Origin of the sequence: Aeromonas sp. FDAARGOS 1415 (assembly GCF_019048365.1) — a bacterium.
GTDB classification, from domain to species: domain Bacteria; phylum Pseudomonadota; class Gammaproteobacteria; order Enterobacterales; family Aeromonadaceae; genus Aeromonas; species Aeromonas taiwanensis.
This window is the reverse complement of record NZ_CP077363.1, coordinates 4,096,571-4,325,990: the sequence shown is the minus strand read 5'-3', so window position 1 is coordinate 4,325,990 and position 229,420 is coordinate 4,096,571. Positions and strand designations below refer to the sequence as shown.

Below are 229,420 nucleotides of genomic sequence, written 5' to 3'. Positions count from 1 at the left end.
TGGCGCCTGACTCTGGCCGAGGGGCGCTTCCTGCCGGCCGAGGAGGGGGCCATGCCACGCGCCCTGACGGTGCTGGGGGCCAAGGTGGCGGCTGAGCTGTTCCCCCGCGGCGGCGCGCCGGGGAGCCTGATCCGGGCGGGCGATCGCCGTTTTCGGGTGGTGGGGGTGCTGGCCCCCAAGGGGCAGTTCCTCGGCTTCGATCTCGACGACATGATCTATGTGCCGGCGGCCCACGCCCAGGCCCTGTTCAACCGGGAGGGGCTGCAGGAGATCGATCTGGTCTACGGGGTCGGGGAGGCGGAGTCCGTGGTGCTGGAGCGGGTGCGACGCCTGCTCATCGCCCGTCACGGGGCGGAGGATTTCACCCTGCTCTCCCAGCAGGAGATGCTGGCGAGCCTCGACAAGATACTGGCGATGGTGAAGCTCGCCATCGGCGGGCTCGGGGTGGTGTCGCTGCTCATCGGGGCGGTCGGCATCTTCAGCATCATGAGCATCAGCCAGCAGGAGCGGGTTCCCGAGGTTGGCCTGCTGATGGCCCTCGGCAGCCCGCGCCGCCAGATCCTCACCCTGTTCCTGTTCGAAGCCATGGTGCTGGCCCTGGCGGGGGGCCTGCTCGGACTCCTGTTGCTGCTGGGGGCCAGCCTCCTGACCGGCTGGCTGCTGCCGGCCCTGCCGTTGGCGCTGCACCCGCTCTATCTGCTGCTGGCGCTGGCGGGGAGCGCCCTGGTGGGGCTGCTCGCCGGGGTGGCGCCGGCCCTCAGGGCGGTGCGCCTCGACCCCGTGGTGGCCCTTCGCGGCGACTAGACCCGGGGGAAGGGGGGAGGGGTTCGCCGATCCGCCCCCTGGTGGTATGGTAGTCATCCGTTTCCTGTTTTCTCTTTCCTGCTTCATAAGAAGGTCCCGCCATGTCCTCTCTGCGCCTGCTGCTCTCCGACTCCCACGATCCCCTGTTCAACCTCGCGGTGGAGGAGTGCATCTTTCGCCAGATGGACCCCGCCCAGCGGGTGCTGTTTCTGTGGCGCAACGCCAATACCGTGGTGATAGGCCGGGCCCAGAACCCCTGGAAGGAGTGCAACACCCGCCGCATGGAGGAGGATGGCGTGACCCTGGCCCGGCGCAGCAGCGGGGGCGGCGCCGTGTTTCACGACCTTGGCAACAGCTGCTTCACCTTCATGGCGGGCAAGCCCGGCTATGACAAGAGCGTCTCCACCGCCATCGTGCTGGATGCACTCAAGCGGCTCGGGGTGAGCGCCTTTGCCTCCGGGCGCAACGACCTGCTGGTGGCCACCCCGGACGGGGATCGCAAGGTCTCGGGCTCGGCCTACCGGGAGACCCAGGATCGCGGCTTCCACCATGGCACCCTGCTGCTGGATGCCGACCTCGGCCGCCTCTCCCACTACCTCAATCCCGACCCCAAGAAGCTGGCGGCTAAGGGGATCACCTCGGTACGCAGCCGGGTGACGAACCTCGGCGAGTTGCTGCCGGGCGTCGATCACCCACGGGTGGTCCAGGCTCTGTGCGAGGCCTTCTTCGCTCACCATGGCGACAGGGTTGCCCCAGAGCACATCTCCCCCGAGCGGATGCCCGACCTGCCCGGCTTCGCCGAGACCTTCGCCCGCCAGCGCAGCTGGGAGTGGAATTTCGGCCACGCCCCCGCCTTCAGCCACCAGCTGGACGAACGCTTCCCCTGGGGCGGGGTGGAGCTGCACTTCGACGTGGAGAAGGGGGTGATAGGGCGGGCGCAGATCTTCAGCGACAGCCTGGATCCGGCCCCGCTGGATGCCCTGGCCGAGCGGCTGCCCGGGGTCGCCTATCGGGCCGACGCCATCGACGCCCTGCTGCAAGGGTGGCGGGGCGATTTCCCGGCCCAGCAGGACGAGCTGCTGGCGTTCTCCGACTGGTTGCTGGGGGGGGCTGCGCTGACCTTGTCGGCGTGAGCGGGATCACAAGACGAAGACGGGGGCCGTTCGGGCATGGTTGCCGCAGCCCCCGTCACGACTCAGACATGACAAAAAGTAGGGGAGACCATTAGATATTGTCGCTGTTGATAGCGGGGTCACTGGAGTATAAAAACCGCACTTTTGCCGTACGAATGGTATAAAAATGAGTGACTTGGTCTATCTGAAAGACGACGGCGTCAACGCCGTCTCCCCCGAATTCGCCGCCCGCTTCGCCACCGTCAAGGCCCACTTTTTCTCCCGTAACCCGGATCTCTGGCCGGTGTTTCGCGAGCCCGGTTTTGCCACCCTCAACGAGTTTCGCGCCCGGGGGCTGGCCCCGGATGCGCGCCTGAATGCCTGGCCGGACGGCCGCGCCCGCCTCGCCGATCTGTGCGAGACCATGCCGGTGCCGGCGGCCATGCGCACCCCGGGGGAGCCCATGGCTGAACTGCTGTTTGCCGGCGCCCTCTCCAAGGACTGGGAGAACCCCTCCAGCGTCGAGAACGTCATCACCATGTCGGCGGATCCCGCCATCTACGGCGCCCAGATGGGCATTCTGGCCAACCCCAACCTGGTCTACTCCGAATACGCCGGGGTGGCCGAGGAGCTGGAGAGGAAGGTGGTGCGCCAGATTGCCCTGCTGGCGGGTTACGATCCGGCCCGTGCCACCGGCATCTTCACCCAGGGGGGGACCTTCTGTAACCTCTACGGCTACCTGCTCGGCATTCGCAAGAGCCTGCCGGAAGCCAAGCACAAGGGGCTCGGCCACTATCAGGACTACCGCATCATCAACTCCCAGGGCGGCCACTACTCCAACATCACCAACCTCTCCCTGCTCGGAGTGGACATTGAGAACAAGACGATCCGCATTCAGGTAGGCGAGAACAACGACATCGATCTCGCGGATCTCGAGCGCACCCTGACCGCCTGTTTTGCCTTGAAGCACGTGGTGCCCACCATCATGCTCACTATGGGTACCACCGACACCTTCGGGGTGGATCAGGTCAAACCCGTGGTGGACCTGCGGGATCGCCTGTGCGAGCGCTTCGAGGTGGCGGTCAAGCCCCACATCCACGTGGACGCCGCCATCGGCTGGTCGATGATCTTCTTCCTGGGTTACGACTTTGCCGCCAACCCCCTGGCCATCAACGCCGCGACCCTGGCCGGCATCGAGCGCAACGTGGCGCGCTTTGCCGAGCTCAAATACGCCGATTCGTTCACCGTCGACTTCCAGAAGTGGGGCTATGTGCCCTACACCTCCAGCCTGGTGATGATCAAGGAGCAGAACGACCTCAAGGCAATGGAGAACGACCCGGAGAACTTCTCCTACTTCGAGCGCGACATCCAGGGCCACACCCACCTGCAGTCCACCATAGAGTGCTCCCGCGGGGCGAGTGGCCTGTTCGGCGCCTACGCGGCCCTCAACTACCTGGGGGTCGAGGGGTATCGCACCGTGCTGGCCCACTGCCTGCAAAACGCCAACTACTTCCGCTTCCGTCTGAGCCAGCTCGGTAACGTCAAGCTGGTGGCCCAGGAGAACCAGGGGCCGAGCGTGGGCTTCAAGATCTACAACCCCGAGTGGGTGCAGGATCCGGAGGCCGAGTTCGCCTTCGAGCTGGCCCGCAGTCCCGACCCCGCCTACAAGGCGCGGCTGGCACGCAACACCGAATACCACCGCAGCCTCTTCACCGGGCGCGGCAAGGTGGGGCTCTACACCAACTGGGTGGAGGCGGTGGCCCGCTCCGATTACGACGCGCGGGGCCGTTACTCCTACATCGCCGGGGAAAAGGCGGTCTTTATGAACCCGGCTTGCAGCCGCGAGCAGATCGACGCCTTTATCGACCACATTCGAGGCTGAGGATCGGCCCGGCGCTGACAAGCAGACAACAAAACGGCGGGTTCAACCCGCCGTTTTTTTACTGCCCTTGTGAGTGGTTACTTCTTCTGCAGCTTCGTCACCGTGAGCTTTCCAGCCGGACTTTCGGCGTGGAAGCTCACCGCATCCCCGACCTTGACCCCTTCCAGCAGGGCGGGATCGGCCACCTGGAAGACCATGGTCATGGGGGGCATCTTGAGGTTCTCGATGGCCTCGTGCTTGATGCCTACCTTGCCGTTTTGCACGTCGATACGGCTGATGACCCCCTTGGTCATCACCTTCTCCTCCATGCCCTCCATCTGGCCCATCTCCCCCATCTGGCTCATGTCGTGCCCTTCGTGGTTCATCATCTCCTCGGCCTGCAGGCCGGTGTGGGTGGCGAGGCCCAATAGCAGGGTCAGCGTCAGCGTCTTGTAGTTCATGATGGTTTCCTTGTTTGTGTTGTCCGGTTGATCAGGGTGCAGTCGGGGTATCCGTCTGCGACGTCGTGTGTGCAAGGGTTTTCAGGGTGCGGCTGCGCCACAGGTAGTAGGCGGCGGGCAGTACCAGCAGGGTCAGCACCAGCGCCGTCACCATGCCGCCGATCATGGGGGCGGCGATGCGCTGCATCACCTCCGAGCCGGTGCCATGGCTCCACATGATGGGCAGAAGGCCCGCGATGATGGTCACCACCGTCATCATCTTGGGGCGCAGGCGCAGGGCGGCGCCGTGAATGACCGCCTGGTGCAGGCCGGCCTTGTCCGGTTTGCCGCTGGCCACCAGATCGTCCCAGGCGTGGTTGAGGTAGACCAGCATCAGCACCCCCGTCTCCACGGCCACCCCGGCCAGGGCGATGAAGCCGACGCCGACGCCCACCGAGAGGTTGAAGTCGAGCAGCCAGACGGCCCAGATCCCCCCGACCACCGCCAGCGGCAGGGTGGTGAGGATGAGCAGCACCTCCTGGAAGCGGTGAAACGCGAGATAGAGCAGCAGCACGATAATGGCGAGGGTCAGGGGCACCACGTAGGTGAGGCGCTCCATGGCCCGCTCCATGTATTCGTACTGACCTGACCAGGTGAGGGCGTAACCCGGTGGCAGCACCAGCTGCTTGTCCACCTCGGCCTTGGCCTCTGCCACAAAGGAGCCGATGTCGCGGCCACGGATGTCCACGTAGACCCAGCCGTTGAGGCGTGCGTTTTCGCTGCGCAGCATGGGCGCCTCGTCGCTGATGTAGACCCGGGCCACGTCCGCCAGGGCGATCCGCTCACCCTTGGGGGTGATCAGGGGCAGCAGTTCGAGGCTGGCCACGGAATCGCGATAGCTCTGGGGATAGCGCAGGTTGATGGGGTAACGCTCGCGCCCCTCGATGGTCTGCCCCACGTCCATACCGCCCACCGCGGTGGCGAGCACCGCCTGCACGTCGGCGATGTTGAGGCCGTAGCGGGCCGCCTTGAGCCGATCGATATCCACCTTGACGTAGCGACCGCCCGCCACCCGCTCGGCGTAGACGGAGGCGGCGCCTTCCACCTTGCCGACTATTTGCTCGAGTTGCTGGCCAATCTGCTGGACCACCTTGAGGTCGGGGCCGGCGATCTTGATCCCCACCGGGGTCTTGATGCCGGTGGCCAGCATGTCGATACGGGTCTTGATGGGGGGCACCCAGGCGTTGGTGAGGCCGGGGAAGCGGATGAGGGAGTCGAGCTCTTCTTTCAGCTTCTCCGGGGTCATGCCCGGGCGCCACTGGTCGCGGGGCTTGAGCTGGATGCTGGTCTCCATCATCACCAGATCCGCCGGGTCGGTGGCCGAGTCGGCGCGCCCCGCCTTGCCGAACACGTTCTGTACCTCGGGCACGGTGCGGATGAGTTTGTCGGTCTGTTGCAGGATCTCCCGCGCCTTGCCCACCGAGATGTTGGTCGCCGTGGTGGGCATGTACATGATGTCCCCCTCATCGAGCGGCGGTATGAACTCTGAGCCCAGGTGCTGGAGCGGCCAGAAACCCGCGACCGTGACCACCAGGGCGGCGGCGAGGGTGGTCTTGGGACGGGCCAGCACGGCATTGAGCAGGGGCACATAGGCCTGGCTCAAGCCACGGTTGAGGGGGTTGGCCTGCTCGGGCAATACCTTGCCGCGGATGAAATAGCCCATGATGACCGGCACCAGCGTGATGGCGAGCGCGGCGGCGGCGGCCATGGCGTAGGTCTTGGTGTAGGCCAGCGGGTGGAACATGCGCCCCTCCTGCGCCTCCAGGGCAAACACCGGCAGGAAGCTCATGGTGATGATGAGCAGGGAGAAGAAAATCGCCGGCCCCACCTCGATGCTCGCCTCCGTGATGATCCGCCAGCGGTTCTTGTCGGTGAGCTCCTCCCGCTCCATGTGCTTGTGGACGTTCTCTATCATCACGATGGCGCCGTCCACCATGGCGCCGATGGCGATGGCGATGCCCCCCAGCGACATGATGTTGGCGTTGATCCCCTGCAGGTGCATCACGATAAAGGCGGTCAAAATCGCGATGGGCAGGGTGATGACCACCACCAGGGACGAGCGCAGGTGGAACAGGAAGGCCAGACACACCAGCACCACCACGGCGAACTCCTCCACCAGCTTGGCGGAGAGGTTGTCGATGGCGCGCTGGATAAGGTCGGATCGATCGTACACGGTGACGATCTCCACCCCGTCGGGCAGGCTGGATTTGAGCTCGGCCAGCCGTGCCTTGACCCCGTCGATGGTGTGCTGGGCATTCTCGCCAAAGCGCATGACGATGATGCCGCCCACCACTTCCCCTTCGCCGTTGAGCTCGGCGATACCGCGCCGGCTCTGGGGACCGGTCACCACGTCGGCCACGTCACCCAGCAGCAGGGGGGCGCCCCGCACATTGGTGCCGAGCGGGATCTGCTTCAGATCCTCGACGCTCTTGAGGTAGCCATTCGAACGAACCATGTACTCCGCTTCCGCCATCTCGATGACGGAGGCGCCGGTCTCCTGGTTGCCCTGCTTGATGGCGGTCTCGATGAGGGAGAGCGGAATGCCGTAGGCCCGCAGCTTGTCCGGATCGACCCGCACCTGGTACTGGCGCACCATGCCGCCCACGGTGGCGACTTCGGAGACGCCGTTCACCGTCTGCAGCTCGTATTTCAGAAACCAGTTCTGCAGTGACGTGAGCTCGCTGAGATCGTGCTTGCCGGTTTTATCGACCAGAGCGTACTGGTAGACCCAGCCCACCCCGGTGGCGTCCGGCCCGAGCTGGGGCTGGGCCCCGGCGGGCAGATTGGGGGCCACCTGGCTCAGGTACTCCAGCACCCGGGCGCGGGCCCAGTAGAGGTCGGTGTCGTCGTCAAACAGCACGTAGACGAAGGAGTCGCCGAAGAAGGAGTAGCCGCGCACCGTGGTGGCCCCCGGCACCGCCAGCATGGCGGTGGTGAGGGGGTAGGTCACCTGATCCTCCACCACCTGGGGCGCCTGGCCCGGGTAGGAGGTCTTGATGATCACCTGGACGTCGGAGAGATCCGGCAGGGCGTCCACCGGGGTCTGCTTGACCGACCAGAGGCCCCAGGCGGTGAGCATGACGGTCAGCAGCAGCACCAGGAAGCGGTTGCCGACGGACCAGCGAATGATGGCAGGGATCATGACTGGGCTCCTCTCATTCGGTGGGCGGGCAGCCGATTGGGTTTGTGCTCAATGCAGCGAAGCATGGCCGGGATCATGATTTATCCCCCATCTGGTGCTGGCTGTGATCCATGCCTGGCATCTCGCCCTTGGCCTCTTTCATCGGCTCGTCTGCTGCCGGCTTGTCTTCCACATGGATCTGGATGATGCGGTACTCGTCCCCCTCCTGCTCCACCTGCAGATGCAGGGTCTGATCCGGCTTCAGCTGGCTGATGTCCACGCCGTCGGCCACGGTGAAGTCCATCTCCATCGCGGGCCACTGCCACTCGGGTATGGGCTGGTGAGAGATGCCGAGGGTACGCCCGGCGAGATCGATGTTCTGCACCTGGCCCTGGGTCCACACCTGCATGGGACGCACCGCCGTCATGCGCTGGAAGTCCGAATCGATGGCCGATTCGGAGTCGAGCAGGAACTGGGCCGAGCTGACGATGCTGTCACCGGCTTCGACCCCCTCCTGGATGGCGACCTTGTCACCAAACTGGGGGCCCAGGGTGACGGCCACCGACTTGAAGTTGCCATCCCCCAGCGCCAGCACCAGCCTGTCCTGGCTGCCGGTGCGGATCACCGCTTCGCTCGGCACCACCAGGCGGGGTTCCCCCTTGCCGGTGCCGATGCTCACCTTGGCGAACATGTTGGGTTTCAGGAACTCGTCCGGGTTGTCGAAACGCAGGCGGACCCGCAGGGTGCGGGTGCTCGCATCGAGCGTCGGGTAGAGGTAGTCCACCCGACCCTGCCAGCGGCGGCCCGGGGCATAGTCCAGGGTCATGGTGACCGGATCGCCGACCTTGATCTGGGCGGCCTGGCGCTCGAACACCTCGGCGCTTACCCATACCTGCTTGAGGGTACTGATGTTAAAGAGGGGGGCGGCGGGCTCCACATACTGGCCTTCACGCACCTTGAGCTCGGACACATAGCCGCTGCTCGGGGCGTAGATGCGCACCGTCTCCTGCACCTTGCGGGTGCGCTTGAGGGCCGCAATCTGATCCGCCGGTACCTGCAGGGACTTGAGCTTGCCTTCGGCGGCGCGCAGCAGCAGCGGGTTGGTGGTATTGAGCGCCAGCAGGTACTCGTGCTGGGCGTTCACCAGATCCGGGGCGTAGAGATCGTAGATGAAACTGCCCCTGGCCACCTGCTGCCCCTCGTTCTTGATGGCGAGGTTGCGGATCCAGCCCGCCATCCGGGAGTTGATGGCTTCGAGGCGCTCCTCGTCATATCCCACGTAGCCCACCGTCTCGATCTGCTGGTGGACGGGCAGTTTCTCCACCTTGGCCAGCCGCACCCCCAGGTTCTGCTGGATCTCGGGGCTGATGGTAACGGTGCCGGGCGAGCCGCCCTGTTTCTCTTCATAGACGGGGATGAAGTCCATCCCCATGTTGTCCTTGGCGGGGCCGTCGCGCTTGTCGCGGGGATCCATGGGATTGACCCAGTAGAGGGGGGCCTTCTCCTTGGCGGTGGTGGCGCCGCCCATCTTGGTGGCGGCCCAGTAGCCGCCGCCGGCCCCGAGGGCGAGCATCAGAGTCGACAGGATCAGGGTCTTGTTCATCGCAGGCCTCCGGCACGAGTCGGACGGGAGGCGCGGGCGCCGGCAACGGCGAAAATCTTGGCTGATGACATGGTTACATCTTCTCTTCTATCAGGCCGCCTGACCGGGTTCCTGCATGAGCGTCGTGTCCAGGGGCGGGGCAGAGGCGTTATTCACGCACCTGCGTCACGCAACACTCGAATCACAGCGAACGGGTTGGGCGGCAAACGGAGCACTGCCGACGAGTCGGCCGGTGCACGGCACTTGTTGCAATGGCGAACCATTGCCCAGGCTGGGGTAGAAGAGGTTTCTAATGGCGCAGCACAGAGAGCATCAGATGCCGTCTGGGCCAGGAGGGGGGATGGGTACCGCGCAGGCGCAGGAAGGGATCCCGCAGCCAGTTGTCGAGCAGGGAGCCGACATGCCACGAAGAGGGGAGCAGCAGCAGGGGGATCAGCAGCAGTGACAACAGCATGCCGAGCAGGAGCGGGGCATTGGCCGCACCGGAGAAGCCGGCCTGCATCTGGCATTCCTCCCCAGACGGGGCACTCTGGCTCATGGTGCCCGAATGGCAGGAGAGGGGGATTGTGTCGGCCTGGCCATGGTTCATGGCGGCGTGCTGCACAGGCGGGCTCTCGTGCAGCGCATGAGACAAGGGGGAGGATGCCGGGAGGGCATCCAGGGTCTGGGCGGTGGCCGCGCCATGCCAGCTGATGCACAGGGTCAGATTGCAGACGAGCACCAGCGCCAGCAATAGCCGGGCGATGAGTGCTGTGGGCAATCTCGATGACAACATGGTGCAGGTTCCCTGTGACGTATGGGATGAATGTAAACCTTACCTACAGGAGAAGGTCAAGGTTCGGCCTGTGTCATCTGCCAAATAGTTGATATGGATTAAGAAATTGCCGGACCTATGAAGAAGAAAGCCCCCGCGTCTGCGGGGGCCGGGGTTATGACTTCTCCTGCGCCGTCCTGGACGGTCGCTCCGATCGCCGCATGATGAGGCGGAAGAAGAGCGGGATGAAGAAGATGGCGATGAAGGTCGCCGCCAGCATGCCGCCGATCACCGGCCAGCCGAGGGCGTGGCGGCTCGCCGCACCCGCGCCGCTGGAGGTGACCAGGGGCACACAACCCAGGATAAACGCCAGTGAGGTCATGACAATGGGACGGAAACGCAGGCGCGCCGCCTCCAGGGCCGACTCGATGAGGGTCATCCCTTCTTCATGCTTCATCACCGCGAACTCCACGATCAGGATGGCGTTCTTGGCCGCCAGCCCCACCAGCGTCACCAGGCCTATCTGGAAGTAGACGTTGTTGGTGAGCCCCACGGCCCAGGTAGCGAGCAGGGCGCCGAACAGGGCGAACGGCACGGCGGTGATCACCGCAAACGGCAGGCTCCAGCGCTCATACTGGGCGGCCAGGATGAGGAAGATCATCACGATGCCGAAGCCAAACGCCATGGCGGCGCTGCCGGCGGCCGCTTTCTCCTGGTAGGCGGCACCGGTCCACTCCAGCTTGGCGTCGTTGCCCAGCGTCTGGGCGGCGATCTCCTCCAGGGCCTTGATGGCCTGACCCGAGCTGATACCCGGCGCCGGCTGGGCCATGATCTTGGCGGCCGGGAAGATATTGAAACGCTCGACCAGCTCGGGGCCGGTGGCATCGCGCACCGTCACCAGGCTGGTGAGGGGGATCATCTCGCCGCTGTTGGAGCGGACATAGACGTTGCGGATGTCATCCTTCTTGGCGCGGTAGTCCGCCTCGGACTGCAACTGCACCCGGTAGGTGCGGCCGAACTGGTTGAAGTCGTTGACATAGACCTGACCGAAGGTGGCCTGCATGGTGTCGAACACGGCGTTGATGGGCAGCCCCAGCGCCTTGGCCTTCTCGCGATCGAGATCCAGGAAGACCTGGGGCACGTTGGCGCGGAAGGTGGTGGTCACGCTGGCAAACTCCGGGCGCTCCTTGGCCGCGTCGAGCAGGCGCTGCACCTCGCCCGCGAAGGCGTGCACGTCGCCGGTACCCCGGTTCTGCAGGTAGCCTTCGAGGCCCCCGGTGGTGGACATGCCGGTGATGGGGGGCGGGTTGAAGGTGGCGGTGAAGCCATCGGCCAGCCCCATCAGGCTCATCCCCTGGAAGGTCTTGGCCAGGGAGAAGGAGTCCTGACCCTCGCCCTGACGCTCTTTCCAGTCTTTCAGGGTGATGAAGGTGAGGCCGCGGTTGCTGATGATGGAGCCGGACAGGATGTCAAAGCCCGAGAAGGTGACCACGTCCTTCACGTTGGGGTTGGCCATGGCCATCTTGTCAAAGTCGCTCGCGACCGCCTGGGTACGGGTCAGGGCGGCGGCATCGGGCAGCATGATGGATCCGATGAGGTAGCCCTGATCCTCGTCCGGCACCAGGGCGCCCGGCACCTTGTTGAACAGCACATAGCTGCAGCCGAGGATGATGGCGATGATGCCAAAGGCCACGCCGACCCTGCGGTTGAGGAAGGCCACCCCGCGCACATAGCGGCGGGTCAGGGCATCAAAGGCATTGTTGAACCAGACGAAGAAGCGAGCCGGCTGGTGGTGGCCTTCTTTCAGCAGGATGGCGCACAGGGCCGGCGACAGGGTGAGCGCCACCAGACCGGAGATGGCCACCGACACGGCGATGGTGATGGCGAACTGCTTGTACATCACCCCCGTCATGCCGCCCATGAAGGCGACAGGCAGGAACACGGCCGAGAGCACCAGCACGATGGCGACCACGGGGCCGGAGACCTCCTGCATGGCGAGGACGGACGCCTCCTTGGCGGAGCACTTCTTCTCGCTCATGATCCGCTCGACGTTCTCCAGCACCACGATGGCGTCATCCACCACGATACCGATGGCGAGCACCATGCCGAACAGGGTCAGCAGGTTGATGGAGAAGCCCAGCATCAGCATGCCGGCGAAGGTGCCGATGAGTGACACCGGCACCGCGATACAGGGGATCAGGGTGGCACGGAAGTTCTGCAGGAAGAGGTAGACCACCACGAACACCAGCACGATCGCCTCGAGCAGGGTGTGGACCACCTCCTCGATGGAGATCTTCACGAAGTCGGTGGTGTCGTAGGGGATCTGGTACTCCACGTCCGGCGGGAAGCGGCCCTGCAGGCGTTCCATGGTGGCGCGCACCTGATCGGCGACCGCGACCGCGTTGGCCCCCGGTTGCAGGTAGGTGGCAATACCGATGGCCGGCTTGCCGTTGGCGCGGGCCAGCACGTCGTAGTCCTTGCCGCCGAGTTCGACCCGTGCCACGTCTTTCACCCGGATCTTGGAGCCGTCCGGCATGGCGCGGATGATGATGCTCTCGAACTCCTTGACGTCATCCAGCCGCCCCTTGGTCTGCACCGTGTAGGTGAAGTCGGTGGGGGTGCTGGTGGGCTGGGAGCCGATCTTGCCCGCCGCGAACTGGGTGTTCTGCTCGCGGATGGCGCCGATCACGTCGCTCGGGGTGAGCTGCAGCTGGGCCAGCCGGTCCGGGCGCAGCCAGATCCGCATGGCGTAGTCGGTGCCGCCGAACAGGGAGGTGTCCCCCACGCCGGGAATCCGCTTGAGCTCGTCGATGATGTTGAGCAGGGCGTAGTTCGACAGATAGGTGGTATCAAACGAACCGTTGGGTGACTGCAGGGTGATCACCTGCAGGATGGAGGTGGACTTCTTGCGCACCGTCACCCCCTGCTTCTTCACCTCTTCCGGCAGCTGGGCCATGGCGGCCGAGACCCGGTTGTTGACGTCGATGGTCGCCTGATCCGGATCCACCCCGATGTCGAAGTAGACGTTGAGGTTCATCTGGCCGTTGGAGGCGGAGCCGGACTGCATGTAGATCATGTTCTCGACCCCGTTGACCTGCTGTTCAATGGGGGCGGCCACGGTCTGGGAGATCACCTCAGGGGTGGCACCCGGGTAGAAGGCGGTGACCGAGACCACGGCCGGGGTGATCTGGGGATACTGCTCCACCGGGAGCGATCGCATCGCCGCCAACCCGCCCAGCACGATGATGATCGAGATCACGCTGGCGAAGATGGGGCGTTCTATGAAGAACTTGGAAAACATGGGAGCTCCTTATTTGCCCGCGGCACCCTGGGTGATCTTGGCGTTGATCGCCTTCATCTCTTCGGCACTGACCGGTTTGACCACGGCGCCCGGGCGGGCCTTCATCAGCCCCTCGACGATGTAGCGATCGCCGACCTGCAGGCCGCTGTCGATGATGATGCCGCTGCTGATGGCCGGGCCCAGCTTGACCGGGCGCGGGCTCACCTTGTTGTCCGCATCCACCACCATCACCAGGCGATCGGCCTGGGACTGGACGATGGCGCGGGGCGGCACCACGATGGCGTCCTTGCGGGTACCCAGATCGATGGTCAGGCGCACGAACTGGCCGGGCAGCAGGACGCCGTCCTTGTTGTCGAAGATGGCGCGGGCGCGGATGGTGCCGGTGGCCGGGTCGACCCGGCTGTCGGAGAAGTTCAGGCGCCCCGCTTGCGGGTAGGTGCTGCCGTCGGCCAGCTGGATATGGGTGCGCCAGTCGGTGCTGCTCTTGGCTTCGATCTTGCCGCTCTTGACCGCGCTCTCGAAGTTCAGGCGATCCTGCTCCGAGTAGGAGAAGTTGACATAGAGGGGATCGAACTGGGTGATGGTGGTCAGCAGGCTGCCCTCGCCGCTGGTGGCGATGAGGCTGCCCTCGGACTGGGAGCTCTTGCTCGCCATGCCGTTGATGGGGGCGGTGACCTGGGTGTAGCTGAGGTTGAGTTCCGCCTCCTTCACCTTGGCCTGGGCCGCCTGCAGGCTGGCCAGGGCCGCCTCGTAGTTGGCGATGGTGTCGTCATAGTCCTTGCGGCTCACCACCTGACGCTTGAACAGCGGGATGACGCGATCCTTGTCGGCGCGAGCCTTGTTGAGGCGGGCTTGCTCCTGGGCCAGGGTGCCCTTGGCCTGCTCCAGCGCCACCTTGAAGGGGGCGGGGTCGATCAGGAACAGCTCCTGACCGGCGGTGACCGGCTGGCCTTCCACATAGGTGCGTTTGAGCAGGATGCCGCCGACCCGGGCGCGCACCTCGATCTCGCGATAGCCGGCGGTCTCCCCCACCATCTCGGTGGTGAGGGGCACGTCCCCGGACGCCGCCGTTTGTACCACCACGGGTACCGACGGCAGGGTATTGGCCGCATTCTCGGTGTTGTCACCACAGGCGCCAAGCGCCCCCGCCAGCGTCAGAGCCACCAGGCTCCGGATGATGCTGTGCTCCCTGCCTGCAGAACTGTTCATGTTACTACCCCTGTGAAATGAGGCCTTCAAGGTGGCCGCGTCTTGTTATTAATCGTTGATGGACTGTCCTTCGACAGAACTAAGTATGGTATTTCCCGAACTTGAACCGGAGCTGTTCCCATCGCCAATCCGCAAAAAGAAAACGGTTTCTTTTTCGGGTTTTTGGCGGGCGGCTATCCGGACTCCCGTGGCCAGGGGCCGGCAGGTTCCAGAACGGTGGCGGCAAGAGGGCTGCGAGAGGGCGGCGGAGGAGGGGCGCGGCAGTGAGCGGCCGGATGGCGGCCGGGGATCTCGGGGGGCGGCGGCGGGATGACTCGCCAGTGGCAGGGCTCAGGCGCCAGCGAGAAAGGGGGAGCTCAGGCCCCCCTCAGTCATGGGCCAGGGTCGGGCCGGTGTGACGATTGGGCGCCACCTCCTGGGTGGCATGCCTGTCACTGCTGCATGGCGGCTCAAGGATGTGGAAAGTATCCCCATCGGTGAGCCGCCATGATCAGATCATCACGCGAAGGTGGTCCAGATGGGGGCGTGGTCGGAAGGCTTGTCGATGCCGCGCAGCTCGTAGTCGATCCCCACCTCGGTCACTCTGTCCTTGAGGGCGTCGGAGGCCATGATGAGGTCGATGCGCAGGCCCCGGTTCTCGTCAAAGCCGCGGGAGCGGTAGTCGAACCAGGAGAAGCGCTCGCACTCGGTGGGATTGGCGGCGCGGAAGGTGTCGGTCAGGCCGAACCCCTTGAGGCGCTCCATCCACTCCCGCTCGATGGGCAGGAAGGAGCACTTGCCGTCCCGCAGCCAGCGCTTGCGGTTCGCCTCGCCGATGCCGATGTCGAGATCCGTGGGGGAGATGTTCATATCCCCGATCAGCGCTATCTGATCGCCGGGGGTGTGGTGGGTCTCGAGGTAGTGCTGCAGGTCCTCATAAAACTTCTGCTTGGCCGGGAACTTGGTCTCGTGATCCAGGCTCTCCCCCTGGGGGAAATAGCCGTTCATCACCTTGATGACGGAGCCGTCTTCCCGCTTGAAGCTGGCCATGATCATGCGGCGCTGGGCGTCTTCCGGATCGGTGGGGAAGCCCTTCTGCACCTCGAGTGGCACCTGCTTGCTCATGATGGCGACCCCGTAGTGCCCCTTCTGGCCGTGGAAGACCACGTGGTAGCCCATGGCTTCCACGTCCGCGACGGGGAAGGCCTCGTCGTGGACCTTGATCTCCTGCAGGCCGATCACGTCCGGCTGGTGCTTGTCGATAAGGGCTTGCAACTGATGAAGACGGGCACGCAGGCCATTGATATTGAAAGAGATGATCTTCATGTTCGGGGTGCTCATGTCATTTTTATAAGTGGCTATTGGACTAGGAATCCGCGATGGATGCAAGTTCGGGGGCCGGGGAAGGGGGAAAGGTCCCCGGCCGCCAGCCTATCGGGTCATCTTCTTGACAAACACCACCACGAACAGCGCCAGCGTGAAGCTGCCGGTGAACGCCTCCAAGGCGGCGAAGATCCGCGACAATCCCACCGGGGTGAAGTCGCCATACCCTAACGTGGTGAAGGTCACCACGCTGTAGTAGAGGCATTCCAGCAGGAAGATGGCATTCTGCTCCAGGGTGGCGTCCGGGCGATAGACGAGGTGCTCGCCCGCGAAGCTGAGGCCGAAGAAGAAGTAGAACACGCTGCAGATGAGGATGAGCAGCAGGGAGAAGAGCACCACCCGCATGGGGGCCTCGCCGTAGCCGCAGAAGAGGTCGACTATCCAGGAGGCAAAACGTTGATAGGACCAGAACGGCATCTGCAGGCGGCGCATGGTGAGCTCCTGCTGGATGTAGCGTCCGGACATGGTGAAGATGCCCTGGGCCTCCGAGGCCTTGCGCAGGTCCCGGTAGGTCTCTTCCGCCTCCTTGAACCAGACGCGGGCCTGCATGGGGTCCCGCTCCTTGCGCCCCTTTCTGTCCTGCATCAGTCGGGGGCCGGTATCCAGGTTGTCGAGGCGGGTGTTCTTCCAGCGGATGCCGAGCAGGTTGACGTCGTGCAGGGTCGCGCAGTGCAGGTTGGCGTCGCTGAGGTCGGCCTTCATCAGGCTGCCCCCCTTCATGCGCAGGCCGTAGAGGTGGGCGCCACGCAGGTTGGCGCGATAGAGGTTGCACTGCTCCAGCAGAAAGCCTGCCGGATCCTGCTTGTTCACCAGGTTGAGGCCGCTGAGCTCGGCGCGAGCCAGTTGCAGGCCGTGGCACAGGCCACCCTGGCGCACATAGTGTTCCAGGTCGGCCGCGGTGTCCGGGGATTGGTGGGGGGCTCTGGGGTCATGCCAGCGGCACAGATCCTGATCTCCCGCCTCTTCGGTGCAGTGGCGGCCATCGGCCACCAGGTATCGGCACATCGCCATGGTGTTGCCCCTCCCTTCCTGAAGTCTGTATCAGCATAGGTGAGGGGAGAGGGGCGCCGCTCAGGCGTGCTGGTGATATTCCTGACGCAGCTTGCGAAAACGCTCCTGCTGGGCCGGGTTCAGGGGAATGCCCTCCAGCACCCCCAGGGTCTCCTTGCACTCGGCGCCAAATTCCGGGCTCTTGCGGTTCTTCTGCATCAGCTGCAGCAGCACCTGGATCTTGTTGAGGGCCGCCCCGGTATTGGCGGGCGCCCGGCGCAGCGCCTCGCGAAAGTGGCCGAGGGCCTGCTCCAGCTCCCCGCTCTGGTAGGCCTTGATGCCCAGATCGTTGAGCTGCTGGTAGCGCTGGCGGCGCTCCTGCACCGTCTTGTCATCCCGGGTCACCTGGATGCAGGTGGTGAGCAGCCGATCCTCGTCTTCGGCCAGCAGGGCCTGCAGGCTCTCGGCGTACTCGAACTCCCCGAGCTGGTAGAGGGCGAGTATGGTCTCGCCGAGCAGGGCGGGGGGCATGGTGTCCGGCTTGTCCAGCCAGTTCTGGTTGGCGCGATAGAGCATCTTCTTGCCCTTGAGCAGCTCCCCCAGGGCGATGCGCACCCTGGCCTGGCAGATCTGCTCGAACACCGGGTAGTTGAACTCCGCCATCATCAGGGAGTCCCGGATGCGGGAGAGGGCCGAGTTCACCTGCTTTTGCAGGTTGGCGATGTGATAGCTGTCGTTGCTGTTGAGGGCGTAGAGGGTCAGGGTCTGGATATAGGCCCCGAGATAATGCGGCGTGCGGTGGATGGAGTTGCGCGACAGGTCGATGAGGGAGAGCAGCACGTCCTTGGCCGGGCCGTAGTCGTGGCGCAGCAGGCACACCTCCGCCAGGCGGCGGGAGAGCTGCACCGACTGGGGGGAGATGTCCACCGCACGCCTCAGCTCCTGCTGGGCCTGCTCATCCTTGCCGAGCGCCAGCAGGGACTCCGCCAGCCAGAGGTAGGCCTCCACCATCAGGGGAGTGTGTTTCAGGGTCGCCTGCAGGTGGCTCACCGCCTCGTCGTGCAGCCCGAGGGTGTGGCACGCCTTGCCCAGGGTGAGCCGGGCCCAGCTGTTCTCCTGCCCGGCCAGCAGCTGGCGCATCAGGCTGCGCGCCTCCTTCGCCTGCCCCAGCTTGAGCTGGGTATCGGCCTGCAGGCAGCGGCAGAAGTTGGCAAAGCGGGGCACCGCATCCGCCTGTCTGGCACAGGCCTCCGCCAGGGCGGGCAGATCGTTTCGGGTGAGGGCGCTAAAGACGCTCTCCAGGGACTGGCGGCGGGCGATGGCGCGTTTGAGGCGAAACGAGAACTGCTCCTGGGAGAAGGGCTTCATCAGGTATTCGTCGGGCTCGGCCTCCAGCGCGCTCAGCACCATGGCCCGGGAGCTGTCGCTGCTGACCATGATCACCACGCTCTGGGGCGGGATGAGTTGCTGATCCCGCAGGCTCTCCAGCAGCTGGCGGCCGTTCTCGCCCGACCCCAGCTCGTAGTCCAGCAGATAGATGTCGAAACTCTCTTTCTGGCAGCGGCGGCGCGCCTCGTCCGCGGAGTTGGTGTAGGTGATGCGGCTGATGCCGATGTTGATCAGCATCGCCTTCATCATCATCTGGAAGGATCGCTGCTCGTTGACCAGCAGGATGCGTCTGGACTTGGGCTGGGCTTTCTTCTCTGGTGCGGGTTCAGGTGTCTGCATCTGTCTGGCATCGAGGCGCTGCGGGCTGGTGAGAGAAGTGTGCCATCAAAGTCCGCAGGCAGGCAATTGCGCGTGGGAAGGGGCCCGGTTTTTCCCGGCGGGGCCGGCGCCGAAAAAATCGACTCGCGCCCTTGATCTTCATCAAGGAGAGGCGAGATGGCAGTGGCGGGGGCGGACCCGGTTTTTAGACTTGAGGAGAGACAGATGACGGGGAGCGGCAGGGGGCACAGTGCCCGCCTTCGCCTCGCTCGCCCCAGAAGGAGGAATCAAATGAGTTTGCTACCGAGTCGCACCAGCCTGTTTGATGACCTGTTCCACGACATGGCTTCCGGCTTCTACATCCGGCCCCTGCACGGGGATCCGCTGCCCAGCCAGATCAAGCTGGATCTGCGGGAGAGCGACGGCGGCTACCTGCTGCAGGCCGAGCTGCCGGGGGTGGCGAAGGAGGACATCCACGTGGAGGTGCACGGCAAGCTGGTGACCCTGAGGGCGGAGATCCGCCAGTTTGACAGCCAGAACAAGGACGAGCGCGCCCTGCGCAGCGAGCGCTACTACGGCAGTGTGTCGCGCACCGTCGAGCTGCCGGTGGAGGTGTCGCCGGAGCAGGTGAGCGCCAAGTTTGACAACGGCATCCTCACCCTGCAGCTGCCCAAGCAGGCGGTGACGCCGGCGCCCCACCGCATTTCCATCGAATAGCGGCACTCTATGCAAGAGGCCCCGCACTGCGGGGCCTCGTTGTTCATGGCTGGGAGCGCACCAGATAGGGGGTGAACTCTGGGGTGTGGCTCGCCACAAAGCCCTGATCCGTCTTCTCGATGAGATAGACCGCCAGCTTGTGCTCCCGGGCGAACGCCATGGCCCGCTCTGGCCCCATTACCATGAGGGCGGTGTCCAGGGCATCGGCCTCCAGCGCCGTCGGGGTGATGACGCTGGCGGAGACCAGCCTGTGGGTCACGGGCTCGCCGGTGGCGGGGTCGATGATGTGGGAGTAGCGCTTGCCATCGAGCTCGTAATAGTTGCGATAGCTGCCGGCGGTGCTCACCGCCATGCCGTTCGGGGTGACCACGTCCTCGATGGCGCCCGGTCTGTCGGAGGGCTCTACGATGGCCACCCGCCAGGGGGCGCCCTTGGCGTTGTGCCCCTTGCTGCGCACGGCACCCGCCACCTCGATGAGGTAGTTGTGCACCCCTTTTTGCTCCAGCAGCCCGGCTATCTCGTCGGAGGCCGCTCCCTCGCCCAGGGTGGAGAGATCCAGATAGAGGTCGGGGATGGTCTTGCCGAGCAGGAAGCGGGCCCCTTCCCGGGTGAGGCTCAGCTTGTCGATGCCCACCTTCTGGCGTGCCAGGGCGATCTGCTCGGCGCTGGGGCGCTTGACCGGGCGCTTGTCCGGCCCGAAGCCCCAAAGGTTGACCAGGGGGCCCACGGTGACATCCAGCTGGCCCCGGGTGAGGTGCCCGGCGTCTATGCCCTGTTGCACTATCCTGGCCATGGTGGCCGGGATGGCGAGGGGGGGCTGGCCCGTCCCCTGGTTGAAGCGGGAGATGAGGGAGCCCGGATCATAGGTGGAGATCTCCTGGTTCAGGCGCCCCAGCAGGGTGTTGACCTCTTGTTGCAGCGCCTCCTGCCCGCCGGGGAAGGGGTCGCTCAGAGTCACCGCATAATAGGTGCCCATGGTGTTGCCCTGAATGCGGGTCTGGGTCGGGGCGGGCTGGCAGGCGACCAGCAGCGCTATCAGCGGGAGCAGCAGGGCGCGCCGGGCCTGGCGCATGGCGGGTGTGTTCATCTCTATTCTCGCGGAGTCGTCGACGGGAGAGCAGCTTAGCCAAGGGCGTTCGGGTTGGCGAGCTGGCCAAGTGCCCGGGCCCTGCAAATAATTAAGCCGGTCGGTCCCTTGACCAATCCGGTGCCGTTGCATGCCTCAAAGCGACGGGCAGAGGAGTGACCCGGCCCGCAGCTTTGAACAAAAGCGGTCGTCACCCGGCGGCATTTGAATACAATGAAGATCGATTCTGACAGCATCTTTGCTCGGCGCCACTCGGGTTGGCGAGGCGAGTTTGCTGCCATCCATCGCCATCAAAGGAGAAGATGATGAAAAAGGTATTAGCCCTGCTGCTTCTGAGCTCCCTCGCTGCCCCGGCCCTGGCCGACGAGTGTGCGCTGACTATCGAAGGCAATGACGCCATGCAGTTCAACCAGCAGGCGATGAGCGTGCCGGCCACCTGCAAGGAGGTGACGGTGACCCTGAACCATACCGGCAAGCTGCCGGTGGCCAACATGGGTCACAACTGGGTGCTGGCCAATACCGCCGACTACCAGGCCGTTGCCACCGCGGGCATGAGTGCCGGTGCCGATCATGACTACCTGCCCAAGGACGATGCTCGCATCCTGGCCCACACCAAGCTGGTGGGCGGCGGCGAGAGCACCAGCATCACCTTCAAGACCGAGGGGCTGGCGGGCAAGGATCTCACCTTCTTCTGCTCCTTCCCCGGCCACTTCGCCATGATGAAGGGCACCTTCAAGGTCGGTTGAGGGACCCCTTGCACAGACAGACAAAAAGCCGGGCATTGCCCGGCTTTTTGTCTTCGTCATCGGGCAGGAGGCGGGGTTCACTTTTCCTGCAGGGTAAAGAAGGCGATGGTGGTTTTCTTGCCGCACTCGAAGTGGATGCTCACCTCATCGCGGATCACCAGGGTCTCGTTGGGGGCGACGCTCTGCCCCTGCACGGTGAGCTGGCCCTCCAGCAGGTGGCAGAGGTAGGTCTTGTCCGCCTCCAGGGTGAGGCTCAGGGGGAAGGGCAGGGTGAGCACCCGCACATTGGCGCTGAGGCGCTCCGGGTGATAGATAAGCCCGAGATCTGTCACCTCTTTTTTGAGCAGCTCGCAGTGGGTCTCGTCGTCCCCGCTGAAGTGGGCCGCCTCGAAGGTGGCATAGGGGTGGCCGTTGAGCACGAAGCCGGCACCGCTGACGGGCAGCAGGATGCGCTGGTAGCCGGGGAAGCGGGAGAAGGCCCCCGGCCCCTTGATGGGGGCCGAGCTCAGACGGTAGTCAAAGTCGAGCCTGTCGAGGCTGGCCCCGGCAGGGGAGATGAGGATCTGGGCCGTGGTGCCCTGCTTATTTTTCCAGGGCATCTTCAGCTGGTCGGACTCTTTAATCAGGGTGATCACTAGGGGGCCTCGACGGGGAAAGGGGAGAGTGAGGCCAGTGATACCATCTCCGGGAGTGGCTCACAAGGCGCCGCCAGCGGGTGCCGCACCGGTTGGCCATAAATCAGACAGGGTGGCGGCGCATGTCGGCGTTGGATCTATCCGGTTGCTCTCAACCCCTTTTCTATCTTGCACAGCAGTTGCTGAAGCTGCTGCACCTCTGCCGGCTCCAGCAAGGCACACAGCTGCTCGTCGAGCGACGCAGCCAGCTGCTCCGCCTGGCTGACGCGGTCGCAGGCCAGCGGGGTCAGGGCGAGACAGACGCTGCGCTTATCCGTCGGATGGGGCTGCTTCTCTATCAGCCCCTGTTTCTCCATCTCCTGCAGCAGGCGTGTGACCTGGGCCTTGTCGCGGCCCGACTGCTGCGCGATGAGCTGGGGGGTGGCCGGGTCGTGGGCGTGGATCAATTGCAGCACCTTGTAATGCAGGGGGCTGAGGGAGAGCTGCTGTACCCGGAAATGCTGCGCCAGGGCGATCTTGTACTGATCCAGGATCCGGAAGAGGTGGTTCGATAATTTCATGGTTGATAAAGTCAACTTAAATTGGTTTAATTGATTTTATCAACCATGTGGGCAAAAGCCCAGCCCGAGAGGAGAGGAAGCATGCCACACCAGTATCGTGTACAGGTCCAGTCGCTGGACGGCGAGGCCCCCGCGCTGCAGTTCGAGTGCCAGAATCACGACGACATCTTTGCCATCCTGGCGCTCAGCAAGGGGAAGCTGGCCATGTCGGAGCAGGAACACCAGGCGTTTATCGTCGGATTGAAGCTGTTTGGCGAAGTGATGATGCAGCATCGCAAAGACGAGCTGTTCAAAGAGTTTCTCCCCCATTTCAAGCAATTCATGGGGCAGCTGAAGCGCACGGCTCGGGGCCAGGCCGTGGGCACCGACCCGTCCCGGGAGTGATGCCCAGTCGCTTCGGGGAATAAGGGAGAGGGCCCGTGCCCTGGCCGTCCCGGTCATGGTGCTGACCCATGTCTGCCCTGGCTACCCCGGTCATGGTGCTGACCCATGTCTACCATGGCCGTTGGGGAGGCCGCCATTAGCGGGATAAGGGAGCCTGTCATCACGCTTGATGCAGATGAAACCCCAAGGTTGTGATCCCGGCGCTGTTAAAGTGGTGATGGGTCGTTACACTGGCGGCTCTGTTCTATGGAGGCCCCATGACCCACAAGATCATTCTGGATACCGATCCCGGCATCGACGATGCCATGGCCATTCTCTTCGCCGAGGCGCATCCCGCCATCGATCTGCTCGCCATTACCACCGTATTTGGCAATGCCACCATCGAGAACGGCACCCACAACGCCCTCTGGCTCAAGCAGAAATATGCCATGAAGGCCGACGTGGCCCAGGGGGCCGCCGCGCCCCTGCTGCGGGATCCCGTGGGCCCCACCACTGTGGTGCACGGTCCCACCGGCTTTGGTGACGTGCGGGCGGGGGAGGTGAGTCTCTCAGCGGATCCCCGCCCGGCCTGGCAATACATCGTCGAGACGGTGAAGGCCCATCCCGGCGAGATCACCCTGGTGACCATAGGGCCGCTGACCAACCTGGCGCTGGCGCTGCAGGCCGCCCCCGAGATCGCCGGCCTGGTCAGGGAAGTGGTGGTGATGGGGGGCGCCTTTGGCGTCAACGGCCATCGCGGCAACGTGACCCCCTATGCGGAGGCCAATATCCACGACGATCCCGAGGCCGCCGATGTGGTGTTCACCGCCGACTGGCCGGTGGTGATCATCGGGCTCGACGTCACCCAGCAGAGCGTCTTCAGCGGTGCTTACCTGGATGCCCTGCGGGACGAGGCAGGGGAGCCCGGCCGCTTCCTGTGGGACGTGAGCCGCTTCTACCTGCGTTTCTACTCGGCGCGCATCGGCATGGAGGGCTGCCATGTGCACGACCCGTCCGCCATCGCCTATGTGATAGATCCTTCCCTGTTCACCCTGCGGGAGGGGCCGGTGCGCGTCATCACCCAGGGGCCCGCCATCGGCCATACCCTGCAAAAGTTCGACGGCAACTCCCATCCCCACGACGAGTGGGCGGCCTGCCCGGTCCAGCGGGTCGGGGTGGCGGTGCGGGATCAGGCGCTGCTGGCGCTCTACCGCGATACCCTGATCGCCTGGGGCAAGGGGCGCTGAGCGCGGGGATGGTGAAAGCGTGACGCCGGCCGGAGCCTCACCGGTCGGCACCGCTTATACTGACGCACATCGAGTGAACGGGAGGGAGAAGCAATGGCCTGGTTGTCTCTGTTGGTGGCGATAGCCCTGATCTGGTGGCTGATGACGCTGGGGCGCGGTGCCCTGTTCGAGATCCGGCTCGCGCCGGGCAAGGTGGTGGTGAAGCGGGGCTCGGTGCCGCCGCGCTTCCTCGCGCAGGCGAAGCAGGTCTTGCAGCAGGATCCGGTGCGCGGTCGCATCCTGGGTCAGCGGGACGGCAGCGGCGTCAGGCTGGTCTTCTCCCGCTCCATCCCGGAGCCCGTGGCCCAGCGCCTGCGCAACATCTTCCCCTATGGGGACTACCGGAGCACGACCCCGGAGGGGAGCAAACCCCGCTAGGCGCCTCCCTTGCACCAAACCACGTCGTATCTGCCAGACGCCGGGCCTGCTGCCCGGCGTCTGCCTTTCCGGCCGCCGTCAGCGTGACCTTTGCAGGGGATGGGTCACCTCGACCAGGCCATCGCCACCGCGGGCCTGGGGGGGAGGAAGAGGCCGCCGCGAAACACCGCGTGGATTTCGTCATGGCGATCCTTGTGGAGAGACTCTGCTGGCTCAGTGTCTGACGCAGGTCGTCACCATCAATGCCTGGAACCGGATTGCCGTTGCGACCCGTAGGGAGCATTCCCATCCCTGAGTGACGGTCCCCGGGGGAGCAGGAAACGATGGCAGGCAGGGCCCCTCATGGGGCCCTTTTTCTGGGTGGGTGTCGGTCAGGGCGGGTCGTCATCCGCTTTTGTCGGCCCCAGGAAGTTAATCATACGAATGTTTGATTAATTATTTTTTTAATCTTCCCCGGAAAATACGCATCCAGATCAAGGCATGTGTTTTTGGCCTGTGCCTGTGAAAGGGGTTGTTCGGCTCTTAAAATGTCGTGAAACCCGGATAAAAATAGAACAACCTGATGGTTTTGTTTAATTCGTGAGCGATTCCGGCGGGAAAAAAGATTAACGGAAGATGAATTGCCGGGCTGTGACATGAGTAAATTGGTCATTGTCAAGGGATTAACATCTGACACGCGTTTTCATCACCTCTGGAACATTTGCGGGATTAATTTTTCATGTTGTTCACATGCCGGTCTGATGCAATAAAATGCTGCATTTTTTTATACCAATAAGCCTTCAAAAGATGAGGACATTGCATGAGACTCTTTGACGTGAAGAGGGGCTTGGGCGCTTTGCTGTTGCTCGCGACTGCCAGCTTGCTGAGCGGTTGCGACATGGCTCTGATGAGCCCCAAGGGGCAAGTTGGTCTGGAGCAGAAGTCACTGATATTGACCGCACTCGGTTTGATGCTGATTGTGGTGGTGCCTGTGATCGTGATGGCGGTGGCGTTCGCTTATAAATACCGAGCGTCCAACACCAGCGCCACCTATGCGCCGGACTGGGCTCACTCCAACAAGATTGAGGCGGTCGTCTGGACCGTACCCGTCATCATTATCGCCATCCTGGCGGTGATTACCTGGAAAACCTCCCATTCTCTGGACCCCTACAAACCACTGGAATCCGAGGTTAAACCCATTCAGGTCGATGTCATTTCCCTTGACTGGAAATGGTTGTTTGTCTATCCGGAACTGGGCATTGCCTCAGTCAACGAGCTGGCATTCCCGGTCAATACCCCGGTCAACTTCCGCGTGACCTCCGACTCCGTGATGAACTCCTTCTTCATTCCCCAGCTGGGTGGCCAGATCTACGCCATGGCGGGTATGCAGACCAAGCTGCACCTGATCGCCAACGAAGCGGGCGAGTACAAGGGCATCTCGGGCGGCTACAGCGGCGCCGGCTTCTCCGGCATGAAGTTCAAGGCCATCGCGACCCAGGATCAGGCCGGTTTCGACGCCTGGGTGGCCAAGGTGAAGGCCTCTTCCAAGGCGCTGAACACCATGGGTGAGTTCGATGCCCTGGCCAAGAAGAGCGAAAACCACCCGGTGGAGTACTTCGCCAGCGCCGATCCCAAGCTGTTCGTCAACATCATCAACAAGTTCATGGGCGGCATGTCCCATGGTGGTCACGACACCCAGAAAGCGGGCGCCGCTGACCACGAGGGCATGAACCACGAAACAATGAACCACGAAGCCATGAATCATGACGCCATGAACCATGAGGCCCCGACCGAGGGTGCCATGGACGAGCAGGCCATGAACCATGACGCCCATGCCGGACACATGGCCATGTCGGCCGACAAGAGTGTGAAAGCAGGATCCGAGGAATAATCGATGTTTGGAAAATTGACACTCGAGGCTATTCCGTACCATGAACCCATCATCATGGTCACGATAGCCGGTATCATCTTGGGTGGGCTGGCCATCGCCGGTCTCATCACTTACTACGGCAAGTGGCAATATCTGTGGAAAGAGTGGCTGACCTCGGTCGACCACAAGCGCCTCGGTATCATGTATCTCATTCTGGGCATGGTCATGTTGCTGCGCGGCTTCGCCGACGCGGTCATGATGCGTGGTCAGCAAGTCCTGGCCTCCGCGGGCAGCGAAGGCTATCTCAACGCCCATCACTACGACCAGATCTTCACCGCCCACGGCGTCATCATGATCTTCTTCGTGGCCATGCCGCTGGTGATCGGTCTGATGAACATAGTAGTGCCGCTGCAGATCGGTGCCCGTGACGTCGCCTTCCCCTTCCTGAACAACCTGAGCTTCTGGTTCACCGCCGCGGCCGTGGTGCTGATCAACGTCTCCCTCGGGGTCGGTGAATTCGCCCAGACCGGCTGGCTGGCCTATCCGCCCTTGTCGGGGCTGGAGTTCAGCCCGGGGGTCGGGGTCGACTACTGGATCTGGAGTCTGCAGATCTCGGGTCTGGGGACCCTGCTGACCGGTGTGAACTTCTTCGCCACCATCATCCGCATGCGTGCCCCCGGCATGACCATGATGCGCCTGCCGGTCTTCACCTGGACCGCCCTGTGTGCCAACATCCTGATCATCGCCTCCTTCCCGATCCTGACTGTCACCATCGCCCTGCTGACCGCAGACCGTTACCTCGGTACCCATTTCTTTACCAATGACATGGGTGGCAACATGATGATGTACATCAACCTGATCTGGGCCTGGGGTCACCCCGAGGTGTACATCCTGGTACTGCCGGTCTTCGGTATCTTCTCCGAAGTGGTGGCGACCTTCTGCAAGAAGAAGCTGTTCGGTTACACCTCCCTGGTGTGGGCAACCGTGGCGATCACCGTACTGTCGTTCATCGTGTGGCTGCACCACTTCTTCACCATGGGGTCCGGTGCCAACGTGAATGCCTTCTTCGGCATCACCACCATGATCATCTCCATCCCGACCGGGGTGAAGATCTTCAACTGGCTGTTCACCATGTACCGCGGTCGCATCGAGTTCACCTCGCCCATGCTGTGGACCGTCGGCTTCATCATCACCTTCACCGTGGGTGGCATGACCGGGGTACTGCTCTCCGTGCCGGCCGCCAACTTCGTGCTGCACAACAGCCTGTTCCTGATCGCCCACTTCCACAACGTCATCATCGGCGGCGTGGTGTTCGGTTGCTTCGCCGGTATCACCTACTGGTTCCCGAAAGCGTTCGGCTTCAAGCTGGATGACGTCTGGGGCAAGCGCGCGTTCTGGTTCTGGATCACCGGCTTCTTCGTTGCCTTCATGCCGCTCTACGTACTGGGCTTCATGGGCATGACCCGTCGCGTCAGCCAGAACATTGATCCCGAGTTCCATGGCATGCTGGTGGTTGCCGCCTGCGGCGCCGGCCTCATCGCCATCGGCGTACTGTGCCAGGTCATCCAGATTGTGGTCAGCATCCGCGACCGCGAGAAGAACCGCGACCTGACCGGCGATCCCTGGGGTGGCCGTACCCTGGAGTGGGCTACTTCCTCTCCGCCCCCCTTCTACAACTTCGCCATCGAGCCGAAGGTGAAGGGTCTGGACGCCTTCTGGGAAGCCAAGCAGGACGGCAGCGCCTACCGCAAGCCGGCCCAGTATGCTCCCATCCACATGCCCAAGAACTCCGGCGCCGGCGTCATCATCGCCGCCTTCAGCACCGTGTTCGGCTTTGCCATGATCTGGCACATCTGGTGGATGGCCATCGCCGGCTTCATCGGCATGATCGCCACCTGGATCATCCACAGCTTCAACGACGATGTGGACTACTACGTACAGGTTGACGAGATCGAGCGCATCGAAGGTCAGCATTTCGACAACATCAACAAGGTGGCTTAATTCCATGGCGACTGACGTACTACATCACTCTCACGGTGCCCATGAGGATGGGCACCACGATGCCGGTGCCACCAAGGTATTCGGTTTCTGGATCTACCTGATGAGTGACTGCATCCTGTTCGCGACCCTGTTCGCGACCTATGCGGTCCTGGTCAACGGCACTGCCGGCGGCCCCACCGGCAAGGACATCTTCGAACTGCCGTTCGTGTTTGCCGAAACCATGCTGCTGCTGCTGAGCTCCATCACCTTCGGGTTTGGCATGCTGGCCATGAACAAGAACAAGGTCGGGGCGGTCAACACCTGGCTGTTCGTCACCTTCCTGCTGGGTGCCGGCTTCATCGCGATGGAGATCTACGAGTTCCATCACCTGATCGTCAATGATGCGGGCCCGGATCGCAGCGGCTTCCTGTCTGCCTTCTTCACCCTGGTGGGTACCCACGGTATCCACGTGACCAGCGGCCTTATCTGGATCATCGTGATGATGGTGCTGGTAGCCAAGAAGGGGCTGACCGATCGCAACCGTACTCGCCTGATGTGCCTGAGCCTGTTCTGGCACTTCCTCGACGTGGTGTGGATCTGCGTCTTCACCGTGGTCTATCTGATGGGGGTCATGTAATGAGTCATTCCGTTGACAATCACGGCGCCAGCCACGGCAGCGTCAAGTCCTACATGATCGGCTTCGTGCTGTCACTCATCCTGACCGCCGTGCCGTTCTGGATGGTGATGGACGGCTCCGCCTCCCACGCCGTGGTGCTCGGCACCGTGGTGGGCATGGCGGTGGTGCAGATCTTCGTGCACCTGGTCTACTTCCTGCACATGAACACCTCGTCCGAGGAGCGCTGGAACCTGGTGGCACTGATCTTTACCGTGCTCATCATCGCCATCGTGGTCGTGGGTTCCCTGTGGATCATGTACAACCTCAACATCAACATGATGGTTCACTGAGCGGGTTGATGATGATGAAGCAATACCTGCAAGTGACCAAGCCGGGCATCATCTTCGGTAACCTCATCTCGGTTATCGGGGGATTCCTGCTGGCCTCGAAGGGGAGCCTGGATGTGCCCCTGTTCATCCTGACCATGGCAGGGGTGTCACTGGTGGTGGCCTCCGGTTGCGTGTTCAACAACTACATCGACCGGGACATCGACTGCATCATGGAGCGGACCAAGAACCGCGCCCTGGTGCGCGGGCTCATCGCCCCCGGTGTGTCGCTCTGGTATGCCACGGCGCTGGGCGTTGCGGGCATTGCACTGCTCTACTTTGCGGCCAATCCGTTGGCCGCCTTGCTGGCGGTGCTGGGCTTCCTGGTTTATGTGGGGGTCTACAGCCTCTACATGAAGCGCCACTCTGTCTATGGCACCCTGGTCGGCAGCCTGTCCGGCGCCGCGCCGCCGGTCATCGGCTACTGCGCGGTGAGCGGCCAGTTTGACTCCGGTGCGCTTATCCTGCTGGCGATCTTTAGCCTGTGGCAGATGCCGCACTCCTATGCGATCGCCATCTTCCGCTTCAAGGATTACCAGGCGGCCAACATCCCGGTGCTGCCGGTGGTGAAGGGGATCCCCGTGGCCAAGCTCCACATCACCCTCTACATCCTGGCGTTCATGGTGCCGACCCTGATGCTGTTCCTCGGCGGTTACGCCGGTTACAAGTATCTGGTGGTGGCCACCGCGGTGAGCGTCTGGTGGCTGGGGATGGCGCTGTCGGGCTACAAGGCAGCGGTGGATGACTCCCTGTGGGCACGCAAGCTGTTCATGTTCTCCATCGTGACCATCACCTGCCTGAGCGTGATGATGTCGGTGGACTTCCAGCCCGATGCCGCGCCCGTCCTGGTGACCATGCTGCCTTGAGTGGCGTGGTTCACCGCTGTGATGTGACGCAGGAAAATCAATAGAATCCAGAGCCGGGAACCTTCCCGGCTCTGTTATTATGTGGCCCCCGTGATGGGGTTCCCGGATCCTGCCGGGTGGAGGCAGGGCGCCATTCACCCGGATCTCTTCTCTCTTCTTGTCTATCGAGGCCCTCATGAATGATTTCACCATGACGAGGGGCGAGCGACGCGCGACCTGGGCGCTCGGCTCCGTCTTCTCCCTGCGCATGCTCGGCATGTTTATGGTGCTGCCGGTGCTGACCACCTACGGCATGTCTCTCGCGGGGGCGTCCGAAGCCCTCATTGGCCTGGCCATCGGCATCTACGGCATGACCCAGGCCCTGCTGCAGATCCCCTTCGGCCTGCTCTCCGACAGGGTGGGGCGCAAGCCCCTCATCGTCGGCGGCCTGCTGATGTTTGCAATCGGCAGCGTGGTCGCGGCCCTGAGCGACTCCATCTGGGGCGTCATCGTCGGCCGCGCCCTGCAGGGCAGCGGCGCCATCTCGGCCGCCGTCATGGCGCTCTTGTCGGATCTCACCCGCGAGCAGAACCGCACCAAGGCGATGGCCTTCATCGGGGTGAGCTTTGGCATCACCTTCGCCATCGCCATGGTGACCGGCCCCCTCATCACCCATGCGGTGGGGCTTTCAGGTCTGTTCTGGCTCATCGCCCTGCTGGCCCTGTGCGCCATCGCCCTGGTGATCTGGGCGGTGCCGACCCCGGCGGCGCACCTGCTTAACCGCGAGTCCGCCATGGTGCGCGGCAGTTTTCGCACCGTGCTCACCAACGGGCACCTGCTCAAGCTCAACCTCGGCATCCTCTGCGTCCACACCCTGCTGATGGCGAGCTTCGTGGCGCTGCCGCCGCTGCTCGAGCGCGCCGGCCTGCCCCGGGACGACCAGTGGCAGGCCTACCTCGCCACCATGGCTATCGCGTTCGTGAGCGTGGTGCCCTTCATCATCTACGCCGAGAAGCGCAGGCAGATGAAGCGGGTCTTCCTCTGCTGCGTGGTGGTGATGCTCGTCGCCGAGCTGGTGCTCTGGCAGAGCGGCGCCCGGCTCTGGGCCCTGCTCGCCGGGTTGCAGCTCTTCTTCATCGGCTTCAACGTGATGGAGGCGCTGCTGCCGTCCCTCATCAGCAAGGAGTCGCCACCGGGCTACAAGGGGACTGCCATGGGGGTCTACTCCACCAGCCAGTTCCTCGGGGTGGCCATCGGCGGCAGTCTCGGCGGCCTGCTCTACGGCCTGGGGGGGGGGCCCCTGGTATTCGGCGGCTGCGCCGCCCTGGCCCTCGTCTGGCTTGGGGTCAGCCTCACCATGGCCGAGCCCCCCTATGTCAGCAGCCTGCGCATCGTGCTGCCGGAAGGGGTGGAGGCCACCCCGGCCCTGGAGCAGAAGATCCGCGCCTGCGACGGGGTGAGCGACGTGCTGCTGGTGCGCGAGGAGCACTCCCTCTACGTGAAGGTGGACAGCAAGCGCCTGACCCGCAGCGATCTGGAGCGGCTGGTGGCCCTCTGAGGGGAGGATGGGGCGCGGCTGCTATGCTGAGATCCTCAATCACAGGAGGAGAGTCTCATGTCATATGTGGATGGCTTTGTGATCGCCGTGCCCACGGCCAACAAGCAGGCCCTGATCGATCATGCGGGGCAGTTTGATCCCATCTTCCTCGAATATGGCGCCACCCGGGTGCTGGAGTGCTGGGGGGACGACGTGCCCCACGGCAAGCAGACCGACTTCTACCGCGCGGTGGCGGCGAAGGAGGATGAAACCGTGGTCTTCTCCTGGGTGGAGTGGCCGAGTAAGGCGGTGCGGGACGACGCCATGACCAAGATGATGCAGGATCCCAGGATGGATCCCGCCAATCCCCTGCACCAGACCATGCCGTTTGACGGCGCCCGCATGATCTACGGGGGCTTCACCCGGGTGCTGGAGCTCAAGGCCTGAGCCGCAATGTGGATGTGAAAAGCCCGCCGCTCGGCGGGCTTTTTCATTGGGGCAGGGCGGGGGAGCCGCGCAGGTCAGTCCGGGCGCCAGAAGGGCTTGTCCCCGAGGATGGTGGCCCTGTGCATCACCCGGCGCGCCGGCAGGTAGTCGGCATTGGCGTAGTGCTGGGTCACCCTGTTGTCCCAGATGGCGATGTCGTTCTCCTGCCAGCGCCAGCGCACCTGAAATTCGGGGCGGGTGATGTGCTCGAACAGAAAGCCCAGCAGCGCCTCGCTCTCCTTGGGGGGCAGCCCGGGCAGCCGGGTGGTGAACCCCTCGTTGACGAACAGGGCCTGCCGTCCGCTCACCGGATGGGTGCGGATCACCGGGTGGCGCAGGGGTGGGTGACGGGCCACGGCGGCCTGCCAGCGCTGGCGCTCCTCCTCGCTGCCGTCGTGCCGGTGGGCCGGGAACGACTTGGTGAAGTCGTGCTCCGCCTCCAGCCCTGCCAGTAGGGTTTTCAGGGGCGGGGAGAGAGCCGCCAGCGCCGCGATGCCGCTGGCCCAGAGGGTGTCTCCCCCGGTGGGAGGCAACTGCTTGGCCGCCAGAATGGCCAGCGCCGGGGGGGTCTCGATAAAGGTGACGTCCGTGTGCCAGTTGTCGTTGTCCGGCGGATTGTCGTCGTGGGTATCGAGCACGATGATCTCCTCGGCCTCCTCCGTGTGGGGATAGACGGGGTGGATGTGCAGATCCCCGAAGCGGTTCGCCAGTGCCCGCTGCGCTCGCGGGGTGATGGGCTGGTCTCGCAGGAAGAGCACCTGGTATTTGAGCAAGGCCCGGTGGATCTGCTCGAACTGCCCCTGGGTCAGGGGCTCGGCCAGGTTGACGCCGGCGATCTGGGCGCCGATATGGGGTCCCAGCGGGGTGATGGTCAGCTTGTCAGTCATTGTTCTTCTCCATGCCAGGGGGTGAGCCTGTGCTGCAGGGCGCGCAGGCCCAGTTCCAATACGAAGGCGATCACGGCGATCACCAGAATGCCCGCCAGCACCACGTCGGTGGCGAGAAACTCGCCGGCGGATTGCACCATGAAACCCACTCCCCGGGTGGCGGCGATAAGCTCGGCCGCCACCAGGGTGGACCAGCCCACCCCGAGCCCGATGCGCAGCCCGGTCAGGATGTCCGGCAGGGCGCCTGGCAGGATCACGTGCCAGAGCACCTGGGACCGGGATGCCCCCAGCGCCTGCGCTGCCCGTACTCGCACCGCGTTGGCGCTCTGCACCCCCGCCAGGGTCGCCAGGGCCACGGGGGCGAAGATGGCGAGGTAGATGAGCAGCACCTTGGAGGTCTCGCCGATGCCAAACCAGATCACCATCAGGGGCAGGTAGGCGAGCGGCGGCACCGGGCGGTAGAGCTCGATGAGGGGATCCAGCACGCCGCGCACCACAGGGCTGAGCCCCATGGCGATGCCCACCGCGATGCCAAAAAAGGCCGCCGCCGCCAGCGCCGCCAGGATGCGGCCCAGGCTGGCCCCCAGGTGCTGCCACAGGGTGGCGTCCATAAAGCCCTGGGACCCGGCGATGGTGATGAGCTGGGCCAGCACCCGCTGTGGGGGCGGCAGAAACAGGGGATCGACCCAGCCAAGGTGCGCCACCAGCCACCACAGGGCGAGCAGGGCGATCAGGGTGGCGAGGCTCAGGGTCAGTCGGCGCGGCAGGGGCCAGCCCGGGGCACGCCTTTGGGCGACGATCCGCTGCCGGGTGAGGGTGAGGCTCATGCGAAGGCCTCCCGCTCTGCGAACACCCGCCCCAGCACGTATTCCCGCCTGGCGATGAAGGCGGGGTCGGACTTGATGCTGCGGCAGGATTCGCCGGCAGCAAAACGGCGGCCGAAATCCAGGGTCAGCCGTTCCATCACCCGTCCAGGAGAGGGGGAGAGCAGCACCAGGTCGGTTGCCATGAAGATGGCCTCCTCGATGTCGTGGGTGATGAGCAGCACCTGGCGCCGGTGCTCATGCCACAGGCGCAGCAGCAGGGTCTGCATCTGCTCCCGGGTGAAGGCGTCCAGGGCGCCGAAGGGCTCGTCCAGCAACAGCAGGCGGGGCCGGGTGGCCAGGGCGCGGGCGATGCCAACCCGCTGGCGTTGGCCACCGGAGAGCTGCCAGATGGCGCGATCGCCTACTCCCTCCAGCCCTACCTGACGCAGCAGCTCCTCGGCCAGCAGGGTGCGCTCGGCCCCGGGCACCCCCGCCAGTTGCAGGCCGAGGGCCACGTTGTCCCGCACGTTGCGCCAGGGCAGCAGCCCCTCGCTCTGGAACACCACGCCGCGCTCGGCGCCCGGACCGGTGACGCGCTGGCCCTCCAGGCTTATCTGGCCATGGTGGCAGGGCTCGAAGCCCGCCACCAGGTTGAGGAGCGTGGTCTTGCCCGAGCCAGAGGGACCGAGCACCACCATCAGCTCCCCCTCGGGCAGGGAGAGGCTGACGTTGTCGAGTACCCGCCTTCCGGCGTACTCGGCGGACACATGAGAGAGCAGCAGCATGGTCGTCTCCTCCGGTCTACTGGGCCACGGCTTTCACGAAGCGATCGGTCACGAACTGGCGGTAGTCCGAGGCGGCGCTCGCAACCTTGCCCTGGCTCTCGAGGAAGCGGGCGGTGTCGATGATGGTCTGGTTGACCAGGGGGCCAAGCTCGGCGCTCTGGGCCTTCGCATCGAGGTAGGTGTTGCCCTTCACCAGGGCGGGAATCTCTGCCTCGGGAACACCGCTCAGGGCCGCGAGTTTGCCGAGATGCTCGGGTTGGGCCAGCCAGCTTTCCGGGTTGGCGAGGTAGGCCTGCTGGGCGGCCAGGGTGCTGTTCACGAAGGCCTGCACCACCTCCGGGTGGGCCTTGGCAAAGTCCTTGCGCACCACCCAGACATCCAGGGTCGGTGCTCCCCAGTCACCCACCTGGGCGGAGTCGGTCAGCACCTTGCCCTCCCTGGTGAGCTGGTTGAGGGCGGGGGCCCAGACATAGGCGCCGTCGATGTCCCCCCGCTGCCAGGCGGCGATGATGGCCGGGGGTTGCAGATTGACTATCTGCAGCGTTGCGGGGTCGACGTTCCAGTGCTTGAGGGCTGCCAGCAGGCTGTAGTGGGTGGTGGAGGTATAGGGCACGGCGATGCGCTTGCCCGCCAGATCCTCGGGCTTGGTGAGCCCCTGTTTGACCACCAGGGCTTCGGACTCCCCGAGCTTGGAGGCGAGCAGGAACACCTCGATGGGCAGGTTCTGGCTCGCCGCCACCGCCAGGGGGCTGGAGCCGATATTGCCAATCTGCACGTCGCCGGAGGCGAGCGCCCGTACCACGCTGGCACCGCTGTCAAATTTGCGCCAGTCCACGGTAGCGCCGCTCTCCCTGGCGAAGGTGTTGTCGGCCTGGGCTACCTTGGCGGGCTCGGCCGAGGTCTGGTAGGCCACGGTGACCTCGAGGGCCTGGGCGGACTGGCCGAGCAGCGCGGAGGCCGCGAGCCACAGAGAGATGCCTTTTACTGTCATGATGCACTTCCTTGTCGGGGGTGTTTGAAGCCACATCTTTATCTGAACCTTGGCGGGTGAGAAGGAACGAGAAGGGCGCTCTCATGCCGTTTGGTTCTTAGAAAAAGAACAGTAAATCAATGATCTAATTGAGATATGCCAGGATGTGAATAGCTTGTGCGCCTTCCTTCTATCGGGGGGCTGGGGCAAGCGCCAAACGCCAGGTGCCCGAGAGTGGGGGGAGGGGCCGGTCAACCGGGAAGGCGAAGGGGCCGCCCTGGCTGGAAGGGGGAGGAGAAGAGCGAAGGCCCCGCCGCGGGGGCGGGACAGAGGGGATCAGCGCTCCAGCAAGGGGGCCGAGCGGTAACTCCAGAGGCCATAGGTGCGCAGGGCATCCCGGTAGATGCCGAGCAGCTCCTCGGGGCTCGCCTTGTCGAGGGTCGAGAGGGGCTTGTCCGGGTAGGCCACGCTGTCGATGCGGATATTGGCCGGGCCGCTCTGCCAGCAGGCGATTTCCAGCAGAGTCTGGCCCCGACGCACATGGCTCGCGGAGCTCACCAGGGTCGCGTATTCAATCTCGTGGCGGGCGAGGGCGTAGCCGCTGTAGAGGGCGTTCTCCACCGTGCTGGTGGCATAGTTCTCCTCGATGAGGCGGGAGCGGTCTATGCCCTTCTTCGCCAGCCAGTCCGCCATCAGCTTGCCCTCGGTCTGGCGGTTCTGGGGCACGCCGCCGGTGAGGATGACCAGGGCCGCCGGATCGGCCTGGGCCAGGGCGCGGGTGGTCTCGAGGCGCCCCAGCAGGATGTCGTGCATGGAGCCGTCGGGGTTGAGGGCGTAGCCCAGGGTGACGATGGCGCGGCGCCCCTTCTTCTCGCCCCGTCCCGGTCGCTCCTTGAGGGGGGTGGCGACCACCCGGTCGACGGTGTCGAACAGCCGCTGCAAGTCAGCGGCGCGGCCGGCGTTGAGCTCGCCGACCCGCTTGACGTAGGCATCAGACTTGGCCAGGTTGCCCTTGAAGCGCTGCCAGGTGGCCAGGTAGGTGTTGAGGTCGAGATCATCCGGCGCCGCACTCAGGGCCTGCTCGAACAGGCCGATGGCCCTGTCCACGTTGCCGTTGTAGATCTGGGCGTTGGCCGCCGAGATGAGCAGATCGGTGCGATAGGGTTCGAGCTGGTGGGCCTCGAGCAGCAGGGTGGTCACCTGCTCCATGTTGCTCGGCATCTTGGCGGTGAAGCCGGCGGTGGAGACCCGGGCGGGGGAGTGGAAGATGCGGGCGGCATCCGCCAGCAGCTGATCCACCACCTGGCGCTTGCTGATGTATTGATCGTAATTCTGCTCCTTCTGCAGGGAGCGCACCGGGGCGGCCCAGGCATCGGAGGAGACGAAGAGCGGCAGCGCCAGCAGGCTGCTCAGGGTCAGGGTAATCGCGGTTTTCTTCATCATCATGGGGTACCACCTAGGCATCGGGGATGCGCTGCCATGGCAGGCTCCCGTAATACTTTTTCAATAAAAACATAAGCTTGTTTTATGACTACTTTACTCCTTTCCCGATGCAAAAAACGTGAACCGTTTCGGCTATCGGGATATCCCGTCTGAAGGCTGCTCCAGGCGCTCCTCCAGAAACGCCAGCCAGGCCCCCACCTTGGCAGGCAGGTGGCGCCGGCGTGGATAGACGCACCAGATGCCGTGTTCGGGCAGGGCGTGGGCCGGCAGCAGGGGCACCAGGCGGCCTGCGGCGAGATCCTCCCCCACGATAAAGTCCGGCATGTTGCCGATGCCCAGGCCCGCCAGCAGGGCGGTGTGGATGGCGTCGCTGTTGTTGACCTCGAAGTTGCCGCGAGGGGTGACCGCAACTTCCCCCTCGGGGCCCTGCAGGCGCCACTGGGTGCCGCCGCGAAACAGGGAGTAGAAGAGGCAGTTGTGGGCCTCGAGGTCTCTCGGGGTGCGGGGCATGCCGGCCCGCGCCAGGTAGGCGGGGGCGGCGCACAGGGTGCTGTGACAGGGGGCGAGGCGGCGGGCGATCAGGCTCGAATCCTCCAGCGCGCCGATGCGCACCGCCACGTCGAACCCCTCGGCCACGAGGTCCTGCTGGGCATCGCTCATCTCGAGTTGCAGCTGCACCTCGGGATGGCGGGCGAGAAAGTCGGGGATGAGGGGGGCGATGTGGCGCCGGCCATAGACCATGGGCACCGTCACCCGCAGCAGGCCGCGAGGGGCCGCTTGCAGGGCGCCGATGGCATCCTCCCCGTCGCTCGCCAGGCGCACCGCGTGGCGCACCGTCTCGAAGTAGCGATCCCCCGCCTCGGTGAGGGTGAGGGAGCGGGTGGTGCGATAGAGGAGCTGGCAGCCGAGCAGCTGCTCGAGCTGGCTCACCTTCTTGCTCAGGGCCGACTTGCTGCTGCCGAGCTGGCGGGCGGCGCCGGAGAAGCTGCCGGCCTCCACCACGGCGACGAAGGCGGGGAGCAGGGCGAAGGCATCCTGGTTCATGCTGTTCTCGTAATGGAAACAATGTTGTTCCAGCATGGCAGATTATCGCCATATCTAAAACAATTTACCCTGCTCCTGTGTTCAACCAAGGAGCATCCCATGATCCCTACCCTTATCGAGCGGCGCCCCGGGCGCCTCGACCTCGGCCAGGCCGTCGGCGCCCTGGCCGCCTTCGCCGCCGGCCTGCTGCTGGCGCTGATGATCGCCCAGAACGGCGCCCTGGCCAGTGCCACCGACCCCTGGTTCGCGAGCTGGCTTGCCCACGGGGTCGGCACCCTGGTGGCCGCGCTACTGTGGTGCCTGACCCCCAGGGCCGCAGGCCCGGAGGCTGCACCGGGCTGGGCCTGGCTCGGCGGCCTGCCGGGGGCGCTCACCGTGGTGCTGGCGGCCCTGTGCCTCAACTCGCCCCTCGGTATGGCGGGCACCCTGGCCCTGCTGCTGCTGGGCCAGCTGCTGTTCGGTGCCCTGTGCGATGGCCTCGGCTGGTTCGGGCTGGCGCGCAGGCTCCCCTCAGGTGTGGACGGACTCGCCGCCCTGCTGGTGATGGCCGGCGCCCTGCTTATCGTGCTCGGTTAGGAGAAACACCATGACCATCCTTATCCTGCTGGGACTGCTCAACGGCGTGGCGGTGAGCCTGTCGCGCACCCTCAACGGCCGGCTCGCCAGCGCCCGGGGCGCCCTGATGGCGTCGCTCGCCAACCACCTGCTCGGCTTCGGGCTGCTCGGCGCCCTGCTGCTGTTGACGGGGGCCCCCTGGGGGCGCCTCGCCGGGCTCGATCCCTGGCTGCTGCTGGGCGGGGCGCTGGGGGCACTGTTCGTGGCCATCAGCAGCTGGGCCATCGGCCGGGTCGGTGCCCTGGCCTGCGCCCTGCTCATCGTGGCGGGGCAGCTGGTGGGGGGCGCGCTGCTCGACGCCCTGGCCGGGCGCCTGGGGGCGAGCGATCTGCTCGGCACTCTGCTGGTGCTGGCCGGTGCCGGCCTGCAGCGCTGGCAGGCCGTGCGAAAAAACAGGCAATGACAGGCTGGGGCGAGCGACGCCGAATTTTGTTTCCATATCGAATCGTTTTAGCGCTTTTTATATGGTTGCTATCCCTGTACCATCGCCGCCCGACCTGCCACCCGGCCGCTTCTCTGCTCGCGGCGGTGCTGGCGTCACCCGATACATGCCGTCACCCGGAACGTGAACGACCCCAGGATGGGACCCGCCACTAACCTGTAGGTTTGTGGTCTGTGTGTCGCGTGGGTCGGCTCGCTCCCCGCCCGACCGCCGCGCGACACCCGTCTGCAGACTTGCCGTATGAAACTCCTCTCTTCATAGGTGCAAGATGACACTGTTATTGAGTCTGGTCGGTATGCTGGCCCTGATGTTTATCGCCTGGCTGGCGAGTGAAAACCGCCGCGCCATTCGTTGGCGCACCGTGCTCGGGGCGCTCGCCCTGCAAACCGGCTTCGCCGCCCTGGTGCTCTATTTCCCTCCCGGTCAGGTGCTGCTCGGCGCCCTGAGCAACGGCGTCTCCGCCCTGCTCGGCTTTGCCGACAGCGGCATCCGCTTCGTGTTCGGCGATCTCGCGAGCAACGGCTTCATCTTCGCCGTGCGCGTGCTGCCGCTGGTCATCTTTATCAGTGCGCTCATCGCCGTGCTCTACCACTTCGGCATCATGCAGTGGGTGATCCGGGTGCTGGGGGGCGGCATTCACCGCCTGCTCGGCACCAGCCGTGCCGAGTCCCTGGTGGCCACCGGCAACATCTTCCTCTCCCAGGGGGAGTCCCCCCTGCTGATCCGCCCCTTCCTGGCGGGCATGACCCGCTCCGAGCTCTTCGCCGTGATGACCTGCGGCATGGCCTCGGTGGCGGGCTCGGTGCTCGGCGGCTACGCCGGTCTTGGCGTAGAGCTTAAATACCTGATTGCGGCCTCCTTCATGGCGGCGCCGGGGGGCCTGCTGATGGCCAAGCTCCTGGTGCCGGAGCAGGAGCGGGTACGCGAGCAGGACGAGATTGCTCTGGACAAGAGCGACTACAGCAACGCCATCGACGCCCTGGCGGGCGGCGCCATGGGGGGGATGAAGATCGCCGTGGCCATCGGCACCATCTTGCTGGCGTTCGTCAGCGCCATCACCATGCTGAACGCCGGCTTCACCCTGGTCGGCGAGTGGCTGGGCTGGCCCGAGCTCTCCTTGCAGCTGCTGCTGGGCTACCTGTTTGCCCCCGTGGCCTGGCTCATCGGCGTGCCGGCGAGCGAGATGATGGCGGCAGGATCCTTGATTGGCCAGAAGGTGATCATGAACGAGTTCGTCGCCTACCTGGACTTCGCAAGCATCAAGCAGGATCTCAGCGCCCACACCCAGATCATCGTCACCTTCGCCCTGTGCGGCTTCGCGAACCTGGGCTCCATCGCCATCCAGCTCGGCGCCATCGGCACCCTGGCACCGGAGCGTCGCCACGACGTGGCGAACCTGGGCCTCAAGGCCGTGCTGGCCGCCACCCTGGCGAACCTGATGAGCGCCACCCTGGCGGGGATCTTCGCGACCCTGGGGTGATCCCAGACGCAGGGATGACCGGGCGCCGAGAGATGCGGCCGGTGAGCCTGCCCAGGAAACGACCAGCCCCGTCTCGCCGCAAGGCGGGACGGGGCTTTTTATATGACAGCGGGGAGGATGTCGAGGGGGCTTGGGCAGGGAGGGGAGCTCGGCCGCTGCCCTCTACCGGAGGCTGAAAAGCAAGACACCGGCACTAGGCCGGTGTCTGGATAGACGGCGCTGCCCCGGCAAGGCCGGGACAAGGCTCAGGCGTAAAACGCCTCGACGGTGCCCTTGACGGTGATCAGCATGGGGTTGCCGTAGCGATCCTTGGCCTTGGGGGAGGGGATCTTCACCCAACCTTCGCTGATGCAGTACTCCTCGACATTGGTGCGCTCCTTGCCGTTCACGCGAATACCGATCTCGTGCTGGAAGCACTCCGCCACATAGTGCGGGCTGCGCGGGTTGGCGGCCAGACGGTCGGGCAGGGCAGGTTTGTTGTCGCTCATTTTATTTACCTGAGTGTGATAAAAAGTGGGTCATTGTAGGCAATGCCCGCCATGGGCTCAAGGCTGGGCTGCGTCCTATGGGGGTGGACAAGGTCCGGCTACCGCTGCCGCTCGGGAAACAGCGCCGCCGGCTTCTGAATATGTGGCAATAGAGCTTAACGTCATCTCGGTAGCGAGCCAGCTCACCCGGCTCGGCGGGATGGCGTATATGTTTGCTGACTCATGCCAGATCCGGCACAGGGACGCACTCCTCGCGATACAAGGTCTTGCGCTGAAAGGCGGGACTCCTCATGTTTTTATTGTTCTTCGGGTAGCTTCGGCACCAGGGCCAATATCAAGGTTGTAACACCTGAGTTAAGCCGAACCGCGAAGCGGTTTCGGCTTGAACGAATAGTTAGAAATCAGTCGCACGTCGTGGGTAGACGTGGTAGCGGTTGGTTCCTGTGCGCTCCACTACAACTGAGTCTCCCGCCTTTAGTTGATGTGTAGCGAAGAACTCCCCGACCCAGGCGCGCTTACGGAAAATCTTCTTATCCCCCGCAATGTCAGTCAGCACGGGAGCGCCAATGCCGGAGTGAACCTCCAGCAGTTGCGAGGCGCGATCAGCCTCTGAGCTGCCGCCCACAGAAGTGATGGGGAAGAGGTCCATGATGCTGGTGAGATACAGATGATCGTTGTTGATGTTGCCCTGCGTGAGCTCAATTATTCCGTAGCGCAAGTCTTTCCCCTGAGTTACAGCTCCCAGTCCGCTGCTTTTCACCTGCGAGATAGCAACCATTGCTGTCATGGCGCTCTCCCGAGAGCTGGATTTTCGTTTGGATATCATAAGGGCCCAGTTCGCAGGATGGGAAGGGATGGTTGATATAAATCTGAGCTGGTTCAACCAATTAGTGCGCAACCGATGCTTTGAGTGGGCTGCTGGATTGGCAGTGAGTACGGATATTCCCCTCACCCCAGCCCTCTCCCAAGGGGAGAGGGGGCATGTTTACGGCCCGACGGGGGTGGCCTTTCTTTTGGTGACTTTTCTTTGGCCACGCAAAGAAAAGTCACTCGCCCACGCCCGAAGGGCGGGCGAAACCCTGTCGAGGGCAGCGCCCTCGCGTCCTGCTTGGCGAAGCCACGCCATCATGGGATCCGTAGGCTCGGGCGTTCGGATTAACTACGCCCGGATCGCGAACGTCCGAATACGCTGCGCTATTCGAACCTACGGTGGGGGTATTAGGCCAAATTTCGCGGGTTAGGCGGGCGGCACCCCGTCGAGGGCAGTGCCCTCGCGTCCTGCGTGGCGAAGCTACGCCATCAGGGGATCCGCAGGTTCGGGAGTTCGGATTCACGCCGCCCGGATCGTCATCGGGCGCCCTTCCCCTAATCGAACAACACCATCACCGGCAACCCCTCCACCTGCAGGTTGGCAGGCAGGGGGTCGTCGAAGGAGAGGGCGACCTTGAGGGTCGCCTTCTCGCCCTCGAAGGGGGCGGCGAGCTGGGCGGGCAGCTTGTCGGCCAGCTCCACGGGCCTGGCGATCCGGGCCGCGAGGCGCTCCCCGCTCGGCAGCTTGACGGTGGCCCGGTGGCCCGGGGTCATGGTGGAGAGGTACTTGGGCTGCACATAGGCGATGACCACAGGGTCCATGTGTTTGGAGATGAGCGCGAGCGGCGCCCCCGAGAAGACCCAGTCCCCCTCCTGCACCAGGATGTCGGATACCCTGCCGGTGGTCGGGGAGAGCGGTTGCTGCTGTTGCCTGGTGGCCTCCATCTCCGTCAGCTCTTCCACCAGGCGCTGGCGCGCGCTGATGAGGGGGCCGGTCAGCTGATCCTCCCGGATCTGCAGCTCGAGCTGCATCTTCTCGGCCCTGGCTTTCTGCAGGGTGATGCGGGACTGGGTCCAGCTCAGCAGGGCGCTGGCATATTCGGCGCTGGAGACCAGCTTCTCCTGCCGGTAGCCGGCGTACTCGTTGTAGATCGCCTCCTGCTCGCGGCGACCCCGCTCGGCGATCTCTATCTGCACGTCCAGGTTGCCCAGCCTCTCCCGCTCGGCCTCTCCCTTGTCCAGCACCATGCCAGCCAGTCGAGTCTGGCGCTCCTGGATGTTGGCGCTGAGGGTGGGCGATTCGAACTTCATCAGGGCGTCCCCCTGGGAGACATCCTGGCCGGGGGAGAGGTAGATGCTGCGCACGAAGCCATCGCCGTTCGCCACCACCAGCTGGGGCTCTGTGGTGATGATGGCGGGGGCCTGGGTCAGCCACCACTCTCGCCCCAGGTAGCCGAGCAGGATGATGACGGGGCTGAAGGCCACCAGCAGGATCAGATACCAGCGTGCCCGAAAGGCGATGCGCCGGGCGGGGGCATAGAGGACGCGGACCCCCTCGTCCGAGGTGGCATCCTGCTTCTTGGGGGGATCGAAGGTGACTTTCATCAGAATTTGTTTCCTCGTTTCAGCACCCACCAGGGTGCCATGCTGCTCTCTTCGTGACCGCGGCGGAATATCTCGTTGAGCAGGGCCACCGCGCACCAGAGGCGCATAACCAGGGTGTAGACAGGGTAGAGCAGCAGCCAGGGCAGCAGCCGCAGATCGGCCCGGGGGCGCTCCGAGATGGCCAGCAGGAACACCAGGAAGTTGACCAGGGTGAGGAACAGATAGACCAGGTAGAGGCAGATCATCAGGGCCGCCACGAACTGGCCCGGGTAGCTGAACACCAGCCACCAGCTGTAGCCCATCACCAGCAGGGGCAGGACCACGTTCTGGGCGACCCCGTAGATCAGGGTGAACAGGAAGGTCTTCCAGCCCAGGATGCGGGGTGTCAGGGAGAGCTTGTGCTTGCGCAGGTAGAGGAACAGCAGGTCGCCGTCCCAGCGCAGGCGCTGATTGGCCAGGGTGCGCAGATCCGCCGGGGCATCCGTGTGGCCGATGGCCCTGGGGGCGAAGCCTATCTTCAGCCCGGGGTGGCGCTTGAGGTAGTGCTTGATCCGCACCGTGAGATCCAGATCCTCCGCGGTGTGGGTGTCCCAGCCGCCGATCTGGCGCAGGAAATCGCGGCGAAAGGCACCGAAGGCCCCGGAGATGTTGTTGATGAGGTTCCACTCGCTCAGCCCCGTCTTGCCCCCCTGCATGGAGATCATGTACTCGATCCCCTGCATCCGGGTGAGCGCACCGTCCTTCAGGTTGCGCACCCGCAGCGCGCCCCCGACCGCGGGGACATCGGGGTCGTCAAAGCAGGCGACGATCTCGTCGATCATGTTGTTGTCAAATGAGGTATCCCCATCGGCATTCATCACAATCTCGCCGGTGGCGGCCGACAGCCCGGCGTTGAGGGTGGAGACCCGGCCGCCACGCTGCCACTTGGGCAGGAGCACCAGGGTGCGCGTCTTGCAGCCCTCGAACTCGGCGACACAGTTCAGGGCCGCCCGGTAGGTGTGGACATTGGCCCGGGCGCCGTCGATCACCGCGATGATCTCCAGGTGGCCGCGATAGAGCTGCTCCTTGAGGGTCATTATGGTGGAGCGGATCGCCTCGCCCTCGGCGTAGCAGGTGATGATGCAGGAGACCCTGGGGCAGCGCTTGGCAAGGGGAAGCTCGCAGGGCCTGGGCTGCTGGCGGGCATACCACTTGAGGATGCCGGTCAGGGTCAGCGCCATCAGCGGCACCTCCAGCAGCAGGAGCATGGGCAGCAGCAACAGCAGCATCCTGGGGGAGATCTGCAGGCCTCCCAGGATTTCCCGCAGGATGTGGTGCGTCGTGCTGACCCACTCAGGCATGGAGGTGCTCCTCCAGCCAGCGGCTCAGCCAGAGGCTGGCGTCCTCCCCCAGCTGGGTCGGCAGGGGATGCACCTGTGCCGTCAGGGCGAGGGCATCCAGCCCCTCGATGTCATTGAGCGCGTGGATCCGCTCCACCAGGATATGCCAGCCCTCTTCGTCGGTGTGCGGCAGCAGCAACAACAGCAGATCGTCCGAGTACTGGCAGACCACGTCGGTGTTGCGAAACAATGCCTGCAGCCGGGTGATCAGGGCAGCGAGGCGCTGCTGGGTCTTGAGCAGCCCCACCTCGGCGCGCAGCTCGGCTAGCCGCTCGATGCGGATCGCCAGCAGGGTGTCACGGCCGCCGTGGCGCTGCAGCAGGCTGTTTTTCCACTGCAACAGCCAGGGGAAGTGCTCCATGGCCATGGGGGTGCCCCAGGTCAGGGGCAGGTGCAGCTGCTGGGTGCCTTCGCGGGCCACATGGCGCGCCAGCTTGCCGAGGCGGTATTCGAAGATGCTGGCGACCACCAGATCGTCCGGCTTGTGGGCCTGGCCGCACTCGAGGCAGCGCGCCTGCACCGCCGCCTCCATGAAGCGGGCGTGGCAGGAGAGGCAGCGAAACTTCTCGAGTGGCCTGTCGTAGTCCACGCCGATATGGCGCAGGGTGGTGACACACTTCGGGCAGCGCAGCTGGCCCTGCACCATGAAGGCATCCTGATCATCCACATGGCCGCAGGTGAAGCAGTGCACCGCCGGGGTGACCTGGATGGCGATGTGGAAACACTCGGGGCAGACATCGATGAAGTTGAGGTGGGACGAGAGGCAGCCGTTGCACAGGCGCACGCGATCGACCAGCTGGTCGTTCTGCAGCAGGTGTTCTGCCACCAGCTGCGGCAGGGCGTCCCTGGCGTCGCTTCCCAGCAGGCAGTCGAGCAGGGGGTAGTGATAACCCTGGCGGCAACCGGCCTGCCAGCGCGGCAGCAGACGAAAGTGGGGGCGGGGCCAGCCGTACCACGCCAGCTTCTCCATGCTGTCGGGGTGCTCCCGGGGCGTCAGCAGGGCCAGGCGCTCCAGGATGTCGGGCAGCCGCTCATCCAGCTGGGACAGCAGGCCATCCGCCAACATGGGGGAGAGGGGGCTCTGCTCTGTGCAGAAGACGGGATGCAGATAGCGGACGGGGTCACGGCGCAGGGCCTGCAGGGCCCTGTCCTGCTCGTCGGCGGGCAGGTTGAGCAGCAGCACGGGGTGCGCCGCCGGATCCCAGCTCGCCCAGTCGGACTGGGGATGGGTCGGGCGAGCCACCGGCTCCCCCAGCAGGGCGATGGCCGTGGATTGTTGGCTCGGGCTAACCATGGGTCATCACCTCTTTCTCTCTGTGAAACAAGGGTTGCGCAGATACTTGAGTATCGAACAGGGAGGCTCCGGCTGTCGCATCGCGGCCGGTGCGCGGGCAGGTCTACTCCGTCAGGGCCGACTTCTTCGTCGCCCATGTCGTCGCTGGCGTGGCAAAGTCTCGTATTATCGCCAAGCGCGTGGTGCGCATCATGGACAGGAGCTGAATGGACGAAAAACAGGCAGGGGTCATTGCACATTGGCCGTCGAGAGCGGCGCCGCGGTGTGATGAGACCTGCTGACCCCTGGTTCAGCCCTGGCGGCGGGGAAAAAACAAGGGAGCCGGTCAGGCTCCCTTTTATACGGTGATGGGCGGCGCGTAGGTTCCGAAGAGCCCATGTCCGGCCTTAGCGATTGGTCGCGGCCTTCATCCCTTCCACGAACTCCTTCAGACGAGTGAGCATGTGTTCCGGGTTGTGGTGGTGGGTCTCGATGATCTTCACCACGGCGGAGCCGGAGATGGCGCCGGCGGCACCGGCCTTGATGGCGTCACGCACCTGGGCCGGCTCGCTGATGCCAAAGCCGAGCAGGGCAGGGGGGGCGTTGAACTCGCGCAAGGTATTGATGAGCCCCTCCACCGGCATGCCGGCCTTGGTCTCGGCCCCGGTCACGCCGGCACGGCTCACCAGGTAGGTGTAACCGGAGCCAAGCTCCGCCACTGCCTTGAGCGTCTCGGTGTCGCCGTTGGGGGGGGCGATAAAGATGCTGTCGATGCCGAACCTGTCGGCCGCCGCCTTGTAGGGCTCGCACATCTGCACCGGCACGTCCGCCACCAGCACGGAGTCCACCCCCGCCTGCTGGCACTTCTCGTAGAAGCCGTCGATGTGGCGCACATAGACGAGGTTCGCGTAGACCAGCAGGCCAATGGGCAGCTCCGGGTACTTGGCGCGGATGCGACCGAGCAGGCCGAAGCAGTCGTCCGGGGTGGTGTGGCTCGCAAAGGCGCGCAGGGCGGCACCCTGAATGGTGGGGCCGTCCGCCACCGGATCGGAGAAGGGAATGCCGAGTTCGAGGGCATCGGCGCCCCCCTCGACCAGCGCATCGACGATGGCCAGGGACAATTCGGGAGTGGGGTCACCCAGCATCACGAACGGCACAAAGGCGCCCTGATTGGCCTTGTCCAGACGGGAGAAGAGTTGTGCGTAACGGTTCATGACAAGGTTCCTTCTTTCTCGAAAATGTCGGCAACGGTGAAGATGTCTTTGTCGCCACGGCCGGAGAGGTTGACGATGAGCACCTGCTCTTTTTCCGGTTCGCTGCGGGCCATCTTGAGGGCGTGGGCCAGGGCATGGGAAGACTCCAGCGCCGGTATGATCCCTTCGGATTTGGCCAGCTCCTGGAAGGCGTCCAGCGCCTCCTTGTCGGTCACCGAGGGGTACTCGGCGCGGCCGATGGCGGCCAGGTGGGCGTGCTGCGGGCCGACGGAGGGGAAGTCCAGCCCCGCCGAGACGGAGTAGGACTCCTGGATCTGGCCCTGGCTGTCCTGCATCAGGTAGGAGTGCATGCCGAAGAAGACCCCCTTGCTGCCGTGACCCAGCGGTGCGCCGTGCTCGCCGCTCTCGATGCCGTGACCACCCGGCTCGACGCCGATAAGGCGTACTTCAGGGTTGTCGATAAAGTCCGCGAACATGCCGATGGCGTTCGAGCCGCCGCCGACGCAGGCGATCACCGCATCGGGCAGGCGCTCTTCTTTTTCGAAGCACTGGGCCTTGGCCTCTTCCCCGATCATCTTCTGGAACTCCCGCACGATAGTGGGGAAGGGGTGGGGACCGGCGGCGGTGCCGAGCAGGTAGTGGGCGGTCTCGTAGTTCGCAGCCCAGTCGCGCAGCGCCTCGTTGCAGGCATCTTTCAGGGTGGCGGAGCCGGAGTGCACCGGAATGACGGTGGCCCCCATCAACTTCATGCGGAAGACGTTGGGCTTCTGGCGCTCGCAGTCCTTGGCGCCCATATAGACCCGGCACTTGAGGCCGAGCAGGGCGCAGGCCAGCGCCGTCGCGACGCCGTGCTGACCGGCGCCGGTCTCGGCGATGATCTCGTGCTTGCCCATGCGCTTGGCGAGCAGGGCCTGGCCCAGCACCTGGTTGGTCTTGTGGGCGCCGCCGTGCAGCAGATCTTCGCGCTTCAGGTAGAGGCGGGTCTTGGTGCCCCTGGTCAGATTGCGGGTGAGGGTGAGCGGCGTCGGGCGGCCGGCATACTCGGTCAGGAGCGCCTGAAACTCGGCGATGAAGGCGGGGTCATCCTTGGCATCGACAAAGGCCTTCTCCAGCTGGAGCAGGGCGGGGATGAGGATCTGGGGCACGTACATGCCGCCAAATTCACCAAAAAACGGGTTGAGCAGGGTCATGGCTTCTTCCTTGTATTTGCTAAATCGAAACATCAAAAAGGGGTAGCGTTACAGGTTGCGCAGGGCGGCAAAGGCGGCCGCTATCTTGTGCGCATCCTTCTGGCCCGGGGCGCTCTCCACCCCGGAGTTGAAATCAAGGCCCACACAGCCCACCCGGGCGGCCTCGAGGGCGTTGTCGGGGTTGAGCCCCCCTGCCAGCATCAGTTTGCTCTTGTCGAGCCCGGCCAGCAGAGTCCAGTCGAACGCCTGACCGGTGCCGCCGCTCTGGCTGCCCACTTTCGTATCCAGCAACAGGCGATCCGCCGGGTAGTCGAGGGATGGCAGGGGCTCGCCACTTTCCTTGCCAAGAGAGACTCCAACCGCTTTCCAGATCTGGCAGCCTGCCGGCAGCAGCGCGCGCAGTGCCTCGACATAGGCGGCATCTTCATCACCGTGCAGTTGCACTGCGGCCAGCCCCAGCGCCTCCACCGTCTTGGCGATGGTGGCGGGCTGGGCATTGCGAAACACCCCGACGTAAGAGAGCGGCGCCCCGGCCATCACGGCGCGGGCGGCGGGAATGTCCACGTAACGGGGGCTCTTGGCCACAAAGATGAGGCCGCCGAACACGGCCCCCGCCTGGTGGGCCGCGGCGGCGTCCTCGGCGCGGGTCAGGCCGCACACCTTGTTCTGGCCGAGCACGAGCTTGCGCACCGCGGCCTCCAGATCCGGCTCGGCCATGAGCGACGAGCCCACCAGGAAGCCCTTGGCGTGGTGACGCAGATCCGCCACCTGGGCGCGGTGATTGATGCCGGACTCGCTGATCACCACCCGATCCCCCGGGATTGCCTTGGCCAGCTGCTTGGTGCGGGCGAGATCGACGCTGAGGTCGCGCAGATCCCGGTTGTTGATGCCAATCACCGGGGCGCCGAGCGCGATGGCGCGAGTCAGCTCCTCCTCGTTGCTCACCTCGGTGAGCACCCCGAGGCCGAGCGCTTTGGCCACCGCGAACAGGGCGCGATACCCCTCGTCGGTGAGCACGGAGAGCATCAAGAGGATGGCGTCCGCCTGATAGTGGCGGGCCAGATAGACCTGATAGGGGTCAATCATGAAATCCTTGCAGAGCACCGGTTGCTGGACGCGGCTGCGCACCCGCGGCAGGAAGGCGAAATCCCCCTGGAAGAACTTCTCGTCCGTCAGCACCGAGATGGCGGTGGCGTAGTTGCCGTAAATGTCGGCGATGGCTTCCGGGCTGAAGTCGTCGCGGATCAGTCCCTTGGAGGGGGAGGCCTTCTTGCACTCCAGAATGAAGCGGGTGGAGCCTTTGCGCAGGTCCCCCTCGAAGTCCCGATCGCTGGGCACCAGTTCACTCTGGAAGCTCTCCAGGGGCTGGGCCTCTTTGCGGGCGATGACCCACGCCTGCTTGGCTGCCACGATTTTGCCGAGGATGGTCTGGCTGATGGACGCCATGTTCAGGAAGGCGTGGGGAGAAATGACGTCTGACATCTCGTTATCCTTGCGAAGCTGGCTATTGCCCTTTGGTCGTTCTGCGTGAGTGCCCTGTGGGCGACTCTCCTGGGTGGTGGCTGACATCATGCCTCCTGATGGCTCAGGGTGGCGAGCCGGGCGGCGAGTGCCGCCGCCTTGCCGCTCGCCAGCACCGCCAGCACCCGGGCGGCGGCCTGCTTGAAGTCCGGGGCCTTGCCCGCCATCACCAGCAGCGGCGCCACGTTGGCGGCGATGGCGGCGTTGTGGGCCGGGGTGCCACGGCCTTCCAGGATGGCGGCGCTGATGGCGCGGTTCTCTTCAGGCTCGCCCCCCTGGATGGCGCTGACCGGGTAGGTCTCGAGGCCAAAGTCCGCCGGGGTGAGCAAGTACTCGCGAATTTCGCCGTCACGGATCTCCGCCACCTGGGTCGGACCGTGAATGGCCACCTCGTCGAGCCCGGCGCCGTGCACCACCATACCGGTTTTCAGCCCGAGTGCCAGCAAGGTTTCGGCGATGGGGCGCACCAGCTCGGGGGCATAGACCCCCATCAGCTGGAAGCTGGGGCGGGCGGGGTTGATCAGCGGCCCCAGCACGTTGAACAGGGTGCGGGTCTTGAGGGCCTGGCGCACCGGCATGGCGTGACGCACCCCGGCGTGGTACTGGGGGGCGAACAGGAAGCAGACGCCGAGCTCGTCCAGGCAGTGGCGGGCCTGGGCCGGGCTCATGTCGAGCTTGATCCCCATCTTGTCCAGCAGGTCGCTGGAGCCCGACTTGCTCGAGACCGAGCGGTTGCCGTGCTTGGCCACTTTCAGACCGCAGGCGGCGGCCACCAGGGCCGAGGTGGTGGAGACGTTGATGGTATTGAGGCCGTCGCCCCCGGTGCCGACGATGTCGCAGAACGCGTAGTCCGGGCGCGGGAAGTCACGGGCTTCCGCCAGCAGTGCCTCGGCGGCGCCGGCGATCTCCTCCGGGGTCTCCCCCTTGATCTTGAGGGCGGTCAGGAGGCTGGCAAGCACGATGGGATCCACTTCACCGCGGACCACCTGGCCGAAGGCGTCGCGGGCGGCGTCGCGGGTGAGAGACTGCCCCTGATAGAGGGTGTTGAGATGTTGATGCATGGTCTCTTCCTTACCGCACGTGGCTTTCTGGACGGGTGATGTGGGCGAGGGCCTGGGTCAGCAGGCGGGCCCCTTCGCTGGTCATGATGGATTCCGGGTGGAACTGGAAGCCCAGCACCCGCTCGTCCCGCTGCTCGATGGCCATGGGCATGCCCTGATAGTGGGCAATCACCTGCAGCTCTTGTGGCACATAGGTGGCCACCAGGGAGTGGTAGCGGGCCACCGGCAAGGGGCTCGGCAGGCCGGCGAAGGCACCGTGGCCGTTGTGCTCGATGAGGGAGCGCTTGCCGTGGACGATTTCGCCCGCCGCCCCGACCGTGCCGCCGTAGGCTTCGCACAGGGCCTGATGACCGAGGCAGATGCCGAGAATGGGCACCCGGCCGCGGGCCAGCTTGATGAGATCAATCAGGCAGCCCGCCTCATGGGGAGCGCCCGGTCCCGGGGAGAGCACCAGCACGGCGTCCCCCTCGCAGGCGTCGATCTCCTGCATGATGCGGCTCGCCGGCAGGCTGTTGCGGTAGATGCGCACCGGGTAGCCCAGGGTGCGGAACTGGTCCACCAGGTTGTAGGTGAACGAGTCGAAGTTGTCGAGCAGGAAGATGTTAGTCATGGCTCACGTCCTTGTGTTGCTCCTGCTGGGCGCTCAATGCTTGCAGGGAGGTGCCATGGCTGGCAGCGATGGCGGCCAGCACGGCCGCCGCCTTGGCGCGGGTCTCGTCCGCCTCGGCCTGGGGTTTGGAGTCATAGACGACGCCTGCACCGGCCTGGACATGGGCCACCCCCTCTTTCACGAAGGCGGAGCGGATGACGATGCAGGTATCCATCTCACCGGCACCGTTGAGGTAGCCCACGGCGCCGCCGTAGCTGCCGCGGCGCTTGCCTTCCACCATGCGGATGAGCTCGCTGGCGCGCAGCTTGGGGGCACCGGTGAGGGTGCCCATGTTCATGCAGGCCTGGTAGGCGTGCAGGGCGTCGAGATCGGCGCGCAAGGTGCCCACCACCCGGGAGACCAGGTGCATCACGTGGCTGTAGCGATCCACCTTCAGCAGATCCTTGACGTAGCGGGTGCCGGGCTCGGAGATGCGGGCGATGTCGTTGCGGCCCAGATCCACCAGCATCAGGTGTTCGGCCACCTCCTTCTCGTCCTGGCGCAGCTCCAGCTCGATGCGGCCGTCCAGATCCAGGTTGATGCTGCCGTCCGGGTTGAGGCCGCGGCGGCGGGTGCCGGCGATGGGGTACATCTCCACCTGGCGGCTGTTGGCGCAGAACTTGACCGCGCTCTCGGGGGAGGCGCCAAACAGGGTGAAGCCCTCGTCCTGTACGTAGAACATGTAGGGGCTGGGGTTGGTCTGCTTGAGGCGGCGATAGGCCGCGACGGGGTCCGGGCAGGGGAGGGAGAAGCTGCGGGACGGCACTACCTGGAAGATGTCCCCACGGCGGATGAAGCCCTTGAGCTTCTCGACCTCGGCGCAGAACTGCTTGTCCCCCTTGTCGACGGCCAGGCTGCCGGTCAGCGGCGCCGTGGTCTGGGGCGCGGACTGCGGCTGCTGGCAGGCCTGCTTGAAGGTTTCGAGGCGCGCGGTCAGGCGGGCGTAGCGCGCGTCCAGCTGTTCATCCCCTTCGCCGCCGAAGAGGCAGGCCAGCAACTGGGTGCTCTGCTTGATGTGATCGATGGTGATCAGGGTCTCGGCCACATAGAAGCAGTAGTCGGGGCAGTCGTTGCTCCCTTCCGGCACCTCGGGCAGATCCTCGAAGGAGGCGATGAGGTCGTAGGCGAAGCTGCCCGCCATGAAGAGGGCCTCTTTGCCCAGCTGGCACTCGAGCTCCCGCTGCAGGGTGCGCAGCACGTCCAGCACGCTGCTGCCCTTGAGGCGGCTGTCTTCGTCGAGCTCCCGATCGGAGGCCGGGAAGTCGAGGTGCAGCTCGTCCGCCACCCGGGTCTGGGCAACGGCGGCGGGCAGGCGCTGCTCCAGCAGGCGCAGCAGCGCGGTGCCGTTGTCGCCGAGGGGGCGTACCCGCACGGTGCGGCCGCGGCACTCGATGCGCAGGCAGGCGTCTACCAGCAGCAGGCTCTGGGTGCCGGCCTTGGAGTCGATCTCCACCGATTCGAGCAGCAGGTTGTTGGGTCTGTCCTGGCAGAGCCGGGTGTAGAGCGCCAGGGGGTCTGTCACATAAGGGGCATTGAGCCGGATGGTGTCGAATTCGCCCAGGGGCAGACGAGATCTGTTGCCTGTCATAGTGCCTTCCCTTGCATGTGATGTGTGTTACCGATGTTCATGACGTTGAATACCTTGAAAAAATGTCTTGAAAATTAAACGGGTCCGGGTGGTGGGGTCAGGGCCGCCATCGCCAGGTCAGGGTGCTTGTCTGAATTGTCGGTTTCATCACAGGTCCATTTGCCGGATAATAAAAAAGCCCGCTGGGGTCAGCGGGCTTTTTCTTTGGGTTCTTAACTTGCTGTCATTTTACAGGTACAGCAACGACCACACGCCCGCATGTCAGGGAGTGTGCCACCACCAGATGGTCAGGATGGAAGTCGCTTGCATGATAAAGTCCTGTAAAAAGATGTTTGCAATGAAGTGCCTACAGAAAACGATAAAGCCGCGGCCAAGTCAAGTCGCTTTTTTGCCTCTCTTTTCCGAGCAGGTCCCGAACAAGAGCGAAACACGCCGATGAGATTCGATCTTCACTGCCATACCACCGCCTCCGACGGGGTGCTGAGCCCCGCCGACCTGGTGCGCCGCGCCGCCGAGAAGGGGGTGGAGGTGTTAGCAGTCACTGACCACGACACCCTCGCCGGGCTTGACGAGGTGCGCCAGACCATAGCCGCCGAGCAACTTCCGCTGCGACTGGTGAGCGGGGTCGAGATCTCCACCGGGTGGGAGCACCACGAGATCCACATCGTGGCCCTCGGGGTGGATGAAAAAAATCCGCAGCTGGCCGCCTTTCTGGCCGGTCAGCGGGCCCGGCGCGAGGCGCGCGCCGAGGAGATCGGGCGCCGTCTGGAGAAGTGCCTCATCCCCGCCACCTATGAAGAGGCCAAGCAATTGGCCGGTGACGCCGCCGTGACCCGGGCCCACTTTGCCCGGGTGCTGGTGGCGCGCGGGGTGGCCGACACCATGCAGAAGGTGTTCAAGAAGTACCTGAGCCGGGGCAACAAGGGGTATGTGCCCGCCGAGTGGCCCGAGATGCGCGAGGCGATCGACGCCATTCATGGTGCGGGGGGGCTCGCCGTGCTGGCCCACCCCAGCCGTTACGATCTCACCGCCAAGTGGATCAAGCGGCTGCTGGTGGCCTTCAAGGCCGCCGGGGGGGATGCCATGGAGGTCTCCCTGCCCCAGCAGAGCCCCCAGGAGCGGGCCAACCTCGGCCAGTGGGCCAAAGAGCACGATCTCTATATTTCGGTGGGGTCCGATTTTCACTTCCCCTCCAACTGGACCGAGCTCGGCCGCCACCTCTGGCTGCCCAAGGAGGGCATGCCGCTCTGGCTCGGCCACCCTGGCCATTTCGGGCTGACCCCGGAGGAGCATGCGGACCTGCTGGCCAGCCGCTGAGGGCCATCGGGCGAGAGAGCATCTTTGATGCGGGCGAGTCTGCGTCAAACAGGTTAAGGTAGTGTCATGGGCCAGGTGGCCCTTGACCATAAGCGGGCAACGAGCGTGCCCCTATCGCGAGAAGAACATATGAGTCAGCATTTTTACGTACACCCGGACAATCCCCAGGCTCGCCTCATCAGCCAGGCGGTGCAAATTCTGCAAAGTGGCGGCGTCATCGTCTATCCCACCGACTCCGGTTACGCCCTGGGTTGCCAGATGGGCAACAAGGACGCCCTGGAGCGCATCTGCCGCATCCGCCGCATCGACCCGAACCACGACTTCACCCTGGTGTGCCGGGATCTCTCGGAGATCTCCACTTACGCCAAGGTGGACAACAGCGCGTTTCGCCTGATCAAGAACAACACCCCCGGCCCCTACACCTTCATCTTCAAGGCCACCAAGGAGGTGCCGCGTCGCCTCATGAACGAGAAGAAGAAGACCATCGGCATCCGGGTGCCTGCCAACAACATAGCGTTGGCCCTGCTGGAGGCCCTCGGCGAGCCGCTGCTCTCCACCACGCTGATCCTGCCGGGTTCCGAGATGGCGGAGTTCGACCCCGAGGAGATCGCCGACAAGCTCGGCAAGCAGCTCGATCTGGTGGTCAACGGCGGTTATCTCGGCGAGCAGCCCACCACGGTCGTGGATTTCTCCGACGACGAGCCCGTGCTGCGCCGTCGCGGTGCCGGGGATCCGACGCCGTTTGAGTGATCTTGCCGACCCCGTGCCCGAGGCGCTGAGCGCCGCGGGCACGACCGGGGAAGCCTCCCTTCCCCCGCCCATCGCAACTGTGCTGGGGCAGCCCTACCACGAGCTGCCCCAGGATTTGTTCATCCCCCCCGACGCGCTGGAGGTGTTTCTCGACACCTTCGAGGGGCCGCTGGATCTGCTGCTCTACCTCATCCGGCGCCAGCAGCTCGACATCCTGAACCTGCCTATCCTGCAGATCACCGCCCAGTACATGGAGTACGTGGAGCTGATGCAGGGGCTCAACCTCGAGCTCGCGGCGGAGTACCTGCTGATGGCGGCCTGGCTCGCGGAGATCAAGTCCCGCCTGCTGCTGCCCAAGGCCCCGGAGCTGGAGGACGAGGAGGAGGGGGAAGACCCTCGCGTCACCCTTATTCGCCGCCTGCAGGAGTACGAGCGCTACAAGCTGGGGGCGGAGCGGGTCAACGCCCTGCCGAGGGTGGAGCGGGAGATCTTCGTCGCCGCGGCCCTGCCGCCGGATTTTGGTGCCCTGAAGCCGCTGGCCCCCGATGTTTCACTGGTTGAACTCGCCCTTTACATGCAAAGTGTGGTAAAACGCGCGACTCATTTTGAGCATCACCAGATCCGCCGGGAGCAGATCCCGACCCGGGTGCGGATGGCGGAGATCCTCGCCATGCTCTCCCTGGGCCAGACCCTGCGCCTGGAGCAGGTGCTGCGGGCCGAGGAGGGGCGCATGGGGGTACTGGTGACCTTCCTGGCCTTGCTGGAGCTGTGCAAGGAGCAGCTTATCTGGATCCTGCAGGCAGAGCCACTGGGGCCCATCCACTTTGCCCTGGCAAGTCAGGAGACGGCGCATGAACATGTACACTGAGCGGCCGCCGACGGCCATGGGCACAGCCCGGGAGGCCTGTCGTGGCGTTGCCCGCTGAACGGCTGAAGACCCTGATCGAGGCGGCCTTGTTCGTCGCCGGGCGCCCGCTCAACGTCAGCGAGCTCAAGGGCAGCGTGCTGGCGGATTACCCGGTCACCGGCCGCTACGTCCAGCTCCTGCTGGCGGAGCTCAAGAAAGACTATGAGACGCGGGGGGTTGAGCTCAAGGAGGTCGCCTCCGGCTGGCGTTTCCAGGCCCGCCAGGAGTATGCCGAGGAGCTGTCTCGCCTGTGGAGCGAGCGGGCGCCCCGTTATTCCCGCGCCGTGTTGGAAACCCTGACCCTGATTGCCTATCGTCAGCCCATCACCCGGGCAGAGATAGAAGCCATCCGCGGGGTGGCGGTCTCGAGCCAGATCGTCAACACCTTGAAAGAGCGCGGCTGGGTGCGCAGCATAGGACACAAGGAGGTGGCGGGTCGCCCCGAGCTGCTCGCCACCACCCGCGAATTTCTGGACTATTTCAATCTGCAGAGTCTGGAGCAGCTCCCCGAGCTGGATCCCGAACTGCCCCATCCCTTGTCGCTCATGCCGGATGAGGGAGGCGATGGGCGGCCCGCCGCGGGCCGTCTTGCGCATGAACATGGTGAGGATGCCCGCGAGGCGGCCTCACAGACATCCATGCTGTCCGCGATGTCGGCGGGCAGCGATCAACAATCAGGTAACCCCGATGAGTGAAAAACTGCAAAAAGTATTGGCCCGCGCGGGTCAAGGCTCCCGTCGTGAGATGGAGGCCCTGATCACCGCAGGTCGGGTCAGCGTGGATGGCAAGGTCGCCACGCTGGGGGATCGCGTCGAAGTGAACGCCGTGATCCGGGTGGATGGCCACCAGGTCAAGACTCGCGCCGCAGAGGAAGTGATCTGCCGCGTGCTGGCGTACCACAAGCCCGAAGGGGAGATGTGTACCCGCCATGATCCGGAAGGGCGTCCCACCGTGTTTGATCGTCTGCCCAAGATGGATGGCGCCCGCTGGATCGCGGTCGGTCGTCTCGACGTCAACACCTCGGGTCTGCTGCTGTTCACTACCGACGGCGAGCTGGCGAACCGCCTGATGCACCCGAGCCACGAGGTGGAGCGGGAATACGCGGTGCGTGTCTTTGGCGAGATCACCGAAGCCATGCTGCAGCGCCTGCGCAAGGGCGTGCAGCTGGAAGATGGCATGGCCAAGTTCAACAAGATCAAGCCGGCTGGCGGCGAGGGGCTGAACCAGTGGTTCAACGTCACCCTGACCGAGGGTCGCAACCGGGAAGTACGCCGCCTGTGGGAGTCCCAGGAAGTGCAGGTGAGCCGCCTGATGCGCATCCGCTACGGCGACGTTACCCTGGATCGCGGCATCCCGCGCGGCGGCTGGCAGGAGCTCAAGCTCCCCGAGGTGAACTACCTGCGCGGCCTGGTCAACCTGCCGAACGAGACCGAGTCCAAGGTCGATCTGCAGCAGGATGGCAAGGCCGGTCGCCACAAGCAGGCCGCCCAGATCCGCCGCGCCGTGAAGCGCCACAAGGAGATGCAGGGCAAGGAGCCGCGCGCCCGCAGCACCACCGCCCGCCGCAAGCCGACCTCCTCCACCCGCAATTCCGGCACCGGCAGCAAGTAATTCCGGCCGTCATCGCGAAAGAGCCTGCCCCGCAAGGGGCAGGCTCTTTTTTTATTGGGCCTTCGCCACTACAGGGAGGCTGCGGCGCGAGAGGCCTGATCATAGAGGCTGGCAAACAGCCGCAGCTGCTGCGCTATCTCCGCCGCCGAGGCGTTCGCCCCCGCCAGCCCGCTCTCCACTATCACCTGGATCAGACACTGTTCGCGGATCTCGCTGTATTGGTGGCACAGGGCCGCCCCGGCCGGCGTGGTGCTGAAGTGCACTTCCTTGCCCACCTTGGTGCGCGCCGCATAACCCAGGGTCACCAGCTTCTTCAGGGCATAGGTGGCGACATGGGTGTCCTCGATGTTCAGCACGAAGCAGATATCGGCGAGCCGCTTGGGGCGATCCCGGTGATTGATGTGGTGGATGAGCAGCACCTCCAGCGCGGTCAGCCCCTTCTCCCCGGCGGCCCCCATGCAGCGCACGACCCAGCGGTGGAAGGAGTTGTTGAGCACGGTCAGGCCGAACTCCAGCTCCGAGAGGGCCGGGGCCTGAGCCGAGACGAGGTGGGCCGATGAGACGATGGAGGGGGGCTTGGTCATGGAGACTCCTTTTCCTGATGAGAGGCCAGCGCGGCGGCTGGCGTTTCCTACGATGGCTTATTGTAGATAAATTATCGATGTTTTGTTGATATATTTGCTGTATGTTGATTAAATGTTTTGGTTGTTGGGGGCTGTATGGGATCGAGTGAGTGTCGCCTCTACCCGCTGGGAGAGCGGGCCCTGGTGCTGGAGACGGACCTGGGGGCCGATCTGATCGGTCAGCGGCGGATCTGGTGGTTGGCACAGCGACTGCGCGAGCGGGAAGGGGACGAGCGGTGGGAGGAGATAGTGCCGGGGATGAACAACCTGACCCTGGTGTTCGATCCCGAGGTGACGGACCCCGCCGGTCTCGAGCGCTGGCTGACCGAGTTGTGGCGCCAGGGAGAGGAGCTCGACTACCGGCCGCGGGAGCGGGAGCTCCCGGTGCACTACGGCGGCGAATGGGGGCCCGATCTGGAGGAGGCCGCCCGCCACTGCGGCCTGACGCCGGCCGAGCTGGTGGCGCGCCACAGCGGCGGCGAGTACCGGGTCTATTTCCTCGGCTTCCAGCCCGGCTTCGCCTATCTGGGGGGGCTTGCGCAGGAGCTGGCTGTGCCGCGGCGCAGGGAGCCCAGGCTGAGAGTCCCCGCCGGCAGCGTCGGCATCGGCGGGGCCCAGACCGGTATCTACCCGGCGGCGAGCCCCGGGGGCTGGCAGCTCATCGGGCGCACGGATCTGACGCTGTTCGACCCGGCTCGTGACGAGCCCTCCTATCTGCTGCCCGGCGATCGGGTGCGCTTCGTCCCCCTGGGAGGTGCCCCATGCTAGAGGTCATCCGACCCGGGCTTCAGAGCACAGTCCAGGATCTCGGCCGTTCTGGTGTGCGCCATCTCGGCATCGCCCAGGGAGGCGCCCTCGACAGGGAGGCGCTGATCCTGGCCAATCGCCTGGTGGGCAACCCCGCCGGAGCTGCGGGGATAGAGCTGGTGCTGGGGGCGGCCGAATTCCGCCTGCTGCGCGATGGCTGGCTAGCGCTGACCGGTGCCGACTGCGCCGCCACCCTGGACGGTGAAGCTGTCTGGCACGGCTGGCGCTGGCGGGTTCGCCGGGGCCAGCGCCTGCGCCTGTCGGCCCCTCGCCATGGCATGCGCACCTACCTCGCGCTGGATGGGGGCCTGGCCGTGGCCCAGGTGATGGGATCGCGCGCCACCGAGTTGCAGGCCGGCTTCGGGGGTCATCAGGGGCGAGCCCTGCAGGCCGGGGATCGCCTGCCCCTGGGGGCGCCGCTGAGTCATGACGGCCCCCTCGGCGCCTGGTTGCGCGAGTCGGACGCCTGCCTGCGCGTCTTGCCCGGCCCCGAATGTGACGAGTTCGAACCGGTCGCCGTGGCGGCGCTCTGGCAGGGGGAGTGGCGACTCAACCCCGCCAGTAACCGCATGGGCGTTCGCCTCGACGGACCGGCGCTGGTGCGCAGCCACAGCCGGGAGCTGGCCTCCCACGGCGTCCTGCCCGGCGTCATCCAGGTGCCCCCGGGCGGCCAACCCATCGTGCTGCTGGCCGATGGCCAGACCACGGGCGGCTACCCGCGCATCGGCTGCGTCATCGACGCGGATCTCTGGAAGCTGGCCCAGGTGCGGCCTGGGGCGCGGCTGCGCTTCTCCCCCGTGACGCGGGAGCAGGCCCTGGCGGCGCGGCGCGAGTGGCAGCAACACCTCTATCGTTTCGAATGGATGGCTTATGGAAAGACACATTGATCTCAACGCAGACCTCGGGGAGGGCTGTGACTCGGATGCCCTGCTGCTGGACCTCGTCAGTTCGGCCAACATCGCCTGTGGCTGGCACGCCGGGGATGCGCCCCTGATGGCCGAGACGGTCCGGCTGGCGCTGGCCAAGGGGGTTGCCATCGGCGCCCACCCCAGCTTCCCGGATCGGGAACACTTCGGGCGGGCGCCCATGGTGCGGGCGCCGGCCAAGGTCTATGCCGACGTGATCTATCAGGTGGGGGCCCTGGCCGCCCTGGCCAAGGCGGCCGGTGGCCGGCTGGCCCACGTCAAGCCCCATGGTGCGCTCTACAACCAGGCAGCCCGGGATGGGGCCCTGGCCGACGCCATCGCCAGTGCCGTCGCCAGCCTGGATCCCTCCCTCAAACTGATGGGGCTGGCGGGCAGCGAGCTGATCGCCGCTGCCCGGCGCCATGGTTTGACCCCCATCGCGGAGGTCTTCGCCGATCGCGCCTATCTGGCCGACGGCTCCCTGGCACCGCGGGGCCAGCCCGGCGCCGTTATCGACGACGAGGCAAAGGCGCTGAGCCAGACCCTGAGTCTGGTGACGCGGGGAGAGGTGGAGACCCTGGACGGGCAACAACTGGCGCTGGTGCCCCAGAGCATCTGCCTGCACGGGGATGGTGCCCACGCCGTCGCCTTCGCCCGGCGCCTGCATCAGGCCCTGATCGCAAACGGTATATCGATAAGGCCTCATTGAAGAGGTGAATTCAGGCCGCGCGGCCTTCACATGGAATGGAGAAGCTCATATGGATGTAAGTCTGTTATTGCCCCTGATCGGGATCCCCGTGGTGGTGCTGGGGTTTGCCCTCAGGTTCAACCCGCTGCTGGTGGTGACGACGGCGGGGCTGGCGACCGGCCTGGCGAGTGGCATGTCGCTGGTCGCGCTGCTGGAAACCTTCGGTGAGAAGTTCCTCAACAGCCGGCAGCTGGCCACCTTTATCCTGATCCTGCCGGTTATCGGCCTGCTGGAGCAGTACGGGCTCAAGGAGCGGGCCCAGAGCTGGATCGCCAGCATCCGCAAGGCGACCTCGGCGCGCATCCTGATGCTCTATTTCGTGCTGCGCCAGGGCACGGCCATGCTGGGCTTGCTGAGCCTGGGGGGCCATGCCCAGACGGTGCGTCCGCTGATCGCCCCCATGGCGGAGGGGGCTGCGGTGCATCGCCACGGGGATCTGCCCAAGCCGATTCGCGACAAGATCCGCGCCCATTCGGCCGCCTGTGACAACGTGGCGGTGTTCTTCGGCGAGGACGTCTTCCTCGCCTTCGGGGCCGTCCTGCTGATGAGTGCCTTCCTGCAGGAGAACGGGATCACCGATATCGAACCGCTCTACATCGGCCTGTGGGGCATACCGACCGCCCTGTGCGCCCTGCTGATACACATGGGGCGCCTGCTCCTGCTGGATGCCAGCATCGCCCGTGACGTTGCCGCCTGGCAGGCGAGCGAGCAAACCGGGACCCCCGACCAAGCCGTGCTGGAGCGTGCATGATGAGCAGCCTGATCACCATCAACGACATCTATTACCTCATCGGCCTCGTCGTCATGCTGCTGGTGGGCATGACGCTCTCTGACCGCCATAACCCCAAGCGCCTCACGACGGCCCTGTTCTGGTTCTGCTTTGGCGCCATCTTCCTGTTCGGCGATCTGCTGGTCAGCCAGCTGGGCAGCCAGATTGCCTACCGGATCGTGGGGGGCCTGGTGATCCTGATGGCCCTGCTGGCCGGCACGGGTCAGCTCGCGATGGGACGCTACACCCAGCGCAGTGACGCCGAGCGACAGGCGTCTGCGGGTAAACTGGGCAACCGCCTCTTCCTGCCGGCGGTCATGATCCCGGTGGCGACCGTGCTCAGCACCCTGCTGCTGGGCCATGCCAGCCTGGGGGATTACTTCGTTCTGGATCAGAAGAACGTCACCCTGACCTCCCTGGCCATCGGCACCCTGGCAGCCCTGCTGCTGGGCTGGAAGCTGACCGGTGGCACACCCTTGCAGGCGGTGCGTGAGTCAAGGCGTCTGGTGGATGCCATCGGGTGGGCCGCCATCCTGCCGCAGATGCTCGCCATGCTGGGCGGGGTCTTCGTGGTCGCCCAGACCGGGGAGTCGGTGAAGGCGGTGGTGGACTTGTTCGTCACCCCCGACAACCTGTTCCTGATGGTGGTGATCTACTGCGTGGGCATGGCGCTGTTCACCATGATCATGGGCAATGCGTTTGCGGCCTTCCCGGTGATGACGGCGGGGATCGCCATCCCCTTCCTCATCATGGGGGCTAATGGCAACCCCGCCGCCGTGGTCGCCATCGGCATGCTGTCGGGCTATTGTGGCACCCTGATGACCCCCATGGGGGCGAACTTCAACATAGTGCCCGCCGCCCTGCTCGAGCTGGACAACAAGTATCAGGTCATCCTGGTGCAGATCCCCACCGCGCTCATGATGCTCGTCTGCAACATCCTGCTGATGTACTTCCTGGCGTTTCGTTGATGTCGTCGGACGGGGGCGGCCCGCCCTCGTCCCTCCCGGCATCCGCTGGCCGCGCGCCGGGAAAAAAAGAAGGAGTTGGCCATGAAGACCATTTTACTGACCGGATTCGAACCCTTCGGCGGCGAGCCGCTCAACCCCTCCTGGGAGGCCGTGAGGCAACTCGATGGCCAGCGCCGTGGCGATCATCAGATCCGGGCGGTGCGGCTGAGCTGTGCCTTCGGCCAGGCCCTGACGGAACTCAAGGCGGCGCTGGCGCAGCATCAGCCGGTGCTTGTGCTGGCGGTGGGCCAGGCGGGGGGACGCAGCGAGCTCAGCCTGGAGCGGATCGCCATCAACCTGGATGATGCCCGCATTCCGGACAATGCCGGGGCGCAGCCCATCGACAGCCCCATAGTGGCAGAGGGGCCCGCCGCCTATTTCACCACCCTGCCCATCAAGGCCATGGTGGCGGCCCTGCGCGAGGCGGGCCTGCCCGCCGCCGTCTCCCACAGCGCCGGCACCTATGTCTGCAACCACCTCTTCTACGGCCTGATGCACGAGATTGAGCGGGACAGGCCGGGCTGCCGGGGCGGCTTCCTGCACATTCCCTATCTGCCCGGGCAGGCGGTGCGCCATCCGGCGGGCACGCCCTCGATGAGCCTGAGCCAGATAGTGCACGGGTTGGAAGTCGCCCTCGATGCGGCGCTGCATCACGAGCGGGATCTGCCGATCACGGGGGGAGCTACCCACTGAGGGCGTGGCAAAGGTTGCCTCGACCAGGTCTCCTTGTTAGCCTCTGCGACATTGATACAGGAGAAACCAATGAGCAAGGTACTGGATGAGCTGCTGGCGTTGCTGGCGCTCGAGAAGATCGAGGAGGGCCTGTTTCGGGGCCAGAGCCAGGATCTCGGATTGCGATCCGTGTTTGGCGGACAGGTGATGGGGCAGGCCTTGTCAGCCGCCAAGCAGACGGTCGCCGCCGATCGCCAGGTGCACAGCTGCCACTCCTACTTCCTGCGCCCCGGCGATGCCAACAAGCCCATCGTCTACGACGTGGAGAACATCCGCGACGGCCAGACCGTCTCCACCCGCCGGGTCAAGGCCATCCAGGGCGGCAAACCCATCTTCTACCTCAACGCCTCCTTCCAGGTGGAGGCCGAGGGCTTCGAGCACCAGGCCAGGATGCCGGGCGGCATCACGCCCCCGGAGCAGCTCAAGAGCGAGCTGGAGCTGGTGCGCCCCTACGAGCAGATGATCCCCCCGGCCCTGCGGGACAAGATCCTGTGCGAGAAGCCCATCGAAATTCGCCCGGTGACCCTGGTGGACCCCATCCGCCCCGATGTGCACGAGCCCCTGCGCTACACCTGGTTCAAGGCCAACGGCCCGGTGCCGGACGATCAGCGGGTCCACAACTACCTGCTGGCCTATGCCTCCGACTTCCACTTCCTGTTTGCCGCCCTGCAGCCCCACGGGGTGTCGTACTGGGAGCCGGATATGCAGGTGGCCACCATAGACCACTCCATGTGGTTCCACCGCGATTTTAGGCTGGATGACTGGCTGCTCTACGTGGTGGACAGCCCGAGCGCCAGCGGCGGACGCGGTCTGGTGCGCGGTCAGTTCTTCACCCGCGACGGCGTGCTGGTGGCGAGCACCATGCAAGAGGGTGTGATTCGTCGCCGTGCTGCGGATGCATGAAGACGGCGGCACCCACGATGGTGTGTGGGTGCCGAGCAGCATACAGGCAGGGGTGATCCGCCGCCGCGGTTGATCGCAGCTGAGTGCCATAAAAAAACGGGAGCCCTGGGCTCCCGTTTTTATTGGCGCGACAACGCGGTCAGGCCGCCTCGCGATCAAGGGTGGGCACGGCACCGTCCCGCTGGGCGAAGCGGTCTGCCCAGAGGGCGATGACGCCGTCACCGGTGACGTTGCAGGCGGTGCCGAAGCTGTCCTGGGCCAGGTAGAGGGCGATCATCAGGGCGATGGAGGCCTCACCGAAGCCCAGCATGGAGGTGAGCAGACCCAGAGCCGACATGACACCACCACCCGGGGCGCCCGGGGCTGCGATCATGATGACACCCAGCATCATGATGAAGGGCACCATGGTGCCATAACCCGGAATGGCCAGGTGTTCGGAGAGGAACATGACGGCGGTGGCACAGGTGACCAGGGTGATGGTGGAGCCGCACAGGTGGATGGTGGCGCACAGGGGGACGGTGAAGTTGGCGATGCCGTCGCTCACGCCGTTGTTCTTGCTGGCCTGCAGGGCCACCGGGATGGTGGCGGCGCTGGACATGGTGCCAAGGGCAGTGAAGTAGGCGGGCAGCATGTTCTTGATGAGCATGACGGGGGAGCGCCCTAGGGCGAGGCCGGTGCCGACGAACAGCACGCAGAGCCAGATCCAGTGCATCAGGATGGCCATCACCAGCACCACGCCGAAGGTTTTCAGAGTGGCGAAGACGGTGCCTTCCACCGTCATCTCGACGAAGACGCCGGCGATGTAGAAGGGGAGCAGGGGAATGATCACCTTCGCCAGCAGGCGGTCGATGATGTCACGGCCCTGATCGGCGACCCGGCGCAGGTCGGTGGCCTGGGTGGCGCTGATGCCGATGCCGAACACGAAGGCGGCGGCCAGCGCCGACATCACCCCGAACAGCGGCGGGATCTCGAGGTTGATGTAGGAGGCGAGCTTGGTGGCCGCCTCGGCGGTGGGCTCGGCGGCCGTGGTCAGGTGCGGGATCAGGTGGCTCGCCACGGTGAAGGCGAACAGACCCGCCAGTATGGTGGAGCAGTAGGAGAGCCCCACCGTCTTGCCGAGCAGCTTGCCGGAATTCTTCGGCAGGCTGGCGATGCCGCTCATGATGAAGAACAGGATGATGAGCGGGATGGTGAAGGTGATGAGCTGGCCTATTACCGTCTTGGCGGTGAACAGCATGCGGGCGACCCATTCGGGGGCATAGAGACCGAGCAGGAGGCCGGCGAGGATGCCAGCGATCAGATTCAGAACGAGTTTCATGGGCAAATCCAGGTGTTGGTGTCTGTTTTGTTATTAAATAATGATTTTAATGCCGCTTTTTAACACAAACGCCGCATCTTGTCTGCCTTATGCTGGTTAATGTGGAGTTAAATTTTGTTAATGGGGCGTTCCGCCACTCTTTGTTTCTATGTCTATCAGGCCTGGATGGGCGCTGACAGTGTCTCTGTACCGGGCAACCCGGGCGGACGGTCAGCGCGCGTTTCGCCTCCCATCGGCGCCGGGGCGTCAGCGCCGGATGAGCAGGACATGCAGCCAGCGGCCGTTCACCTCGTCCTCGCAGCACCAGTGGCGGTGCAGTGCGAAGGGCAGGGGGGTGATGAGACGCTGCAGCCCGGGCTCGTCGAGCCGGGTCTGGAGCGGATATTCCCCCGAGCGCGGCAAGGGCTCGCCATCCCCGTGGGGGAAGGAGCAGTATAGGGGGCCGCCGGCCTTGAGCAGGGTGGCCAGATGCCCGAGCACCGGGGCTATCTCTAGCTCGGGCAGGCAGGGGAGGGAGCCGCCGGCCCAGATGCCGTCATAGGGGACGACACTTCGCATCTGCTCGAAGCGGCAGACGCGCACCGGTTGGCCGCACAGGCGCGAGGCGGCGGCGGCCTGCTCCCGGCTCGCATCGAAGGCGGTCACGACCAGGTCCTGCTCCCGGAAGAGGTGCAGATCCTCCCCTGCGCCGCAGCCCGCCTCCAGCAGGTGGCGGCCAGTACCGAGCAGGGCGAGGAAGGGGGCATGGGCGCCGGCCAGGAGGGCCGGGCGAGGGGCGGCGTCGCCAGCCGGGGCGGGAGTGTGTGGCAAAGACATCGGGCTCATCTCGGTGGGGGGCGGCTACTCTAGCAAATTCGCCCCCGGCTGTTGAGCGTTGGCGAGGGCTTTCCCGCCATCGCCTTCATTCACGGATGCTGGCGAAGGGCGGGGGAGGCGCTGGCGAGCAGGCCAAAGAGGGTGTCGAGCAGGAAGTCCGCCTCCCGGGCGAGGTCGATGCGCTCTGGGAAGTGCAGCCAGTTGATGATGTAGCCGTCCAGGGTGCAGTGCAGCAGGGTGGTGGCGCGGCGCAGATCCAGCCCCTCTGGCAGCTGGCCCTGGCGTACCGCATTGGCCAGGGTGACCTCCAGATCCTGGAAGAAGTCGATGGAGCGCTGACGCATGTGTTCCCGCAGGGCCGCGGCTTCCCCTTCCATCGGCTCCAGGTTGAAGATGATGGTGAACATCTGCTGGTGGGCGGGCTCGGTGCTGATCTTGAGCATCACCTCCTTGAGGAAGACCCGCAGCTTGCCGAGGGGATCCGGCTCCGCCTCGTCGACGCAGGCGTCGAGCTGGTGGGAGAGGGGGGCGCACAGCTCCTCCCACAGGGTGACGAACAGCTCTTCTTTATTCTTGAAGTGCCAGTAGATGGCCCCTCGGGTGAGATCCACGGCCTTGGCGATGTCGGTCAGGCTGGTCTTCGCCAACCCTTGTTGGCAGAAGAGATCCAGCGCCGTGCTCATGATGCGGCAGCGGGTCTGCTGTGCCTCTTCTTTGGTACGTCTGGCCATTGGCTCCGATCCTGTCTAAATAGTGATAAAAGTTTCTTACATACATTCATGAATGTATGTATATTGCCTCATCTTCGCAGTTTTACCAACAGGGGCCTTATAAACCCTGTGGTTTTTGTCACTTTTTTTGATTGAAACAGAGGCTCAGAGATTTCATGGATAAACATATTCTCGCACGTTCGGTCGGCCTTGCCTTGCTGGCAAGTGGCCTGCTGGCTGGTTGTGGTGACAAGGGAGAGGCCCAGCAGGCCATGGAGATGCCCCCGGCGGCTGTGGACGTGGTCACCCTTCACAGTGCACCGCTGCAACTCATGACCGAGCTCACCGGCCGCACCGCCCCCCTGCGGGTGGCCGAGGTTCGCCCCCAGGTGAACGGCATCATCCTCAAGCGCTTGTTCACCGAAGGCAGCGATGTCAAGGCCGGGCAGCTGCTCTACCAGATCGACCCCGCCGTCTATCAGGCCGAAGTGGCCAGCGCCAAGGCCAACCTTGCCAAGGCCGAGGCCAACGAGCGCAGCGCCCGTCTCAAGGCCCAGCGTTATGCTGAGCTGGTGAAGGTGAAAGCCATCAGCCGCCAGGAGTATGATGACGCCGACGCGGCCTGGAAACAGCAGGTTGCCGAGATAGGGTCTGCCAAGGCGGCCCTGCAGAGTGCCAACATCAACCTGGCCTATACCCGCATCACCGCTCCCATCAGCGGCCGCATCGGCAAGTCCGCGGTGACCGAAGGGGCCCTGGTGACAGCCCAGCAAGCCACCAGCCTCACGACCATCTCTCAGCTCGATCCCATGTATGTGGACGTGCGCCAGTCCACCGCCGATCTGCTGCGCCTCAAGCGCCAGGTCGCGGCCGGCAAGCTGACCCAGGGGGAGAAGGGGGACGCCAGCGTCAGCTTCCAGCTGGAAGATGGCAGCCAGTACGGCCAGAAAGGCTCGCTCCAGTTCTCCGACGTGACCGTGGACGAGACCACCGGCATGGTGACCCTGCGAGTGATAGTGCCGAACCCGAATCAACTGCTGCTGCCCGGCATGTTCATGCGCGCCACCCTGCAGGAGGGCGAGCGCCCGCAAGGTCTGCTGGTGCCGCAGACCGCCGTGACCCGTACCCCCAAGGGCGGGGCGACCGCCATGGTGGTGACCGCGGATAACAAGGTGGAACTGCGCGAGGTGCAGCTGGGTCGCGTGTACGGCGACAGCTGGGTCGTGGAATCCGGCCTCAATGCCGGCGAAAAGGTGATCGTCGCCGGCCTGCAGAAAGTCAAACCCGGGGCTGCGGTGGCACCCACTGAACACGCCAGCACCGCACAGACTCAGCAAACCCCGGCAACCAAGCAGTAGGATGGAGTAGTCGCCTCATGGCACGTTTTTTCATAGATAGACCCATTTTCGCTTGGGTGATCGCCCTGGTGATCATGCTGGCCGGGGCCATGGCCATCATCGCCCTGCCGGTGGCCCAGTACCCGACCATAGCCCCGCCGGCGGTTGGCATCTCCGCCAGCTACCCGGGTGCCTCCGCCAAGACGGTGGAAGACTCGGTGACCCAGATCATCGAACAGAACATGACGGGGCTGGATCACCTGCTCTACATGTCGGCCCAATCCGATTCCTCCGGCAATGTCAGCGTGACCCTCACCTTCAAGCCGGGCACGGATCCCGACATCGCCCAGGTGCAGGTGCAGAACAAGCTGCAGCAGGCGATGTCGCTGCTGCCCCAAGAGGTGCAGCAGCAGGGGGTACGTGTCCAGAAGACCTCCAGCAGCTTCCTGATGGTGGCCGCCTTCATCTCCACCGATGGCAGCATGACCAACGATGACCTGGCCGACTACGTGGTGGCCAACATCAAGGAGCCCCTGAGCCGGCTGGACGGGGTGGGTGACATCACTCTGTTCGGCAGCCAGTACTCCATGCGCGTCTGGCTCGATCCCCACAAGCTCAACCGGGTGCAGATGACCCCGGCTGACGTCCAGAGCGCCATCCAGGCCCAGAACGCCCAGGTGGCCTTCGGCAAGCTGGGGGGCACCCCTGCGGTGAGCGATCAGCAATTTACCGCCACCATCATGGGCCAGACCCGGCTCTCCACCGTGGAGGAGTTCAACAACATCCTGCTGCGGGTGAACCAGGACGGCTCCAAGGTGCAGCTCAAGGACGTGGCCCGGGTGGAGCTGGCTGGCGAGAACTATGACGCCACCGCGCTCTACAACGGCCAGGCCACCGCCGCCGTCGCCATCAAGCTGGCAACCGGTGCCAACGCCCTGGATACCGCCGAGCACGTTCGCGCCAAGCTGGGCGAGCTCTCCGAGTACTTCCCGGCCAACATGGAGATCGTCTATCCCTACGACACCACGCCGTTCGTGAAGATCTCCATCGAGGAGGTGGTGCAGACGCTGATCGAGGCCATCTTCCTGGTGTTCTGCGTCATGTATCTGTTCCTGCAGAACTTCCGGGCGACCCTGATCCCGACCATCGCCGTGCCCGTGGTGCTGCTTGGCACCTTCGGCGTCATGGCGGCGTTCGGCTTCTCCATCAACACCCTGACCATGTTCGGTCTGGTGCTGGCCATCGGTTTGCTGGTGGATGACGCCATCGTGGTGGTGGAGAACGTGGAGCGTCTGATGAGCGAGGAGGATCTCTCCCCCCTCGAGGCGACCCGCAAGTCCATGACCCAGATCACCGGCGCCCTGGTGGGCATTGCCCTGGTGCTCTCCGCCGTGTTCGTGCCCATGGCCTTCTTCGGCGGCTCGACCGGTGCCATCTATCGCCAGTTCTCCCTCACCATCGTCTCGGCCATGGTGCTCTCTGTGCTGGTGGCCCTGATCCTGACCCCGGCGCTCTGTGCCACCCTGCTCAAGCCCATGAAGCACGGTGAGTTCGGTGCCCAGCGCGGCTTCTTCGGCTGGTTCAACCGCTTCTTCGACACCAATGCCAACCGTTACCAGAACGGCGTGCGCAAGGTGATCAAGCAGGGAACCCGCTACAGCATCATCTACCTGGCCATGCTGGGCGTGCTGGCGGTGCTCTTCATGCGCCTGCCCACCTCCTTCCTGCCGGAAGAGGATCAGGGGGTCATCATGTCCATGGTGCAGCTGCCGGTCGGCGCCACCAAGGAGCGTACCGAAGTGGTGCTCGCCGAGATGCGCGACTACTTCCTCGAGAACGAGAAGGAGAACGTCGACTCCGTGCTGACGGTGGCGGGCTTCAGCTTCGCCGGTAGCGGTCAGAACAGCGGCATGGCCTTCATCAAGCTCAAGGACTGGAGCGAGCGCAAGGGGGAAGATCGTAGCGCCAACGCCATCATCGGCCGCGCCATGGGCTTCCTGTTCAGCATCAAGGAAGCCCAGGTCTTCGCCTTCAACCTGCCTCCCATCCCGGAGCTGGGGACGGCCACCGGCTTTGACTTCTATCTGCAGGATCGCGGCGGTCTGGGTCACGAGAAGCTGATGGCGGCGCGCAACCAGCTGCTCGGCATGGCGGCGCAGGATCCCAACCTGGTACGGGTACGCCCGAACGGGATGGAAGACACGCCCCAGCTCGACATCAAGATCGACTACGAGAAGGCGCTGGCCCAGGGGCTCTCCATCTCCGACATCAACAACACCCTGTCCGCGGCCTGGGGCTCGTCCTACGTGAACGACTTCGTCGACAGAGGCCGGGTCAAGAAGGTCTATCTGCAGGCGGATGCGCCGTTCCGGATGAGCCCGGAGGATCTCAAGCTGTGGTACGTGCGCAACAGCGCAGGCCAGATGGTGCCCTTCTCCGCGTTTGCCAGCACCGAGTGGAGCTTCGGCTCGCCCCGCCTCGAGCGTTACAACGGCGTCTCCGCCATGGAGATCGTCGGTGAGGCGGCGCCGGGCAAGAGTACCGGTGACGCCATGGCCGCCATCGAGGAGATGGTGAAACAGCTGCCGGAAGGCATCGGCATCGAGTGGACCGGTCTCTCCTTCCAGGAGCGTCAGGCGGGTTCCCAGGCGCCGGCCCTCTACGCCATCTCGCTGCTGGTGGTCTTCCTCTGTCTGGCGGCCCTCTACGAGAGCTGGAGCATTCCGTTCTCGGTCATGCTGGTGGTGCCGCTCGGGGTGCTGGGGGCCATTCTGGCCGCGACCCTGCGCGGGCTGGAGAACGACGTCTACTTCCAGGTGGGCCTGCTCACCACCATAGGTCTGTCGGCCAAGAACGCCATCCTGATCGTCGAGTTTGCCAAGGAGCTGCACGACAAAGGGATGAAGCTCGGGGAAGCCGTGGTGGAGGCCTCGCGTCAGCGTCTGCGCCCCATCCTGATGACCTCGCTCGCCTTCATCCTGGGCGTACTGCCCCTGGTGATCAGTACCGGTGCCGGCGCCAGCAGCCGCAACGCCATCGGTACCGGCGTGATGGGGGGGATGATCAGCGCCACCGTGCTCGCCATCTTCTTCGTACCGCTGTTCTTCGTGCTGGTGATGCGCTACTTCACCGAGCACCACAGCGCCGAGGAGCGCATTGCCCACGCCAAGGAGATCAAACATGACTAAGACCCTGATTGCCCTCGGCGTGACCCTGATACTGGGGGGCTGTTCCATGGCCCCCGACTACCAGCGGCCCGAGCTGCCGCAAGGGGCCTCCTGGCAAGACAATCTGGCCACCAGGGGGGAGCTTGCCCCCTGGCGCGAGCAGTTCCTCGATCCGGCGCTGCAAAAACTGATTGGCACGGCCCTCGAGAACAACCGGGATCTGCGCCTCGCTGCCCTCAATGTCGAGGCCTATGAGGCGCAATACCGGATCCAGCGGGCGGCCCAGCTGCCGACCCTGGCCGCCAGTGGCAGCGGCACCCGCCAGCAGGGATCCGACGATCTCAGCAGCACGGGGCAGGGCACCATCAGCAGCCAGTACGGTGCCGACATCGGTATCACCGCCTATGAACTGGATCTGTTTGGCCGGATCCAGAGCCTGAAAGATCAGGCACTGGAGACCTACCTGGCTCAAATCGAGACCCAGCGCAGCACCCAGATCGCCCTGGTGGCCTCGGTGGCGAACGCCTACTTCACCCTGCTGGCGGATCAGGAGCTGCTGGCCCTGAGCCAGGCGACGCTTGCGACCGAGCAGGAGAGCTATGCCCTGACCGAGCACAAGTACCGGCTGGGGGCCGCCTCCGAGATGGAGCTGGCCCAGAGCCGTACCGCACTGGAGAGTGCCAGGGTCAGCCAGGCGCAGTACCAGCGGCAGGTGAAACAGGACAGAAACGGCCTGGCCCTGCTGCTCGGCACCGAGGCACCGGTACTGGACGGGCAACCTGCGACCCTGGCCGAGGTGCAACTGGCCGCGATCCCGGTGGGTGCCCCCTCCAGCCTGCTGCAACAACGCCCGGACATCCTGGCGGCGGAGCACAGCCTGAAGGCGGCCAACGCCAATATCGGTGCGGCGCGGGCCGCCTTCTTCCCGACCATCTCGCTCACCGCGACGGCGGGCACTGCCAGCAACCAGCTGAGCGGTCTGTTTGACGGTGGCACCGGCACCTGGACCTTCATGCCCCAGATAAGCCTGCCCATCTTCGACGGCGGCAAGCGCATCGCGGATCTGGACGTGGCCGAGGTGAGCACCAAACAGGCGGTGGCCAGCTACGAGAAGAGCATCCAGACCGCCTTCAAGGAGGTGGCCGATGCCCTTGGCGCCCAGGCTGACTACGAGCAGCAGCTGCAGGCGCAGCAGGCACTGGTGGACGCGAACCAGACCTACTTCAAGCTGGCGGAGGTGCGCTACGAGCAGGGGGTGGACAGCTACCTCACCCGACTCGATGCCCAGCGCTCCCTGTTCAGTGCCAAGCAGGGGCTGATTAGCACCCGGCTGGCCCAGCTTGGCAACCAGGTCGCGCTCTACAAGGCGGTCGGCGGCGGCTGGCAGGCGCCGAAGGATGCAGAGCCGGCATCTGACAAACAGGGTTGACCCGTCGGGGTTGACGTAAAAAACATCAGGGGCGAACCACAGGGTTCGCCCCTTTTTTATGGCGGGAAGAGAGGCCGCCCTTCTCGCGGGGAGGGCACAGGTCAGGCGTTGCCTGCCGGATGCTGGTCATCCACAGGCTCAGGGGGAGGGGAGCCGGGCCCCGGCATCCTCCTGCGCCGTGTGCGGTGCGGGGTCGTGGTAGGTGAAGCCGAGCGGGGGGAGCCGGGTCTTGAGGGCGGCCATGTCCAGCAAGGTGATCTCGCCCCTGCCCAGGCGCAGTTCACCGGCTGCGGAAAGCTGCTTGAGCACCTCGTTGAGGCGGGGGCGGCTGATGCCGATGATCCGGCTCAGGGTCTGCTGGGTGATCTCGAGGCTGGGCTCGCGATCGTTGGCCAGGGCATGCTTGGTCGCCAGCTCCAGCAGCACATAGACGGTGCGGGTGGTCAGGCAGTACAGACTGTTGCTCCCCATCTGGATCGCAAGGCGGCCCATGTACTGGGCGATATAGAACAGGAACTTGTAGAGATGGGGATCCTGCTCCAGCAGGGGCTCGAGCTCCTCTTTCGGGAACAGGATGAGCTCGGTGGGTAACAGGGGCTCGAAAAACTCGACCGGCGTGTAGGTCGGGTTGTGAATGTACTGGGTGCCAAACCAGCTGCCGCGCCCGAAGATGAGGCCCAGAGAGTTCTCCATGCCGGCGTGGGTGGCATAGCCGATGAGGCAACCTGACGCCACATAGAGCACGCCGGGGAGGTTTCCTCCGAGCTGGGCAGGATCGTAGTGGCGGGCGATCTTCAGCAGTTGTGCCTGGGTGCTGGCCGGCAGCGAGCAAGGCCACCGGATCTCGTCAGCCTGCGGCCGGGTATGGCGATCCATGGATGCGACTCCTCGATGAAATGTCCCTGAAGGTGCCATTTGATGAGCCGCAAAGGGGAAGTTGTCAAGCACTGTCACAGGCAAGGGCGCGTCTGTCGTCTTCACTGCAAGTCGAGGAGGGCGCGAGGCGGTCGAGCCATGCCTGGACCTCCTGCGTCAGTATCCGGGCGGCCTCGGTGAACAACTGATAGCTGACTTGCAGTTCCCCGTGCTCGGTGGCGGCATCGGTGACCTCCATCTCAAGCAGCATGTCTTCCAGGTCCTGGGCTCCGAAGTAGCGCAGCAGGCCGCGCAGACGGTGAGCGTGTTGTTTGATCAGGGCGGTATCCGCCGCCTCGATGGCCAGCTTCAGGCCTGCCATCTCGTCGGGACTCATCTGCAGGTAGTTCGTCAGCAGTGACTGCACGAGCGCAAGGTCGTCGGCAAGCAGTTCGAGCACATAATCCTGATTCAAATGGTGCTGTGAAACCCCATGGGTCTGTTCAAATTGGTATGCGTTCATAATAAACCTCGCTGCTTGTCATAGTGATGCTGAACAATCGTGGGTCTTTTTACGAGCCTCATGCTGTCACTGCATTGTCAGAGGCGATCTCCATTCGAGGAAATAGCGGTGGGACCCGACCCGGGACATATCAGCCTGAGGGGACAATCTGTTCACTTATTATCCTATGGCGATTCGGCGGCAAGGTCTGTTCTTTAGGGAACAGACTTACCCATCCCTTCTGATTAAAATACAAACCCCAATGCAGGCCCTCTTACCAAGACGAAAATAACAAATGGATTAAAGAGAGGGAGTAATAAATAAATGGATGGATGTGTAAACAGCTGTCTTGCAATGCTTTTGATAAAAATTGCCGCGGGAGGCATGTCTGTCAGCACCAGAATACACCTACAAGGTGATGCATTCAGGCCTGGTGCCGCTCCGTTAAAGACTGTGATGACCATGTATATTCAACGTCAATAATCATCTCTATAGAATATAAAGTGACTCATTCCAATATCCGCGAAAATATTGATTTATTGGCGAGAGTGTAAAGAGGTGATGGTTCATGAGGTAAATGATGAGCACACTTTCAAATTTGCTGATAATTGAAGATGAACCCTTCCAGCTCGACTGGTTACATGAGCTGTGCAGGCCACTGGCCGACACCATTCATAAAGTCCGGGATGGTCTGGCGGCGCTCGACATCATCAGGCAGCAGGGGATGCCAGATGTGCTGATCTGTGACTTGAACATGCCAGGCATGGACGGGGTCAGCTTCTTGCGCTCACTCGCGCAATGGGAGGCACCTTGCCCCGTGCTGCTGGTCAGTGCGGCCAGTGCGGATGTGCTCCATGCCGTGGTGCAGATGGCTGCGCTCGAAGGGGTCACTGTGTGCCATTCGCTGCAAAAACCCGTCAGCAGACAGCAACTTCAGGAGCAGCTGGGGCATCTGCCCAAGCCGTTGACAACGCCGCATACAGAACCCCATGCGTTTAGCCCCAATCGACAGGAATTACAGCAGGCACTGGATGAGCAGCAATTCGAGGCCTATTTCCAGCCGCAAGTCGAGGCTGACACCGGTGTACTGACGGGGGTCGAGGCGCTTGCCCGCTGGGAGCATCCAACCCGTGGTACCCTGTCGCCAGCCTGCTTCATCGAGCCCCTGCAGCGACACCACCTGATGGCGGAACTCAGCTGGCAGATGCTCGGGCAATCCATCGCGCACTGCCGGCAGTGGCTGGCGCTAGGCATGGAGATACAGGTCTCGGTCAACGTTCCCCCGTCGGCCTTGACGAAGGCGACCTTTGCCGACCGCGTGATCGCGCTGCTGGAATACCACGGGTTGCCCGGGCGCCTGCTGTGTCTGGAAATTACCGAAACCGAGGATTACGGCGATCTGCCCAGCCTGCTGGAGACGGCGTCCCGCCTGCGCCTGCACGGTGTCGAGCTGGCCATCGATGACTTTGGTACGGGTCATGCGTCCTTGCTGCATCTGGTACAGAGCCCGGTATCCACGCTGAAGATTGACCGGGTTTTCGTTGCCAACATGCAGAAGGATGCCCGTTACCGCTCGGCCGTGCACCTGTCGTTGGGGATGGCCAGTGACCTGGACATGCATACCGTGGCCGAAGGGGTGGAGACGCAAGAGCAGATCCAGATGCTCAGGGAGATGGGGTGCCACAGTCTGCAGGGGTTCTACTTCTCCCCGGCACTCCCTGCCCGGGATCTGGTACCGTGGTGGCAGCACCGACAGACGATGATGTGACGAACAGGATCCTCTTGATTGGAAGGAACGAGTTAAATGGCTCAGAATCGATTTTTTAATGCCTTGGAAAAATCCGATACCTCGCTGATCTCATCGACCATCCTGTCTGATGAGGTATCGCTGCAACAACATGATTTTCTGGTGAAACATATCACCGGCATGTCTCGAAAAGGCATGCAGATCTTTGTTGCCTCCAATCTGATGATATTGCTGGTGGTGTTGCTTCGCATCATCTATGTCACGGCGCTTGATTATGCGCATTTTGAGGCACCGCTGTTCACCGGTATGTTCGATTTTCACTATGACAGATATATCATGGTCGTCATGCTAGTCTCTTATTCTCTGTTCATGGTGTACCCCTCCCTGTGTTTCGGCAATAAACACAGCAGTACCCACACAGACAAGGCATTTCAACGGTACTTCATTACCTGCACCTATGTGTTCACCATGGTCTGGCTGGCGGTATTGTCATATTACCAGCATCAGGTCATCCATGATGCGACCGTGATCCTCTCTATTCAACCCGCGCTGATTGTCTTGATCCCGATAAGCTATATTGGGGCCATACTGGTCATTCCCCATTTCAGCATGGTGATGCTGCTCTGTCTGGTATTGAACCAGATGCTGGGTAACCATTCGGTCAGTATTGCCATGTCCATTCTGGTCATTGGGTTTCTGATGTCATTCATTGCCATGATATTTTATGCCGTGCGTCGCGCCATCGGCTTTATTGCCCAGATAGAGTACAACAACTTCAAACTGACAAAAAAACTGATCCACTCGCTGAATATGGATGCCCTGTTGTCCATTCCCAATCGACAGGCATTCTTCTCCTGTGCCGGCAATAAACTTGCGCGCAAGAAAGAGAGCAGCGAGGCCGCGGCCGTGCTGATGATCGATGTGGATCACTTCAAGAAATACAACGATCGTTACGGTCATCCGGCCGGTGATCGCTGCCTGCAGAAGGTGGCCGGCTGTCTGCAATCCTGCGTGCGCGAGGACATCGACTTCGTCGGGCGCTATGGCGGGGAGGAGTTCATCGTCTTTCTGGACGCCACCGATGCCGACGGGGCGCAGCGAGTGGCGACCCGGATCCGCGAGCGGATGATGACGATGGGACTGAAACATGAAGCCTCGGAGACGGCGAGCCATGTCACCCTGAGCATAGGGATCGCACCATGGCAGTTTGGCAAGACCCTGGAGCAGCTCTGCGAGCAGGCCGACAAGGCGCTGTATGAGGCGAAGCGCGCCGGGCGTCATCAGCATGTGGTTTATGAGGAGAGCCCTGACGCGTCGGGTACGCCATGGGGTGATGCGCCATAGGGGTAGTGTTGCCCGGCTCCCAGGGGCAGGACGACTGAAAACACGAAGGGTTGGCCTCGCGATGAGGCCAACCCTTCGTCTATCTGGTGCCGGAAACAGGAGTCGAACCTGCGACCTTCGCATTACGAAAGCAAACTGCAATTCATATAAATCAATAACTTTTTCCATTTAATAGGGTTTATGCCACAATCTTGCCACACTCAGCAGCAAGTTATGGTATTTGGCTATGGCAACGTTCCGTAAGCGCGGCCCCTATCAATGGGAAGCCCAGGTACGCCGCAAGGGGTATCCGGCTCAGAGTAAAACCTTCAACACAAAGGCGGAGGCGGAGGCCTGGTCTAAAGTCATTGAATCTGAGATGACCCGAGGGATTTGGGTCAGCAGAGCCGAAGCTGAAGCAACCTCGCTTTATGAGGCTCTATGCCGCTATGAAACTGAGGTTGTTCCGCATAAAAAGGGAGCCGTGCAAGAGCTCTCACTGATCCGCATCTACAAGACATTACCTTTGTCATCACGCGCATTGGCATCCATTCGTGGAGCGGATGTTGCAAAGCTAAGAGACGAGTGGCTGAAAGATTATCAACCTGCAACAGTCCTCCGGCGGCTTGCCCTGCTCTCCCACGTCTTCAACATGGCCCGTAAAGAATGGGGAATGGAAAGTCTATCCAATCCATTGGAGCTAATTCGTAAGCCCCAAGCTGATAACGCACGTACAAGGCGTATAGCAGCTTCTGCAACGTCAGCACATTGTCCCCAGAGCCAGGATGAAGAAAGCGCACATAGAGCATCAGAAGGTGAAATAGAGCGGATCATCGCTGCCAGTAGCTCAAGGGTCTTACCATCGTTGGTCATACTGGCATTGGAAACAGCCATGCGGCGGAGTGAGCTGGTTAGCTTGCGCTGGGAGCACATCGATCTGGAACGCAGAGTTGCACACCTGCCATCGACCAAAAATGGCAGTGCGCGTGATGTGCCACTTTCAACTCGCGCGGTTGTTACTCTGCAATCTATGGGAGTCACTGCTACAGGTAGAGTTTTTGATATCAGACCTGATGCGGTAACGCGAGCTTTTGAACGGGCAGTCCAGCGCGCTAGACAGACCTACGAGCTAGAGTGTAAAGCCCAAGGTGTGATGCCAGTAACCAACTTTCTCAGTGACCTGCGTTTCCACGATCTGCGCCATGAAGCCACTTCTCGTCTGGCTGAGATATTTCCTATGCACGAACTCACAAAGATCACCGGACATAAAGACCCGAGAATGCTAATGCGGTACTATCATCCAAGAGCGGAAGACTTAGCCAGAAAGCTATCATGACTAACCATCTTTTATTATGCTCATTTGTACGACTTTATAATCATTGTCATTCAAAAAATTGGTTGTGATGAAGCATCCAGAGCAATTACAATAATTACAATTTTTTAAATTAAACATTCATATTAGTTTAACGAAATGAAGTTTGAGGTGATATATGTCTGACTATTGTTTTTATACACATGATGCCTTAGCCATTGCAGAGCGAGTAAACATAAAAGAACAAATTGATAGCTTTGCAGAGGAACATAAAAAACAAACTTATGTATTATGCAAGCCCCTATCCAAAGAAGATGCATCTTATGAATATAATGATGCTTTAGCCATATTCTCCAGCGGAATGAAACCATGCTTAATCAACACTGGCGGAGATGAAAAAAAATTCAATTATTTTGTGGATGATTTCTTGGAAGATGTGTCATTCTTGGCAGAAAAATTTAAATATAGAGAAAAAATTGGACGAAAAAGAGATTGGGAGAAGTACTTTCAGATTGTTGATCTAGGTGATTTAGATTTAGATTCATATTTGGCTGACAAAGTGTTGGCTAGGCACGTTGACCTCATTACATCTTTAATTGTCGGTAGTATTAATGATGTTTCAAGAATAAAGATTGAAACCGATAACTTACTTGATAGCGTAAAGTCAAAAATAATACTTTTTGATACTGATCAAACCAGTTTTGTATTCAAAACTGGCCCAGAGAAAAAATTTGTAATCCAGGGATTGGCTGGCTCAGGAAAAACAGAGCTATTACTACATAAGGTCAAGGAGATTTTTGCGCATGACACAGACTCAAGAATTGCATTTACTTGTTTTAATAAGATTTTAGCTAAAACAATGAAAAGTAGAATTCCCGAGTTTTTCGACTTCATGCGAGTTGACAGACAGATTGAGTGGGATTCTAAGTTTTTTTGCTTCCAGTCATGGGGTAGTGGAAAAGATCCTCATTCAGGAATGTATCGTTATATTTGTCATTTTTATAACATTCCATTCGGAACATACGGCTCAGGTTCATTAGATTACCATAGCCAAAAAGCCATAGAGTTCTTATCAAAGAATGGGGTACATGAAAAAGCATTTGATTACGTTTTTGTTGATGAAAGTCAAGATTTTCCTGCAAGTTTTTTACAACTATGTGAGTTGGTTACATCTAAAAAAGTATTCATTGCTGGGGATGTATTTCAAAATATATTCAGACCGATTGATGAAGGTGTCAGCACAGCCAATATGGTCTTGAAAAAATGCTATAGAACAGACCCTAAAAACTTGATGTTTTCTCATGCGTTAGGTATGGGATTGTTTGAAAAACCTGTCCTGAGATGGTTGAAGCCGGAGGAATGGGATGCATGTGGTTACAATTACAATGATAGCGATGGAAGAGCACATTTAACACGTGACCCTCTAAGACGATTTGAAGACATACCGAGTGACTATCCAAGTACCTCGCTACATATTTTAGAGGAGAGCGCTGATATCTCCGATAACATAATAGCGATGATCCAAAGCATTAGAGATAGATATCCTTCAGTAGAGCAAGGTGATATCGCTGTAATCTTTATAGATACAGAAAATTACATTTATGATGAAATCTCAAAGTTAAGACTGAAAATTAAAAGCCAATATAATTGGGAATCCAATGTCTCATTTGAGACAAAAAACAGACTAACAGATAAACTATTTATATCTAATATCAATAATGCTAAGGGCCTAGAATTTCCTTTTGTAATTTGCTTCGCCAAACAACTTAGGTATTATCCTAGCTTTCGAAATGCTCTTTATACGATGATGGCCAGGTCATTTTTAGAAAGTCATCTGTTATTAAGCCATGATACTGACTCTGCCGTATTTGAGACTATCTCAACAGGCTTAGAACAGTTAACAGCAAGTAATGAGTTGAATGTTCGAGTACCAACTGCAGAGGAAATTGAAAAACAGAAGGATCTGTTTGTTTTGGCAGAAGGTCTTTCTATAGAGAAAACTGTAAAACGTTACTGTGAGTCAAGAAAAGCCACACCTCGGTTAGTTGCCAAAATTATCAGCACAGTATCTACAATGCTTGAGGGGATAGAAGATTATTCAGAGGAATATCTCTTAACAATTGTTGAAGCTGAGTACATCCGGAATAGAAAACTATGAGTGTTTATTTATTCACAGATATACCTGATTACCATCTGGATGACTTTGTGGCAGTAAGGAACTCTTATGATAACTTCCTTAATGTATTAACATTGGTAGAGACTGTTAACCGTTGTGGTCACTGCCGTACTGAAAATGAAGATGAAGCAGTTTTTGCTATATTTACTGGCAATACAACTCGGATTTTGATTAAAAAGGATTTAGGCTTTTATACTATGTGCCTACCATTTCAAATAATTGATTTTGGTGGAAACATTAGCTTTAACTACGATGAGTATAATATGCCGATAACCGCATTATTTATCTCTATAATGAGAAGTTGTGTCGAAGCCTGTCGGGACTATGGATACTCACATGAAGATATAATAGAAAATATAGTAGTGAACTACAACATTGATGTGAGAGCTGCAGTTAATTATTGTGATATATTCACAAGCTTGATGACTGAAGATCATGGTTATTTTAGATTTGATGATGACGATAAAAATAAAAATGGACGAATCCATCCAAGATACCATTTTGATTTCTACTATAAAAACTCATCTTCAATTAAGATTGGAGTTGATAGAAACATAGGGTTTGATTTTTTCAAACGATTGTTTGACCATACATCAGAAAGACCTTACATCAAATAAAGCACCACTTAATATTATGACTTAACATATGAAACGATATTGATGGGGAGTAGGTAGCAATGGTATGTCGCTGGTGCGGCATACCATTCAATAAATGCCATGATATTTTTATGTAATTATCAAGGTAATCCGTTTCCATATGCATCAATATTAAAGATTTTACATCAACTGTCATTTTTTATTCTTCGTTTAAGCAATTCAAGTTTCATTAGTCTACTTGACCTAACCATATCTGTACGCAGTGAATTCAACTCATGCTTGGTAAGCAGCCTCACTTTTTTATCACTTTCACGCCTCGCAGTCATTTAACTCTCACTTAATCAATTAAGATGTTTATCTTGATAGTAAATTATAATTTAAAACATAAGTACAAACATTAAAAGTTATTTTCTATGCAGTCAATTTATATTATATATTTCGTATTACATTTATAATCTAGCTGCTATTCCCCCCACAATAATTAATTAAACTTTCTATCCTATATTAGCTGTACAGCAACCCCTTTGAGCACCGTAGGTGCGAATAAGGCTTAGTGAAGAAGCTACTCCGGCGTGCCGGTTAGCTAACTTCACACATCCTGCCCGCAATTCAGCCTTGTAATCATGAAGGAAAGCATGCATCAGCAACAAGGGAAATCATACAAATCATCTGCGGATAGGATAACCAAAGAGAAAACCTATGCTTTTCAATAGGTTTACCTACCTCTTCCACTCACTTTCCATCCCACTTCCATACACTTTACAGATTGGAGTTGAATGATCAGGATGGAACGCCAAGGAAAAAGATTCCTCAAGACTGGCGCCCTCACCGGCATCTAGCCCCATCGATTGCCACAAAATCAGCTATGCCGCCAGCATGGGGGTATCCAAAATTCTGACAACAGAAGAGCAGTTCAAGTGAAAGAACAATTGTAGGCTCATTTGCTCATGCTGATGATTGTCAAATGAGGCTGAAATCCATACGATATTGCGTAAACCTTAATGCTTGAGGCACAGATGAATCAGCGTACAGAACTGCGACTACGATACCGCAAAGGAGTTCAAGCTAAGAAAGCTGAACTAGCTACTGCCAACGAACAGAAATGGGTGCAAGCACAAACTGTATTGGCATTTCTTCCGCTTATTACTGCAGCTGTATACCTATTTGGCATGGCTTGGCATATGGGATATGTTAACGTTTTTCACGTTGATAGCAGCGAGTTCCCACTCTCAACAGAACAAACATTATTAACGGGAACCTTTGCTCTTGTAGCCAATCTGGTACCACTGCTAGGTTACCCTATAGCTGCTTTTGTTGGATTACTTGTAATAGTCATTGTGGTAGCGCTTACGTTTAAGCTGATGAAACGCGCTAGAGATAAAACTGTATCTTGGGTAACTCAACCATTCAAAAATAAGGACATGGATAAAAAAATAAAAAATATTTTTAAATACTCAGCTCACCCTGATGAAGTTAAATGGGTTGCAACAATTATAGAAAAAGCAATGAACTGGTACATTCTATACTTTTATGTTTTATTTACTTCTTGCATTATTGGCATACTTGCCTACCACTGTTACGAAAATGGTCGTCGTACCGCCGAATCTCAGACAGATGATATGAATGCAGGCAAATTCACCTCTGCCAATAATCTCAAGTATGCTGCACATCCCGAGGGTATATCTTCGCTGAGGATCGTCTGTAATGCGACTCAATGCACATTCTGGAATGAGACGGATGGCACCATCTATCTTCGTTATGATCAAATTGATAGCGTGACGATCCCCACTCAATCCGCAAATATACAGCCTGCTACAGATAAAAAGACCAAATGATCAGCTTAGACAACTAGGTCTATTAGCGAGGTGGGTAATCTCAGTTGTGGCCCTTGCAACCCGTCCAAGGGCTGCAAGGGCCTGTGTCTAGTGGATTATCTTATGGATAATCTTGGATCACTTTTCCAAAAATACCTTAAACACATGTTTTGAAAAGATTTTAAGACCAACTCCTGGGAATGAAAGTGCACCAGTTGGGAACGTTAGTGCACCAGTTCGGGAATGATAGTGCACTGAAATTACTCCAAAGATCTGTTCCGTGGCCTGCGGATCTCCCACATATCTTTGCGGTATTCAGTTACCAACCAACCTATCGTGAACAGCTCCCCCACAGCTCTACGGGCAATCTGCTGGCGCTTTCTCATCGCATCAGCAATCGCAGGATCCGGCCAGATGTAACTGCACAGAGTATCCAAGGACGCGCGCCCTGATTTACCAGGATCGATCCACCCGCATAGGCGTTGATGGATCAATCGAGCAGGATCGCTCTTGAGGCTACGCACTTCATTCATATCGATGCGAGCATGTGGCCGTCCACCGAGAACGGCTTCTGCAATCTGTGGGTTCAAACAGATGTATAGCGCGTTATCATGGTCATCAAAGAGATGGCTCATCAGGTGGAAGGATGCACAGCGAGAGTCACCTTGAATGACAACGGTGACATTCGACATCCTGATCAGGCTAGCCTTTAGGGTTTTAAGGTTTCTGCCGCTTTTGCATAGACCAATCTCTTCGAGTAGCTGAGTGATACGAGACTGCACCACCAAGCAACGGCAGTCCGCACTATCAAACTCCGATGCTAAGGCCAAACGAAGTCGCTTAGGAATAGCTGCTGATGGCGCAGAGGTCAGAATAACGCCCTTGGGACCGGATAGCGCAACCAGCCCTTGTAGCAGTCGCATATCATCAGCCCCTAATGGCTCAAAACCAATAAAACGAGCGCTTTGGTTCTGCCCATAGCTATACGTCACATCCAGCTTTAACTTCTTTCTCTCCCCTCGCTTTAAACTGCGGAATAGACCAGGAGCAAGGCAGTGCATCGGATCATGGCGCGCGTGGGTAAGTTCAATAGCCATGAGCAAACCTCCTTCGCTCTCGCGCCTGAGGAGGTTCCATAAGTTGTACCGGATGTAATACGCCCCCTTCCTGGCGTTCAAACCATTGATCTTTGATTGCAGTGCCATAGTTCTGCTTGGATACCCCAAAGCGCACAAACGCACTGCGTCGAGAGTTTCCGATGGGTGTACTACCGCGTTGAATCTCGGTTAGCTGCTTTGCTTCTTCTTCCCCCATCCGCACGATGTAACCACACCATCGGATGTTATCAATCAACGCTGATGCGCCTCTGGCTGCCTGCTGCTGATCAAGACTGCCATCCCTCGCGCTCCCCTTGCTAGCGTGATGCAAATAGAGCACCGCAGCCCCCGTATTTGCGGCCAGCGACTCAAGTCGGGTAATCAACTGAGACATGTCCCCGTTACTATTTTCGTCCATCTGATGCATACGGCTGAGAGTGTCGAGAACAACAAGGCGATAACCATCTACTTGCTGTATCAGAGCCTTGAAACAGTCCGGATTCATCAGATCTAAACTCACACCCATCATCGGTTCCAATGCGAGGTTTGTGGCAATAGAGGCCCTCGCTTTGGGCGATAGATGTTTGCCAAGCGCATGGACGCGATGACTAAGCACTGCAGCCGGATCTTCACCAGCCATATAGATCACTCGGCCTGAACGGGTCGGGCGTAGTTGCAACAGATCGCCATCAGACTCTTTGCAAGCCACGGCCATTGCGGCCTGCAATGCCCAAAAGCTTTTACCTGTTGCTCCTGGTGCGATCAGAGCTCCCACAGTACCGGCCAAAAATCCAGACCATATGAAGTCAAGAGCAGGCGGCTCCTGTTCAAACGCAGCTAGCAGGTCAAGAGCCATGGCTTACCTCTTAGCGTTTGAATTCTGTGACTTTTGTCGTGCTAGCTGCTCGGCTTTGGTTGGCCGGCCACGCCGAGGCATATCTGCCGATTTAACCGCTCGATCATCCAAACCTTGGCTAATGACATGTTCAGCAAGCCAAAGCTCAACATCTTCAGCACGCCAGAGCAAACGTTTGGTTCCTGGTAAACGGCAGATAGGGGGAAGTGAACAAGGGTTGCGAGTCGCGTCACTACGGATGCTAGCAACGGATTTATGCAGACAGAGAGCCAATTGCTCAACAGTCAAAAGCACCACGCTGGAGGTGGTAATAGAGGTTTGTTTCATGGTCATAACCCATCAAGGCGGCAAGGGTCATCGAATAGCTGTGCCGGTTAGCTAATCGGTAATTGACCTGAGCGGCACCATGCCCGGCCTTGAGGGTATAAATAATTAGTGCCTGTCGTCCGATGTTACGTGACGAAATGAAGTCTACCAGCAGTGTTTTGCTATGTCATGCACTGGCAAGCGTCATTCGCCGCTATCAGGCCAGTGTGGCATGCCACAATTTTGCCACACTGGATAAGCTAAATGCTGCATTCCAACGCTCAGTAACGCATCAAACTGCAACACCCAAACCACTGTTTTGTTTGATAAAATTTGGTGCCGGTAACAGGAGTCGAACCTGCGACCTTCGCATTACGAATGCGCTGCTCTACCAACTGAGCTATACCGGCTTCGTGAACTTCAGAGTCGTGAAAAAGGGCTGACAAGTCAATTGAGCTGCTTCAATTTTATGAGTTGGCTCATGATGTTAGCGGTCTTTAGAGATCGACGAACTCCGGGATATGGGCGCGGCCACGACTCTCCAGGAAATCGAGCAGGGCACGGGGGGAGCGCGCGAGTATCCGCTCCTCGGGGAAGCCGGCCTCGGTCACCAGCCGGTGGCAGTAGTCAAAGTCTCCCAGGCTGAAGGCCACGTGGGAGTCGGAGCCGAAGGTGAGGTAGGCGCCAAGGTCGCGCGCCGCCTCGACGATGGCGCGGCAGTTTGCCTCGCTGCCCGCACGGGAGTGGCTGAACGAGGAGTTGTTGACCTCCAGGGCGACCCGGTATTCGGCTGCCGCCCTGACCACCGCCTGGATATCGATGGGGAAGGCGGGATTGCCCGGGTGGCTTATCATGTCGACCCGACCGCTCTTGATGGCGTTGATCATAGCCTGGGTGTGGGTCGCCCGATCGCAGGGGGGAAACACCGGCTCGTGGAAGCCCGCCATGATCATGTCGAGCCGCGACTCGTAGCGCTCGGGGAAGTCTATTTCACCGTCGATGTTCTTGATGTTGGCCTCGATGCCGCGCAGGATGCCGACCCCGTCCACCACCCTGGGCAGGACGTGCAGATTGACGAAATGCCAGTAGTGAGGGGCGTCGGCCATGTCGGGGCCGTGATCCGTGGTGGCGAAGAGTTTGATCCCCTTGGCTTTGGCTATGGGCAGGTAGTCGTGGATGGTGCTGTAGGCGTGGGTGCTGGCGACGGTGTGCGTGTGGGTATCGACCGTGTACTTCATCTTCTCTCCCCTCTGGCATGAGGCGTCAGCATAGCAAGATTGGCCGAGTCGGGCCATGTGGCTGGCTGTCATACTTTGTCACAAATTGCGCCAGTACTGACAAAGTCTGACCACCTTTGTCTGCGACCATGGCCTGGTCGATGCAGCCTGAACTCCCATCGATGGGTTGACATTGGATGGTTCGACCCGATTTTCCCCACCGTCGCCCCTGCGACGGTTTTTTTTGCTTGTCTGTCGACGCATCGGGTCGCTGCAGGGTAAAAAAATGCCCAACTAGCATGAAGCAGGTTGGGCGAGACTTAATGTTTAATTGCAGTGGCATAGATATAGAGTCCGGTCTGGTCGCGAAGTTCCCCTCTTGTTCCCCTTTTTTGATTAAAAACATTCCATCAACACCTGTTCACATTCTCTTGACATCACTGAGTGTGAAACGTACTTTTTAAACATTCGTTTAAGAGAGGTGTCCTGTGAGTAAAATCGATACCAAGAACCGTATTCTCGATGCCGCCGAGGTGCTGTTTGCCGAGCGGGGGTTCGCCGATACCTCGTTGCGTCTGATCACCAGCGAGGCCGAGGTGAACCTGGCGTCCGTCAACTACCACTTCGGCTCCAAGAAGGAGCTGATCCAGGCGGTGCTCGATCGCTACCTGAGCCTGTTCATGCCGGCGCTGGAGACGCGTCTGCAGACCCTGATGGCGCAGGATCAGCTGACCCTGCTGCAGGTGTTCGAGAGCTTTGTCGATCCCCTGATGAAGCTGGTGGCGGTGCGGGCCAACGGGCCTGCGCTCTTCATGCAGCTGCTGGGACGCGGCTACATCGACAGCCAGGGCCACCTGCGCCGTTTCATCACGACCCACTACGGTACGACCCTGCACGGGATCACCCAGGCCATCTCCAAGGCCAATCCGGACTTGTCGCCGGCGGATCTCTTCTGGCGCCTGCACTTCACCCTGGGCACCGTCGTGTTCACCATGGCCTCCGCCGATGCTCTGCGTGACATCGCCCAGGCCGATTTTGGCCAGCAGCTCGATGTGGAAGGGCTGGTGCGCAATGTTATTCCCTATCTGGCGTCCGGTGTCGGGGCGCCCGTGGAGTCGACCAGGCTCTCCCTGGCCGTGTAATACCAACAATAAATCAACGGAAACAGTGAAATAGAAGGAACTTCGGTATGATCACATTGCTTGTCCTGCTGGTGCTGGCGATAGCCGTAGTGCTCGGCGTACCCTCCATCCGTAAAAAGGTGGTGACCCGCCCGGTGTTTGGCATCTTCAAGAAGATACTGCCACCCCTGTCCGCCACCGAGCGGGAGGCCATGGAGGCCGGCTCCGTCTGGTGGGACGGGGAGCTGTTTCGCGGCAACCCGGACTGGAAAAAACTGCACGGCTACGGCAAGGCCGAGCTGAGCGCGGAGGAGCAGGCGTTCATCGACAACCAAGTCGAAACCCTGCTCGCCATGGTCGACGACTTCAAGATCGTCAACGAAACCAAAGACCTGCCGGAGCCGGTCTGGGACTATCTGAAGAAGGAAGGCTTCTTCTCCCTGATCATCCCGAAATCCTACGGTGGCCGCGAATTCTCCGCGATTGCCAACTCCACCATCGTCACCCGCATCGCCACCAAGAGTCTGAGCGTGGCGGTCACCGTCATGGTGCCGAACTCCTTAGGCCCGGGCGAGCTGCTGATGCATTACGGCACCCAGGCCCAGAAGGACTTCTGGCTGCCGGGGCTGGCCAACGGCAAGGAGGTCCCCTGCTTCGCCCTGACCGGTCCGGAAGCGGGTTCCGACGCCGGTGCCATCCCTGACAAGGGGATCGTCTGCAAGGGCATGCACAAGGGGGAGGAAGTGCTCGGCATTCGCCTCAACTGGAACAAGCGCTACATCACCCTGGCGCCGCGCGCCACCGTGCTGGGGCTGGCGTTCAAGCTGTATGACCCGGAAAAACTGCTGGGGGACAAGGAGGAGATCGGTATCACCTGTGCGCTGATCCCCACCAGTCACCCGGGCGTGCGTGTCGGCGATCGCCACTACCCCATGGGTCTGGCGTTCCTGAACGGCCCGACCTTCGGCAAGGACGTGTTCATTCCGCTCGACTGGATCATCGGTGGCCCGGATTACGCCGGTCGCGGCTGGCGCATGCTGGTCGAATGCCTCTCCGCCGGTCGTGGCATCTCGCTGCCTGCCCTCGGCACCGCCTGCGGCCACATGGCGAGCCGCACCGTGGGGGCCTACTCCTACGTGCGCAAGCAGTTCGGCATGTCCATCGGCAAGTTTGAAGGGGTGCAGGAGGCGCTGGCCCGCATTGGCGGCCTCACCTATCAGCTGGAAGGGGCCCGTCGCATGACCGCAGGCTCTCTGGATCTCGGTCAGGCGCCGGCCATCGTCACCGCCATCTCCAAGTACCACATGACCGAGATGGCCCGCCAGGTGATGGACGACTCCATGGACATCCACGCCGGTCGTGCCATCCAGCTGGGTCCGAAAAACTACACCGGCTACGCCTACATGGGCATTCCGGTGGCCATCACGGTGGAAGGGGCCAACATCCTGACCCGCAACCTGATGATCTTCGGCCAGGGGGCCACCCGCTGCCACCCGTACGTGTTTGCCGAGCTGGAAGCGGCGGCCGACACCGACGTGGAGCGCGGTCTCGAGAAGTTCGACGCCCTGCTGATGAAGCACATTGCCTTTGGCACCGGCAACTTCTTCGGCTCCTTGTTCCAGGGGCTGACCCTGGGCCAGTTCAACAGCGCCCCGGTGGCTGGTGAAACCGCCCGATACTACAAGCAGCTCTCCCGCATGAGCAAGGGGTTGGCGCTCTGTGCCGACGTCTCCATGCTGATGCTGGGTGGCGATCTCAAGCGCAAGGAGATGATCTCCGCCCGTCTGGGTGACGTGCTGAGCCACCTCTATCTCGCCTCCGCCACCCTCAAGCACTACGAGGATCAGGGCCGCATGGTCTCGGATCTGCCGTTCGTGCAGTACGCGGTGGAGCGCAACCTCTACCTGATTGGCAAGGCGTTCGAGGGCTTCTTCCAGAACTTCCCGAACAAGGTGGTGGGCGCCGTACTCAAGCGCGTGGTCTTCCCGTTCGGCGTGGGTTACAAGATGCCGTCCGATGACCGCTGCCACGCCATCTGCCTGGCCATGATGACACCGGGCGAGTTCCGCGACCGTCTGACCGCGCTTTGCTACGTTGGCAAGGACGAGGCGGATCCGGTCGGCCTGATGGAGCGCGCCTTCCAGGCCATGGTCGCCGTCCAGCCCATCGAGAAGAAGCTGGTGCAGGCCCAGAAGGAGGGTAGGCTGCCCCGCAAGATGGCACTAGCGGAACTGGTGGAGGCGGCCCTGTCCCAATCCATCCTTGGCAAGGAGGAGGCCGACAAGCTGCTGGCCGCCGATGCCCTGCGTTACGAGGCAATCCAGGTGGACAACTTCGCTCCTGGCGAGCTGGAGGGCTTGTCTCAACCGAACCCGGTTGTGCACGCTGCCTGATCCCGACAGTAAATGGAAAACCGGCCCAAGTGGCCGGTTTTTTTGTTGTTTAACCAGGCATTTACAACCTGGATTAATTCCAGTTTAATGCAATGGCCCCCACCCTTGGGGCAGGAAGCAAGGCCACTGGAATGGCCGATAACAACAACTCAGGAAGAGTGAATGAACCTCGCCAAAACGGCGATCGAACGCCCCATCTGGGTGGCGGTCTCGGTCGTGCTGATCTTTTTGCTGGGCCTGCTCAGCATCCGGGGGCTGCCTGTCCAGCTGTTCCCCGACATAGACCGTCCCCACCTCAACATCTCGGTGAGCTGGCGCTCCGCCTCGCCCCAGGAGATGGAGTCGGAGGTCACCGACCCGATCGAGCAGGAGATGCAGGGGGTGCAGGGGCTGAAAAGCATCGGCAGCAACAGCTACCCTGGCTTCACCGAGATCAACATGGAGTTCGCCCTCGGCACCGACATGCAGCGTGCCCAGCTCGACGTCATCTCGCGGCTGAACCGGGTCTCCGGCCTGCCGGACAACATCGACGGCCCCTACGTCAACAACTACAGCAGCAACGATACCCTCACCTTCTTCTTCATCCAGCAGCTGCCTGGCGCCAAGGGCTTGATCGACGATCATCAGGCGCTGATCGAGGCGCGGGTCAAGCCGGAGCTTGAGCGGATCCCCGGGGTCTCCACCGTGGAGGTAGAGGGGATCAACGAGCGTCAGATCCAGGTCCGCTTCGACCCCTACCGCGCCGCCGAGCTGGGGGTGGAGATCCCGGTATTGGCCAGCCGGGCCAGCACCGACTGGGACGTGTCGGCCGGCACCCTCGACATCGGCCGCTGGGAATACAAGCTGCGCTTCGCCGGTCGCTACGACGTGGAGACCCTGGGAGACAAGGTGGTGGACTGGCGCGACGGCCTGCCCATCTATCTGCGGGATGTGGCCGAGGTGCGACTGGCCCGGGAGGAGAACCCGGTGCTGCGCATCCAGAACGGCAACACCGCCATCGCGGCCCAGATCTTCAAGGAGAGCGGCGCCAACGCCCTGGCGGCGCTGGAGGCGATCAAGCTCAAGGTGGGCGAGCTCAACCGCGAGGTGCTGGAGCCGGTCGGCCTGCATATGGAGCAGTCGTTCGACGCCTCTCTCTACATCAACAGGGCGGTGAGCATGGTGACCGCCAACCTGGGGCTCGGCGTGCTGCTCTCCTGCGCCATCCTCTGGGTCTTTCTGCGCCGGCTCAAGGCGACCCTGATGATAGCGATCGCCATCCCCATCAGCATCATGCTCACCTTCTGTTTGCTCAAGGTGATGGGGCGCACTCTCAACGTCATCTCCCTGGCCGGCATCGCCTTTGCGGTGGGCATGGTGCTCGATGCCGCCATCGTGGTGCTGGAGAGCATCTACCGCCGCACCGAGCCGGGGGATATCAGCAAGTCGGAGGCGGCATTGGAGGGGACCAGCCGAGTGTGGACGGCGCTGGTGGCCTCCACCCTGACCACGGTCGCCATCTTCCTGCCGGTGCTGCTGCTCAACGACGTGGAGGGCCAGCTGTTTGCCGATCTCGCGTTGACCATCGCCTGCGCCGTGACCGTCTCCATGGTGGTGGCGGTCACCGTGCTGCCGGCGGTGGCGGCGCGCTGGATGGGACGCGAGAGGCTGATCGATCCTTACGACAAGCTGTGGCAGGGCACCACCCGTCACGTGATCCGCTGGACAGCGACGCCTCGCCGGCGCTGGGCCATCATCGCCCTGATGATGAGTCTGCCCGTGCTGGCGAGCTGGCTGCTGCTGCCCAAGATGAACTACCTGCCGGACGTGAAAAGGGATGCCATCGACGTCTGGATGACCTTCACCCCCGGGGTCAACCCCAAAGCCCAGCGAGAGGAGGTGTTAGATACCCTGATTGCCAGGCTGGATCCCTACATGAAGGGGGAGCAGGAGCCGGCCCTCAAGAACTATTACATCCTGCGCTACCCGGGAGGTGCCCAGATCGGGGTGCGTCCCAAGGACGAGACCCAGATCAAGGTGCTTGAGCGCCTGCTGATGGACAAGCTGTTCGCCAATATCCCGGACACCCGGGCCTTCGGCGGCCAGGGCTCCCTGTTTGGCGGCTTTGACAGCGAGAACAGCATCTCGTTGCTCATCCAGGGGGGCTCTCTGCCCGAGCTCTATCGGGCGGCCCGCGAGAGCATGGCCATCGTACAGAAAGACCTGCCTGGTTCCCAGGTCAGGCCGGATCCCGGCCTCGACTTCACTGCCCCGGAGTTGCGGCTGGTGCCGCAAGACAGGCGCCTCGCCGAGGTGGGCTGGGATCGCACCCCCATGCCTACCATTATCCAGACCTTCGGGGATGGCCTGCGGGTCGGCGAGTATTTCGACGGCGAAGACAGGCTGGACATCCTGCTGATGGGCCAGAGCTCGGCCAATCCGGATGAGCTCAGAGCCGTGCCGCTTGCGACCCCGTCCGGGCGTATCGTGCCGCTGGGCGAACTACTGCGGGTGGAGCACAGCCTGGGGCCGGAGAGCATCTTCCGGGCCGACGGGCGGCGCAGCATCCAGCTCTTTATCACGCCGCCGGACGGCATGAGCATGGAGCAGGTGCTGGAGATCCTGCAGCACAAGAGCTTCCCCGCCATCCGACCCATACTGCCGGCCGGCGGCGAGCTGCAGGTCGCCGGCAATGCCGACAGCCTGCAACAGGCGCTGGACAACCTAGGCAGCATCTTCCTGTTTGCCGTGATGATCCTGCTCATCCTGCTGTGGGGGGTCTTCGCCTCCATCAGGGATGCCGTGCTGGTGCTGCTGACTCTGCCTCTGGCCGCGGTCGGCGGCGTGCTGGCGCTGCGTCTGAGCGGCCTCCTGGTGCCGCTGCCGATGGACCTGCTGACCATCATCGGCTTCGTCATCCTGCTGGGGCTGGTGGTCAACAATGCCATCCTGCTGGTGCATCAGACCCGCACGGCGGAGCGGGAGGGGTTGAGTCGCCAGCTGGCGGTGGCCGATGCCCTGCAAAGCCGGATGCGCCCCATCGCCATGACCAGTCTCACCAGCATCTTTGGCATGTTGCCATTGATGCTGAGCCCGAGCGAGGGCAGCGAAATCTACCGGGGGCTGGCCACCGTCATCGTCGGCGGCATGAGTTGCAGCACCCTGTTTACCCTGATCCTGCTGCCCGCCTTCCTGCGGCTGGGCGAGCGGGCCGATGCACCGCAAGCCCTTCGGCAGCGGGCCTGAGCAAGGAGCTCATCGATGAGACAAATGTTTACAAGGATGGTAGTGGGCGCGCTTCTGCTGGCAGGCGGGGCACCCGCACTGGCACAGGGCAAGATGGTGACCCTGGCGGACGTGGCTCGGGGGGAGGCGGGCGCCAGCATCTGGGTCAGCGGCACGGTGGCGAGCCGCCAGCAGGCGGCGCTCAGCGCCGAGGTGAGCGGCCGGGTGGAGTGGATAGCCGAGTTCGGCAGCAAGGTGAAGGCGGGGGACGAGCTGCTGCGCCTGGACAGCGCGACCCTGCGACTCTCGCTGGAGCAGGCCAGGGCGGAGCAGGCCAGGGAGGGGAGCAACCTGCGTTACGCCCGGGCCGAGTTCCAGCGCCTCGATCGGTTGCACCAACAGAAGAGCGCCTCCCGGAGCCAGTATGACAAGGCCCGTTACGACGTGGAGCAGGCCGAGCTGGCAGAACAGCTGGCCCGGGTGCAGGTGCGCCAGATTGAGGAGCAACTGCGCAAGAGCCGCATCTTTGCGCCCTTCGATGGTGTGGTGAACGAGCACTTCATCCAGCCGGGTGAACATGTGGATGCAGGGGAACGGGCGTTGGAGCTGGTCAATCCGGAGCAGCCGGACATCCGGTTGCGGGCGCCCATCGCCTGGGCCCAGCAGCTGGAGGTGAATGCCCGGCTGCGGGTGGAGGGGGAGCAGCTCAGCAGCCACGGCGTCTATTACCAGCGGGCAGCCAGCGCCGATCCCAAGTCCCGCCTCATCGAACTGCGCCTCAAACCCGAGGCGGGCCGCTTTATCATCGGCTCGCCGGTGCGGGTGGCGCTGCCGCTGGGAGAGCAGCAGACCATGCTGTTGCCGCGGGATGCCCTGGTGCTTGGCACCGAGGGGAGCGTGGTCTACCAGGTCGAGCAGCAGGGCGAGGAGCTGAAGGTGAACCGGGTGCCGGTGACCGTGCTGTTTGGCGACAACCAGCAGGTGGCGGTCAGCGGCGCCCTCAAGCAGGGGGACAGGGTGGTGGTGCGCGGCGCCGGCAGCCTGCAGGACGGCGACAAGGTGGAACTCTTTCGCGGCTGAGGCGGCGGTCTCGCCATAAAAAACGGCTCCCGCGGGAGCCGTTTTTATTGCGGGCAGGAGAGGCGATTACTCGACCATCATCACCTTGCAGGTGTTGGTACTGCCGACGGTTTCCATCTTGTCGCCGTGGGTCAGCAACACCATGTCGCCGCTTTGCACCAGGCCCTTGGCCTTGAGGGCATCAAGCGCCTCGCGGCACACCTCGTAGACAGGCTTGGTCTCGTCGCCGTCAAACAGCACCGGCGTGACGCCGCGGTAGAGGTTGGCCCAGGCCAGGGTCTTGTTGTGGGGGGACATGGCGAAGATCGGCAGGCCGGAGCTGATGCGGGACATCAGCAGCGGGGTGGTGCCGGACTCGGTCAGTGCGACGATCGCCTTGACCCCTTCCAGGTGGTTGGCCGCATACATGGTGGACATGGCGACGGCTTCCTCCACCGAGGTGAAGGTGTAGCTCATGCGGTGGTTGGAGACGTTCAGGCTCGGGTGCTTCTCGGCCCCCACGCAGACGCTGGCCATGGAGGTCACGGTCTCGATGGGGAACTGACCGGCTGCGGTCTCGGCGGAGAGCATCACCGCATCGGTACCATCCAGTACGGCGTTGGCCACGTCCATGACTTCGGCACGGGTCGGCAGCGGCGCGTTGATCATGGACTCCATCATCTGGGTCGCGGTGATGACCACGCGATTCAGGCGGCGGGAGTGGCGAATGAGCTTCTTCTGCACGCCGACCAGCTCGGGGTCGCCGATCTCGACGCCCAGATCCCCACGGGCCACCATGACGGCGTCGGATCCGAGGATGATGTCTTCCATCGCCTCGTCACTGGCGACGGTCTCGGCGCGCTCGACCTTGGCCACGATCTTGGCGTTGGAGCCGGCTTCGCGGGCCAGTTCGCGGGCGTAGCGCAGGTCATCGCCGCTACGGGGGAAGGAGACGGCCAGGTAGTCCACGTTCATGCGGGCGGCGGTCTTGATGTCTTCCTTGTCCTTCTCGGTCAGGGCCGGAGCGGAGAGGCCGCCACCCTTCTTGTTGATGCCCTTGTTGTTGGACAGCGGACCAGCCACGGTCACCGTGGTGTGAATGCGGGTGCCTTCCACCTGCTCGACCTTCAGCTGCACGCGGCCGTCGTCCAGCAGCAGGATGTCGCCGGACACCACGTCGTTTGGCAGGCTCTTGTAGTCGATACCGACCTGCTCCTGGCAGCCTTCCCCTTTGCCGAGGGCAGCATCGAGGATGAACTTGTCGCCGATGGCGAGGTAGATCTTGCCATCCTTGAAGGTGGAAACACGGATCTTGGGGCCCTGCAGGTCGCCCATGATGGCGACGTGACGGCCCAGCTTGGCGGCGATGTCACGCACCTGGTTGGCGCGCTGGATATGATCTTCAGGAGTGCCGTGAGAGAAATTCATCCGTACCATATCGGCGCCGGCGCGAATGATCCCCTCGAGGATGCCGTCGCGATCGGTCGCCGGACCAAGTGTGGTGACAATCTTTGTACGTCTTGGCATGAAAGACTCCAATGTGAAGTTGATATGACTTGAAATACTGCCCCGTCAAGCGTGTGGCATGGCGCCTGCTCGCAGACCCTCTGGGTGGTCTTGTGTAATTGAATTTCGATACTACACCAAGCTTGGTGGCATAGACAGTCGGGGGCGGACCCCCGAATGATCAGGAGGAGTGCGGGGTATCAAAGCGGGATTCGCGCAAACCTTCTTTGACTTTCTTCAGGTTTTCGCGAAATTTCATGCCCCGGCGCAGGGTGAAGCCGGTGGCCAGCACGTCTACCAGGGCAAGCTGGGCAATGCGCGAGGCCATGGGCATGTAAACGTCGGTGTCTTCCGGCACATCCATGGAGAGTACCAGGTTGCACTCGCGGGCCAGGGGGGAGTCCTTGGCGGTCATGCCGATGACGGTGGCATCGTTTTCACGGGCCAGGGCGGCGATCTCCACCAGGGCCTTGGTGCGACCGGTGTGGGAGATGAGCACGACCACGTCCCCTTCGCTGCTGTTGATGCAGCTCATGCGCATCATGACGATGTCATCGAAGCTCACCACCGGGATGTTGAAGCGGAAGAACTTGTTCTGGGCATCCCGGGCGACGGCGGAAGAGGCGCCAAGGCCAAAGAAGCTGATCTTCTTGGACTGGGTCAGGATATCGACGCAGCGGTTGATGGCGGAGATGTCCAGGCTGTTCTTGGCGGCATCGAGGCAGGCCATGGTGGACTCGAAGATCTTGGCGGTGTAAGTGTCGGGGCCGTCTTCCGCTTCCACGTGGCGGTTCACATAGGGGGTGCCGTTGGCCAGGCTCTGGGCGAGGTGCAGCTTGAAGTCGGGAAAGCCCTTGGTATCGAGACGACGGCAGAAGCGATTGACGGTGGGTTCGCTGACATCCGCCAGCTTGGCCAGGGTAGCAATGCTGGAGTGAATGGCGGTCTGGGGGGATGCCAGGATCACTTCCGCCACCTTACGCTCTGATTTACTGAAACTTTCCAAATTGTTCGTAATTTTATCGAGGGTATTCATCATTACCACCAGGCATTTTTGTAATTTAACTTCAGTGTCTGTGCACTAAGTTCACAGCTCAAGCAGGTTTCCAATTTCGGTGAGGACTATACAAGACAAGCGCTTATCGGAACTAATCTCGTCAATACAAAGTATGACTCATGTCTAATTATTTCGAGTTTTTAGTTACTAACTTCCAGTTAGGCCTTGAAAACGCTTACAAATGTTGCAAAGCAACAACACTGTGAGCGGGCGCACAGTTGCATTCATAAAACGAGCCGCCAGCTGGTGGGGTCGAGTAGTATGACTGCCAAATAACAAGGTCGGGACGGTAAGGGCCGCCCCGAGTCGGTAACGAAGGAGTTTGTTATGCAGCATACCCATGCGCTGGTGGGCGATGTAGGCGGCACCAATGCCCGTCTGGCCCTCTGTGAGCTGGCGACGGGCGCCATTTCCCAGGCAAAAACCTATTCGGGCCTGGCCCATCCCAGCCTGGAGGCCGTGGTGCGCCTCTATCTGGAAGAGCACGATGCCAAGGTGGGCGAGGCCTGTATCGCCATCGCCTGCCCCATCAATGGCGACTGGGTGGCCATGACCAACCACAGCTGGGAGTTCTCCATCAGCGAGATGCAGGCCAACCTGGGCCTGGATCGCCTGCAAGTGATCAACGATTTCACCGCCGTCTCCATGGCTGTCCCGGTCCTCGCTGACGGGGATCGCATCCAGCTGGGCGGCGCCGAGCCGGTGGCTGGCAAGCCCATCGCCATCTATGGTGCCGGCACCGGTCTGGGGGTGGCTCATCTGGTGCAGGCTGGCGAACAGTGGTTGAGCCTGCCCGGCGAGGGGGGCCACGTGGACTTCGCCGCCAACACGGAAGAGGAGGATGCCGTGCTGCAGGTGATGCGTGGCGAGCTGGGGCATGTGTCGGCCGAGCGTTTCCTGTCGGGCCCGGGTCTGGTCAACCTCTACCGCGGCCTGGTGAAATCCGATGGCCGTGAGCCACAGGCGTTCGCCCCCAAAGACATCACCGAGCGGGCGCTGGCGGGAGACTGCCTGGATTGTCGCCGCACCTTGAGCCTGTTTTGCGTGCTGATGGGCCGCTTTGCCGGCAACCTGGCGCTCAACATGGGCACCTTTGGCGGCGTCTATATCGCCGGCGGCATAGTGCCGCGCTTCCAGGAGTTCTTCATCGGCTCGGGTTTCCGGGTGGCGTTCGAGGACAAGGGGCGCTTCAAGCCCTATCTCAAAGATATCCCCGTGTTTCTCATCACCCACGAAGGCCCGGGCCTGCTCGGTGCGGGCGCCTATCTGCGCCAGTCTCTCGGGTTTAGGCTCTGAGGCCGGGAATCGATGTCATGACGGTTAAGTCTTGGTTCAGTGACCCTGGCGTAGAGTGAACCCACGTACTCAAGAAGACAGGGTTTCACAGGGATTTGGAAGCTGTCTTCATCCGCTGGGTGCGCATTGTCACCTGACAAGCCTGAACTGTTTCACCGGCCCTCGCGGCCGGTTTTTTTATGTCTGTTGTGTCCGTCTGTCATGCGCTCTTCGAGAAGCGTCAGACCCGCCAGGGTGGGGCCACAGGGGCTAGCCCCTGTGTTCTCATGCCTCAGGGGATCTGGCCTGTGAGGGGGAGTATGGGCTTTGGCGCCAAAATGACGTCGTAGCGCAAGGCAAAAGGATGGGGCCAGGTGTCAGCCTTGCCCCGATCTGTCAGGGGAGGGAGATATGGAAGCGGGCACCGCCGAGGGGGGACTCATCCACCCGGATCTCGCCGCCGTAGCTGTGCACTATCTCGGTCACCACGGCGAGCCCTATCCCCTGGCCCGGGGAGCTGTCGGCTCTGACCCCGCGCTGGAAGATCTGCTGCGACTTGCCGGGGGCGATGCCGGGGCCGTCGTCCTCCACCACGATGAGCAGACCACGGCCCTGGCGGTTGACCCTGACCTGGATTTCGCTGATGGCGAACTTGCAGGCGTTGTCGAGCAGGTTGCCCATCAACTCCATCAGGTCGCCCTGTTCACCATGAAAGAAGACATCGTCATCGAACTGGAAACCCGTCTGCAGCTTCTTGTGGCGATATACCTTGGCGAGGCTGGCCAGCAGCTTTTCAATAAGGGGGACTGGCTCGGTTCCCTTGCTGGCAAGACGCTTGCGGCCCGTGACGGCACGGCGCAACTGGTACTGGATGATCTGATCCATGGTGGTTATCTGTTCACTGATGTTGTCATGGATCTCGTGGCCGAGTTTGAGCTCCTGGGCGGTGATCTGGATGAGTGCCAGCCGTGTCTTCAGACTGTGGGCGAGATCATTGAGGGCATGCTGGTAGCGCTGGGTCTGCTGGCGCTCGTTCTCCAGCAGTTGGTTGACCGATTCTGTCAGCGGTGTCAGCTCCCGCTCGTAGTCGCTGGACAACTCCTCCCGCGTGCCGGCGCGGATCTCGTCGATCTGCCGCGCCATGGTGCGCAGGGAGGAGAGGCTCCAGAAGCTGGTGAGCAGCAGCAGGGCGCCCAGCAGGCTGTAGGCAAGCAGGGCCTGGCGAATACAGCGGTAGAGGTAGTCGCGGGTCTGGGCCTGGTAACGCTTGGCGGAGTCGACCATCACCACGTAATAGGTGGTGGGGCCGTCACCGTGATTGCGCAGGAAGCGCAGGCTGTAGATGAAATAGCTCTCGCCATTTTTGATGGTGTGCAACTTGAAGAAGTAGTCCTGATCCAGGCCGCCAAGGTACCTCATCAGGTCCTGGCAGATGGTCTCCTTGATGGAGACCACCTCGGGCATGTGCAGGCTGGACCAGCTCAGCGCCCCGTCGGCGCGGCAGATCAGGGTGTCGAGATTGGGGTCGATGGCATCCGGGGTGAGGCTGCCGAGATCCGTGATGGCGTGGGGCTCAGGCTGCTTGGAGGAGAACAGCTTGGAGAGGTTCTCCTGCATACGGGCACTGGCCTTCTGGGCCTGCTCCTCGGTGTGGCCAAGGTAGAGGATATAGACCGAGAAGGCCATGATGAGCGCGATGACCAGCATGGCGCTCATCATCAGTTTGAGATGCAGCGAGCGGCGGATCAGTTTCATGGAGGTCAGCATGACGGGGCGTATCAACTGCAGGAGAGGTTGAAGATGTAACCTTGTCGGCGGATGGTGGAGATGGGTTGGATGCTCCCCTCCGGATCCAGCTTTTTGCGCAGTCGGCTCACCATGACCTCTATGGTGTTGGGATCCCCTTCACCATCCCCATAGAGCTGATCCAGCAGCTGCTGCTTGGAGACAACCTGACGGGCGTTGCGCATCAGGTACTCCAGGATCAGGTACTCGAAGCTGGTGAGGACGGTGACTTCGCCGGAAATGGTCAGCTCCTTGCGGGAGAGATCCAGTTCATAATCACCCGCTTTCACCCTGGGGGAGATGAAACCGGCGCTGCGCCGCACCAGGGCATTGAGACGGGCGAGCAGCTCGTCTTTCTGGAAGGGCTTGACCAAGTAGTCGTCCGCACCGGCTTCCAGGCCTTCCACCTTGTCCTGCCAGTTGCCCCGGGCGGTCAACACTATGATGGGGAAGGGGATCTGTTGCTCGCGCAGACGACTGATAAGCTGCAGGCCGTCCATGTCCGGCAGGCCGAGGTCAATGATGGCCACGTCAATGGGATAGTCGGCCGCGTAGTGCAGCGCCACCTGGGCATTGTCCGTGCTGTGAACCTGGTTCTGGGCCTCGGTCAGCAGCGTGGAGAGGTGGTGATTGAGCAGCTTGTCGTCTTCGACCAGTAGGATTTTCATAAGATGCATGATGATAAGGGTCCAGGCTGTCAATTAGAGGGTCAAGAAGAGGGCGAGTCAATCCGGATCCTACCTGGCCCCCCCTGTATCGGGACTGAATCGTGCCTGCCTTTATCCCCGTTCTTGATTTCGCCATGAGCATCAGAGTTAAGAGGCTCTCTTGAAGGTAGAGGATGGTTGTTTGCGTCTCTTTTGGATCTTGGTGGGCGTGGCGCGACCGTTCTGATCGCATGGGGGAGGGTGAGATCTCTCGGTTGACGCTGACTATGGGAAGGGGGTCTGCCGACAGAAGGTCATACGGATAGTAGTCCCACTAGATGACATGGCGTATTAACTATCTGAAATTAAATATGTTTATCATCAGCTTGGGATGAATTCTGACAACCTGAGACTGGTGGTGGCAATGAGGGCTGTGGTGAGGTGAGCGAGAGGAGGAGAGAAAGGAGTGTATTGAATCCTGATCTGCTAAGGTTTTTCCTCCTGTTTTGACTGTTCATCCCAGGGGAAAACGAGATAGAATCGGACCCAAAATCGGGTTTGGGGCACACGTTGCCCAAGATGTGAGCTATGCAGGCTGTCGGGCTGCCTGGATGTGCATATGATGCGACGACATTGTTAAACATCAATCAAAACAAGAAGCTGGAGGAGATGATGACCAACAGCGAGCACAATCAGGTTAAAGGCAGCATGTTGGGAGCTGTAACTCAAGGGCGGTAGCTTAGTCTTTTACCGGACTTAGGATTATATGTCCTTGCAATTTATGGCCATTGTGTGTACGCAAAACGCCCCCTGGTTTATGATGGAGCTTTAGTCGAACTTAGTTTGCTCGTATCCCCTCATTGGTTTAAAAGAAAATGGCCGCGCGTTTTTTCTACGTAAGAAGAATTAAATTCGTGTCTCGAACCAAGATTGAAGAATATATTTGTTTCACTTCATTATATTGTATCTAGGAACCTCTCAATGAAAATCCTTGTGACTGGCGGTGCCGGCTTTATCGGATCTGCTGTTGTTCGCCATATCATCCAGAATACTCAAGACGCAGTGGTCAACCTCGACAAACTCACCTATGCCGGTAATCTGGAGTCCTTGGCTGATGTATCGACAAACGATCGTTATGCGTTTGAGCAAGTGGATATCTGCAATCGTGCCGAGCTGGATCGGGTATTTGCCCTGCACCAGCCAGATGCCGTGATGCATCTGGCGGCCGAGAGCCACGTTGATCGCTCCATCACAGGCCCTGCCGATTTTATCGAAACCAATATCGTCGGCACCTATATGCTGCTGGAGGCGGCTCGCTCCTACTGGAACGGTCTGGACGAGGTACGCAAGGCGGCCTTCCGCTTCCACCATATCTCTACCGACGAGGTGTATGGCGACCTGCCTCATCCAGATGAAGTCGCTGTTGGTACAGCGTTGCCACTATTTACCGAAACTACGCCTTATGCCCCCAGCAGCCCCTATTCTGCCTCCAAGGCCTCAAGTGACCATCTAGTGCGCGCCTGGCGGCGTACTTACGGTCTGCCGACGATAGTCACCAATTGCTCCAACAACTACGGTCCCTTCCACTTCCCCGAGAAGCTGATCCCGCTGGTAATCCTCAACGCCCTGGATGGCAAGCCACTGCCGGTCTATGGCAAGGGCGACCAGATCCGTGACTGGCTCTATGTGGAAGACCATGCGCGCGCGCTTTACAAGGTGGTGACCACTGGCTTGGTTGGGGAGACTTACAACATCGGCGGTCACAACGAGAAGCAGAATCTGGAGGTGGTACATACCGTATGTGATTTGCTTGACGAAATGGTGCCGAAAGCGTGCTCTTACCGCGATCAAATCACCTACGTGGCGGATCGTCCCGGTCACGATCGCCGCTATGCCATCGATGCCAGCAAGATGAGTGCCGAGCTGGATTGGCAGCCAGAGGAGACTTTCGAGTCTGGCATTCGCAAAACCGTACAGTGGTATTTGGATAACCAGCAGTGGGTTGACAACGTTAAGAGCGGTACCTACCAATCCTGGATTGAAAAGAACTACGGGGATCGTGCCTGATGCATATTCTGCTGTTTGGAAAAAACGGGCAGCTAGGTTGGGAATTACAGCGTTCTCTTACTCCACTCGGAAAATTAACTGCGCTGAGTCATGATTCTAAAGATTATTGTGGTGATTTTTTGAACCCTCAAGGGTTGATTGAGACGATAAATACACTAAAGCCTGATGTTATTGTCAATGCCACAGGCTACACCGCTGTAGATCTTGCTGAAAAAGAGCAGAATATAGCCATGAAAATCAATTCGGAGAGTGTCGAAGTTCTAGCTAAAGAAGCTAATAAGTTAGGCTCTTTACTGGTCCATTATTCAACCGATTATGTATTTGATGGTAGTGGTGAACAACCATGGCATGAAGCAGATAATCCTTCCCCAGTTAATTTCTATGGAAAAACCAAGTTATCTGGTGAGCAAGCGGTGCAAAAGCATTGTGGTAGACATATTATATTCCGTTCTAGTTGGATTTATTCAACACATGGCGATAACTTTATCAATACCATTCTTCGCCTTGGCTTAGAACGAGAAACAATCTCCATTGTTAATGATCAGTTTGGTGCTCCTACTGGTGCTGATTTGTTAGCTGACTGCACTGCACATACAATTAAATTGGTTTTAGAAGATATCTCAAAGTGTGGTTTATATCATGTGGCTGCTAGCGGAGTTACCAGTTGGTATGAATATGCTTTGTTTATATTCGATTTTGCTAAGAAAAAAAATAAAAAAATCCTACTAAAGGAAATAAGAGCAGTTCCATCGGCATCATTTGTTCGTGAGGCTATAAGGCCTATGAACTCAAGATTCAACACTGAGAAATTTCAACGTGAATTTAATCTTGTTTTACCAGAATGGAAAATTGGTGTGGGGCGAATGTTAACTGAGCTCATGGCTAAATAAAACTAAATCAACAATAGGTTATGTAAATATGAAGAAGCGTAAAGGTATTATATTAGCTGGTGGCTCTGGCACTCGTCTCTATCCGGTCACCATGGCGGTGAGCAAGCAGTTGCTGCCTATCTATGACAAGCCTATGATTTACTATCCGCTCAGTACCCTGATGCTAGCCGGTATTCGTGATATTTTGATCATCAGTACGCCGCAAGATACACCCCGCTTTGAGCAACTGCTGGGTGATGGCAGCCAGTGGGGTCTGAACTTGCAATACAAGGTGCAGCCAAGCCCGGATGGATTGGCACAAGCCTTCATTCTGGGTGAAGATTTTATCGGTTCTAACCCCTGTGCGCTGGTACTGGGTGACAATATTTTCTACGGTCACGACCTGCAAAAACAGCTGGAGTCGGCTGCGACCAAAGAGAGCGGCGCCACCGTCTTTGCCTATCATGTGCATGACCCTGAGCGTTATGGGGTGGTGGAATTTGATAAACAAGGCACCGCGATTTCACTGGAAGAGAAGCCACTGGAGCCCAAGAGTAACTATGCTGTTACCGGCCTCTATTTCTACGACAACAGCGTAGTCGAGATCGCCAAGGGCCTGAAGCCATCACCCCGTGGTGAGCTGGAGATCACCGATGTGAACCGTATCTATCTGGAGCAAGGCAATCTGTCGGTGGCGATGATGGGCCGTGGTTATGCCTGGCTTGATACCGGTACCCATGAAAGTTTGATTGAAGCGAGTAACTTTATTCAAACCATTGAAACTCGCCAAGGTTTGAAAGTAGCTTGCCCCGAAGAAATTTCATATCGCAAAGGCTTTATCAATGCCGGGCAAGTAAAATCACTGGCTGCACCATTAGCAAAAAATGCTTATGGCCAATATTTGCTAAAAATGCTGTCGAAAAATAATTAAAATTGAATGATTTATTTATAGCATATGGATAGGGTATGAATTTTATTAAAACAGCAATTCCTGACGTATTAATCATTGAACCAAAAGTTTTTGGCGATGCGCGCGGCTTTTTTTATGAAAGCTTTAGCCAAAAGTTATTTGATGATGCGGTCGGCCACAATATTAATTTTGTGCAAGATAATCATTCAAAATCTTCAAAAGGGGTATTGCGCGGTTTGCATTATCAATTAGCTCCGCGCGCCCAAGGCAAGTTAGTGCGTTGTGTTGCGGGTGAAGTGTTTGATGTTGCCGTTGATATTAGAAAAGACTCGGCCACTTTTGGGCAATGGGTTGGCGTTGTGTTATCCGCAGAAAACAAGCGTCAGTTATGGATCCCTGAAGGCTTTGCCCATGGCTTTGTCACATTAAGTGAAACTGCTGAGTTTCTGTATAAAACCACCAATTATTATTCGCCAGAGCATGATCGTGGTGTTATTTGGAACGATCCAACGATCAATATTAAATGGCCTGAAATGGGTGAATTCCTCTTATCAGACAAAGATAAAAAGCAAAAGTCATTGCTTGAAGCCGAGTTGTTTTAAGTCAAAAAACACTTCATCGTTAACTCAGCGGACGTATATTTTTTATGAAAAGAATTGCATTTTATTTGTTTTATGACAAAAATGGTATTGTTGATAAGTATATTTACTTTAAATTAAAGGAATTAAGAAAAAGTGTTGATGAAATTTTCTTTATCTCTAACTCAATAATTAAATACAATGAAAGAGCTAAACTAGAGCAAGTCGTTGATACCGTTTACTGCCGAGAGAATGTCGGTTTCGATGTTTGGGGATATAAGGAAGCCATGGAGATCTATGGTGCAGAGAAGTTAAGGCAGTTTGATGAATTAATTTTATTGAACTACACCTTCTTTGGCCCAATTTTCCCATTCGAAGAAATGTTCGAATGGTCAAAGGCTCAGCAGGTAGATTTCTGGGGCATAAGTGATCATAAAGAGGTGATTCCAAATCCATTTACTGGGGATAGTATTTTACCTCGCCATATTCAATCGCATTTTATCGCGGTCAGAAAGAATATGTTTTCCAGTATAGAATTTGAACAATACTGGAAAAGCATGCCGATGATCTATACATACACTGATTCTATCGTAAACCACGAATCAAAATTCACACAGCATTTTAGTGATAAGGGTTTTGGTTATGCTGTCTATGTGAATTCTGAAGATTATCCATCAAGCTATGCTACTTTCAACGATGTTTGTCAAACACTTGAAAATCGCTCGCCGATCTTAAAAAGAAGGCCATTTTTCCATGATCCATTATGGATTGATCGCAACGCAATTGATCTTCGCCGTGCTTTAGATATTGTTAAAGAAAAATCAAATTACAATGTGGATTTGATTTATGACAATCTGTTGCGTACCACCAAGCCAAAAGACCTTGCGACAAATATCGATCTATTAAAGATTTTTGATACAGCGAAAGCGGTTGAAATCAATAAGCCAGTAAAAATTGCGGCAGTTTTGCATGTTTACTACGCTGACATGATTGAAGAAATGATGCATTATATTGAGAACATTCCGGTACCTTATGATTTGTTCATTTCTACAGCTTCAGATAAAAGCAAAAAAGAAATTGAAGTATATTTAAAAAATAATAAAAACAAAGCCCAAAAAATTGAAGTCCGCGTGGTTGAGCAAAACCGTGGCCGTGACATCGCTTCATTGCTGCTCACCATGAAAGATGTGGGTTTAAGCGAAGAATATGATTATATTTGCCGATTGCATTCAAAAAAATCACCGCAAAATGATGCAACTCAAGCTGAACATTTCAAGCATCAAATGTATGATAACTTAGTGCTTAATGAAGCTTATGTATCTAAGTTAATTAATTTCTTAAATAATAATCCCAAAGTCGGTTTCTTAGCACCCTCTATGGTGCACATTGGCTATCCAACGTTAGGGCACACTTGGTTTACTAATCGCGAATTAGCAACTACCATGGCTAAGAAATTAGACATCAATGTACCATTTGATGATTTTTCTCCCTTTGCGGCCTATGGCACCATGTTCTGGTTCAGACCCAAAGCGCTGAAAAAGCTGTTCAATTATGACTGGAAATGGACCGATTTTAATCCAGAGCCGGGTCATAATGATGGTTCATTAGCCCACGTTATCGAGCGCTTATTTATCTATGTTGCTCATTCTGATGGTTATCTTGGCTATAACATAATGTCGTCTGATATGGCTGAGAAAAACTATACCAAGTTAGAATATAAAGCGCAGCGTATAATGAGTAACCTGCATAATGGCTTAGTGCAAGATCAGGTTTTCCATTTACAGCATTTAAGATATATGTCCAATGCTTCTGCAGCTGCGATAAATAGTTCGAGTATCAAAGCCAGTGTCCGAGCACTATTTTTTGCTTGTGCTCGTTCTATTCAATTCCGCTTCCCAAGAGTCGGCCGTTTATTAAAACGTGTTTATCTTAAAGTAAAACATAGCTTAGGAATGTAATATGAAAATTGCTATTACGGGCGCAAATGGATTTATTGGCCGGCGAGTGGCTGCACAATTAATGAAAGAAGGTCATCAGGTGGTCTCATTTATTTTACCTGAAGAGCAGCCTCATCCATTTATTGAGTCTTCTATTGTTGTTAAAGCGAATATCTTTGCATTAGAGCAGGAGGATCTGAACGATTATTTATCCGGCTGTGATGCGTTACTGCATTTAGCATGGAAGGCGGGTTTCAATCATCATGCACCTTCGCATATCAATGATGTATTAGAGCACTACAATTTTATTGCCAAAGCGGTGGCGGCTAATGTGCCCTTTATCTCCATTGCGGGCACGATGCATGAAATTGGATATCATGTTGGCCCTGTTAATAACAGTACGCCATGTAATCCTATCAACCCTTATGGCATTGCGAAAAACTTTTTACGTCAAGCGATTGCCGATATGGCGGTGAAAAATAAGTTCCAATTCCAGTGGTTGCGCTTTTATTACATCACAGGTGACGATGCCTTTAATAACTCCATTTTCAGTAAGATCTTAGATGCTGAAAAACGTGGAGAGGCTACGTTCCCGCTAAACAGTGGTGAAATGCTCTATGACTTCATTGATATTAACGAGTTAGGTGCACAGATCTCTAGAAGAATTACCTCTGGCAAAGCGGGAGTGTTTAACTGCTCAAGTGGCAAGCCTGTTAGTTTAAGAACCAAGGTCGAGAGCTTTATAAAAGATAACAACCTGAAGATTAAGCCAGAGTACAACGTATTCCCTGCTCGTCCATATGATTCTATGGCGATTTGGGGCGAACAATAATTAAATTTGAGTTTTTAATATGAATAAAAGAGAGATACATCTTGATGTGATCAGGATTTTTGCTTGCTTGGCGGTAATCTTATTTCATTATAATGTTTATTTGTTGTATGCAGATCCTGCAACTGAAAGAATTGGTGAGATAAGCTATTTAAACCAAACCGTAGGTGATATTGCTATCTCTCTTTTTATTATTCTTTCTGGCTTGGCTTTAACCATCTCCCAGGGACATGGTCAAACCGACTTTAACTATATTGATTTTTATAAAAGAAGATTTTTAGGGATATTCCCATCATTTTGGATTTCTTATCTTGTGGTGGCCGCGGTGTTTCTGTTAGTTGGTCAATCATTTGGTGATGGGCAGTGGTGGAAGCTCCTGTTATCTTTAATTGGCTTGGATGGTTTTTTCCTATACCGTATGCAAAACTACTATCTAGTAGGTGAGTGGTACACCGGATATATGCTAATTACTTATTTGCTTTATCCCTTTGTGAAAATTTTTTTTGATAAAGCACCACTTTACTGTTGGATGCTAGTATTAGTATTATTTATTTCTCTTAATGCTGTTTATAATAAATTGTTTGAAGTTTATATCAATTGCAATCCGATTATGCGATTACCAGAAATATTATTTGGTATAACCTTTGCGACTTATATTAATGGCAGTCGAATAAAAGAGATTAGCTTGGCAGTTATCTCACTATTAGTAGTATTGTTCTCATCATATCTACATAAAGTTTTACCACCACAAATATATATGTTTGTGGTCGGTGTTTCTATTTTTTCTATCTTGTCATTAGTATTATCGTTCATCAGATGTAATGATTTCATCTCTAACATTATTATGAGAATTTCTGGTTTAACGTTCCTTGCATTTTTATTTCACCATCAAATAATTTATGCTGCATTTAGATATTTTGATTATAGAACATTGGATTTACAACAAAAATATGCACTATTTGTTTTCTGCGTTTTGGCTAGTTTCTATGTAGCTAAAGAGGTCGCGCCTTTAGTTAATAAATTTAGCCGTTTGCTGAAATCGAGAATGATCAAAAACGCATAAATTTTATTTAGGTGCTAAATGTATTCATGCAAAACAGTGCTTTGCTCTTATAATGGAGAGAAGTACATCACAGAACAAGTGTTGAGTATTGATCGTGCATTTAAATTTGCGGGTGTTAATGACAATTTCATTGCAGTGTTTGATGATGGATCTGTTGATGGTACCAGCCAAAAAATAATTCAGTTACAACATCAGTTTCCTTATGGGATGTTAAGTTATCAAACCGGTACAAATAAAGGCGTCGTAAGCAATTTTATTAATGCTATTTTATCTGTGGATACACCTGAATTAGATTGGTTATTCTTAGCAGATCAAGACGATGTTTGGTGTGAGGATAAAGTATCTGAGTATTTTAAGGTTTTTCAGCAGATATCTGTAGATGTCGCTGCGATTGTGTTCAGTGATGCCGCATTGATCGATGAGCGCGGTACTGTGTTTAATCCCAGTTTTTTTCACTACCAAGGTTTAGATAGTGGTGTATTAAAAGATGACTCTATTTTGTTTAGAAATTGCGTACAAGGTGCAACCATTGCCTTAAATAGAGCAATGATTACATTGCTGCGAAATTCTTTAAATCATATTGATATTAAACAAATGGTGATGCATGATTGGTGGTTAGCCATTCTAGCAAAGTATTATGGGCGATTTTATTTTATAAACAAACCATTGATTAAATATCGCCAACATAGTAAAAATCAAATTGGGGCACAAAGAAAGAATAGATTAATGTCATTTATACAAGGTCCGAATAAATATTTTTCTTCTTTTATGAGGATAGTTAATCAAGCTAGTATTTTTATCAGCATGGATGCTCATATTAAGCCAGAACGAAACATTCATCAAACTAAGCAACTTTCTTTGCAACACTGTGGGTTGCTAAAACGATTATTACTTTTTTTGTTAAAAACTACTTGTTTTAATAAATTATTCAATATTAATAAGTTATACAAATAATAATGGTGAATTATGTTAATTAATAACGCGATATATCTTGCTTGGGCTGATACAAGAGCGAGATATAAGAAAAGTGTGCTAGGTCCGCTTTGGCTAACGCTTGGCAGTATGGTGGGTGTACTCGGGTTAGGGCTTGTCTGGGGAACGCTACTCGAAGAGGATATGGATACATTTGTTCCTTCACTGTCCATTGGTTTAATTATTTGGTTTTTGATATCAGGAGCAATTGGCGATGGCGCAACTACCTTTATTCGCCAATCATCAGTGATCCGAAATGTGGCTATTCCGTATTGGTTTTTTGTCATTAGGGCTTTGGCACGTCATGTGATCAACCTTGCCCATAATTTGGTGATTGTGTTAATTGTGGTGTTGTACTTTAACGTTAGTCTCACCATGTATGCCTTACTAGCAATTCCTGGATTTTTATTGGTTTTAGCAAATTTATTTTGGATTACCTTATTTTTAGGTATGATAGGGGCAAGGTTCAGAGACTTAGAGTATCTGATTACATCATTTTTACCACTGCTGTTCTTTATTAGTCCGGTGGTATTTAGAGCCGATCGTTTACCAGAAAATATGAATGTAATTTGGTTAAACCCATTAAGCTACTTCATTGAAATAATCAGAAAGCCCATATTAGGGGAAATTCCTGATTCCAAAACCTACTTTATCGTAGCTGGTATTTTAGTGGTGGGGAGTTTGGTTACTTATCTTTTTTATCGCCTGCGCGGGCACAGACTGTCTTTTTGGGTATGAATTATGGCTAAGATTGAATTTAAAAATGTAACCCTGCGTTATCCTATTTATGACAGCCACGGCATGTCATTACGCAATCAATTGGTGCGTATTGCCACTGGCGGTACCATTGAGAAAAATGCTGGTAATACTACCGTGATCACAGCCCTTAAAAATGTCTCCTTTAGCCTCAAAGAAGGGGATGCAGTGGGGCTGATCGGTCATAACGGCGCAGGAAAAAGCACTTTGCTGCGCACTATGGCGGGGATTTATAGTCCAGAGGAGGGCAAAGTGATTCGCCAAGGCGAAACTGCCACGGTATTTGAAATCGGTGCAGGTTTAGAGCCTGAGCTATCTGGCTATGATAATATCGTTAATATTGGCATGATGTTAGGGTTGTCGCATAAGGAGGCTAAATCCCTGACACCTGACATTGAGGCTTTTACTGGGTTGGGGGATTTTCTCGATTTACCAGTGCGCACTTATTCATCGGGTATGACCATGCGCCTGATGTTTGCGGTGGCGACTGCGGTAACCCCTGAAATATTATTGCTAGATGAAATGTTCTCCACTGGTGATGCAGACTTTCAGCAAAAGAGTAAAGATAGAATTCATTCATTGATCAACTCGGCTAAAATTTTTGTGTTTGCATCTCATAATACTGATTTAATAAAAGAGTATTGTAATCGTGTATTTTCATTAGAACATGGTCACCTGACCGAGATTTCAATTTCTGATCTCTAAGAAGTATCATGAACAGCATCAATACTCCTATACTAACTATTTTGGTGGTGGTTTATAAGCCAAATCATATTATTTTACGCCGTTCTTTACTGTCCATTTCGCATGCTATGGATAATATCCGTATCACTATGATGGTGGTTGATCACTCACCCACGCCTGAGTTAGAACCTGATAGCGATATTTTACAAGGTTTGAATTTTCCGATTAAAGTGGTTAGCGATCCTCATAACCCAGGTTTTGGTGCAGGGCATAACCGCCAGCTTTCAGCATTAGCTCATCAGCGTTATCATCTTATATTAAATCCTGATCTTGAGGTCGCCCCAGATGCGCTGAAAAAAGCGCTCGAGTTTATGGAGCAGCATCAGGATTGCGGATTATTGACGCCTTTTGCTACATGGGAAGGTGGTGAGGTACAACGGCTTTGCAAACGCTATCCAACCGTATTTGATTTATTGCTGCGTGGTTTTGCGCCTGCGTTTGTAAAGCAGCTATTTCAGAGTCGCTTGGCGAAATATGAGATGGCAGATCAGCTCAATAATCATGACGTGCTGTGGAACCCACCCATTGTCAGTGGCTGTTTTATGCTGTTTCGCACAGATGTACTGCAGCAGCTTGGAGGGTTTGACCCTCGCTTTTTCCTCTATTTTGAAGATTTTGACATCAGTTTGCGGGCAGGAAAGATCAGCCGGATTGCCTATGTCCCTCAGGTGAAGGTTGTTCATCACGGTGGTCATGCATCGCGCAAAGGCTGGCGCCATATCTGGATGTTTGGGCGTTCCATGGCGACTTTCTTCAATATTCACGGTTGGCGTTGGTGGTAATGTCAGATATCAAAAGTACAGTCTTGGTCACAGGTGCCAACGGATTTGTAGGTAAGGCGGTCTGTGAACACCTGCTTGGTTTGGGGGCGAATGTGAAAGGTGCGGTGCGCAGTAGCCCGCTTGTTTCGTACCAGGTTCAGGCTCCCTCTTTGACTGCTGACGCAAACTGGACAGCCCAATTGCAACATGTGGATGTGATTGTTCACTGTGCAGCCAGAGTGCATGTGATGTCTGATACCGCGACGGACCCCCTGGCGGCTTTTCGAGCGGTGAATACCGAGGGTACGCTCACTCTTGCCAGGCAAGCGGCTGACGCAGGGGTAAAGCGCTTCATCTTTATCAGCTCGATCAAAGTGAATGGCGAGCATACCGTGCCAGGCAAGCCATTTAATGAGAATGTGCAGAGTCCTCCAGAAGATCCCTATGGACGCTCGAAATATGAGGCGGAACAGGGGCTGATGGCGCTCGCGAAAGAGTGTGATATGGCTGTTACCATCATCCGTCCCCCCCTGATTTATGGAAAAGGGGTGAAGGCTAACTTTGCCAGTATGATGATGTGGGTGCGCAAAGGGATCCCGCTCCCTTTTGCCCGTTTGAACAATGCGCGCAGCCTGCTGGCGTTGCCTAATCTGTGTGACTTCATTGCTAGGGCGATGGAACACCCTGCCGCAGTGAACCAGGTTTTTCTGGTTGCAGATCCGGTCGCGGTGTCGACATCGCTGTTGCTGGCGACGATTGCTGATGCAGAAGGGGTTTCCTGTCGGCTGTTTTATCTCCCACCAAGAGTGATAAGAGGGTTTGGCCGCTGTTTGGGGATTGATGTCAAGCTACAACGGATTTATAGCTCTCTGGAAATGGATACCGGTAAGGCTCAGAGCCGATTACAATGGTCGGCACCCTATTCGCTCTCTCAGACTCTATCTCTGATGGCATCTTCCCATAGTGAGTCGTCTTGATGCTGGCATTTGTTTTGTTGTTGATGTTTTGTCTGTTTCTTTCAATTACCATGACCGGCCTGCTCAGGCGTTACGCCCAGAGCCACTTGCTTGACCAACCCAATCATCGCAGTTCGCATCAGGAGCCTACCCCGAGAGGCGGTGGCATGGCTATTGTGGCCACCTTTCTGCTGGCTGCCCCTTTGTTTATCGCCCTGATCCCACTGCCCTATGGCATATCCCAGAGCAGCTTCGCATTAATATGGGCTGCTGCTCTGGGGATTGCACTGGTTGGTTTCATCGATGATCACATGTCTCTCAAGCCCCGAACTCGCCTGATAGTGCAAAGTATGGCCGCAGCTTGGGTGGTATCTGCGGCTGATGGTTTGCCTGAGCTGACTTTCTTTGGCTGGCAGTTGGATCTTGCCTGGTTCGGTTATCTACTGGCTTGGCTCGGGGTGATCTGGTTTATCAATCTGTACAACTTTATGGATGGCATCGATGGCTTGGCGGCAGGAGAGGCTGTCTTCGTCTGCCTGTTCATGGCGTTATTACATTATCTGGTTGGGGGGGATTGGTTTTCTGCCGGTTTGCCCCTGCTACTGGGGATGTCGGCTGCGGGCTTCTTGTGCTGGAATTTTCCGCCCGCCAAGATCTTTATGGGGGATGGTGGCAGTGGTTTTCTTGGCTTGATGCTGGTTTCCCTGATGTTGATGGATGCCGCTTCTGCTCCTCAATTCCTGTGGGCATGGCTCGTCATGCTCGGGATATTTGTGGTTGATGCTACCTTCACGTTGCTGAATCGCTATCGTCTGAAATGTCGACTGAGCGAGGCTCATCGTACTCATGGTTATCAATATCTGGCGAGACGTTGGCAAAGCCATCGAAACGTGACATTGGCTGTGCTTCTTATAAATAGCCTCTGGCTTGCGCCGATCGCGGTCATGATTGTATTTAACCAGCTTGATGGTGTGATCGGTCTGGTCATTGCCTACATGCCGTTAGCGTTTCTTGCATATCACCTGAATGCAGGAGTACCAGAATGAGAAATGAGCTTTTACCTGGAGGGAACTGGCTACTGACTTGCCTAGGCTCCCTCTCACGTGCCAGCAAGCGTGCCGTATCTGTTGCCGTTGATATGCTCCTGATCACCTTGACCTATTGGGGGGCGTACTGGATTCGGCTTGAACATAGTTGGCCAATCGATAGCCCTTATCACTGGGTGCTGCTCGGTGCAATTATCATTGTTAGCATCAGTTTTTTTGTTCGGCTGGGGTTGTATCGCGCCGTGTTGAGATATGTCAGCTTTCGGGTGTTATGGACTATCTCGCTAGGGGCATTTCTTTCAACCTGCTTCTTTGTTCTCTCTGCGTTTTACTTCGATATCTTCCTGCCGAGAACGGTCTCGGTTATTTACCTCTCCTTTTTGGTGTTACTGGTTGGTGGTGTGCGGCTCTTTTTCCGGGCGTTGCTCAATACCACCCGTTTGGCACGTACCCAGGTGTTGATCTACGGCGCGGGTTCTTCGGGGCGACAGCTGCAGATGGCCTTATTACAAGGCAATGAGTTTTATCCCGTCGCTTTTGTCGATGACGATCCCGCTAAACAAGGATGTGTGATCCAAGGCTGTAGCGTTTATCACAGTACTCAGTTGCCGACCCTGATTGAGCACCATGGGATACAGAAGATCTTGCTGGCCATGCCGAGTAGCACTAGGGCTCGTCGTCAGGAGGTGATCAATGGACTTGAGCCCCTCTCTTGCGAAGTGCTGTCTATCCCGGGAATGGCCGATCTGGTCAATGGCTCGGCCCGTATAGATCAGCTCAATGAGGTCTCCATCGACGATCTGTTGGGCAGAGATCCGGTAGAGCCGGTGACCACCTTGATGGAAGCCAATATTACAGGTAAAGCGGTCATGGTGACTGGTGCCGGTGGCTCCATAGGTTCTGAGCTCTGTCGCCAGATCTTGCGGTGTCACCCCTCTAAGCTTGTATTGTTCGAGCTATCTGAATATGCCCTCTATGACCTACATAGAAATTTGAGTGAGCAGTGTCAGCGTGAAGAAATCGAAACAGATCTGGTGCCGCTACTGGGGTCAGTGCAGCGTCAACATCGTCTCAAAACGGTGATGCAGAGCTTCAAGATCCAGACCGTTTACCATGCCGCGGCTTATAAACATGTTCCGCTGGTTGAATTCAACATCATTGAAGGGGTGCGCAATAACGTATTCGGCACGCTTTATGCCGCACAAGCTGCCATTGAGGCTGGGGTGGAGACATTCGTGCTGATCTCCACCGACAAAGCCGTGCGGCCGACCAATACCATGGGCGCCAGCAAGCGTATGGCCGAGTTGATCTTGCAAGCCTTGACCCGTGAAAAGCATCAAACCCGTTTTTGTATGGTGCGTTTTGGCAATGTCCTTGGATCTTCGGGCTCTGTGGTGCCGTTATTCAGACAGCAGATAGATAAAGGAGGGCCCATTACTCTGACTCATCCCGACATCATCCGTTACTTCATGACAATACCTGAGGCTGCACAGCTGGTGATCCAGGCAGGCGCAATGGGGGAGGGGGGCGACGTCTTTGTTCTCGATATGGGCCAACCAGTACGGATCATGGAGCTGGCCAAGCGCATGATACGCCTGAGTGGCCTGACACTGCGTGATGAGCAGCGGCCCGATGGTGATATTGCCATTGAGGTGACGGGTTTGCGGCCGGGTGAAAAGCTCTACGAAGAGTTACTGATTGGTGATGATGCCAGAGGAACCGAACATCCCAGGATCATGGTTGCACAAGAGAGCTGGCTGCCATGGTCTCGGCTGCGCCCTTTGCTGGCCTCGCTGGATGATGCCTGTCACCGTTTTGATCAACAGCAAGTTCGCGAGATCCTGATGCATGCTCCTGCGGCATTCGAACCGACGGATGGTATTTGTGATCTGGTGTGGCTAGCGAAGCAGCAGCATACAATAACGGAGAACATCGTGAAGCTATCAGTACACAATGTTCATTTTTTGCTGGCTAGAAATTAAGTTACCTGTTTCTATAATGAGGCAACTTGGATGCGATTAGGCCAGGTTGTGGCATTTTATCGAGAATATGCCGCAATTATTACTAATGCTACTATTCTATTATTTGAAAAAATGGTGACCATTGGTTTGGTTTTTTTTTGCGAGGGGGTAATTAGTCATTTACTAGGTGTGTCATTATATGGGAAATGGTTATATTCGCTCAATGCCGTCATTTTATTGTCATCAGTTACATTGATTGCCGGCTCGGAAGTTGTTGTTCCGGCATTAGTTTTGCATCCTCATTTGCGTTGGAAGATACTATCTTCAGTATTTATTTTTCGTCTACTTTTCGCTTTTGTTGCTTTGCTTGTCACATTAGTCTACGCAAATTTTATTGTTGCAGATCAAGATGTAAGATTAATGCTGATGCTATTGGCAGTGGCGCTCATTTTTAATGAACCATTTTCAGTAATTGCCAACTACTATCAAGCTACCACAAATATAGGCATTGTTGTTGCTATTCGTCTTGCAATTTTATTATTAAGGGTGCTTTTGGTTAGCCTCGCTTCTTTATTTTCATCTTATTTCATCATCTATTCAAGCAGGGCAATAGAAGCAATGTTATTAGCTATTTCTCTGAGCTTTGTTATTTATTTTAGAGGTGGCATCTGGGACTGGCATAAAAAAGTGGCAGTGGTAATGCTAAGTCGAGGTAGTGCGCTTTGGGTACCATTAATGCTGATGCTGATTTATATGAGAGTTGATCGTTTCTTCATCGAGCATTACTTAGGGTATGAACAACTAGCCATGTATGGTGTAGCTAGTCAAATGCTCGAGCAGGGTGTACTTGTACTTGGTATAGTTGTGCAGTCGATAGCGCCAATGATGTTATATGGACGCAGAGTAAAAAAAATACATACGGTGTGTTTAGGGGTGTTATTAGTTGCATGTGCCTTGCAATTAATGGGTTGGTTATGGCTATATGAAATTGTCTATTTTATATTTGGTAAACATTATGAACCAGCAGCAGACTTAGCCATTATGATGTTACCTGCGCTTTCTTTTTTCGCTGTGGATAGCGTTTTAATGCAACGATTATACCGTGACAAAAAATATTTTTTGATAATGTACAAGTGGTTATTTTTATCAATTGTCAGCATATTCAACTATTGGCTGTTGCTAAAAATATTTCGTTCTGGGGACATATACATCGTTTACATAGTTAATGCTTTTTTGATGATGGCGGCGACGATGTCGATATACTTCATTCATCAATATAAAAGTTGCGTGTGTAAGGTCGTGCAATGATCACAATAATGACGCCAACTTATAATAGAGCATATGTTTTACCAAGGTTGTATGACAGTTTATGTCAGCAGACAAGGCGGGACTTTGAATGGCTCGTAATCGATGACGGTAGCACTGATGGTACCGCCGATCTTATTTTTGACTATAGAGTTAAATCTGACTTTTCTATCAGTTATTTTTATAGAGAAAACGGAGGGAAGCATCGCGCTATAAATGAAGGTGTGGTTCATGCGACAGGAGATTGGATTATTATTGTGGATAGTGATGACTTATTAACTGGTGATGCTGTTGCCAAGTTATATGATGTTATGAATCATATTGGCTCGGAATTTGTTGGAATGTGTTTTAGAAGAGCGACGTTATCTGGTCACATAATTGGTATCTCCGGCGCAGCATTGAACAAGTCAATGGTAATGCAGCCCATCATGGCTGGGCATGTGTTAAAAGGTGACTTGGCTTATGTTTTTCGCACTAATGTTATGCGTGAATTTCCTTTTCCAGAGTACTCGAACGAAAAGTTTGTACCAGAGCTATATATATGGAATAAAATTTCCGATATAGGTAAGATAAATTTTTATGTAGATCAGGTAATATACTTGTGTGAATATCTTCCTGATGGCTATACCTCAAATTTTAAAAAAAATCTAAGAAGTAATCCATGTGGTTTTGGTTTGTTTTATCGAGACCAAGTGATCCGAGATTCTCGATTGTTCGGCAAGGTTAAAGCATGTATCAGAAGTCTCCAGTGTATTCTTTACTGTTGGTTGAAGAAATAGCATGAAAATTGCGATGATAATCACTGGTCTTGGTATAGGGGGCGCTGAACGACAAGTGTGCGATTTGGCAGATCAACTTATTAGGTTGGGCCACCATATATTAATTATCTCGATGACCGGTGAAATTAGCAATCGCCCACATTCGACTGCAGCAGACATCGTTTCACTGCAGATGAGGAAAACTCCATTTAGTGTTTTCAAAGCATACTGGCAGGCGATCAGGTTACTTAATCAATATAAACCGGATGTGGTGCATAGCCATATGGTGCATGCAAATATTTTTGCTCGGTTATTACGATTATTTGTATCATTTCCGAAACTTATCTGCTCTGCGCATAGTGTTAATGAGGGTAGAGGGTGGCGGATATTGGCATACCGGTTTACCGAAATGTTGTGTGATCTTAACACAAATGTGAGTCAAGAGGCAGTTGAGGCGTTTATTAAACAAGGTGCGGTATCTGCCGGGCGAATGAAAGTCATGTATAACGGTATTGATACGGAACGTTTTTATTTTAACGCCACAGTCAGAAATAAATTACGCTCTCAGCTTGGGATTGATGACAATAACATATTGTTAATTTCGGTAGGTAGACTGACCGCTGCCAAGGACTATACAAATTTGCTTGCCGCATTTGCGATGTTATCTTCGAGATTCAATAATGTTAAGTTGGTCATTATAGGTGAGGGTGAGCAAAAAGAATACTTAACCACAATCGCTAGCGCACAAGGAATTAGCGAGCGAATTCATTTCTTGGGGCTGCGCAATGATGTTGAAGATTGGATGAGTGCTGCAGATATATTTGTGTTGTCATCATCTTGGGAGGGGTTTGGTTTAGTTGTGGCTGAGGCTATGGCTACTGAGCGGGTAGTGGTTGCCACCGATTGTGGTGGAGTGAGGGAAGTGGTTGGCTCTGCTGGATTGCTTGTCCCCTCTAAAAATAGTCAGCAGCTATTTACCGCGATTGAGCAGGCTATGATGCTCTCGCCGCTTGAGAGAGAGGTGATGACCAAGGAGGCTCGGACTCGGGTTATTAACCATTATTCAATAGAGACTATCTGTCTGCGTTGGTTAAATTTGTACCAGGACTACACATGAGCAAACATCTTTGTATGGTGAGCAATACAGCGTGGTCAATGTGGAATTTTCGCCGCGGATTATTATCTGCACTTATACAACATGGATATCGCATAACCATTATTGCTCCACCTGATAATACAGTTTTTTCGCTTTGTGATTTGGGGTGTTCATTTATTCCGTTGGTTCTATCTCCTAAAGGAGTCAACCCAATTATTGAGCTAAAAGTAATATTTGATTTCGTGAGGATATATAAGAGAGTTAATGCGGATTTAATTATCCATTATACGGTAAAACCAAATATATATGGTTCTTTTGCTGCACATCTTTGTCGCACACCTGCCTTGGCTATAACCACTGGGTTAGGATATGCCTTTATGAATGATGGTTGGGTGCCTAAAGTAGTAAGATTGCTTTATAAATTCGCTTTTAAATATCCTAAGCTAGTCATTTTCTTAAATGAAGATGATCGCCTGGAATTTGTATCAAGACAGTTGGTAGATGAAAGAAAGACTTTGTTACTGCCTGGTGAGGGCGTTGATTTGAGTTTTTTTTCTCCTTCAGAAAAATTTGCTGAAGATGACTCGGTTAGTTTTTTGCTCATTGCGCGGTTGTTATGGGATAAGGGGGTGGGAGAATATGTTGCTGCTGCAAAGCAGATTCACATTAGCCATCCAAACATAAAGTTTAAATTGTTAGGCGATGTTCAGGCTGATAACCCACGAGCGATTGGATATGCACAGTTGCATGAATGGATCAATGAAGGTGTGCTGGAATATCTCGGTACTACACATGATGTTAGGCCTATAATAATGGAAAGTGATTGTATTGTGTTACCTTCTTATCGCGAAGGATTGCCAAGAACTATGATCGAAGCTGCTGCAATGGCAAAGCCAATTATTGTTACCGATGTTCCTGGATGTAGAGATGTACTGCTACATGAGAAAACCGGGTTACTCTGTCAAGCTAGAAATGTTTCATCATTGACTGATGCGATGATGACATTCATACGAATGACTACAGCTCAAAGAACCTTGATGGGTAATGCTGGGAGGCAATTAGTCAGTGCCAGATTCGATGAAAAAAAAATCATTGGCATATATTTTGATATCATATCGATGGCGCTCACCTCTGTGGTTGATAACTAAATGAGTTTTTCATGATAAATAATAGCTATTATCCATATGGTGGCCGTTGGTATGACCTTGTACGGTTTAATTATACAATAATGTTCTTTTTTACATCCTTGGTATCAACATTACTACCTGCATTTTTGTTTTGGGGAGGGGATTTTTGGAATTTCCTTGATGATGTAAAAATAAATTCACTTTTAGGCATCTTTATAACATGTATTACTGCTGGTTTTTTCCTGAGTCGAGTGCTGTGCTATCCTGGAGTTAATGCTTTATCTTATATGATTCCAACAGTAACCGCAGTGTATGGAATGTTATTCGGTGTGTTGCTGCTGTTTCGTCTTGAGTATAGTAGGCCAGTAATTATAAACTCGTATATATTGGCTTTAGTATCTTGCTGGCTTATTTATTACTTAGGGGCACGATCTGGCAAGGTTAAGTATTCTATCATCCCGGTTGGTAATTATCAGAAACTGTGTGCCTTGACTGCTGTCGAATGGAATATTCTTCACAAACCTGATTTTTCTCTGTTTTGTGGTAATGCCGTAGTTGCTGACTTTCACTCATCTGATTTGACGAGTGAATGGCAAAAATTATTAACTGATTTCGTTTTGTTAGGGATACCTATCTATCACAGCAAAACTATATATGCATCATTAACAGGCCGAGTGAGCGTTGAGCAATTATATGAAAATGACTTGGGTTCCGCTATTCCCTCGTTGTTTTATTTTTTTTTAAAAAGACTTGCTGATCTTTTGATTGTTATAATTGCACTCCCCTTTTTTATGCCGGTGTTACTTATAACGGCAATATTAATAAAGCTAGAAAGTTCTGGCCCTGTTTTCTTTAAGCAAAAGAGAGTTGGGCTGGGTAATAAAGATTTTTTAATGTATAAATTTCGTAGTATGCATGACAGTTCATCATTAGACAATGCATATTTTGCTCAGGAGGCTGATAAACGGATTACTCGTGTTGGTAATTTTATTCGTAAATATAGAGTTGATGAGCTCCCGCAATTTTTTAATGTTCTTAAAGGGGATATGAGCTTGATTGGTCCACGGCCTGAACAGCGTTTTTTTGTGGAGAGGTTTGAGTCTGAATTACCATTCTATATGTATCGTCATATGGTCCGTCCTGGTATAAGTGGGTGGGCTCAGGTGATGCATGGCTACTCAGCTGATACAGATAGTACTCGTATAAAGTTAGAATATGACTTTTATTATATTAGGAACTTTTCGCTGTGGCTTGATTTATTAATAGTGTTCAAAACTATTAAAACAATGTTGACAGGGTTCGGGGCTCGTTGAGTATATGGAAATAATATATGGGTAATTTATATTGGATTGTATGTACAGATCTAGTTGGCGTTGTTGCGGCGTTGTTTCCCAAATCAGCCAGCAAGTTGTAGTGGTCAACTAAATCGGTCAACTAAATCCGGACACTTGGTTAGGCCGAGCTTCGGCTTTTGCTGGCGCGATCCCGTCATTGTGTTGATGTGGACGCCGCCAGTTGTAGTAATCCATCAGGTAATAGCTGATATCCCGCTTTGCTTCCCACAGGTTCATATATCCCGTTGTCGGGAGCCACTCTGACTTCAGGCTCCTGAACAGCCGAGCCATCGGTGCGTTATCCCAGCAGTTGCCACGCCGACTCATGCTCTGGGTCATGCGATAGCGCCACAGTCGTTGCCGAAATGCCCGGCTACCATATAGGCTGCCCTGGTCGGAGTAAAACAGCACACCGGATGGGCAACCCCGCTGCTGATAGGCCATCTCCAGCGCTTTGATTGCCAATTCTGCATCAGGCTTGTCAGACATTGCCCAGCCCACGACCCGTCGGGTATGCAGGTCGAGCACTGCGGCCAGGTAATACCAACGACACGCGGCCCAGACGTAGGTGATATCGCCACACCACACCGATTGGCTTGCTGGACATCAAATTCACGGGCCAGCAGATTGGGGATATCCGGTCGCTCAGACCGGGCGACCTGATAGCGATGAGCGCCCGGTTGCTTGGATACCAGACCGGCTTCCTTCATCAGACTGCGCACTTTGAATCGGCCAACCAGATGCCCCAGCTCCCGCATCATCGACATCAAGGCGAGGCTGCCCGCTGAGTTGCGGCTTTCTTTGAACAAACGGCGCAACTCGCTGCGTTGCTGCATCCGCTCACGGTTAATCGTCCGCTTGCGGGCCAGATTGTCGTAAAAACAGGATGTTGGAACATCGAAAGCGCAGCAGACCAGAGTGATGGGGGCTTGCTCTCTTAATCGGTCTATCAGCGCGTACGTGTGAACTCGTCCGTCATCAAGAGAGCCGTAGCCTTTTTTAGAATGTCCTTCTCGCGCTCGAGCCGATTGATGCGGGCTTCAAGCTCCTGGATTTTCTGCTGCTCCGGGGTCAGCGCTTTGCCGATTGGGGTGGAGCCGGTTCGTTCGGATTGAAGCTGCTGAACCCAGCGGCGAAGTACGGTTTCACCAACATCCAGTGAACGGCTGGCTTCGGGGACTGAATACCCCTGGTCGAGCACCAGGGATGCGGCTTCGAGTTTGAATTCAGCAGTAAATGAGCGACGTAATCTTGTCATTGAACACCTCGAGTCATGGTGGCGACTGTACCACCTAAAATGGTGTCCGGGATGATTAGACCACTACAGGCTGAGTTTGCGACGTGCTACTTTCTCGTTGGTGGTCATACGGTGACTCCGGATAACACGGTAGGGGTACCGTTTTGTTATCCGGTTTGAAGCCGTATGACCACTCCCTTTTGTGGACAACTGTCAGGTGAATACCATCTCCATACAGATTATATTTTCATCATACTGGCTGCTTGGCATGCATTTTTTCATGCACAACCCCGGCGGTGCGGGGCTTTATCTGCCATTCAATGCCTGGGGCTGGATCTTCGCGAGTCTGATCATGGCGCTGGGGCTATGGCAGGTCACGCTCAACCAGCGGCTGATCGCTTCGCCGCTGCTGATGACCTTGTGGCTTGCAGGTTTGCTACTGCTGTTGCCCATGGCCTATCCCGGCTTTGAGCTGAAAGACTACGCCATTCCCCGTTTGCTGGGGCTGTTTGCCGGGCTGCTGTTTCTGGTGAGCCTCTATCAGTGGCGCTTTGATAGAGAGGCGCGCGACAGGCTGCTTTATCTGTTGCTTGGGGCGGTGGCCATCGAAGCGCTGCTCGGCCTGGTGCAGTATTACCTGCTGGTACCGGGTAACTGGATAGGCTACGACACCCGGGTCAACCGGCCTTACGGCATCTTTCAGCAGCCCAACGTGATGGCGAGTTTTATGGCGACCGGTCTGTCGCTGGCCATCTGGCTAGAGATGAGGGGCCATGCGCACCCCTGGCTCAGGGTGCTGCGCTATGGGGTGATCCTGGCAACGTCCCTGCTGCTGGTGGTGGTGCAATCCCGGGTGGGGCAACTCGGCGGGGTGCTGGCCTTGCTGCTGCTCGTGCCCCGGTTGCACCGTGAGCGGTTGCTGGGCCGGGTGCTGGGTCTGGTGGCCCTGGGGGTTGCGCTCGGGCTGGCCTCCCAGTACGGGATGGCGGGGGCAAAGCGGGGACTGGAGATATACCAGTCCGGCGGCATGCGCTCCATCTACTGGCCTTACGCTGCCAAGCTTATCGCAGAGACACCCTGGACCGGCTGGGGTTATGGCAGTTTCGAGTCGGTGTTCCTCCATCACTACATGGCCGACAAGGCGCTGAACCCGGCCATGGTGCAGATCGAATACAACCTCGATCACCCCCACAACGAGTTTCTCTACTGGGCAGTGGAAGGGGGCCTGGCTCCCATGGTGGGCATGGTGCTGATGGGGGTTGCCCTGCTGTGGCGTGTGAGTCGGGCTGGCTGGGTCAAAGGTGCCGCCTTGCTGGCGCTGGTGACCCCCATTCTGCTGCATACCCAGACCGAATACCCGTTCTACCACGCCATCGCCCTGTGGTGGGCGCTGTTGCTGCTTATCTACGTGGTGGATGCGGAAGTGGAGGAGCAGGATCATGCGAATTGGCGGGAATATGTCTGTCGCCCCTGGCTCTTGTTGCGCTTCGCGGCCATCGCCATTCCCCTCATCGTCGTGCCCTTTATGCTGACGGCCATTCACACGGCCTGGGTGGTGACCAAGTATGAGCGGGGCGGTTACAAACAGCCGGCGCTCCTGCTCGACATCGTCAATCCCATGGCCTGGTTGGCCCGGGTGGAGTTTGACGTGAATGCGGTGCGCCTCATGGTGGGCCTGCAGGCCAACAACAAGGCCGAGCTGGAGGCCTATCTCGACTGGGGGAGGGCGTTCGTGCGCCACACCCCCAGGGCCAACATCTACGCCAACATGGTGATCGCCCTCAATGCCCTGGGTCGCAGTGGGGAGGCTGAACACCTGCGCACCGAGGCCCTGATGCTCTATCCGGGTGAGCCCTTGCTCACCGGCTCGGCGGCCAAACCGGTTGCCGCGACGCTGGAGCGTGCCCCCTCTTCATAGTCCGGTGTGACAGCTCTCGAGATCTCCATCACGGCCGCTTTGCGGCCGTGATCATTTCCAGACCGGGCAAGCTGGCAGTCAGCTTGGATGAGGTAGCCTCCCGAGAGGGATGGCTGGCCGCGGCAAGGCGGTGCCATCGAGTCTGGACTGTTACCGGAGCCGACATTGTGAGGAAGAGTGCATTCATCGTCATCAGCCTGTTCACCCTGATGGGGTCGCCCACGTTTGCGGGCACCAGCGCCGTGGTGGAATACGGCACAGTGCAGGAGAGTCGTCTCATCACCCAGGCGGCGTCTCACCAGAGCGGGGCCCGTCCCCTTCGCACCCTGGGGGCCGCAGCGCTTGGCGCCGCCGTGGGCAGCCAGTTTGGCGGCGGCTCAGGCCAGACAGTCGCGACTACCGTGGGGGCCGTCGCGGGGGCCGAGGTCTCGCGGCGCCGCCAGGGGGACAGCGTTCAGAGCAAGCCGCGGGTCGAGCTGTTGATCAAGACAGAGGCGGGAAAACTGCTCAGCGTCGTGCAGGATCAGGAGCCTGCACTCACCTTTGCCAGGGGGGAGAGGGTGCGCATCCTGACCACGGGGGCGGATACCCGGGTCGACAAGTCGCTCTAGGGCAGTGCCGGCAGTGGCGGATTGCTCAAGGTTGCAGCAAGGGGGTCATCGGCTCGCAAAAATGGGGTTCTCTGCTGGACGGCGGGCACGCCTTGGCTAAGATAACCGTCTTAACGTCTTGTTTGGCAAGGGAGTATGACATGGAGATAGTACTTGGCCCACTGGAGGCCCGCGTGATCGGCTGCCTGATTGAGAAAGAGATCTGCACGCCGGATCAGTACCCTCTCTCGCTCAATGCGCTGGTCAACGCCTGCAACCAGAAGAGCAACCGTGAGCCCGTGCTCGAGCTCGCCGAGCTCGATATCCGCGCTGTGATCGACGAACTGATCCGCCGCCGCCTGGTGGTCAATACCGCCGGTTTCAACGCCCGGGTACCCCGCTACCAGCATCGCTTCTGCAACACCGAATTTGGCGAGCTCAAGTTCACGGCCCAGGAGCTCGGCATCGTCTGCGAATTGCTGCTGCGTGGCCCGCAGACCCCGGGTGAGCTGCGCTCGCGGACCAACCGCCTGTGCAGTTTCGACGATGTGACCGAGGTGGACGGGGTGCTGGCCGGGCTCATCGAGCGCGGCCCCTACGTGGTCAAGCTGCCCCGGGAGCCGGGCAAGCGGGAGTCCCGTTACGCCCACCTGTTCAGCGGGGAGATAGATCTGGATGCCCTGGCCGAGCAGACGCCTGCTGGCGGCAGCCATGCCTCGCCGGCGGCGGACAGGCTGACGGCCCTGGAGGAGGAGGTCGCGACCCTCAAGGCGCAGTTGCAGGCCCTGGAAGCCCGCCTGGCACAGCTAGAAGGCTGAGCGCCAAGCCAGATCCCCCTCATGAGGCGCTGCGGCGCCTCTTTTATTGCGCCGGCCAACCTTCTGGTGGGCGACCCATCCGGCATTATCCTCCGCTTTTTTTGCACTATTTGATCCTTAAGGGTCGAGCCGCCGCCGCTTTCCCGTTAAAATTCCGCCTTTGCATCTGCCCGTGAGTTCCGATGTCAGCCTTCACCCTCTCTTCGGATTGCCATGCCCTGCTCAGCGAGCTGCAACTGCAGCGCGCCGCCAGCACCCGTTACCTGCAAGACACGCTGTACCCGCAGCACACGCCCGAGCGAACGCTGACCGACACCTTGAACCGGCTGCAACACCTGGGACTGATCCGACAGCGTACGGAGCAGCAGTGGAGCCTGACGGCGGAGGGGACCCTGACCCTGATCCTGGCGGTGCGAGCGGGGGAGTGCCCCATGCCGGACTGGAGCCGGGTGCCCTCGGTCACGGGGCAGGAGATGGCACAAGGGGTGGTGCGCCAGCTCTGTCTGGGGGAGGCGGGGCAGATCCCGTCCTACTCCTCGAGCGCCGACCTCCTGAGCCTGCTGGATCTGCCCGATGCCCACCGCCTGCTGCCGGGCTCGAGCCCGGCCTGGCAAACCCTGCTGCTGGAACACTTCGCCCTGCAGACCCTGCTGGATGCGGAGCCGGACGCGAATTGGCCGCTGACCCCGGTGGTCGCGGCCTGTGGTCCGGCACTGACGGTGCAGGCCGATGCGCTGGCTGCCGAGTGGGCGTGGCTCTGCGGCCCGCTCGGCGGCGAGGTGATCACTCACTGGCCGGCGCTGCAGCGACTGGCCGAGCAGGGGGATGAAGGCCCCCTGCTCGAGCGGCTCCTGGGGGCCCTCGAGCAGTGGCGGGGGCAGGGAGCCGTCTCCTGGCCCAGGGTGTTCAGCGCCTTGCTCTGGCTGGGGTGGCTGCAACAGGCGGATCCCGTGCGGGCCAGCGAACAGCGCAAGAAGTGGCAGCGCAGCCTGGGTCATGGCTTCCCTCTGCTGGCGGATCTGCTGGGGCAGTGGGCCGGTGATCGCCACGGTCAGGCCGTCGGCCTGTTCGATACCCTGCAGTTGCCGCCGGAAGAGCTCCATTGGGGCTACCTCTGGCTCGATCTCTGCGCCCTCGCGCGCCACGGCGAGCAGAGCCCCCAGGTAGCCATACTGCACAAGTGGGACCTCTCCCACGTGCTGGGGGCCGAGCCCCGCCACCGGCTGATGGCCTTCTGCCAGGATCTGCTGCGGCTCCTGCTGGGGAGGGAGGCGCGCCATGCCCCGCTGCACGCCTTGCGTGTCGCCACCCAGGAGGAGGCTGAGCCGGATGACGAGGGCAAGGCGCCCGCGTCGGCCAACTGGCTCAACTGGTTGCAGGGGCTGGGGCGCTCGAGCGGCGTGCGCAAGCCGCAGGAGCGGCTGGTCTGGCTGCTCCACGCCGAGGGGCCCGAGCTCGAATGCAAGATCCAGAAGCAGAGCACCAAGGGGGAGTGGACCGCCGGGCGCCGGGTCGATCCGGCCCTGCTCTCCACCCAGTACGCCAGCCTGCTGGACGAGGCGGACTGGGCGCTGGTGCGCACCCTGCCACGCAACATGGGCAAGTTGCCGCGAGACGCCTGGGAGCCCCTGGCGAGCCACCCGCGTCTGTTCAATGCCAGGGGGCAGAGGCTTCAACTGGCCATCAGCGCCCCCCTGCTGCAGATAGTGCGGGTTGACGGTGCCGGCGAGCAGGCGCCTCAGGAGGCGCACATGAGCGCCTTGCTGAGCCCGGCTGCCGCGGCCCGTGGCGCCCATATCGTGCCCCTGGCCCAGGATCTGTGGCAGCTGATCCTGACTCCCCAGGCGCTGGTCGACAGACTGCCTGCGCTGGCCTCCATTCCGATGCTGCCACCGGCGGGGCTGGAGGAGCTGCAACGGGTCCTGGATGGCATCCCGGATCTCCCCTGGCACAGCCAGGTGGCGGGGCTTGCGGGCAATGCCGAGCTGGCCCCCTGGCCCGGCGTCCCCTCGGTCCAGCTGGACTGGCAGGAGGGACAGCTGGTGGTCCAGCTGGTGACCCGCGAGGGCGAACTGCCCCCCTTGCCCCTTGGCAAGGGGGAGGCCATCGTGCGCCAGGGGATCCGCGAGTACCACTATTGGCAGCGAGATCTGGCCGCCGAGAAGGCGGAGGCCCAGCGGCTGCGCAACCAGCTGCCCATCGGCCTGCCCGGCATCGAGTGGAAGCTGGATGGCGAGCAGGCGCTGACCCTGGTCAACGCCCTGCCCGAACTGGTGGACGCCGGTGTGGTCGTGCACTGGCATCAGGACAGCGCAAGGCTCAAGAGCCTGGACGAGGCGGCCCTGAGCCTGCGCATCGAGCGGCGCCAGGACTGGTTCCAGGTGGAGGGGGCCCTGGCGCTGGACGAGCACCAGATCCTCGATCTGCGCCTCATCCTGCGCCAGCTGACCCCGGGTCAGCGCACCGTCCAGCTAGACGAGAAGACCAGCCTGATGCTGAGCGACAAGCTGGTGGAGCGCCTCACCGTGCTGGGGGCCATGCTGGACGGCGAGCAGCGCATCAGCCACAAGCTGGCCTACCCGCTCACCCGCCTGCTCTCCGTCATTACCACGGAGGGAGACGACGCCTGGCACGCCCTGCAGCAGGAGTGGCAACAGGAGGTGAGCTGCCCGCCCGAGCTCCTGACGGCGCTGCGGGACTATCAGAAGGAGGGGGTGCGCTGGATGGCGACCCTGGCGCACCACGGCTTCGGGGCCTGCCTGGCTGACGACATGGGCCTTGGCAAGACGCTGCAGGCGCTCATCGTACTGCGCATGCGCCAGCACCTGGGCCCCGCCCTGGTGGTGGTACCCAAGTCAGTGGTCACCAACTGGCAGGAAGAGGTGGCGCGGTTCGCCCCCGAGCTGGAGGTAGTGGTGTTCGACAACCCCGCCGAGCGGGCGACGCTTATCCAGGAGGCCAGGGCCGGGCAGATCGTCCTGGTCAACTACGGCATGCTTGGCAGCCTCTCCCAGTCCCTCAAGTCCCGCCATTGGGCGAGCATGGTGCTGGACGAGGCGCAGCAGATCAAGAATGCCGGCACCCAGCGCGCCAAGCTGCTGTTCCAGCTCGACGGTGATTTTCGCCTGGCCCTCTCCGGCACCCCCATCGAGAACCATCTAGGGGAGCTGTGGAGCCTGTTCAGCTTCATCAACCCCGGCCTGCTCGGCAGCCTCGGGGAGTTCAAGCGCCGCTTCGGCAAGGCGGTGAAGGATCCCCAGCACATGGCGATGCTGCGGGCGGTGATCAGCCCCTTCATCCTGCGTCGCCTCAAGCAACAGGTGCTGAAAGAGCTGCCGGACAAGACCGAGATCATCCACCACATCAGTCTCTCCCCGGAGGAGCGTCAGCTCTACGAGGCGACGCGGCGCGAGGTGGTGCAGCAGGTGCAAAGCGCCGATGGCCGGGCCCTGATGCACGTGCTGAGCGGCCTGACCCGGCTGCGGCGCCTCTGCTGCTCCCCCCAGCTGGTGATGCCGGAGTGGTCCCAGACCAGCAGCAAGCTGGACGAGGCCATGGCGCTGCTGGACGAGGCCATCGACGGTGGCCACCGGGTGCTGGTGTTCAGCCAGTTCGTCGATCTGCTGAGCCTGCTGCGCAGCCGCATCGAGCAGCGCCAGTGGGACTACTGCTATCTGGACGGCGGCTGCTCCGCCAAGTCCCGTCAGGAGTCCATCCTGCGTTTTCGCCACGAGGCGGTGCCCCTGTTTCTCATCAGCCTCAAGGCGGGGGGGACCGGGCTCAACCTGACCCAGGCCGATACCGTCTTGCACCTGGACCCCTGGTGGAACCCGGCGGTGGAGGATCAGGCGAGCGATCGGGCCCACCGCATGGGGCAGACCCAGCCGGTGACCGTATACCGGCTGGTGTGCGAGCAGACGGTGGAGGAGAAGATAGTGGCGCTGCACGACGAGAAGCGGGCCCTGGCAGACGGTCTCCTGAGCGGCCAGTCCGAGGTGAAGGGGCTGGATGTGGAGAGTCTGCGGGCCCTGTTGATGAGCTGACGGGCAATCATGGACGAGGGGGAGCATCATGCTCCCCCTCGTCGTTTTGGGGTTGTGTGGTCGGCCGGTGCCGGTGAGGAGCGTTATTGCCCGTGTTACCCCTGATAGAGGTAGAGGTGCAGCCGCTCTATGATGGGATCGCCGCCAATCTTGCGATCTCGCCGCGCCTGGCGCAGCTTGGGCGGGTAGTGCCCCAGGTGGGTGATTGCGGGGGACGTGTCGGAGCAGAGCAGCAGCGGCAGGCTCGCCTTGAGCTGCTGCTTGCGTGGCTCCCTGTCTTGCCATAGCAGGTTGATCATGGGGTGGGTCTTGACCGGCCGGCGGATCCGAAGCTCGGCATCCGCCGGCAGGCGGCGAATGTCGTACACCTCCTGATCCACCATCTTGCTCCACTCCTCGTTGTCCGACAGCGCCGGGATGTAGCGGCGGCTGCGCTCAAGCATCTCCAGCACCTGCTCGCGGCTGAGGCGGCTGATGCTCTGCTTGTCGGCCCAGGTGAAGCCGAGGGAGTGGAGCTCCCCCGCGAGCAGGGTCAGCTTGCGATAGACCTGCAGGGTGATGACGCCGGGCAGGGCGCCGTGCACCAGCTCGAACTTCTCGTCCCGTCCGCCGGCGGCCTGTACCAGGGTCTTGAAAGTGAGCTTGTGGCCGTTGATCTCTTCGAGCAGCGGGCGCAGCCGTGCAGCGCTGGCGGCGGGGAAGCGCAGCCAGCCCGGCAGCCGGTGCGTGGCCTTGGTGGAGCAGCCGGGGCGGGCGCTGTGATCCTGAAAGGCCGCCAGGGTTGCGGCCAGCGCCGCCTCGCCCGAGAGGTGGCCCACGTCGATGGTCTCGATGGGATCGTGCTCTTCCCCCTGCGCTACGGGAGGGAGAGGATAGACATGGGCCTCCAGCAAATCGAGCTGGCCGAGCTGCCGGGCGAGGCGGGCCAGGGCCTCTTCCAGCAGGGCCATCTGCTGACGCAGGGCGGCGGTGGGGGTGAAGGTATCCATCGGCAGGTCCTGTGTGTGGCCTCTCCATCGTTCACCGGGGAGGGCAGCATGATAAACTACTGTATAAATAACCATACCAGCATGTCGACAGAGTGCCAAGTGCCCCTTTTTCACCCCAAGCGGTGCAATCAGTCTGGCGGCCAGGCCGAGTTACCCATCAGTATCTTTCTGTTAAATAACGATCTTTAAATGATCCAATCGTTAACAATTGACGGTGAGGGCGCCCGGGGCGCTCGTTGCCGCCCTGGTGACCAGTGCATAGCTAACATGGGAAAGTGCATAGTTAGAAGCCCGGGATGCAGGAGAAAATGCTGCCGAGTGGTCAAAGGTGATTCTTGGTTGTTATTTTGCATATAATTCATGTAGTTACAGTGTTAGGTGTGGCGACATCAACCATTACTTTTACTAATGTCATGTATCAAAATTCGTCAATTGAGACGCCTCGGCGGCCTGACTAAGCTCTGCGCATCAAATCCGAGCCTTGCGCAGAACTAGAGAGAGGAGCCATATCATGGCCAACATGACTTATACCGAAGCCGGTTACCAGCATTCCAGCGAATCGAATCTGGTTGCTCGCGCCAAGATGACCGTACTGACCTGGCTGGAACGCAGCCGCAGCCGTCGCCAGCTCTCCGAGCTGCCCGCCTACCTGCTCAAGGACATCGGTCTGAACGAAGCCGACCGCTATCAAGAGACCACCAAGCCGTTCTGGCGTGGTTGATCAGCCGGGCATGGATGCCTCGTTTTTTTGCTGATTATTTGGGCATGATGCCCGTGGCCCGACCTGAGGCCTGATTTTCTCCCTGTGTGTTGCAGCCCCCCGATACGGCTCCCTGCCTTTTGCTCCCCCTTATGTTCGTGCCTCACGAGCAGCCATCATCAGTTGTTAATTTTGTATCCTTACTGTTTGAATTTGTTTAAAAACTGATTTTCAGCCCGCCCGCTTTACGTATAATCCGCCCATGGTATTCCCGACAAGAGGGTGAGATGGATGATTCCCCAGCATGACTTTTTGGCCCTGACACGCCGCCACGAGTGGCAGCTTGATCCTTTCGCCTTCGATCTGCCTGATGGCACCAGAGTGAGCGTATGGGACACAGGTGTGCTCTGCCTGGAACCTGCCCGTGGGGCAGGGGAGCTGCCGGGGGGGCGCAAGGATATCGTGCTCTCCTGCGGCATCCACGGCAACGAGACCGCTCCCATCGAGATCTGCAACCAGCTGCTGAGCCGGCTGCTCAGCGGGGAGCTCAGGGCCCGTCACCGGGTGCTGTTCCTCTTTGGCAACCCCGCAGCCATGAACCAGGGGCTGCGGGAGGTGGAAGAGAACATGAACCGGCTCTTCTCCGGCGCCCACAGCAGGGGGGAGGGGCTGTGCAACCGGGAGCGCATTCGCGCCATGCGCCTGGAGCAGTATGTGAGCCGCTTCTTTGCCAACCCGGCCAGACCCCGCTATCACTACGATCTGCACACCGCCATCCGCGGCTCGCGCCACGAGAAGTTCGCCGTCTATCCCTTCCCCCACGAGCGTCCGCACTGCAAGGAGCAGGTGCGCTTCCTCGGGGCCTGCGGCGTGCGCACCATACTGCTTTCGAGCGGTCCGACCACCACCTTCAGCTATTACAGCTCGCACCAGCACGGCGCCCATGCCTTCACCGTGGAGCTGGGCAAGGTACGCCCCTTCGGCGAGAACGACATGACCCGTTTCATCGAGGCGCGCCAGGCGTTGCAGGAGCTGGTGACCCAGGACGAGGTGCAGCTCGAGCCGTGGCAGGCGGATGACTTCACTATCTTTACCATCGATCGCGTCATCAACAAGCAGTCGGCCCAGTTCCGCTTCCTGTTTGCCAGCGACGTGGACAATTTCACCGAGTTTCCCCAGGGGTTTGTGCTGGCCGAAGACGGGAATCTGCAATACAAGGTAGAAAAACCGCGGGAGGCGGTGGTCTTCCCCAATGCCAACGTGGCCATCGGCCAGCGCACCATGCTGCTGGTGGTGCCTACCCGCTTGTGGGAGTGACTCGGGTCTGCCTTCTCGAAGCAAACCCGCGCCCCGGGCGGCCGACAGCGCCGCTCTTCGGGGAGAAGTGATCCCGAACTCACTATGGAAGGGAGCCTGAATAGGCTCCCTTCTACGTTTCTGCTCGCCGAAAATTCACTGCCTTTCAGAAATTAAAGAAGTTTCTACTGGTCTTATCTGTCTGAATCCCATTGCCCTTTGGTTAACATTCTATTTACATTCTAAGGGTCACCTCATGGTGGTGACGATGACAACGGCAAGGAGCCAGTTATGACCCATGTCGACATCCCCTTCCTTCGTTACCTCGATGAGGAGGGGCGCCCGGTCGCAACACTGCCGACCTGGCTGGACAAGGCGATACTGCACACCTTCTACCGCAACATGGTGATGGTGCGCAGCTACGACAAGAAAGCGATTGCACTGCAGCGGACCGGCAAGCTCGGCACTTTCCCCTCCCACCTCGGCGCCGAGGCGGTGGGGATAGGGGTCGGTCTCGCCATGCAGCCTCAGGATGTCTATGTGCCCTACTATCGGGACATGCCCACCCTCTACGTGCGCGGGGTACCCATGGAGCAGAACCTGCAGTATTGGGGCGGGGATGAGAGGGGCAGCGTCTTTTACAAGGCTGATGGCGAGCTGTCGGAAGATCTGCCCATCTGCGTGCCCATCGCGACCCAGATCACCCACGCCGCCGGAGTGGCCGCCGCCTTCAAGCTGCGCAACCAGCCCAGGGTGGCCGTGGTCACCATCGGCGACGGCGGTACCTCCAAGGGGGACTTCCTTGAGGGGCTCAACTGCGCTGGGGTCTGGCATCTCCCCATGGTGATGATCATCAACAACAACCAGTGGGCCATCTCGGTGCCCCGCAAGCTGCAGTCGAGCGCCCCGACCCTGGCCCAGAAAGGGATAGGAGCAGGGGTGCGCAGCATCCAGGTCGACGGCAACGACGTGGTGGCCGTCTTCGATGCGACCCGCACCGCCATCGAGCGTGCCCGCAGCGGCAAGGGGCCGACCCTCATCGAGGCGGTCAGCTACCGGCTCGGGGATCACACCACCGCCGACGATGCGACCCGTTATCGCGACGGCGCCGAGGTGGAGGCCGCCTGGGCCAAGGAGCCTGTCAAGCGGCTGCGCCAGTTCATGGCCGGGCAGGGGTGGTGGGATGAAGCGCTGGAGCAGGCGCTGCTTGCGGAGGCAAGTCGGGAAGTCGATCGCGCCGTCGCTGCCTATGAGGCCGTGACGCCCCAGGCGCCGGAAACCCTGCTGGATTACCAGTTTGCCGAGCTGCCGAAGGACTATCGCGCCCAGCGTCGGCGCATCATCGCCAAGGGCATGCAACAGCATGGCGGGGAGGAAGCATGAGTGATATGACGTTGCTCGAGGCCGTCAATCTGGCGTTGCACCACGAGATGGAACACGACCCCGACGTGGTGGTGCTGGGAGAGGACGTGGGGGTCAACGGCGGGGTGTTTCGTGCCACCGTGGGCCTGCGCGACAAGTTCGGCTTCAAGCGGGTGATAGACACGCCGCTGGCAGAGGGGCTGATCGCCGGGGTGGCGGTGGGCATGGCGACCCAGGGGCTCAAGCCCGTCGCCGAGTTCCAGTTCCAGGGGTTCATCTTCCCCGGCATGGAGCAGATCGTCTGCCAGGCGGCACGCATGCGCAACCGCACCCGTGGCCGCCTCACCTGCCCCATCGTATACCGCTCGCCCTATGGGGCCGGCATCCACTCCCCCGAACACCACAGCGAGAGCGTGGAGGCGTTGTTTGCCCACATCCCCGGGCTGAGAGTGGTCATCCCCTCCAGCCCGAGACGGGCCTATGGTCTGTTGCTTTCGGCCATTCGCGACCCGGATCCTGTGCTTTTCTTCGAGCCTGATCGCATCTATCGCTCCATGAAGTCGGACGTGGTGGATGACGGCGTCGGCCTGCCCCTGGATGTCTGTTTCACCCTGAGACCGGGCCGGGATCTGACCGTGGTCGCCTGGGGGGCCTGCATCCAGGAGGTGATGCGGGCAGCCGCGCAGCTGGCGGAGCAGGACATCCAGTGCGAGGTGCTGGATCTCGCCACCATCAAGCCACTGGACATGGAGACCATCCTGACTTCGGTACGCAAGACCGGGCGTCTGCTGGTGGTGCACGAGGCCTGCGGCAGCTTCGGGGTGGGGGCCGAGATAGTGGCGCGGGTGACCGAGGAGGCGCTCACCAGCCTCAAGGCTCCCCCCAGGAGGCTGACCGGGGTGGATGCCGCCGTCCCCTACTATCGCAACGAGGAGTATTACCTCATCACCGAGCAGGATATTGCGGATGCGGCTCGCCAGCTGATGGAGAACAAATGGCTATGACGTTGCAAGGATGTCTGCGAGCAGGCGGCCGGGCAACACTCAGCCATGCATGCTGTCAACTTTTGGTGATGTCTCTGCGGATGGAGAACGGGTCATGAAATTTTTCAAATTACCGGATCTGGGTGAAGGACTGGCCGAGGCCGAGATCGTCGAATGGAAGGTGAGTGCCGGCGATACCGTGAGTGTCGATCAGGTGCTGTTGTCGGTGGAGACCGCCAAGGCGCTGGTGGATGTGCCCTCGCCGGTGGCAGGGGTGATCGCCCGGCTGTGCGGCCAGGAGGGGGATATCCTGCACATCGGCGCCCCCCTGGTGGAATTCGAAGGGGGGGAAGACGACGGAACCGTGGTGGGCAAGGTGAGCTCCCATCAGCAGCACATCGAGGATCACTTCGTGGTGGGTGCCATGGCCCCCGGTGGCAGCCTGGTGCAGGCCATGCCAGCGGTGCGCCTGTTGGCGCAGAAGCTGGGACTGGACATCGACAGGATCAAGGGCAGCGGCAGCGCCGGCATGGTAACCGAACAGGACGTGCAGAGCGCCTTCGAGGCCCAGCAGGAGAGCGGCAACGAATTCCTCAAGGGATCGCGGCGGGCCATGGCAAAAGCGATGGAGCACTCCCACCAGACTGTGGTGCCGGTCAGCATCACGGATGAGGTGGACTTGCGCCACTGGCGGGCTGATGAAGACGTGACGGTGCGCCTCATCAAGGCGATTGGCGTCGCCTGTCGGGCCGAGCCTTCCATGAATGCCTGGTTTGACGGAGACACCCTGTCGCGGCGCCTGTTCAAGGAGGTCAACGTGGCCATTGCCGTGGATTCCAGACACGGGCTCTATGTGCCGGTGATGGAGAATGTGGCAGAGCGGGGCAGGGCTGACATCCGCCAGGGGCTGGATCGGATGATCGCCGACGTGAAGGCGCGGGCCGTGCCGCGGGAGATGCTGCAGGGGGCGACCATCACGCTCACCAACTTCGGCGCCATCGCGGGCCGTTACGCCAGCCCCATCGTCACGCCACCCCAGGTGGCCATCATAGGGGCGGGGAAACTGTTCGAGAAGGTAGTGTTCGTGCATGGGGAAGCGCGTCCGGTCAGGGCACTGCCGCTGTCGATGACGTTCGACCACCGGGCCTGTACCGGCGGCGAGGCGGCACGCTTCCTCAAAGCCCTGGTTCAGGCACTGGAATCTGCGGAGGTATAAGCGTTTGTACCCTGCCTCTGGCAGGGTACAAATTTGTTTGCGTAATCGACAAAGGGACGTATAATCTCAACCAGCTTGAAAGGGCGATAGTTATGTCAATGAATATGATGTTTTGCATCTTTTCCTGTTGTTCATAAGTTAATCCCGTTTTTTGAGCTTTATCCGCTGAAAAGCATAAGTAATTATTTTGAATACAGGTTTAAAGATATGTCCAACATGATCACCGGTACCGTCAAGTTCTTCAACGAAACCAAAGGCTTTGGCTTCATTCAGCAAGAAAACGGCCCGGACGTTTTCGTTCACTTCAGCGCCATCCAAGGTAACGGCTTCCGTACCCTGGCTGAAGGTCAGCGCGTACAGTTCTCTGTGACCCAAGGTCAGAAAGGCCCGCAGGCTGAGAACGTAACTGCTCTGTAATTCTTACAGAATTTAAGAAAGCCGTGGTACCTCTGGTGCCACGGCTTTTTGTTTTGTGGCATCTTTATTACATCCCCTTGCCATGGCCCTCACTATGCTCCCATCACTCCTCTTGACCCTGACGCTGCTCAATCCCGTCAATGCCCAGATGGCGGATCCCGTTGCCCGCGATGCCGTGTCCGTATGTCAGCAATTCGTTCAGGTCAGGCTGGGAGAGGCGACGTTGCCGGAAGAGGTGAAAGCACGGCCTGTACCAAAACGGGCGGGCGAGTGGCTGATCGATGGCAAGATAAAAGGACCCGAAGGTCCTTTGCTGTTTGCCTGTCTGCTGCGCCAGGGGGAGCACTGGGAGTTGCTCAACTTCTCGCTCTGGGCGCCGCAAGAACTCAACTCGGCTTGAGTGCGGCCAGCAGGTGCTGGAGATGTTCCAGCATGGTCATCCCGAAGGGGGTCAGATAGCCGCCATCGGTGGCGCTGATGAGGCCCTGGCTGTGCAGACGCTCCGCCGCCTGGCACAGCTCGCTGGACATGTCGCTGCGCAGCTTGATCCCCTGGCTCATGTTTGCCGGATCAAAGCATGCCAGTATTTTCAGCTCATTCACAAAATCGTCAGAAACCTGGTTGATCCCACTCATGGATGCACTCCTTAACGCTAAAGATGTATGCAACCTAGCATCCCCGGTGCCACTTTAGTGGGCGCTGGCTCAAACTATTGGTCTTTATCGGGACCCGTGCAGCGAGAACGCTGCTTTTTTGGGCTGTTACGTGCCGCTCACCGGGTGGGTGGGGCAGGGCCCGAGTCCCCCCAAACATGATAGAATGGGTTCTCGTTTACTCCCATGGCCGGGTATGACGCCGGGTCATTCAGTTCAAGGCGCGTCTCATGACAACAGTCACTCTGGTATCTCTGCTGCACTCTCTGGGCCCCCGTTTTCCCGTCTACGCCCCGTCCTTGCTGCTGCCCTTGCTCGATGGGCATCAGGGGGATCTCTGGTTGCCACCCATCGAGGGGGAGGATGTCGGTGCCCTGCGCCAGCATGCCAAGGGGAAGGCGGCTCAGAGCCTGGCGCCGCTGGCGGCGGGCTGGTGTGACTTTGCACTCTCTGACGGGGGGGATGCGCCCGAACTCGAGGCGCTGGCGAGCTACGATGAGGAGATGCTGGACAACCTGCTGATGTACTGGCGCTACCCGGACAAGATAAACAGCCCGATCACCGATAACCTGTTCGAGCTGCGCCGGGAGGTGGTGGATGAGGCTCATGGCGTCAGACTGGCGGGGGCCTGGCAACAGCAACAGCAGGCGCGGCTCGGGCAGATCATGGAAGGGGCGCGGGCCGGGCGCGATCAACTCTGTTTCGTGGAGGTGGAGTCCGCCTACTGGCTGCGGCAGCAGTTGATGGAGATGGACGGCATCACCCTGGTGACGCCGACCCTGGAATGAGGCGCCGACGTGTCTCCTGCTGGACAAGGCGCCGCCAAGATGTGAACATGTCGCCCTTTATTGAATGAGAGACTTGACCGATGAGCTATGAACTTAGCGACACCGAGCGCAATGCCGCGCTGCAACTGAACGCCGACTACCGCTTTGATCACTTCATCAGCAAGCTGGTCGAGCATGAAGAGCTGTTTGTCCTGACCGACGAACACGGCGTCATGATGCTGACCACCGAAGAGGAAGACTGCATCCCGGTGTGGCCGCACCCCGACTACGCCAAGGCCTGGGCCGAAGGGGAGTGGGCCGAGTGCAAGCCGCAGTCCATCACCCTGAAGGTGTGGCTGGATCGCTGGGTGGATGGCATGGAGCAGGACGAACTCTGCGTCGCCGTGTTCCCGACGCCGGATCAGGAAGGTATCGTGCTGGATCCGGCCGATGTGGCCGACGCCATCGCCCAGAAGCAGGCCAAGCGCGGCTGAAATCCCTCCGCTTGTCGCCGCCACCCTGATTGCAGAAAGACCCCGCCAATGTGCGGGGTCTTTTGTTTGTGGCGCGGCGCAGGCTGCGCAAGCCGCCTCATTTCTGCTGATAGGTGGTATCAATCCGGGTGACAGGCGGGAAGGTCTGGCCTGACTTGATGGCGGCCCGGGTCTGCGTCTTCGCCTCTTCATCTATCCAGAGCAGGCCGCCGTAGCTGTAGCCGCTGTTGCCGCCGTCCAGCGGCCAGTAGAGCAGATCACTCTGGGGCGTGGCCGGCACCTTGGGCAGTCGTACCCAGCGCCAGGCACCGGCCCGGGTATAGGGGACCTGGTAGGCGGGGACGAAACTGGCGAGCTCATAGAGCCGCTGCTGGATCTGGCGCGAGAGCTCGGCCTTCTTGCCGAAGTCGAAGGCCTTGTCGTACTGCTCCACCAGGGCCGAGATGGCATCGTCGTCGATGTTCATGATGTTGTTGGTCTGGGGCTTGTTGGCGTTGACCTTGTGGAAGAACTCCCAATAGGCGGGGTAGCGGCCACCGCTCCAGGCCATCCAGGCACTCTGGTGTTTCTTCTCCAGCATGGATTTGAAGCCGGCTGAGGCATCCATCAGGTTCAGCTCCAGATTGAGCCCCGCCTTCTTCGCCTCTTCCCGCAGCAGGGTCAGGCGCTGGGCGTGCTCCGCAGTGGTGTAGGTGATGTTAAGGCTCAGGGGCTGGCCCTTGTCGTTCTGCAGGATCCCGTCCGGCCCGGTTTTGGTGAAGCCCGCCTTGGCGAAATATTCCCGCGCCAGCTTGGGATCGAAGGAGCGTGCCTTGATGTCGGTGTTGGTGAAGGCCCCCTGGCCAGAACCATAGGTGTTGAGGCGCTGGTAATCCCCCCGCAGCAGGGTCTCGAGCATCTTGTCGAAGGCGAGGGCATGCTGGATGCCGAGGCGCACGTCGAGATACGACAGCAAGGGGTCTGCGGTGTTGAGGTAGAGCCCCATGGGGGGCTGGGGCGTCTGGTTGTAGAACCAGAGCCGTTCGATATAGCCCTTCTCGAATTCGGCGGTCTTGCTCTTGTCATGCCACCAGTTGGGCATGGTCAGCGGGAAGGTATCCAGCTCGCCGCGCAGGAAGTGCTGCCAGGCGATGTTCTGGTCCCTGAGCACCTTGATCTCGATGCGATCCGGGTTGAAGCGGTGCTGGAAATAGCGCTCCCCGTCCCCCCACCAATCCTTGACCCGGTTGAAGGTGACCGACTTGCCCTTCTTCACCTCGCCGATCCGGTAGGCGCCGGTGACCGGCAGCACCTTCCAGTTGTACTCCTTGACCCAGTTGGCGGTGAGCTTGATGGCGTGGCTGGGCTCCGGGCTGAAGGGCAGGGATTCCAGCAAATCTTCCCGACTCTTCTCCGTACCGCTGGTGATGGCGAGGGTATGGTCGTCGAACTTGGTCACCTCGCTTATCTGGGTGCTGTAGTAGTTGTTGTACCAGGGGTCGTTGATCTCCTTGCTGCGCATCATCTTGAGGGTGAAGACCCAGTCGTCGGCGGTCACGGGCTGGCCATCCGACCAGCGTGCCTTGGGGTTGATGCGAAAATAGAGGGTCTTGTGATCGCTTCCGAAGGCCCACTGGTTGGCCAGCATGGGCAGGGGATTGCCGGTCACGGGGTGGGTGCTCAGGAGCGGCAGATTGGTCTCCCTGACATAGCCCGCGAAGCCGCCGTTGGAGTCGGGCCCGTACTTGCGCAAGGTGAGGGGGAAGCTCGACATGAACTCATGGAAGGTCCCCCCCCGTCTGGCGTCGGGGTCGGCATAAATCGGGTCGGTGTCGTTGCTCTCCCACTTGAGATCCGCAGGCAGGGTGGCACTCCAGCCGAAGGTGCTCCAGCACAGGGGCAGCACGATGGCCGTGACCCGCAGGACGCAGGGTAAAGAGGGAATGATCGAAGGTGACGGGTGACGCATGTCCTTGCTCTCCTGATGATGGCGTCCTGCCGGAATAATGGGTAGGGCCCAAGAGGGCCTGACCCATGATGGGAAGTTTCCCGGGTGAGGTCAATCCTCGGTTTGGACCCGGAAGAGGCGCATCTTGCCCCCCAGCAGATGGACCACGAAGCCGAGCAGCACCAGGCCCGATCCCAGCCACTGCAGGAAGGTGGGGTGCTCACCCAGCAGCAGGGTCGCGGCCACCATGCCGACACAGGGCACCAGCAGGGAGAGGGGGGCCACCTGCGCTACCGGATAGCGCATCAGCAGCCGGCCCCACAGGCCGTAACCGAGCCAGGTGGCGACCAGCGAGAGATACAGCACGCACAGGATCCCCTGCCAGCTGATGTGCAGCAGGCTGTCGGCCATGCGATCCGGCCCCTCGAAGATCCAGGAGAGGGCGAAGAAGGGCAGGATGGGCACCAGGCCGCCCCAGGCGATAAGGCTCGGCAATGGTGTCTGATAGCGCAGCCCGATCTGGCGGTTGATGACGTTGCCAAGGCCCCAGCTGGCGGCGGCGCACAGGGTCAGTACGAAACCGAGCAGGGTGAGGTTGCCCTCGCCATGGGTGGCGATGAGGTAAAGGCCCAGGCCCGCCAGGGGCAAGGCTACCCAGTGATGGGGCTGCCAGCGCTCCCCCAGCCAGATCATGGCGAACAGCAGGGTGAAGACCACCTGGGATTGCAGCACCAGGGAGGCCATGCCCGCAGGCATACCGAACTTCATGGCGCAGAACAGGAAGGCGAACTGGCCCAGACTGATGGCCCCGCCATAGGCCAGCAGCCAGCGCCAGGGCATGGCGGGCCTGGGGACCAGCAGGATGGCGGGGAAGACCACGCCGACGAAGCGCAGGGCCCCGAGCAGCAGCGGCGGTATGCCCTCCAGCCCCCACTTGATGGCGACAAAGTTGAGACCCCAGCAGAGGATGACCAGGGCGGCCAGGCACTTGTCCTTGGTTTGCATGCAACGTCCTTGTATGAGCGGTACCGCGACGACATGGCACCGGAAGGGAACGAGCATACCCCCGTGAGGGTGGGCCGCGTCAAGCGGCCAGGCAGGGAGGTGTCAGGCCGCGAGCGGCAATGACGAGGTCAGGCGGTGACGCAGTAGAGGCTGATGCCACGGGCCGCGATCGCCGCCAGCATGGGGGCGGGCAGGGCATCGTCGGTGACGAGTACGCTTATCTCGCCGGGCTGGCCGAGGGGGCTCGGGTGGATGGCGCCAAACTTGCTGCTGTCGGTGATGACCACGTTGGTCACCCCCTTGGCGAGCACGCTGTTGACCACGTCGGCCCGCATCATGTCGCGGCCGGTGAAGCCCACCTCGGGGTGAAAGCCGTCGACCCCGATGAAGGCCTTGGAGAAGTGCACCTGCTCGATGCACAGGCGGGTCAAGGGCCCCACCACGCTCTCGCTCTGGTGCTGGAACAGGCCTCCGAGCAGCACCACCTGGGCCTGGGTGTCCTTGAGCAGGTGGGCGATATAGCTGCTGATTGTGATGATGGTGACCCGCTTGTGCAGGGCCAGATGACGGGCCAGCAGGGCGTTGGCGCTGCCCCCCTCGATGAAGACCGTCTCGCCATCTTCCACCAGCTGGGCCGCCCGCTCGGCGAGGCGCTCTTTCAGCAGGTAGTTGATATTCATCCGCGCGTCCGGATCGTCGCTCTCCAGCGCCATGGCCGAGCCGTGCACCCGTTTGAGCAGCCCCTGCTTCTCCAGGGCGGTGAGATCGTTGCGCACCGTCACCTCCGATACCCCGGTGCGTTGGGAGAGCTCGCTCACGCTCATCTTGCGGGCCTGGTGGACCAGGGTGAGGATCTGTTGGTGGCGTGAATTCATGGGACCTCGCAGGCGGGTGGATGGCGGCAAGCCACCCTGGGGTGGCTTGCCTCTCTTTGATGCACTGGTTCTCTGTGGCTCGTCAGAGGCTGTGCTCGGTGCGGGCGATGATATCATCTTGCGCATCGGGGGATAAGGCGGTGAAGAAGGCCGAGTAGCCCGCCACCCGCACCACCAGATCCCGGTACTGATCCGGATGGGCCTTGGCCGCCAGCAGGGTTTCGCGCGAGACGATGTTGTACTGCACGTGCCACCCCTTGTGGATCTCGAAGAAGGTGCGCAGCAGGCTCATCAGCTTGGCCTTGTCCCGCTCACTTTCAAGGCTCGCCGGGCTCAGCTTCTGGTTGAGCAGCACGCCACCGAGGATGGCCGGAGTGGGCAGCTTGCCGAGGGAGTTGAACACCGCCGTCGGGCCCAGGCGATCCGACCCCGATGCTGGGCTGGCCCCCTCCGCCAGCGGCGTCCTGGCATGACGGCCATCCGGGGTCGCCAGGGTGGCGGCACCGAACGGCACGTTGGCCGAGATGGAGGAGGTGCCGGCGTAGTAGGTGCCGCCGATGGGGCCGCGCCCGAAGCGGGTATTGTGCAGCCCCTTGAGTTCGTCGATGTAGCTCTGGTAAGCCGCCACCAGCAGCAGATCCACCTCGTCCAGATCGTTACCGTATTTGGGCGCCGCGTGGGTGAGGCGCTGGCGCAGCTGTTCGCCGGCGAGCCCCGCAAAGTCCTGCTCCAGCGCCTCGGCCAGCTCGCGCTGATCCACCACCCCCTGCTCGAACACCAGTTTCTTCAGCGCCGCCAGGCTGTTGCCCAGATTCGCGATCCCCACCTGCAGGCCGGAGACCCAGTCATAGACGGCGCCCCCCTGCTTGATGGTCTTGCCGCGCTCGATGCAGTCATCCACCAGGGTACTGCAGAGGATGTCGTGGGCCTGGGCCTCCAGCACGCTGTCCACCACGCAGTCGATCTCGATGGACTTGCGGGTGAAGTAGCGCACCTGCTCGTCCCAGCGGGCCATCACCTCGTCGAAGGAGGCAAAATTGCCTTCGCGCAGTGCCTGGGGCTGGGGCAGGAAGACCTTGCCGGTGGTGGCGTCACGGCCGCCGTCCAGTGCCGCCAGCAGGATGCGGGCGAAGTTGATGAAGCTCATGCCGGTGCAGCGATAGCCCCACTTGCCGGGCACCGCGGTCTCGATGCAACCGATGGCAGCGTAGTGGTGGGCATCCTCCACGCTCACCCCGAGCCTGATGAACTCGGGGATCACCACCTCGTCGTTGTTGAAGGCGGGCATGCCAAAGCCGCAGCGGATCACCTGGATGCAGGCATCGAGGAAATCCTCACTCATGCCGGTGTGGTAGCGCACCGAGAGGTTGGGCTGGGTGGAGCGCAGCTGGCCGCAGGACTCCAGAATCGCGTAGGAGAGGCCGTTAACCGCGTCGTGGGCACTGCCATCCCGCCAATTCTGGCCGCCGATGGTGACGTTCTGGTAGAGCGGGCTGCCGGCGGACGCCTTGGAGTGGGTGCCGGAGCGGATCTTGTTCACCTCCAGCAGCTTGAGCCAGCAGGATTGCAGCAGTTCGATGGCTCGCTCGCGGGGCAGGGATTCCGACAGCTCCACCTCCCGGCGATACCAGGGGTAGAGGTACTGATCCATCCGGCCAAAGGAGACAGAGTGGCCGTTGGATTCGATCTGCAGGATGAGCTGGATGAAGTAGCAGAGCTGCAGCGCCTGCCAGAAGGTCTCCGGGGGCTGGTGGGCGATATGGGCGCAGTTGGCGGACATGGTCAGCAGTTCGGTGCGCCGTTTGGGGGACAGTTCGCACTCCGCCATCTCGCGGGCCAGGGCGGCGTAGCGGGCAATGTGATCGCTGACTGCCTCCAGGGTGATGGCGACGGCCTGCAGGAACTGTTCGCGCTGCAGATCGGCCCAGTCAGTCAGATCCAGCCGGCCGCGCCGCTCGGCCACCCTGACCTTGAAGCCTGCCAACCCCAGGGTGAGCAGCTCCTCATAGTTGACCGCGAGGTGGGCATCCCCCGAGGTCATGTTGCCCTCGGCCTTGATGATGCCGCTCTCCAGCAATGCCTTTTGCTCGTCGGTGAAGAGGCCGTAGCAGCGATCCTGCACCGTCTGGCCGCGCCAGAAGGGGGTGAGGGCATGGATGGCCTGCTTGTCTGCTTCGCTTACCGCAAAGCCGGCACCGGGTCTGTCCGCCAGCTCGTCGATCTCCTTCTCGATCCAGCCGACCGTGTACTCGGGGAAGAGCGGGGCGGCGCGCACCTGGCTTGCCTGGTTGCCGACGATGAGTTCGTCGTGCTTGATCCAGATGGTGCGTTCCTTGAGGTGGTGAGCCAGCGCCAGGGCACGGCGCACCGGCAGGGGGCGGGCGAGATGGGCCTGATAGGCCTCTGTGTAGTGGCGGGCCCGCTCGGTGCAGACCAGTGGCTGGACAATGTGGATCAGGCTCTCCTTGTGGGCGCGGATCCGCGGGCTGAGGGTATTCAGATCGAGCTGGGTCATGAGCGTTTCCTCTGGTCGGGTGGGAAAGGGGGTCGGTGACTGGGTCATGGCGATGTGCCTATCCCCGGGTGACGGGGGCCAGCCCCCGTCGCCGGGCGCAGTCATGGGCGAAGGCGAGCAGTTCGGGGGCGTCCAGGGGCCGATCGGGGGCCTGATAGGGTTGATCCAGCAGGGCATACTTGCCCACGCCCAGGGTGTGGTAGGGGAGAAAGTGGATCTCCTGCACCGTGCCGAGGCTAGCCGCGCTGTCGACGATGGCCGAGATGCTGGCCTCGTCGGCGTTGAAACCGGGGATGAGCGGTACCCGGATCTGCATGGGGATACCGGTGTCGGCGAGGCGCTGGAGGTTGTCCTGCACCCGTGCCACCTGGCCGCGGGTCCACTCGAAGAAGCGCTTCTCATCCACGTGTTTGAGGTCGGCCAGCACCAGATCGAGGTGAGGCAGACTCGGCGCTATGTGGTGCCAGGGCACGTGCAGGCAGGTTTCTACCGCGGTGTGCAGCCCCTCGGCCTTGCAACGGGCCAGCAGGGTGGCCGCAAACTCGGGCTGCATAAAGGGCTCGCCGCCGGAGAGGGTGACACCGCCACCGCTGCGTTCGAAGAAGGGGCGGTCACGCAGTAGGGTGGTCATGAGCGTCTCCAGGCTCTCTTCCCGACCGCACACCTGCAGCGCCTCGCTCGGGCAGAGTCCGCGCAGCCGCTCCACGTCCTGGGCTCCGAGGTCGGCACGTATCAACCGAATGCCTTGATCGTTGCGCAAGATAGCCGGGCAGGCCTGGCTGCAGAGGTCACATCCCTCGATACAGTGGCGCCGATCAAACAGGATGTCCGGTCTCGGGGAGCGGCTCTCCGGGTTCTGGCACCAGCGGCAGGCCAGGGAGCACCCCTTGAGAAACACCAGGGTGCGAATGCCGGGGCCATCGTGAGTCGAATAACGTTGCAGGTCGAAAATCATACCGCCTCCTTTTGTTTTTATTTTATTAACTTTCATTCGAAAGTTGATTTGATTTCGATCAAGCTTTTTGTGGATGCGTTATCGCTAGAATGGGGGCAGATTGAACATCCAATGAAGAGGAGTCAGACATGGAGCTTTATCTCGACACCGCCGATGTGGCTGCAGTGCGCCGCTGGTCCAGGATCCTGCCGCTGGCCGGGGTCACCACCAATCCTTCCATCACCGCGGCCGGTGGCATGCCGTTGTCCGAACTGCTGCCCGCCCTGCGGGAGGTGTTGGGGCCCAAGGGGCGGCTGTTTGCCCAGGTGATGGGCAAGACCGAGAGCGAGATGGTGCGCGAGGCGCTGGCGCTGCGGGAGCTGGATCGGGATCTGGTGGTCAAGGTGCCAGTGTGCGCAGAGGGGTTGGCGGCCATCAAGGAGTTGATGGCGCTAGGGGTACCCACCCTGGGGACTGCCGTCTATACCCCGATGCAGGGTGTTCTGGCGGCCCTGGCCGGGGCCGAGTACGTGGCGCCTTACGTCAACCGGCTGGACGCTCAGGGGGGGGATGGCATCAAGGCCGTGCAGGAGCTGCAACAGTTGCTGGCGCTGCATGCACCCGGGAGCAAGGTACTGGCCGCGTCGTTTCGCACCCCGCGCCAGGCCCTCGATTGCCTGCTGGCAGGCTGCCAGTCCATCACCCTGCCGCTGGACGTGGCGGAGCAGCTGCTCAATGTGCCAGCGGTGGACGCGGCGCTCCTGAAGTTCGATCAGGATTGGCAGAGGGCATTCCCCAACGGCGGAGTGTGACGAGAGGCGCTATCAAGGGGCGGCGGGCGGGCTAAGCTAAACAGGAGAGCCCCCGATATGGCGGGCCTGTAGCGATGGCTGACCGGAGGTGACCATGAGCGATCATACCCTGCTGCCCCATGGCGAGGATCTGCGCCGCGCCGTGCGCTGGCTCAGCGACCATCATCTGCACGATATCCGGGCCATCGAGGAGGCGTGCCTGCGCTTTGACCTCTCCCCGCTGGACGAGGAGTTCCTCATTCGCTACTGCCGCGAGCAGGCCCCGGAATCCCGGGTCCGCTAGACGAAGTTGGCCAGGTTGATGTCGAACTCCTTCGGGTCCACCGTGTTCTCTATGGACTCCTGCCCCCCGCTTCTGGCGAGGTCGAGCCACTGCACCTCGAGGTAGTGGCGATGGGCCGCGTGATAGATCACCTTCACCACGGGTTTGAGTGGCTGCTGCTCGTTGCGCTGCATCACGATGGCGAGCCGCTGGTTGGAGAGCATGACCAGGGTGCCCACCGGATAGACCCCCATGCATTTGATGAACTTGGTGACCAGCTCGGCATCGAAGTGGTGGTTGATGCCCTTTAGCAGGATGCGAAACGCCTGGGTCGGCGACATTCCCTGCTTATAGACCCGGTCCGCCGTCACCGCGTCGTAGACATCGACGATGCCGCTCATGCGGGTGTAGAGGGAGAGTTCGTCCCCCTTGAGGCGCCGCGGGTAGCCGGTACCATCGAGGCGCTCGTGATGGTTGGCGGCCACCTCCAGCATGGTGGGGGTGATGCCGGCCGTCGCGATCAGGATGTCGTGACTGTGTACCACGTGCTCGCGCATGACCCTGAACTCGTCGTCCGTCAGCTTGCCCGGTTTGTTGAGCACGGCATCCGGGGTCATGATCTTCCCCACGTCGTGCAGCAGCCCCCCCAGAGTCAGCTCCTTGAGCACGCCGCGATCCAGCCCCAGGTAGCGGCCGAAGTTGGCGAGCAGGATGGCCACGTTCATGGAGTGCTCCATCAGATAGGCGTCCTTGGCCCGGATCCGTGCCAGGCAGAGCATGGCATCTCCGTGGGTGAACATGGTGTCCACCATCTCCTCGGCCACAGCAGCCAGCGGCGTGATATCGATGGGTTCCCCCGCCTTGAGGTGGCGGATGAACTTGCCCTGCAGCTCCCGGGCCTCCTGATAGAGGCGACGGATCTTGAGGGCGCGCCCGTCACTGCTGCCGGCCGGCCGCGGGGCGCCGGACGCGGCATGGGTGAGCTCCGGAACAATGGCCTGATCGTTTCCGGGCAGCTTGCTGCGGGCGAGATCCACCCGCACCGTCAGCACGCCGCGCCGGATCAGCGTCTCCACCTGTTGACGGGTAGTGACCAGCCCCGTCTGGGCTATCTCCATGGTACCGGTCTGGCTGGTGATGGCCATCACGTACATGCCAGGCTTCAGGCGGCTGACGGGGATAACGGGATGAGGCTGGGTCGGCTTCATGGGCGGTCCTGCAATGAGTATCGGGCGTGGGGTCACGCTGCTGGCGGCAGTCTAACACCAGAGCCGGATGACGTCAGGCGCCATCCGCCACTCTTCCCGCTTAGTGCTGGTGTTGTGAGCATCGGCCTATATAATGTCGCCCCTTATCATGATGGCTTCCGAGGTTTTTGCATGCGGCTCGATAAATTTCTTTGCGATTGCTCCGACTTGACCCGCTCCCAGGCGGGCAAGCTGATCCGTCAGGGGGAGGTGCTGGTGGATGGTGTTCTGATCAAGCAGCCCGCCTTTCACATCAACGAGCAGAACGAGATCGAGTTTGACGGCGTCACGCTGACCCTGAACCGGGCCCATCGCTACTTCATGCTGCACAAACCGGAAGGCTACGTCTGCTCCAACGAGGACCCGGATCACGCCACCGTCTTCCATCTGCTCGATGAGCCCGCCATGGGCAAGCTGCACGTGGTGGGGCGTCTGGACCTCGACACCACGGGGCTGGTGCTGATCACCGACGACGGCCAGTGGTCCCACCGCATCACCTCGCCACGGCACGAGTGTGCCAAGACCTATCACGTCTGGTTGGCGGATCCGGTGAACGAGGAGGCCATTTCGCTGTTTGCCGACGGCGTCTATCTGCGCAACGAGACCGACAAGACCCGGCCCGCCGAGCTGGAGATCCTGGATGAGCGGGAGGCGCGCCTGACCATCCACGAGGGCAAGTACCACCAGGTGAAGCGGATGTTTGCCGCCATCGGCAACAAGGTGATCGGGCTGCACCGGGAGCAGATCGGCGATCTGGCCCTGGATGAGGAGCTGGCACCGGGCGAATACCGCGAACTCACTGCGGACGAAATCGCCCGTTTCTAATTCGGTGCAACGGCCATGCGGATCCGTTTGCCTGGCGATGGCCGCGTTCTATGGTGCTGCGGGCTCGAGTGAGCGATGAGGCGGGGGACTAGGCAGTCCCCCGCCTCGTTTATCCCGCCCCCAGCACCAGCGCCGTGCCCAGGGTGGCCAGGAGGGCGCCGGTCCAGGCGGGGAGCGAGGGTCGCATCCCGGAGTGCCACCACAGCAGGGGCAGCAGGATGACCGGGGTGGTGGAGGAGAGGATGGCCACCATGCCGACGTCCCCCTGACGCAGGGCCACCAGGATCAGCGTCATCCCAAGGGCCATCGCCAGAAAACCGTTGATGCCGATCATGCCGAGCACCTGGCGGTTGATGGGGTTGTGCGGCATGGCGAGCGGCAGGCGCACCGCCCGCAGGGCACAATGGGCCAGCAGGGCGCTGCCCATCCGGATGCCGGAGGCGCTCACCGCGTCCACGTCGCCGCTCATCATCACCGGCTTGGCGATGATGGCCCCCAGGCTCTGGCACAGGGCGGCGGTGAGGCCGAGGGCGATACCGACCACCAGGCTGCCGCGCACCTGTTCCCATTCACTCTGCTGGTTGTTGCCGCGCCGCCCGAACAGGATGGCGAGCATGACCCCGGCCAGCACCAGCAGGGCACCCAGCAGGCGCCAGCCACCGAGGTGCTCGCCAAACAGCCAGAGCCCGAGCAGGGCGGAGAAGAGCGCGTGGCAGGAGAACAACAGGCCGCTGCGCCTGGGCCCCAGCCGGTTCATGCAGGCAAAGAGGGCGGTGTCGCCGACGAAGATGCCGACGAGGCCGGAGAGGGCGAGCAGGGGAAGGGCGCTCTCGGTGAGGGTCTGCCAGCCCCCGGTGGCGAGGCTGGCACCGGCCAGCATCAGGCTGACCAGGAACATCCGCCAGCGGCTGTAGGCAAAAGCCCCCAGATGACGCGCCGGTTTGACGGAAATGAGGGCGGCGATCGCCCATAAACTGGCGGCGGCCAGCGCCAGCCATTCGTAACCCATACAGACCCCTGAAACGGTAGACATCAGCCTGACGGACACCGGTGTCGGCCGTCATGGCGGCCCGATTGGCCGCCGGCAAGGCGAACGGGGCATGCCAGCGGCAGTGCTGGTATAAAAACCCCTGAAAAAATTAGCCCGAAAGACTCCATCTGCCGGGCAAGCCCGATACAATACGGGGCGTCTTCGGGGATAACAAGTGCGGTTTCATGCATTCGCTTTCAGGCGCGCCGCCGGCCTTCCCCACACCATGCAGTCCAAAGAATTGAATAGAGGTTGATGTCATGTTGTACCGTTTTGCCGCCAGGCCAGCCCGTCGCTGGCTCTCTCCCTTGCTGTTGGGGCTGATGATGACACCGTCGCTACAGGCGACCACGGTGGGGCAAACGCCCGTGCTGTCGGACAGGCAGGTCCTGGTCAAGGGGAACGGCGCCGAACCCGAGTCCCTGGATCCCGCCCTGATCCGCTCCGGCTTCCCGGGGGAGGTGGTGCTGGTGGACCTGTTCGAGGGGCTGGTGAGCGAGGACGGGCAGGGCAGGATAGTGCCCGCCCAGGCCCAGCGCTGGGAAATGCGGGAGGACGGGCTGGTGTGGCGCTTCTTCCTGCGCCCCCAGCTGAAGTGGTCCAACGGGGAGCCGCTCACCGCCCGGGATTTCGTCTACGCCTGGCGGCGGTTGCTGAACCCGGCCCTGGCCTCGCCTTCCGCCGGCCTGCTGCTGGCGACCGGGATCAACAATGCCCAGTCCATCTATGGCGGTGCCCTGGATCCCGAGGCCCTGGGGGTGGAGGCCGAGAGCGATCTCATCCTCAAGGTGACTCTGGAGCGTCCCGTGCCCTACTTCCTGCAGCTCATCAGCCAGCGCCCCTTCGTGCCGGTCAACGAGCAGGTCATCGCCAGGTTTGGCAAGGCATGGACCCAGCCCGGCAATCTGGTGAGCAACGGCGCCTACCGGTTGGTGAGCTGGGTGCCGAACGAGCGCATCGAGGCCGAGCGCAACCCCCAGTACTGGGATGACGCCCACACCCGGATCCAGCGGGTGACCTATCTGCCGCTGGCGTCCCAGCATGCGGAGCGGCTGCGCTACGAGGCGGGGGAGATCCAGCTCACCAACAAGGTGGCGCTGGAGTATTACCAGAAAACCATGGCACAGACGCCGGAGCGGATCTGGGGTCTGCCCCTGCTGGGTACCTATCTCTATACCTTCAATCTGCACCGCCCCGAGCTGCAGGACGTGCGGGTGCGCCGGGCGCTCTCCATGGCCATCGACCGCCGCCTGCTGACCGAGAAGGTGAGCGGCCAGGGAGAGCGTCCCGCCTGGTCCCTGCTGCCGGACATGCCGGGTTACGACGAGCTGGGATCCCCCCTTGCCCTGGAGGCGCCGGCCACCCGGCTGGCCCAGGCCTCGGCGCTGCTCGCCCAGGCCGGCTACAACAGCACCCATCCGCTCAAGCTGACGCTGACCTACAACACCTCGGAGAACCACAAGAAACTGGCGCTGGCGGTGGCCGCCATGTGGAAGCCCCTGGGGGTCGAGGTTGCCCTCAACAACATGGAGTGGAACGCCTATCAGGTCGCCAAGGACAGCGGGGATTTCATGCTCGCCCGCTCCTTCCTGTTCGGTGACTATGTCGAGCCCTCATCCATGCTGGGCAGTTTCCGTTGCCAGGATCCCCAGAACGAGAGCGGTTACTGCAACCCGGCCTTCGACGGCCTGTTGCAGCAAGCATCGGATACCCTGGATGCCACGGCCCGGGCCGGGATCTATCATCAGGCCGAGCAGCTGTTGATGGAGGAGATGCCCGTCATCCCCGTCTACCACTACAACCAGATGCGGCTCGTGGACCCGCTCCTGCGCGGCCTGCCGAGCCGCAACCTGAAGGGGGCCATCGCCACCAAGGATCTCTACTTCGGCCAGCCATGAGGAGCGAGCGATGAAGATAGCCATCATTTCGGATCTGCACGGCAGCCTGCCTGCCCTGGAGCAGGTGCTGGCGCAACTGGCCCCCTGGCAGCCGGATCACTACCTGCTGCTCGGGGATTTGCTCAACCACGGACCACGCAATCCGGTGCCGGCGGGCTATGCGCCTGCCGACGTGGCGGCGCGACTCAACGAGCTGGCGCCCGGGATCATGGCGGTGCGGGGCAACTGCGACTCCGAGGTGGACCAGATGCTGCTCGACTTCCCCATCACCGCCCCCTACAACCAGTTGCTGGTGGACGGGCGGCGCTGGTTCGTCAGCCACGGCCACCTCTATAAACCGGATGCCGTGCCCCTGCCTGCAGGCAGCCTCTTCATCAGCGGCCACACCCATCTGCCGGTATTGCAGCGAGAAGGGGATCTGGTGTTGATGAACCCGGGGTCCATCTGCTTTCCGAGGGGGGAGTGGGCGGCGAGCTACGGCCGTTACGAGGCTGGTGTCATGAGCATCCACGCCTGCCAGGACGGGGCCGCCCTGATGCGGCTGGTGCTCTGATGGCGTGACGTCGGGAAAGAGGGGATAAACCGGCCTTGCAGGGAGGAGGGGATCTTAGGCTTTGATCCCCAGGGAGCGAGTGCCGGAGCGGGTGTTGCCCTTGGCATCGTAGGTCAGGGAGTTGCTGTCTCTGAGCTTGCTGAGAAAGCTGGCCAGCCTGCGATTGGAGATGATGCTGAGCTCGAGCAGTCGGCCATTGAGGTCGTTCTGCTCCTGGCAGGCGCTCAGCTTGGCTTGCAGGGTCTGCAGTTCGCTGGGGAAGGCGTCGAGCTGTTGCTGGAGATCAGGCAGCTCCGCCAGGGTCTTGTCCAGCGTCTCGATGGCCGCCAGCAGCTGCTGCTTGCGATCGGCCAGGGCCGGCAAGGCGAGGGCTCGGTGTGCCTTGAGCAGATCAAACTCCTCCGCCAGCAAACCCTGCATCTGGGAGAGGTTGTCGTCCTGGGCGCGCAGCAGCGAAGGCAGGTCCATCATCCCAGTCGCTTGTCCAGCTCGGCTTCGAAGCTGAACATCTTCCGGGCCACGGCTTCGCTGTTGACCTTGTACTCCCCGCTGGCCACGGCCTTCTTCAGGCTCTCGACGCGGCTCTCGTTACCGGTGGAGGCGGTGTTGAGGGTCTTCTGCATCTGTTGCAATTGCTGCGCCTCGCTGGTCAAGGAGACTGAGTCGCTCTTGACGGTTGTCGCGCGGTTGCCCTCGCTCGAGGTCGCGGACTTGGTGGCTACACCCTGACTGGTCCCGTTGTTTTGCAACCGGCTGTTAGCCAAGTTGTTGATATTGTTAATAGCCATACGGTTTACCTTCGTCTGCTTTGCTGTTCGCTTACCTGTATATCGGTGACGGCGGTCAGAACTTTAGAAAAAAATTGCGGCTGTCGTACTGTCAGAACGTGACGATCACGGACCCCACGGCACTGACCTGACCCTGCACCGCTCTGCCCGAGCGAATGTTGACAAGCCGGATCATGTCTCCGAAGCTGCCATCTTGCAAGGCACGGGCCATGGTTTTGATCTGCATGCTGCTGTTTTCGGCCACCAGGGTCACCTGATCCCCCTTGCAGACCACGCAGACCTGGGTGAGGCGAATGGGTTGGCCGGGCTTGAGCTCACGTTTGCTGCGCACCCCGATGAGGGCGGTCGGATCGGTCAGATAGTCGCCCCGGATCAGGGTCTGATCCTGATAGGCCAGGGTCAGCATGGACTCGCTCAGTATGTCGCCCTTGGCGACCGGGGCCGCGACCGTGACATAGGGCTTCTGGATGCTGACCCGCACCGGCAGGTAGAGATCCCAGGGCTTTTCCCCTTCGCACTTCAGATATACGGTGGTGTTGCGGCGCACCTCCATCCTGGCCGGCAGGGAGATGGTGAGCGCGTCCTCGCAGCGCGTCAGGGGGAGGCGCTCGTCAATGGTACCGGCCTTTACCTCGGCCTGGGCGTCGAGGGGCATATCCAGCTGGCCCAGCACGAACTCCTGCGCCTGCTCCTGCAGGTAGTCGGTGACCTCGGATGCCACGGCGTGAGACAGGCTGCAAAACGGCAGTAAGATGAGGAAAAGTCTATTAATCATTTCTGCTTACCGGTCGATAAGTTATTCACGTCTACCACCGTAGTTAACTATGCTTGCACCAGAATTCGGTTGTGGAAACAACGATGGCCTGCTGCAAGCCAATGTGCATGGATAATAACATGCACGATCAGTGCCAAGCATTTTTAGGGAGTGTTTATGGCGAGTATTCTGGACTCGGTCAACCAGCGAACCCAGTTAGTGGGACAAAACCGGCTGGAGTTGCTGCTGTTTCGTCTCAACGGACGTCAAAGATTTGGCATCAACGTATTCAAGGTACGTGAGGTGCTGCAGTGCCCTCCCTTGACCGTCATGCCCAAGCTCAACTCCTGCATTCGCGGTGTGGCCCACATTCGCGGCCAGACCATCTCGGTGATCGATCTCAGCATGGCGATGGGCAAGCGTCCCATCCAGGACCTCTCCAAGTGCTTCATCATCATCTCCGAGTACAACCGATCCATTCAGGGCTTCCTGGTCCATTCGGTGGAGCGCATCATCAACATGAACTGGGAGTCCATCCTGCCGCCCCCCAAGGGCGCGGGTCGCATCAACTACATGACGGCGGTGACCGAAGTGGATGGCGAGCTGGTGGAGATCCTGGACGTGGAGCGCATCCTCAACGAGATCTCGCCGGTCTCCACCGAGGTGAGCTCGGAGATCGTGGAGGCGAGCGTGGAGCGCAATCCCCACGGCCGCCCAGTGCTGGTGGCGGACGACTCCTCGGTGGCGCGCAAGCAGGTGCAGCGGGCGCTGGAGGCGATCGGGGTGCAGTGCGTGCTGGCCAAGGATGGACGGGAGGCGCTCAACATGCTGCTGGAGATGGCCAAACAGGGGCCCATCAAGGATCAGCTCGCCCTAGTCATCTCCGACATCGAGATGCCTGAGATGGACGGCTACACCTTCACGGCGGAGATCCGCAACAATCCCGCACTCAAGGATTTGCATGTTATCCTGCATACCTCCCTGAGTGGGGTATTCAATCAGGCTATGGTGCAGAAGGTTGGTGCTAACGACTTCATCGCCAAGTTCCAGCCTGATGAACTGGCCAAGGCCGTACAAGGCGCCCTCTAATCAAGAAGAACAACTGCATGAAGACAATTTCGGACGACTTATACAGGCAATTCAGCAATTTTCTGGCGCAACAGAGCGGCATAGTGCTGGGTGACAACAAACAGTATCTGGTCAAGAGTCGCCTGTCGCCCTTGATGACTCAGTTTGGTATCGAGAGTCTGTCTGAACTGGTCACCCGGGCGATGAGCGTGCGCGAGCGGGAACTCAAGATGGCGGTGGTCGATGCCATGACCACCAACGAAACCCTGTGGTTTCGCGACAGCTACCCGTTCCAGCTGCTGAGCGACAAGATATTCCCGGAGCTCGGCAAGAGCGGTCGCCCCATCAAGATCTGGTCGGCGGCTTCCTCGTCCGGGCAGGAGCCTTACTCTATCGCCATGACGGCGCTGGAACAGCAGGTCAAGCGGCCGGGCACCCTGCCGGGCGGAGTGCAGATCGTGGGGACCGATATCTCCACCACCATGCTCAACCAGTGCAAGGAGGGGGTCTACGACAGCCTGGCGCTGGCGCGCGGTCTCTCCCCCGAGCGCAAGCGGCTCTTCTTCGAGCCTTGTGGCGACAACAAGATGCGGGTCTCGGAACGTGTCAGAAAATTGACCAGCTTCCGTCCCCTGAACCTGCTGGAGAGCTACAGCCTGCTCGGCAAGTTTGACATCATCTTCTGTCGCAACGTGCTCATCTACTTTGCACCCGAGGTGAAGTCCAAGATCCTCAACCAGTTTGCCGGCAGCCTCAATCCTGGCGGCTATCTGATGCTGGGGGCCTCGGAGTCCCTGGCCGGTCTCACCGACAAGTTCGAGATGATCCGCTGCAACCCCGGTATCGTCTACAAAGTCAAATAACCCCTCCTTCAAGTCCCTCTTTGGCACACCTCTTGCTAAACATTCGTGAAGCAGGAGGTGTGCTATGGCAATTTCGTTCGACAAGGCATTCGGTGTTCACCAGTACACGCTGAGCGTGCGCGCCAAGCGTGCGGAGGTGTTGTCCAGCAACATCGCCAACGCGGATACGCCGGGTTTCAAGGCCCGTGACATCGACTTCTCCCAGGCGTTGCAGGATGCCCAGAGCCGGCAAGGGTTCGGGCTGAGCACCACCAGCGAGAAACACTTCGCCTTGCAGATGGATGCGTCCGGGTCGACCCAGTACCGCAACCCCCTGCAACCGGATACCGGTGATGGCAATACGGTGGACGTGCAGCAGGAGCGCAGCGAATTTCTGCGCAACAGCCTCGAATACCAGGCCTCCCTCGAATTCATGAACGGCAAGATAAGCGGCCTGCTCAAGGCACTGAAAGGAGAGCAAGGATGAGTTTGTTCAAGGTCTTTGACATTGCAGGCTCCGCCATGAGCGCGCAGTCCGTCCGCCTCAACACGGTGGCGAGCAACATGGCCAACGCAGACAGCGTCAGCTCCAGCGTGGAAAAAACTTACCATGCCAGGCGGCCAGTCTTTGCCGCCCAGCTGGATCAGGCCATGTCCGACAAGCAGGCCTCGGTCGGGGTGGATGTGAAGGGGATCGTCGAGAGCGATGCCCCCCTGCTCAAGGAGTACAACCCGAACCACCCGATGGCGGACAAGGACGGCTTCATCTTCAAGCCCAACGTCAACATGGTGGAGGAGATGGCGGACATGATCGCCGCCTCCCGCAGTTACCAGACCAACGTCCAGGTTGCCGATGCGGCGAAGAAGATGCTGCAACAGACCCTCGGCCTCGGCAAATCCTGATAGAGGTGGACCCAGATGACAGAGACCCATGACAGCCAGGCCGGCAGCGGCAAGCGACCGGACCGGCAAGCCCTAGAGGGGGACGCATAAGTGGCAGATACCTATGACAGCCTGCTGGGTGTCAACCGGACGACGTCGGCCCAGACCAGCACGGCCAGCACCAGCACCCAGAAGAAGGAGCTGGATCAGGAGTCCTTCCTGAAGCTGCTGACCATGCAGCTCTCCTATCAGGACCCGTTCAAGCCGGTGGACAACGCCCAGATGCTCTCCCAGATGACGTCCATGTCGACGTCACAGGGGATCAGCAGCCTCTCCACCCAGATGGAGAGTCTCAACAGCCTGATGACCTCCAGCCAGGCGCTGCAGGCGTCGGCCCTGGTGGGCCAGAACGTGCTCATCCCCTCCAACACCGGCTATGTGGAGAAGGGGGGCACCCTCTCCGGCGTCATCGCCACCGGTGACGGCGGCAGCAACATCAAGGTGACGGTGAAGGACGAGAGCGGTCAGGTGATCAAGGAGTTCTCCATCGAGGGGGACCAGAAAGGCAACGTTGCCTTCACGTGGGATGGCCTCGACAAGTCGGGCAATGCGGCCAAGAGCGGGAAGTATTCGATAGAAGCCCACGCCACCGTGGACGGCAAGTCGGAAAGCGTCCCCGCCCTGACCTACGCCAAGGTGGAGAGCGTTACCCTGGGCACCAGCTCCAACCCCAGTACCCTCAAGCTCAAGGGGCTGGGCGGCATCTATCTGACCGATGTATTGGAAATTGGCGGGACGACCGGCAACACGACGACCAAGTCGGCTTCGACCTCTAACGCAGTGATCTAAGGAGAAAGACATGTCATTCAACAATGCCCTCAGCGGCATCAATGCGGCTCAAAAAGACCTGAACGTCACCGCGAACAACATTGCCAACGTCAACACCACCGGCTTCAAGGAGTCCCGTGCCGAGTTCGCTGACGTCTACGCCAACTCCATCTTCGTCAACGCCAAGACCCAGGTGGGTAATGGTGTGGCGACCGGCGCCGTGGCTCAGCAGTTCCACCAGGGGGCGCTGCAATTCACCAACAACGCGCTGGACCTCGCCATCCAGGGCAACGGCTTCTTCGTGACCTCGGACGGTCTGTCCAACCTGGATCGCACCTACACCCGTTCCGGTGCCTTCAAGCTCAATGAAAACAGCTACATGGTCAGCAACTCCGGCGGTTACCTGCAGGGGTACGAGATCAACTCTGACGGCACGCCGAAGGCGGTGAGCATCAACGCGACCAAGCCCATCCAGATCCCTGATAAGGCTGGCGAGCCGGCTAAAACCTCGTTGGTGGAGTCGAGTTTCAACCTGCCATCGTCAGCTACACCGATTGATGTGACAGCAACGCCGCTTGATACCACCAACTCTAAGACTTATTCCTCTTCTACCTCGGTGGTCATATATGACTCACTGGGCGAGCCACATACCATCACCCAGTATTTTGTGAAAAAAGGGGATAACCAAACACCTCCAGTAGCATTGAATCCCCCTACTTGGGAGATGCATCTGTATGAGGGGACAACTCCTATTACACCAGGTGGCACACCCGCTACTCTGACGTTTGGATCTGACGGCAAGTTAACCAGCACATTGCCTGATCCCATCGTTACCGATACGTTGGGTACACCTGGCGCAGGTGTCATCACAAATGGTGCTGATCCGACCCAGAAGTTTGAGTACCGATTGGGTACCGTCACTCAATATTCTTCGCCGTTCGAAGTCAACAAATTGACCCAGGACGGTTCCACCGTCGGCCGGTTGACCAAGGTGGAGATTGGGGAGGATGGCATCGTCTCGGCGACCTACAGCAATGCCAGCACTGTCAAGGTGGCCATGGTGGCCATGGCGAAGTTTGCCAATGCCCAGGGTCTCACCCAGGTCGGCGACACCTCCTGGCGCCAGTCCCTGCTCTCCGGTGATGCCCTGCCGGGCACCCCGAACTCCGGCACCTTCGGTTCCATCAAGTCGTCGGCCCTGGAGCAGTCCAACGTGGACCTCACCACCGAGCTGGTGGATCTCATCACCGCACAGCGCAACTTCCAGGCCAACTCCCGTTCTCTGGAAGTGAACAGCTCCCTGCAGCAGAGCATACTGCAGATCCGCTAAGCTTTCTGGCGGTTGCAAGGGGCGCTTCGGCGCCCCTTGTCGTCTGCGGCAGGCGTATTTTCCTCCTCCATGTCGTCGCTCTTCTCTCTTCTTGGCATTCTACTTGCAGTTCTCCCGCGAGAGTCATCTGTTTGACGGAGGATCCCATGGATCACCTGCTTTACATCGCCATGTCCGGGGCCAAGGAGAACATGAACAGCCTGGCTGTGCGTGGCAACAACCTGGCCAACGCCAACACCATCGGCTTCAAGTCTGACTTCGAGCAGGCGCGCAGCATGCAGGCGTTTGGCGAAGGGCTGCCCACGCGGGTGTTCGCCATGACCGAGCGGCCGGGTCAGAACCTGCAGCACGGCATGCTGCAGACCACGGGCCGGGATCTTGACGTCGCCGTCGATGGGCCGGGCTGGATAGCGGTGCAGGATTCCAACGGCGGCGAAGCCTACACCCGCATGGGCAACCTCCAGCTCAATGCCACCGGCAACCTGCAGACCTCCACCGGTCTGAACGTAGTGGACGACGGCGGTCAGCCCATCGTGCTGCCGCTGCCCATGGAGAAGATCGAGATCAATCGGGATGGCACCATCAGCGGTCGCCCCGAGGGAGCTGCCGCCAACCTGCCGGAGGATTTCCAGCGCATCAAGCTGGTCAACCCGGCGGGGGATGCGGTTGAGAAGGGTCAGGATGGCCTGTTTCGCCGCAAGGATGGCCAAAAGGAAGCCGCTTCTGCCGAGGTGGGCCTGATCGCCGGTTCCCTTGAGGGGAGCAACGTCAACGTGGTCGACGAGATGACCAACCTTATTCGCCTGCAACGTCAGTTTGAAACTCAGGTCAAGATCATGAAGACCGCCGAGGAGAACGACGAGGCCCAAACCCAGCTGCTGCGTATCAGCTAATCAAGGAGCACACCATGAATCCTGCACTCTGGATCAGCAAGACCGGCCTCGATGCCCAGCAGACCAACATCTCGGTCACCTCGAACAACCTGGCGAACGCCAGCACCGTGGGCTACAAGAAGGCGCGAGCCATCTTCGAGGATCTGCTCTACCAGAACGTCAACCAGCCCGGTGGCCGCTCCTCGGCGGACACCGAACTGCCCTCCGGCCTGATGCTGGGGGCGGGGGCCAAGGTGGTCGCCACCCAGAAGAACCACAGCCAGGGCAACGTCCAGACCACGGACAACTCCCTGGACCTGATGATCAGCGGCCGCGGCTACTTCGAAATCCAGCTGCCGGACGGCAGCGCGGCCTACACCCGCAACGGCCAGTTCACCCTGAACGATGAGGGCACCATCGTCACCCCGGGCAACGGCTATCCGCTGCAGCCGGAGATCCAGATCCCCGAGAACGCCCAGAGCGTGACCGTGGGGGAGGATGGCCAGGTGTCGGTGCAGCTCAAGGGGGACGGCCAGTCCCAGGTGGTGGGCCAGATCAACACCACGGACTTCGTCAACCCGACCGGCTTGCAGCCCATGGGGGAGAACCTCTTCGTCGAGACCCAGTCCAGCGGCGCCCCCATCCAGGGAACCGCCGGTGCGGACGGGCTCGGGGTCATCAAACAGGGGATGCTGGAGACCTCCAACGTCAACGTGACCGAGGAGCTGGTGAACCTCATCCAGGCCCAGCGGGTGTACGAGATGAACTCCAAGGTCATCTCTGCGGTGGACTCGATGATGTCCTTCCTTACCCAGCGCACCTGATCAGGAGAGTCATGATGAAAGCCATCTGGATGCTGAGCCTGCTGACGCTGGCAGGCTGTACCAGTACCCTCAACACCCCGAGACCCGACGATCCCGAGTTCGCCCCCGTGTACGGCGAGTCGGAGCCGGTGTCGGTGCGCCCGACCGGGGCCATCTTCCAGCCCGAGCAGGTCAACGGTATCTACTCGGACATCAAAGCGCACCGGGTGGGTGACATCATCACCATCCAGTTGGCGGAGTCGACCTCGGCGTCGAAAAAGGCCAACACCCAGAGCGGCAAGGACAACAAGCTGGCGCTCGACCCCGTCACCCTGGGGGGCGTGCCGGTCACGGCGGGGCCCTACGATCTGTCGGCCTCCATCGGCCAGAACAGTGCGTTCAAGGGGCAGGCCAAGGCGGATCAGAGCAACAGCCTGCAGGGCAACATCTCGGTCAGCGTGGTCAAGGTGCTGCCGAACGGCAACCTGCTGGTACGCGGCGAGAAGTGGATCATGCTCAACAACGGCAACGAGTACATCCGCATCACCGGCCTGGTGCGTCCGGAGGACGTCAGCTCCGAGAACAGCGTGTCATCCCAGAAGGTGGCGAATGCGCGCATTCATTACGGTGGGACCGGCGATCTGGCCAACACCCAGGAACAGGGCTGGCTCACCAGCTTCTTCAATGGCCCCTGGTGGCCCATCTAAGCGTCAGGTGCCCGGACAACCCGTTTGCTCCGGGCCACAGTGGTTTTGTTAGGAGATGTCATGAACCGATTCCGTCTGCTTGCCCTGCTGTGCTGCCTGTTGCCGCTCGGGCTGGCGCACGCATCCCGCATCAAGGATCTCGCCTCGGTGGAAGGGGTGCGCAGCAACCAGCTGATCGGTTACGGTCTGGTGGTGGGTCTGCCCGGCACGGGTGAGAAGAACAACGCCTTCACCGAGCAGACCTTCAGGACCATGCTCAACAACTTCGGCATCAAGGTGCCGGACAACATCAAGCCCAAGATCAAGGACGTGGCGCCGGTGGCCATCCATGCGGACCTGCCTCCCTTCTCCAAGCCGGGCCAGACCATAGACGTCACCGTCTCCGCCATCGGCGAGGCGAAGAGCCTGCGGGGCGGCACCCTGCTGCAGACCTTTCTCAAGGGGCTGGACGGCCGCGTCTATGCGGTGGCCCAGGGCAGCCTGGTGGTCGGCGGTCTGGGGGCCGAGGGGGCGGACGGATCCAAGGTGGTGATCAACACCCCGACCGTGGGACGCATCGCCAACGGGGCGACCGTGGAGCGGGAGGTGCCTAACTCCTTCAGCCAGGGGGACACCATCACCTTCAACCTGAACCGGCCGGACTTCACCACCGCCCGTCGGGTGGCTGACGTGGTCAACGATCTGGTGGGGCCCAACACCGCCCAGGCGCAGGATGCCACCTCCATCAAGGTGTTCGCGCCGCGGGATCCGGCCCAGCGGGTCTCCTACCTCTCCACCATCGAGAACCTGGAGGTGGATCCGGCGAGCGAGTCCGCCAAGATCATCGTCAATTCCCGTACCGGCACCATCGTCATCGGCAGCGAGGTGAGGTTGCGCCCGGCCGCCATCAGCCACGGCGGCCTGACGGTCACCATTGCCGAGAACCAGCAGGTTTCCCAGCCCAATCCGCTGGCGGGCGGGCAGACGGCGGTCACCAACAACTCCACCATCAACGTGCAGCAGGATCCGGGGCGGATGTTCAAGTTCGATACCGGTGCGACCCTGGACGATCTGGTGCGGGCGGTAAACCAGGTGGGGGTGGCCCCGGGCGACCTGATGGCGATCCTGGAGGCGCTGCAGCAGGCGGGCGCGATCCAGGGGCAGCTGGTCATTCTGTAGTTTCTTGAGCGGCAAGCGGTTGCCACGGGCGGCAAAGAGGTAGTTATGGCAGAGTTCGACACCCAGAGCGGTATCAATCTTGGCATGGTGCAGGACGTCCAGAACCTGGACAAGCTGCGGCGCATGAGCCAGAGCCAGAGCAAGGAAGGGCAGCAGGGGGCACTGATGGCGGCTGCTCGCCAGTTCGAGTCCATCTTCACCCAGACTCTGTTCAAGGGGATGCGCCAGGCCAACTCGGTGCTGACCGAGGGGAACCCGATGAACAGCAGCTACACCCAGTTCTATGAAGGGATGCTGGACGAGCAGCGGGTTGCCGACATGTCGAGCAAAGGGGGGCTCGGCATTGCCGAGATGGTGGCCAGACAGCTCTCCCCCGAGAAGACCTTCACCCATCAGGATGGGCGCGTGCTCAAGCTGCCCGAGCGCACCGAGCGGGTCTACAAGCCCTATCAGCCCCCCAGTGCTTCCAACGATCTGATCGCGGCCTCCAAAGTTGGCAAAGATTTTGCTGATAACGAAATGAAGAGCGAGATGAATGGGGGTGAGTCCCGGCTGGCCCCGCCTCGTCGCCCTCACCGCACCGTGCCGCCCATGGGCAGTATCCAGCGGGCGCCGGCCCTGGATGGCAGTGCCAAGGTGTTCGACAGTCCGGAAGAGTTCGTCGACAGGCTGATGCCGCTCGCCAAGAAGGCGGCGGACAAACTGGGGCTGAGCCCGGCGGTGCTGGTGGCCCAGGCTGCCCTGGAGAGCGGTTGGGGCAAGCGGGTGATCAAGGACGGGGAGGGGCAGATAACCCACAACCTGTTCGGCATCAAGGCCGATCCGCGCTGGGAAGGGCCCAAGGCCGTGGTGAGCACTCTGGAGTATGAACAAGGGGTGGCGTCGCGTCAGAAGGCGGCGTTTCGTTCCTACGAGTCGTTCGAGGAGAGCTTCAACGACTACGTGGACTTCCTGACCTCGGGCACCCGCTACAAGGGGGCCCTGGCCAAGGTCGACAGCCCTGACCGCTATTTCGAGGCACTGCAGCAGGCCGGGTATGCCACCGACCCCCAGTACGCCAAAAAACTTAAACAAGTGTTGCGCAGCGATGCCATCGCCGGCTACTCGGCGCCCGGCAACGCTGCGACCAGGAACACAGAGATGGAGCTGTAAGCTATGGCAAGCGATCTGCTTGGAATCGGGACATCGGGTGTATTGGCCCAGCAGCGGCTGCTGCAGACCACCAGTAACAACATCGTCAACGTCAATAGCCAGGGCTATGTACGTGAACGCACCCTGATCTACACCAATTCCATCGGATTGGGGACGGGGGACATGGTGAGCGAGCGCGTCATCAACGCCTATGCCCAGGCCGAGATGCGCCGGGACACCTCCGCCTACCACGCCTCAGGGGCGCGCTACGATCAGCTCTTCCAGCTCGACAGCCTGCTCGGTGACAGCAGCAACAGCGTGGGCACCACGATCACCTCCTATTTCAAGGCCTTCCATACCGCCAACGAGTCGCCCGCCGAGATCGGGGGGCGCAAGACCACATTGAGCGAACTCAACGGCATGGTGGACAGGTTCCATACCCTCTCCGCCCAGCTCGACAAGCAGAGCGACACCATCAATGCCACCATAGGCGACGAGACGGACAGGGTGAACAGCCTGCTGAACAGCATCAACGATCTGAACCAGGCCATCATCCGCACCCAGGGCTCGCCGGAAGAGAGCCTGATGCTGTTCGATCAGCGGGACGAGGCCATCCGCCAGCTCTCGGAGAAGATGGAGATCCGCACCGTGACCCAGCCCAACGGCAGCATGCTGGTCAACATGAGCACCGGGCACTCCCTGGTGCTGGACGGTGGCGTGGCCCAGTTCAAGGTGGTAGCGGGCAACCCTGACTCCCGGGATGCGACGTTGCAGCTGACCCTGGGGGCCAACAAGGCCACCATCAGCGACAAGGACATGGGGGGGACCATAGGCGGCCTCTTCACCGCGCGCCGGGATCTGGAGCCGACCAAGCGGGAGCTGGGGCAGCTGGCCGTCGCCCTGGCTGACGCCATGAATCAGCAGAACCGGCTGGGGATGGATCTGGACAACAAGCTGGGAGGGGATCTTTTCACCCTCGAGGGGAGCCAGGGGTTGCCGTATGCCGGCAACCAGGGCAGTGGCGCCGCCAGCGTGAACTTCGTGCCCGGCAAGGGCAGCGAGGTGACCACCTTCGACTATGAGGTGCAGTTCAACGGCCCCACCGGCTATGAGGTCTTCTCCATCGATGCCAGTGGCCAGCGCACCTCGGTGGCGACCGGCACCACTCCGCCCGCCAAGTTCGAGGTGGCGGGGCACGGCATCGAGATAGAGCTTTCCGGCGCCCCGGTGGCCGGCGACAAGATAGTGCTGCAACCCACCAAACATGCCGCCGCCGGCCTCGAGGCCGCCATCACCCGGCCCGAGGACATCGCGCTGGCGTCCCCCATCAAGGCGGACAAGAACGCCCAGAACCTGGGCTCGGGCGAGATCACCATCAGCAGCCTCTACAACACGGGAACGGGGTCGGGCTTTGGCACCAACACCCTGGACCCGAGCGCCCCCCAGGTCATCAAGATCGACGGCAGCGGCAATTACGAGGTCTACGACAAGAACAACAACCTGCTCGGGGTGGCGCCGGCTTCCACCAAGGGGCAGAACCTGATGTCCGCTCTGGAGATGCCGCTTGGCACCCCCATAGTGCCGGCCCTGACCCCAGGCTACGACTTCAGCATCACCGGCAAGGTGGAGGCCAATGACAGCTTCACCCTGAGCTACAACAAGGACGGCTTCGCCGACAACGCCAACGGCTTGGCGCTGGCGGAGCTGCAGAACAAGGAGCTGGTGCGCAAGAACAACAATGCCGCCACCAGCAACGACAAGATGACCTTCAACGATGCCTACTCGGGGCTGGTGAGCGGGATTGGCAACAAGACCAGCCAGGCCAAGACCCTGCTGGAGGCCAACGAGGCGAAGCTGACCCAGAGCACCGGCATCTACGAGAGCGTCTCCGGGGTCAACCTGGAGGAGGAGGCGGCCAACCTCATCCGCTTCCAGCAGTCCTATGCGGCCTCTGCCCAGATAGTGAACACCGCCAAGACCATCTTCGACACCCTGCTCTCCTCCGTGAGGTAAGTCATGCGCATCACCACCAACATGATCTATGACCGCAACCTGGCTACCATGAGCAAGGTCAGCGAACGCCAGAACACGGCCTACAACCAGCTGATGACGGGGGACAAGTTCACCCGTGCCGGCGAGGATCCCTCCGGCATGAGCCAGAAGATGGCGCTGACCAAGGAGATCGACCTCTTCAAACAGTACAGTGTCAACGGCAGCCTGCTGGAGAACAGCCTGGGCCACGAGGATACGGTGCTCACCTCCCTCAACAGCGCCATGCTGAGCGCCCAGACCCTGATCCAGAAGGCGAACAACTCCGCCATGGGGGCCGAGGAGCGCAGCGCCATCGCAAGCGAGCTGGAGGGACTGCAGAAACAGATGTTCGATCTGATGAACAGCAAGAACTCCCAGGGGGAGTTCATCTTCGGCGGCAACCAGAGCAAGACCCAGCCCTTCGTCAAGGACGCCAGCGGCAACTATGTGTTCCAGGGGGACACGGGCCAGCGCAGCATCCAGGTCTCTCCCACGGTCAAGGTCCCGGCCAACGACTCCGGTTTCGAGCTGTTCGAGACGGTGGCCACCCGGCGCACCGCCAGCGCAATCAGCACCAACATCCAGGTGGGGATCGGGGATCAGGGGAACTTCGAGAGCTTCTATCGCAACAACTATGACCCGGCCACGGTGACCAACAATCAGTTCACGGTGAGGACCCAAATTGGCCCACCTGAAACCTATCATATTGAGAACAGCCTGGGTGTTGTTGTCCAGGGACCCGCTCTTCCCTATACGGCGGGCAACGCCATCTCCTTCAACGGGCTGGAGCTGACCCTGGATTTGCCTGCCGGCTCGGCGCCTCAAACCTTTGTGCTCGATAAGCCAGTGAACGACAACATACTCAACGGCATGTCCGACTTCATCTCGGCCCTGCGCGACCCCGCGCTCCCGGCAAGCGACTTCCAGCTGGAGGTGGCCGATGCGACGACCCATATGAATAACGCCAGAACCAAGGTGGACAGGGCGCAGGGGGAGGTGGGCAGCCGGCTCAACAGCCTGGAACAGGTGATGAGTTCCAATGACGGGCTAAGCACCCTGAACCAGCAGGCGCGGGCCAAGGTCTCGGAGGCCGACATGTACGAGGTGATCGCGACCCTCTCCAAGGAGGATGCGGCCATGAGCGCCTCCCAGCTCGCCTTCAGCAAGATAAGCAAGCTGACCCTGTTCGACTATATCCGCTGATATCTGCCATTGACCGCCCGCTCCCTCGTGGCCCTGGCCCGGGGGAGCGCTCTTTTCATCCCCAGCCAGCCTCCCGCCCAAATTGTAACAACCCGTTGCCAGGGGCCGAACCTCCTTGACGCCATACGCCCGGGCGCCGATGATGCCGACCGCACGGCACGCCGTGCGCATCATTCGCAGCATCTCGTTAGGCGAGGCTCCTGCATAAACACAGGCCACTGATCTCACGACGTCCAGAGACGCCCAAGATCAGGACAGTTTTCATCGGATTAAGGTGTCAACCCAAGTGGCTTCCGGCATGCCGGATACGTTATGCAGTGCTAAAGCTGGTACGTGGGGATGAAAACACGCCGGACGGCGTCATTTCCTGCCTGTTACTCGTCAATCAAATTGCTGTTTTCTTGCAAACGGCAGCCGGTATGACCGGCTGCTCCCGGGCCCGACCCGGGATCACATGAGGACATCTGTGATGAAGAAAACACACACCCTGCTCAACCGTCATCAACTGCTCGACCCTGCCGCCCTGCGGGGGTGGCTTGCACACAACCAGGATCCGGTGGCCCGCGCCGATCAGCTCCTGGTTCTGCGTCCGGAAGAGCTCAACTGCATCTTCGATACCCTGCCCGAGCGCGAAGGGGCGGCCTTGCTAGGCTCCCTGCCTGCGGCGTGTGCCGGCCAGCTGCTGCTCAGGCTCCATGGCAGCATCGTCGGGGTCCTGCAGGGGGCCATCGCTCGTCGCGACCTGCTGACCATGCTGCGCAGGCTCGATGAGCACGATCGCAAGACCCTGCTCGCCCGTCTGCCCGATCCGGCAAGGCGCGCCTTCCTGTCGCTGCTAGCCTGGCCGGGCGAGTCGGTGGGGGCCAACATGCGTCATGAATACCTTTCTGTGACGGAGGGGGCGACGGTGGAGAGCGCCAGGCAGCTGATCCACGGCGCCTGGGATCAGGCCCGGCTGTTCGGGCACCTCTATGTGGTGGATGACGAGGGGCGCCTGCTGGGCCACGTCTCCCTCAAGTCGCTGCTGATCGCCGATCCCCGGCAGGGGGTGGGGGAGCTAATGGACAGGGAGACGGTGCGCATCAATGCCCGGGCGGATCAGGAGCTGGCTGCCCGCCTGCTGATCGATCGCGACCTCTCCATCCTGCCGGTGGAAGATCAGGGGCGTCTGGTGGGGGTCTTCCACGTGGACGATGCCGCCGACATCCTGGAGCTCGAATCCACCGAGGATGCGGAGTTGCAGGGGGGATCCTCGCCGCTGGACACGCCCTACCTGCAGGCGACCCCCTGGCAGCTGTGGCGAAAGCGGGTGGGCTGGCTGCTCATCCTGTTCGTGGCGGAGGCATACACAGGCACGGTGCTGCGGGCCTTCGAGGAGCAGCTGGAGGCGGCCATCGCGCTCGCCTTCTTCATCCCGCTCTTGATCGGGACCGGCGGCAACAGCGGCACCCAGATCACCACCACGATCGTGCGGGCCATGGCGGTGGGGGAGGTGAGCCTGAAAAACCTCGGCACCGTGCTCAAAAAAGAGATCTCCACCGGCCTGCTCATCTCGGCGGCCATTGCCCTGGCCGCCTGGGTGAGGGCCTGGAGCCTGGGGGTAGGGCCCGAGATCGGCATGGTCGTGACCCTGACCATCGTCGCCATCGTGCTGTGGAGTGCCACCGTCGCCTCGGTGATCCCCATGGTGCTGCGCCGCCTGCGCATCGACCCGGCGGTGGTCTCGGCCCCCTTCATCGCCACCCTGGTGGACGGCACCGGCCTCATCATCTACTTCGAGATAGCCAAGCTGATCCTGCCTGACCTGCAGTGAGACCGGCATAACGACAAAAGGCAGCCATCGGCTGCCTTTTTCGTCTGGGTTTGGCCCTTATCCGAGCTGGAACAGCAGGGGCCAGCCCTGCTCCTGGCAGTAGCGGTGCTCCTTCTCCAGATTCTGCATCAGGAGCCGGTTCTCGTCGCACCAGTCGAGCGGCAGGGTGACCACCAGCTGATCGCCTGCGGCCTGCACGTTCCACTCGGGCAGCAGGTTGTCCTGGCGCCTGTGGTGGGCCGCCACCGCGAGGCGCAGGATGCGGATGCAGCGCAGCACCGTCTGCTCGTCGTGGTTCGGCAGGGCGGGCAGCTCGGCGAGCTTGAGCCCCTTGCGCTGGAAGCGCACCAGGGCCGCGAGCAGGGCCTGATCGTCCTGGTTGAAACCGGGCAGGTCGGTGTTTTGCAAGATGTAGGCTGAGTGTTTGTGGATGCCGCTGTAGTTGATGGCGAGGCCTATCTCGTGCAGTCGCGCCGCCCAGCCAAGAATGGCGCGATAGGGCTCCTCCGGCATCTCCCAGGGGCCGCTCAGGGCATCGAACAGGGCGAGGACGCTCTGCTCCACCCGGGTGGCCTGGCGCTTGTCGATATGATAGTGGGTGGAGAGGGCCAGGGCGGTGCGCTCGCGAATGTCGTGGTGCTGCAACCGCTCCTCGAACTCGTAGAGCAGCCCCTCGCGCAGGGCGCCGTCAGAGTACTCCATCCGCTCGATGGGCAGGGAGGTGAAGAGCCCGAGCAGGATAGCCACGGCGGCGGCGAACACCCCCTGGCGCTCCTCGGTGAGGCCCGCCAGCTTGAGCTGGTCGACCTTCTTGTGCTTGAGCATCTCGGTTTTGAGGCGCTCCAGGCCCGCCAGGGTGATGGCGCCGTCGGTCCACTCCTCCCCCTGCAACACGTCACGCACGGTGCGAATGGAGCCGGAGCTGCCAAGGCAGCTCTGCCAGCCGAGCTTGCGGTACTGGTTGATGATGGGGGCGAGCTGGTGCTGGGCCTCCAGCACGGCGCCGTTGAAGGCCTTCTCGCTCAGCTTGCCGTTAGGGAAGAAGCTCTGGGTGAAGCTGACGCAGCCCATCTTGCGGCTGGTGAGGGCCTTGGGCTCGAACCCCTCGCCGATGATGAGCTCGGTGCTGCCACCGCCGATGTCCACCACCAGCACCTGGCCCTCGATGTGCTGGGTATGGGCGACCCCCTGATAGATGAGGCGCGCCTCCTCCTGGCCGCTGATGATCTCGATGGGGTGGTTGAGCACCTTGGCCGCCTCGCTCACGAAGGCGCGGGCGTTGCTGGCGCGGCGCAGTGTGTAGGTGCCGGCGATGCGGATCTGATCCGGCTTGATATTGGTCAGGCGCTCGGCAAACAGGGCGAGGCAGTCGAGGCCGCGGGCCATGGCCTCTTCCGACATGCGGCGCTGCTCGTCCATCCCTTCCGCGAGGCGCACCCGCTCCTTGATGCGATCGACGATCTGCATCCGCCCCTCGTTGAGGCGGGCGATGACCATGTGGAAGCTGTTCGACCCCAGATCGACAGCGGCGTACAGACTATTGTCCATGGTGTGACTCTATGCGTTTGAGGTAGTCGTAAATCGCGACCTGGGAACGGACCTTGCGGCGGTTGCCCCGCTTCACGTACTCGTTCTTCTGGTCTGCATCGATGACCCGTGCCTTGCAGGTGTCGCCCAGCTGCAGCTCGAGAATGTCGAGGATGCGCTGCTTGAGCCGCTCGTCATAGATCGGAGTACCCACCTCGATGCGGCCGTCGATGTTGCGGCTCATCCAGTCGGCACTGGAGATGTAGAGCTGGGGGTTGCCCTTGTTGTGGAACACCATGACCCGCGGGTGCTCGAGGAAGCGGTCGATGATGCTGATGACCCGGATGTTGTCGCTCAGGCCCGGTACGCCCGGGCGCAGGGCGCACATGCCGCGGATGATCATCTGGATGGGCACCCCGGCCTGACCGGCGGCATAGAGCCGGTTGATGAGGTCCCTGTCCACCAGGTTGTTGATCTTGAGGGTGATGCCGCTGGGCTGCCCCGCCTTGGCGTTGGCCAGCTCGTTGTCGATGAGGCGATAGAGCTGGCGCCGGCTGTTGATGGGGGAGACCAGCAGGTGGTTGAACTTGTAGCGCCGGTACGGGTATTCGATGTACTCGAACACGCTCTCCACCTCGGCGGTGATGTCCGGGTGGCGGGTCAGCAGGGAGAAGTCGGTGTAGATCTTGGCGGTCTTCTCGTTGAAGTTGCCGGTCCCGATGTGGGCGTAGCGCACCGCTTCGCCGTTCTCGTGGCGGGTAATGAGGCAGAGCTTGGAGTGGATCTTGAGGCTCGGCACCCCGAACACCACCTTGACCCCCGCATCGGTCAGGATATTGGCCCAGTCGATGTTGGCCGCCTCGTCGAAGCGGGCGCGCAGCTCCACCACCACAGTCACCTTCTTGCCGTTGTTGGCGGCGTCGATGAGGGAGTGGATGATCCGCGATTTCTTGGCGACCCGGTAGATATTGATGCGAATGGCGCTGACCGCCGGATCGAACGCCGCCTGGCGCACCAGCTCCGTGAAGTGGTGGAACTTGTGGTACGGGTAGTAGAGCAATATGTCCTGTTTGGTGATGGCGTCGAAGGCGTTGACGAAGCCGTCGAAGTCGCGGCAGTCCAGCGCCGGCAGCTTGGGGTTTTCCAGGTAATCCCGGCCCACGTTGGGGAAGCCGATGAAATCCTTGAAGTTGTGATAGCGCCCGCCCGGCATGATGGCGTCGTAGGAGCTGATCTGCAGCTTGAGCTTCAGGAAGCTTATCATGGCCGCGGGCATCTCCCGCTCGTAGACGAAGCGCACCGGCATGGCGGTGAGGCGCTGCTTCAGGCCATCACTCATCTTGTCCACTAGGCTGAGGTCCAGCTGGTCGGAGAGATCGTATTCGGCATCCCGGGTCAGTTTGACCGCGTAGGCCGCAATCTCGTCGTAGTCGAAGAAGCCCTTGAAGATCTCGTCGAGACAGAAGCGGATGACGTTGTCCAGGATGATGATCTGCTTCTTGCGGCGAGTCCCCTCCGGCGGCAGCTGGAAGAAGCGGGGCAGATCGTCGGTCGGCACCTCCACCAGGGCGTACTGGATCACCTGGCCGTTCTTTTTCATCTCGATGGCGAGATAGGTGTGCTCGTCTTTCAGGAACTTGACCGGGTTGACCTCCTTGTTGAGGAGGATGGGGATGATGTGCCGCAGCACCTTTTCCCGGAAGAAGACCCGCAACCACTGCTGGATGGACTCGGAGAGCTGGTTCTCGTTGACCAGGAAGATGTTGTGGCGGGCGAGGGCGAGCAGCAGCTCCTTGTAGGTGTTGTCGAATGCCTCGCCGAGGGCCATCACCTTCTGCTGGATGGCCCGCAGCAGCACCTTGGCCTCGTCGTCGCCGCCGTGCACCTCGTTGATGAGGATGCGGCGCTTGACGTCCGAGACCCGTACCTTGAAAAACTCGTCCTGGTTGGAGGAGAAGATCCCGAGGAAGCGGACCCGCTCGATGAGGGGGACCGTCTTGTCCATGGCTTCTTGCAACACCCGTTCATTGAATGAGAGCCAGCTAAGCTCTTTCTCTTCATACTGCTTGTCGGTGCTCATCTGGTTCCTCTGTGCTCTGATTGCGTCTGCGCGGAAGTTATGGCGTCAAACCATGACGGATTTATGACAGTCAGCGCTATTCGCTCAGATCCTGATCGATGTCGACCACCAGGTCGTCGGAGAGGGACTCCAGGGCGGTGACGAGATCGTCCAGTGCCACCTGTGGCGGCAGGGCCACCAGGGCATGGGCATAAAAGAGGGGGGCGCCGGAGTGGGGCGCGGGTTCGCAGCCCGTGGTGAGGTCGGCGACGTTGACGTTGAGCTGGCGCAAGATGCTGGCCACCTCGTGGACGATGCCCGGCCTGTCGTTGCCGGTGACGCTCAGCATCACCTGACAGGCCGGCTCCGGGCTGAGCTGGCCTTCGGCGAAACTGACGGTGAGACCGGGCAGCATCACCAGCGCCTCGCACAGGCTGCGGTAGTGTTCGTCGGGGACGGCGACATGCAGGATGCCGGCGAATTGCCCGGCCAGTTCACTCATGGAGCTTGCCAGCCAGTTACCCTGCTGTCGGGTGATGGTGTCCGCCAGGCTCTCGACGATACCGGGCTTGTCTGCGCCGATCACGGTGACGACCAATTGCTTTTGCATCCTGCTCTCCTTGAATGGGCTGCTTGGGGTCTGTTGACGTCTGGGGACGACCGCGCGTGGGCCAAACGTCCATGGGCTCTAGCATTGTGCCTGCTGTGACAGGCCAGATGAAGCCCGCCCCGCGCAAATTTAGTGAAAAAACGCGAATGCCGGAGCGGCGTCGATTTCCGCTCTGCCTGAGGCGCGTCCCCCGTGGTAGAGTGTGGCCCCTTCGTGTTGGTTTGAGCTGAATATGTCTTGTGAACGGGATGTGCGTGTATGAATAGCCTCGTCGTATCGGGATCCGTATTGTTGGTGCTGCTCCTGCTGGCGATCGTCTGGCGTCGGGGCAAAGAGAACAGGGCCGAGCCCTATGAGTTGCAGGAAACCTTGCTGAGCCCTGCCGAGCGCACCTTCCTCGGCGCGCTGGATCAGGCCGTGGGCGACCAGGCGCGGGTCTTTGCCAAGGTGCGCGCTTCCCTGGTGCTGACGCCGGAGGCACGCCTGGGCAAGGGCAAGCGGCAGCAGGCGCTTGGCAAGATTGGCGAGAGGCACTTCGACTACCTGCTCTGCCATCCGGCGGATCTCTCCTTCCTCTGCGCCGTCGAACTCGATGAGAGCGGCCACCGCCATCAGAAACGCAGCAAGGGGCGGGATCTTTTCCTCAAGGCCGCCTGCGATGGTGCGGGTCTGCCGTTGCTGCAGATCCCGGCTGGCAGCCATTATGATGTGGAGGAGCTGCGGGAGCAGCTGTTGCCCCTGCTGACAAGGGCGAGCGCCCCGTCGGAGGATCTGCTGCCGGGGGAGCGCCGCGAGCCGACCTTCAGTCCATTGCTGCTCGATGGGGTGGATCTCGGCGCACCCGGGCATGGCGCGAGCATGCCACTGATGGCGTCCCCTTCAACCGTGGAGGCGCCCGTGGAGCCGGAGCCCCTTGTTGCTGCTTCCCAGCTCGTGGCGCCTGAGCCCCTGCTGGTGGACAACCCCTTCCTCGACCCGGATGAGGAAGATGAGCCCCGGACCGAGACTCCGCACTGCCCCCGCTGCGCGGCCCCCCTGGTGGAGCGAGAGGCCAAGAAAGGCCCCCATGCCGGCCGCCTCTTCCTCGCGTGCAGCCGCTTCCCAGAGTGCCGTTACGCCGCCCCCCAGGACAGGGTCAAGCACTGATCCTGCTCGAGGCGCCAGTCCCTGTCGGCGCCTCGCTTTCCCCCTGTAAGACTTTCGCATGACACCGGGTTTGCCCAGAGCGTGATCCCCGTCCCGCCCAGACAGGCTATAATCCGACAAGTTTTGACAATCCGCCGGAATTTTGGCACTTTGTGCCCCTCGTGGCACAGTGCATAGCTGCTTATAATAAACAATTTAAAAACAATAACTTGGCTTCAGGTGTGAAAAATATGGATAGGATGGCTATGGGGGTGCTGCTCGTTGATGGGGATGAGCAGCGGCGTCAGCAATTGGGGACAGTGCTCTCCTTCATGGGGATACCCTGGCAGGAGGTGGTGGAGGCCGATCTCGACGTGGCCATCGACTCTTCCGGTCCGCTGCAGGGGATCCTGGCGGGCGGACTGAGCGAGCGCCCCCTCGGCGAGCTGCTGGCCGCCTACCCGCGCATCCCGTTCATCTCCCTGATGCCGGAAGACCATGGCTCAAGCAACTTCATCGGGGTGGCCGAAGCGCCTTTCACCTATGAGTCCCTGACCCGTCACCTGCACTTCTGCCAGGCGTTCATCTCCCTCCATCCCCGTCACCAGCTCCACGACAAGGGCCAGACGCTGCTGCGCCTGCTGGTGGGCAAAGGGAAGGGGATCCAGGAGGTGCGCCGCCTCATCGGCCAGGTGGCGGAGACCGACGCCAACGTGCTGATCCTGGGGGAATCCGGGACTGGCAAGGAGGTGGTGGCCCGTGCCATCCACGAGCTCTCCTCCCGCAGTCACGGTCCCTTCGTGCCCATCAACTGCGGCGCCATTCCCGCAGAGCTCCTGGAGAGCGAGCTGTTCGGCCATGAGAAGGGGGCCTTTACCGGCGCCATCGCCGCCCGGCGCGGCCGCTTCGAGCTGGCCCAGGGGGGGACCCTCTTCCTCGACGAGATCGGCGACATGCCGCTGCCCATGCAGGTCAAGCTGCTGCGGGTGCTTCAGGAGCGCCAGTTCGATCGGGTCGGGGGAGGCAAGACGGTGCAGGCGGACGTGCGGGTGATCGCGGCGACCCACCGTGATCTGGAGGCGATGATCCGCACCCAGGCGTTTCGCGAGGATCTCTACTATCGCCTCAATGTCTTCCCCATCGAGACGCCGCCGCTGCGCGACCGTTGCGACGATATTCCGCTGCTGCTGCAGGAGCTGCTCAATCGCCATGCGGAGCAGCACAGGGGCATCATTCGCCTGACCCAGCGGGCCATGGAATCCCTGATGCAGTACCCCTGGCCGGGCAACGTGCGCGAGCTGTCGAACCTCATCGAGCGCCTGCTGATCCTCTATCCGAACCAGATCGTCGACGTGGCGGACCTGCCCGGGCGCTACCGGCTGCTGCCCTGCGAGCCCAGGGACGAGAGTCTCACCGAGATGGATGAGCGGGATGCCCTGGCCGCGGTGTTCCAGTCCCCCCCGGTGCTGGACCCGGGCATCGCCATGCCCCTGCCCATGCAACTGCCCCAGGAGGGGGTCAATCTCAAGGAGATGCTGGCCGACCTCGAGGTGGAGCTGATCCGTCAGGCCCTGGAGTCCCAGGACGGGGTCGTGGCCCGCGCCGCCGACCTGCTCAGCATGCGCCGCACCACCCTGGTGGAGAAGATGAAGAAATACGGCATGAGCAAGGACAACTGAGGTCAATGCTTTGACACTCTGCTATTAAAGTATTGATATATAGTGTTTTATTGGCTGGCATGGAAATTGAATAAGCTGACTCAATCGCCAGTTTGAGGTCAGCTTTATGACAATCTCGCCGCAGGACCACCCGCTCCAGTCTCACGAAGTGAGCCAGCTGTACGCCATCTTCACGGCACTGCCGACCGGCGTGCTGCTGCTCGACGGCGAGGGGCTGATCACCCGCGCAAACCCTGCCGCCCTGGCGCTGTTGGGTGAGCCGCTGGAGGGTCTCTCCTGGCGCCAGATCATCGCCCGCTGTTTCCAGCCCCGCGAGGACGACGGCCACGAGATCTCCCTGCGGGACGGTCGCCGGGTGCAGCTCTCCACCCAGCCGTTGCCGGATCAGCCGGGTCAGCTGGTGTTCATCACCGATCTCACCGAGACCCGCCAGCTGCAGGACAGGGTCAACCACATGAAACGCTTGTCGGCGCTGGGCAACATGGCGGCGTCCCTTGCGCACCAGATCCGCACCCCCCTCTCCGCCGCCATGCTCTATGCGGCCAATCTGGCCAACCGCACCCTCAAGCCCGAATCCCGCAGCCAGTTCCAGCAGAAGCTGATGGCCAGGTTGCAAGACCTGGAAAAACAGATCAACGACATCCTGCTGTTCGCCCGTAACGGCGACAACCAGGTGGTGTCCCCCATCTCGGTGCAGGGGTTGCTGGCGGAGGTGCAGGCCGGTGCCGAGGCCTTCTGCCATCAGCAGGGCTGCGCCCTGCACCTGGAGGTACCGGAGCCCGATCTCTGCCTGCTCGCCAACAGCAGCGCCCTGGCCGGGGCCATCAACAACCTGATCGCCAACGCCCGGCAGGCCGGCGCCGACTCCCTGCTGGTGAGCGCGGTGCGCAGCGGCAGCCGGGTGGAGATGCGCGTCCTCGACAATGGCAAGGGGATGCCCGCCGCCTTGCTCGGCCAGATCTTCGAACCCTTCTTCACCACGCGCTCCCAGGGCACAGGTCTCGGGCTTGCCGTGGTGCAATCCGTGGTACGTGCCCACCAGGGGGAGGTCAGCGTGGCCTCGGTGCCCGGCGAGGGCACCTGCTTTACCCTGTCGTTCCCCCTGCACCAGCAAGCGGTGCAGCTTGGAGGTGTAGCATGAATCACGTCTTGCCCCAGTGGGCGTACCCGATCCCCGCCGCAGGAGGTGCAGCATGACCCAGGCCCGCATCCTGGTGGTGGAAGATGACAACGGCCTGCGCGAGGCCCTGGTGGATACCCTGCTGCTCGGGGGCTACGAGTGCCGCGAGGTCGACAGTGCCGAGAAGGCGCTGCTGACGCTCTCCCGCCAGCGCTTTGACATGGTGATCTCCGATATCCAGATGGGGGGCATGGACGGCCTCACCCTGCTGGCGAACATCCGCCAGCAGTACCCCCAGGTGCCCGTGCTCCTGATGACCGCCTATGCCAACATCGACGGGGCGGTGCGCGCCATGCGCGAGGGGGCCATCGACTACCTGGCCAAGCCCTTCTCCCCCGAGGTGTTGCTCAACCAGGTCAGCCGCTACGTGCCGGCCCAGAAAGTGGAGAAGCGCGCCGTGGTGTACGGGGATCCCAAGACCGCCGAGCTGTTCCAGCTGGCGACCCGGGTCGCCAGGAGCGAGGCCACCGTCATGGTGAGCGGTCCGAGCGGGACGGGCAAAGAGGTGCTGGCCCGCTACATCCACGACAACTCCAACCGGTCCGAACAGGCTTTCGTCGCCATCAACTGCGCCGCCATTCCCGAGAACATGCTGGAGGCGACCCTGTTCGGCTACGAGAAGGGGGCCTTCACCGGGGCGGTACAGGGGTGTCCGGGCAAGTTCGAGCAGGCCCAGGGGGGGACCCTGCTGCTCGACGAGATCACCGAGATGGATCTGGGGCTGCAGGCCAAGCTGCTGCGGGTGCTGCAGGAGAAAGAGGTGGAGCGTCTCGGCAGCCGCAAGATGATCCCCCTCGATGTGCGGGTCATCGCCACCAGCAACCGGGACCTGAAGAAGGCGGTGCAGGACGGGCTGTTCCGCGAAGATCTCTACTACCGTCTCAACGTCTTCCCCCTGCGCTGGACGTCGCTCTGGGAGCGTCCCGGTGACATCCTGCCCCTGGCGGAGCACCTGCTGGCGCTGCACGCTGGCCAGCAGGGGCTGCCAGCGCCCCGGCTCTCTGATGAGGCCCGAGAGCGCCTGCTCCGACACCCCTGGCCCGGCAACGTGCGCGAGCTGGACAACGTGGTGCAGCGCGCCCTGATCCTCTGCCCGGAGGGGGTGGTCGGCTGCGAACACCTGATCCTGGAGGAGACGGACGAGGAGCTGGTGCGTCCCCTGGAACGCCTGTCGGTGGAGGGGCTGGGAGGGGAGCTCAAGCAGCAGGAGCACCAGATCATCCTGGACACCCTGCAGGAGTGCAATGGCAGCCGCAAGGCGGTGGCCGACAAGCTCGGCATCAGCCCGCGCACCCTGCGCTACAAGCTGGCCCAGATGCGTGACGCGGGCATCGAGCTGCCCGCCTAGGAGCGGCATACCGTGGCCTTGCCGGTCCGGCTCGATTATCATGGTCCCCTGACGATCTCAATCCGGCTCCCTGCGATCCTGCGCAGGGAGCCCTGTTAGGAGACTCCCATGATCTCTCATCGCAAACTCGAAAGCCTGCTCAACCACCTGCTCGAGCCCCATGCCATCAAGGATTACTGCCCCAACGGCCTGCAGGTGGAGGGGCGCGAGCGCATTCGCAAGGTGGTGACCGGCGTCACTGCCAGCCAGGCCCTCATCGATGCGGCCGTGGCGGCCGAGGCCGACGCAATCCTGGTCCACCACGGCTACTTCTGGAGCGGCGAGCCTGCCCAGATCACCGGCATGAAACAGCGCCGCATCAAGACCCTGCTGACCCACGATATCAACCTGTTTGCCTATCACCTGCCCCTGGACGTGCACCCCGAGGTGGGCAACAACGCCCAGCTGGCCAAGCTGCTCGGCATCAAGGTGCGTCGCGGCCTGGAGCCCTGGAACAGCAAGAGCGTCGCCATGGTAGGCAAGCTGGAGACCCCCATGAGCGGCAGCGATTTTGCCAAGCTGATTGCCGATCGGCTCGGCCGTGAACCGCTCCACTGCGGCGACAGCGGCCCTGAGCTCATCAGCTCGGTGGCCTGGTGCACCGGCGGTGGCCAGAGCTACATCAGCCAGGCGGCGGAGCAGGGGATAGACGCCTTCATCTCCGGCGAAGCCTCCGAGCAGACCATCCACACTGCCCGCGAGATGGGCATGCACTTCTATGCCGCCGGCCACCACGCCACCGAGCGCTACGGCATCAAGGCCCTGGGGGAGTGGCTCGCCACCGTGCACGGGCTGGATGTCATCTTTATCGATATCGACAATCCGGTTTAACCCCGCCAATGGCCTTGCTGCCTGCATCTTTCAACAAGCATTGCGCTGCACGAGGAAAACAAGAGCGACAAATAAAAAAGGGAGGCCAGAGGCCTCCCTTTTTACATTCCGTTCCCGGTCATTCGCTGGCATAACCCGCAGGGCCGAGCCGCACGCCGTCGAGCAGGGCGGCACCCTCCCGCATCTGCAGCCTGCCCTCGCAGAACCACTGCACCACCAGGGGGTAAATGCAGTGCTCCTGCACCTGTACCCGTGCAGCGACCTCGTCGGCCGTGTCCCCTTCGAAGATGGGGACCCGGGCCTGGAGGATCACCGGCCCGCCGTCGAGCTCCTCGGTGACGAAGTGCACGCTGGCACCGTGCTCGTCATCGCCGGCCTCGATGGCGCGCTGGTGTGTGTGCAACCCCTGGTACTTCGGCAGCAGGGAGGGGTGGATGTTGATCATCCGCCCGGCGAAGTGGCGCACGAGATCGGCGCTCAGGATCCGCATAAACCCGGCCAGCACCACCAGATCCGGCGCATAGTCCGCCATCAGGGCCAGCAGGGCGGCGTCATATTCCTCCCGGCTGGCAAACTGCTGCTGGGACAGGATGGCGGTGGCCACCCCGGCTTCCCGGGCACGCACCAGGCCATAGGCATCGGCTTTGTTGCTGATGACGCCGACCACCTCTCCGGCCATCTTGCCGGTGGCGCAGTGGTCGAGGATGGCCTGCAGGTTGCTGCCGCTGCCGGAGATCAGGACGAGGATGCGTTTCATAGGGGAGGTCATTTAATGATGACCTGCTCCTCGCCATCGGCCGCCTTGGCGATGTGACCGATATGCCAGGCGTTCTCGCCTTCGGCCTTGAGCAGGGCCAGGGCTTTTTCCAGCTGATCCGCCGGCAGGGCGATGATCATGCCGACGCCGCAGTTGAAGGTACGGTACATCTCGTGACGGGTGACGTTGCCGGCCTGCTGCAGCCAGCTGAACACCGCCGGCCACTGCCAGCTCTGTTCGTCGATCACCGCCAGGGTGTTGGCGGGCAGCACGCGGGGGATGTTCTCCCAGAAGCCGCCACCGGTGATGTGGGACAGGGCGTGGATCTCGCACTCCTTGATGAGCTTGAGCACGGGTTTGACATAGATGCGGGTTGGCTCCAGCAGGGCATTGGCCAGGGTGGTATCGCCCAGCGGCTGGTGCACGTCCGCCTTGGAGACTTCCAGGATCTTGCGGATCAGGGAGAAACCGTTGGAGTGGGGGCCGCTGGCGGCCAGGGCAATCAGGGCATCCCCTTCGCCGACCTTGCTGCCGTCGATGATCTCGCTCTTCTCCACCACGCCGACACAGAAACCGGCGATGTCGTAGTCTTCCCCTTCATACATGCCCGGCATCTCGGCGGTCTCGCCGCCCACCAGGGCGCAGCCGGACTGCTCGCAGCCGGCACCGATGCCGGTGACCACCGCGGCGGCGGTATCCACGTCCAGCTTGCCGGTGGCGTAGTAGTCGAGGAAGAAGAGGGGCTCGGCGCCCTGCACGATCAGGTCATTGACGCACATGGCCACCAGATCGATGCCCACGGTGTCGTGCTTCTTCAGGTCGATGGCCAGGCGCAGCTTGGTGCCCACCCCGTCGGTACCGGAGACCAGTACCGGTTCCTTGTAGCCAGCAGGGATCTGACACAGGGCCCCAAAGCCGCCAAGACCACCAAGGACTTCAGGACGACGAGTGCGCTTTGACACGCCCTTGATACGTTCAACCAGTGCATTGCCGGCATCGATATCCACGCCAGCATCCTTGTAGCTCAGTGAGGTTTTGTCAGTCACGCGTATTCCCCGTCATATAAAGAAGTGGAGGGTAAAATTCGGGGCGTATTCTAACAGTGGCGGTGAAAAACCAGAAAGGAAATCGTTTGCGCGTTTTTGCGCGGAAATGCTCTACAAACGGCGGCTTTTGTTGTATGATTCCGCGATTTTTTTGCGGCAGTTAGAGGAGATAATAATGAAAGTCGTTGAAGTCAAACACCCCCTGGTCAAGCACAAGATCGGTCTGATGCGTGAAGGCGATATCAGCACCAAGCGTTTCCGTGAACTGGCCAAGGAAGTGGGCAGTTTGTTGACCTACGAAGCGACCTCTGACTTCGAAACCGAGAAGGTTACCATCGATGGCTGGAACGGGCCAGTAGAAGTTGACCAGATCAAGGGCAAGAAAGTCACCGTCGTGCCCATCCTGCGTGCCGGTCTTGGCATGATGGACGGCGTGCTGGAGCACATGCCGAGCGCCCGCGTCAGCGTGGTCGGCATCTACCGCGATGAAGAGACCCTGCAGCCGGTTCCCTATTTCGAGAAGATCGTCAGCAACATCGAAGAGCGTCTGGCCCTGGTCATCGACCCCATGCTGGCCACCGGCGGCTCCATGATCGCCACCATCGATCTGCTGAAGAAGAAGGGCTGCCAGTCCATCAAGGTGCTGGTGCTGGTTGCCGCGCCGGAAGGGATCAAGGCCCTGGAAGCCGCTCACCCGGACGTGGAGCTGTTCTGCGCCTCCATCGACCAGGGGCTGAACGAGAAGGGCTACATCGTGCCTGGCCTGGGCGACGCCGGTGACAAGATCTTCGGCACCAAGTAAGCACTGACCCTGCAGTCGCGCGTTTCATCCGCGCGCAAACGGAGCCGGCACCTCGCCGGCTCTGCTGTTTATCCCCCGTCGGCTTGCTGCCATGCGCGCCTTGCCGCTACCATAAGCAGCATCCCCCATTTCGAGAATCTTCTTTATGCTGAAACGCTTAGCGACGTTCCTCTGCTGCTGGCTGCCGCTCGTGGCCTCGGCTGCCCAGGTGACCGATCTCTACCAGGGCAAGGCACCCACCAGCGGCGACATGACGGCTGCCCAGACCCAGGCGCTGGGGGATGTGCTCGTCAAGGTGACCGGCAGGCGCGACATCCTGACCCAGCCGGACGTGGTCAAGGCACTGGCCGCCCCCGCTGACTACGTGCAGCGCTACGGTTACCAGGACGAAGGGTCGGTGAAGTTTCTCAAGGCCGATTTCGACGTGGCCAAGGTCAATGCCCTGGTAGGTCAGAGCAAGTTTGCCCTGCTGGGCCCCGTGCGTCCGCAGGTGGCCGTCTGGCTGGTGATCGACGAAGGGGAACGGCGCATTCTGCCGGATCAGTCCAGCGACGGCTGGTCCGCCGCCCTGCGCACCCAGGCCCAGGCCATGGGGCTGCCGATCAGCATCCCGCTGATGGACCTTGACGACAACATGGCGGTCAATGCCACCGACGTCTGGGGGCGTTTCGCCGATCCCGTGCTGAGTGCGAGCCAGCGCTATGGTGCCGAGATGGTGGTGCTGGGCAAGCTGACGCCGGAGGGGGAAACCTGGAACCTCGACTGGGGGCTTTACGGTGTCAAGCCGGGTGCCCAGACGAGGGAGCTGACCGAGCTGACCAAGGGGTCGGGGTCGGGTGCCCAGGCCGAGGTGGCACAAGGGTTTGCCGACGCCCTGGCCGGCTGGCTGGTGCAGCAATATGGCACCCGCCTCTCCGGGGTTGCGTCCAGTCAGACTCTGGTGGTGGAGGGGCTGGCCGACATCGACGGCATGATCCAGATACAGAAGTTGTTGCAGGGCATGGCCAGCGTCACCAAGGTGACGATCGGCAAGCTGGAGGGGGACAAGGTCACCTTCAACCTCTCCCTGCAGGGTGACAAAACGGAGCTGGTGCGTGGCTTGCAACTGGAGAGCCGCCTGCACCAGGTCGAAGACAGCGAGAGCGGCCTGCGTTACCAGTGGTCGCAGTGATCCTGCATCGGGATCCCTGTCAACCCCATTGTCACCCAGAGGCGTGCGACCTGCATAACTCCTGGTCGCATGGATGATCCCGCAAGAGGATCCTGACCGCCCGGCATGACCCGGGCGGTTCTCTATCTGCCGCTCTGGTGATACACTTGGCCGCAAATATCACAGTCAAAGCCCAACGAGTGAAGCAACCGGCCCAACTGTCTTTAGCCGTACAACTACCGGATGATGAAACCTTCGCCAGTTTTTATCCCGGCAACAACGCCCATCTGATCACCGCCCTGAAAAATGCGGCCATTGGTCAGGGCTCACCCTTCCTCTATTTCTGGGGGGCCAAGGGCTCGGGTCGCTCCCATCTGCTCCACGCCACCTGCGCCGAGGTCAATGCGCGGGATGCTGCGGCCGCCTATCTCTCCCTCGATCAGTTCGAACAGCTGGATCCCAGCATGCTGGATGCCCTGGAGAGCCTGCCCCTGGTCTGTCTCGACAGCCTGGAGGCGATCGCCGGCAACGCCCTGTGGGAGCGGGCCCTGTTCGACTTCTACAATCGCTGGAAGGAGAAGGGGGAGGGGACCCTGGTGGTGACCGGTTGCAGTGCGCCGCGCAAGCTGGGGCTGCAGTTGCCGGATCTCGCTTCCCGCCTCGATTGGGGGGTGAGCTTCCACCTCGACGAGCTGGACGACGAGGGCAAGCTCAGCGCCCTGCAACTGCGCGCCGAGCTGCGGGGCTTCAAGCTCCCCATCGACGTGGGTCGCTTCCTGCTCAACCGCCTGTCGCGGGACATGCGCACCTTGCTGGAGACCCTCAACCGCCTCGACAACGCCTCCTTCCGTGCCAAGCGCAAGCTCACCATCCCCTTTGTCAAAGAGATCCTGGAGCTCTGAGCCCGCGATGATGTGCGGGGGGTGACCCTCGACAGAATGAGAAACAGCACAAAAAGAAACCCCGGCACCAGGCCGGGGTTTTTGATTGCAGCCGTCAGATGATCAGTGGAACTGATCTTCTTCGGTGGAGCCGGTCAACGCGGTCACCGAGGACTGGCCACCCTGGATGACGGTGGTCACCTTGTCGAAGTAACCGGTGCCGACTTCCTGCTGGTGCGCCACGAAGGTGTAGCCCCGCTCGGCGGCGGCAAACTCCGGCTGCTGCACCATCTCGACATAGTGCTTCATCCCCTCGCCACGGGCGTACTGGTAGGCCAGCTCGTACATGTGGAACCACATGTTGTGGATGCCTGCCAGGGTGATGAACTGGTACTTGTAGCCCATGTCGGAGAGTTCCTGCTGGAAGCGGGCGATGGTGGCATCGTCCAGGTTCTTCTTCCAGTTGAAGCTCGGGGAGCAGTTGTAGGCCAGGATCTTGTCCGGGAACTTGGCCTTGATGGCCTCGGCAAACTGGCGCGCCTCGTCCAGATCCGGCTTGGCCGTCTCGCACCATACCATGTCGGCATAGGGGGCGTAGGCCAGGCCGCGGGAGATGGCCTGCTCGATACCGGCCTGCACCTTGTAGAAGCCCTCGCTGGTGCGCTCACCGGTCAGGAAGCCGGCATCGTAGGGATCGGCGTCCGTGGTCAGCAGATCCGCCGCGTTGGCGTCGGTGCGGGCGATTACCAGGGTGGTGGTGCCGCACACGTCTGCCGCGAGGCGAGCCGCGACGAGCTTTTGCACCGCTTCCTGGGTCGGGACCAGCACCTTGCCGCCCATATGACCGCACTTCTTCACGGAGGCGAGCTGATCCTCGAAGTGCACGCCGGCGGCGCCCGCTTCAATCATCCCTTTCATCAGCTCGAAGGCGTTCAGCACGCCGCCGAAGCCGGCTTCCGCATCCGCCACGATGGGCAGGAAGTAGTCGATGAAGCCCTTGTCCTGTGGGCCCACCTTGTTGGCCCACTGGATCTGGTCGGCGCGGGCGAAGGAGTTGTTGATGCGCTCCACCACGGAGGGCACGGAGTTGGCCGGGTAGAGGGACTGATCCGGATACATGGTGGAGGAGAGGTTGTTGTCCGCCGCCACCTGCCAGCCGGAGAGGTAGATGGCCTCGATGCCGGCCTTGGCCTGCTGCACCGCCTGGCCGCCGGTCAGGGCACCGAGGCAGTTCACGTAGCCCTTCTTGGCGCCGCCGTGGATCAGCTCCCACAGCTTGTCGGCACCCCGTTGGGCCAGGGTGTGTGCCGGCTGCAGGCTGCCGCGCAGGTTCACCACGTCCTCGGCGCTGTAGCCGCGCTTGATCCCTTTCCAGCGGGGGTTTTCTGCCCAGTCTTTCTCGATAGCCTGGATCTGTTGCTCACGGGTCAGTGCCATATCAGTTCCCTCTTTCATTGATTTCACGTTTCCATTGACTTGTTATGGGGGCCGTCACCGGCCCGGATTTCACAGCCGCTCGTAACCGGGCAGCGTCAGAAAATCGATGAGTGTGTCGGCGCAGGTGATCTCGTCCATCAGCGCGCTTGCCTCGGCGAAGCGCCCTGACTGCCAGCGGGCCTCGCCCACTTCCCCCCTGACCACCTCCTGCTCCTCGGCCAGCATCTGGCGGAACAGCGCCTTGGTGACCACCTGACCGTTGGAGAGCGTCTTGCCGTGACGGATCCACTGCCAGATAGAGGTGCGGGAGATCTCGGCGGTGGCGGCATCTTCCATCAATCCGTAGATGGGCACGCAGCCGTTGCCGTTGATCCAGGCCTCCAGATACTGCAGGGCGACACGGATATTGGTGCGCATGCCCGCCTCGGTGCGATCACCCTCGCAGGGGGCCAGCAGATCCGATGCCGTGATGGGGGCATCCTGCTCACGCAGCACGCCGATCTGGTTCCTGGCGCCGGCCGGGATGGTGGCGTTGAACACCGCCATGGCGGTGTCGGCCAGGCCCGGGTGGGCCACCCAGGTGCCGTCATGGCCGTTGTCGGCCTCCCGCTGCTTGTCCGCCAGTACCTTGGCAAACACCTGCTCGTTGACTGCCGGATCCTTGGCCGGGATGAAGGCGGCCATGCCGCCCATGGCCAGGGCGCCACGCTTGTGGCAGGTCTTGATGAGCAGACGCGAATAGGCACTCAGGAATGGTTTGTCCATGGTGACCACCTGCCTGTCCGGCAGGACGCGGTCGGGGTGGTTCTTCAGGGTCTTGATGTAGCTGAAGATGTAGTCCCAGCGGCCGCAGTTGAGCGCGACGATGTGATCCTTCATCTGGTAGAGCAGCTCGTCCATCTCGAACACCGCCGGCAGGGTCTCGATGAGCACGGTCGCCTTGATGGTGCCACGGGGCAGGCCGAACCTGTCCTCGGTCCAGGCGAACACCTCGCTCCACCAGCGACCCTCCAGGTGGCTCTGCAGCTTGGGCACGTAGAAGTAGGGACCGGAGCCCTTTGCCAGCAGCGCCTTGTGGTTGTGCAGGAAATAGAGAGCGAAGTCGAACAGGCCGCCGGGGACGGGCTCACCCTCGAAAGTGACGTGTTTCTCCGGCAGGTGCAGACCGCGCACCCGGCAGATGAGCACAGCCGGATCGGAACTCAGGGTATAGGACTTCCCCTCCGGGCTCTGGTAGGAAATCGTGCCGTTCACCGCATCGCGCAGGTTGATCTGACCCTCGATCACCTTGTTCCAGGCGGGGGCCAGGGAGTCCTCGAAGTCCGCCATGAAGACCTTGACGTTGGCGTTGAGGGCGTTGATCACCATCTTGCGCTCGACCGGGCCGGTGATCTCCACACGCCTGTCCTGCAGGTCGGCGGGGATGCCACGAATGGTCCAGTCGCCGTCGCGGATGTGAGCGGTTTCGGGCAGGAAGTCGGGCAGCTCGCCTGCGTCGATGCGGGCCTGACGGGCGACCCGCTGTTTGAGCAGTTCATTGCGTTGAGGGGCGAAGCGTTCCACCAGTTCGGATACCAGGGCCACCGCATCCGGCGTCAGGATCTGCGCGTAATCGGGAAGCATCTCGCCTTGAATACGCAGGCGGGTGCTGCTGAGGGTCTGGGCCGGTGCCGACATAGTGGGTACTCCTCCAAAAGTTACATTTTTAATTTATTAACTACGACTAACGTCTATATCCCTTTCTCTTAAACTCCCCGCAACGGCGGGATAACACGATTGATAAGGTGCAAAATAATGGCGTTGTCGTCAACTTGATTTTTAAAACGGGCGTTTTTGATTGGAAGTTAAGTTGCTGTTTTTAGGTGTTTTATGTGATTAGCGCAAAAGCTCTACGCAGATGGTTATGCTCTTGGTTGTGCGGGGTGTCAGGGAGGGGGGATGCGCCTTGAGGGAGATATGCAAAATGTAATTTATTACGTAATAAAATTACAAATGCAAAAAGAAATCCCGACCTCACTCCAAGGTTGTCAAAAACATCTGTATGAAATGCGTGCAGTCGGTGCAGGAGGCATCTGGCCTGCAAAGAGGTTGACCTATGAACATGCGTTTAAAACCGCGCGGTCAAATACGGTGAAAATGGCGCAAAGAGGAGATCCCATGGAAATGACGGGCAATGACGTAGGTTTGTATCAAAGAATGAGGATGGGGGCGAAGGAGGCGAAGGGGTATCAGGTAGTGAATAGAACCAAGTTTTGGCTATATCTTGGTGTTTTATCGTTATTTGCTTTGGTGGTATCTTGACCAGGGAAAAAGCGGTGCCGGACAGCAAAACCGGCGCATTTAACCGCAGTGCGGGGACTGGCCCTCAATAGTCCTCGTCCGGAGCGGCGAGATCGATCACGTCGAGTCGCACCGAGTCGCCGACCCCGTTCTCAGGGGTATCGAGAGTGGAGGGGGTGGTCGAGATCAGGGGCTGAACAGGCGGAGTGTCAACAGCTTGGGTCATGGATGCTTGCCTCTTTGGATTGCAAGCCGGTCGGTGATTCCATCACCCTGATATCCACCTCCCTGTTTTCTGGCCGGCGGAAAAGTTGCGTATCCTAACGGCACTTTGTGAAAGCTTCAAGCGGTTCTGTATGAATTTCACGCCGTTCTGGCTGTGGCGGCTGGAAAAGGCACGGAAAAAAGGGGAGGCAAGACAAAAAAATAGCCCAGTCGTCTGACTGGGCTATTTTCGGGGAATTTGGTCGGTGTGAGAGGATTCGAACCTCCGACCCTCTACACCCCATGCAGATGCGCTACCTGGCTGCGCTACACACCGACGGAGTCAGCTCGGCTGACGGGGAGGAAGTCTAATAGGATGACCTGACGGGTGCAACTCCTTTTTTATCAGAGAGATGCTGACTGCTTCTTTATTGTTCAGACGAGATGCTCCTTGGGCCTTGGCCGGAGTTTTGGCATAATCTCGACCCCCCTGATGCGGCCCCGTCCTCCTGGACCGGACCCTTCGGTGGGGCCAACATTAAATGAACGCAGACAGACGAGAGGAGCGGGCGTGGAGCCAGCACAAGAGAGCCCAGAGGCGTTGCTACAGGCACAGGACGAACGCTGGATGCGCCATGCCATGGCCCTGGCCGCCCGGGCGGAAGGGATCGGCGAGATCCCGGTCGGCGCCGTGCTGGTGCTGGGTGACGAGATCCTGGGGGAGGGGTGGAACCGTTCCATCAGCGACCACGATGCCTGCGCCCATGCGGAGATCATGGCACTGCGCGCCGCAGGTGCCCGGCTGGAAAACTACCGGCTGCTCGACACCACCCTCTATGTGACCCTGGAGCCCTGCTGCATGTGCGCCGGTGCCCTCATCCACAGCCGGGTCAAACGGGTGGTCTACGGGGCCCGGGATCTCAAGACGGGGGCGGCGGGGTCGGTGTTCGATATCCTGATGGACCCGCGCCACAATCACAGCGTGGCGTTGACAGGTGGCGTGCTGGCAGAGGTCTGCTCGGCCCAGCTGTCGGATTTCTTCAAGCGGCGCCGTGCCGAGAAGAAGGCGGCGAAGCTGGCCGCAAGGCAACCCGCTTCCTCCTGATGCAGACGGGGTCGGCCGCCCCGTTTTCCCATCTTTATATCTCCCCAGATAAGACCTTCGGATGTTCCCTTTCTGCCGGACGCGCTGGCCGACGACGCGGGGTTTTCCGCCGGTTTTCCGGGTTTGCACGGGAGTGGATTTCTAACGTTTCGATGTAACAAAACTGTCATGCAACCGCCATATAATGCCGCGAAGCCTAGCTCACATTGAGGTCTTGCATGTCATCGGAATCGTTAAACCTGGTCATGGCGGGTAGTAAAAAACGCCGGATCAAGGATAAGTTGGCCAAATACGGCGTTACCACAGGGGGAGCCCTGGTGCTGGTGGCGCTGCTGCTTATCTTCTTCTATCTGCTCTATGTGGTGAAACCCATCTTCAATGGCGCCAGCATGGAGAGCACCTCCTCCTTCACGCTGCCTGTCCAGGGCAAGACCGCCTGGCTCGGCGTCGAGGAGCAGAACGAGATAGGCTATCGCTTCAGCGACCAGGGCAAGGTGAAATTCTTTGCCGTTCAGCCGGATGGCAACATCAAGGTGGGTCAGGTGATAGGCGACGCGCAGATCCCCGGTGAGATCACCACGGTGGCACCGCCGGCACCGGGCCAGAAGCTCATCGCCTATGGCTTTGCCGATGGCAAGGCGCAGGTGGCACAACCGGCGTTCAAGGTCTCCTACCCGAACGACGTGCGCGTTATCGAACCCAGCCTGCAATATCCCCTCGGCGAAGAGCCGGTGGTGATCGACCCCGAGGGCAAAGCGCTGACGCGCATGGTCTTCGAGGCCACCAAGGAGAAGATGGCCACTGCCGCCGTGACCGAGGATGGCCGTGGCGTGCTGATGGTGATGAGCGGCGAGGAGAACTTCCTCTCCGGCGAAGTCGAGTGGAGCAGCGAGAACTACACCATTCCCTCCCTGCCGCGCCACGTGGATCAGATGCTGCTGACCCCCAACCTGCGCATCCTGTTCGTGCGCGAGGGCAATCGCCTCTCCGTCTATGACATCCATAACCTGAGCGACATCTCCCTGCGCGACGTGCTGGAGATCAACGCCCCCAATGCGAACGTGACCCGGATCGAGCTGCTCTCCGGCGCCTCCTCGTTGCTGGTGGGCAACGATAACGGCGTCATCTCCCAGTGGTTCGAGGTGGCCAAAGAGGGCAAGCGCCAGTTCACCCAGATCCGTGACTTCAAGAGCGACGGTGTCGTCGATCTGCTGACGCCGGAGCATTTTCGCAAGGGCTTCATCAGTGCGGACAAGCAGGGGGGCATCAACTTCTTCCACGCTACCGGCGAGAGCAAGCTGCTGAGCGAGAAGATGGACGGGGGCGAACTCTCCGCCCTGGCCATTTCGCCGCGCCACAACCTGTTGCTGACCCAGCAGGGGGATCTCTTCAAGGTCTTCGATGTGGAGAACGATCACCCCGAGGTGACCTGGTCCGCCCTGTGGCAACAGGTGTGGTATGAAGGCTATCCCGAGCCCCAGTACGTGTGGCAGTCCACCTCCGCCAGCAACGACTTCGAAGCCAAGCTGAGCCTGGTACCCCTGGTATTTGGTACCCTCAAGGCCTCCTTCTACGCCATGGTGTTCGCGGTGCCCCTCGGCGTCGCCGGCGCCATCTACACCGCCTACTTCATGTCGGCGGGGCTGCGCAAATACGTCAAGCCGACGGTGGAGATCATGGCGGCGCTGCCGACCGTCATCCTGGGCTTCCTGGCCGGTCTGTGGCTCGCCCCCATCATCGAGGGGGCCCTGCCCGGGGTGATCCTGCTGCTGATCCTGCTGCCCATGGGCATGCTGCTGACCGCACTGGTATGGAACTATCTGCCGGAGCGTGGCCGTACCTGGCTGCCGGAGGGTTGGCACGCCATCCTGCTCATCCCGGTGCTGCTGGTCATCGGCTGGGGGGCCTTCGCCCTGAGTCCCATCATCGAGAACGCCTTCATGCACGGTGATTCCCGCATCTGGCTGACCCACGAGATGGGCATCAAGTTTGACCAGCGCAACTCCCTGGTGGTCGGTATCGCCATGGGCTTTGCGGTCATCCCCACCATCTTCTCCATCGCCGAAGACGCCGTCTTCTCGGTACCCAAGCACCTGACCCAGGGTTCTCTGGCGCTGGGCGCCACCCCGTGGCAGACCCTGAGCCGGGTGGTGATCCTCACCGCGAGCCCGGGCATCTTCTCGGCGGTGATGATGGGTCTTGGCCGCGCCGTGGGCGAGACCATGATAGTGCTGATGGCCACCGGCAACACCCCCATCATGGACTTCTCCATGTTCCAGGGGCTGCGGACCCTGGCGGCCAACATCGCGGTGGAGATGCCGGAATCGGAAGTGGGCAGCTCCCACTACCGGGTGCTCTTCCTCGCCGCCTTCGTGCTGTTTGTGTTCACCTTCTTGTTCAATACCCTGGCCGAGTTCATCCGTCAGCGGTTGCGTGAAAAGTACAGCTCTCTGTAAGGACTAAGGAATCGACAATGGGTAAGTGGTTTAAATCGGGGGCCCCCTGGATCTGGATGACGGGGGGCGCCGTCAGCCTGAGTCTGGTGGCCGTACTGGGTTTGTTGTTGCTCATCGGCTGGCGTGGTCTGGTCTACTTCTGGCCGCACCCCATCTATGAGTGGCAGCTGGAAGACGAGAGCGGCAACAAGAGTGTGCTCATCGGCGAGATCAACGATCGCGAGCTGGTGCCGGTGGAGCGGCTGCGCGCCTCCGGGCTGGCCCTGAAAGGGGAAGAGCGCGAGGAGCTGACCCGCTATCTGGTCAAGACCGGCAACCGTGAGTTCGTCGACCTGGACTTCCGCTGGGTGCTGGAAACCGACATCAAGTCGCGCACCCAGCCGGCCGAGCTCGCCATGGTGGAGCGTGCCACCAACGGCAACTTCTACGGCTACATCACCTCGGTGAAGGAAGACGGTCGCGAGGTCACCACGGATCTGCACCCTGCCCTGCTGCGGGTGCTGGCCCGGGCCAATGCCCTGTCGAGCCAGGCCAACGACCTGCAGAAAGGGGACATCGGCAGCATCAACTACCAGCTTGAGCGCCTGCGCCTCAAAGAGCGCAAGGCGGAGCTGGACGACAAGCTGACCGATCAGCTGAAAGCCGAGCTGGCGAGCGAGCGTCAGGCCCTGAACGATCGCTATCAGGTGCTGGAGAAGGAGCTCTTCTCCCTGCGCAGCCAGGCGGACAGAGACAGCATCACCGTCAAGGACATGCGCGGCGAGCTGGTGACCATGCCCATGTCCCGGGTGCTGGACGTGGTCTGGCCCAACGACATGAGCCTGATGGCCAAGGTGGGTCACTGGTTCCACCAGACGGCCAAGTTCGTCACCGATGATCCCCGCGAGGCAAACACCGAAGGGGGCGTGTTCCCGGCCATCTTCGGCACCGTCTTCATGGTGATCCTGATGGCGATCATCGTGACCCCGCTCGGCGTGGTGGCGGCGGTCTACCTGCACGAGTACGCAGGCAAGAACAGCCTGACCAAGATCATCCGCATTGCGGTGATCAACCTGGCTGGCGTGCCCTCCATCGTGTACGGCGTGTTTGGCCTGGGCTTCTTCGTCTATACCCTGGGGGGCAGCATCGACCGCCTCTTCTACCCGGAAGCGCTGCCGAGCCCTACCTTCGGCTCCCCCGGCGTCATCTGGTCGGCCCTGACCCTGGCCATCCTGACCCTGCCGGTGGTGATCGTCTCCACCGAAGAGGGGCTGGCCCGCATTCCCAGCACCATCCGCCAGGGTTCGCTGGCGCTGGGTGCCACCCAGGCCGAGACCCTGTGGCGCATCGTGCTGCCCATGGCGAGCCCGGCCATCATGACCGGCCTCATCCTGGCGATAGCCCGTGCGGCCGGTGAGGTGGCGCCCCTGATGCTGGTGGGGGTGGTGAAGCTGGCCCCGACCCTGCCGATGGACGGCAACTTCCCGTACCTGCATGTGGAGCGCAAGTTCATGCACCTGGGCTTCCACATCTATGACGTGGGCTTCCAGAGCCCGAACGTCGAGGCGGCGCGTCCCCTGGTCTACGCCACCTCCTTCCTGCTGGTGACGGTGATCGTGGGCCTCAACCTGACGGCCATCGGTATCCGCAACCACTTGCGTGAGAAGTTCCGTTCTTTGGAACATTGATGACGATGAGCCTGACGGGCATGCGCAATCACTTGCGCGAAAAATTCCGGTCGCTGGAACATTGATAGACCAGTCACCACAGAGACGGGCAGGGGTCTTCCCTGCCAGCCAAGCGTTCCGGCCGCGGGCAATGAGCTTGCCCGCCGCCACAAAGAGAATTTGAGGTAACAGATGATCAACGTAACACCGAGTTCGGCCCCGCACACCGCCACCGATCTGCTCAACCTGACCCCGGAGCAGACGGCCCTGGAGGTGAAGGATCTCAACCTGTACTACGGCAACAAGCAGGCGCTGTTCAACGTCAACATGAAGATCCCGAAGGGCCAGGTGACTGCTTTCATCGGCCCGTCCGGCTGCGGCAAGTCCACCCTGCTGCGCTGCATCAACCGGATGAACGATCTGGTAGAGATCTGCCGCATCGAGGGGGAGATCCAGCTGCACGGCCACAACATCTACGACAAGAGCGTGGATGTCTCCGCCCTGCGCCGTCAGGTAGGCATGGTGTTCCAGCGTCCCAACCCCTTCCCCAAGTCCATCTACGAGAACGTGGTCTATGGCCTGCGCCTGCAGGGTATCAACGACCGCCGTACCCTGGACGAAGCGGCCGAGCGCTCCCTGCGCGGTGCGGCCCTGTGGGACGAGGTGAAGGATCGTCTGCACGACAACGCCTTCGGCCTCTCCGGTGGTCAGCAGCAGCGTCTGGTGATCGCCCGCGCCATCGCCATCGAGCCGGAAGTGCTGCTGCTGGATGAACCGACCTCGGCGCTCGACCCCATCTCCACCCTCACCATTGAGGAGCTGATCAACGAGCTCAAGAGCCAGTTCACCGTGGTGATCGTGACCCACAACATGCAGCAGGCGGCGCGGGTCTCTGATCAGACCGCCTTCATGTACATGGGGGAGCTCATCGAGTACTCGAACACCAACACCATCTTCACCACCCCGGCCAAGAAGAAGACCGAGGACTACATCACCGGCCGTTACGGCTAAGGCATGTTGGTGCAACAGGGGTGATTGAGATGAACAAGATGATCATCAACAAACAGATTGGCAGTCGGTTCTACGACTAGGGCATACTCGGAGCAACAAGGATTACTGGTATGGACAATATGAATCTCAACAAACACATCTCCGGTCAGTTCAATGCCGAGCTCGAGAGCGTGCGCAACCAGGTGCTGGTGATGGGGGGGCTGGTGGAGAAGCAGCTCACCGACGCCATCGCCGCCATCCATGGCCAGGATCTGGATGCGGCCCGCAAGATAGTGGCCAACGATCACAAGGTCAACGCCATGGAAGTGGCCATCGATGAGGAGTGCACCCGCATCATCGCCAAGCGTCAGCCCACCGCGTCCGACCTGCGCCTGGTGATGGCCATCATCAAGACCATCACGGATCTGGAGCGCATTGGCGATGTGGCGGACAAGATCGCCCGCATGCTGACCGACAACGCCAACAAGCCCCAGCCGCCGCTGGTGTCCCTGGAAAACATGGGCCGTCGCACCATCAAGATGCTGCACGACGTGCTCGACGCCTTCGCGCGCATGGATCTGGAGGCGGCGCTCGCGGTCTACAAGGAAGATGACAAGGTGGACCGGGAGTACGAGTCCATCATCCGCGAGCTGATGACCTACATGATGGAAGATCCCCGCACCATCCCCCAGGTGCTGAACGTCCTGTGGGCGGCGCGGGCCATCGAGCGGGTCGGCGATCGCTGCCAGCACATCTGCGAGTACATCGTCTACTACGTCAAGGGCAAGGATGTGCGCCACACCAAGGCCGATGAGTTGACCGATCTGCTGGGCAAAAACTGATCCCGACATGAATAAAAAGGCGCGTAAAGCGCCTTTTTTATTGCATTTTCGGACAGCTTAAGATAACGCCCCCCAACGAGGGCTTTTCTGCTAGAATATGGCCCCTGTGTGAGTCCCGGATGGAGTCACGGTCCGGTTTCCCGGGCCCAGTTTGCCGTCTTGTGTCAAGGCGGCTGTAGCAATAGGTTAATCATGAGTTTTGCCGATAGTTTGTTCTTTCTGATGCTGCTGGTCGCCGGCAGTGTGTTCTTCTCGCTTTCCGAGATCTCCCTCGCCGCCTCCCGCAAGATCAAGTTGCAGGTGATGGCTGACGAGGGCAACCGCCATGCCGAGAAGGTACTGGCACTGCAGGCCCAGCCTGGCAACTTCTTCACCGTGGTGCAGATAGGCCTCAATACCGTCGCCATCCTGGGCGGCATCCTGGGCGAGTCCGCCCTGAACCCGGCCATCAAGGAGCTGGTCTCCGAGTTCTATCAGGGGCCCTGGCTGAGTGAAATCAGCTCGGCAGCCTCCTTCGTCTTCGTCACCGGCATGTTCATCCTCATCGCCGATCTGATGCCCAAGCGCCTGGCGATGACCATGCCGGAGCGGATCGCCGTGGTGGTGGTGCGCCCCATGCTGCTGTGCGTCACCCTGCTGATGCCGCTGGTGTGGCTGTTCAACGGCATGGCCAACGGCCTGTTCCGCCTGCTGCGCATCTCCATGGTGCGCAACGACGAGATCACCTCCGACGACATCTATGCGGTGATGGATGCGGGCGCCGAGGCCGGCGTCATCCAGCGCGAGGAGCATCAGCTCATCGAGAACGTGTTCGAACTGCAGTCCCTTGGCGTCACCTCCGCCATGACGGCCCGCGAGAGCCTCATCTACTTCACCCTGCAGGAGGGGGAGGAGAGCATCAAGGCCAAGATCGCCGAGCACCCCCACAACAAGTTCCTGGTGTGCGACCACAACCTCGACAGCATCAAGGGCTTCGTCGACTCCAAGGAGCTGCTGATCCGGGTCATCAGCGGCCAGAGCATCGATCTCAACAGCGGCTCCCTGGTGCAGAACGTCATCATCATCCCCGACACCCTGAACCTCTACGAGGCGATGGAGTACTTCAAGAACCACAGGGGCGATTTCGCCGTGGTGATGAACGAGTACGCCCTGGTGGTGGGGATCGTCACCATGAACGATCTGATGAGCACCGTCATGGGGGAGTGGGCCACCCACGTGGTGGAAGAGCAGATCGTGCAGCGGGACGAGAACTCCTGGCTGGTGGACGGGGTCACCCCCATCTCCGACGTGATGCGCGCCTTCGACATCGAGGAGTTCCCGGAAAACCAGAACTACGAGACCATTGCCGGCTTCATCATGTACATGCTGCGCAAGATCCCCAAGCGCACCGACTCGGTGAAGTACGCCGGTTACAAGTTCGAAGTGGTCGACATCGACAGTTACAAGATCGACCAGCTGCTGGTCACCCGGGTAGAGGCCACGTCGGCCGAGAAGCCTGTTCAGGAATCGTAAAAGGAGCTCGTTAGCAATCATGAAGATGCAGTCTCATTCCCGTGCGCTGGCCTGTGTGGCGCTCGCCCTGGCACTCGGTGCCTGCAGCCAGAGCGCACCGCGCAAGGCCACTCCCGTCGCCAAGCCGGCCGCTCCCCAGGCAGCCGTGGTCGTGCCGCAGCCGGATCCCGATGCGGTGGTGCAAAGCGCGGTGGCAGAGCCCAGCCCGGTGTTCGACGAGGAGTATCACGGTCCGGATCAAGGTTCGCTCGAGTCGGTGACCGCCCTGTTCGCCCGCGGCTACATCGAGTCGGCCATGCGCGAGACCATGCTGGCGGCGGTGCACAGTGACTACCCCCTGCTTGGCATGCGGGACGTGCGCCTGACCGATCCCGTCTCCAAGTTCCTCACCTCGGCCCAGGCTCGCACCACGGCGCACGACTACCTGTACGCCGGGGTACAGCGCCGGTTGGGCCGCCCGCTCAGCCCGGCACAGTGGGAACAGATCTGGCAGGGGTATTCCCAGCAGGGTCGTGTCTCCGACTGGGTCAAGCAGACCAAGCGGGTGCTGGCCGGGCGCTGAGTCGCCAAGTCATCGGCGGCTGTGCCCGCCTTGATCCCCTGTTTCACAAGAGGCCACCTTCGGGTGGCCTCTTGTCGTTTCAGTGCCTGGCCAGGTGATGCCTGTGCCGGGGAGATCTCCCTTTGCCGCCATCATCCCGAGCTTGCTCGGATTTGTTCGTAGCCCCCGATTGCCTCTTTCTCTGCTTTGGGTCATGATGTTTGGGATTTCTAGCCGTCTAGATGTTTTGATGGCTTAATGTGGTTTCACACAATAAACACCCGTCATGACGGGAACATGCAGAGAGACAGAGATGGACAAGCAGGATTTGTGGGTACTGGATGGGGGCATGGGGCGCGAGCTGGCGCGGCGTGGCGCGCCGTTCCGTCAACCGGAGTGGTCGGCACTGGCGCTGATGGAGGCCCCCGAGACGGTGCGCGAGGTGCATCAGGCCTATGTGGCGAGTGGCGCCCGGGTCATCACCACCAACAGCTATGCGCTGGTGCCGTTTCATATCGGTGAGGCGCGCTTTGCGGCAGAGGGGGAGCGGCTGGCGGCCCTGGCCGGGCAACTGGCCCGGGAGGTGGCCGACGAGCAGCCGGGCTCCGTGCAGGTGGCCGGCTCCTTGCCGCCGCTCTTTGGTTCCTACCGCGCCGACCTGTTCGACGCGAGCAGGGTGAGCGAGCTGGCGACCCCGCTGATCCGGGCGCTTTCCCCCCGAGTGGATTTCTGGCTGGCGGAGACCATGAGCCTCATCGCCGAGCCGCTGGCCCTCAAGGCTCTGTTGCCACAGGACGGCAAGCCGTTCTGGGTCTCCTTTACTCTGGAAGATGAGGCGCCGGGCAGTGAGCCGACCCTGCGCTCCGGCGAGCGGGTGGCCGATGCCGTGGTCGCCCTGGCGTCGGCCGGGGTGAACGCCATCCTGTTCAACTGCTGTCAGCCCGAGGTGATTGAGGGGGCGCTCAAGGTGGCTGGGGCCGGCCTGCAGGCCCTGGGGCGCACCGACGTTCGCCTCGGCGCCTATGCCAACGCCTTCCCGCCCCAGCCCAAGGAGGCGACCGCCAACGACGGGCTGGACGAGATCCGCACCGATCTGGGGCCGCTGGATTATCTGGGCTGGGCCGAGCGCTGGCGCGCTGCCGGGGCGAGCCTCATCGGCGGCTGCTGCGGTATCGGCCCGGAACACATCGAGGCGCTGGCCAGCCGGCTGCGCTAAGGAGAGCCCATGAAAGAGAGCAAGATCGGGCTCTGGTCCCTCACGGCCCTGGTGTTCAGCTCCATGGTGGGGGCGGGCGTCTTCAGCCTGCCCCAGAACATGGCCGATGTAGCGGGGGCCCGCGCCGTGCTGATCGGCTGGGCCGTGACCGGGGTCGGCATACTGGCGCTGGCCGCGAGTTTCCTCTACCTGTCGCGACTCAAACCCGAGCTCGACGGCGGCATCTACAGCTATGCCCGGGCCGGTTTCGGCGAGCTGGTGGGCTTCTTCTCCGCCTGGGGCTATTGGCTCTGCGCCACCATCGGCGTGGTGGGCTATCTGGTGATCGCCTTCGCGGCGCTGGGCAGCTTCGTCGACACCCCGGAGCGGGTCTGGTTTGGCGAGGGCAATACCCTGGCGGCCTTCATCGGCGAGTCCTGCATCCTCTGGGCGGTGCACCTGCTGGTGGCCCGCGGCGTGCAGCAGGCGGCCCTGTTCAACCTGGTGGCGACCCTGGCCAAGAGCCTGCCGTTGCTGCTGTTCATCCTGTTCGCCTGCTACTGGTTCGATCCGGTCACCTTCGCGGCGGATCAGGAGGGCAGTACCCTGGCGGTGCCGGTCTCCGAGCAGGTGCGCAACACCATGCTCATCACTCTCTGGGTCTTCACCGGCATCGAGGGGGCGGCGGTGCTCTCGGCCCGGGCCAGAAACAGGCGGGACGTGGGCACGGCCACCGTGCTCGGGGTGGTGCTGGCGCTGCTGCTCTATGTGCTCATCTCGGTGCTGGCGCTCGGGATCCTGAGTCGCCCCGAGCTTGCGGCCCTGCCCAATCCCTCCATGGCGGGACTGATGGCCCAGATGACGGGCTCCTGGGGCAAGCTGCTCATCAACGCCGGCCTCATCGTGTCGGTGCTCGCCTCCTACGTGAGCTGGACCCTCTTCTCGGCCGAGGTGCCGTTCAGTGCGGCGCGCCACGGCGCCTTCCCGGCCATCTTCCGGCGCCAGAACGACAACGGCACCCCCATCGCCTCGCTCTGGCTCACCAGCCTGACGGTGCAGGGCTGTCTGCTGCTGGTGTGGCTGCTTGGCAAGGGCTACACCAACCTGCTGCTCATCTCCACCTCCATGATCCTGGTGCCCTATCTGCTGATCGGTCTCTTCCTGCTCAAGCTCTCCTTGCGCAGGGAGGGCAATGGCCTGATGCGAGCGGTGGCGCTGGTGTCGAGCGGCTATGGTCTCTGGCTGCTCTATGCCGCCGGGGTGGAGTATCTGCTGCTCTCCTTGTTGCTCTACGGGCCGGGTCTGCTGCTGTTCCTCTACAGCCGTCGCCAGCTCGGGGCCGGGCAGCAGCTCAGCGGGCGTGAGCGGTTGCTGGCCGGGGTGACGCTGCTGAGCCTCATTCCCGCCATCTGGTCCTTTGCCCACGTTTGAGTGAGGTGGTGACCCAATGCAAGAGAGCGCCCAAGGGGCGCTCTCTTTTTGTCTGCGGGTTGTCTGCAGTGCGTGCTCAGCGGCTGGCGGGGCCCGCCGGTTTGCCGAACAGCACGGCGATCTTCTGCCGCCAGGGGAGGCCCCGGGCCTCTTGCAGCATGTCGCGCCACTCGTGGAAGGTGAGGGTGAGGGGGTTGAAGCTGTGAATGGGCTTGGTGATGCCGAAGCGGCACGGCTCGGCGGGGTCTTCCTCCACGAAGGTGCCAAACAGCCTGTCCCAGATGATGAGCACCCCGGCGAAGTTGCGATCGATATATCTGACGTTGCTGGCGTGGTGCACCCTGTGGTGGGAGGGGGTGTTGAAGATCCACTCCAGCCAGCCGAGCTTGCCCACCACCTGGGTGTGGACGAAGAACTGAAAGCCCAGGCTCAAGAGCACGGTCGTGACCACCGCCTCGGGCGGGAAGCCGATGAGGATCATGGGGATCCAGAACAGCCACATACCGGAGACGGGGTAGGTCAGGCTCTGGCGGAAGGCGGTGGAGAGGTTGAGCCGCTCCGAGCTGTGGTGCACCACGTGTGAGGCCCAGAGCCAGCGCACATGGTGGCTCGCGAAGTGGAACAGCCAGTAGCAGAGATCCTGCAGCAGGAAGAGCAGCAACAGGCTCCAGACGTTCAGATCTATGTTCAGCAGCCGCCAGCCCCAGAGGGCGTCATAGAGGTAGGCGATGGCGATGGCCGCCAGGGCATCGCCCCCCTGGTGCATCAGCGCCAGGGTGGCGTTGGCGAAGAGATCCTTCCACTGGTAGCCTGCGGTGGGAAAGGCGGCGCCGTGCCTTCGCAGGTAGAGCATTTCCCAGCCGATAAAGGCCAGAAAGAGGGGCGAGAGGTAGAGCAGGATCAGTTGCACATCCATGTGAGGCATCCGGTTGGACCAGTTGGATGTCAGCATACCGGATGAATTTAAAATTTCATTAACATCCTTATGCCATCCGGATGGTGAACAACCCGACGGCGAGAGGCTGCGGCAAGGAGATGACCTGGGGGTGGATCAGGACGGTCAGCATAGAAGAGGGAGCCATGGGCTCCCTCTTCGTGTTTGTGCATCGCGGGTTACAACACCTGGCTCAGAAACTGGCGCAGGTGGGGGCGCGTTGGATGGTCGAAGCCACAGCGGTTGTCATAACACCAGGCTTATAGCACCTGGCTCAGGAACTGGCGCAGGCGAGGGGAGGGGGGATTGTCGAAGAAATCCGCCGGCTTCTCGTCCACCAGCAGCTCGCCGCTCTCCATGAAGAGCACCCGATCCGCCACTTCCCGGGCGAAGCCCATCTCGTGGGTCACCACCACCATGGTCATTCCCTCGCGGGCGAGCCCCTTCATGACGTCCAGCACTTCCCCCACCATCTCGGGGTCGAGGGCACTGGTGGGCTCGTCAAACAGCATGATGCGCGGCTGCATGGCGAGCGCCCGGGCGATGGCCACCCGCTGCTGCTGGCCGCCCGAAAGCTGGGAGGGGTAACTCTGGGCCTTGCTGGAGAGCCCCACCTTGAGCAGCAGGTTCTTGGCTCTGTCCTCCGCATCCTTGCGCGACAGCCCCCGCACCTTCTGGGGGGCGAGGCAGATGTTGTCCAGCACCGTCAGATGGGGGAAGAGATTGAAGGACTGGAACACCATGCCCACCTCCTCCCGCAGCTTGTTGACGTCGCCGGGCTCGGTGAGGCTGATGCCGTCGACGACGATGTCACCGTCGTTGATGGTCTCGAGCTGGTTGAGGGTACGCAGGAAGGTGGACTTGCCCGAGCCGCTCGGGCCCACGATCACCACCACTTCCCCTTCCGCCACCTGGGTGCTGACGTTTTTCAGGGCGTGTACCTCGGTGCCGTAGAACTTCTCTACCCCGGCGGCACGGATGATGGGATCAGTTGCTGCGCGCATATTTCACCTCCAGACGACGCACCAGGAAGGAGAGGGTGCCGGTGAGCACCAGATAGAGCAGGGCCACGGTGAACCACACCTCGAACGGGCTGAAGGTGGAGCTGACCACCTCGCGCCCCGCCTTGGTGAGATCCGTGATGGAGATGACCGACACCAGGGAGGAGTCCTTGATGAGGTTGATGAACTGGCCCGCCAGCGGCGGCAGTACCCGCTTGAATGCCTGGGGCAGGATGACGTAGCGCATGGTCTGGGCCGAGGTCATGCCGAGGCTTCTGCCCGCTTCCATCTGCCCCTTGTGGATGGAGCTGATGCCGGCGCGCACGATTTCGGCCACGTAGGCGCCGGTGAAGACTGCCAGCGCCGCCACCCCGGCCGTGAAGCGATCCAGATTGAGTACAGTGCCGATAAAGAAGTAGACGATGAAGATCTGCACCAGCAGCGGGGTGCCGCGAATAAGCTCCACATAGGTCACGGCCAGGTTGCGCAGGGCCGGGTTGGGTGAGAGTCGTGCAAGCCCGGCCAGGGTGCCGAGCAGGATGGCGAAGACGCCCGCCACCAGGGAGAGCTTGACGGTGACCCAGATGCCCCAGGCGATGGGGCCTGCGGTCCAGCTGAATTGGGAGTCGAGGGTATCGCCGAGGAAGACGGTGTCCCCTTCGGCTACCTGGACATGTTCGGTGCCAATGGCCTGACGGCGATTGGGGTCGAGATCGTCTTGCAGGAAGAGCTGCCCCTTCTCGGCAATCACGGTGCCGTCAAACTCGGCGTAGTGTTTCTGTTCAGCCTGATAGGCGATGTACTGGGGAATACGCTCCCAGCGCCAGGTGTAGTCCACCGCCTGTACGGCCTTGTAGATGCCGAAGATGGCGGCCAGCACCAGCAGCAGGAAGACGCCGTGCCAGAGCAGCAGGTTGGGCTGTTTTTCCATCTGTCTTGTGAGTTTGGGGTTGATCACGTTCACAACCTCTCTTGTCGTTATTGTGGTGAAGTCTGCGGGTAAGGGGCGGCGAACCGCCCCTTGAGAGGTTATTTCAGCTGGTTCAACCAGGCGGTGGATTCAAACCACTTCTTGTAGAGACGGTCGTAGCTGCCGTCGCCCTTGATCTGGCGCAGGTAGTTGTTCAGCCAGTTGAGGGTGTCCTGATCCCCTTTGCGGATGGCCCAGGCCAGCGGCTCGAAGGTGAAGGGCTTGTCCAGGTGCACCACGGCGCCGGTGTTCTGGGAGGCGAAGATGGCGTTGTAGGGCAGGTCGTAGACGAAGGCATCCACCTTGCCGTTGATCACTTCCAGCTTGGCGTCGTCCTGGGTTTCAAACTGCAGCAGGGTGGCTTTCGGGATCATGCGCTTGACCGCCTGCTCGCCCGTGGTGCCGAGCTTGACCGCGATCTTGTACTTGGGATCGTTCAGATCGCTGAAGGACTTGATCTCGCCCGCCTTGTCCTTGCGCAGGACGATGGTCTGGCCGACGACGATGTAGGGATCGGCGAAGTTCACACGCAGGTTACGCTGGGGGGTGACCGTCATGCCGCCCATGATGACGTCGAACTTGTCGGTCAAGAGGGCCGGGATGATGCCGTCCCAGGCGGTGTTGACGAACTCTACCTTCACGCCCATCTCCTTGGCGACCATCTTGGCCAGGTCCACGTCAAAGCCGATGTACTGGCCCTGTTTGTTGGTCATCTCGAAGGGTTGGTAGCCGGCGTCGAAGCCGACGCGCAGCACACCGCGCTCCAGCACGGCATCCAGGGTGGAGCTGGGAGCAGCATGGGCCAGCCCGCACAGCAGCAGGGTAGAGAGAATGAGTTTTTTGATCATAAATGACGTCTCTGTCGAAAGTGTGTTCGGCCTTGAACCTGCTCCCGTGCGACTCCATGGCACAAGAGACTGCTGCATCCGGCAGCAGGCAAGACAGGATTATTGTCTTGGTCGGGGCAAAAGCCCCATATGAGATTCTATGAATGCCGCCTTGAGTGAAAAATGTACCGAAATCTGATTGTGCCAGAAGACTCAATAAGTTATGGGCGCTTTTCTCCCTCGTGGCGACTCATAAAACCACACGAAAACAACATATCTATCTAATGGCGCCGGTTCAAGTGCAAAATTTCAGGCGGTGGTGTCGGTGAAAAATTCGGTTTCGAAAGGAGCGTTATCTGGCAGGGGAGAGGGATCTGTCACCAGAGTGACATCTCAGGAGCTGGCCACAGCCCAAGGGGCTCCAGGCCCGTGGTGAGAGAGAACGAAGGAAAGGGGCTCTGGTTTGATACCGGGTCTGGGCACACGTCTCCCGGGGAGGCGCGTGCCCGACCTCTTCAGCGGTGCAGCTCGCCGGCGCGCTCCGGCTGATAGACCACTTCCAGGATCTCCACCTGAATGGTGCGACCGGCAGGACCGGGCCAGGCGATGCTGTCACCGACTTTCAGCCCGAGCAGGGCACTGCCGACGGGGGCCAGCACGGAGATCTTCGACTCGTCCCCCTGCACGTCCTTCGGATAGACCAGGGTCAGGCAGAAGTCGTTGCCGCTGTTTTGCATCTTGAAGCGCACCGTGCTGTTCATGGTCACCACGTCCGGCGGCATGTCGGCGGGTTCGCGGATCTCGGCGCGATCCAGCTCCTCCTGCAGGGCCAGGTGCTGCGGGTGGCTGCCGAGCAGCTGTTCGATGCGATCCAGATCCAGGCTGGAGATGACGAGATGAGGCTGTTTCATAGGGTATTCCTTATCAATGGCTGACGAGACCAGCATGACGGGCAGGCTGGTCGGAAAAGGGTTGGATGGTGTGTCACGATCGCAAGCGCGATGCCCCCGGGCGACTCGCGCGGCGGGGCGAGGGCGGGGGCTCAGCGGGGTGTGAGCAGGTTGGAAAAAATCATGAGTGCTTTCATGGGGATACCATAACCATTCTGGGGGGCTTTGGCAATTCAGGGTGCCTGATAATCGTACTGGAAAAGGATGCGAGCGAGGCTACCATCCTGTCGCATCTCCTGGATGACCCTGCGCCAGCGCATCGCCTCGCTCGGGGAGAAGCGGGGACTGGCGGCCAGGTAGAGGGTGCTCCGCTGCAGGGTCTGGCCACGCACCAGATCCGGGAGGGGCAGGCCGGCCCGCTGCTGGTTGTAGCGGGCGGTATTCCAGGCCACGGCCCAGCCCTGGATGCGGCCCCGCGCCAGCTTGCTGGCATTGTTGACCTCTTCGCTGACCAGCTCCTGGGTCACGCCTTCGAGGGGCGGGATCAGACTCTGGCCATGGGAGCCCCGCATCGCGCCCACGGTAAGGCCGGGCAGATCCGCAACGGTGAGGGGGGCCGGGTGATGGTTGCGGTGGCTGACCAGCACGAAGGCCTCCTCCAGCAGGGGGGCAATCCAGAGAAACTGGGATTCTCGCTGGGGATTCCTGGCGGGTGGCAGCAGCAGGACATCCGGCCGGTGGCGGGTCTGGCTGAGGGCGCGGGCGAGTGGCATCAGCTCGATCTCGAGCGTCTCCCCGAGGCGGCGGGCCGCCTCCTCAAGCACCTCGATGGCCATGCCGCTCGGAGCTCCCTGCTGGGAGCGAATGACATAGGGGGGGATGTCTGCGGCCACGACCACCACGGCCCGGGCCGGGAGGGAGGTGAAGAGCGTGGGGCAGAGCAGCAGGAGCAGGGTGACGAGGCGCATGGGAGACAGGATCCGGGATGAGTACTCAAGAGTGTAACATCCCGTTACGCTATGTCAGCCTGCCCGTCCGGGGCAGGGGCTCAGTCGAAGAAGTCGCGCAGATCCATCGCCTGGTACCCGTCCAGCTGTTGCCAGGGCAGGGTCTTGGGCAGGGATTTGAGGGTCACCTCCATCCGGTAGCTGCGATAGCCGTCGAGACTGGCAGACTCCACCACCAGGGGGATCTGCCACTGATGTGACCAGAGGATGCGGGTACGCTGCTTGCCTTCCCGGCGTTCGAACCAGCGCGCCTGGGGTGGAGCGTCCTCCTCCAGGGGGGTCATGCCTTGCAGCAGGGCCGGGTCCACCAGGTGGCGCAGGCGAACCCAGTCGGGCTTGAAGGCCACCTGGCCATACTCCTCCGGCGGTACCTCCACCAGCTGGCTGTGCCAGGCGTCGGCGTAGCGCAGTTGCAGTGCGCCCTGCTCGTCCTGGGTGACCCAGCGTGCGGCCATCTGGTGAGTGAAGTGCTTGTGGCCGGGGCGGGCGTCATGGGTGGCGTGATAGGCCCGGGCCAGGGGGAGGGGAATGAGCCGCTGGCTCCATACCTGGTTGCCGACCCGCAGCCACTTCTCCTGCCACTGGTTCTCCCGGGCGATGCCGTCGCTGCCGGTGACCCTGTCCTCGTAGAGGATGCGGGCGGCCAGATCGGGGACTTCATCGGCCAGGAGGGGGAAGGAGAGGGTGCAGCCCAGGAGCCACAGCGGAAGTAAGGTTCGTCTCATGGTTCATCGCTCGATGGCGAAGAGGCCCGGCGCAGGCCGGGCCTCCCTCGCTCACAGGCCGAGCGCCTCCCTGAGCTTGCCGAACACCTTGGTGTTGTCCAGCGTCCCCTTGAAGCGTCCGCTGCCGGCACCGTCCGCAAACAGCATGACGTCGCCGCCGCCATGGGTCTCGGAACCCAGCTTGACCCCGGTCTCCTGCAGGTAGTCATCCCCCATCACCTGCTCGCTGGTGAGGGTGGGGCGCTGATCCTGGCGGTTCGGACCGTTGCCGAACACCAGGGTGGTGAAGGGCTTGCCATCGACGTCGTTCTGGGTGGAGCCGTCACCGTTCTTGACCAGATCCAGCACAGGGTTGCCCTTGGCGGCGTAGCCGTTGATGGTCATGGTGTGGTCGTGGTCGGCGGTGACCACGATCAGGGTATCCTTCAGGTCGACCTTGCCCAGCGCCGTCTTGACCGCCTCGTCCAGTGCCACCGCATCGGTGAGCGATCGCTTGGCATTGGTGGCGTGCAGGGCGTGGTCGATGCGACCTCCTTCCACCATCAGGAAGTAGCCCTGACTGTTCTGGCTGAGCAGATCGATCGCCTTGGCGGTCATCTCGGAGAGGGACGGCTGGGTGCTGGCCGCCCCCTTGGCAACGCGGTCCAGCTCGTAGTCGAGGTGGGACTTGGCGCTGAACAGGCCCAGCACCTTGCCGCTCTCGACCTTGGCGAGATCGCTCCTGGTGGTGACATAGCTGTACCCCTGGACGCTCAGCTCGGCGGTCAGATCCCGGCCGTCGGCCCGGCCGCCCTTGTTGCTGGCGCTGTAGGGCGTCCAGTGATTGGCACCGCCCCCCATCAGCACATCCACCCCGTCCCCCAGCGCGGCGTTGAAACCGGCGCCGCCCGGCACCGCCTGCTCGGCGATGGCGTAGGCTGCATCCCGGTGGCAGATGTGGGAATAGGTGGCCGCCGGGGTGGCGTGGGTCAGCTCGGTGGTGGTGACGGCCCCCACTGACTTGCCCGCCGCCTTGGCCAGCTCGAGGATGGTCGGCACCGGAGTGCCGTTGTCGCTGGTGCAGTGGTTGATGCCCTTGTTGCCGTTGGCATCCTTGGCCGGTGCCACGGCCCTGGTGTCGCTGCTCATGGCGATCACCTCGTTGTTCATCTTGACGCCCGTAGTGTAGGCCGCCATGGAGGGGGCGGAGTCCGTGGTCTGGGCATCGTGGGAGAAGGTCTTGATGCGGGCGCTGCGCGCCAGCTTCATCATCTCGAGATCCCCCTCTTCCCCCACCTTGTAGAGGCGGGTGGCGGTGAGCACGGTGGGGCCCATGCCGTCGCCAATGAAGAGGATCACGTTTTTGGCGTCGGCGGCGTGCGCCTGGGAGAGGCCCCCCAGCGTCCCGTAAAGGGTGCCGAGCAGGGCGGTGCAGACCAGCGTCTTGTTCATGGTGATGTTCATCCTGTATTCCCTTACAGCTTGGCCGCAGCCTTGACCTTGCCGAAGACGGCGGTGTTGTCGAGTGAGCCGTGGAAGCTCTCCGCTCCCTGGCCGATGGCGCCGAGGAAGACATCGGTACCACCGTGGGTCTCGTTGCCTATCTCGCCCACCTTGACCACGACCTCCTGGTGATAGTCGTCGGCGGAGACGGTGGCGTCGTCCAGGGGCGTCACGCTGCTGCGCGGGCCGTCCACCCGGTTGTAGCCATTGCCAAAGCCGATGATGGTGTAGGGCATGCCGTCGGCATCCTTGCTCGGCTCACCTGTCTCGTAGTTCTTCACCAGCCCGAGCACGCCCGGATTGCCGGCGGTGGTCTTGCCGGTGCGCTTGGCGTAGCCGTTCAGCACCAGGGTGTGGTCATGGTCGGCGGTGACCACGATCAGGGTGTTTTTCAGCTCGGGGTCTGTTTTCTTCACCTCGTCGATGGCGGCCTGGATGGCGTCGTCGAAGGCGAGGGTGTCCTGCAGGGCGCGCTTGGCGTTGGTGTCGTGCAGGGCATGGTCGATGCGCCCCCCTTCCACCATCAGGAAGTAGCCCTTCTCTTTATCCTTGAGCTGCTTGATGGCGGCCAGGGTCATCTGGGCCAGAGATGGCTCGCTGGCGGGCCTGTCCAGGTCGTATTTCATGTGGCTTGAGCCGAACAGGCCCAGCAGCGGCTTGCCGGCCTCGGCCTGGTTCAGCTCATCCAGGGTGCTGGCAAACTGGTAGCCTTGCGCCTGCATCTCGGAGATGAGGTTGCGACCGTCTTCCCGCTTGCCCTTGTCGGCCAGGGGCTTGAAGAAGCCGCTGCCGCCTCCCAGCACCACGTCCAGCCCCTCTTTCAGGGCGCTGTTGTAACCGGCACCGCCCGGCACCAGCTGGGCGGCGATGTCGGCCTCCAGATCCCGGTTGCAGATGTGGGCATAGGTGGCGGCCGGGGTGGCGTGGGTCACCCGGGTGGTGGTGACGACGCCGGTGCCGCGGCCATCGGCCTTGGCCAGCTCCAGCAGGGTGGTGACCGGCTTGCCTGCACTCTGGCTGCAGTCGCTCTCCTGGGTGGCGTCGCTGTCCATGCTGATGACGCCGTTGTTGCTCTTGACCCCGGTCATGTAGGCGGACATGGAGGGGGCCGAGTCGGTCACCTGGGCGTCGTGGGAGAAGGTCTTGATGAAGGCTGTCTCGGGCAGGGTGTCGATGGTGAGGCTGCCCTCTTCGCCGACGCCGTAGATGCGGGAGGCGGTCAGGGTGTTGAGGCCCATGCCGTCCCCGAGGAAGAAGATCACGTTTCTGGCGCTGGGCTCTGGGGTGGTGCTGTCGTTGTTGGAGTTGCAGCCGGCGGCCAGGGCGGCGCCTATCATCACTGCAAGTCCTGCCATCTTTCTCATTGGGGTTCGCTCCTTGTGAAACCTGAGCGCAGCCTAGAGGGGGCAGATGACACTTTTAGTGAAGAGAGATGACAATACGGTGAAGGTGCCTTGTAAATGTTATCTTATATCAATGAGTTATGCTGGTCGTGTGCCGACGCTCCCGGCCCGGGGGCGCCACGGGCATCCGCCACCGGGGTGACAACACCCGGCCAGAATGGCCTGTCAAATCGGGGCCGCAGCAGGTAAAATGCGCCCCCTTGCGATGAGTGCCAGCAGTTTGGCGCATCACCACGCGCCCGCAGCCCCGAGCGCCCGCAGCCCCGAGAGGGGCCCGCATTCCAATGAGAGAGTAACGGATATGTCCATCAACTGGTTCCCCGGCCACATGCACAAGGCCCGCAAAGAGATTGCAGAGGTCATGCCCCAGGTCGATGTCATCATCGAGATGCTCGACGCCCGCATTCCCTTCTCCAGCGAGAACCCCCTGGTGCCGGAGCTGCGCGGCGAGACGCCGGTGATCAAGGTGCTGAACAAGGCAGACCTCGCCGACCCCGAGATCACCGCGCTCTGGGTGGCCCACATGGAGCAGGAGAAGGGGATCAAGGCGTTGCCCCTGACCCAGCAGGAGCCGGAGAAGATCAAGCAGTTGCTGACCCTGTGCCACGAGATGCTGCCGGAGCGCAACTTCGAGCTGCGCGGGGTGCGCGCCATGATCATGGGCATCCCCAACGTGGGCAAGTCCACCCTGATCAACACCCTGGCGGGTCGCATCATCGCCAAGACCGGCAACGAGGCGGGGGTGACCAAGTCCCAGCAGCGGATCAAGCTGGACAACCACGTCATCCTGACGGACACCCCGGGCTTCCTCTGGCCCAAGCTCAACCCGCCCTCCTGTGGCTACCGCCTGGCGATCACCGCGGCCATCAAGGATACCGTCTTCGACTACGCCGACATCGCCATGTTTGCCGCCGACTACTTCATCAAGGCCTATCCGGAGCGCATCAAGGCACGCTACCAGTTGAGCGAGCTGCCCGAAACCGAGATCGAGCTGCTGGATCTCATCGCCCGCCAGCGCGGTTTCATGCGCAAGGGGGGCCTGGCGGATCTGCACAAGGCGTCCGAGATCCTGGTCAACGAGTTCCGCTCCGGCATGCTGGGCCGCATCTCCCTGGAGACCCCGGAGATGGTGAGGGTCGAGATCGTGGAGGCCGAGGCTGAGGCCGAGCAGAAGGCCAAGGAGAAGGCCGAGCGGGAAGAGGAGCGCCAGGCCCGGGCTCGTCGCAAGTACGCCAAGAAGCGCCAGCGCTGACCGGCATAGTGCGCGATATAAGCAGTGCTCGATATCAAGAAGAGGCGGCCCAAGGGTCGCCTCTTCTTGTTTGGGCGTTCAGGGGTGTGGAGAGGCCACAAGGTCGATGCTCAACCGGCCCATGATGATCATCATGGCCAAAGCGCTGGTTAATCAAGAGGATAGGATTGGCGTTTAGCGGTGCCGCGGTGCTCGGCAAGAGCGGCGTGCCGCCACACCTTGCGATCCCTACTCAGCGCCGATTGACAATGGCATTGGCGGTGGCATGATGCGCTCGCATTTTGCCTCTCCCCACGGTTTTATCCATGACCACATATTCCCGCCCGGTGCTGCTTCTGCTCTGTGGCCTGCTGTTGCTGACCCTGGCCATCGCGGTATTGAACACCCTGGTGCCGCTCTGGCTCGCCCACGACAATCTGCCGACCTGGCAGGTGGGCATGGTCGGCTCCTCCTATTTTACCGGTAACCTGCTGGGGACCCTGCTGGCGGGGTCGCTGATCAAGCGCCTCGGGTTCAACCGCAGCTACTACCTGGCGTCTGCCATCTTTGCCGCAGGCTGCGTCGGCCTGGGGGTCACCCAGGGGTTCTGGAGCTGGCTGACATGGCGCTTCATCGCCGGTGTGGGCTGCGCCATCATCTGGGTGGTGGTGGAGAGCGCCCTCATGTGCAGCGGCAATGCGCGCAACCGGGGCCGTCTGCTGGCGGCCTACATGATGGTCTATTACCTGGGCACAGTGCTCGGGCAGCTGCTGGTCAGCAAGGTATCGACGGGGCTGATGGATGTCCTCCCCTGGGTGAGCGCCCTGGTACTGGCGGCCGTCTTGCCGCTGCTGTTTGCCCGTATCGTCAACGCGCGCAGCGAACAGGAGACGAGTGCCCTGGTGTGGCCCATGCTGCGCCTTCGCCAGGCCCGGCTGGGGGTCAACGGCTGCATCATCTCCGGCATGGTGCTGGGATCTCTCTATGGCCTGATGCCTCTTTATCTGAACCGTCAGGGGGTGAGTGACGCCGGCATCGGCTTCTGGATGGCGGTGATGGTCAGCGCCGGCATTCTGGGGCAGTGGCCCATCGGCCGTCTGGCGGAGCGCTTCGGGCGTTTGCCTGTGCTGCGGGTGCAGGTGTTTGCCGTGATCCTGGGGTGCATGGCGATGCTCGGCGGTGCCGTCATGGGACCGGCGCTGTTCATGCTGGGGGCCGCGTGTTTTACGCTCTACCCCGTGGCCATGGCCTGGGCCTGCGAAAAGGTGGCGCACCATCAGCTGGTGGCCATGAACCAGGCGCTGCTGCTGAGCTACACCATCGGCAGTCTGCTCGGCCCGACCCTGACTGCGCTCCTGATGCAGCGCTACTCGGACAACCTGCTGTTCATCGTGATCGCCTGCGTGTCGTTTATCTATCTGCTGATGCTGCTGCGCAAAATGGGAGAACACCCGACGCCGGTGGCCCATGCCTGAGGACTGCCAGGTCCCCATGACGCCTTCATGGGGGCGATCTCTGACGGGCCTTTCCGGGGAGCTCGGCTGGGGGAGAAGAGGAGGGCTGGCGTTGTTGTGCTTTATATAAAGAAGAGGTGGCCCAGGTGCCGCCTTTTTTGTGGCCGGGAGGGGGTGGCATCGCCATGTGCTAGCCGTAGCGACGTCTGGCCTCCTCGAACAGGGACATGTGCAAGGGGATCAACCGCTGCCAGTCGCGCCGGTAACCGCCACCGGGCACGGCGGCGATGGGCAGGCCGTGGCGCCGGGCACAGTCAAAGACCATGGCATCGCGCCGGCGCACCCCCTGATCGCTCAAAGAGAGATAGCCGAGCTCGTCGTCCCGGTGCACGTCCACCCCGGCCTGATAGAGGATGAGGTCGGGTTGATAGAGGCGAAGCGCCAGGCTCAGTGCCTGCTCCAGGGTAGTGAGGTAGGCATCGTCCTCCATGCCGGTGGGCAGCGGGAAGTCCAGGTGGGAGGCGGGCTTGTGGCGGGGAAAGTTGTGCTCCCCGTGCAGGGAGAGGGTGATGATGTCGCGGCTGCCTGCACACAGGGCGGCGCTGCCATCCCCATGATGGACATCGAGATCCACGATCAGCACCTGCTCGCAGCGTCCCTCGTCCAGGCAGGCCCTTGCCGCAATCACCAGATCGTTGAACAGGCAGAAACCGCTGCCAAAGTCCCGGTGGGCGTGGTGATAACCACCGGAGATCTGCAGGCCGCAGCCGTGCGTCAGGGCGTGACGGCTGGCCGCCAGGGTGGCCCCCACCGAACGCAGGGTACGTTCAATCAGCATGGGGGACCAGGGGAAACCGAGCCGGCGGATGGCCCCTTCGTCAAGCTGGCCCCCCAGGGCGGCGTCCACAAAGCCGGCCTCATGGACCCGCACTATCTGCTCGCGGTTCGCGGCGGGTGCCTCGAGAAGCGGATACCCCTCTGTCGACAGCTGCCGATGCAGCGCCTGGTACTTGGCCAGGGGGAAGCGGTGGCGCTCGGGCAGCACCAGGGCGGAGTAGTGGGGGTGATAGAAGATGCGAAGTGACATGGGGAGTCTATCCAGGCGGGTATGAAAAAGGGGAGCCAGGCTCCCCTCTATACAGGCGTGCGATGCGCCCTTATTGCTGCTGGATGACCCAGATCTGGAAGGCTTTGCGGGTCTCCGCATCGGCCTTGTTGTACCAGTTCTGCATCTGGGTCAGGGCTTCGGGGTTGCTCTGGGCCTTGCTCGGGGCCACTTCGGCCGGTGCGCTGGCGGCGGCCATCACGGCGGCGCTGGAGATGGCGACAGCCTTGGGCTGGTTGAAGGCCTTGCCCATATTGATCAGCTCCTGCTGATAGTCGCGGGTCAGCTGGAAACCACCCACGGTCGGCATGACGAACTGCTCGCTCTCGACGGCCTGGCCGCTGACCTTGTCCTTGAGGACCACTTTCTGCTCTTTCAGGAAGGCCTTGGCTTCCGCTTCGTTGCGGGGCTTCTTGTAGTCCAGCACCAGGGTCTGGTTGTCGGCGGCGGTGAAGTTGATCACCAGGGGCTCGGCGGTCACCAGCTTGATCTCGCTACGGTTGGAGTAGTTGCCCTCGAAGGCCACCACCAGCTGGTGCTTGCCGGCGCTGATGGGGAATTTACTTGTGTTGTCGAGCAGCTTGGGGTTGATGGACTCCCCGTCGATGAGTTGCACTACATAGGGGGTGGTTATTTCCAGTTGGCTATTAGCCAGGGCGCTACCTGCCCACAACAGACCAGCCAGGGCCGGCACCAGAACAGTCAGTTTCATTTCATCTCCTTGAACAGTCAGGCGATTGCCCACTGAAAAATAGGGGCTCATTTTTGCAGGTTTGCCCTGGAGCGGCAATAGCCGTTTATGGCGCGGCCCTGCCGACGGGAGAGCCGATCCTACTCGATTCGCCGGGTGAAAGGAGGCAGGGCGTCCAGCAGCCCCTTGCCGTAGCGTTTGGTCAACAGACGTCGGTCGAGAATGGTCACGCGCCCCCGATCCGCCTCTTTGCGGATGAGGCGGCCACAGGCCTGGATAAGCTTGCGCGACGCCTCCGGCACCGTCAGTTGCAGGAAGGGGTTGCCGCCGCGCTGCTCTATCCACTCGGCAGTGGCCTCTTCCACCGGCGAGTTCGGCACCGCAAAGGGCAACTTGGTGATCACCAGGTTGGTGAGGTAGTGCCCCGGCAGATCCAGCCCCTCGGAGAAACTGCCGGTGCCAAAGAGGATGCTGGCCTGGCCGCCGTCGCACTTCTGTTTGTGCAGGGTGAGCAGGGCGCTGCGGGACGCTTCCCCCTGCACCAGCAGCGACATCCCCTTGGCCCTGAGCCCCGCCGCCACCTCGTTCATCTGCCGGTAGGAGGAGAAGAGCACCAGGCTCGCCTCCTTGCCTGCCAGCAGGCGGGGCAGGGTGTCGATCAGTTCCTGGGTAAAGGCGGGGGCGCTCGGTTCATGAGTCATCCTGGGCAGATAGAGTTCGGCCTTGTGGTAGTCGAAGGGGGATCGCAGGCGCAGATAACGGGTGCCATCGTGCTCCTTTAGCCCCACCTGGTGGCGGAAATAGCTGAAGGAGGAGAGGGCGGTGAGGGTGGCAGAAACCAGCACGGCCCCGAGGCAGCGGGACCAGAGCCACTCTTCCAGCAGATAGCCCACCTCGATGGGGGAGGCGTGCAGCCAGATGTCCCCGTCCTCGCTCCTGGCCATCCAGCGGGCGAGCGGTGTCTTGCCGGCGGGCACGTGGCGGCTCAGCATCTCCCACAGGGCGCAGAAGTTTTCCAGACGCTGCAGGTGAAAGCCGCTCTCCGCCAGCAGGGGCTCGGCCTCCTTGCGGCGGATCTCGCCATCTTTGAGCGCCTCGCCGATGGCCCCCTGCATCCTGTCCAGTGCCCGCAGCGCCTTCTTGCTCGCCTCTTTCAGGTTCTCTGCCAGCATGGGTAGGGGGTCGGGCAGGACACCGTCGGCAAACCTGTGGTGCTGCTCGGCGCCAAACAGCTGCTCGTGGCTGCCGAGCCACTGCTCCAGCGCCTTCAGGTCCGGCTGCAAAGAGGCCAGGGCATCCTGCAGTTTCAGCTGGGGATCGAGCAGGCTCTCCTTGTTGAGGGCCCGCGCCAGCTTGCCGGCACTTTGCACCAGCTTCTCCAGCCAGCGGCGGGAGCCCTTGATGCTGGCGCTCGCTGCGCCGTGATCCCGGGCGATGGTCGGCAGGTGGTGAGCCTCATCCAGCACATAGATGCACTCGTCGGGGGGAGGCAGGATGATGCCGCCCCCCATGGTGAGGTCGGAGAGCAGCAGGGCATGGTTGACCACCAGCACGTCGGCGGCGTCCATGTCGTTGCGGGCACGGTGGAAGGGGCAGTGCTGGTGGTGGCTGAGCGCCTTGTTGCAGGTGTGGCGATCGGCGGCGATGCGATCCCAGCAGGCGTCGGGGATGGGTTTGGGCCAGTTGTCCCGATCACCGTCCCACTTGCCCCCCGTGTAGGCCTGCCACAACGCCTCATAGCACGCCTTGTCGGAGTCTGACGGCTTGTGCTTGCTCAAACTCCCGAAGTCGAGCTCGAAGTTGGCCATGTCGATGCCGCTCGCCGCCTGCTCCAGCAGGTGTTCGCAGCAGTAACGCTGGCGCCCCTTGACCAGCATGAAGCGAAACGGCAGCTCGCTGTGGCGGTGGTAGAAAGGCAGGTCCTTGTGGATCAACTGCTCCTGCAGGGCGACGGTGGCGGTGGAGATCACCAGCTTCTTCTGGGTGAGCCGTGCCACCGGGATGGCGCCCTGGGCATAGGAGAGGGATTTGCCGATGCCGGTGCCGGCCTCTGCCACCAGGATGCGGCGACTCCTGTCATATTCCCCCGTCAGGGTCTTGGCGATTTCGGCCACCAGAAAGTTCTGCTCCTTGCGCGGCACAAAACCGGGTAAACCATCGGCAATCTGGCGATAGGTATTGCGGATGGTGGCTTTGAGGCGAGTCGATAGCATAAATAAGGTGCGGTCGTGTGGAGATGAATGAACACAGGATACCCGCAAGAGGTGACCGGGGTCGAGGCAAGGGAAGGCAGTGAGCGCCGACGTGCCTCTGCACATATGTCATGGGGCGGATGGGGCGTGCAATAAACCACCAGGAAAGGTGTTTTGGGCAGCAACTATCGCTGTAAACGTTTACCCTGGTGGGGCAAACGTTGTGGGATTCAGCTCACAAAAATCCCCCTATGACTATGGTTTTCATAAAAAGTTCCAAGTTTTTTCATTGCGGATTGGAAAACCCGGTGATAGTCTCGGCGCCATAGTGATGCAAAGAACATCGCTAACACAGGGAATAACAAGGACTTAGTGTTTAATTACAGTAGGCATTGGAAACTATGAAAAAGACAATTCTGGCTATTGCTATCCCGGCTCTGTTCGCATCCGCAGCCAACGCTGCTGTCGTTTACGACAAAGACGGTGTCACCTTCGATATCTACGGCCGTGTTCAGGCTAACTACTACGCTGACCATAACAAATTTGTTGAAGGCACTCCTGCTGGTTTTGAGTTCAACTCTAAGACTGGCACCGTTGATCCGGTGGCTGCTACTGCAGATCGCTACGAAAACGTAGATGGTGAGCTGGTTGGTACCTCCCGTCTGGGCTGGTCCGGCAAAGTTGCTCTGAACGACACCTGGTCCGGTATTGCCAAGACCGAGTGGCAAGTTTCTGCTGAAAACTCCGACAACAAGTTCAACTCCCGTCACATCTGGGTTGGCTTCGACGGCACCCAGTACGGCAAGATCATCTTCGGCCAGACCGACACCGCGTTCTACGACGTGCTGGAGCCGACCGATATCTTCAACGAGTGGGGCGATGCTGGTAACTTCTACGACGGTCGTCAAGAAGGTCAGATCATCTACTCCAACAGCTTCGGCGGCTTCAAGGGCAAAGTGTCCTACCAGACCAACGATGACGAAGCTGTCGCTGTTAGCGACGTAGGTGGCAACTCCTTCACTACCGAATTCCCGGGCATCAAGCGTAACTACGGTTATGCTGTCGCTGCCGGTTACGACTTCGACTTCGGTCTGGGCTTCAACGCTGGTTACGCTTACTCCGACCTGGAAGCGACCACCAGCACCGACGAGGGTGAGAAGAATGAGTGGGCTGTTGGTGCACACTACGCCATCAACGGCTTCTACTTTGCTGGTGTATACACCGAAGGCAAGTTGAAGAACGATACAACCGGTTACAAGGGTGAAGGCCACGGCTACGAGCTGGCTGCTTCCTACAACGTAGACGCCTGGACCTTCCTGGCTGGCTACAACTTCAAGGAAGGCAAGGAAACTGGTGCTTCCTACGAAGACATGATTGACGAAACCCTGCTGGGCGTACAGTACAACTTCACTTCCAAGCTGAAGGCGTACACCGAGTACAAGATCCAGGGTATCGACGACCTGGACGACGAGTTCACTGTTGCTCTGCAATACAACTTCTAATCCTGTCCTAGCACGGATTTAGTGAGTAAACGGCCAAGCTTGCTTGGCCGTTTTGTTTTGTCTGCTTCCTTGATGTGCCCGAGCCGTTCGGCTTGCCCTCCGGCCCTGCGCCAGGTCACGTTGTCTTCCTTGTCCCCTTGGCTCTCTTCTCGTAAATCGCTAGATTATTCAATTCGTTGAAACAGGGCTGGCCAACAGGGAAGGATACCTTTTGATCGATTTCACTCACCCCGAGTGGCGCGCGCTGGCGCAGCAGTTGTTGAGCGGGGCTCCCCAGATTGTTCGCGGTCGCCAGTGGCAGCCCCTTATCGGCATGTTGAAGGACAACCAGCTGCTGCTGACCCTGGGCAACCACCGCTACGAGCTGACCCCGGCCGGGCGGCGCTACCTGACCCGCGAGCTGATGCTGGCGGAGATGGCCTGCGCGCCCCCGGAGCCGGAGGAGTGGCTTCATACCCAGGGCTGGCAGCTGGGGGAGAGGGTCAACGAACGGGTGCTGGCGGCCCTCTATCGCAAGGGGGAGACGGGTTTCAGCCCCATCGAGCAGATCGATTTCGAGGACAAGGGGATCCGGCCGTGCAGCGATCTGCCCCTGCGCCTGCGCGCCGCCCGCCCGTTCAGCCTCTTCTTCAGCGGGGGCACCCTGCTCGATGCCACGTCCTGGCTCCAGACCCTGGGGGAGGTGGCGCTGCCCGCCCGCACCCTGGCGGGCCTTGGCAAGGTCCTCTGGGGGGAGGGGGAGATCCAGCGGGTGATCACGACCGACGTCGTCGGTGCCTTTGCCGACGTACACCTGCCCGCCGATGCCCTGCTGGTCTGGTATCCGGCCCAGGATCCCGGCACCTTGCAACCCCTGATCGCTGCCTTGCCCCCCCAGACGCTCTGGAGCCACCTCACCGCCCTGGATCCTGCCGGGGTCGACAGGGTGCTGACCCTGGCCCAGCGCCTGGGGCGCCCGGCGAGCTGGTGGCTGCCACGGGATCTCGTGCCCATCAAGACGGCCTACGGGGTCCCCCTGCACGACTCGCGTCCCTGGGAGCCGAGCCGGATCCCTCGCTCATTGCTGGCACAGTGCAGCGATCTGGTGGAGTCGGGCCACGGTCTCTCGGCGGAAGTCTGTGCCCTGGCGCCCGATTGGCACGCGGTCGGGTGAGAGGCTCCCCTGCTGCCTCGAGAAAGCGGTTTTCCCCTATGGAAGGCAGTGGTATAAAGAGTTGACGGAGCGCTCCCTGGATGGGCGCTTTTGTTTGCCAACCTACTTTGCCAGCCAACGAACTCAACGGAATACAGGGAATACCATGTTTGAAAAGGTTGTTGCCGCCCCAGCGGATCCGATCCTGGGCCTGACCGAAGCCTTCCGTGCCGACACTCGCAGCCACAAGATCAATCTGGGGGTCGGGATCTACAAGGATGAGACCGGTGCCACTCCTATCCTTCACTGCGTCAAGAAAGCCGAACAGAAGCTCTTGACCGACGAGAAGACCAAGAATTACCTCGGTATTGAAGGCAATATCGAGTACGGCCGCATCGTGCAGCAGCTGCTGTTCGGGCAGGACTCCGCCCTCGTCAACAGCGGCCGCGCCAAGACAGCGCAAGCCCCGGGCGGTACTGGTGCCCTGCGTATCGCCGCCGAGTTCGTGGTGCGCAACAATCTCGCCAAGACCGTCTGGATCTCCGACCCCACCTGGGCCAACCACGTCAGCGTGTTCCAGTCCGCGGGTCTGACCGTCAAGTGGTACAAGTACTACGATGCGGCGACCAAGGGGCTCGACTTTGCCGCCATGCAGGCGTCTCTCTCCGAGGCACAGGCCGGCGATCTGGTACTGCTGCACGGCTGCTGCCACAACCCGACCGGTATCGACCCGACCGCTGATCAGTGGCGCGCCCTGGCCAAGCAGAGTGCCGCCGCCGGCTGGCTGCCGCTGTTCGACTTCGCCTATCAGGGCTTTGCCCGCGGTATCGAGGAAGATGCCGAAGGCCTGCGCATCTTCGCCGAGTGCCACGACGAGCTGCTGGTGGCGAGCTCCTTCTCCAAGAACTTCGGTCTCTACAATGAGCGGGTCGGGGCCTTCACCCTGGTCTGTGCGACCAAGGCGGTGGCCGACGTGGCCTTCACCCAGGTCAAGACCGTCATTCGCGCCAACTACTCCAACCCGCCGTCCCACGGCGCCGCCGTCGTCACCGCCGTGGTGAGCGATCCTGCCCTCTATGCGGAGTGGGTGGAAGAGGTGGCCGCCATGCGGGTGCGCATTCGCGAGATGCGCGAACTGCTGGTGGAAAAGCTGGCCGCCCGTGGCGTGAGTCAGGACTTTGGTTTCATCCGCGAGCAGAACGGCATGTTCTCCTTCTCCGGTCTCAGCAAGGATCAGGTGGAGCGCCTCAAGAGCGAGTTCGCCATCTACATCGTCGGCTCCGGCCGGATCAGCGTGGCCGGTATCACCCGCGCCAACATTGACCCGCTGTGCGACGCCATCGCCAAGGTGCTGTAAGCGAGCCATCGCCATCCATTCAATAAAAAGCCCGCCGGGGAGACCCGGCGGGCTTTTTCGTTCCTGCGGTGTTCACCGTCAGCGGCGGCGCTTGCCCCCCCCCAGCAGGGAGCCGAGCACCCCGCGAACCAGCTGGCGCCCCACCTCGTTGCCCAGGGTGCGGGCCACGCTCTTGGCGGCGGTCTGCACCACGCCGTCGTGCTGGCCGCCGCGCGGGCCGGTGCGGCCAAAGAGGATACCGTTGAGGGCATCGAGCAGACCGCCCTCGGGCTCGCCACGGGATTGGGGGGGATCATCGGCGGCCACGGCCGGCCGTGCCCCGTTGAGGCGCTCGAAGGCGGACTCCCGATCCTCCGGTGTCTCGTAGCGGCCGTGCAGCAAGGAGCCCTGGATCAGGGCCTGCCGCTCACCGTCGGTCAGCGGTCCGATACGGCTGGCCGGCGGAGCGATGAAGGCGCGCTCCACCACGCCGGGGCGCCCCTTCTCGTCGAGCAGGGAGATGAGCGCCTCGCCGACGCCGAGCTCGGTGATGACGCCGGCGGCATCGAAGGCCGGGTTGGCCCGCAGGGTGTTGGCGGCGATGCGCACCGCCTTCTGATCGCTCGGGGTGAAGGCGCGCAGGGCGTGCTGCACCCGGTTGCCGAGCTGTCCCAGCACGCTGTCGGGGATGTCCGCCGGGCTCTGGGTCACGAAGTAGATACCCACCCCCTTGGAGCGAATGAGTCGCACCACCAGCTCGATCTTCTCCAGCAGCGCCTTGGGGGCGTCGTTGAACAGGAGGTGCGCCTCGTCGAAGAAGAAGACCAGGATAGGCTTGTCAGGATCCCCCACCTCGGGCAATTGCTCGAACAGCTCGGAGAGCAGCCAGAGCAGGAAGCAGGCATAGAGCCGGCTGGACTGGGTCAGCTTGCCCGCGGCCAGCACATTGATATGGCCGTGGCCGGCCTCGTCGGTCTGCAGCAGATCCTGAATGTCCAGCATGGGCTCGCCGAAGAAGTGATCGCCCCCGGCGCTCTCCAGAGTGAGCAGGTTGCGCAGGATGGCGCCGATGGAGGCGGTCGATACGTTGCCGTAGCGGGTGGTGAGCGATTTGGCGTTGTCCCCCGCGAACTGCACCATGGCGCGCAGATCCTTGAGATCCAGCAGCAACAGTCCCTCGTCGTCTGCCACCTTGAACACCAGCTCCAACACCCCGCTCTGGGTATCGTTCAGGCCGAGCAGACGGGAGAGCAGCAGGGGCCCCATGTCGGAGACGGTGGCCCGCACCGGGTGCCCCTGCAGGGCGAAGAGATCCCAGAACAGGGTGGGGTTGGCGGCAAAGCTCGGGGCCGGGATGCCGAGCTGTGCCAGTCTGGCGTCCAGCTTGGTGGACGGGGTGCCGGCGGCGCCCAGCCCGCTGAGATCCCCCTTCACATCCGCCAGAAAGACGGGGACCCCGAGGCGGGAGAAGCCCTCTGCCAGCACCTGCAGGGTGACCGTTTTGCCGGTGCCGGTGGCGCCGGTAATGAGGCCGTGGCGGTTGGCCATGGCGGGCAGCAGAGTGAGGGGGCGGCCATTGGCGTGGGCCAGGGTCAGGGGTTCGGCCATGGTGGGCTCCTTGTCTTGGCGGATGGCGGCAAGCCGGGGTTACAAGGAGTGTGGTGGCAGAGCCAAATGATGGCAAGCCGCGCACCCCGGGGCGCGGGGGAGCCTGCTCAGCGGGCGCGGATCAGCCTGCCGAGTTGCAGTATCAGCAGGGTGAACAGGGCGCCGGCGGCGGCAGTGAGCAGGGCCAGCAGCAGGCTGCCGAGCAGGAAGGGGGGCACCAGGGTGGCCGCCTCGTGCTCCAGCCAGTGCAGGGACCAGGTGAGGTGGAAGGGCTCCGGGGTCTCGCGCAGCAACAGGCAGCCGGTGCGATAGGCGTAGAGGTACATGAAGGGGAGCGTCAGCGGGTTGTTGAACCAGACAGCCAGCAGGGCCAGCGGCAGATTGAGGCTGAATGCCAGCGCCAGGGCGACGGCTACCAGGGAGTGCATGGGCATCGGGATCCAGCTGGCGAACAGACCGGCCGCCACGGCACCGCACAGGGCCCGGGTCCCTCTCTGCCAGAGGGCGGGGGTCAGCAGGCGCTCACCGAACAGGGCAAACCACTTCTGCTGGCGCAGGGTGTCCGGATCCAGCCGGAAGCGGGCGAACCAGCGGCTCAGCATGCCCGCGCCACCCGGCGTTTTTTCCACTGTCGTACCGTGCTCAGGCGCCAGAAGGTGCGGATCAGGGCATAGCCAATCAGAGAGCTCAGCAGGGCGAGCACCAGGGAGCCCAGCAAGAGCGGCGGTGCCACCGTCTCGAACACCGACATCAGCCAGGCCCAGGTAAACTCGATGTCGATGGGCTGGGCGTGCCGACCCAGCAGCTGGCAGCCGGTCAGGTAGGCGCCATAGAACAGGGGCGGCATGGTCAGGGGGTTGGAGAGCCATACCAGGGCCACCGAGAGGGGCAGGTTGACCCGAAACAGGATGGCCCCCCCGGCCGCCAGCAACATCTGGCAGGGCAGGGGGATCCAGGCCATGAAGAGGCCGACCGCGAAGGCCCCTGCGGCGGATCGCCGGTTGAGATGCCAGAGGTTGGCATCGAGCAGCAGATTGCCGAACAGGCGCAAGTGCTTGTGCTCTTTCAGGCTCTGCTGATCGGGCATCCAGCGCTGTATGATTCGTTTGGGCATGTTTTAAACCTTGCTAGATACTTGCTCCATGGATCTGCGTCTGTTGTCGTTTGCCCTTGGGGCAAGCTCCTCACTGCTTTGGCCATGGCTGCCTTCATGGGAATGGGGGGGCCTGATGCTGCTGCTCGCGCTCCCCCTCGCCGCCTGCCGCTGCTGGCGGCTGCTGTTTTTACTGTCTGGCATTCTCTGGATGCAGGGAAATCTGCACTACCGGCTGGCCTGGCTGGACCAGCTTGGCAAAAAAACGAGTCACATCATAACCGCACAAGTGCAAAGTGCGGAGCCCTCCGGCGACAAAGATCGCGATCATTTTACGCGCCTGCTGCTGAGGGTCGAGACTCTGGATGCCCTTCCCCTCGCGCCGGCCCCCCTGGTGCGGGTGAACGCCTATCAGGCGCTGCCGCCCCTGCCCGCCGGCAGTCGCGTCACCCTGGTGACCAGCCTCAAGCCTGCCCATGGCCTCGCGAACGAAGCAGGGATGGACGGGCGACGGCTGCTGCTCGGCAAGGGGATCACGGCCACCGGCAATCTGCGCCGGATCATCGAGGTGACGGCAGCGCCGCCGGGCTGGCGTGAGCGCTGGCTGACCGCCGCCGACACGGCGTGGCAGGGATTGGTGCAGGCCCCCCTGCTGGCGGCACTCACCTTCGGGGAGCAGGAGGGCATCACGGATGCCCAGTGGGATCTCTTTCGCGGCAGCGGCCTGACCCACATCATCGCCATCTCCGGCCAGCATATCGCCCTGGTGGCGGTGCTCGGCTGGTGGCTGGGCCGGTTGTTCGGGTTGCGGGGGGCCATCTTGGTCTCCCTGCTGTTCGCGGCCACCTACAGCTGGCTGGCCGGGTTTGCGGTGGCGACCGAACGGGCCCTCATCATGGTGCTGGTATGGAGCCTGCTGCGCTGGCTGAAACGGGACTGGCCGAGCCACCGCATCTGGCTGTGGGCCTTCGTGGTGATCGCGCTCTGGGATCCCTTCGCCCTCTATTCGGCGGGTTTCTGGCTCTCCTTCCTGGCGGTGGCCCTGCTGTTGCTGGCGAGCCTGCTGCACGAGCGTCCAGGCCTGGTGCGCCTGCAACTCTTGCTGCTGCTCGGGTTGTTGCCCCTGCAACTGCTGCTGTTCGAGGGGATGGCACCCCTGGCGCTCTTGCTCAACCTGTTGGCATTGCCGCTGTTCTGCCTCGGGATCATCCCCCTTGCCCTCATCGGCGTCCTGCTGGCTCCCCTCTCAACCACCCTGGCCCACGGCCTGCTCTGGCTGTCCGATCTTGGCCTGGAATGGGTGCTCTGGGGGCTGGCGCGGCTGGCGAGTCAGGTACGGCTATGGTGGCCGGTACCGGGCTGGCTGATGCCCGCCAGCACCCTGCTGATCCTGCTGTGGGCGGGCCGGCAGCTGCCGGGAGGGCGCTTCCTGCTGCTCCCCGTGGCGGCGGCCATGGTGCTGGCCGCCTGGCCCACACCCGCCCCCTGGCAGGTGCGGGTGCTGGACGTGGGGCAGGGGCTCTCCGTGCTCATCACCCGGGGAGAGCGCGGCATCCTCTTCGATACCGGGGATCGCTACCCCGGTGGCTACAACATGGCGGACGCGGTCATCCAGCCCGTGCTGAACCGGCTCGGAGTGAGGGTGATCGATACCCTCGTCATCAGCCACAGGGACCGGGATCACGCGGGCAACCGACAGGCCGTGCTGCAGGGGATACCGGTGCGCCGCGAGCTCTCCTCCTTCCCGTTCGCGCCGAGTACCCAGGCCTGTCGCCGTGGCCAGGAGTGGCGCTGGCAGGGGCTCGACCTGCGCGTGCTCTGGCCCGAGCGACCGGGGGTGGGGCGCAACAACGACAGCTGCGTCGTGCAGATCAGCGACGGACGGCATCGCCTCCTGCTCAGCGGTGACATCGAGCAGCAGACGGAGCGTCGCCTGCTGGCCCTGGAGAGCGGGGAGGGCGGGGGAGAGGGGTTGGTCAGCACCCTGCTGGTGAGTCCCCACCACGGCAGCCGCACCTCCTCGATCCCGGCCTTTGTGGCGGCGGTGCGGCCGACCTTCGTCGTGCACAGCGCCGGCTTCATGAACCAGTGGGGATTTCCCCGCCCCGACGTGGTGGCGAGATACGATGGCGCGCGGCAATGGGTGACCGGTGAGGATGGCGCCATCCTGATCGAGGGCGGCGATGACGGCCTGCGGATCCGGGCCGAGCGGGAGCAGGGACCCTGGTACAGGCGAAGTGGGACCTGGTGGAAACCCATACCATGGAAAGAGGAGTGAGCGGCCGGTCTTGACTCGTGCGCAAGGGGCCTGACGCGGGATGGGGGAGCCGTCATTTGTGACCCGGGTTCGATACCCGACTGCCTGCGACGCTTGGTGAAGCCCCAAGGTTTGGCTAGAATAGCCCGTCATTTCCCTTATTAACGGCTATTCATGCAACAAGAAACCTCACAAGAGAGCTGGCCCGTCTTCAAGCGCCTGCTCGGTTATGTCCGGGATCGCAAACTGGGTCTGGTGGGCGGCATCATCGGCATGCTGGGTTATGCGGCCGTGGATACCACCTTCGTCTATTCCATCAAGCCGCTTATCGATCAGGGGCTCAACGGCAACGACAGCAGCGTGCTCAAGTGGATGCCCTTCTTCGTGCTCGGCATCGTGGCCCTGCGCGGCTGCGCCGCCTTCCTCTCCAACTACTGCATGGCCTGGGTCGGCAACCACGTGGTGATGCGCCTGCAGCAGCAGGTGTTCAGCCACCTGATGGCCATGCCCATGAGCTTCTTCGATCGCCAGAATACCGGCAACCTGCTCTCCAAGGTGACCTATGACGCCGGTCAAGTGTCGTCTGCGGCGAGCTCGACCCTGGTCTCCCTGGTGCGGGAAGGGGCCACCGTCATCGGCCTGCTCGGCCTGATGTTCTGGCACTCCTGGCAGCTGTCGGTGATCTTCCTGGTGGTGGGCCCCCTGGTCGGGATCCTCATCAGCCTCATCAGCCGGCGTTTTCGCAAGATAAGCCGCCAGATCCAGCAGGCGGTCGGTGACATCACCACCTCCACCGAGCAGATGCTCAAGGGGCACAAAGAGGTGCTGATGTTCGGTGGCCAGGAGGTGGAGGACAAGCGCTTCTACCGGGTGAGCAACCGCATGCGCCAGCAGACCATGAAGATGGTCGCGGCCGACGCCATCGGTAGCCCCATTGTCCAGATGGTGGCCTCCGTGGCCCTCGCGGTCTTCCTCTATGTGGCGACCATCGACAGCGTCAAGGCGACCCTGACCGCGGGGACCTTCACCGTCATGGTCACCTCCATGATGATGCTGCTCAAGCCGCTGAAAAGCCTGACCGACGTGAACAACCAGTTCCAGCGCGGCATCACCGCCTGCCAGAGCCTCTTCGGCCTGCTGGACTCTGCCCCGGAGCAGGACACCGGCACCCGCACCCTGGAGCGCGCCCGCGGCGAGATCGAGTTTCGCAACGTCACCTTCACCTACCCGACCAAGGAGACACCAGCGCTGCACAACGTCAGCTTCAAGGTGGAGGCGGGCAAGTCCGTGGCCCTGGTGGGGCGCTCCGGCTCCGGCAAGAGCACCATCGCCAGCCTCCTGACCCGCTTCTACGACATCGAACAGGGGGAGATCCTGCTGGATGGCGTCAACATCCGCGAATACAAGTTGAGCGAGCTGCGCAAGCAGTACGCCCTGGTCTCCCAGCACGTGCACCTGTTCAACGACTCCGTGGCCAACAACATCGCCTACGCGGCGGAGGAGCGCTACAGCCGGGAAGAGGTGCAGCAGGCTGCCCGCATCGCCCATGCGGACGACTTCGTGCGCAAGATGCCGGAAGGCTATGACACCGTCATCGGCGAGAACGGCGCGTCCCTCTCCGGCGGCCAGCGCCAGCGCATCGCCATCGCCCGCGCCCTGCTGCGGGACTCCCCGGTGCTGCTGCTGGACGAGGCCACTTCGGCCCTGGACACCGAGTCCGAACGCCACATCCAGGCCGCCATCGACGAGCTGTGCAAGGCGCGCACCTCGCTGGTGATCGCCCACCGCCTCTCCACCATCGAGAAGGCGGACGAGATCCTGGTCATCGACGAGGGTCACATCGTCGAGCGTGGCAACCACCAGACCCTGATGGCCCTGCAGGGCACCTATGCCCAGCTGCGCGCCATCCAGTTCGGCAACGGCGCCGCCGCAGGCAACCAAGGCTGATGCTGGCACGGCTCTGGTACGGGAACAGCGGCTGGCGCTGGTGGCTGGCCCCCTTCGCCCTGTTGTTCTCTCTTGTCAGCGGCGTGCGCCGCTTCGCCTATCGCCGGGGCTGGTTCAAGGCCTATCGCGCCGGTCTGCCGGTCATCGTCGTGGGCAACATCTCGGTGGGGGGCAACGGCAAGACCCCTGTGGTGGTCTGGCTGGTGGAACAGCTGCAGGCGCGGGGTTTCAGGCCCGGCGTGGTGAGCCGCGGTTATGGCGGCAAGGCGCCCCATTATCCCTATCGGCTCGATGAGACCAGCACCACGGCGCAGGCGGGGGACGAGCCCGTGCTCATCGCCCGTCGCTGTGGCTGCCCGGTGGCGGTGGCCCCCAAACGGGCCGATGCGGTGCGCCAGCTGGAGCAAAGCGGCGAGGTGGACATCATCGTCACCGACGACGGCCTGCAGCACTACGCCCTGGCCCGGGACATCGAGCTGGTGGTGGTTGACGGGGCGCGCCGGTTCGGCAATGGCTGCCTGCTGCCCATGGGGCCGCTGCGCGAGCCGGTCAGCCGCTTGAAGCGCGTGGATGCCATCATCTGCAACGGCGGCGAGCCGGGCAGGGAAGAATATGCCATGCACCTGGCCCCGGGCACGCCCCGCCGGGTGTGCGACGATACGCCGCTCACCGCGCCCCTCCAGGGGCCGGTGGACGCCCTGGCGGGCATCGGCCATCCCCCCCGCTTCTTCGCGACCCTGACCGCCCTTGGCTATGAGCTGGCGCAGAGCGTCGGTTATGCGGATCACCAGGCGTTCAACGCCGCCGAGCTGCTTGCCCGCTTCGGCGAGCGCCCCTTGCTGATGACGGAGAAGGATGCGGTCAAGTGCCGTGCCTTCGCGCCGGCGCACTGGTGGTACCTGCCGGTGAGCGCCGAGCTGCCGGATGCCCTGGGGGAGGCCCTGCTGCGGACCCTGAAGGGGGCCGGCGGCCGACAATCATAAAAGGCCCGCGGCCCCTTTGGCCTGCTCCCTGTGCCATGACGGCACCTCGGGACGGCCGGGGGCGGCGCCAGCCGACGGGACCGGGCCCGGCTGCGGGCCCGGCACAGCATATCAATGGCCAGGCATCATCGCCTGCCCGACATCGTTAAAGGAGTTTGGTTGTGGCACTGGATATTAAACTGCTCGACATCATCGCCTGCCCGGTCTGCAAGGGTAAGCTGCACTATCAGGCTCACGCGGGTTCCCAGGAGCTGATCTGCCGCTTCGACAGGCTGGCCTACCCGATGGAGGAGGGGATCCCCGTCCTGCTGGAGAACCGGGCCCGCCACCTGGCGCTGGAAGAGCTGAAGCCATGAGTTTCGTCGTCGTCATTCCGGCCCGCTACGCCTCCACCCGGCTGCCGGGCAAACCGCTTGCGGACATCCACGGCAAGCCCATGGTGCAGCACGTGGTGGAGAAGGCCCTGCAATCCGGCGCGGACCGGGTGATCGTCGCGACCGACGATGAGCGGGTGCAGCAGGCGCTGGCCCCGTTTGCCGCACAGGCCGGCTTCGAGGTGTGCATGACCTCACCGGATCACCAGTCCGGTACCGAGCGCCTCGCCGAGGTGAGCCGTCACTACGGCTTTGCCGCCGACACCATAGTGGTCAACGTGCAGGGGGATGAGCCCCTCATCCCGCCGACCATCATTCGTCAGGTGGCGGACAACCTGGCCAGTGCCAGCGCGCCCATGGCGACCCTGTCGGTGCCGATCGTGGATGCCGAAGAGGCGTTCAACCCGAACGCCGTCAAGGTGGTGACCGACAAGGATGGCTACGCCCTCTACTTCAGCCGTGCCTCCATCCCCTGGGATCGGGATGCGTTCGCCAGGAGCCGCGAGCAGATAGGCCCCCACTACCAGCGCCACATCGGCATCTACGCCTATCGCGCCGGTTTCATCCAGCGTTACGTGGACTGGGCGCCGAGTCAGCTCGAGCAAGTAGAGGCGCTGGAGCAGCTGCGTGTGCTCTGGTACGGGGAGAAGATCCACGTGGCCCAGGCGCTGGAGGCCCCACCGGTCGGGGTGGATACCCAGGCCGATCTCGACAAGGTGCGTGCGCTGCTGGCTGGTTGAGGTTGGCGGAACGGCTTTGATGCAAAACGGCGCCCCAGGGCGCCGTTTTTTAATTGATTCTTTGTATAGTAATTTGATTTAAAAAGGATTTTACGAGCAATTTCAAACTTTTCCCGGCCATGGTTTGCCAAATCATCGAGTTTGGTTATGATGCAAGACGCCGTGTTAACCCTAACTGGCATATAACGAGATAAAAAACGGGGTGTTTGGGTGATTAATGTATTCCTGGTCGATGATCATGAGTTGGTGCGTACAGGGATAAGACGCATTTTGGAAGACGTCCGCGGGATCAAGGTGGTGGGCGAGGCGCAGAGCGGGGAGACCGCGGTGGCCTTCTGTCGGCAACATCACCCCGATGTGATCCTGATGGACATGAACATGCCGGGCATCGGCGGTCTGGAAGCGACCCGCAAGATCCTGCGGATCCGCCCCGATGTGCGCATCATAGTGCTGACCATTCATTCAGAAA

General features: G+C 60.9%; 201 protein-coding genes, 2 tRNA genes, 1 pseudogene and 1 riboswitch (2 of these 205 cut by a window edge). Of the genes and pseudogenes, 124 read left to right on the top strand and 80 right to left on the bottom strand.

Features of this window, described 5'->3' with window-relative positions; all coding sequences use genetic code 11:
- From I6L45_RS19970 to I6L45_RS19960, 3 genes are all read left to right on the top strand, one after another.
- A protein-coding gene (locus I6L45_RS19970) for an ABC transporter permease (RefSeq protein WP_216983074.1) crosses the window boundary here: on the top strand, nt 1-804 show its 3' portion. Its footprint begins 396 nt before the window's first position; 804 of the gene's 1,200 nt are visible here — the last part of the coding sequence; the start codon falls outside the window, past its left edge; its stop codon occupies nt 802-804.
- Between the two features lie 101 nt (nt 805-905).
- Nucleotides 906-1,937, top strand: coding sequence for a lipoate--protein ligase (locus I6L45_RS19965; protein ID WP_216983073.1), 1,032 nt, complete (start codon nt 906-908; stop codon nt 1,935-1,937).
- Nucleotides 1,938-2,103: 166 nt separating this feature from the next.
- A complete protein-coding gene (locus I6L45_RS19960) occupies nt 2,104-3,798 on the top strand; it encodes a pyridoxal-dependent decarboxylase (protein ID WP_216983072.1) in 1,695 nt (564 codons plus the stop codon).
- Between the two features lie 77 nt (nt 3,799-3,875).
- On the opposite strand, the gene I6L45_RS19955 is transcribed toward I6L45_RS19960, so the two are convergent.
- The 9 genes from I6L45_RS19955 to I6L45_RS19915 all read right to left on the bottom strand — a co-directional run bounded on the left by I6L45_RS19955 (nt 3,876) and on the right by I6L45_RS19915 (nt 18,345).
- Nucleotides 3,876-4,238 (bottom strand): copper-binding protein, encoded by a 363-nt coding sequence (locus I6L45_RS19955; protein ID WP_216983071.1) that lies wholly within the window; start codon nt 4,236-4,238, stop codon nt 3,876-3,878.
- 31 nt (nt 4,239-4,269) lie between these two features.
- Nucleotides 4,270-7,419, bottom strand: a complete 3,150-nt coding sequence (locus I6L45_RS19950) for an efflux RND transporter permease subunit (RefSeq protein ID WP_216983070.1) — start codon at nt 7,417-7,419, stop codon at nt 4,270-4,272.
- 73 nt (nt 7,420-7,492) lie between these two features.
- Nucleotides 7,493-9,001, bottom strand: a complete 1,509-nt coding sequence (locus I6L45_RS19945; RefSeq protein ID WP_216983069.1) for an efflux RND transporter periplasmic adaptor subunit — start codon at nt 8,999-9,001, stop codon at nt 7,493-7,495.
- Nucleotides 9,002-9,290: 289 nt separating this feature from the next.
- The gene (locus I6L45_RS19940) at nt 9,291-9,776 is read right to left on the bottom strand and encodes a hypothetical protein (RefSeq protein WP_216983068.1); all 486 of its coding nucleotides are present in this window, start codon (nt 9,774-9,776) and stop codon (nt 9,291-9,293) included.
- Nucleotides 9,777-9,930: 154 nt separating this feature from the next.
- Nucleotides 9,931-13,056 (bottom strand): efflux RND transporter permease subunit, encoded by a 3,126-nt coding sequence (locus tag I6L45_RS19935; RefSeq protein ID WP_216983067.1) that lies wholly within the window; start codon nt 13,054-13,056, stop codon nt 9,931-9,933.
- A gap of 9 nt (nt 13,057-13,065) precedes the next feature.
- Entirely contained in the window at nt 13,066-14,265 is a 1,200-nt protein-coding gene (locus tag I6L45_RS19930; protein WP_043759210.1) for an efflux RND transporter periplasmic adaptor subunit, read from the bottom strand.
- Nucleotides 14,266-14,763: 498 nt separating this feature from the next.
- A complete protein-coding gene (gene xthA, locus I6L45_RS19925; RefSeq protein WP_216983066.1) occupies nt 14,764-15,570 on the bottom strand; it encodes an exodeoxyribonuclease III in 807 nt (268 codons plus the stop codon).
- Between the two features lie 105 nt (nt 15,571-15,675).
- Nucleotides 15,676-16,638, bottom strand: a complete 963-nt coding sequence (locus tag I6L45_RS19920; RefSeq protein ID WP_216983065.1) for an ion channel — start codon at nt 16,636-16,638, stop codon at nt 15,676-15,678.
- A 60-nt stretch (nt 16,639-16,698) separates the two neighbouring features.
- A complete protein-coding gene (locus tag I6L45_RS19915; protein WP_216983064.1) occupies nt 16,699-18,345 on the bottom strand; it encodes a response regulator in 1,647 nt (548 codons plus the stop codon).
- Between the two features lie 270 nt (nt 18,346-18,615).
- Between I6L45_RS19915 and I6L45_RS19910 the strand changes: the two genes are divergently transcribed.
- The gene (locus I6L45_RS19910; protein ID WP_216983063.1) at nt 18,616-19,041 is read left to right on the top strand and encodes an Hsp20/alpha crystallin family protein; all 426 of its coding nucleotides are present in this window, start codon (nt 18,616-18,618) and stop codon (nt 19,039-19,041) included.
- 43 nt (nt 19,042-19,084) lie between these two features.
- Here I6L45_RS19910 and I6L45_RS19905 read toward each other — a convergent pair whose 3' ends face one another.
- Nucleotides 19,085-20,128, bottom strand: coding sequence for an FAD:protein FMN transferase (locus tag I6L45_RS19905; protein WP_216983062.1), 1,044 nt, complete (start codon nt 20,126-20,128; stop codon nt 19,085-19,087).
- Between the two features lie 305 nt (nt 20,129-20,433).
- Between I6L45_RS19905 and azu the strand changes: the two genes are divergently transcribed.
- Nucleotides 20,434-20,874, top strand: a complete 441-nt coding sequence (gene azu, locus I6L45_RS19900) for an azurin (protein WP_216983061.1) — start codon at nt 20,434-20,436, stop codon at nt 20,872-20,874.
- 77 nt (nt 20,875-20,951) lie between these two features.
- Here azu and I6L45_RS19895 read toward each other — a convergent pair whose 3' ends face one another.
- Nucleotides 20,952-21,509: a HutD family protein gene (locus I6L45_RS19895; protein ID WP_216983060.1), complete on the bottom strand. Its 558-nt coding sequence runs from the start codon at nt 21,507-21,509 to the stop codon at nt 20,952-20,954.
- Nucleotides 21,510-21,646: 137 nt separating this feature from the next.
- Nucleotides 21,647-22,069 carry a MarR family winged helix-turn-helix transcriptional regulator gene (locus I6L45_RS19890; RefSeq protein ID WP_216983059.1) on the bottom strand — a complete coding sequence of 141 codons (423 nt, stop codon included), beginning with the start codon at nt 22,067-22,069 and terminating at the stop codon, nt 21,647-21,649.
- 81 nt (nt 22,070-22,150) lie between these two features.
- Between I6L45_RS19890 and I6L45_RS19885 the strand changes: the two genes are divergently transcribed.
- The 10 genes from I6L45_RS19885 (at nt 22,151) to I6L45_RS19840 (ending at nt 31,756) form a co-directional block, all read left to right on the top strand.
- Nucleotides 22,151-22,453: a DUF3861 domain-containing protein gene (locus I6L45_RS19885; protein ID WP_043759224.1), complete on the top strand. Its 303-nt coding sequence runs from the start codon at nt 22,151-22,153 to the stop codon at nt 22,451-22,453.
- Nucleotides 22,454-22,710: 257 nt separating this feature from the next.
- Nucleotides 22,711-23,679, top strand: a complete 969-nt coding sequence (locus I6L45_RS19880; RefSeq protein ID WP_216983058.1) for a nucleoside hydrolase — start codon at nt 22,711-22,713, stop codon at nt 23,677-23,679.
- Nucleotides 23,680-23,772: 93 nt separating this feature from the next.
- Nucleotides 23,773-24,096 carry a DUF3634 family protein gene (locus I6L45_RS19875; RefSeq protein WP_043759228.1) on the top strand — a complete coding sequence of 108 codons (324 nt, stop codon included), beginning with the start codon at nt 23,773-23,775 and terminating at the stop codon, nt 24,094-24,096.
- Between the two features lie 799 nt (nt 24,097-24,895).
- Nucleotides 24,896-25,966, top strand: coding sequence for a cytochrome o ubiquinol oxidase subunit II (cyoA, locus tag I6L45_RS19870; protein ID WP_134695223.1), 1,071 nt, complete (start codon nt 24,896-24,898; stop codon nt 25,964-25,966).
- Between the two features lie 3 nt (nt 25,967-25,969).
- Nucleotides 25,970-27,946 carry a cytochrome o ubiquinol oxidase subunit I gene (gene cyoB, locus I6L45_RS19865; RefSeq protein WP_043759230.1) on the top strand — a complete coding sequence of 659 codons (1,977 nt, stop codon included), beginning with the start codon at nt 25,970-25,972 and terminating at the stop codon, nt 27,944-27,946.
- Entirely contained in the window at nt 27,867-28,562 is a 696-nt protein-coding gene (locus tag I6L45_RS19860) for a cytochrome o ubiquinol oxidase subunit III (protein WP_081843684.1), read from the top strand. Before cyoB ends, I6L45_RS19860 begins: the two co-directional genes overlap by 80 nt.
- Nucleotides 28,562-28,891: a cytochrome o ubiquinol oxidase subunit IV gene (locus I6L45_RS19855; protein WP_043759234.1), complete on the top strand. Its 330-nt coding sequence runs from the start codon at nt 28,562-28,564 to the stop codon at nt 28,889-28,891. Before I6L45_RS19860 ends, I6L45_RS19855 begins: the two co-directional genes overlap by 1 nt.
- 8 nt (nt 28,892-28,899) lie before the next feature.
- Complete coding sequence (gene cyoE, locus I6L45_RS19850) at nt 28,900-29,793, top strand: heme o synthase (RefSeq protein ID WP_043759236.1); 894 nt, start codon at nt 28,900-28,902, stop codon at nt 29,791-29,793.
- 175 nt (nt 29,794-29,968) lie between these two features.
- A complete protein-coding gene (locus I6L45_RS19845) occupies nt 29,969-31,330 on the top strand; it encodes an MFS transporter (RefSeq protein WP_216983057.1) in 1,362 nt (453 codons plus the stop codon).
- Nucleotides 31,331-31,387: 57 nt separating this feature from the next.
- Nucleotides 31,388-31,756, top strand: coding sequence for a DUF1428 domain-containing protein (locus I6L45_RS19840; protein WP_216983056.1), 369 nt, complete (start codon nt 31,388-31,390; stop codon nt 31,754-31,756).
- Between the two features lie 74 nt (nt 31,757-31,830).
- On the opposite strand, the gene tauD is transcribed toward I6L45_RS19840, so the two are convergent.
- The 6 genes from tauD to I6L45_RS19810 form a co-directional block, all read right to left on the bottom strand.
- A complete protein-coding gene (gene tauD / locus I6L45_RS19835) occupies nt 31,831-32,682 on the bottom strand; it encodes a taurine dioxygenase (protein ID WP_210550300.1) in 852 nt (283 codons plus the stop codon).
- Complete coding sequence (tauC, locus tag I6L45_RS19830; RefSeq protein WP_216983055.1) at nt 32,679-33,509, bottom strand: taurine ABC transporter permease TauC; 831 nt, start codon at nt 33,507-33,509, stop codon at nt 32,679-32,681. The genes tauD and tauC overlap by 4 nt, the downstream gene beginning before the upstream one ends.
- Nucleotides 33,506-34,273: a taurine ABC transporter ATP-binding subunit gene (gene tauB / locus I6L45_RS19825; RefSeq protein ID WP_216983054.1), complete on the bottom strand. Its 768-nt coding sequence runs from the start codon at nt 34,271-34,273 to the stop codon at nt 33,506-33,508. Before tauB ends, tauC begins: the two co-directional genes overlap by 4 nt.
- A gap of 16 nt (nt 34,274-34,289) precedes the next feature.
- The gene (gene tauA / locus I6L45_RS19820) at nt 34,290-35,264 is read right to left on the bottom strand and encodes a taurine ABC transporter substrate-binding protein (protein WP_216983053.1); all 975 of its coding nucleotides are present in this window, start codon (nt 35,262-35,264) and stop codon (nt 34,290-34,292) included.
- Nucleotides 35,265-35,579: 315 nt separating this feature from the next.
- Nucleotides 35,580-36,683 (bottom strand): YdcF family protein, encoded by a 1,104-nt coding sequence (locus I6L45_RS19815; RefSeq protein ID WP_216984251.1) that lies wholly within the window; start codon nt 36,681-36,683, stop codon nt 35,580-35,582.
- 135 nt (nt 36,684-36,818) lie between these two features.
- Entirely contained in the window at nt 36,819-37,766 is a 948-nt protein-coding gene (locus I6L45_RS19810) for a LysR family transcriptional regulator (protein ID WP_254204352.1), read from the bottom strand.
- A gap of 63 nt (nt 37,767-37,829) precedes the next feature.
- On the opposite strand from I6L45_RS19810, the gene I6L45_RS19805 reads away from it, so the two are divergent.
- From I6L45_RS19805 to I6L45_RS19795, 3 genes are all read left to right on the top strand, one after another.
- The gene (locus I6L45_RS19805; protein ID WP_216983052.1) at nt 37,830-38,306 is read left to right on the top strand and encodes a DMT family transporter; all 477 of its coding nucleotides are present in this window, start codon (nt 37,830-37,832) and stop codon (nt 38,304-38,306) included.
- A 10-nt stretch (nt 38,307-38,316) separates the two neighbouring features.
- The gene (locus I6L45_RS19800) at nt 38,317-38,748 is read left to right on the top strand and encodes a DMT family transporter (RefSeq protein WP_216983051.1); all 432 of its coding nucleotides are present in this window, start codon (nt 38,317-38,319) and stop codon (nt 38,746-38,748) included.
- 307 nt (nt 38,749-39,055) lie between these two features.
- Complete coding sequence (locus I6L45_RS19795) at nt 39,056-40,267, top strand: NupC/NupG family nucleoside CNT transporter (protein WP_216983050.1); 1,212 nt, start codon at nt 39,056-39,058, stop codon at nt 40,265-40,267.
- Nucleotides 40,268-40,512: 245 nt separating this feature from the next.
- Here I6L45_RS19795 and I6L45_RS19790 read toward each other — a convergent pair whose 3' ends face one another.
- The 11 genes from I6L45_RS19790 to I6L45_RS19740 all read right to left on the bottom strand — a co-directional run bounded on the left by I6L45_RS19790 (nt 40,513) and on the right by I6L45_RS19740 (nt 53,045).
- The gene (locus I6L45_RS19790) at nt 40,513-40,755 is read right to left on the bottom strand and encodes a DUF3297 family protein (RefSeq protein WP_043759253.1); all 243 of its coding nucleotides are present in this window, start codon (nt 40,753-40,755) and stop codon (nt 40,513-40,515) included.
- Between the two features lie 394 nt (nt 40,756-41,149).
- Nucleotides 41,150-41,542 (bottom strand): hypothetical protein, encoded by a 393-nt coding sequence (locus I6L45_RS19785; protein ID WP_216983049.1) that lies wholly within the window; start codon nt 41,540-41,542, stop codon nt 41,150-41,152.
- A gap of 578 nt (nt 41,543-42,120) precedes the next feature.
- Nucleotides 42,121-43,170, bottom strand: coding sequence for an HlyD family secretion protein (locus I6L45_RS19780; RefSeq protein ID WP_216983048.1), 1,050 nt, complete (start codon nt 43,168-43,170; stop codon nt 42,121-42,123).
- Nucleotides 43,170-44,510, bottom strand: coding sequence for a glycosyltransferase family 2 protein (locus I6L45_RS19775; protein WP_216983047.1), 1,341 nt, complete (start codon nt 44,508-44,510; stop codon nt 43,170-43,172). Before I6L45_RS19775 ends, I6L45_RS19780 begins: the two co-directional genes overlap by 1 nt.
- Nucleotides 44,503-45,843 (bottom strand): diguanylate cyclase, encoded by a 1,341-nt coding sequence (locus I6L45_RS19770; RefSeq protein WP_216983046.1) that lies wholly within the window; start codon nt 45,841-45,843, stop codon nt 44,503-44,505. The genes I6L45_RS19775 and I6L45_RS19770 overlap by 8 nt, the downstream gene beginning before the upstream one ends.
- Before the next feature lie 386 nt (nt 45,844-46,229).
- A complete protein-coding gene (trpA, locus tag I6L45_RS19765; RefSeq protein ID WP_216983045.1) occupies nt 46,230-47,036 on the bottom strand; it encodes a tryptophan synthase subunit alpha in 807 nt (268 codons plus the stop codon).
- Nucleotides 47,033-48,226: a tryptophan synthase subunit beta gene (gene trpB, locus I6L45_RS19760; protein WP_216983044.1), complete on the bottom strand. Its 1,194-nt coding sequence runs from the start codon at nt 48,224-48,226 to the stop codon at nt 47,033-47,035. The genes trpA and trpB overlap by 4 nt, the downstream gene beginning before the upstream one ends.
- A 48-nt stretch (nt 48,227-48,274) precedes the next feature.
- Nucleotides 48,275-49,795, bottom strand: coding sequence for a bifunctional indole-3-glycerol-phosphate synthase TrpC/phosphoribosylanthranilate isomerase TrpF (trpCF, locus tag I6L45_RS19755; RefSeq protein WP_216983043.1), 1,521 nt, complete (start codon nt 49,793-49,795; stop codon nt 48,275-48,277).
- A complete protein-coding gene (trpD, locus tag I6L45_RS19750; protein WP_054544463.1) occupies nt 49,795-50,808 on the bottom strand; it encodes an anthranilate phosphoribosyltransferase in 1,014 nt (337 codons plus the stop codon). Before trpD ends, trpCF begins: the two co-directional genes overlap by 1 nt.
- A 10-nt stretch (nt 50,809-50,818) precedes the next feature.
- On the bottom strand, nt 50,819-51,418 hold the full coding sequence (locus I6L45_RS19745) for an aminodeoxychorismate/anthranilate synthase component II (protein ID WP_010673698.1): 600 nt from the start codon (nt 51,416-51,418) through the stop codon (nt 50,819-50,821).
- Nucleotides 51,411-53,045: an anthranilate synthase component 1 gene (locus I6L45_RS19740; RefSeq protein ID WP_216983042.1), complete on the bottom strand. Its 1,635-nt coding sequence runs from the start codon at nt 53,043-53,045 to the stop codon at nt 51,411-51,413. The genes I6L45_RS19745 and I6L45_RS19740 overlap by 8 nt, the downstream gene beginning before the upstream one ends.
- 435 nt (nt 53,046-53,480) lie before the next feature.
- Between I6L45_RS19740 and I6L45_RS19735 the strand changes: the two genes are divergently transcribed.
- The 5 genes from I6L45_RS19735 (at nt 53,481) to rluB (ending at nt 57,630) form a co-directional block, all read left to right on the top strand.
- Nucleotides 53,481-54,362: a PHP domain-containing protein gene (locus tag I6L45_RS19735; RefSeq protein WP_216983041.1), complete on the top strand. Its 882-nt coding sequence runs from the start codon at nt 53,481-53,483 to the stop codon at nt 54,360-54,362.
- A 129-nt stretch (nt 54,363-54,491) separates the two neighbouring features.
- Nucleotides 54,492-55,112 carry an L-threonylcarbamoyladenylate synthase gene (locus I6L45_RS19730; RefSeq protein ID WP_043759278.1) on the top strand — a complete coding sequence of 207 codons (621 nt, stop codon included), beginning with the start codon at nt 54,492-54,494 and terminating at the stop codon, nt 55,110-55,112.
- The gene (locus I6L45_RS19725) at nt 55,105-55,980 is read left to right on the top strand and encodes a ScpA family protein (protein ID WP_216983040.1); all 876 of its coding nucleotides are present in this window, start codon (nt 55,105-55,107) and stop codon (nt 55,978-55,980) included. The genes I6L45_RS19730 and I6L45_RS19725 overlap by 8 nt, the downstream gene beginning before the upstream one ends.
- Nucleotides 55,981-56,021: 41 nt before the next feature.
- Nucleotides 56,022-56,714, top strand: coding sequence for an SMC-Scp complex subunit ScpB (gene scpB / locus I6L45_RS19720; protein ID WP_104453169.1), 693 nt, complete (start codon nt 56,022-56,024; stop codon nt 56,712-56,714).
- Nucleotides 56,707-57,630 (top strand): 23S rRNA pseudouridine(2605) synthase RluB, encoded by a 924-nt coding sequence (gene rluB / locus I6L45_RS19715; protein ID WP_042074648.1) that lies wholly within the window; start codon nt 56,707-56,709, stop codon nt 57,628-57,630. Before scpB ends, rluB begins: the two co-directional genes overlap by 8 nt.
- 68 nt (nt 57,631-57,698) lie before the next feature.
- On the opposite strand, the gene I6L45_RS19710 is transcribed toward rluB, so the two are convergent.
- Complete coding sequence (locus I6L45_RS19710; RefSeq protein WP_043759284.1) at nt 57,699-58,214, bottom strand: winged helix DNA-binding protein; 516 nt, start codon at nt 58,212-58,214, stop codon at nt 57,699-57,701.
- A 135-nt stretch (nt 58,215-58,349) separates the two neighbouring features.
- On the opposite strand from I6L45_RS19710, the gene pxpB reads away from it, so the two are divergent.
- The 7 genes from pxpB to tesB all read left to right on the top strand — a co-directional run bounded on the left by pxpB (nt 58,350) and on the right by tesB (nt 64,124).
- A complete protein-coding gene (gene pxpB, locus I6L45_RS19705) occupies nt 58,350-59,021 on the top strand; it encodes a 5-oxoprolinase subunit PxpB (protein WP_216983039.1) in 672 nt (223 codons plus the stop codon).
- Nucleotides 59,015-59,947, top strand: a complete 933-nt coding sequence (locus tag I6L45_RS19700; protein ID WP_216983038.1) for a biotin-dependent carboxyltransferase family protein — start codon at nt 59,015-59,017, stop codon at nt 59,945-59,947. The genes pxpB and I6L45_RS19700 overlap by 7 nt, the downstream gene beginning before the upstream one ends.
- Nucleotides 59,931-60,674 carry a 5-oxoprolinase subunit PxpA gene (pxpA, locus tag I6L45_RS19695; RefSeq protein WP_216983037.1) on the top strand — a complete coding sequence of 248 codons (744 nt, stop codon included), beginning with the start codon at nt 59,931-59,933 and terminating at the stop codon, nt 60,672-60,674. Before I6L45_RS19700 ends, pxpA begins: the two co-directional genes overlap by 17 nt.
- 49 nt (nt 60,675-60,723) lie before the next feature.
- Nucleotides 60,724-61,464, top strand: a complete 741-nt coding sequence (locus I6L45_RS19690; protein WP_216983036.1) for a DUF969 domain-containing protein — start codon at nt 60,724-60,726, stop codon at nt 61,462-61,464.
- Nucleotides 61,461-62,450 carry a DUF979 domain-containing protein gene (locus tag I6L45_RS19685; RefSeq protein WP_216983035.1) on the top strand — a complete coding sequence of 330 codons (990 nt, stop codon included), beginning with the start codon at nt 61,461-61,463 and terminating at the stop codon, nt 62,448-62,450. The genes I6L45_RS19690 and I6L45_RS19685 overlap by 4 nt, the downstream gene beginning before the upstream one ends.
- An 81-nt stretch (nt 62,451-62,531) precedes the next feature.
- Nucleotides 62,532-63,182 (top strand): pyroglutamyl-peptidase I, encoded by a 651-nt coding sequence (gene pcp / locus I6L45_RS19680; RefSeq protein WP_216983034.1) that lies wholly within the window; start codon nt 62,532-62,534, stop codon nt 63,180-63,182.
- Nucleotides 63,183-63,251: 69 nt separating this feature from the next.
- Nucleotides 63,252-64,124 carry an acyl-CoA thioesterase II gene (tesB, locus tag I6L45_RS19675; RefSeq protein ID WP_210550321.1) on the top strand — a complete coding sequence of 291 codons (873 nt, stop codon included), beginning with the start codon at nt 63,252-63,254 and terminating at the stop codon, nt 64,122-64,124.
- Between the two features lie 139 nt (nt 64,125-64,263).
- Here tesB and I6L45_RS19670 read toward each other — a convergent pair whose 3' ends face one another.
- From I6L45_RS19670 to I6L45_RS19660, 3 genes are all read right to left on the bottom strand, one after another.
- Nucleotides 64,264-65,442 (bottom strand): dicarboxylate/amino acid:cation symporter, encoded by a 1,179-nt coding sequence (locus tag I6L45_RS19670; protein ID WP_216983033.1) that lies wholly within the window; start codon nt 65,440-65,442, stop codon nt 64,264-64,266.
- Nucleotides 65,443-65,688: 246 nt separating this feature from the next.
- Nucleotides 65,689-66,258: a bifunctional 2-polyprenyl-6-hydroxyphenol methylase/3-demethylubiquinol 3-O-methyltransferase UbiG gene (locus tag I6L45_RS19665; RefSeq protein WP_216983032.1), complete on the bottom strand. Its 570-nt coding sequence runs from the start codon at nt 66,256-66,258 to the stop codon at nt 65,689-65,691.
- Nucleotides 66,259-66,347: 89 nt separating this feature from the next.
- Nucleotides 66,348-66,989, bottom strand: a complete 642-nt coding sequence (locus I6L45_RS19660; RefSeq protein ID WP_216983031.1) for a TetR family transcriptional regulator — start codon at nt 66,987-66,989, stop codon at nt 66,348-66,350.
- A 155-nt stretch (nt 66,990-67,144) separates the two neighbouring features.
- On the opposite strand from I6L45_RS19660, the gene I6L45_RS19655 reads away from it, so the two are divergent.
- From I6L45_RS19655 to I6L45_RS19645, 3 genes are read left to right on the top strand one after another with little or no spacing between them, the layout of a single operon-like run.
- Entirely contained in the window at nt 67,145-68,326 is a 1,182-nt protein-coding gene (locus I6L45_RS19655) for an efflux RND transporter periplasmic adaptor subunit (protein WP_043759300.1), read from the top strand.
- A 17-nt stretch (nt 68,327-68,343) separates the two neighbouring features.
- On the top strand, nt 68,344-71,493 hold the full coding sequence (locus I6L45_RS19650) for an efflux RND transporter permease subunit (RefSeq protein WP_043759301.1): 3,150 nt from the start codon (nt 68,344-68,346) through the stop codon (nt 71,491-71,493).
- Nucleotides 71,486-72,901: an efflux transporter outer membrane subunit gene (locus I6L45_RS19645; protein ID WP_216983030.1), complete on the top strand. Its 1,416-nt coding sequence runs from the start codon at nt 71,486-71,488 to the stop codon at nt 72,899-72,901. The genes I6L45_RS19650 and I6L45_RS19645 overlap by 8 nt, the downstream gene beginning before the upstream one ends.
- A gap of 138 nt (nt 72,902-73,039) precedes the next feature.
- Here the strand turns inward: I6L45_RS19645 and I6L45_RS19640 are convergent, their stop codons facing one another.
- Nucleotides 73,040-73,777, bottom strand: coding sequence for a Crp/Fnr family transcriptional regulator (locus tag I6L45_RS19640; RefSeq protein WP_216983029.1), 738 nt, complete (start codon nt 73,775-73,777; stop codon nt 73,040-73,042).
- 64 nt (nt 73,778-73,841) lie between these two features.
- On the bottom strand, nt 73,842-74,279 hold the full coding sequence (locus tag I6L45_RS19635; RefSeq protein ID WP_210550328.1) for an Hpt domain-containing protein: 438 nt from the start codon (nt 74,277-74,279) through the stop codon (nt 73,842-73,844).
- 556 nt (nt 74,280-74,835) lie between these two features.
- On the opposite strand from I6L45_RS19635, the gene I6L45_RS19630 reads away from it, so the two are divergent.
- From I6L45_RS19630 to I6L45_RS19605, 6 genes are all read left to right on the top strand, one after another.
- Nucleotides 74,836-76,026, top strand: coding sequence for an EAL domain-containing protein (locus I6L45_RS19630; protein ID WP_210550329.1), 1,191 nt, complete (start codon nt 74,836-74,838; stop codon nt 76,024-76,026).
- Nucleotides 76,027-76,062: 36 nt separating this feature from the next.
- Nucleotides 76,063-77,349: a GGDEF domain-containing protein gene (locus I6L45_RS19625; RefSeq protein ID WP_216983028.1), complete on the top strand. Its 1,287-nt coding sequence runs from the start codon at nt 76,063-76,065 to the stop codon at nt 77,347-77,349.
- A gap of 226 nt (nt 77,350-77,575) precedes the next feature.
- Nucleotides 77,576-78,664 (top strand): tyrosine-type recombinase/integrase, encoded by a 1,089-nt coding sequence (locus I6L45_RS19620; protein WP_182951601.1) that lies wholly within the window; start codon nt 77,576-77,578, stop codon nt 78,662-78,664.
- A 154-nt stretch (nt 78,665-78,818) separates the two neighbouring features.
- On the top strand, nt 78,819-80,798 hold the full coding sequence (locus I6L45_RS19615; protein ID WP_182951602.1) for a DEAD/DEAH box helicase: 1,980 nt from the start codon (nt 78,819-78,821) through the stop codon (nt 80,796-80,798).
- Nucleotides 80,795-81,433 (top strand): hypothetical protein, encoded by a 639-nt coding sequence (locus I6L45_RS19610; protein ID WP_182951603.1) that lies wholly within the window; start codon nt 80,795-80,797, stop codon nt 81,431-81,433. The genes I6L45_RS19615 and I6L45_RS19610 overlap by 4 nt, the downstream gene beginning before the upstream one ends.
- 995 nt (nt 81,434-82,428) lie before the next feature.
- The gene (locus I6L45_RS19605; protein WP_216983027.1) at nt 82,429-83,247 is read left to right on the top strand and encodes a hypothetical protein; all 819 of its coding nucleotides are present in this window, start codon (nt 82,429-82,431) and stop codon (nt 83,245-83,247) included.
- 239 nt (nt 83,248-83,486) lie between these two features.
- Here the strand turns inward: I6L45_RS19605 and repC are convergent, their stop codons facing one another.
- The 4 genes from repC to I6L45_RS19585 form a co-directional block, all read right to left on the bottom strand.
- Nucleotides 83,487-84,323 carry a replication protein C, IncQ-type gene (gene repC / locus I6L45_RS19600; RefSeq protein ID WP_182951606.1) on the bottom strand — a complete coding sequence of 279 codons (837 nt, stop codon included), beginning with the start codon at nt 84,321-84,323 and terminating at the stop codon, nt 83,487-83,489.
- The gene (locus I6L45_RS19595; RefSeq protein ID WP_216983026.1) at nt 84,313-85,179 is read right to left on the bottom strand and encodes a helicase RepA family protein; all 867 of its coding nucleotides are present in this window, start codon (nt 85,177-85,179) and stop codon (nt 84,313-84,315) included. The genes repC and I6L45_RS19595 overlap by 11 nt, the downstream gene beginning before the upstream one ends.
- 640 nt (nt 85,180-85,819) lie before the next feature.
- Nucleotides 85,820-85,895, bottom strand: a tRNA-Thr gene (locus I6L45_RS19590).
- A gap of 87 nt (nt 85,896-85,982) precedes the next feature.
- Nucleotides 85,983-86,723 carry a phosphatase gene (locus tag I6L45_RS19585; RefSeq protein WP_043759317.1) on the bottom strand — a complete coding sequence of 247 codons (741 nt, stop codon included), beginning with the start codon at nt 86,721-86,723 and terminating at the stop codon, nt 85,983-85,985.
- A 467-nt stretch (nt 86,724-87,190) separates the two neighbouring features.
- Here I6L45_RS19585 and I6L45_RS19580 point away from each other — a divergent pair, with 467 nt between their 5' ends.
- From I6L45_RS19580 to I6L45_RS19565, 4 genes are all read left to right on the top strand, one after another.
- The gene (locus I6L45_RS19580) at nt 87,191-87,844 is read left to right on the top strand and encodes a TetR/AcrR family transcriptional regulator (RefSeq protein ID WP_210550331.1); all 654 of its coding nucleotides are present in this window, start codon (nt 87,191-87,193) and stop codon (nt 87,842-87,844) included.
- Between the two features lie 47 nt (nt 87,845-87,891).
- The gene (locus I6L45_RS19575) at nt 87,892-90,216 is read left to right on the top strand and encodes an acyl-CoA dehydrogenase (protein ID WP_210550332.1); all 2,325 of its coding nucleotides are present in this window, start codon (nt 87,892-87,894) and stop codon (nt 90,214-90,216) included.
- Between the two features lie 162 nt (nt 90,217-90,378).
- On the top strand, nt 90,379-93,441 hold the full coding sequence (locus tag I6L45_RS19570; RefSeq protein ID WP_216983025.1) for an efflux RND transporter permease subunit: 3,063 nt from the start codon (nt 90,379-90,381) through the stop codon (nt 93,439-93,441).
- Between the two features lie 15 nt (nt 93,442-93,456).
- Nucleotides 93,457-94,500, top strand: coding sequence for an efflux RND transporter periplasmic adaptor subunit (locus I6L45_RS19565; protein ID WP_216983024.1), 1,044 nt, complete (start codon nt 93,457-93,459; stop codon nt 94,498-94,500).
- A 66-nt stretch (nt 94,501-94,566) separates the two neighbouring features.
- Here I6L45_RS19565 and pyk read toward each other — a convergent pair whose 3' ends face one another.
- Nucleotides 94,567-96,006: a pyruvate kinase gene (pyk, locus tag I6L45_RS19560; protein WP_043759326.1), complete on the bottom strand. Its 1,440-nt coding sequence runs from the start codon at nt 96,004-96,006 to the stop codon at nt 94,567-94,569.
- A 160-nt stretch (nt 96,007-96,166) separates the two neighbouring features.
- The gene (locus I6L45_RS19555) at nt 96,167-97,021 is read right to left on the bottom strand and encodes a MurR/RpiR family transcriptional regulator (protein WP_029314760.1); all 855 of its coding nucleotides are present in this window, start codon (nt 97,019-97,021) and stop codon (nt 96,167-96,169) included.
- A 348-nt stretch (nt 97,022-97,369) separates the two neighbouring features.
- On the opposite strand from I6L45_RS19555, the gene glk reads away from it, so the two are divergent.
- Nucleotides 97,370-98,338, top strand: coding sequence for a glucokinase (gene glk / locus I6L45_RS19550; protein WP_216983023.1), 969 nt, complete (start codon nt 97,370-97,372; stop codon nt 98,336-98,338).
- Between the two features lie 375 nt (nt 98,339-98,713).
- Here glk and I6L45_RS19545 read toward each other — a convergent pair whose 3' ends face one another.
- Nucleotides 98,714-100,072, bottom strand: a complete 1,359-nt coding sequence (locus I6L45_RS19545; protein ID WP_134695095.1) for an ATP-binding protein — start codon at nt 100,070-100,072, stop codon at nt 98,714-98,716.
- A 23-nt stretch (nt 100,073-100,095) separates the two neighbouring features.
- Nucleotides 100,096-100,770: a response regulator gene (locus I6L45_RS19540; protein ID WP_167576612.1), complete on the bottom strand. Its 675-nt coding sequence runs from the start codon at nt 100,768-100,770 to the stop codon at nt 100,096-100,098.
- 960 nt (nt 100,771-101,730) lie between these two features.
- On the opposite strand from I6L45_RS19540, the gene rfbB reads away from it, so the two are divergent.
- Genes rfbB through I6L45_RS19445 form a run of 19 tightly spaced genes read left to right on the top strand, consistent with a single transcriptional unit; the run spans nt 101,731 to nt 121,797 of the window.
- On the top strand, nt 101,731-102,816 hold the full coding sequence (gene rfbB / locus I6L45_RS19535) for a dTDP-glucose 4,6-dehydratase (protein WP_216983022.1): 1,086 nt from the start codon (nt 101,731-101,733) through the stop codon (nt 102,814-102,816).
- Nucleotides 102,816-103,706 carry a dTDP-4-dehydrorhamnose reductase gene (gene rfbD / locus I6L45_RS19530; RefSeq protein ID WP_216983021.1) on the top strand — a complete coding sequence of 297 codons (891 nt, stop codon included), beginning with the start codon at nt 102,816-102,818 and terminating at the stop codon, nt 103,704-103,706. The genes rfbB and rfbD overlap by 1 nt, the downstream gene beginning before the upstream one ends.
- A 28-nt stretch (nt 103,707-103,734) precedes the next feature.
- The gene (gene rfbA, locus I6L45_RS19525) at nt 103,735-104,616 is read left to right on the top strand and encodes a glucose-1-phosphate thymidylyltransferase RfbA (RefSeq protein WP_216983020.1); all 882 of its coding nucleotides are present in this window, start codon (nt 103,735-103,737) and stop codon (nt 104,614-104,616) included.
- Between the two features lie 35 nt (nt 104,617-104,651).
- Complete coding sequence (gene rfbC, locus I6L45_RS19520) at nt 104,652-105,197, top strand: dTDP-4-dehydrorhamnose 3,5-epimerase (RefSeq protein ID WP_216983019.1); 546 nt, start codon at nt 104,652-104,654, stop codon at nt 105,195-105,197.
- 44 nt (nt 105,198-105,241) lie between these two features.
- Nucleotides 105,242-107,131, top strand: a complete 1,890-nt coding sequence (locus I6L45_RS19515; RefSeq protein WP_216983018.1) for a rhamnan synthesis F family protein — start codon at nt 105,242-105,244, stop codon at nt 107,129-107,131.
- Between the two features lies 1 nt (nt 107,132).
- Complete coding sequence (locus I6L45_RS19510; protein ID WP_216983017.1) at nt 107,133-107,942, top strand: NAD(P)-dependent oxidoreductase; 810 nt, start codon at nt 107,133-107,135, stop codon at nt 107,940-107,942.
- 19 nt (nt 107,943-107,961) lie between these two features.
- Nucleotides 107,962-109,002, top strand: coding sequence for an acyltransferase (locus I6L45_RS19505; protein ID WP_216983016.1), 1,041 nt, complete (start codon nt 107,962-107,964; stop codon nt 109,000-109,002).
- A gap of 18 nt (nt 109,003-109,020) precedes the next feature.
- On the top strand, nt 109,021-109,956 hold the full coding sequence (locus I6L45_RS19500) for a glycosyltransferase (protein ID WP_216983015.1): 936 nt from the start codon (nt 109,021-109,023) through the stop codon (nt 109,954-109,956).
- Nucleotides 109,957-109,968: 12 nt separating this feature from the next.
- Nucleotides 109,969-110,712 (top strand): ABC transporter permease, encoded by a 744-nt coding sequence (locus tag I6L45_RS19495; protein WP_216983014.1) that lies wholly within the window; start codon nt 109,969-109,971, stop codon nt 110,710-110,712.
- A gap of 3 nt (nt 110,713-110,715) precedes the next feature.
- Entirely contained in the window at nt 110,716-111,435 is a 720-nt protein-coding gene (locus I6L45_RS19490) for an ABC transporter ATP-binding protein (RefSeq protein WP_216983013.1), read from the top strand.
- A gap of 8 nt (nt 111,436-111,443) precedes the next feature.
- Nucleotides 111,444-112,256 carry a glycosyltransferase gene (locus tag I6L45_RS19485; RefSeq protein WP_216983012.1) on the top strand — a complete coding sequence of 271 codons (813 nt, stop codon included), beginning with the start codon at nt 111,444-111,446 and terminating at the stop codon, nt 112,254-112,256.
- Nucleotides 112,256-113,212, top strand: coding sequence for an NAD-dependent epimerase/dehydratase family protein (locus tag I6L45_RS19480; RefSeq protein ID WP_216983011.1), 957 nt, complete (start codon nt 112,256-112,258; stop codon nt 113,210-113,212). Before I6L45_RS19485 ends, I6L45_RS19480 begins: the two co-directional genes overlap by 1 nt.
- Nucleotides 113,212-114,237 (top strand): glycosyltransferase family 4 protein, encoded by a 1,026-nt coding sequence (locus I6L45_RS19475; RefSeq protein ID WP_216983010.1) that lies wholly within the window; start codon nt 113,212-113,214, stop codon nt 114,235-114,237. The genes I6L45_RS19480 and I6L45_RS19475 overlap by 1 nt, the downstream gene beginning before the upstream one ends.
- A complete protein-coding gene (locus tag I6L45_RS19470) occupies nt 114,234-116,219 on the top strand; it encodes a nucleoside-diphosphate sugar epimerase/dehydratase (RefSeq protein ID WP_216983009.1) in 1,986 nt (661 codons plus the stop codon). The genes I6L45_RS19475 and I6L45_RS19470 overlap by 4 nt, the downstream gene beginning before the upstream one ends.
- Before the next feature lie 30 nt (nt 116,220-116,249).
- Nucleotides 116,250-117,506 (top strand): lipopolysaccharide biosynthesis protein, encoded by a 1,257-nt coding sequence (locus tag I6L45_RS19465; RefSeq protein ID WP_216983008.1) that lies wholly within the window; start codon nt 116,250-116,252, stop codon nt 117,504-117,506.
- Nucleotides 117,503-118,282, top strand: coding sequence for a glycosyltransferase family A protein (locus I6L45_RS19460; protein ID WP_216983007.1), 780 nt, complete (start codon nt 117,503-117,505; stop codon nt 118,280-118,282). Before I6L45_RS19465 ends, I6L45_RS19460 begins: the two co-directional genes overlap by 4 nt.
- Before the next feature lies 1 nt (nt 118,283).
- Nucleotides 118,284-119,378 (top strand): glycosyltransferase, encoded by a 1,095-nt coding sequence (locus I6L45_RS19455; RefSeq protein ID WP_254204351.1) that lies wholly within the window; start codon nt 118,284-118,286, stop codon nt 119,376-119,378.
- Nucleotides 119,375-120,505 carry a glycosyltransferase family 4 protein gene (locus I6L45_RS19450; protein ID WP_216983006.1) on the top strand — a complete coding sequence of 377 codons (1,131 nt, stop codon included), beginning with the start codon at nt 119,375-119,377 and terminating at the stop codon, nt 120,503-120,505. Before I6L45_RS19455 ends, I6L45_RS19450 begins: the two co-directional genes overlap by 4 nt.
- Nucleotides 120,506-120,516: 11 nt before the next feature.
- The gene (locus tag I6L45_RS19445; RefSeq protein WP_216983005.1) at nt 120,517-121,797 is read left to right on the top strand and encodes a sugar transferase; all 1,281 of its coding nucleotides are present in this window, start codon (nt 120,517-120,519) and stop codon (nt 121,795-121,797) included.
- A 117-nt stretch (nt 121,798-121,914) separates the two neighbouring features.
- On the opposite strand, the pseudogene I6L45_RS19440 reads toward I6L45_RS19445, so the two are convergent.
- Nucleotides 121,915-123,076, bottom strand: a pseudogene (locus I6L45_RS19440) (IS3 family transposase).
- A gap of 259 nt (nt 123,077-123,335) precedes the next feature.
- Here I6L45_RS19440 and I6L45_RS19435 point away from each other — a divergent pair.
- From I6L45_RS19435 to I6L45_RS19420, 4 genes are all read left to right on the top strand, one after another.
- Nucleotides 123,336-124,973: a PglL family O-oligosaccharyltransferase gene (locus I6L45_RS19435; protein WP_216983004.1), complete on the top strand. Its 1,638-nt coding sequence runs from the start codon at nt 123,336-123,338 to the stop codon at nt 124,971-124,973.
- A gap of 167 nt (nt 124,974-125,140) precedes the next feature.
- Nucleotides 125,141-125,584 (top strand): glycine zipper 2TM domain-containing protein, encoded by a 444-nt coding sequence (locus I6L45_RS19430; RefSeq protein ID WP_216983003.1) that lies wholly within the window; start codon nt 125,141-125,143, stop codon nt 125,582-125,584.
- Between the two features lie 140 nt (nt 125,585-125,724).
- On the top strand, nt 125,725-126,381 hold the full coding sequence (locus tag I6L45_RS19425; protein WP_134695116.1) for a YceH family protein: 657 nt from the start codon (nt 125,725-125,727) through the stop codon (nt 126,379-126,381).
- A gap of 182 nt (nt 126,382-126,563) precedes the next feature.
- Complete coding sequence (locus I6L45_RS19420; RefSeq protein ID WP_216983002.1) at nt 126,564-130,424, top strand: DEAD/DEAH box helicase; 3,861 nt, start codon at nt 126,564-126,566, stop codon at nt 130,422-130,424.
- A gap of 95 nt (nt 130,425-130,519) precedes the next feature.
- Here the strand turns inward: I6L45_RS19420 and I6L45_RS19415 are convergent, their stop codons facing one another.
- Nucleotides 130,520-131,413: a DNA replication terminus site-binding protein gene (locus I6L45_RS19415; RefSeq protein ID WP_216983001.1), complete on the bottom strand. Its 894-nt coding sequence runs from the start codon at nt 131,411-131,413 to the stop codon at nt 130,520-130,522.
- A gap of 511 nt (nt 131,414-131,924) precedes the next feature.
- Here I6L45_RS19415 and I6L45_RS19410 point away from each other — a divergent pair.
- The 7 genes from I6L45_RS19410 to I6L45_RS19380 all read left to right on the top strand — a co-directional run bounded on the left by I6L45_RS19410 (nt 131,925) and on the right by I6L45_RS19380 (nt 137,787).
- Entirely contained in the window at nt 131,925-132,134 is a 210-nt protein-coding gene (locus tag I6L45_RS19410) for a DUF1127 domain-containing protein (protein WP_043759354.1), read from the top strand.
- Between the two features lie 270 nt (nt 132,135-132,404).
- Nucleotides 132,405-133,430, top strand: a complete 1,026-nt coding sequence (astE, locus tag I6L45_RS19405; RefSeq protein ID WP_216983000.1) for a succinylglutamate desuccinylase — start codon at nt 132,405-132,407, stop codon at nt 133,428-133,430.
- Nucleotides 133,431-133,700: 270 nt separating this feature from the next.
- The gene (pdhA, locus tag I6L45_RS19400) at nt 133,701-134,792 is read left to right on the top strand and encodes a pyruvate dehydrogenase (acetyl-transferring) E1 component subunit alpha (RefSeq protein ID WP_216982999.1); all 1,092 of its coding nucleotides are present in this window, start codon (nt 133,701-133,703) and stop codon (nt 134,790-134,792) included.
- Entirely contained in the window at nt 134,789-135,775 is a 987-nt protein-coding gene (locus I6L45_RS19395; RefSeq protein ID WP_216982998.1) for an alpha-ketoacid dehydrogenase subunit beta, read from the top strand. Before pdhA ends, I6L45_RS19395 begins: the two co-directional genes overlap by 4 nt.
- Before the next feature lie 94 nt (nt 135,776-135,869).
- The gene (locus tag I6L45_RS19390) at nt 135,870-136,970 is read left to right on the top strand and encodes a dihydrolipoamide acetyltransferase family protein (RefSeq protein ID WP_216982997.1); all 1,101 of its coding nucleotides are present in this window, start codon (nt 135,870-135,872) and stop codon (nt 136,968-136,970) included.
- A 207-nt stretch (nt 136,971-137,177) separates the two neighbouring features.
- On the top strand, nt 137,178-137,387 hold the full coding sequence (locus I6L45_RS19385) for a cold-shock protein (protein ID WP_005302803.1): 210 nt from the start codon (nt 137,178-137,180) through the stop codon (nt 137,385-137,387).
- A gap of 94 nt (nt 137,388-137,481) precedes the next feature.
- Nucleotides 137,482-137,787, top strand: a complete 306-nt coding sequence (locus I6L45_RS19380) for a hypothetical protein (protein ID WP_043759597.1) — start codon at nt 137,482-137,484, stop codon at nt 137,785-137,787.
- Here the strand turns inward: I6L45_RS19380 and I6L45_RS19375 are convergent.
- Nucleotides 137,774-138,022, bottom strand: a complete 249-nt coding sequence (locus I6L45_RS19375; RefSeq protein WP_210550360.1) for a TIGR02647 family protein — start codon at nt 138,020-138,022, stop codon at nt 137,774-137,776. The two genes, I6L45_RS19380 and I6L45_RS19375, sit on opposite strands and share 14 nt — an antisense overlap.
- A 248-nt stretch (nt 138,023-138,270) precedes the next feature.
- On the opposite strand from I6L45_RS19375, the gene I6L45_RS19370 reads away from it, so the two are divergent.
- The gene (locus I6L45_RS19370; protein WP_216982996.1) at nt 138,271-138,828 is read left to right on the top strand and encodes a hypothetical protein; all 558 of its coding nucleotides are present in this window, start codon (nt 138,271-138,273) and stop codon (nt 138,826-138,828) included.
- Between the two features lie 80 nt (nt 138,829-138,908).
- On the top strand, nt 138,909-139,301 hold the full coding sequence (locus tag I6L45_RS19365; protein WP_043759364.1) for a DUF2750 domain-containing protein: 393 nt from the start codon (nt 138,909-138,911) through the stop codon (nt 139,299-139,301).
- A gap of 97 nt (nt 139,302-139,398) precedes the next feature.
- Here the strand turns inward: I6L45_RS19365 and I6L45_RS19360 are convergent, their stop codons facing one another.
- The 5 genes from I6L45_RS19360 to I6L45_RS19340 form a co-directional block, all read right to left on the bottom strand.
- The gene (locus I6L45_RS19360; protein ID WP_216982995.1) at nt 139,399-141,249 is read right to left on the bottom strand and encodes an extracellular solute-binding protein; all 1,851 of its coding nucleotides are present in this window, start codon (nt 141,247-141,249) and stop codon (nt 139,399-139,401) included.
- A gap of 90 nt (nt 141,250-141,339) precedes the next feature.
- On the bottom strand, nt 141,340-142,233 hold the full coding sequence (locus I6L45_RS19355; RefSeq protein ID WP_216982994.1) for an EamA family transporter: 894 nt from the start codon (nt 142,231-142,233) through the stop codon (nt 141,340-141,342).
- Nucleotides 142,234-142,361: 128 nt separating this feature from the next.
- Entirely contained in the window at nt 142,362-143,108 is a 747-nt protein-coding gene (locus I6L45_RS19350; protein ID WP_216982993.1) for a DNA-binding transcriptional regulator YciT, read from the bottom strand.
- Nucleotides 143,109-143,190: 82 nt separating this feature from the next.
- Nucleotides 143,191-145,623, bottom strand: a complete 2,433-nt coding sequence (locus I6L45_RS19345) for a formate C-acetyltransferase/glycerol dehydratase family glycyl radical enzyme (protein ID WP_216982992.1) — start codon at nt 145,621-145,623, stop codon at nt 143,191-143,193.
- 58 nt (nt 145,624-145,681) lie between these two features.
- The gene (locus I6L45_RS19340) at nt 145,682-146,578 is read right to left on the bottom strand and encodes a glycyl-radical enzyme activating protein (protein WP_216982991.1); all 897 of its coding nucleotides are present in this window, start codon (nt 146,576-146,578) and stop codon (nt 145,682-145,684) included.
- Nucleotides 146,579-146,706: 128 nt separating this feature from the next.
- Here I6L45_RS19340 and fsa point away from each other — a divergent pair, with 128 nt between their 5' ends.
- Complete coding sequence (fsa, locus tag I6L45_RS19335; protein ID WP_216982990.1) at nt 146,707-147,369, top strand: fructose-6-phosphate aldolase; 663 nt, start codon at nt 146,707-146,709, stop codon at nt 147,367-147,369.
- A gap of 94 nt (nt 147,370-147,463) precedes the next feature.
- The gene (locus I6L45_RS19330) at nt 147,464-147,652 is read left to right on the top strand and encodes a hypothetical protein (RefSeq protein WP_042076666.1); all 189 of its coding nucleotides are present in this window, start codon (nt 147,464-147,466) and stop codon (nt 147,650-147,652) included.
- Here I6L45_RS19330 and I6L45_RS19325 read toward each other — a convergent pair.
- Nucleotides 147,649-148,839: an HD-GYP domain-containing protein gene (locus I6L45_RS19325; protein ID WP_216982989.1), complete on the bottom strand. Its 1,191-nt coding sequence runs from the start codon at nt 148,837-148,839 to the stop codon at nt 147,649-147,651. The two genes, I6L45_RS19330 and I6L45_RS19325, sit on opposite strands and share 4 nt — an antisense overlap.
- Nucleotides 148,840-149,010: 171 nt before the next feature.
- On the opposite strand from I6L45_RS19325, the gene rsuA reads away from it, so the two are divergent.
- Entirely contained in the window at nt 149,011-149,703 is a 693-nt protein-coding gene (rsuA, locus tag I6L45_RS19320) for a 16S rRNA pseudouridine(516) synthase RsuA (RefSeq protein ID WP_134695134.1), read from the top strand.
- A 109-nt stretch (nt 149,704-149,812) separates the two neighbouring features.
- Here the strand turns inward: rsuA and I6L45_RS19315 are convergent, their stop codons facing one another.
- Nucleotides 149,813-150,712, bottom strand: coding sequence for a DMT family transporter (locus I6L45_RS19315; RefSeq protein ID WP_216982988.1), 900 nt, complete (start codon nt 150,710-150,712; stop codon nt 149,813-149,815).
- Nucleotides 150,713-150,993: 281 nt separating this feature from the next.
- Between I6L45_RS19315 and I6L45_RS19310 the strand changes: the two genes are divergently transcribed.
- Both I6L45_RS19310 and yfcE read left to right on the top strand, forming a co-directional pair.
- Nucleotides 150,994-152,631 (top strand): peptide ABC transporter substrate-binding protein, encoded by a 1,638-nt coding sequence (locus tag I6L45_RS19310; RefSeq protein ID WP_216982987.1) that lies wholly within the window; start codon nt 150,994-150,996, stop codon nt 152,629-152,631.
- A gap of 10 nt (nt 152,632-152,641) precedes the next feature.
- Nucleotides 152,642-153,184: a phosphodiesterase gene (gene yfcE / locus I6L45_RS19305; protein WP_216982986.1), complete on the top strand. Its 543-nt coding sequence runs from the start codon at nt 152,642-152,644 to the stop codon at nt 153,182-153,184.
- Between the two features lie 54 nt (nt 153,185-153,238).
- On the opposite strand, the gene I6L45_RS19300 is transcribed toward yfcE, so the two are convergent.
- The 3 genes from I6L45_RS19300 to flgA all read right to left on the bottom strand — a co-directional run bounded on the left by I6L45_RS19300 (nt 153,239) and on the right by flgA (nt 154,669).
- Nucleotides 153,239-153,655 carry a flagella synthesis protein FlgN gene (locus I6L45_RS19300; protein ID WP_216982985.1) on the bottom strand — a complete coding sequence of 139 codons (417 nt, stop codon included), beginning with the start codon at nt 153,653-153,655 and terminating at the stop codon, nt 153,239-153,241.
- Nucleotides 153,652-153,972, bottom strand: coding sequence for a flagellar biosynthesis anti-sigma factor FlgM (gene flgM, locus I6L45_RS19295; RefSeq protein ID WP_216982984.1), 321 nt, complete (start codon nt 153,970-153,972; stop codon nt 153,652-153,654). Before flgM ends, I6L45_RS19300 begins: the two co-directional genes overlap by 4 nt.
- A gap of 91 nt (nt 153,973-154,063) precedes the next feature.
- Entirely contained in the window at nt 154,064-154,669 is a 606-nt protein-coding gene (gene flgA, locus I6L45_RS19290) for a flagellar basal body P-ring formation chaperone FlgA (protein ID WP_342365325.1), read from the bottom strand.
- A gap of 234 nt (nt 154,670-154,903) precedes the next feature.
- Here flgA and I6L45_RS19285 point away from each other — a divergent pair, with 234 nt between their 5' ends.
- The 14 genes from I6L45_RS19285 to mgtE all read left to right on the top strand — a co-directional run bounded on the left by I6L45_RS19285 (nt 154,904) and on the right by mgtE (nt 169,394).
- Nucleotides 154,904-155,815, top strand: coding sequence for a chemotaxis protein CheV (locus I6L45_RS19285; protein WP_043759384.1), 912 nt, complete (start codon nt 154,904-154,906; stop codon nt 155,813-155,815).
- A 17-nt stretch (nt 155,816-155,832) separates the two neighbouring features.
- Nucleotides 155,833-156,657, top strand: coding sequence for a protein-glutamate O-methyltransferase CheR (locus I6L45_RS19280; protein WP_210550373.1), 825 nt, complete (start codon nt 155,833-155,835; stop codon nt 156,655-156,657).
- Nucleotides 156,658-156,721: 64 nt separating this feature from the next.
- A complete protein-coding gene (flgB, locus tag I6L45_RS19275; protein WP_043759386.1) occupies nt 156,722-157,123 on the top strand; it encodes a flagellar basal body rod protein FlgB in 402 nt (133 codons plus the stop codon).
- Nucleotides 157,120-157,539 (top strand): flagellar basal body rod protein FlgC, encoded by a 420-nt coding sequence (flgC, locus tag I6L45_RS19270; RefSeq protein WP_005329775.1) that lies wholly within the window; start codon nt 157,120-157,122, stop codon nt 157,537-157,539. The genes flgB and flgC overlap by 4 nt, the downstream gene beginning before the upstream one ends.
- 90 nt (nt 157,540-157,629) lie before the next feature.
- Entirely contained in the window at nt 157,630-158,367 is a 738-nt protein-coding gene (locus I6L45_RS19265) for a flagellar hook assembly protein FlgD (protein WP_043759387.1), read from the top strand.
- A gap of 10 nt (nt 158,368-158,377) precedes the next feature.
- Nucleotides 158,378-159,676: a flagellar hook protein FlgE gene (flgE, locus tag I6L45_RS19260; RefSeq protein WP_216982983.1), complete on the top strand. Its 1,299-nt coding sequence runs from the start codon at nt 158,378-158,380 to the stop codon at nt 159,674-159,676.
- Between the two features lie 146 nt (nt 159,677-159,822).
- Nucleotides 159,823-160,569 (top strand): flagellar basal-body rod protein FlgF, encoded by a 747-nt coding sequence (flgF, locus tag I6L45_RS19255; protein WP_216982982.1) that lies wholly within the window; start codon nt 159,823-159,825, stop codon nt 160,567-160,569.
- 14 nt (nt 160,570-160,583) lie between these two features.
- Nucleotides 160,584-161,372 carry a flagellar basal-body rod protein FlgG gene (flgG, locus tag I6L45_RS19250; protein ID WP_005329779.1) on the top strand — a complete coding sequence of 263 codons (789 nt, stop codon included), beginning with the start codon at nt 160,584-160,586 and terminating at the stop codon, nt 161,370-161,372.
- 14 nt (nt 161,373-161,386) lie between these two features.
- Nucleotides 161,387-162,058: a flagellar basal body L-ring protein FlgH gene (gene flgH, locus I6L45_RS19245; RefSeq protein WP_043759393.1), complete on the top strand. Its 672-nt coding sequence runs from the start codon at nt 161,387-161,389 to the stop codon at nt 162,056-162,058.
- Nucleotides 162,059-162,118: 60 nt separating this feature from the next.
- A complete protein-coding gene (locus I6L45_RS19240; RefSeq protein ID WP_043759395.1) occupies nt 162,119-163,216 on the top strand; it encodes a flagellar basal body P-ring protein FlgI in 1,098 nt (365 codons plus the stop codon).
- Between the two features lie 45 nt (nt 163,217-163,261).
- On the top strand, nt 163,262-164,368 hold the full coding sequence (gene flgJ / locus I6L45_RS19235; protein WP_216982981.1) for a flagellar assembly peptidoglycan hydrolase FlgJ: 1,107 nt from the start codon (nt 163,262-163,264) through the stop codon (nt 164,366-164,368).
- A gap of 3 nt (nt 164,369-164,371) precedes the next feature.
- Nucleotides 164,372-166,360: a flagellar hook-associated protein FlgK gene (gene flgK / locus I6L45_RS19230; protein ID WP_216982980.1), complete on the top strand. Its 1,989-nt coding sequence runs from the start codon at nt 164,372-164,374 to the stop codon at nt 166,358-166,360.
- A 3-nt stretch (nt 166,361-166,363) separates the two neighbouring features.
- Nucleotides 166,364-167,581, top strand: a complete 1,218-nt coding sequence (gene flgL / locus I6L45_RS19225) for a flagellar hook-associated protein FlgL (protein WP_216982979.1) — start codon at nt 166,364-166,366, stop codon at nt 167,579-167,581.
- 176 nt (nt 167,582-167,757) lie between these two features.
- Nucleotides 167,758-167,927: riboswitch (M-box (ykoK) riboswitch) on the top strand.
- Between the two features lie 123 nt (nt 167,928-168,050).
- Nucleotides 168,051-169,394, top strand: a complete 1,344-nt coding sequence (mgtE, locus tag I6L45_RS19220) for a magnesium transporter (RefSeq protein WP_216982978.1) — start codon at nt 168,051-168,053, stop codon at nt 169,392-169,394.
- A gap of 57 nt (nt 169,395-169,451) precedes the next feature.
- On the opposite strand, the gene ppx is transcribed toward mgtE, so the two are convergent.
- From ppx to I6L45_RS19205, 3 genes are all read right to left on the bottom strand, one after another.
- Nucleotides 169,452-170,942, bottom strand: a complete 1,491-nt coding sequence (gene ppx / locus I6L45_RS19215) for an exopolyphosphatase (protein ID WP_043759411.1) — start codon at nt 170,940-170,942, stop codon at nt 169,452-169,454.
- Nucleotides 170,932-173,001 (bottom strand): polyphosphate kinase 1, encoded by a 2,070-nt coding sequence (gene ppk1, locus I6L45_RS19210; RefSeq protein ID WP_043759414.1) that lies wholly within the window; start codon nt 172,999-173,001, stop codon nt 170,932-170,934. The genes ppx and ppk1 overlap by 11 nt, the downstream gene beginning before the upstream one ends.
- A 76-nt stretch (nt 173,002-173,077) precedes the next feature.
- Nucleotides 173,078-173,590: a glycine cleavage system protein R gene (locus I6L45_RS19205; RefSeq protein WP_043759419.1), complete on the bottom strand. Its 513-nt coding sequence runs from the start codon at nt 173,588-173,590 to the stop codon at nt 173,078-173,080.
- Nucleotides 173,591-173,848: 258 nt separating this feature from the next.
- Between I6L45_RS19205 and I6L45_RS19200 the strand changes: the two genes are divergently transcribed.
- The 5 genes from I6L45_RS19200 (at nt 173,849) to I6L45_RS19180 (ending at nt 179,792) form a co-directional block, all read left to right on the top strand.
- The gene (locus I6L45_RS19200) at nt 173,849-174,736 is read left to right on the top strand and encodes a DUF2726 domain-containing protein (RefSeq protein ID WP_216982977.1); all 888 of its coding nucleotides are present in this window, start codon (nt 173,849-173,851) and stop codon (nt 174,734-174,736) included.
- A 239-nt stretch (nt 174,737-174,975) separates the two neighbouring features.
- Nucleotides 174,976-176,394, top strand: coding sequence for a sigma-54 dependent transcriptional regulator (locus I6L45_RS19195; protein WP_302054815.1), 1,419 nt, complete (start codon nt 174,976-174,978; stop codon nt 176,392-176,394).
- Nucleotides 176,395-176,500: 106 nt separating this feature from the next.
- The gene (locus tag I6L45_RS19190; RefSeq protein WP_216982975.1) at nt 176,501-177,535 is read left to right on the top strand and encodes a PAS domain-containing sensor histidine kinase; all 1,035 of its coding nucleotides are present in this window, start codon (nt 176,501-176,503) and stop codon (nt 177,533-177,535) included.
- 52 nt (nt 177,536-177,587) lie between these two features.
- A complete protein-coding gene (locus I6L45_RS19185; protein ID WP_216982974.1) occupies nt 177,588-178,922 on the top strand; it encodes a sigma-54 dependent transcriptional regulator in 1,335 nt (444 codons plus the stop codon).
- A 108-nt stretch (nt 178,923-179,030) separates the two neighbouring features.
- Nucleotides 179,031-179,792: a Nif3-like dinuclear metal center hexameric protein gene (locus I6L45_RS19180; RefSeq protein WP_216982973.1), complete on the top strand. Its 762-nt coding sequence runs from the start codon at nt 179,031-179,033 to the stop codon at nt 179,790-179,792.
- A 118-nt stretch (nt 179,793-179,910) separates the two neighbouring features.
- Here I6L45_RS19180 and purN read toward each other — a convergent pair whose 3' ends face one another.
- Together purN and purM are read right to left on the bottom strand one after the other, a co-directional pair.
- Entirely contained in the window at nt 179,911-180,549 is a 639-nt protein-coding gene (gene purN / locus I6L45_RS19175; protein WP_216982972.1) for a phosphoribosylglycinamide formyltransferase, read from the bottom strand.
- 8 nt (nt 180,550-180,557) lie between these two features.
- Entirely contained in the window at nt 180,558-181,595 is a 1,038-nt protein-coding gene (gene purM, locus I6L45_RS19170; protein ID WP_216982971.1) for a phosphoribosylformylglycinamidine cyclo-ligase, read from the bottom strand.
- A 175-nt stretch (nt 181,596-181,770) separates the two neighbouring features.
- Here purM and upp point away from each other — a divergent pair, with 175 nt between their 5' ends.
- From upp to hda, 3 genes are all read left to right on the top strand, one after another.
- Complete coding sequence (upp, locus tag I6L45_RS19165; RefSeq protein ID WP_005302745.1) at nt 181,771-182,397, top strand: uracil phosphoribosyltransferase; 627 nt, start codon at nt 181,771-181,773, stop codon at nt 182,395-182,397.
- Between the two features lie 145 nt (nt 182,398-182,542).
- Nucleotides 182,543-183,568, top strand: coding sequence for a DUF2066 domain-containing protein (locus tag I6L45_RS19160; protein ID WP_216982970.1), 1,026 nt, complete (start codon nt 182,543-182,545; stop codon nt 183,566-183,568).
- 179 nt (nt 183,569-183,747) lie between these two features.
- On the top strand, nt 183,748-184,449 hold the full coding sequence (gene hda / locus I6L45_RS19155) for a DnaA inactivator Hda (protein ID WP_043759448.1): 702 nt from the start codon (nt 183,748-183,750) through the stop codon (nt 184,447-184,449).
- Between the two features lie 102 nt (nt 184,450-184,551).
- Here the strand turns inward: hda and aceA are convergent, their stop codons facing one another.
- Nucleotides 184,552-185,865 (bottom strand): isocitrate lyase, encoded by a 1,314-nt coding sequence (aceA, locus tag I6L45_RS19150; protein WP_043759450.1) that lies wholly within the window; start codon nt 185,863-185,865, stop codon nt 184,552-184,554.
- A gap of 69 nt (nt 185,866-185,934) precedes the next feature.
- Nucleotides 185,935-187,542: a malate synthase A gene (aceB, locus tag I6L45_RS19145; protein ID WP_216982969.1), complete on the bottom strand. Its 1,608-nt coding sequence runs from the start codon at nt 187,540-187,542 to the stop codon at nt 185,935-185,937.
- Between the two features lie 261 nt (nt 187,543-187,803).
- On the opposite strand from aceB, the gene I6L45_RS19140 reads away from it, so the two are divergent.
- Nucleotides 187,804-188,166 carry a hypothetical protein gene (locus I6L45_RS19140; RefSeq protein WP_216982968.1) on the top strand — a complete coding sequence of 121 codons (363 nt, stop codon included), beginning with the start codon at nt 187,804-187,806 and terminating at the stop codon, nt 188,164-188,166.
- A gap of 64 nt (nt 188,167-188,230) precedes the next feature.
- Here the strand turns inward: I6L45_RS19140 and I6L45_RS19135 are convergent, their stop codons facing one another.
- Together I6L45_RS19135 and I6L45_RS19130 are read right to left on the bottom strand one after the other, a co-directional pair.
- On the bottom strand, nt 188,231-188,371 hold the full coding sequence (locus I6L45_RS19135; RefSeq protein ID WP_167332220.1) for a hypothetical protein: 141 nt from the start codon (nt 188,369-188,371) through the stop codon (nt 188,231-188,233).
- Between the two features lie 238 nt (nt 188,372-188,609).
- Nucleotides 188,610-188,686, bottom strand: a tRNA-Pro gene (locus I6L45_RS19130).
- Between the two features lie 291 nt (nt 188,687-188,977).
- Between I6L45_RS19130 and tadA the strand changes: the two genes are divergently transcribed.
- The 9 genes from tadA (at nt 188,978) to I6L45_RS19085 (ending at nt 200,067) form a co-directional block, all read left to right on the top strand.
- On the top strand, nt 188,978-189,454 hold the full coding sequence (gene tadA / locus I6L45_RS19125) for a tRNA adenosine(34) deaminase TadA (protein WP_246877039.1): 477 nt from the start codon (nt 188,978-188,980) through the stop codon (nt 189,452-189,454).
- A gap of 218 nt (nt 189,455-189,672) precedes the next feature.
- Nucleotides 189,673-191,910, top strand: coding sequence for an ABC transporter permease subunit (locus I6L45_RS19120; RefSeq protein WP_216982966.1), 2,238 nt, complete (start codon nt 189,673-189,675; stop codon nt 191,908-191,910).
- Between the two features lie 17 nt (nt 191,911-191,927).
- A complete protein-coding gene (gene pstA / locus I6L45_RS19115; protein ID WP_043759466.1) occupies nt 191,928-193,577 on the top strand; it encodes a phosphate ABC transporter permease PstA in 1,650 nt (549 codons plus the stop codon).
- A 171-nt stretch (nt 193,578-193,748) separates the two neighbouring features.
- Entirely contained in the window at nt 193,749-194,567 is an 819-nt protein-coding gene (gene pstB / locus I6L45_RS19110; protein WP_043759467.1) for a phosphate ABC transporter ATP-binding protein PstB, read from the top strand.
- Between the two features lie 110 nt (nt 194,568-194,677).
- Nucleotides 194,678-195,388 carry a phosphate signaling complex protein PhoU gene (gene phoU, locus I6L45_RS19105; RefSeq protein WP_134695154.1) on the top strand — a complete coding sequence of 237 codons (711 nt, stop codon included), beginning with the start codon at nt 194,678-194,680 and terminating at the stop codon, nt 195,386-195,388.
- 192 nt (nt 195,389-195,580) lie between these two features.
- Nucleotides 195,581-196,900, top strand: a complete 1,320-nt coding sequence (locus I6L45_RS19100) for a hemolysin family protein (protein WP_134695155.1) — start codon at nt 195,581-195,583, stop codon at nt 196,898-196,900.
- A 19-nt stretch (nt 196,901-196,919) separates the two neighbouring features.
- On the top strand, nt 196,920-197,462 hold the full coding sequence (locus I6L45_RS19095) for a hypothetical protein (protein WP_043759473.1): 543 nt from the start codon (nt 196,920-196,922) through the stop codon (nt 197,460-197,462).
- Nucleotides 197,463-197,754: 292 nt separating this feature from the next.
- Entirely contained in the window at nt 197,755-198,657 is a 903-nt protein-coding gene (locus I6L45_RS19090) for a homocysteine S-methyltransferase family protein (RefSeq protein ID WP_216982965.1), read from the top strand.
- Between the two features lie 9 nt (nt 198,658-198,666).
- A complete protein-coding gene (locus tag I6L45_RS19085) occupies nt 198,667-200,067 on the top strand; it encodes a basic amino acid/polyamine antiporter (RefSeq protein WP_216982964.1) in 1,401 nt (466 codons plus the stop codon).
- 76 nt (nt 200,068-200,143) lie between these two features.
- On the opposite strand, the gene I6L45_RS19080 is transcribed toward I6L45_RS19085, so the two are convergent.
- From I6L45_RS19080 to I6L45_RS19040, 9 genes are all read right to left on the bottom strand, one after another.
- Nucleotides 200,144-200,983: a sterol desaturase family protein gene (locus tag I6L45_RS19080; protein WP_216982963.1), complete on the bottom strand. Its 840-nt coding sequence runs from the start codon at nt 200,981-200,983 to the stop codon at nt 200,144-200,146.
- 278 nt (nt 200,984-201,261) lie between these two features.
- Nucleotides 201,262-202,005 carry an amino acid ABC transporter ATP-binding protein gene (locus I6L45_RS19075; protein ID WP_254204350.1) on the bottom strand — a complete coding sequence of 248 codons (744 nt, stop codon included), beginning with the start codon at nt 202,003-202,005 and terminating at the stop codon, nt 201,262-201,264.
- Nucleotides 201,989-202,933 (bottom strand): amino acid ABC transporter permease, encoded by a 945-nt coding sequence (locus I6L45_RS19070; RefSeq protein ID WP_043759603.1) that lies wholly within the window; start codon nt 202,931-202,933, stop codon nt 201,989-201,991. The genes I6L45_RS19075 and I6L45_RS19070 overlap by 17 nt, the downstream gene beginning before the upstream one ends.
- Before the next feature lie 98 nt (nt 202,934-203,031).
- Nucleotides 203,032-203,820: a transporter substrate-binding domain-containing protein gene (locus I6L45_RS19065; protein ID WP_043759484.1), complete on the bottom strand. Its 789-nt coding sequence runs from the start codon at nt 203,818-203,820 to the stop codon at nt 203,032-203,034.
- Between the two features lie 494 nt (nt 203,821-204,314).
- Nucleotides 204,315-204,710, bottom strand: coding sequence for a nucleoside diphosphate kinase regulator (gene rnk, locus I6L45_RS19060; RefSeq protein WP_043759486.1), 396 nt, complete (start codon nt 204,708-204,710; stop codon nt 204,315-204,317).
- Nucleotides 204,711-204,922: 212 nt separating this feature from the next.
- On the bottom strand, nt 204,923-205,657 hold the full coding sequence (locus tag I6L45_RS19055; RefSeq protein ID WP_216982962.1) for an ABC transporter substrate-binding protein: 735 nt from the start codon (nt 205,655-205,657) through the stop codon (nt 204,923-204,925).
- A gap of 80 nt (nt 205,658-205,737) precedes the next feature.
- Entirely contained in the window at nt 205,738-206,421 is a 684-nt protein-coding gene (locus I6L45_RS19050; protein ID WP_216982961.1) for a hypothetical protein, read from the bottom strand.
- 51 nt (nt 206,422-206,472) lie between these two features.
- Entirely contained in the window at nt 206,473-207,864 is a 1,392-nt protein-coding gene (locus I6L45_RS19045; protein ID WP_216982960.1) for an alkaline phosphatase, read from the bottom strand.
- Nucleotides 207,865-207,875: 11 nt separating this feature from the next.
- Complete coding sequence (locus tag I6L45_RS19040; protein WP_216982959.1) at nt 207,876-209,267, bottom strand: alkaline phosphatase; 1,392 nt, start codon at nt 209,265-209,267, stop codon at nt 207,876-207,878.
- Nucleotides 209,268-209,607: 340 nt separating this feature from the next.
- On the opposite strand from I6L45_RS19040, the gene ylqF reads away from it, so the two are divergent.
- On the top strand, nt 209,608-210,558 hold the full coding sequence (ylqF, locus tag I6L45_RS19035) for a ribosome biogenesis GTPase YlqF (protein WP_216982958.1): 951 nt from the start codon (nt 209,608-209,610) through the stop codon (nt 210,556-210,558).
- A gap of 305 nt (nt 210,559-210,863) precedes the next feature.
- Complete coding sequence (locus I6L45_RS19030; RefSeq protein ID WP_104453127.1) at nt 210,864-212,012, top strand: MFS transporter; 1,149 nt, start codon at nt 210,864-210,866, stop codon at nt 212,010-212,012.
- Between the two features lie 169 nt (nt 212,013-212,181).
- On the opposite strand, the gene I6L45_RS19025 is transcribed toward I6L45_RS19030, so the two are convergent.
- The 3 genes from I6L45_RS19025 to dinG all read right to left on the bottom strand — a co-directional run bounded on the left by I6L45_RS19025 (nt 212,182) and on the right by dinG (nt 216,000).
- The gene (locus tag I6L45_RS19025) at nt 212,182-213,078 is read right to left on the bottom strand and encodes a histone deacetylase (protein WP_216982957.1); all 897 of its coding nucleotides are present in this window, start codon (nt 213,076-213,078) and stop codon (nt 212,182-212,184) included.
- A gap of 70 nt (nt 213,079-213,148) precedes the next feature.
- The gene (locus tag I6L45_RS19020; RefSeq protein ID WP_216982956.1) at nt 213,149-213,808 is read right to left on the bottom strand and encodes a DUF2057 domain-containing protein; all 660 of its coding nucleotides are present in this window, start codon (nt 213,806-213,808) and stop codon (nt 213,149-213,151) included.
- Between the two features lie 119 nt (nt 213,809-213,927).
- Nucleotides 213,928-216,000 carry an ATP-dependent DNA helicase DinG gene (gene dinG, locus I6L45_RS19015; protein WP_216982955.1) on the bottom strand — a complete coding sequence of 691 codons (2,073 nt, stop codon included), beginning with the start codon at nt 215,998-216,000 and terminating at the stop codon, nt 213,928-213,930.
- A gap of 380 nt (nt 216,001-216,380) precedes the next feature.
- On the opposite strand from dinG, the gene I6L45_RS19010 reads away from it, so the two are divergent.
- From I6L45_RS19010 to I6L45_RS19000, 3 genes are all read left to right on the top strand, one after another.
- Nucleotides 216,381-217,481: a porin gene (locus I6L45_RS19010; protein ID WP_216982954.1), complete on the top strand. Its 1,101-nt coding sequence runs from the start codon at nt 216,381-216,383 to the stop codon at nt 217,479-217,481.
- Between the two features lie 211 nt (nt 217,482-217,692).
- Nucleotides 217,693-218,634, top strand: a complete 942-nt coding sequence (locus I6L45_RS19005; RefSeq protein ID WP_210550399.1) for a hypothetical protein — start codon at nt 217,693-217,695, stop codon at nt 218,632-218,634.
- 145 nt (nt 218,635-218,779) lie between these two features.
- Nucleotides 218,780-219,970: an amino acid aminotransferase gene (locus tag I6L45_RS19000; RefSeq protein WP_134697194.1), complete on the top strand. Its 1,191-nt coding sequence runs from the start codon at nt 218,780-218,782 to the stop codon at nt 219,968-219,970.
- Between the two features lie 78 nt (nt 219,971-220,048).
- Here I6L45_RS19000 and I6L45_RS18995 read toward each other — a convergent pair whose 3' ends face one another.
- The 3 genes from I6L45_RS18995 to I6L45_RS18985 all read right to left on the bottom strand — a co-directional run bounded on the left by I6L45_RS18995 (nt 220,049) and on the right by I6L45_RS18985 (nt 222,671).
- Complete coding sequence (locus I6L45_RS18995) at nt 220,049-221,557, bottom strand: helicase HerA-like domain-containing protein (protein ID WP_216982953.1); 1,509 nt, start codon at nt 221,555-221,557, stop codon at nt 220,049-220,051.
- A gap of 107 nt (nt 221,558-221,664) precedes the next feature.
- Nucleotides 221,665-222,159, bottom strand: a complete 495-nt coding sequence (locus I6L45_RS18990) for a DUF2062 domain-containing protein (RefSeq protein WP_216982952.1) — start codon at nt 222,157-222,159, stop codon at nt 221,665-221,667.
- Complete coding sequence (locus tag I6L45_RS18985) at nt 222,153-222,671, bottom strand: DUF2062 domain-containing protein (protein ID WP_043759518.1); 519 nt, start codon at nt 222,669-222,671, stop codon at nt 222,153-222,155. Before I6L45_RS18985 ends, I6L45_RS18990 begins: the two co-directional genes overlap by 7 nt.
- A gap of 28 nt (nt 222,672-222,699) precedes the next feature.
- Here I6L45_RS18985 and I6L45_RS18980 point away from each other — a divergent pair, with 28 nt between their 5' ends.
- From I6L45_RS18980 to uvrY, 6 genes are all read left to right on the top strand, one after another.
- Nucleotides 222,700-224,928, top strand: a complete 2,229-nt coding sequence (locus I6L45_RS18980) for a DNA internalization-related competence protein ComEC/Rec2 (RefSeq protein WP_216982951.1) — start codon at nt 222,700-222,702, stop codon at nt 224,926-224,928.
- Between the two features lie 153 nt (nt 224,929-225,081).
- Entirely contained in the window at nt 225,082-226,854 is a 1,773-nt protein-coding gene (gene msbA / locus I6L45_RS18975; protein WP_216982950.1) for a lipid A ABC transporter ATP-binding protein/permease MsbA, read from the top strand.
- Nucleotides 226,854-227,837 (top strand): tetraacyldisaccharide 4'-kinase, encoded by a 984-nt coding sequence (gene lpxK, locus I6L45_RS18970; RefSeq protein WP_216982949.1) that lies wholly within the window; start codon nt 226,854-226,856, stop codon nt 227,835-227,837. The genes msbA and lpxK overlap by 1 nt, the downstream gene beginning before the upstream one ends.
- 161 nt (nt 227,838-227,998) lie before the next feature.
- A complete protein-coding gene (locus I6L45_RS18965) occupies nt 227,999-228,193 on the top strand; it encodes a Trm112 family protein (RefSeq protein ID WP_043759525.1) in 195 nt (64 codons plus the stop codon).
- Nucleotides 228,190-228,951 (top strand): 3-deoxy-manno-octulosonate cytidylyltransferase, encoded by a 762-nt coding sequence (gene kdsB / locus I6L45_RS18960; protein ID WP_216982948.1) that lies wholly within the window; start codon nt 228,190-228,192, stop codon nt 228,949-228,951. The genes I6L45_RS18965 and kdsB overlap by 4 nt, the downstream gene beginning before the upstream one ends.
- 210 nt (nt 228,952-229,161) lie before the next feature.
- Nucleotides 229,162-229,420, top strand: partial view of a UvrY/SirA/GacA family response regulator transcription factor gene (uvrY, locus tag I6L45_RS18955; protein WP_010675231.1) — the beginning only. 386 nt of this gene lie beyond the right edge of the window; the window shows 259 of its 645 coding nt (coding positions 1-259); the start codon lies at nt 229,162-229,164; its stop codon lies beyond the right edge, outside the window.

Excerpts from the sequence above, each read along its gene's own strand:
- I6L45_RS19965 (WP_216983073.1), top strand. The coding sequence starts at position 906 with ATGTCCTCTCTGCGCCTGCTGCTCTCCGACTCCCACGATCCCCTGTTC.
- I6L45_RS19960 (WP_216983072.1), top strand. The coding sequence starts at position 2,104 with ATGAGTGACTTGGTCTATCTGAAAGACGACGGCGTCAACGCCGTCTCC.
- I6L45_RS19955 (WP_216983071.1), bottom strand. The coding sequence starts at position 4,238 with ATGAACTACAAGACGCTGACGCTGACCCTGCTATTGGGCCTCGCCACC.
- I6L45_RS19950 (WP_216983070.1), bottom strand. The coding sequence starts at position 7,419 with ATGATCCCTGCCATCATTCGCTGGTCCGTCGGCAACCGCTTCCTGGTG.
- I6L45_RS19945 (WP_216983069.1), bottom strand. The coding sequence starts at position 9,001 with ATGAACAAGACCCTGATCCTGTCGACTCTGATGCTCGCCCTCGGGGCC.
- I6L45_RS19940 (WP_216983068.1), bottom strand. The coding sequence starts at position 9,776 with ATGTTGTCATCGAGATTGCCCACAGCACTCATCGCCCGGCTATTGCTG.
- I6L45_RS19935 (WP_216983067.1), bottom strand. The coding sequence starts at position 13,056 with ATGTTTTCCAAGTTCTTCATAGAACGCCCCATCTTCGCCAGCGTGATC.
- I6L45_RS19930 (WP_043759210.1), bottom strand. The coding sequence starts at position 14,265 with ATGAACAGTTCTGCAGGCAGGGAGCACAGCATCATCCGGAGCCTGGTG.
- xthA (WP_216983066.1), bottom strand. The coding sequence starts at position 15,570 with ATGAAGATCATCTCTTTCAATATCAATGGCCTGCGTGCCCGTCTTCAT.
- I6L45_RS19920 (WP_216983065.1), bottom strand. The coding sequence starts at position 16,638 with ATGGCGATGTGCCGATACCTGGTGGCCGATGGCCGCCACTGCACCGAA.
- I6L45_RS19915 (WP_216983064.1), bottom strand. The coding sequence starts at position 18,345 with ATGCAGACACCTGAACCCGCACCAGAGAAGAAAGCCCAGCCCAAGTCC.
- I6L45_RS19910 (WP_216983063.1), top strand. The coding sequence starts at position 18,616 with ATGAGTTTGCTACCGAGTCGCACCAGCCTGTTTGATGACCTGTTCCAC.
- I6L45_RS19905 (WP_216983062.1), bottom strand. The coding sequence starts at position 20,128 with ATGAACACACCCGCCATGCGCCAGGCCCGGCGCGCCCTGCTGCTCCCG.
- azu (WP_216983061.1), top strand. The coding sequence starts at position 20,434 with ATGAAAAAGGTATTAGCCCTGCTGCTTCTGAGCTCCCTCGCTGCCCCG.
- I6L45_RS19890 (WP_216983059.1), bottom strand. The coding sequence starts at position 22,069 with ATGAAATTATCGAACCACCTCTTCCGGATCCTGGATCAGTACAAGATC.
- I6L45_RS19885 (WP_043759224.1), top strand. The coding sequence starts at position 22,151 with ATGCCACACCAGTATCGTGTACAGGTCCAGTCGCTGGACGGCGAGGCC.
- I6L45_RS19880 (WP_216983058.1), top strand. The coding sequence starts at position 22,711 with ATGACCCACAAGATCATTCTGGATACCGATCCCGGCATCGACGATGCC.
- I6L45_RS19875 (WP_043759228.1), top strand. The coding sequence starts at position 23,773 with ATGGCCTGGTTGTCTCTGTTGGTGGCGATAGCCCTGATCTGGTGGCTG.
- cyoA (WP_134695223.1), top strand. The coding sequence starts at position 24,896 with ATGAGACTCTTTGACGTGAAGAGGGGCTTGGGCGCTTTGCTGTTGCTC.
- cyoB (WP_043759230.1), top strand. The coding sequence starts at position 25,970 with ATGTTTGGAAAATTGACACTCGAGGCTATTCCGTACCATGAACCCATC.
- I6L45_RS19860 (WP_081843684.1), top strand. The coding sequence starts at position 27,867 with ATGTGGACTACTACGTACAGGTTGACGAGATCGAGCGCATCGAAGGTC.
- I6L45_RS19855 (WP_043759234.1), top strand. The coding sequence starts at position 28,562 with ATGAGTCATTCCGTTGACAATCACGGCGCCAGCCACGGCAGCGTCAAG.
- cyoE (WP_043759236.1), top strand. The coding sequence starts at position 28,900 with ATGATGATGAAGCAATACCTGCAAGTGACCAAGCCGGGCATCATCTTC.
- I6L45_RS19845 (WP_216983057.1), top strand. The coding sequence starts at position 29,969 with ATGAATGATTTCACCATGACGAGGGGCGAGCGACGCGCGACCTGGGCG.
- I6L45_RS19840 (WP_216983056.1), top strand. The coding sequence starts at position 31,388 with ATGTCATATGTGGATGGCTTTGTGATCGCCGTGCCCACGGCCAACAAG.
- tauD (WP_210550300.1), bottom strand. The coding sequence starts at position 32,682 with ATGACTGACAAGCTGACCATCACCCCGCTGGGACCCCATATCGGCGCC.
- tauC (WP_216983055.1), bottom strand. The coding sequence starts at position 33,509 with ATGAGCCTCACCCTCACCCGGCAGCGGATCGTCGCCCAAAGGCGTGCC.
- tauB (WP_216983054.1), bottom strand. The coding sequence starts at position 34,273 with ATGCTGCTGCTCTCTCATGTGTCCGCCGAGTACGCCGGAAGGCGGGTA.
- tauA (WP_216983053.1), bottom strand. The coding sequence starts at position 35,264 with ATGACAGTAAAAGGCATCTCTCTGTGGCTCGCGGCCTCCGCGCTGCTC.
- I6L45_RS19815 (WP_216984251.1), bottom strand. The coding sequence starts at position 36,683 with ATGAAGAAAACCGCGATTACCCTGACCCTGAGCAGCCTGCTGGCGCTG.
- I6L45_RS19810 (WP_254204352.1), bottom strand. The coding sequence starts at position 37,766 with ATGCTGGAACAACATTGTTTCCATTACGAGAACAGCATGAACCAGGAT.
- I6L45_RS19805 (WP_216983052.1), top strand. The coding sequence starts at position 37,830 with ATGATCCCTACCCTTATCGAGCGGCGCCCCGGGCGCCTCGACCTCGGC.
- I6L45_RS19800 (WP_216983051.1), top strand. The coding sequence starts at position 38,317 with ATGACCATCCTTATCCTGCTGGGACTGCTCAACGGCGTGGCGGTGAGC.
- I6L45_RS19795 (WP_216983050.1), top strand. The coding sequence starts at position 39,056 with ATGACACTGTTATTGAGTCTGGTCGGTATGCTGGCCCTGATGTTTATC.
- I6L45_RS19790 (WP_043759253.1), bottom strand. The coding sequence starts at position 40,755 with ATGAGCGACAACAAACCTGCCCTGCCCGACCGTCTGGCCGCCAACCCG.
- I6L45_RS19785 (WP_216983049.1), bottom strand. The coding sequence starts at position 41,542 with ATGACAGCAATGGTTGCTATCTCGCAGGTGAAAAGCAGCGGACTGGGA.
- I6L45_RS19780 (WP_216983048.1), bottom strand. The coding sequence starts at position 43,170 with ATGAAAGTCACCTTCGATCCCCCCAAGAAGCAGGATGCCACCTCGGAC.
- I6L45_RS19775 (WP_216983047.1), bottom strand. The coding sequence starts at position 44,510 with ATGCCTGAGTGGGTCAGCACGACGCACCACATCCTGCGGGAAATCCTG.
- I6L45_RS19770 (WP_216983046.1), bottom strand. The coding sequence starts at position 45,843 with ATGGTTAGCCCGAGCCAACAATCCACGGCCATCGCCCTGCTGGGGGAG.
- trpA (WP_216983045.1), bottom strand. The coding sequence starts at position 47,036 with ATGAACCGTTACGCACAACTCTTCTCCCGTCTGGACAAGGCCAATCAG.
- trpB (WP_216983044.1), bottom strand. The coding sequence starts at position 48,226 with ATGACCCTGCTCAACCCGTTTTTTGGTGAATTTGGCGGCATGTACGTG.
- trpCF (WP_216983043.1), bottom strand. The coding sequence starts at position 49,795 with ATGTCAGCCACCACCCAGGAGAGTCGCCCACAGGGCACTCACGCAGAA.
- trpD (WP_054544463.1), bottom strand. The coding sequence starts at position 50,808 with ATGCATCAACATCTCAACACCCTCTATCAGGGGCAGTCTCTCACCCGC.
- I6L45_RS19745 (WP_010673698.1), bottom strand. The coding sequence starts at position 51,418 with ATGACTAACATCTTCCTGCTCGACAACTTCGACTCGTTCACCTACAAC.
- I6L45_RS19740 (WP_216983042.1), bottom strand. The coding sequence starts at position 53,045 with ATGACAGGCAACAGATCTCGTCTGCCCCTGGGCGAATTCGACACCATC.
- I6L45_RS19735 (WP_216983041.1), top strand. The coding sequence starts at position 53,481 with ATGAGATTCGATCTTCACTGCCATACCACCGCCTCCGACGGGGTGCTG.
- I6L45_RS19730 (WP_043759278.1), top strand. The coding sequence starts at position 54,492 with ATGAGTCAGCATTTTTACGTACACCCGGACAATCCCCAGGCTCGCCTC.
- rluB (WP_042074648.1), top strand. The coding sequence starts at position 56,707 with ATGAGTGAAAAACTGCAAAAAGTATTGGCCCGCGCGGGTCAAGGCTCC.
- I6L45_RS19710 (WP_043759284.1), bottom strand. The coding sequence starts at position 58,214 with ATGACCAAGCCCCCCTCCATCGTCTCATCGGCCCACCTCGTCTCGGCT.
- pxpB (WP_216983039.1), top strand. The coding sequence starts at position 58,350 with ATGGGATCGAGTGAGTGTCGCCTCTACCCGCTGGGAGAGCGGGCCCTG.
- I6L45_RS19700 (WP_216983038.1), top strand. The coding sequence starts at position 59,015 with ATGCTAGAGGTCATCCGACCCGGGCTTCAGAGCACAGTCCAGGATCTC.
- pxpA (WP_216983037.1), top strand. The coding sequence starts at position 59,931 with ATGGAAAGACACATTGATCTCAACGCAGACCTCGGGGAGGGCTGTGAC.
- I6L45_RS19690 (WP_216983036.1), top strand. The coding sequence starts at position 60,724 with ATGGATGTAAGTCTGTTATTGCCCCTGATCGGGATCCCCGTGGTGGTG.
- I6L45_RS19685 (WP_216983035.1), top strand. The coding sequence starts at position 61,461 with ATGATGAGCAGCCTGATCACCATCAACGACATCTATTACCTCATCGGC.
- pcp (WP_216983034.1), top strand. The coding sequence starts at position 62,532 with ATGAAGACCATTTTACTGACCGGATTCGAACCCTTCGGCGGCGAGCCG.
- tesB (WP_210550321.1), top strand. The coding sequence starts at position 63,252 with ATGAGCAAGGTACTGGATGAGCTGCTGGCGTTGCTGGCGCTCGAGAAG.
- I6L45_RS19670 (WP_216983033.1), bottom strand. The coding sequence starts at position 65,442 with ATGAAACTCGTTCTGAATCTGATCGCTGGCATCCTCGCCGGCCTCCTG.
- I6L45_RS19665 (WP_216983032.1), bottom strand. The coding sequence starts at position 66,258 with ATGTCTTTGCCACACACTCCCGCCCCGGCTGGCGACGCCGCCCCTCGC.
- I6L45_RS19660 (WP_216983031.1), bottom strand. The coding sequence starts at position 66,989 with ATGGCCAGACGTACCAAAGAAGAGGCACAGCAGACCCGCTGCCGCATC.
- I6L45_RS19655 (WP_043759300.1), top strand. The coding sequence starts at position 67,145 with ATGGATAAACATATTCTCGCACGTTCGGTCGGCCTTGCCTTGCTGGCA.
- I6L45_RS19650 (WP_043759301.1), top strand. The coding sequence starts at position 68,344 with ATGGCACGTTTTTTCATAGATAGACCCATTTTCGCTTGGGTGATCGCC.
- I6L45_RS19645 (WP_216983030.1), top strand. The coding sequence starts at position 71,486 with ATGACTAAGACCCTGATTGCCCTCGGCGTGACCCTGATACTGGGGGGC.
- I6L45_RS19640 (WP_216983029.1), bottom strand. The coding sequence starts at position 73,777 with ATGGATCGCCATACCCGGCCGCAGGCTGACGAGATCCGGTGGCCTTGC.
- I6L45_RS19635 (WP_210550328.1), bottom strand. The coding sequence starts at position 74,279 with ATGAACGCATACCAATTTGAACAGACCCATGGGGTTTCACAGCACCAT.
- I6L45_RS19630 (WP_210550329.1), top strand. The coding sequence starts at position 74,836 with ATGATGAGCACACTTTCAAATTTGCTGATAATTGAAGATGAACCCTTC.
- I6L45_RS19625 (WP_216983028.1), top strand. The coding sequence starts at position 76,063 with ATGGCTCAGAATCGATTTTTTAATGCCTTGGAAAAATCCGATACCTCG.
- I6L45_RS19620 (WP_182951601.1), top strand. The coding sequence starts at position 77,576 with ATGGCAACGTTCCGTAAGCGCGGCCCCTATCAATGGGAAGCCCAGGTA.
- I6L45_RS19615 (WP_182951602.1), top strand. The coding sequence starts at position 78,819 with ATGTCTGACTATTGTTTTTATACACATGATGCCTTAGCCATTGCAGAG.
- I6L45_RS19610 (WP_182951603.1), top strand. The coding sequence starts at position 80,795 with ATGAGTGTTTATTTATTCACAGATATACCTGATTACCATCTGGATGAC.
- I6L45_RS19605 (WP_216983027.1), top strand. The coding sequence starts at position 82,429 with ATGAATCAGCGTACAGAACTGCGACTACGATACCGCAAAGGAGTTCAA.
- repC (WP_182951606.1), bottom strand. The coding sequence starts at position 84,323 with ATGGCTATTGAACTTACCCACGCGCGCCATGATCCGATGCACTGCCTT.
- I6L45_RS19595 (WP_216983026.1), bottom strand. The coding sequence starts at position 85,179 with ATGGCTCTTGACCTGCTAGCTGCGTTTGAACAGGAGCCGCCTGCTCTT.
- I6L45_RS19585 (WP_043759317.1), bottom strand. The coding sequence starts at position 86,723 with ATGAAGTACACGGTCGATACCCACACGCACACCGTCGCCAGCACCCAC.
- I6L45_RS19575 (WP_210550332.1), top strand. The coding sequence starts at position 87,892 with ATGATCACATTGCTTGTCCTGCTGGTGCTGGCGATAGCCGTAGTGCTC.
- I6L45_RS19570 (WP_216983025.1), top strand. The coding sequence starts at position 90,379 with ATGAACCTCGCCAAAACGGCGATCGAACGCCCCATCTGGGTGGCGGTC.
- I6L45_RS19565 (WP_216983024.1), top strand. The coding sequence starts at position 93,457 with ATGAGACAAATGTTTACAAGGATGGTAGTGGGCGCGCTTCTGCTGGCA.
- pyk (WP_043759326.1), bottom strand. The coding sequence starts at position 96,006 with ATGCCAAGACGTACAAAGATTGTCACCACACTTGGTCCGGCGACCGAT.
- I6L45_RS19555 (WP_029314760.1), bottom strand. The coding sequence starts at position 97,021 with ATGAATACCCTCGATAAAATTACGAACAATTTGGAAAGTTTCAGTAAA.
- glk (WP_216983023.1), top strand. The coding sequence starts at position 97,370 with ATGCAGCATACCCATGCGCTGGTGGGCGATGTAGGCGGCACCAATGCC.
- I6L45_RS19545 (WP_134695095.1), bottom strand. The coding sequence starts at position 100,072 with ATGAAACTGATCCGCCGCTCGCTGCATCTCAAACTGATGATGAGCGCC.
- I6L45_RS19540 (WP_167576612.1), bottom strand. The coding sequence starts at position 100,770 with ATGAAAATCCTACTGGTCGAAGACGACAAGCTGCTCAATCACCACCTC.
- rfbB (WP_216983022.1), top strand. The coding sequence starts at position 101,731 with ATGAAAATCCTTGTGACTGGCGGTGCCGGCTTTATCGGATCTGCTGTT.
- rfbD (WP_216983021.1), top strand. The coding sequence starts at position 102,816 with ATGCATATTCTGCTGTTTGGAAAAAACGGGCAGCTAGGTTGGGAATTA.
- rfbA (WP_216983020.1), top strand. The coding sequence starts at position 103,735 with ATGAAGAAGCGTAAAGGTATTATATTAGCTGGTGGCTCTGGCACTCGT.
- rfbC (WP_216983019.1), top strand. The coding sequence starts at position 104,652 with ATGAATTTTATTAAAACAGCAATTCCTGACGTATTAATCATTGAACCA.
- I6L45_RS19515 (WP_216983018.1), top strand. The coding sequence starts at position 105,242 with ATGAAAAGAATTGCATTTTATTTGTTTTATGACAAAAATGGTATTGTT.
- I6L45_RS19510 (WP_216983017.1), top strand. The coding sequence starts at position 107,133 with ATGAAAATTGCTATTACGGGCGCAAATGGATTTATTGGCCGGCGAGTG.
- I6L45_RS19505 (WP_216983016.1), top strand. The coding sequence starts at position 107,962 with ATGAATAAAAGAGAGATACATCTTGATGTGATCAGGATTTTTGCTTGC.
- I6L45_RS19500 (WP_216983015.1), top strand. The coding sequence starts at position 109,021 with ATGTATTCATGCAAAACAGTGCTTTGCTCTTATAATGGAGAGAAGTAC.
- I6L45_RS19495 (WP_216983014.1), top strand. The coding sequence starts at position 109,969 with ATGTTAATTAATAACGCGATATATCTTGCTTGGGCTGATACAAGAGCG.
- I6L45_RS19490 (WP_216983013.1), top strand. The coding sequence starts at position 110,716 with ATGGCTAAGATTGAATTTAAAAATGTAACCCTGCGTTATCCTATTTAT.
- I6L45_RS19485 (WP_216983012.1), top strand. The coding sequence starts at position 111,444 with ATGAACAGCATCAATACTCCTATACTAACTATTTTGGTGGTGGTTTAT.
- I6L45_RS19480 (WP_216983011.1), top strand. The coding sequence starts at position 112,256 with ATGTCAGATATCAAAAGTACAGTCTTGGTCACAGGTGCCAACGGATTT.
- I6L45_RS19475 (WP_216983010.1), top strand. The coding sequence starts at position 113,212 with ATGCTGGCATTTGTTTTGTTGTTGATGTTTTGTCTGTTTCTTTCAATT.
- I6L45_RS19470 (WP_216983009.1), top strand. The coding sequence starts at position 114,234 with ATGAGAAATGAGCTTTTACCTGGAGGGAACTGGCTACTGACTTGCCTA.
- I6L45_RS19465 (WP_216983008.1), top strand. The coding sequence starts at position 116,250 with ATGCGATTAGGCCAGGTTGTGGCATTTTATCGAGAATATGCCGCAATT.
- I6L45_RS19460 (WP_216983007.1), top strand. The coding sequence starts at position 117,503 with ATGATCACAATAATGACGCCAACTTATAATAGAGCATATGTTTTACCA.
- I6L45_RS19455 (WP_254204351.1), top strand. The coding sequence starts at position 118,284 with ATGAAAATTGCGATGATAATCACTGGTCTTGGTATAGGGGGCGCTGAA.
- I6L45_RS19450 (WP_216983006.1), top strand. The coding sequence starts at position 119,375 with ATGAGCAAACATCTTTGTATGGTGAGCAATACAGCGTGGTCAATGTGG.
- I6L45_RS19445 (WP_216983005.1), top strand. The coding sequence starts at position 120,517 with ATGATAAATAATAGCTATTATCCATATGGTGGCCGTTGGTATGACCTT.
- I6L45_RS19435 (WP_216983004.1), top strand. The coding sequence starts at position 123,336 with ATGCACAACCCCGGCGGTGCGGGGCTTTATCTGCCATTCAATGCCTGG.
- I6L45_RS19425 (WP_134695116.1), top strand. The coding sequence starts at position 125,725 with ATGGAGATAGTACTTGGCCCACTGGAGGCCCGCGTGATCGGCTGCCTG.
- I6L45_RS19420 (WP_216983002.1), top strand. The coding sequence starts at position 126,564 with ATGTCAGCCTTCACCCTCTCTTCGGATTGCCATGCCCTGCTCAGCGAG.
- I6L45_RS19415 (WP_216983001.1), bottom strand. The coding sequence starts at position 131,413 with ATGGATACCTTCACCCCCACCGCCGCCCTGCGTCAGCAGATGGCCCTG.
- I6L45_RS19410 (WP_043759354.1), top strand. The coding sequence starts at position 131,925 with ATGGCCAACATGACTTATACCGAAGCCGGTTACCAGCATTCCAGCGAA.
- astE (WP_216983000.1), top strand. The coding sequence starts at position 132,405 with ATGATTCCCCAGCATGACTTTTTGGCCCTGACACGCCGCCACGAGTGG.
- pdhA (WP_216982999.1), top strand. The coding sequence starts at position 133,701 with ATGACCCATGTCGACATCCCCTTCCTTCGTTACCTCGATGAGGAGGGG.
- I6L45_RS19395 (WP_216982998.1), top strand. The coding sequence starts at position 134,789 with ATGAGTGATATGACGTTGCTCGAGGCCGTCAATCTGGCGTTGCACCAC.
- I6L45_RS19390 (WP_216982997.1), top strand. The coding sequence starts at position 135,870 with ATGAAATTTTTCAAATTACCGGATCTGGGTGAAGGACTGGCCGAGGCC.
- I6L45_RS19385 (WP_005302803.1), top strand. The coding sequence starts at position 137,178 with ATGTCCAACATGATCACCGGTACCGTCAAGTTCTTCAACGAAACCAAA.
- I6L45_RS19380 (WP_043759597.1), top strand. The coding sequence starts at position 137,482 with ATGCTCCCATCACTCCTCTTGACCCTGACGCTGCTCAATCCCGTCAAT.
- I6L45_RS19375 (WP_210550360.1), bottom strand. The coding sequence starts at position 138,022 with ATGAGTGGGATCAACCAGGTTTCTGACGATTTTGTGAATGAGCTGAAA.
- I6L45_RS19370 (WP_216982996.1), top strand. The coding sequence starts at position 138,271 with ATGACAACAGTCACTCTGGTATCTCTGCTGCACTCTCTGGGCCCCCGT.
- I6L45_RS19365 (WP_043759364.1), top strand. The coding sequence starts at position 138,909 with ATGAGCTATGAACTTAGCGACACCGAGCGCAATGCCGCGCTGCAACTG.
- I6L45_RS19360 (WP_216982995.1), bottom strand. The coding sequence starts at position 141,249 with ATGCGTCACCCGTCACCTTCGATCATTCCCTCTTTACCCTGCGTCCTG.
- I6L45_RS19355 (WP_216982994.1), bottom strand. The coding sequence starts at position 142,233 with ATGCAAACCAAGGACAAGTGCCTGGCCGCCCTGGTCATCCTCTGCTGG.
- I6L45_RS19350 (WP_216982993.1), bottom strand. The coding sequence starts at position 143,108 with ATGAATTCACGCCACCAACAGATCCTCACCCTGGTCCACCAGGCCCGC.
- I6L45_RS19345 (WP_216982992.1), bottom strand. The coding sequence starts at position 145,623 with ATGACCCAGCTCGATCTGAATACCCTCAGCCCGCGGATCCGCGCCCAC.
- I6L45_RS19340 (WP_216982991.1), bottom strand. The coding sequence starts at position 146,578 with ATGATTTTCGACCTGCAACGTTATTCGACTCACGATGGCCCCGGCATT.
- fsa (WP_216982990.1), top strand. The coding sequence starts at position 146,707 with ATGGAGCTTTATCTCGACACCGCCGATGTGGCTGCAGTGCGCCGCTGG.
- I6L45_RS19330 (WP_042076666.1), top strand. The coding sequence starts at position 147,464 with ATGAGCGATCATACCCTGCTGCCCCATGGCGAGGATCTGCGCCGCGCC.
- I6L45_RS19325 (WP_216982989.1), bottom strand. The coding sequence starts at position 148,839 with ATGAAGCCGACCCAGCCTCATCCCGTTATCCCCGTCAGCCGCCTGAAG.
- rsuA (WP_134695134.1), top strand. The coding sequence starts at position 149,011 with ATGCGGCTCGATAAATTTCTTTGCGATTGCTCCGACTTGACCCGCTCC.
- I6L45_RS19315 (WP_216982988.1), bottom strand. The coding sequence starts at position 150,712 with ATGGGTTACGAATGGCTGGCGCTGGCCGCCGCCAGTTTATGGGCGATC.
- I6L45_RS19310 (WP_216982987.1), top strand. The coding sequence starts at position 150,994 with ATGTTGTACCGTTTTGCCGCCAGGCCAGCCCGTCGCTGGCTCTCTCCC.
- yfcE (WP_216982986.1), top strand. The coding sequence starts at position 152,642 with ATGAAGATAGCCATCATTTCGGATCTGCACGGCAGCCTGCCTGCCCTG.
- I6L45_RS19300 (WP_216982985.1), bottom strand. The coding sequence starts at position 153,655 with ATGATGGACCTGCCTTCGCTGCTGCGCGCCCAGGACGACAACCTCTCC.
- flgM (WP_216982984.1), bottom strand. The coding sequence starts at position 153,972 with ATGGCTATTAACAATATCAACAACTTGGCTAACAGCCGGTTGCAAAAC.
- I6L45_RS19285 (WP_043759384.1), top strand. The coding sequence starts at position 154,904 with ATGGCGAGTATTCTGGACTCGGTCAACCAGCGAACCCAGTTAGTGGGA.
- I6L45_RS19280 (WP_210550373.1), top strand. The coding sequence starts at position 155,833 with ATGAAGACAATTTCGGACGACTTATACAGGCAATTCAGCAATTTTCTG.
- flgB (WP_043759386.1), top strand. The coding sequence starts at position 156,722 with ATGGCAATTTCGTTCGACAAGGCATTCGGTGTTCACCAGTACACGCTG.
- flgC (WP_005329775.1), top strand. The coding sequence starts at position 157,120 with ATGAGTTTGTTCAAGGTCTTTGACATTGCAGGCTCCGCCATGAGCGCG.
- flgE (WP_216982983.1), top strand. The coding sequence starts at position 158,378 with ATGTCATTCAACAATGCCCTCAGCGGCATCAATGCGGCTCAAAAAGAC.
- flgF (WP_216982982.1), top strand. The coding sequence starts at position 159,823 with ATGGATCACCTGCTTTACATCGCCATGTCCGGGGCCAAGGAGAACATG.
- flgG (WP_005329779.1), top strand. The coding sequence starts at position 160,584 with ATGAATCCTGCACTCTGGATCAGCAAGACCGGCCTCGATGCCCAGCAG.
- flgH (WP_043759393.1), top strand. The coding sequence starts at position 161,387 with ATGAAAGCCATCTGGATGCTGAGCCTGCTGACGCTGGCAGGCTGTACC.
- I6L45_RS19240 (WP_043759395.1), top strand. The coding sequence starts at position 162,119 with ATGAACCGATTCCGTCTGCTTGCCCTGCTGTGCTGCCTGTTGCCGCTC.
- flgJ (WP_216982981.1), top strand. The coding sequence starts at position 163,262 with ATGGCAGAGTTCGACACCCAGAGCGGTATCAATCTTGGCATGGTGCAG.
- flgK (WP_216982980.1), top strand. The coding sequence starts at position 164,372 with ATGGCAAGCGATCTGCTTGGAATCGGGACATCGGGTGTATTGGCCCAG.
- flgL (WP_216982979.1), top strand. The coding sequence starts at position 166,364 with ATGCGCATCACCACCAACATGATCTATGACCGCAACCTGGCTACCATG.
- mgtE (WP_216982978.1), top strand. The coding sequence starts at position 168,051 with ATGAAGAAAACACACACCCTGCTCAACCGTCATCAACTGCTCGACCCT.
- ppx (WP_043759411.1), bottom strand. The coding sequence starts at position 170,942 with ATGGACAATAGTCTGTACGCCGCTGTCGATCTGGGGTCGAACAGCTTC.
- ppk1 (WP_043759414.1), bottom strand. The coding sequence starts at position 173,001 with ATGAGCACCGACAAGCAGTATGAAGAGAAAGAGCTTAGCTGGCTCTCA.
- I6L45_RS19205 (WP_043759419.1), bottom strand. The coding sequence starts at position 173,590 with ATGCAAAAGCAATTGGTCGTCACCGTGATCGGCGCAGACAAGCCCGGT.
- I6L45_RS19200 (WP_216982977.1), top strand. The coding sequence starts at position 173,849 with ATGAATAGCCTCGTCGTATCGGGATCCGTATTGTTGGTGCTGCTCCTG.
- I6L45_RS19195 (WP_302054815.1), top strand. The coding sequence starts at position 174,976 with ATGGCTATGGGGGTGCTGCTCGTTGATGGGGATGAGCAGCGGCGTCAG.
- I6L45_RS19190 (WP_216982975.1), top strand. The coding sequence starts at position 176,501 with ATGACAATCTCGCCGCAGGACCACCCGCTCCAGTCTCACGAAGTGAGC.
- I6L45_RS19185 (WP_216982974.1), top strand. The coding sequence starts at position 177,588 with ATGACCCAGGCCCGCATCCTGGTGGTGGAAGATGACAACGGCCTGCGC.
- I6L45_RS19180 (WP_216982973.1), top strand. The coding sequence starts at position 179,031 with ATGATCTCTCATCGCAAACTCGAAAGCCTGCTCAACCACCTGCTCGAG.
- purN (WP_216982972.1), bottom strand. The coding sequence starts at position 180,549 with ATGAAACGCATCCTCGTCCTGATCTCCGGCAGCGGCAGCAACCTGCAG.
- upp (WP_005302745.1), top strand. The coding sequence starts at position 181,771 with ATGAAAGTCGTTGAAGTCAAACACCCCCTGGTCAAGCACAAGATCGGT.
- I6L45_RS19160 (WP_216982970.1), top strand. The coding sequence starts at position 182,543 with ATGCTGAAACGCTTAGCGACGTTCCTCTGCTGCTGGCTGCCGCTCGTG.
- aceA (WP_043759450.1), bottom strand. The coding sequence starts at position 185,865 with ATGGCACTGACCCGTGAGCAACAGATCCAGGCTATCGAGAAAGACTGG.
- aceB (WP_216982969.1), bottom strand. The coding sequence starts at position 187,542 with ATGTCGGCACCGGCCCAGACCCTCAGCAGCACCCGCCTGCGTATTCAA.
- I6L45_RS19140 (WP_216982968.1), top strand. The coding sequence starts at position 187,804 with ATGCGCCTTGAGGGAGATATGCAAAATGTAATTTATTACGTAATAAAA.
- I6L45_RS19135 (WP_167332220.1), bottom strand. The coding sequence starts at position 188,371 with ATGACCCAAGCTGTTGACACTCCGCCTGTTCAGCCCCTGATCTCGACC.
- tadA (WP_246877039.1), top strand. The coding sequence starts at position 188,978 with ATGCGCCATGCCATGGCCCTGGCCGCCCGGGCGGAAGGGATCGGCGAG.
- I6L45_RS19120 (WP_216982966.1), top strand. The coding sequence starts at position 189,673 with ATGTCATCGGAATCGTTAAACCTGGTCATGGCGGGTAGTAAAAAACGC.
- pstA (WP_043759466.1), top strand. The coding sequence starts at position 191,928 with ATGGGTAAGTGGTTTAAATCGGGGGCCCCCTGGATCTGGATGACGGGG.
- pstB (WP_043759467.1), top strand. The coding sequence starts at position 193,749 with ATGATCAACGTAACACCGAGTTCGGCCCCGCACACCGCCACCGATCTG.
- phoU (WP_134695154.1), top strand. The coding sequence starts at position 194,678 with ATGGACAATATGAATCTCAACAAACACATCTCCGGTCAGTTCAATGCC.
- I6L45_RS19100 (WP_134695155.1), top strand. The coding sequence starts at position 195,581 with ATGAGTTTTGCCGATAGTTTGTTCTTTCTGATGCTGCTGGTCGCCGGC.
- I6L45_RS19095 (WP_043759473.1), top strand. The coding sequence starts at position 196,920 with ATGAAGATGCAGTCTCATTCCCGTGCGCTGGCCTGTGTGGCGCTCGCC.
- I6L45_RS19090 (WP_216982965.1), top strand. The coding sequence starts at position 197,755 with ATGGACAAGCAGGATTTGTGGGTACTGGATGGGGGCATGGGGCGCGAG.
- I6L45_RS19085 (WP_216982964.1), top strand. The coding sequence starts at position 198,667 with ATGAAAGAGAGCAAGATCGGGCTCTGGTCCCTCACGGCCCTGGTGTTC.
- I6L45_RS19080 (WP_216982963.1), bottom strand. The coding sequence starts at position 200,983 with ATGGATGTGCAACTGATCCTGCTCTACCTCTCGCCCCTCTTTCTGGCC.
- I6L45_RS19075 (WP_254204350.1), bottom strand. The coding sequence starts at position 202,005 with ATGCGCGCAGCAACTGATCCCATCATCCGTGCCGCCGGGGTAGAGAAG.
- I6L45_RS19070 (WP_043759603.1), bottom strand. The coding sequence starts at position 202,933 with ATGGAAAAACAGCCCAACCTGCTGCTCTGGCACGGCGTCTTCCTGCTG.
- I6L45_RS19065 (WP_043759484.1), bottom strand. The coding sequence starts at position 203,820 with ATGATCAAAAAACTCATTCTCTCTACCCTGCTGCTGTGCGGGCTGGCC.
- rnk (WP_043759486.1), bottom strand. The coding sequence starts at position 204,710 with ATGAAACAGCCTCATCTCGTCATCTCCAGCCTGGATCTGGATCGCATC.
- I6L45_RS19055 (WP_216982962.1), bottom strand. The coding sequence starts at position 205,657 with ATGCGCCTCGTCACCCTGCTCCTGCTGCTCTGCCCCACGCTCTTCACC.
- I6L45_RS19050 (WP_216982961.1), bottom strand. The coding sequence starts at position 206,421 with ATGAGACGAACCTTACTTCCGCTGTGGCTCCTGGGCTGCACCCTCTCC.
- I6L45_RS19045 (WP_216982960.1), bottom strand. The coding sequence starts at position 207,864 with ATGAACATCACCATGAACAAGACGCTGGTCTGCACCGCCCTGCTCGGC.
- I6L45_RS19040 (WP_216982959.1), bottom strand. The coding sequence starts at position 209,267 with ATGAGAAAGATGGCAGGACTTGCAGTGATGATAGGCGCCGCCCTGGCC.
- ylqF (WP_216982958.1), top strand. The coding sequence starts at position 209,608 with ATGTCCATCAACTGGTTCCCCGGCCACATGCACAAGGCCCGCAAAGAG.
- I6L45_RS19030 (WP_104453127.1), top strand. The coding sequence starts at position 210,864 with ATGACCACATATTCCCGCCCGGTGCTGCTTCTGCTCTGTGGCCTGCTG.
- I6L45_RS19025 (WP_216982957.1), bottom strand. The coding sequence starts at position 213,078 with ATGTCACTTCGCATCTTCTATCACCCCCACTACTCCGCCCTGGTGCTG.
- I6L45_RS19020 (WP_216982956.1), bottom strand. The coding sequence starts at position 213,808 with ATGAAACTGACTGTTCTGGTGCCGGCCCTGGCTGGTCTGTTGTGGGCA.
- dinG (WP_216982955.1), bottom strand. The coding sequence starts at position 216,000 with ATGCTATCGACTCGCCTCAAAGCCACCATCCGCAATACCTATCGCCAG.
- I6L45_RS19010 (WP_216982954.1), top strand. The coding sequence starts at position 216,381 with ATGAAAAAGACAATTCTGGCTATTGCTATCCCGGCTCTGTTCGCATCC.
- I6L45_RS19000 (WP_134697194.1), top strand. The coding sequence starts at position 218,780 with ATGTTTGAAAAGGTTGTTGCCGCCCCAGCGGATCCGATCCTGGGCCTG.
- I6L45_RS18995 (WP_216982953.1), bottom strand. The coding sequence starts at position 221,557 with ATGGCCGAACCCCTGACCCTGGCCCACGCCAATGGCCGCCCCCTCACT.
- I6L45_RS18990 (WP_216982952.1), bottom strand. The coding sequence starts at position 222,159 with ATGCTGAGCCGCTGGTTCGCCCGCTTCCGGCTGGATCCGGACACCCTG.
- I6L45_RS18985 (WP_043759518.1), bottom strand. The coding sequence starts at position 222,671 with ATGCCCAAACGAATCATACAGCGCTGGATGCCCGATCAGCAGAGCCTG.
- I6L45_RS18980 (WP_216982951.1), top strand. The coding sequence starts at position 222,700 with ATGGATCTGCGTCTGTTGTCGTTTGCCCTTGGGGCAAGCTCCTCACTG.
- msbA (WP_216982950.1), top strand. The coding sequence starts at position 225,082 with ATGCAACAAGAAACCTCACAAGAGAGCTGGCCCGTCTTCAAGCGCCTG.
- lpxK (WP_216982949.1), top strand. The coding sequence starts at position 226,854 with ATGCTGGCACGGCTCTGGTACGGGAACAGCGGCTGGCGCTGGTGGCTG.
- kdsB (WP_216982948.1), top strand. The coding sequence starts at position 228,190 with ATGAGTTTCGTCGTCGTCATTCCGGCCCGCTACGCCTCCACCCGGCTG.